Origin of the sequence: Polaribacter batillariae, assembly GCF_017498485.1 — a bacterium.
GTDB lineage: Bacteria > Bacteroidota > Bacteroidia > Flavobacteriales > Flavobacteriaceae > Polaribacter > Polaribacter batillariae.
In genome coordinates this window covers 2,709,383-2,940,068 of the sequence record NZ_CP071795.1, presented here as the reverse complement: position 1 = coordinate 2,940,068, position 230,686 = coordinate 2,709,383, and the positions used below count along the sequence as shown (strand labels likewise).

Here is a 230,686-nt window from a genome sequence, read left to right as displayed (position 1 = left end):
CTACATGAAGAAAAATTTCTTTTCCTTTCCAGTTTTTATCAACATTAATTTCTCTTCTATAAATACCTACATAATTTTCTTGTGTTGGAACTATTGGCGGGTTTTTCTTTAAAATTTTTTCGAATTCATAAGTAGAATTTGTGTAAACAGGATATCCATACCCATTTACTTCCCAAGTTGCAGGAATTTTAAAATTGTCCCAATTACGATCATTAAAGTTTGTCTTTTGAAAATCTTTTGGTAGATCTGTGGCATTTTCAATCCATTTAAATTTCCAAATTCCATTTAAGTCTAAATAGTTTTGTGATGCTTTCCAATTGCCTTTTTTAGCCAATGCTTCGTTTTCAAAAACGTAATAAGTAGCATGCATTGGTTCTCTATTATCTTGGTTTTTATGTTCGTTTAACCAAAAAGGAGGCTCTTGGGCAAATCCTTTTATCGAAAAACAGATAACAACTAATAGTAATGCAATTCTTTTTTTCATTTTAAATGGTTTTATAAATTGATTTTTTGATGATTCTCCTGAGGTATATTTATCATTTACAACATTGCTCTCTTCTTCTTTAGTACAATTTAAAAAAAGTATTACACACTAAAGAAAAAACCTTTTTTTACATAATTATTTAGAGAATAACGCCTTCGTTTCTCTAATTGCTTTTAAATATTCGTCTGTTAAATTAGGGCCTTCGTAAAATGCGACCCCTTTTGCTCCGTTCTCTTTTGCCAACAGAATCGCTTCTTTTAACTCTTTGCCTGAAGTAAATGGAGGTAAAAAAACACCTGTATTAACACCTACATCTTTTGCTTTTAAATCGGTAACACCTTGTTTGGTTGCATACCCAATCCAATCTATTTCTTCATTATAAAATCCGTGATAAATCATTGGATATACTTCATCTATATTCCATTTATCCCAACGTTGACGCACCATATGGTCTGCCATTTCTGGATAAGGAAATACGGCTGCTGTTAATTTTTTATTATGGTTATGTACAATTTTATAAGCATCATCTACCAAGGCTTTTATTGCATTTAAACGAAAATTTTTCCACTCCATATCTATCGCTGTATTTTTACTTTCTCTAGGATTTTTATGATGTATTTTTTCGAAAGCATTTACACATGCATCACAATAACAAAAATCGTATTCTGCCATTTCTGTATCTTGAACCAAGTTGTATTTTGGTAATAAACCAACTGGTAAAAAGATGTCTGGAAAGCGAATATAATCTAAATGAACACTTTCTATCCCTTTTACTTTTGCCAAACCTTCTACCAAATCTAAAATGTGATTTCTCGAAGCTTTTCTTGTAGGACATAACCACTGATAGTAATCTACATAAGGTCGTGTATCAAAACAAGATTTTCCTTCGCGACTTACTTGATACCATTCTGGATGTTTTAATGCAACTGTATCTCCTGGACGGTTTACAGCCATAATCCACGCATGTACTCTTAAACCTTCTTTTGTGGCAATAGGTACTAAACGCTTTAATTCTTTTGGATCTGTTTCTGTATTGATTAAAATTTCGTCAATACCCCCTTCTTTATATTTTTTAAATTCTGTGGCATACTCTGCATTTGTTTTACCTTTTTTAGAAGTAATCCAAACTCCGAAATCGAACGCCGATTTTGTTTCATTCGCCTGCGATTTACCGTCATGTTTTTTTTGTTCTTTTGGATTGCAGGCTGTAAAAACAATGATGAACAATAAAATTGAAAGTTTACTTAGTAGCTTCATATTATTTTATTTTGAAATGAATTTTCCGTCTTCTTTTAAAATGAGTATTTTTTGTGTAAAAGGGCTTTTCGCCATCAAATTCCACCCCGTATCATGGAATTGTAGTTCTGGTAAAATTGTTTTCCCGTCCACTATAATTGGTGTTGATACTGCTTTATCGAGTGTTAACCATGAGTTATTTTCTTCGAAATTGCTTTTTTGTTTTCTGTATATTTTATACAGTTCTCGTTTAATTTTATCGTCTTTTGGTATTGTAAACGACTCGTTACTATCGACACTTTTTGTTGAAAAATAAACATAGCCCCAGTTTTCTGGTAAATGCATATTTACAACTCCAATTGGCGACCAAACCCAATTGTATTCATGCAAATATTTACCATCTTTTCCTTTTTTACGAGCATATTTGCCATTTTTAATATCATGGTCCCAGTTTACTCTCGAAAAATTAACACGCCAAAATTTATTTCTAGGCACATTGTCTTGCTTGTAAAGTGTTCTTAGATCTTTAAATGGAATCGCTATTTCTAAAGTCCAACTTTTATCTGTGTCACTCGCGTTATTTATAGTGCCCTGAACACTTACTGCCGATTGCAAACCTGTATAATTCCAATCGTTTAAAACAACAGTGCTATCTTCTCTATAAGGTTTTGATATAAATAAATCCCAAGTTGTATTTAGTGCATTAATTTCTAACTCGTAATAATTATGTGTATCGCCATCTGGATCGATAAATACTTCGAAATCGTTATTGTAAAAAATAACGGCATCGCGTTCTGTAATATCTGCCCAAATATGAGGTTCTTTAATTTCAGCTAAAATATAGTAGTAATTTTCATTCCAAAGCATTTTTACATTGGTTTTATATTTGGGTGTTTTTACCCCTTCAATATCTATAAAATTATTTGTCCATTTTGCTTTTTTCCAATCGGCTTCATCGGCTTTACCATCAATCGTAATCTTTTCTGAAGTTTTATAGGCAACATAGGTTTCTGGAATAATTTCTTTTTTTGATTGTGCACAACTTATTATTGAAAAACAATAAAAAATGACACTTATTTTTTTAAATCTTAAATACATCTTCATCTTATAAACTATTCTCTTTTGTAAACTGAATTACTTCACTTAATTTGCCAAATACCATTGCTACTACTGTATCTGCAGCTCCATAGTAAATTGCCAATTTATCTTCTTTTGTATCGTGCAAAGCTGCACATGGAAAAACTACATTTGGTACATCTCCTACCATTTCGTATGGTTCTGCTGGTCCTAATAAATAAGGTTGTGTTCTGTATTTTACGGTGTCTGGCTTATTTTTGTCGAGAATGGCTGCGCCCATTGCATATCTAAATCCATTACAAGTATTTATTACTCCATGATATAGCATTAGCCAACCTTCGTTTGTAAGTATAGGAATGGGACCTGCTCCAATTTTTGTGCATTGCCACGCACTATCTTCAAAAGGGGTTGCTTTCATAACACATCTATGTTCTCCCCAATATTTCATATCTGGGCTGTAACTGATATAAATATCGCCAAATGGGGTGTGCCCATTATCACTTGGACGACTTAACATTGCGTACTTTCCGTTTATTTTTTGCGGAAATAAAACACCATTTCTATTGAAAGGCAAAAAAGCATTTTCGCATTGAAAAAACTCTTTAAAATCGAACGTATAACCAATACCTATTGTTGGTCCATGATATCCATTGCACCAAGTAATCCAATACCTATCTTCAATAAAAACAACTCGCGGATCGTATTTATAATCAGATGCAATCATTTCTGTGTTTCCTGCCTTCATTACAATTGGCTCGTGATTAATTTCCCAATCGATTCCGTTTTTACTAAAACCTGCAAAAATATTCATTTGCACGGCTTTGTTATCGCATCTAAAAACACCTGCAAAACCCTTTTTAAAAGGAACTACAGCACTGTTAAAAATACTGTTAGATGATGGAATGTCGTATCTATTAATAATAGGATTTTCTGAATAACGCCATACCACATCATTAGAATTTTTAGGTTTCTCTTGCCAAGGAATTGAACTCATTTCTTATTAATTTTTATATTTTTTCACTTTGTCTAACCAAGTGAATTTTAAAATAATAGAGGTTACTACAAATACCAACAATGCTATTAATGTTTTAGGGTAATCTCTAATCATAAAATATATTGGTAATAAAATCATGCTAGATTGCCATACTACACCAATTACACAATTAAACATATCGCTTACAAAATCTTCGTTTTTTGTAAAGGTTTCGTCTTCACTCTTTAATTCTTTATACACTGGATTCCACCAACCCAAGGACGTACATTTGTATAAAACTTTTTTAAAGTTTCCATAGAAGTTGCTGGTGTAAAAAATGTTCCTAAAAAAGAACCCAATAAAGAGACTATAAATATAATAGGAAAAATATAAATTGCAGGAATTTGAGCCAAATTATACAGCCAAGAACCTATTTCGAAATTCGCTTTATTTTGGTCTAATAAAAACTGAAGAGTGGCTATAAATAAACCCGCTGTCATTCCCCAAAAATAGCCCCAACCATTAAAACGCCACCAAATCCATTTTAAGAAATTTGCGGCTACATACCCCCCATAAAGCGCACTTGTAATCCACAATGTTAAAGAATTTATAGAATCTGCAAAAAACCCCATGATTACTCCAATAATAACGATTGCAAATGAGGCAATGTGGCTTGCTTTTATGTAATGTTTGTTTGAAGCTGTGGGTTTAAAGTATTTTTTATAAATATCGTTTACAATATAGGCTGGACCAGAATTTACAAATGCAGAAAAAGTTGACATAAACGCCGCCAAAAGCCCTGCTAGCAACAACCCTTTTATACCTACTGGCACATGGTTGTTAATTACTTTTGGAAGAATAATTTCTAAATCGTTTGAACTTAGTTCGTTTGAAGCGGCCATTTCTGGAGCAATATATACCAAACCAAGAATTACAATTCCGCCAATTAATAAATAACGCGGAATAAAAAGCACCAAATTTGTAAACCCAGACATGTATGCTGCCTCTTTAACAGATCTTGTCGATAAAATTCTTTGCATATCGTAACTTGGAGTGGGCCCAGCAATACTTGCAAATATTCCTTTAAAAAGAGACATTCCTATAAAAGCACCAAACATTTTATACCCTTGTGTATCTATTAAATTATTAAAAGCCTGATATTTACCTTGCCAAGAACCTTCGATTTCCCAACCAAACATAACGTTGCTCCATTCTGTAGAAAGTACATTGCTTATTTCGATATCTGTTACTGTTATAAAAGCGTATCCTGCAATTAAAAGCCCCGCTAAAACCATAATTCCATATTGCAAAACTTCGGTGGCAACTACAGAAAACATCCCTCCTTTAATGGTATAAATGGTGGTTAAAAATATAATAACTAAGGCATAACTTTGGTCTGAGGTTAAAAGTTCGCTTTGCCCGATGGTAAAAGTTAAATCCCAAGGAAGAATAATTGACATAAATTTACCCACACCTTCAAAAAAGTAGGCTATAAAACCGATAGAAGCAACTATGGCAAAAATAGCAACAATTAAATGAGAGGCTCTACCTGCTTTATCATCACCAAAACGTGTTAAAATCCATTCGGAACCAGTCATAATATTCGAACGTCGAATCCAGACTGCTAAAAAAATCATTATAAAAATCTGGTTCCAAATAGGCCAAATCCACATAAACATAAAGCTTTTAACACCATACAAAAATAAAATTCCGACCATCCAAGCTGTTCCAGAAACATCGAACATTCCAGATCCATTGCTTAAACCTAAGTAATACCATTTTATACTTTTTCCTCCAAGAAAATAAGAGTCCAATCCTTTTGAGGCTCTTTTAGAAATCCAAATTCCTACGCCCAAAGTTAAGACGATGTAGAACATTATTATTGAAACATCGATAATATCCATAATTAGTTGGTATTTGTTGGTTGCTAATTATTTATTTTAAACCCCAATTTTTGTTTGGTTGACTGCCCATTACAAAATGCAGTGTACCGCCTTCTAAAATCTCTTGATGAGAGATGTTTGTTCTATTAAAATCTTTACCATTAAGCGTTGCAGATTGTATGTAAATATTTTTATCTGAAACGTTTTTTGCTTCCATTGTAAATATTTTTCCTTTAGGGAGTTTTATTGTCGTTTTTTCAAAAATAGGACTTCCGATTTCGTAATTTCCTGAGGCAGGATTCATTGCATACAAACCTATAGCACTTAATGCATACCATGCACTCATTTGGCCACAATCTTCGTTTCCACTTAAACCATTTGGTGTTGTATTATACTGAGTATCTATTATATGACGTGCCCAATATTGTGTTCGCCAAGGTTGTTTTGCATGATTGAAAAGATATGCAATATGATGACTAGGTTCGTTTCCATGAGCATATTGCCCAATAAGTCCGGATATGTCTGCAGAAATATTATCGCCAGTAATTTCAGAACTTTCTGTAAATAATTGCTCTAATCTACTTGTAAAAACCTCGTTATTTCCGTGAAGTTTTATAAAACCTTTTACATCTTGTGGCACAAACCAACTGTGTTGCCAGGCATTTCCTTCTGTATAATCTGTTTGTTCTCTATGGTTAGAATATTTTGCGTCAAAAGGTTCGTTCCACGACTTGCCGTCCACAGATTTTCCGCGCATAAAACCTGTTTTTCTATCAAATAAATGCTCATATGCTTTAGAACGTTCTAAGAAAAACTTATAATCCTCATTTTTTCCTAATGCTTTTGCCATTTGAGCGACACACCAATCGTCATAAGCATATTCTAAAGTTATGGTAACCGATTCATCTAACAAACTATAAGGAATATATCCGTATTTTTTATAATGATTTAAGCCTCGTTCGTCTTGCATCATTGTTGTTTTCATTGCTTCGAACGCTTTTTCGGCGTCGAAACCACGAATTCCTTTGATATAGGCTTCTACAATTACTGGAATTGAGTGATAGCCCGTCATTGTATTGGTTTCGTTTGCATAGAGGGTCCAAACTGGTAATCTTTTTTTGGTTTCGTAATATGCCAGCATGGTATTTATAATATCGGAAACTCTATCTGGATCTGTTAATGTTAATAGAGGATGTTCTGCTCTAAAAGTATCCCAAAGCGATAATGTAGAATAGGCTGTGTAACCTTTTGCTGTTACAATCTCATCATTCTCTTTTCTAAACTGTCCGTTTTTGTCGCTAAAAGTAACTGGTGCCAGTTGTGCATGATACATTGCTGTATAAAAAATTGTTTTTAAAGAATCGACAGGGGTTTCAACTTCAATTTTCGTAAGGGCATTATTCCATTGATGGTTTGCTTGCTTTTTTACGGCTTCAAAATCGAAATCGCCTTCTCTTAAATTTTCTTTTGCATTTTCGATACTTACAGACGAAAGAGCCACTTTTACGAATAATTCTTCATTATTTTTAGGGTCAAAAAACAACTGTGTAGAAGTTTTAATTCCTTCTGTTGTTTTATTTTCTGTAAGATTCCCATCTGCATATAACTGGTGTTTTATTATTGGTTTAGAGAATTTCGCTACAAAAAATACTTTTTGATTTCTTGCCCAACCTTTACTAAAACGAGTTCCGCTTATGGTGTATTTATCTTCGATATTTACAGATGTTTTTAAGGGAGTATCCCAGTTAATTGCAAACCCTAAATCTATAACTACAGATTGTTGATCGTTCTTTTTAAAGGAATATTTATGATACGCGGTTCTTTTCGTGGTTGTTAGCTCTACATTTATATTATGATCTTCTAAAAAAACTTGATAGTAACCAGGCTTTGCGGTTTCGTTATTGTGGCTATATGAAGATTTATAAGCGATACTATCTCTCGATTTCGGATGATTAGATAAATCGACCTTTTTATTAATTGGCATAAAAAGAAGATCTGCCAAATCTCCAATTCCTGTTCCGCTTAAAGCTAAATGGCTAAAACCAACCGCAACAGAGTCTGAATAATGATACCCCGAACACCAGTCCCATTTAGAGATTCCATTAATTGGAGTTACTTGCAACATGCCAAAAGGAACTGTAGCTCCAGGATATGTATGCCCATGGCCACCAGTACCAATAAAAGGATTTACATATTTTGTTAACGAATGTTTTGCTTCTTCTTTATCTTTAGCATTTTTGTTACAGGAAACAACGGTAAGTATGGTTAATAAAATGTAAAATATTTTTATCTTGGGGTTTTTAAAATATATCATTTATTTCTGTTTTTTAGTGAAGTAAATTAAAAAAAGAACAGCTGTATAAAGAATAATATTAGACAAATAGCTTAGGAATGTCGACGGACATCAAAAAATACATTTATGAAACCCAGAAAATTATTTAATATAACATTAAGACACCACGTAATCTTCTGGTTTATTTATTTTTTATTTAATACTTTTCGCTGGGGTAGGTATTTTAACGATTTTATGTACTCTTTTAAAACCAACCTTATTGGTTTTCCCATACATATTTTCTTAGCTTATCTTAATATTTATTATTTAATGCCAAAATTTGTTTTCAAACGCAAATATAAAACGTATATACTTCTTGTTATAATCGCCTTATTGGCAATGGTTTTTCTAAAATTTAATCTAACCTATTATCTTATTAGTAACGATGTATGGCCAGAAGGTCCTAAGCAAATTAATCGATTTACGATGGATTATGCAATAGACATGATGATTGGAGAACTATATGTAGTTACTTTTGTTACCGCCATTAAAATTACAATGGATTGGATTAAGGAACACAAAAGGTTAATGGATTTAGAAAAAGTGCAATTAGAAACAGAATTGCTATTTCTAAGGTCTCAAGTTTCGCCTCATTTCTTTTTTAATACTTTAAACAATATCTATTCTTTAGCCATTGAAAAATCTGAAAAGACACCAAAAATAATTTTAAAACTGTCGGAATTAATGCGATATATTCTTTATGAAACTAGCAACAAACGACAAAGTCTTGAAAAAGAAATTTTATGCATTCAAAACTATATCGAGCTAGAAAGAATGCGACATGGAGAATTATTAGAAGTAAATATGGATATGATTGGAGATATTAGAGGAAAAAAAATAGCCCCAATATTATTATTATCTTTTGTAGAAAATGCATTTAAACATGGAATAGACAAAAATATCACAAAAGTAAGTTTAGATATTCGTTTTAAAGTTGAAAAAAACTTACTTTACTTTAAAATTGCGAATCCAACTCCAGCAGTTTCAACTTATCAAAAGAATAAAATTATACCTAATTTTGGAGGAATTGGTTTAACAAACGTAAAAAAAAGATTAGAACTGGGCTATCGTAAAGAAGATTACGATTTATCTATTAAAACTAAAAACAACTTGTTTATAGTAAAACTTAAAATAAAAGTATAAAGATGCGAATTAGGTGTTTGATTATCGACGATGAGCCATTAGCTATTAATGTGATTAAAAATTATTTAGAACAAATAAGCGATACTGAAGTTGTTGCAACATTTGGCAATGCTATTGATGCATTAAATTTTTTAAAAAAAGAAACAGTTGATTTGATTTTTTTAGACATAAACATGCCTTTATTAGATGGTTTGAGTTTTATTAAAAGTCTAGAAAATAAGCCCCTTATAATTATTACCAGTGCGCACAAAGAATATGCTGTTGAAACTTATGAATTAGATGTACTCGATTACCTAATAAAACCAATACCATTTCCTAGGTTTATGTTAGCAATCAATAGAGCTCAAAAGATTTTAAACAGCAGTAAACCTTCGCAAATAAAAATAAATAAAAGACCATTTATATTTGTTAAAGTAGATAAAAAGAAAAATATTAAAATTTATTTAGATGAAATTTTAGTAATTGAAAGCCTAAGAGATTATTTAAAAATTAGTACTTCTACAGATCGCTACATCATACATCAAACCCACAATAGTTTTGCTGAAATGTTACCTTCAGAAAGTTTTATAAGAATTCACAGGTCTTACACGATAGCTATTGATAAAATAGAGGTTTTAGAAGGAAACAGTGTAGAGGTTGGAGGCATGAGATATGTAATTGGCAGAAGCTATATAGACGAAGTAAAAGCTAGAATATTAAATTCGTCCATTAACTAACTTTTGTTTTATATTGCTGCAAATAAATATTCGTTGAAAAAAATTATAGTTTCTGTTACAAACGATTTAACAACAGACCAAAGAGTAGAAAAGGTATGTAATTCTTTACATACTAATGGGTATGAAGTTTATCTAGTAGGCAGGTTGTTAAAAAATTCCGTAAACATCACTAGAAATTATGCAACCAAAAGATTTAAATTGTTTTTTAATTCTGGAGCGCTTTTTTATGCTGAATACAATGTTCGCTTGTTCTTTTTTTTACTCTTTAAAAAGAAAGATATTTTACTTTCTAACGATGTAGATACTTTACTAGCCAATTATTTTATTAGTAAAATTCAACATAAAAAATTAGTTTTTGATAGTCACGAACTTTTTTCTGAAATTCCTGAATTGGTACATCGCCCAAAAGTTAAAAAAGTATGGAACTCCATTGAAAATTGGATACTTCCAAAACTTAAAAACAATTATACTGTTTGCAATAGTATTGCCAATTATTATCAAAATAAATACAACGTTAATTTCAAAACCATTTTAAATGTTCCGAATAAAAAAAACCTAGAAAATGGCGTTTTTCCGTTCGAAACTCATCAAAAAAAAATAATTATATACCAAGGTGCCGTAAATATAGGACGTGGTTTAGAATTGATGATAGAAACCATGCAACACCTAGAAAACCATCTTTTGGTAGTTATTGGAAGTGGCGATATTTATAAAGATTTAAAAAAGAAGACTTCCACATTAAAATTGAATGACAAAGTGTTTTTCTTAGGCAAAAAAAAACCCGATGAACTTAAAAAATTAACCCCTTTGGCTGATGTAGGTTTTAGCTTAGAAGAAGATTTCGGCTTAAATTATAAGTTTGCATTACCCAACAAAATTTTCGATTATATTCAAGCAGAAGTCCCTGTTATTGTTTCTAATTTGCCAGAAATGAAACAGCTGATAACTACCTATAAAGTTGGGGAAGTTATAGAGTATAGAAAACCCAAATTACTGGCCAATCAAATTAAAAAAATTTTAGAAAAAGATTTTTCAAACGAACTAAAGGAAGCTAAAAAAACATTAATTTGGGAAAATCAAGAAAAAAAATTATTAGCCATCTTTAAAAATGCAAAATAGTTACTTTTTATATTGATGCGGATTTTCTCGTACTCCTTTTTTAAACAATTTTCGAACAGCACTTCTTAATTTATTGTCTATTTGAAGAACAAAATCTTTTAATTTTTCTTCTGGTCTCGCTCTAAAAGTGGTTACATGAAAATGATCGGAAGCCAATAAAGGTTCTTCAGAAAAATAATAATTAGAAACACAACATCTTACATCGTTTACCAAAACTTTATTTACAGAATGCCACGATTTTTGGTGCGTCGCCATCACCACCAATCTATTAAATTTACTGGTTATGGTTATTGGTTTTTTATTTAATCCTTTGGGCCAAAGTTCTAAATTACCACCATTTTCTAATTTCCAATTGGGTGTTACATAATATAGTAGATTTAAAACTCGCCAACGATGGCGATCTTTATCGTGAGAATTGTCTAAATGCGGATTCAAAAAATTGTCTTTTTTCATTAACGATAAACCACCAGCGTACAAATTAGAATCAGGAGAAACTTTTTCGATTTCGCATATTTTAGCAATTAAATTTACAATTCTTTTATCTTGAAAAGCAAAAATAGTTTCCTCTAATAAACAATGGTACTTATTCATTTGAAAAGCTGTAAATTTATATTCACGAATGCTTTTTCTTTGTACTGAAGCCTTTGTGCTCGGGAAGTTTTTATAAATTTCTAATGCCAATTCTTTTGGCAGTAAATTGTCTAAATAAAAATAACCAATCTCCTTTTTATGAGCATCGAATTGGTTTTTTAATGCTTTTTGATTGTTTTTTAAATTATTAAAAATAAAATCTGCGATTTCTCCTCTATTTTGTTTCATTTTCTTTTTCTTTTAAATAACACAAGTAACTTAATTTAAATAAATCGTAGTAAAATAAAGATGAAGTTTTTATTGCTTTCTGAATAAAGAAGTCTTTTAATTTTATCATTATTGCATGCAACCCAAAACTATTTATTTTGTTGAAATAAGATAACAATTTCACGTCGTTTTCTTTCAACAAATTTTGCTTTTTTAAAAACAATAAATTATTTAAGCCCTGCTTTGTTTTGTTAATAAACACAGCATTGTCTTCTATTTGTAAATGATAAACAGGATTGTTAATATGAAATATTTTGTGTTTCAATGCCTTCATTTCGTTACCAAAAACAAGGTCTTCATAACCATAACCTGTTAGTTTTTCGTTAAACTTAATTTCATTAAAAACACTTTTCTTAATTAAGATATTCGATGTAAAAAAATATCGATAAGAATTTTTATTCCTTAAATCTGCAGCGACTTCTTCTCTTTCGATTCCGAATTTAATTCTTAGGTTTTTTACTGAATTTACTTTGTGAATTCTTCCTCCAATAAAACCAGAAAAATCGGTTTTTAATTCTTTAATCTTATCTAAATACAGCTTTATAAAATTATCGTGTACAGGAAATCCGTCTGAATCTAAAAACAACAACCAGTTAAAATTTGCTTTCTTAGCTAATAAATTTCGAATTGCACTTCTGCCAATATTCGTTTCAAGCGCTTCAAAGTTTGCAAATGATAAATTATTTATTGCTTGATTTTTTATATTTAAATGAGATTTAGAACCATCATCTAAACAAAAAATTTCAAAACAAACTTTCTCTTTAACAAATTGCTTATGGAGTTCTTTTACAAACGGAAAACAGTTGTAATTGTATGTTGGTATTAAAACCGAAAGCATTAAACTGTGGCTTGTTGGGCAACTTCAAACAGCTCACCACCTTCGCATTTTAGCGTTTTTTGCTTAAATTTTACAATCAACTGGTAATCGTGTGTTGCCATTAAAATTGTTTTTCCGCTTTTATGAATAGAGTTTAACAACTCCATTACTTCTAAAGAAGTTTTTGGATCTAAATTTCCTGTAGGTTCGTCTGCTAAAATTAGTTCGGGGTCGTTTAACAAGGCTCTTGCAATTGCGACTCTTTGTTGTTCTCCTCCAGAAAGTTCGTAAGTTTTTTTGTAATATTGGGATTTCATACCTACTTTATCTAAAACTTCATGAATTTTTTCTTTCATTAGGTCTTTGTCTTTCCAACCTGTTGCTTTTAAAACAAATTTTAAGTTTTCGAAAACATTTCTATCACTTAAAAGCTTAAAATCTTGAAAAACAATTCCTATTTTTCTTCTTAAAAATGGTATTTGTTTTTCTTTTAAAGTGTTTAAATCGAAACCTACAATGGTTCCTACACCTTCTTTAAGAGGTAAATCGCCGTATAAAGTTTTCATTAAACTACTTTTTCCACTACCTGTTTTTCCTATTAAGTAATAAAAATCGCCAGTGTTAATCGTTAAATTTACTTTAGAGAGCACCAAATTATCTCTTTGATATATTGCCGCATTTTCTAATTGTAAAACAGAATTTTCCATAGATATGTAGTTTCTACAAACTTAAAATTTTCTATTGATTTTTTAACTATGAATTCTAAACAATTCTTATTTTTGACTAAAATTGTTGTAATATTTTTCTTTCTCAATCCAACAATTTAAAAAATTGTTCGTTATCCATTTTAAGTATCTAAAATAAGTATATGAAAAACCTTATTCGTAAAAAATACCTTCTTTCGTTTTTTGCTTTTTTAATGTCTTTTGCGATGCTTTCTCAGCAAACAATTGCAAATACAAGTATTTTAAAAGATTATAATAATGCGTTAAAATTATACAACAACAAAGCGTATGCAGCTGCGCAAAAAACTTTCGATAAAGTTATTAAAAAGGCAAATATTGGTTCGAATTTAAAAACAGACGCTACCTATTTCGAAGCCATGTGTGCTATAAAACTAAACCAAACAGGTGCAGACAAAAAAGTACTTTCTTTTGTAGAAGAGTACCCAAATAGCAATAAAAAAAATGTTGCTTTTTTTAATGTAGGAAACTATTATTTTGCGAATAAAAAAGCGGCCTATGCTTTAAAATGGTATCAAAAAGTAGATCCAAAAATGCTTTCAAAAGAAGATAAAAAAGAGCTCGATTTTAAAATGGGCTATGGATTTTTAACCACCAATAACTTGCAACTTTCTAAAGATCGTTTTCTATTGCTAATAAACGACCCAAAATACGGAAACGATTCTCGATATTATTATGGTTATATCGCTTACAAACTAGAAGATTATGGAATTGCAGAATCTACTCTTAAAAAAATTGCAGACAATGCCACATACAAAGCAGAAATAACATATTACTTGTTAGACATTAGTTTTAAAGCAGGTAAATTTAAACGTTGTATCGAGATGGGAAAAAAATTATTACCAGAGGCAACAAAAGATTTACAGTCAGAAATTTCTAAAATTATTGGAGAAAGTTATTTTAATTTAGAAAAATATGCAGCGTCTATACCTTATTTAAAAAATTACAGAGGCAAAAAAGGAAAATGGAATAATACAGATTATTATCAATTAGGATACGCTTATTACAAGCAAAACGATTTCGAAAATGCCATTAATAATTTTAATAAAATTATAGATCAAAAAAATAATGTCTCTCAAAATGCATATTCTCACTTAGGAGAATGTTATTTAAAAGTCGGTCAAAAAAATGAAGCTTTAAATGCTTTTAAATCGGCTTCAGAAATGAGTTTCGATGTAAATATTCAGCAAGATGCCGCTTTAAATTATGCAAAATTAAGTTACGAAGCAGGCAATCCTTTCGAACCAGTTTCCGAAGTTTTACAAAACTATTTAAAAAAATATCCAAAATCGAAAGCCTATCAAGAAATTAACAAATTGGTGGTTTCTTCTTTTATAAACGAACAAAATTACCAAGGTGCCATAGATTTTCTTTCTCAAAAAAAATCCGAAGAAAACACAGCCTTAATTATAGAAGTTTCTTTGTATCGAGGAATTCAATTATTTAACGAAGAAAAATACAAAGAAGCTTTACCATTCTTTTCTCAAGCTAAAAAATCTACCATTACACAGGTTAAAGAAAGAGCACAATTTTGGGAGGCAGAAGCTGCATATCGTTTAGAAAATTACCAAGAGGCCATTACAAAATTAGAAGCTTTAAATACATCTTTAACATCTTCTAAAAACGAGTTTAAACGAACAGACTACACTATTGGCTATGCTTATTTTAAACTAAAAAAATACGAAAAATCGATTGTTGCTTTTAAAAAGTTCTTAGCTAAAGATTCTATAGATGCAGATACTAAATACGATGCAATAATTCGTTTAGGAGATGGTTATTTTGCTTCTAGAAATTATACTGAAGCTGTAAAATCTTACAAAATTGTTGCAGATGAATTGGGCCCAAATTCAGACTATGCCCAATATCAAATAGGCATGAGTTATGGTTTTACAGACGATGATGAAGCTAAAATAACGGCTCTTAAAAAGGTACTTAACGACTACCAAAACTCCAACTTAAAAGACGATGCTTTGTATCAAATTGCAAATACCTATATAAAAATTAAAGATCATAAAAATGCACATATTGCATACAACCGTTTATTGGAAAAATATCCAAATAGCGTATTTCTTTCTCGTGCTTTATTAAGACAAGGCTTGTTGTATTATAATGATAATATGAACCAACAAGCTTTAAAAAAATACAAAGAAGTTGTTGCGCGTTTTTCGAATTCTCCAGAAGCGCTTGAAGCAGTCGCAAATGCGCGAAATGTATATATAGATGAAGGAAATTTAGATGATTATATAAATTGGATGCGTACTTTAAAGTTTGTAAATGTTAGCAATGCTGATATTGACAATACTTCTTTTGCAGTTGCTGAAAAAAAATATTTTGAAGCTAACAACAAAAACGAAATTGTTAAAAGTTTGGTAGATTATTCTCGAAAATTTCCTGATGGTATTCATAAAATTAAAGCCAATTATTACTTGGCAGATGTGTACTTTAAAACCAAACAGTATCAAAGTGCCATTATTCCTCTAAAAAATGTAATCGACGAAGGTAGAAATGAATTTAGCGAAGAAGCGTTAAGCAAATTATCGCAAATTTACTTACAAAATGGCAATTATAACGAAGCACTTCCTGTCTTAGACAAGTTAGAGTTAGAAGCAAATAGTGCCGAAAATATTTTATTTGCCCAAAGCAATTTAATGAAAGCCTATTTCGAAACAGAAGCTTATGATTTTGCAATAGAATACGCTAAAAAAATATTGCAACAAGACAAAATAGACACTAATTTAAAAAACGATGCACAGATTATAATTGCAAGATCTTCTTTTAAAACCGAAGATTTTAGAACAGCAGAAGAGTTTTTTAACGAAATAGAAAAAACAGCAAGTGGAGCATTAAAAGCAGAAGCACTGTATTATAATGCCTATTTTAAAAATCAACAAAAAGAATATGCAGCCTCTAATAAAGTGGTTCAAAAATTAATTGCTGGGTATGCTAACTACAAATATTGGGGTGTAAAAAGTTATGTAATAATGGGTAAAAATTATTACGGTTTAAAAGATGTTTATCAAGCAACTTTTGTCTTAGAAAACGTAATTAAAAATTTTAAAGAATTCGACGATGTTATTCAAGAAGCATCCAAAGAATTAAATACCATAAAAGAAAACGAAGCCAAAACAAATAACTCCGTAAATCCAGAAAAACAGAAATAATGAAAAAAGGCTTTCTAACATTACTAATTTTATTTGGTTTCTGGGCAACAAAAGGGCAGGAACAAAAAAAAGACACTGTTAAAACAGAGGTTGTAAATGTAGTTACTAAGTTTAATCCAGAAATTGCAGATGCTAAAAAAATAAATAAAAACCCTAAAATTAAATTATTAGGAGAAAGAAAAAAGAAACAATTAAAATACAGTATTTATTCTGCACCTGTAGCTTCTACATTTATTCCTAAAACAGGAGCTATAAAAGGAATTAACATTGGCGTAAAAGAAAGAATTTACAACAATTATTTAGCGGCAGGTTATGGAAACTATGGCAGTACTTACCTAGAAGCTTTTTTATACAAAAACACTCGATTTAATAACGAATATGGTTTGTCTGCCAAATACGTAGCTTCACAAGAAAACGTTAGAAGCTCTAAATTAAATAGTAATTTCTCGAATTTTAAAGGCGCTGCATTTTACAAACAAGTAGATCGTTATTTCGATTGGAAAGTAAGCTTGCATACAGAGTTAAATACATATAATTGGTATGGTTTGCCAGATGTAATTTTTAATACAGCTGTTTTAAATACAATTAAAGAAACGCAAAAATATAATTATTTTAAAGTAGCTACAGATTTTAAATTTCACGATTCTTATATAAATTATGGAAAAGTTTCTTTTTCTTACTTTACAGATTTATTTAACAGTAAAGAAATGCTGGCGAATTTCGATGCGAAACTAGACTTTCCATTAAGATTCTTAAGCAACAATTTAAACGATATTTCCATAAAAACTGGACTAGAATATTTAAGTGGAAGCTTTAAAACAAACTACGAAAACACAAATAACATCAATTACACAACGTTAACCGTAAAATTATTTCCAGAATACAAAATTAATTATGCCGGTTTTTCTATAAAAACAGGTTTAAAAATGTACGGATCTATAGATACAGAAAACGAATCGAACAACGTATTTTTATTTCCAGATGTATTTGCACAAAAGTCCGTTCTTAAAAATTATATAACAGCTTACGCAGGTGTTACAGGAAACCTACACACAAACACCTACAAGCAATTTACAGAAGAAAACCAATATGTATCACCAACACTGTTTATTACTCAAACTGCAGAAACTTCTAACCTATTTATAGGTCTTCAAGGAAAAATTACAAACGATATTAGTTACAATTTAAAAGCAAGTAGTATCAAGGAAGAAGACAAACCCTTATTTTTAAGAAACAACTCTAAATCAGATGGTACAAATGCTTCCGTAAACGGAAAAACCTTAAATGGTTACGAATACGGAAATTCTTTTTCAATTTATTACGATGATGTGAAAACAACTTCATTTTATGGAGAAATTGAGTATGATTTTTCAAGAAAACTAACTTTTGGCACACAAGTTCAGTTCGATAATTACACCATGACAAACGCCATCGAAAAATGGAATTTACCTTCTTTACAAGCTTCCTTTCTAGGAAAATACAAAGAAGAAAAATGGTTTGCGACCACGAATATTTTTTATGTTAGCGAGCGTAAAGACGCACTTTACAATGCGCAATTTCCATCGAGCCTAAAAGGTGTTGAAACCGTTGGTTCTTTTATAGACGTAAATGTAAATGGAGGCTATCATTTTAACGATAAATTTTCTGCTTTTTTAAGGGCTAACAACATTTTAAACACAAAATACCAACGTTTTGCTAATTTCGATACACAAGGTTTCCAAATTTTAGGAGGTGTTACGTATAAATTCGATTTTTAGAAAAAAAAATCAACGTTTGTACATCAAAATAAAATACCTTTTTTAGTATATTTACTTTTATGTACTACTATATAATTGTTGCGCTTCAAGTTCTTTGCTTTTATCATTGTTATAAAAACAATAAAGAATATTACTGGTACTTTATCATCTTTTTTATTCCTTTAGTGGGTTGCATCATTTATCTAATAACTCAAGTTGTTAATAAAAAAGATGTTTCAATTATTTCTGAAGAAATTACTACTATTATTAATCCTACCAAGAAAATAAAAGACCTCGAAACAGCCGTAAAATTCTCAGATACTTTTCAAAATAAAATTAATTTAGCAGACGCATATTCAGAAATTAAAGAGTATAATAATGCGATTTTATATTATGAGAAAGCACTAGATAGTGGTTTTAAAAACGACCCTTACACTTTAAATAAGTTGATAAAATGTTATTATAAAGTGGGTAATTTTGATAAAGTAATTGCTTATTCTCAAAAAATAAACTTAGAAAAAGAGTTTCAAGAATCCATTTATTTTTATGGTTTGGCGCTCGAAAAAAAAGCCTATTTTAAGGAAGCCGAAATTCAATTAAAAAAGTTAGACATTCGTTATTCTAATTACAACGAACGCTTAGAACTCTCTAAGTTTTTAATTCGAAGAAATAAAAATGCAGCAGCCAAAGAGGTCTTAAAAGAAATGCTTCAAGAAATTAAATCGATGTCTAAACAAAATGCAAAAAGATATAAAGCCGTTTTTATGGAAGCTGAAAAAGTAACAAATGAGCTTTAAAAATCTTCTTAAAATACTGTTTCATTTCTTCCTTTTTTTATGGTTAACCTTACTTACACAAATTGGAGGATTAATTTATATTTTATCAAGATCATTAATCTCAACCAAAAAGAAGAAACATCTAATAAAACGATTTTCTATCTTTGTTCTTCTATATGTAACTTCTACATTTTTAATTGTTCCAAGTATTGCTCCTTTTTTTGGTAGAGTTAAAATCGAAGATTCTCACAATCTTACAACTCATAATTTTGTAACAAAACTCTGTAATAGAAATTATGTAACACCAAAATTACATGATGTTTTAACTAATGTCTCTTTGAAAGTAAATAAAGAATATCCCGATATAAAAGTTATGTATTTAGATGCTAATTTCCCCTTTTTTGATGGTTTCCCATTACTTCCTCATTTAAGTCATAATGATGGAAAAAAAATAGACATCTCTTTTGTTTATGAAGATGATAGAGGAAAAATAACCAATTTAAAACCATCTAATAGCGGTTATGGTATTTTTGAAGAACCCAAAAGTGGCGAAGCTAATCAAACTAAAAAATGCAAAGAAAATGGATATTGGCAATATGACTTCACAAAGTATTTTACATTTGGAAATCCTTATAAAAATTTAAAAATATCAGAAAAAGCAACAAAAACAATCATTCATATAATTTTAAAAAACAATAATGTTAACAAACTTTTTATAGAACCACATTTAAAAATAAGGTTGAATTTAAAAGATAAAAGAATTCGATTTCATGGCTGTCAAGCTGTAAGACATGATGACCATATTCATTTCCAAATACAGTAATTTATCATTTCATTTTTGTAGCTTTATAAATTCAAAATAAATAATACCAAATGAAACAAATATTATTCTTTGCTTTTATCTTTTTATTGCTGTTTGCATGCAATCAAAAACAAGAAAAAGTAATAGATTCTAACCAATTATCCGTCGAAGAAAAAAAAGACTCTATAAACATTAAAAAACTATTCGATAGTGCTTTAATGGATGGGAAATCTTACGAATGGTTGCGCGATTTAACCTCTAATATTGGCGGTCGATTATCTGGTTCTCCTGAAGCAGCAAAAGCAGTTGTTTGGGGAGAAAAATTAATGAAAGAAGTAGGTTTAGACTCTGTTTGGTTGCAACCTGTTATGGTACCACATTGGGTTCGTGGTGAAAAAGAAATTGCAACATATACCACAAACGGAATTCAAAAAAACGTGCCCATTTGCGCTTTAGGTTTTTCTGTAGCAACCCAAAAATCGGGAGTTTTAGCAGAAGTTATCGAAGTAAAAAGTTTAGAAGAGGCTGAAGCTTTGGGTAATAAAATGAAAGGTAAAATTGTGTTTTTTAATCGTCCTTTCGACAATACACTCATCAATACTTTTAAAGCATATGGTGGTTGTGTAGATCAAAGAGTACAAGGCGCAGCTATTTGTGGTAAATTTGGCGCAAAAGGCGTTATAGTTCGTTCTATGACAAATGCTATAGACGATTATCCGCACACAGGAACCATGAGTTATGGCAATCTACCCAAAGAAAAGCACATACCAACTGCAGCCATTAGCACTAGAGCTGCAAATATTTTAAGTGACGATTTAAAGGAAAACCCCAAATTGAAATTTTACTTTAAACAAAATTGCGAAACCTTGCCAGATACACCTTCTTTTAATGTAGTTGGCGAAATTAAAGGAGCAGAAACGCCAGAAAACATTTTTGTAGTTGGTGGGCATTTAGATTCTTGGGATTTAGGAGATGGCGCCCATGATGATGGTACAGGAATTGTACAATCTTTAGAAGTTGCTTATTTATTCAAACAAAACAATATAAAACCTAAAAATACGATAAGGGTTGTATTTTTTATGAATGAAGAAAATGGTACAAGAGGTGCCAAAAAATATGCAGAATTGGCAAAACAAAATAAAGAAAATCATATAGGTGGTTTAGAATCGGATGCTGGAGGGCACACACCAAGAGGTTTTTCTATAGACGCCAATAGTGCCCATACGAAATTACTAAAAAGTTGGAAAAAACTACTAGCTCCTTATGGTTTACACGATATCGAAAAAGGTGGCTCTGGTGCAGATATTAGTCCTTTAAAAGGAGAAAATGTAACCTTAGTAGGCTATAGACCAGATTCTCAAAGATATTTCGATTACCATCATACAAGCACAGATACTTTCGACAAAGTAAATAAGCGAGAGTTAGAACTGGGCAGTGCTTCTATGGCAAGTATTGTTTATTTAATGGATAAATATTTATACAACAACACACCTGTAAAACAATAAAAGTTTGGCAATTTTAATTCTTATCTTAAAAATAGTTTTCGGGGCTTTTTTCTGCTTTGCAGGAATTATGCACATTCTAAAACCAAGAATTTTTAAAAATTTTATTCCTAATTTTTTTCCAAAGAAATTAGTAAATTATGTCGTTGGAACTATTGAATTTCTATTAGGTTTTGGGTTATTTTTCTCTGAAACAACGAAATATGCTGCATTCGGAATTTTTATTTTGATGATTCTTTTGCTACCAATTCATCTTTGGGATGTTACAAGAATTAGACCTGCAATTGGTTCTAAAAAAATGGCCATTATTAGAGTTCCTCTTCAATTTTTATTAATGTATTGTGCTTATTTAATTTATACAAACTCATGAAAAATTTTTTTTCTATTCTAACCATCGCTTTATTTCTTGTTTCTTGTGCTAAGAAAGAAGCAGATTTAATTGTTATCAATTCAAACACTTACACCGTTAACAGTAATTTCGAAAATGCGGAAGCTTTTGCTGTAAAAAACGGAAAATTTATAGCTGTTGGAACGAACAAAGAAATTCAAGACAAATTCACTTCAAAAAATACGGTTGATGCAGAAAAAAAAGCAATTGTTCCTGGTTTAATTGATGCGCATTGCCATTTTTATAGAATGGGTTTGCAACAACAAAAAGTATCTTTAGAAGGTACCAAAAGTTACGATGAAGTTTTACAGAAACTAGTTGATTTTCAAAAAGAAAAAAACACAAATTTTATTACGGGTCGTGGTTGGGATCAAAACGATTGGCAACTCAAAGAATTTCCAACAAAAGAAAAATTAGACGAGTTATTTCCAGATATTCCAGTTGCCATAACGCGTGTTGATGGACATGCATTGTTAGTCAATCAAACAGCAATTGATTTATCTGGTATTACAAAAGATACTCCAGTTTCTGGTGGAGAAATTATTGTTGAAAACGGAAAAATGACGGGTGTTTTAATTGATGCGGCTATGGATTTTATTAAATTTCCACCAACCTCTAAAAAAGAAGCCATTCAAGGTTTGTTAGATGCTCAAAAAATATGTTTTTCTTACGGTTTAACTACTGTAGATGATGCAGGAATCTCTAAAAATACAATCGATTTAATAGATAGTTTACAACAAACAAACGACTTAAAAATGCGTGTTTATGCAATGGTTTCTGGCGATAATCAAAAAGAAATAGATTACTTTATCAATAAAGGAATTATAAAAACCGAAAAACTAAATGTGCGTTCTTTTAAAATTTATGGAGATGGTGCTTTGGGTTCAAGAGGTGCTGCCATGCGAACACCTTATTCAGACAGAGAAAATCATTTTGGCGCTTTAATTTATTCTCCAGAAAGATATCAAGAAATCGCAAAACAAATTGCGGCTTCCGATTATCAAATGAACACACATGCCATTGGCGACTCTGCCAATACTTGGATGCTAAAAACCTATAAAGAAGTTTTAAAAAATGCTAAAAATAGACGTTGGCGAATTGAACATGCACAAATTGTTTCTAAAGAAGATTTTACGCACTTCGACAATATTTTACCTTCTGTACAACCCACACATGCAACATCAGACATGTATTGGGCAAAAGACAGAATTGGTCCCGAAAGAATGAAAGGAGCATATGCCTTTAAAGACCTGTTAAATAAATATGAAAAAATTGCATTAGGTACAGATTTTCCTGTAGAAAAAGTAAATCCGTTTTTAACTTTTTATGCAGCAACCATTAGAAAAGACACAAATAATTATCCTGAAAAAGGTTTTCAAATGGAAAATGCTTTAACAAGAGAAGAAACCTTAAAAGGAATGACCATTTGGGCTGCCTATGCTAATTTCGAGGAAGAAGAAAAAGGTTCTATTGAAGTGGGTAAATTTGCCGATTTTGTGATCTTAAACCAAGATATTATGAAGGTAAAAGACAGTAAAATTCCTAAAACAAAAGTTGTAGCAACTTTTTTAAATGGCGAGAAGGTATTTTAATTGTTCCTTATCAAATAAAGATATGGAGTAAATAGATTCCATTAGCTAAACTATTCAGAATTAGGGCGACTACCAATACTTCTTAAATTATTCCTACTCATAAAAAAGCGAGCTTATAATAAATAAGCTCGCTTTAAATTTGAATTAGATCAGCGAAATATTGTTGAGACTGAATATTGTTTAACAAGAACCCCAAATAACTCCAGACCAAATTGCATTATTCTGGAAATATACAGTTGCTTTTATTCCTTTAAAGGGAGGTACTCCAAATCTAAAACCGCAGGTTTCCATACATACGTTAACGCTAGCTCCAATGGGAATGTTTAGTGAAACGTTAAAACAAATCTCACCAATAATTGGAAAATTAACACAAATACGACCATTCTCATATTTTGCGCCAACACATGCTGAAATTTTTGCGGCTTGGGTACTTGGGTGAAATTCAAAAGCTTGTACTTTAGAATCATTAACTACTCCGTGAGTTTTGGTTAAATCAGGGACGATATCATTATTATCTTGACACATAATTTTACATATTAAGTTATATTTCCTACTCTATTTAAATTGGCTTTTCGGATGCTGCCTTTTGTAATGAAAAATTTATAGTAGCTACTTAATCGAATAATTTCTTTTTGATTACATTACAAATATTTAATTAAATTTAGGGTATTAAAAGAGTATAAGTACTACTTTTTTCAAAACAGGTATTAGTACTTAACTTTATTATTATTAGTATTTTAGGGTTTAAAATTGAGGGATTAATAACTTAAATTTTGAAAGGATAAAAATGAGTACTTTAATCTAATATAAAAATGAATATTTAAACAGTTCAATAATTAGAGAAAATATATTCTTGTCTTGTAATTGATTTGACTAATTCTTTAGTAAGATTTTCGGACTTATTGGAGATAAAATCTACAATTTGTGGTATTGATTTATAGATTCTGTTTGTAAAGGCTCTTTTATACCAAGCCCATATTTGTTCTGCAGGGTTTACTTCTGGAGAGTATGGAGGTTGAAATATTAAGACGATATTATCAGGAATTTTAATTTTCTTAGCCTTATGAAAAGCCGCATTGTCCACTACCATGACTTTAAGTTCGATTGGATTTTCTTTGGATAATTCATTCAAAAACAACTCAAAAATATCGGCATTACAGTTTGGGTATTCCAGTAAAAACTTATCTCCAGTAATTGGAGAAAATGCACCAAAGAGATAGGTCGATTTAAACACCTGTTGAAAAGGGCAAATTGGCTTAACGCCTTTCACTGTTAAAGCGCGCCCATTTTTGGTAAACATCCCAAAACGACTCTCATCTTGAAAATAAAGATGGATGCTTTTGTAAGAATCTCGTTTTTCTTTTACGGCTTGTTGGCAGATACGACCAAAGTTTTTTTAAAAGCATCCACAGCTTTAGCATCCTTTTTGATGTGTGATTTACGAGCTACTTTTATCTTGGTACCAAATTGATTACGACAGAATACCATAAGACTATTATATTTCACTGTTTTTCCAAATTCTTCTTCTACCCAAATCAACAATTCTTTATAACCGCGAATACCTGATTTGGGATCACTTAGCTTAGCATAAATTTTCTCTCGTTCTTGCTTGGTAAACATAAAGGGAGCAGAGGCTGTGGTCTTATGAGCAAGCAGTCCTTTTAAACCACCATTAAGATACATTGTTCGCCATCTTTGAATACTGTGTTATGATTTACCCCAACTAATTTGGCTAAAGCGTTTTTAGATAGTGGCTCTTTATGTTCTTTAATGACTTGTAGCATTCTAAGTCGTGGAATAAATAAAGCTTTACTCTTTTTTTGTAATGATTTTAATTCTTTAATACTCTCTTTTACTATAATTTGTTTTGGTAATGCCATCTTTTTATAATGAATTAATTAATAGTCTAATTTATGAAAAACAATAATTAAAACCAAATATTAGTCTAAAAAAATATTCATTTTGGTGTTACCGTAATAAAACATCCTTTTTTCCCTTTCTATTTCATCATAAAAAAGAAATCGTAATGAAGGTGTTTTTATAGAGAAAAAAATCCGCTGTAAAGTTTACAGCGGATTTTTTTGTATCTATAATTGAAGCATTTTAAATCTTCTTCATTTGTTGTTTCATTAGGGTCATTTGCTCTTTTAACATGCCGTGTTTGTCTAATTTTTTAGCTTCTGCCATTAAATTAGTAGCTTCACGTTTACGTCTTTTCGTCATTGCAATACCAGCTAATTGTAACTTAGCCATAGCCAAATCATGATCCATTGACAGGCCTAATTTTACCGCTTTTCTTAAATATTTTTCGGCCTGTGTTATATTCGTTTGACTTAGCATAATGCCATGCAAATAATTGTAATAACCTTGTTGTTTTACTGTTAAAGCAGCTTCAGGATTTTTTATATAACCTAACCATTTTTTAGTTCCTTCGAAATTTTGCTTTCTTAGCTGTAAAAAAGCCAATAAAATAAATTCGTTTTTAAAGTAGAATAACACAAAAATTCCAGCTAATAATAAGATGGAAATTCCATTCATTATATTTCCTTGACTAAATTGATATACAGCCCAAACAGTAATTAAACCAGCTAAAATTAATTTTATATTTTTATGAAACATGATGTTTTTTTATGATTATTTTTTGAGGAGCAAAAATACATTTTCTAATGAAAATAGAAAGTTACTTCTCTGTAAAATTATTTTTTATAATATTTTTTGTATTTAATAAATGCAAAGGTTCCTAAAATTGCCACAAAACCAACAGAATAATAAACTGATGTTGGTGTAATTACTCTATCTCCACTTGCATAAGAATGCAACCCAGATAAATAAAAGTTTACGCCAAAATATGTCATCATTATAGAAGCATACGCAATTATAGACCATAAATTAAAAGTATATTTTCCACGTAAACCAGGAATTAAACGCATATGTAACACAAATGCATATACCATAATAGAAATTAGTGCCCAAGTTTCCTTGGGATCCCAACCCCAATAACGACCCCAACTTTCGTTCGCCCACATACCACCTAAAAAGTTTCCAATGGTAAGCATTATTAAACCCACAGTAATTGCCATTTCGTTAATAATGGTAATTTCTTTGATGTTTAAATCCATTTTCTTTTTATTTTTTTCGTTGGTAAAAACCATTAAAAGAAGTGCACAAATTCCTAAAATCATTCCTAAAGAAAGTGGGCCATAACTGGCTACAATAATAGAAGTATGTACCAAAAGCCACCAAGAATTTAAAACAGGTTGCAGGTTTGCAATTTCTGGATCTAACCAGTTTTGATGAGCAAAACCTAATGTAATCGCAACTAAAAATGCTGTTGCTGTAATGGTTAAGGCAGATTTTCTTCCCATAAAAAGCCCAAACAACATAGTTGCCCAAGCAACAAAAATAATTGACTCATACGCATTGCTCCAAGGTGCATTTCCACTAATATACCAACGTGAAATTAAACCTAAGGTGTGAAAAATGAATAATCCAGCTGTAATTGCAATTAAAACTTTTACAATGGTGTTAACCCATCTTTTAGAATTGAATATTTGCCATATCACAAAAATGATTAAAAACAAACTTACAAAACCATAATAGGTAGCCAATTTTTGAAAAGGTTGAATTTTATTATAGCTAATTTCTAATTCTATTTTTCTTTCTGAAGGATACACTGCTGCTCCAAATTTTTTCTGAAACTTCTTAATTCCGTCTAAAATTTTATTAGCCTCTGTATAATCGTTCGTTTGCTTTGCTTTTTGTAAAAACTGAATGTAAACAGGTAAAGATTGGCGCACAAAAACAGAGTCTGTTCCTTTAAAATTTGCTTGTGAAGCTTCTGGTCTAGAAACCCATTTGTTATTATCGTCATTTGGTATTGGATATATTTTTAAAATTCCACCCCCAATAGCACTGTATAACAAACCAATTCTTTTATCGATATTTATAAGGTCTTTTTCGAACTTGTTACGAACCTTTTTCTTTTGAGCTTCTGCTACTTTATTTTGAATTAGATACTCGCCTTTCGAATTGAAAAAATCGGACAAACTTGCAAATTCTGCATCTGTATCAATACCAATAAATTCTCTTATTTCTTTATTTCCTTTTTCTAAATAAATAACAGGAACTTCGTACCATAAATATGGGTTTTCAATTATAGATAATAAAACCTGACTAGGTTCCATACCTTTAAATTTGTCTGTTTTACTTACTTTTCGAACCAATTCCGATGCAAAGGTATGTGCAGGTTTCATTCTACCACCAGCATCTTGTATCACTAATTTATTAAAGCTTTCTGCGTGTTTGGCATCTACCATGTTGGCTTTTAAAATCGAATCTATTTGTTGGGTAGATAATTTACTTGATTTATGATCATCATGTTGTGAAAAACCAGAAGTGCTTAGTAAAACTGCTGCAAAAATGGATAAGGTTAGTTTTTTCTTTCTGATTTTTTTCAATCCTTTTTTTAAATCGTCGAAACGCGTGTTTTTTGCAAAAAGAATGCAAATTAAACCTGTATATAAAAGAGAATATCCTAAATAGGTCACAAAAGTTCCTAAGAAATCGTGATTTACAGATAGGTGTGTTTCTTCTTTTTGTCCAGACAAATCGTAACTCGCTTGAAAAAATTTATAACCTTTATGGTCTAAAATGTGGTTCATATAAATGCGGTAATCGAAGGTTTCATCAGTATCGATAACAGTTACTTCACTTGCATATGCTGCAGCACTTTCGGAACCAGGATATTTATCTAACTGAAAATCATTCAATTTAATAGAAAAAGGAGTTTCTAAAATTTTAGAACCATACAGCATTCTAAAATTTAAACCACCAACAGCCAGTTCTTTAGAGCCTTGAGAATTAAATTTTCCGCCTAAAAGTTCTACTCTTTTTGTTTCGTTATTGGCTGTAACATCTAGAATAATTAAATCTTGTTTTTTATCGTCTTTTGGACCGCGAACGGTTTTTATACTTCCTTTTTCTACAGGTCTTGGAATTACAAATTGTAAATTTTCTATATTATGCAGCGTTAAGTATTGGAATTCTTGTAAAGAATCTTTTACAATCTTTCCTCTTTTTTGGTCTGCCATTCGAAACCAATCTCCATCTGCTTTTGTTTTCATTTTTAAAACACCATCTTTATTGGTAAAATTAATAGATGCATTTTGCTCGTTGGCTTCAAAACCAACTAAAATTCCATGGATGTTTTGTAGTGTTCCTTTTTTAATCCAATGTTCGTGGCGTGTTCCTTCCGAAGATTCCACAAAAAATAAATGTTCTACTCCATTTTTATCTTCTACTAATTTTTTTTCTGCCCACGGAATATAATCAACCAACTCGAAAGAAAAATCAATATGATTCTCTTTTGTCTTAAAAGTATTTGAATACGACCAAGAATTGTTTCCCCAAGCAGAAAGCATTATGGGTTCATTAATTTCTGGTTTTTGTAAATTGCCATCATCTACAATAGCGTTTAAATAGATGGTTTCCGATAAAAACTTGTTGGTGGTTTGGCCTTCTTCAATTAACATAATTCCTTCATAACCAATGTAACGTGTTATTCCTGCACCAATTAAAATAAGTAAAAATGCAGCATGAAACATTAAAACAGCCCACTTTTCTTTTTTATACAAACGATATCTAAAAATATTTCCAAAAAAGTTAATTACGAAAAAAACCATAATTAATTCGAACCACCAAGTGTTGTAAATAAGTGCTTTAGAAGTTTGTGTACCAAAATCGTTTTCAATAAAAGTGGCAATGCCCATTGCTGTCGCAAATACGATAAATAAAACAGCCATTAAACGTGTAGAATATAGGAAATTGAATAATTTTTTCATCCTTTTTGAAGTGCTTTTTAAAAGAGTTACAAATTTAAGCATAAAAGCACGAATAAGCGGTTTGTATGCGCTATATTTATTGATTATAAATTGTTAAAAAAAACAAAATAATTAATGTCTAATAAACATATTATACCATCTAATATTAAAGAAGAGGTCGAATTTGCGTTACAGCATTACCCACAGCTAAAAAACGTACATATAGAGTTTAAGTTTAAGAAAAATATTAAAAAATCTACAATGCAGGCAAGACCTACTTTTGGTAGTTTTTTTAAAACGAAAAAGAATCGAAAATTTTTGATTTTAATTAGCGAAAAATTTAAAATTTCTGGAAGAGAATTTTCTACAGTAGATATTCCTAAAGATATTTTTATTGGTTGGATTGGGCATGAATTAGGGCATATTATGGATTATCAACATCGAAACAAGTTGAATTTAATTTGGTTCGGAATTAAATATTTATTGTCAGACAACCACATAATCGAAGCAGAAAGAGCCGCAGATAGTTTTGCTGTAAAACACAATATGGAGCAATATATTTTAAAAACAAAAGATTTTATTTTAAACAATTCTGATATTCCTGAAAATTACAAAAATCGCATAAAAAAGTACTATTTATCTCCAGAAGAAATTATGGAGTTAATTAAAGAAAGAGACGAGTTAAAAGCGGCATTATAATTTATAAAAATCGGTTTTTTATTTAAAAATTTTTGGTAACGAAATAAAGAATTTCTTGAAACCAACGATTCTTGAGACAGAACCACAGAAGATTTTTTTTTCGATTAAAAATCGGGTTGTTTTTCACTTAAATATTTCCAATAACGTTTAGGAACATGTTTTACATGTAATTTTATGTTTTTTCTTTCGGTAATATTGGTGCTTTTAAAATAGTGTTGCCATAACTTCTGAAAATCAAATTCTTCATCTGCAAAATAATTTTCGTTGGTTTTCGAAAAATCGAAATTCGAAGGGAAATTTATGTGGATGATTTCTACTGTTTTTAAATTGTAAAACAACCCATAATGTCTTGCAATGTCGTAAATAACCCATTTTTGGTCTGCATATCTTCGTTTAAAATGTTTAGCGATTAAGGGTAGTACATTAAAATCGGGAGAAATATTGGCAAAATAAATTTGGTCTTTTGTTAGTCGAAAACGAACAAATGCTTCCATTCTGTGTTTTTCTCTACTTACCTTTTTTGCAATTTGAGAGATTTTTAAAGCACTGGAGTACGAAAAATCGGTATCGACTTTTGTGGTGCTTTTAAAAATATAAGAAATGTAGTCGAGTAGAGTGTTTTCAACATTTTCTTGCTCACTTAAAAAAGCGTAATAAATTTTCGTGCAAGAGTTTTTAGAGGCTTTGTTTTTTAAACCTTTCCAAACTCTGTCTGCTTTTTCTTTATGGGTTATAACTGTTTGGTTTTCTGAAAACAAACTATTTTGAACAACGAATTCGTTTTGAATTTTTACCTTTTCAATTTTATATTCGAAAACGTAAAAAACGCAAGACAAAAAGCCTTCGAAAGAACCGTCGTAAATAAGTGTTTTTGCTGTCATTAAAAATTTACTTAATTTTTATCATTTCGACCTTGTGGAGAAATCTTTAAAGTTTTAGTTTATTACTAAGATTTTTCGACTTCACTATGTTTCGCTCATAATGACAATCTAACTTCAAATTCATCAATACAAATCCTGTCATTTCGACCTTGTGGAGAAATCTTTAAAATTTTAGTTCGAGACTAAGATTTTTCGACTTCACTGTGTTTCGCTCAAAATGACAATCGAACTTCAAATTCATCAATACAAACCCTGTCATTTCGACCTTGTGGAGAAATCTTTAAAATTTTAGTTCGAGACTAAGATTTTTCGACTTCGCTGTGTTTCGCTCAAAATGACAATCGAACTTCAAATTTATCAATACAAACCCTGTCATTTCGACCTTGTGGAGAAATCTTTAAAATTTTAGTTCGAGACTAAGATTTTTCGACTTCACTGCGTTTCAAACCAAATGACAATTGAACTTCTAATTTATCAATACAAACCTTGTCATTTCGACCTTGTGGAGAAATCTTTAAAATTTTAGTTTGACACTAAGATTTTTCGACTTCGCTGTGTTTCGCTCAAAATGGCAAAACTTTTTTAGGATTAACTACTTTCAAACAAATTCAATTGCGGACTCAATAATTTATCATATTTACTAGTGGAATTCTTTAAAATAATCGCTTTTAATTTTTCAGCAGATAAATCTCTTGTTTCAAATTGATTGCTATCGCAAATAATAAAATATTGCGCTCTGTTAAAAGCGATGCCTATTTTCTTTAAATGATCCCAATTTAGTTTTCGATAACGTCTTGCCATTAAAATTTTAGCTACAGATTTCATACCAACTCCAGGAATTCTCGCCAACATTCTTTTATCGGCTTTGTTTACATCTATAGGAAATTCGTGCAAATTTCTTAATGCCCAACTTAATTTTGGGTCGATATCTAAATCTAAATTTTGATGATGCTCGTTTACAATTTCATTAATTTGAAACCCATAAAAACGATACAACCAATCAGATTGATACAGTCTATTTTCACGCAACATAGGCACTTCACTACCAATTTTGGGCAAACGACTGTCGTAACTAATAGGAACATAACCCGAAAAATAAACTCGTTTTAAATGGTAACTTTTATAAAAATATTCCGATGTTTTTAAAATCTGAAAATCGTTTTCGCCACTTGCACCCACAATCATTTGCGTACTTTGTCCTGCAGGCGCGTATTTAGGGGTGCTTTTTATAATTTTCTTTTCAGCTTTGTATTGAATAATTTCATTTTTAACTTTATCCATTGGTTTTATAAAATCGTCGAAATTTTTGTCTGGAGCTAATAGTTTTAATCCGCTTTTTGTAGGAATTTCTATGTTGACACTCAATCTGTCTGCATATAAACCTGCTTCTCGCATTAATTCGTCTGAAGCTCCAGGAATAGATTTTAAATGAATATAGCCATTAAAATTTTCTTCTAAACGTAGTTTTTTGGCAACTGCCACCAAACGTTCCATGGTATAATCTGCACTTTTAAAAATGCCAGAACTTAAAAACAAACCTTCGATATAATTTCTTCTGTAAAAATTAATGGTTAAATCTACCACTTCTTGTACTTTAAAAGCGGCACGTTTTACATCGTTACTTTTTCGGGTAACGCAATAGGCACAATCGAAAATACAATGGTTGGTTAATAGTATTTTTAGCAAAGAAACGCAGCGTCCATCTTCTGTATAAGAATGACAAATTCCCATTCCTGTAGCATCTCCTAAACCTTTATTTTTGTTTGCGCGATTGCTTCCACTAGAGGAACAAGAAACGTCGTACTTGGCAGCATCTGCGAGTATTTTTAGTTTTTCTAAAGTTCTGTCGAAAGACATTAAATATTTGATATTTAGTGTTTTATAAATGTATTTTTTCTTAAAAGAAAAGTAGTATAAGTTACAAAATTAAATGTGTTTTTCGATTAAAAATAGCATTATTTTATGCTGAAAAAACTCTTTTTATGAGTTTGACTAAGTTCGCTAGAGATTGAAGCTACATTTTTTTTAGGTCAGTTCGAGTGAATTTGTGAAAAATGAATGATTTTATATCGAGAACAAATAAAAAGATAAATTTTTCTACTACGCTAAAGATAGGCTACAATCCCGACCTTTAGAAAACTCTCAAAAAATAATTTAACAAGAGAATTTTATTCTTATTTTTATGATATTAATAATTATACTTCGAATTTTTGAAGATACTATAATGCTTGCATAAAAACGTAGAAAAGAGGTTTTTGAATCATTTATTCTACATATATTTGCTTGCATAACAATGAATATGACAAATAATAATAACAATCGTAATTTCAATAATCCTAATTTTTAGGAAGGGAGGTTGTTGTTTTAAAAAAAATATATAGAGCCTTCCAAATCGGAAGGTTTTTTTTATGTCCTGAACTCGCTTCAGGATTTTAATTTAAAAATTAAAGAAATGAGTAAAATGATGACAGTCGATATTTTGTCGAGTATTAAAGGTGCAGAACCATCAGAATCTGTAAATAAATTATTTAACATAATTAAAAATGCGAATCAGAATAACAATTCTAATAATGCTGTTAATAATAATGTAGTTTCTTTAAATGATTTAAGAGAAGATGTTGTGATTGAGAGTTCTAAGATTGAAAAAGAAATAATTGTCGAGAATTTCCCAAAAGAAAAAAACGGATTTTTAGTGGTTGCTAAAGTGATAGAAGATTAATATGGAGTCGCAGATAAAAAAAATACATCAGCAATTGATGTCTAAAGAAATTTCGTGTACAGATTTGGTACAAGAAAAATTAGATTTATTAAAACAAAATACACATAATACTGTCAATTCACTTTTAGAAGAAACAGCTTTAGAATTAGCTAAAAAAGTTGATGAAAAGATTGAAAATGGCCAAGAAATTGGACTTTTAGAGGGAATTCCATTCGGAATTAAAGATGTGTATATGGTTCAAGGTACCTACACAACTGCAAGTTCCAATTTATTGAAAAATTATAAATCTTCTTATACAGCAACAGCTATTCAGAAGTTATTAGATGCAGGCGCCATTCCTTTAGTAAAAGAAAATGGAGATAGTTTTGGGCATGGTTCTTCATCTGAAAACACCATTTTTGGGGCCGTAAAAAACGCTATAAATCCAGCTTTAGTTGGTGGAGGTTCTTCTGGAGGTTCTGCAGTGAATGTTGCCAAAGATTTTACCACGTTTTCAATTGGTGGAGATACTGGAGGTTCTATTCGTCAGCCAGCAGGTTACAATAAAGTGTATGGTTTAAAACCAACTTACGGACGAATTTCTCGTTACGGATTAATGGCATACGCATCTTCTACAGATTGTGTTGGCCCCATTGCAAAATCTATTGAAGACATTAGAATTGTACTAAATATAATGAGTGGTAAAGATGTAAAAGACCAAACAAGTTATGCTTCTGAAGAAATTTTAGAAGATGCAATCTCAAATGCATCAGCCATAAAAACAGTGGGTTATTTTAAAAATTTTATCGAAAATGAAGCAATTTCGCCAGAAATAAAACAAGACTTTTTAGCAACGATTGAAAAAATGAAAACCAAAGGAATTGCAATAAAAGAATTAGATTTTTTTAATGCAGATGTTTTAGTTTCTACGTATTATACGTTGGCAATGGCAGAAACTGCTTCTAATTTATCGCGTTTAGACGGCACAAATTACGGAGCAAGAATCGAAGGCGAGAATTTAAAAGACACCTATTCAATTACGCGTTCAGAAAACTTTTCTGAAGAATCAAAAAGAAGAATTGTGGGTGGAAATCAAGTTTTATCACAAGGTTTTTCTGATGAAATTTACTTAAAAGCACAAAATTTAAGAAACCAAATATCCCAAAGATTTAGTGAAGATTTTAATGAAGTTGATGTGATTTTGTCGCCAGTAACACCTGCAAATCCACCTAAAATTGGCGAGAGTTTACAAAACCCTTTAGCCATGTATTTATCTGATGCTTATACTGTTGGTTTTAGTTTGGGAGAATTACCAACATTAACAATCCCAAAAGGTACTGAAACAGGACTACAAATTACAGCAGACAAGAAAAAAGATGCACAAGTCTTACAATTTGCGAACTTTTTAAACGATATTTTATAATGGAATTAGATCAAATACACGATGCTTTAAAAGCACACGATTTAGAATTAATTATCGGTTTAGAAACGCATGTTCGTTTAAATACAAACACAAAATTATTTTGTTCTTGCCCCAATGAAGAAACGGAAATTCCGAATACGAATATCTGTTCGGTTTGTACTGGACAAATGGGCGTTTTACCAGCAATAAATAAAGAAGCGATTACAAAAGCAATTTACTTTGGAAAAGCCGTAAAATCAACATTTTCGAATGAAGTAATTTCTTGGGACAGAAAACATTACGAATACCCTGATAATCCAAAAAACATACAAATTACACAGTTTCATAATCCTGTAATTCCAGATGGAGAAGTTTCTTGTTTTAGAAATGATGGTTCGCAATTTACGGTAAATTTAACGCAAGTTCATATCGAGGAAGATGCTGCAAAATTAATGCACGAAAAGAAAATTTCGTTAGTCGATTTTAACAAAGCTGGAGTTCCTTTAATTGAAATTGTTACGGAACCTTGTATTAGAAATATAGAAGATGCATCTACGTATGCACAATATATTCAACGAATTGTACAGAATTTAGGAGTTTCTGAAGCGAATTTAGAAAAAGGTGAGTTCAAATCGGATGTTTCTGTGTCGCTTCGTAAAAAACATACCTATAATTTAAACCCAAGAACCGAAATCAAAAACCTGAATTCTTTTAAGTTTATGGTGGATGCTTTAAAAGAAGAGGTAGAAAAACAGTTAAATTATTATATAGAACACAAAGAGTTTAGGCCAGACCAAACCACGGTTTTATGGGATGCAGATTTAAAGCAAACCAAAACCATGCGTAAAAAGGAGTTTGAAGCAGATTATCGCTTTATTGCGGAACCAGACATTCCTTTTGTGTCGATAAAAGAAGTGGTAAATTCTATAAAAATCGATGCAAGTGCATTGCCACATGCAGTAGAATCTGTATTAATTAAAGGTGGTGTTTTACCTCAAGATGCCAAGTTTTTTACGGCAGATGCCATTCGTTCTAAAACATTTATGACGATTAATAATGCGATTCAAGATCCGTCTTTTGTGGCAAAAACGTTGGTAAACAATCTGGGTGCAGAGGAATATAAAAACATTCACGATATCAATCATTTAATTGAAATTTTCCAATTGTTTAAAAATGATAAAATTACGTCTGTTTTGGTTCAAAACGGAATTACATCCTACTTAAAAGACAGAACTTTCGATTTTAAAAAGTATTTTGATGACAATACCATTTCGGAAGCTCAAATTTTTGAAGCTATAGAAAAAGTAATTTCAGAAAATGAAGCCATTGCAAACGATATTAAAGCAGGAAACCAAGGAAAAGCAGGAATTCTTGTCGGAAAAGTAATTGCAATTATTGGTAAAGGTGCTTCTGGAAAAGCGATTCGAGCTGGAATATTGGAGCAACTTGCTGGAGAAAAAGCAGGAAGTGAGAAGATGGAAGTTGGAAGTGACAAATCTGAAGATGGAAGTAGGAAGTTGGAAGCTGGAAGTGAATCGAAATTTGAAAAAGAAGAGGAATTACCAGAAATTCCTATTGTTATAAAAGAAGAATACAGAACGCATAAAATTTCGCAATTATCTGAAGAATCTATTACCCAAAAAGTGACTTTATCTGGTTGGGTTTCGAGTGTAAGAGATCATGGAGAATTAATGTTTATCGATTTACGAGATTCTAGCAATCAGGTTTTTCAAGTTCGTTTGAGTAGAGAATCGTTCCCGAATTTAGATGAACTGGTAAAGTTGAAACCAGAATCTGTGATTTCTGTGACTGGAGTTGTGGTTCAAAGAAATAAAGACGATTATAATGCAAGTTTAAGAACCGGTAAAATTGAATTAGAAACATCAACTTTAGAAATTTTAAACCTTTCTAAAACCTTACCTTTTGAAATAAAAAGAGCCACAAAATCGAATGAAACGGTTCGTTTTCAATATAAATTTTTAGATCACAGAAATAATGAGGTTCGTAGAGCCATTGTAAATCGTCATAAAGTAATTAAATTACTTCGAGATATTTTAGATGAAGAAGAATTTTTAGAAATCGAAACGCCTATTTTAACTGCAGGAACAGATGAAGGTGCCAGAGAATTTATTGTGCCAACAAGAAAGCAATCAGGTTCTTTTTACACGTTGCCACAAGCACCACAACAATTCAAGCAAATGTTAATGGTAGGTGGATTTGAAAAATATTTTCAAATTGCACGCTGTTTTAGAGACGAAGATTCTCGTGGAGACAGACAGCCAGAATTTACACAATTAGATATCGAAATGGCATATGTAAGTATGCAACAAATCATCGATTTAAACACAAAAATGTTTAATGAAGTGGTGCGTAAAATTTATGGCAAAAAATGGATTTTACATCCTTTTGAAGTCATTACTTATAAAGATGCCATGGATAAATATGGTTGTGACAGACCAGATTTACGTTACGGTTTGCAAATGCAAGACATTACAAACATTGTAAAAGATACTACTTTTCAGGTTTTTAGTAAACCCATTGAAGAAGGTGGAATTGTAAAATGTATCAAGGTTTCTGCAAAAGAACAAGGAAACAAAAGAATGTCTAAAGGGCAAATTGAAAATTTAACTGCCATTGCACAGCAAAATGGTTTAGGAGGTTTGGCTTACATTATTGTAAATGAAAATGATTTACAATCGCCAATAATTAAGTTTTTAGGCGAAGAAATTGCAGAAAACATCATAAAAATTACCAATGCAAAAGTGGGCGATATTGTATTTTTCTCTGCAGCAGATTACGCAACTGCAAATAAAGCGTTGGATGCCGTTCGTCAAGAAATGGGACGTATTTTAAAGTTGATAAACCCAAAAGAATTAAGACCAGCTTGGGTAATAGATTTTCCAATGTTCGAAAAAACAGAAGAAGGAAGATGGACGTTTACGCACAATCCATTTTCGATGCCAGCAGTGTATGATTTAGAAAAACATATGAATGGAAATGATGAAGAAATTGGAACCATAATCGCACAACAATACGATTTAATTTTAAATGGTTATGAAATTGGTGGAGGTTCCGTTCGTGCGCACAAAGCAGAAATTTTAGAAGCCACCTATAAAAATATGGGTTATAATAAAGAGGAAATGCTTAAAAGCGTAGGAACCATGTACAAAGCATTCCAATATGGAGCGCCACCACATGGAGGAATTGCTTGGGGAATTGATCGCTTAATGATGATTTTAGAAAAGAAAGCATCTATTAGAGAAGTAATGGCATTTCCAAAAACAGGTTCATCCGAAGATTTATTATTCAATGCACCTTCAATTTTGTCTGATAAAAAGGTAGAAGAAATGAATGTGAAGATTATTCGTAAATAAAAAAAGAGATACACGAATTTCACAGATTTGTACCGATAAATGTGAAGAAATGAAATCTGTGCAAATCTGTGTGATAAATAATTCGTGAATTCGTAGCATTAAATTTTGTGATTTTTTCTATTTGTGAAATTTATCAAATTAGTATCTCAGAAATCTTCAAAATAAATTCAAAATAAAGGTTGCTTAATTTAAAAATCTGCCTTATTTTTGCGAAGTAATGAATATGAATATAAAAAATATTTGGTGGTGGAACTCTCTTAATCAATAAGTGAGAACAAAACCTATATAGTAAATATATAAAAAGGCTTATCTCACGATAAGCCTTTTTGTTTTTAGTTTTATTAAAAAAATAAAGATTCCCTCGAGCGCAGTCGAGAGGTTAATTTAAGTCTCGACTGCGCTCGACCAGACAAAGAAAAATGAAAAAAACACAATTTAAAACAATTCATAAAACAAAAATTGCAGACACAGTAACACCTGTAGGTTTGTATTTGCGTTTTAGAGATAAATTTGCAAATACGCTTTTATTAGAAAGTTCCGATTATCACAGTAAAGAAGAAAGTTTTTCCTTTATTGCGATTGACCCCATTTTATCTATAAAAGTAGAAGAGAATCAGTTTTTGGTTTCTCATAAAGGAGCACAAATAAGTTCTCAAAAAATCGATAAAAATTTCTATGAATTATTCGATAAATTCACAAACTCTATAGATTTAGATTGTCCTACCGAATTAAAATCATTCAATGGTTTGTATGGATATTCTACGTTCGATTCTGTTCAATATTTCGAAAACATTCAATTTAAAAACCAAAAAGCACCTTCTGCAATTCCAGAAATGCAATACAGTTTTTACAGATTCATAATTGCTATCAATCATTTTAATGACGAAATGATTCTGATAGAAAATATCGAAGAAGGTACAGATTCTCGCATCAAAGAAATTCAAACCATAATCGATGCACAAGCCTTTAACACGCAAAAATTCGAAATTGTCGGCGAAGAAACATCAAACGTAACTGGCGATGAATTTATCGATTATGTAAAAAAAGCAAAATCGCACTGTAAAAGAGGAGATGTTTTTCAACTGGTTTTATCACGTCAGTTTCAACAAAAATTTAAAGGAGACGAATTTAATGTGTATAGAGCATTACGTTCTATAAATCCATCACCATATTTGTTTTATTTCGATTATGGTTCTTTTAAATTAATGGGTTCTTCACCAGAAGCACAAATTAAGATTTCCGCAGGAAAAGCCACCATTAACCCAATTGCAGGAACTTTCAGAAGAACTGGCGATATGGCAGAAGATCTAAAATTGGGTAAAAAATTATCCGAAGACAAAAAGGAGACTGCAGAGCACGTAATGTTGGTAGATTTGGCACGAAACGATTTAAGTAAGCACGCTGATAATGTAACTGTAGAAGTTTTTAAAGAAGTGCAGTATTTTAGCCACGTAATTCATTTAGTTTCCACAGTTAGAGGGCAAATTAAAGGAAATCCCATTGAAATTGTGGGCGATACGTTTCCAGCAGGAACCTTAAGTGGTGCACCAAAGTACAAAGCAATGGAATTGATTGACAAATATGAAAATCAAACACGAGGATTTTATGGTGGCGCAGTTGGCATTATCGGTTTAGATGGTTCTGTAAATTTGGCGATTGCCATTCGTTCTTTCGTTAGTAAAAACAACGTTTTGTATTCGCAAGCAGGCGCAGGAATCGTAATTCATTCCGACGAAAAAAAGGAATTACAAGAAGTAAATAATAAGTTAGCCGCGTTAAAAAAAGCGTTGATTTTAGCGGAAAACATATAAAGTATCCTGCAAAATCTCGAAGACCTTGTAGGTATTTATAAATAACAAAAGTTAGTTAAGAGTAATAATAATTTAATTATTTTTAATTTGGGCGTTTTAACGGGCTTTCCACTATATCTTTTTATGCTAAATTTATTTCAGCATTTATTCTAATTAAAAAAGAATTGAATTTAAAAGACAATAGTACATATTAAATTAAGCATAAAAAGGATGCCGTTTCAATCCCTAACGCAAATTGAGGAATGAAGAAAATATTTACAATTAAAAACATCATTTTAGGAGTACTTTTTATAATTTTTGATATAATTATATATTTAATTATTGGCCTTAAGTTATTAATTTATGAGGATTTTTATGATAAAATTTCAGGACCATATTGGAGTTTAGAAAGTATGACTATTTCTGAGAAAATTGCATATATTGGATTTTGTGCTTGGTGGGTTTTAAATATTCTCTTAGTAATTTTTATTGGATATAAAATCTTTAAAACTTTTCAGAAATCAACAATTAAACAAATCCACAATTAAACGATTACACAACAAAAAAATATGAAAATATTAATATTAGACAATTACGATTCGTTTACCTACAATTTGGTGCATATGGTAGAGAAAATTACAGGAAATTTTCCTGCAGTTTTTAGAAACGATGAAATCAGCATTGCAGAGGTTGGTAATTATGAGATGATAATGTTATCTCCAGGACCTGGAATTCCAGATGAAGCAGGAATTTTAAAAGCAGTCATTAAAACCTATGCAGGCATCAAACCAATATTCGGCGTTTGTTTAGGGTTGCAAGCAATTACAGAAGTTTTCGGAGGAAAAATCATCAATTTAGATGAAGTTTTTCACGGAGTTGCTACAGAAATGAGGGTCACAGACCCTTCAGCGACAATCTTTAAAGACGTTCCAGAAATATTTTTAGCAGCACGTTATCATTCTTGGGCAGCAACAGATGAAGGTTTTCCAGAAGAAATTCAAGTTACGGCAAGAGATGAAGAAGGAGGAATTCAAGCCATTGAGCATAAAGCATTTCCAATTTCTGCAGTTCAATTTCACCCAGAATCAATTTTAACAGATGTTGGCGAGCAATTGGTTACGAACTTTATTAATAAGCATAGCAAAAGCCCATCCTAACCTTCCCAAAGGGAAGGAACGAGCAAGTTTTCGCAGAAAGTAAATAGAGTAAGAAAAATAAGATAAAAAAAGTCAAATAAACATAAGAGTGTTTTCCCCTTTGGGGAAATTAAAAGAGCCATGAAACAAATTTTAAACAGACTTTATAACCACGAAAGATTGTCGAAAGAAGAAGCAAAAAAAATCTTAATAAACATTGCTTCCGAGAAATACAATAATGCACATTTAGCGTCTTTTATGACTGTTTTTATGATGCGCCCAATTACTGTTGATGAACTTTCTGGGTTCAGAAATGCTTTAAAAGAATTGGCAATAAAAGTAGATTTTTCTGACTATAACACCATTGATATCGTTGGAACTGGTGGCGATGGAAAAGATACTTTTAATATCTCAACAATAACCTCTTTTATTGTTGCAGGAACTGGTCAAAAAGTGGCAAAACACGGGAATTATTCTGTGTCTTCGAAATCGGGTTCATCAGATATGTTGGAGAGTTTTGGGTATAATTTCACAAATGATGAGAACGTTCTAAAAGAACATTTAGAGAAAGCTAATATTTGTTTTTTACATGCGCCAAAATTTCATCCAGCCATGAAAGCTGTTGGGCCCACAAGAAAAGCGTTGGCATTAAAAACATTTTTTAATATGTTAGGACCTTTGGTAAACCCAAGTTCACCTAAAAACCATATGTTAGGTACTTTTAATTTAGAAATTGCACGTTTGTATAATTACATTTTGCAAGAAGAAAATATCAATTACGGTATTATTCACGCATTAGATGGTTATGATGAAATTTCTTTAACAAGCGGATTTAAATTGTTCACTAAAAACGGAGAACAAATGATGAATCCAGAAGATTTAGGACAAAAAAGAATTCAGCAATCAGAAATATTTGGAGGAAATTCTGTGGCAGATGCTGCTAAAATTTTTAAAACAATTTTAGAAGGTAATGGTACAGAAGCACAAAACAATGTGGTATTAACAAATGCTGCTTTTGCATTAACAATTGTTGATGATGCAAAGTCTTTTGAAAATGCTTTTGAGGAAGCAAAAAGTTCGCTTTTTGGATTGAAAGCGAAACAAACGTTAGATAAGTTAGTAAGTTTATAAATAGAAAAGACCCTTCAGGTTTTAGAAACCTGAAGGGTCAGAAAATTATAAGATGGCAAAAAAGAAAAACAATTTAATTCTAATTATTCCAGCATTTTTATTAATGGGAGTGGCAATTGGAATACAAACTAAAGAATTATTTAAGCATACAATTGTTGGTTTAATTGTTGGAGTAATTGTTTTCTTTTTTTTAAGATATAGAAATAAAAGATTAAATAATAAATAAGTAATGTCATTTCGAACGAAATATAATGGAGTTGAGAAATCTTAAGTTTTAATAATTTTTTAAGATTTCTCCATAAAGTCGAAAAGACAAATTAGTACAGAAAAATGACAATTTTAGATAAAATAATCGCATTTAAAAAGAAGGAAATTGCTAAGATAAAAGCAGAAGTTCCTGTAAAGAAATTAGTGGAAAGTCCGAGTTTTAAAAAAACAACTTTTTCATTAAAAAAATCTCTGCTAGAAGTGGGTTCTACCGGAATTATTGCCGAGTTTAAAAGGCAATCTCCATCCAAAGGAATTATTAACGATACAGCTACAATTGCAGAAGTTACCAACGGATATTTAGAAGCAAATGTAGCAGCACAATCTATTTTAACAGATACTTCCTTTTTTGGAGGAACCATGGCAGATTTAATGGAAGCAAGAGTTATCAATCAACAAAAACCTATTTTAAGAAAAGATTTTATTGTAGATGGCTTTCAGGTTGTGGAAGCAAAAGCCATTGGCGCAGATGTTATTTTACTAATTGCTTCTTGTTTAACTTCAACAGAATTAAGAAACTACGGAAATTTAGCAGTAGATTTAGGTTTAGAGGTTTTGTATGAAGTGCATACACAAGAAGATTTAGATAAAATTAACGATTTAGATAACAAGATTATTGGCATTAATAACCGAAATTTAAAAACGTTTGAAGTCGATTTAGAGCAATCTATAAAACTATCAAATCAAATTCCTGATACCTGTGTAAAAGTTTCAGAAAGTGGCATTTCAGACCCAAAAATTATCACAGGATTAAAAGAGTTTGGTTTTCACGGTTTTTTAATCGGTGAAAATTTTATGAAAGAAGAAAATCCAGGAGAAGCTTGTCGAGAATTTATTAGTCAAATACGTTAGAAGTGTAAGTGTAGAATTGTTTAATTGTGTAAAAAAGTTTGAGTATTAGTAATTACACGATTAAAAAAATAAACGACTAAACCATAAAAAGAATGAAACTAAAGGTTTGCGGAATGAAGTTTACAGAAAATATGCAACAAGTTGCAACATTGCAACCTGACTATTTAGGTTTTATTTTCTACGAAAAATCGAAAAGAAATTTCGAAGGTATTATTCCTGAACTTCCAAAATCAATTAAAAAAACGGGTGTTTTCGTAAATGAATATAAAGAAATTGTAATTTCTTTAGTAGAAGAATATGGTTTAGAAGCTGTTCAGTTACATGGCGACGAATCCGTTGAATATATTACAGATTTAAAAGAGCAATTAGCTGAAAGAAGGGCTTTGTTTATTGAAGAAAATAAACACATTAAAAAGAAAAAAAATCAACACAAAATTTCTAGAAATGAAATAGAAATTATAAAAGTTTTTGGGATTAAAGACGAATTTAATTTTGATGTTTTAAAACCTTATGTAGAAGTGGTAGATTATTTTTTATTCGATACCAAAGGAAAAGAAAGAGGAGGAAATGGAACAAAATTCGACTGGTCTGTTTTAAAAAAATATCCTTTTAAAAAACCATTCTTTTTAAGCGGTGGAATTGGATTAGAAGATGTAGAAGAGGTAAAAAAAATATTGAAATTAAATTTACCAATTTATGCATTAGATGTAAATAGCAAGTTCGAAAGCAAACCAGGAGTTAAGAAAATAGAAGAATTAGAGAAATTTAAAAAAAAATGTCATTTCGAACGAAATGTAATGGAGTTGAGAAATCTTAAGTTTTAATAATTTTTTGAGATTTCTCCATAAAGTCGAAATGACAAACAATATAAAAAAAATATGAAATCAAAATTTCACCCAGACAAAAACGGCTATTTCGGACAATTTGGAGGCGCATTCATTCCAGAATTGTTATATCCAAATGTAAAAGAATTAGAAGATAATTACATTCAAATTATCGAATCTAATGAGTTTCAAACAGAATACAAATCGTTGTTAAAAGATTATGTTGGGCGTCCAACACCATTGTATTTTGCAAAACGGTTATCAGAAAAATATGGCGCACATATTTATTTGAAACGAGAAGACTTAAATCATACTGGAGCACACAAAGTGAATAATACAGTTGGTCAAATTCTAATCGCTAAAAAACTGGGCAAAACCAATATTATTGCAGAAACTGGAGCAGGACAACATGGAGTTGCGACAGCCACAGTTTGTGCGTTAATGGGATTAGATTGTACGGTTTTTATGGGCGAAAAAGATATAGAACGTCAAGCACCCAATGTTGCCAGAATGAAAATGTTAGGCGCAAAAGTTGTGCCTGCCACAAGTGGAAGTAAAACTTTAAAAGATGCCACTAATGAAGCCATAAGATATTGGATTCAAAATCCAGAAACTTTTTATTTAATTGGTTCTGTGGTTGGGCCACATCCGCATCCAGATATGGTGGCAAGGTTGCAAGCAATTATTTCTGAAGAAATGAAATGGCAATTAAAAGAAAAAACAGGAAAGGAAAATCCGGATACGATTATCGCTTGTGTTGGTGGAGGTTCTAATGCAGCAGGTGCTTTTTATCATTTTATGGACGATGAAGATGTAGAATTAATCGCGGTTGAAGCTGCTGGTTTAGGCATACATTCTGGCGAAAGTGCAGCCACTTCACAATTAGGAGAGGTAGGAATTATCCATGGAAGTAAAACCATTTTAATGCAAGACGAATATGGGCAAATTGTAGAGCCTTACTCGATTTCTGCAGGCTTAGATTATCCAGGAGTTGGCCCACTACATGCTTTTTTATACGAGAGTAAAAGAGCGACATTTATGAATGCAACCGATAAAGAAGCATTAGCTGGAGCTTATGAGTTGACCAAAATCGAAGGCATTATTCCTGCTTTAGAAACAGCCCATGCTTTGGCAGTTTTACCAAAAATGAAGTTGGAAAAAGACCAAGTTGTAGTGATAAATTTATCTGGAAGAGGAGATAAAGATTTAGAAACGTATATCAAACATTTAGAAGAGTAGTTTTAGAATTTGTCACCTTGAGCGCAGTCGAAAAGGTTATGACAATTAAACAAATAGTTCTCGACTGCGCTCGAACTGACAAAATCGAATAAATATGAATTCAATTCAACAATTATTTCAGCAAAAAGATAAAAACCTCTTATCGATATATTTTACCTGCGGTTTTCCAAAATTAGAGGACACTACAAAAGTAATTGCTGCTTTAGAAAAAAGTAAGGTAGATTTTATTGAGGTAGGTTTGCCATATTCAGATCCTTTAGCAGATGGACCAACCATACAAGACAGTAGTCACAAAGCTTTACAAAACGGAATTAATTTAGATATTGTTTTTGAGCAATTAATAACCATAAAGGAGACCAATAAAACACCTTTGGTTTTAATGGGGTATTTAAATCAAATGCTAAAATATGGCGAAGATAAATTCTGTAAAAAAGTAGTTGAATGTGGTATAGATACGTTAATTATCCCAGATTTACCAATGGTAGAGTTTGAAAATCATTATCAGCAATTATTTGAAAAATATGGTTTAACAAATGTATTTTTAATTACACCCAATACAGAAGAAGAAAGAATTAGAAAAATAGATGCCTATACAAAAGCATTTATTTATGTGGTTGCATCGTCGTCTATTACAGGTGCTAAAGGAGAAATTTCTGACCAACAAATTGCCTATTTTAAAAGAATTAAAGCAATGAATTTAAAGAGTAAATTAATTGTTGGTTTTGGTATTTCAAACAAATCGACCTTTAATACGGCTTGCAAATACGCAAATGGAGCGATTATTGGTTCTGCATTTATTAAAAATTTAGATAAAAATGGAATTGATACAATAGATGATTTTATAAGACCAATTATTTCATAAAAAACAAAAGGCGAAACTTAATAGTTTCGTCTTTTTTTTTGTTAAGAACTCTAATTTACATTATCTCTTTTTTTCTTTATTCTTAGAATTCGTGCTTTCATGTGTAAGATTAAAGTACTCATGTTTATCATTTCAAAATTTAAGTCATTAATTCCTCAATTTTAAACCGTAAAATACAATAATACCTTTTAAATAAAAAAAACGTCCAAACAATTAAGTTTAGACGTTCTATTGTGACCGGGCTGGGGCTCACTTCGACTTCGCTCAGCATAAACTTCTCGCCCATACGTTTCTTATACCATTTAAACATTAAAAACGTTATAAAAAGATTTTAGATAAAATTCATATCCGGTTATAGACTTAATGGTATTATTATCCATTTGATAAATTAGGTGCTCTATTTTGGATTCTAGTATATCTAAAGTGTCATAAATTTTCATTGCAATTTTACTTTTAAGGTATTGCCAAACTTTTTCAGCTGGATTTAGTTCAGGGCAATATGCAGGGATAGGTAATAAGATAATATTATCAGGCAATTTTACATCTTTAGTAGAGTGGAAAGCTGCATTGTCAATAATTACAATTTTTAGTTCCAAAGGATTACAGGCACTTAAGTCTGTTAAATACTCAATAAAAAAGTCTTTACACACAGTATCTGTTAGCATGCAGAAACTCTCACCTGTAATGGGTGAAAAACTTCCCCATAGCCATTTACTCTGATAACTATGTTTGTACTTTGCTATAGGTTTAACGCCTTTAGCTGTAGTGACTCTTTTTTGTTTGGTGATTAATCCAAAACGAGATTCATCTTGAAAAAATAAATTGACCGATTCAAAGTTATTTTTATTTAGTTTTGTTCTAAATAATTTAAAAGTGTTTTCTAGGTTTTTTAAAAACCATTTCGGCTTTCGGGTCTTTTTTATAATGTGACTTTCTTGATACTTTTAGCTTAGACTTATGTTTTCGCCTACAATGTGCATAAAGTGCACCATAATTTATCATCTCTGATAAATCTTCGGCTATATGAGCTTGTAACTCTATATAGGAAGTTATGGTGGTATCGCTGTTAGATAATGTCTTGGAGATATAGGCTTTTGCTCTATCAGAAATATGAACGGTATTATTACCTCCGCTATGTATTTCTAATAAATTTGAAAGGCCTCCTGTTTCATAGTCTTTAATCCAATTGCCTATGGTGGTTGGACGTCTGCCAAGCTTCTTTGCGATCGCATTACGATAGATGTATTTCCCGGACTTTATGTAGTATAACATTTTTAAACGATCTCTTCGTAATTCTGTAGTGGTAGACTCATATAGTTTTCGCAATTCAACAGATTCTTCTTTAATGGATAAGGTAATTTTCTTTGGCATATTGAAAGATAATAAATTTTACCTCGAAAGATAATAAATATTATCTTGAATTCAAAGTTTAAATGGTATTACATAAAAAAAACGTCCAAACAATTAAGTTTAGACGTTCTATTGTGACCGGGCTGGGGCTCGAACCCAGGACCCTCTCCTTAAAAGGGAGATGCTCTACCAACTGAGCTACCAGGTCATTCTTTTCTCTTAGCGGGTGCAAATATAGTAGTTATTTTATAAAAAACAAACTTGAAATTTATTTTGTTTTATTTAAATAAGCTTCCCTTACTTTTTTAAATAAATTAGAAGAATAAACAAAGCTCACAACAGCTTCATTTTCAGTTTCGAAGATGTCTTCACTAGTACCTTCCCACTCTTTTTTTCCTTTGTTTAAAAAAACAATTTTTTCTCCAATTTCCATTACAGAATTCATATCGTGGGTGTTAATTACGGTTGTAATTTTATATTCGTCTGTAATTTCTTGAATTAATTTGTCTATTACAATAGCTGTTCTTGGATCTAAACCCGAGTTTGGTTCATCACAAAATAAATATTTAGGATTCATAACAATCGCTCTTGCAATGGCAACCCTTTTTTGCATTCCTCCAGACAATTCTGCCGGTAACTTATCGTTTGAATTTTCTAATTTTACCCTTTTTAAAACAACATTTACACGTTCTAACATCTCTTCTCTAGATTTTTTTGTAAACATTTTAAGAGGAAACATTACATTATCTTCTACAGTTTGCGAATCGAAAAGTGCGCTTCCTTGAAAAACCATTCCTATTTCTTGGCGCCATTCTTGTTTTTCTTCTTCTGTAAAATTGGTATTTATTCTTCCGTCAAAAGAAATGGTTCCTTTTTCTGGAGTATGTAACCCGATTAAAGACTTTAAAAAAACAGTTTTTCCAGATCCGCTTTGACCGATTATTAGATTGGTTTTTCCAGGATAAAAAGTTGTGGTAATTCCTTTTAAAACCTGAACATCTCCAAAACCTTTATGTAAATTTTTTACTTCTATCATAGCATTAAGTTAGTAATAATTGAGTTAAAATATAGTTCATTATTACAATTAAAATCGTTGTCCAAACTACAGATTGTGTACTTGCCCTTCCTACAGCAATCGAACCTCCTTTTACATAATAACCGTGGTAAGAAGGTACTGTAGCTATTAAAAATGAAAATACTAAAGTTTTTATCATCGCATATACGATTAAAAAGGGTTTAAAATCTGTTTGCAACCCTATTATATAATCTGTACCAGCAAATAAACCCGAAAAAACTCCTGCAATCCAACCTCCAAAAATTCCTAAAAACATTGCTAAAAGAATTAAGAACGGATAAAAGAATAAGGTAGCAACTACTTTTGGTAAAACTAAATGACTTATGGAGTTTATTCCCATAACATCCAATGCATCTATTTGCTCTGTTACACGCATTGTACCAATACTAGAAGTTATATAAGACCCTACTTTTCCTGCCAAAATAATGCAGCAAAAAGTTGGCGCAAATTCTAAAATTACAGATCTTTTTGCGGCAAAACCAATTAAGGAATCTGGAATAAAAGGACTTTCTAAATTTAAGGCTGTTTGCAAAGCAATTACACCCCCAATAAAGAAAGAAATAAACATAATAATTCCTATCGATTTTATCCCTAAATCTTCTATCTCTTTCATTACTGCTTGATAAAAAATGCGAGAACGTTGTGGTTTTTTAAAAACACGTCCTAACATAATAAAGTATTTACCAATATGTTCTAAATAATTCATTCAAAGTAATTTTATGCTAAAGTATTAAAATATCATTAATTCAATGTTAATTATCGCAAATCAAAATAAAAAATAATTACTTTTGAAGCTTAATTATATATTTTTACGAATGAAATATTCTATTTTATACTTATTAGCGGCTACACTTCTATTTTCTAACGGCAATCAAAAGCCTGTAAAACAAGAAAGACCAAAACTGGTTATTGGAATCGTAATCGACCAAATGCGATACGATTATTTAACTCGTTACGAAAGTAGGTATGGAGAAGGTGGTTTTAAACGTTTGCTAAATAATGGGTTTTCTTTAGAAAATGCACATTATAATTACATTCCTACCTACACTGCTGTGGGGCACACTTCTATTTATACAGGAACCACACCTGCAAATCATGGAATTATTTCTAATAATTGGTACGATAAGTTCTTAAAAAAATCTATCTATTGTGTAGATGATAACAACTATAAAACTGTTGGTAATGATGGAGTTGTTGGACAAAAATCTCCCTTTAGATTATATACGACTACAATTACAGACGAATTGCACCTAGCACAAAACATGAAAGGGAAAACGATTGGAATTTCAATAAAAGATCGTTCTGCAATCTTACCTGTTGGACATACTGCAAATGCAGCCTATTGGTACGATGGTGGTAATAAAAACCAATGGATTTCTAGTTCTTTTTACATGAACGATTTGCCTAATTGGGTAAAAAAATTTAATACCAATAACAATGCAGATACCTACTTAAACACACCTTGGGAAACTTTATACGATATTGAAACATACACCCAAAGTAGAGCTGATAATAATATTTTTGAAAATAATTTAGTTGGAAAAGAAACACCTACGTTTCCTAAAGATTTGAAAAAATTAAGAGAAAAAAACGGTAATTTTAGTTTGATAAAAACAGTTCCTGCAGGAAATACTTATACCGTAGATTTTGCAAAAGCAGCCATTAAAGCAGAACAGTTAGGAAAAAGTGAATACACAGATTTTTTGGCTGTTAGTTTTTCTTCTACAGATTATGTTGGTCATAAATATGGCGTTTCTGCAGTAGAAACTGAAGATACTTACTTGCGCTTAGATAAAGATTTAGAAGATTTTTTTAATTTTTTAGATAAAGAAGTTGGAAAAGGAAATTACACTTTATTTTTAACTGCAGATCATGCAGCTGTTCACGTTCCTGCATATTTGCAATCTCTAAAAATTCCTGCACATTATTTAGATATTCAAAAGTTTAGAGAGTTTATTTTAGAAGTTACTAAGAAGTATTTTAATTCTACAGAATTAATTGAAAACGTTTCTAACTATCAAATATTTCTTGACAAAAAGAAAATAGAATCTTTAGGTTTAAATAAAAATGATGTTGCACAAAGGTTGGCGGATGAAGTTGTAAACTTCGATCAAATTTACAAAGCTGTAACTGCAAGAACGCTGCAAACCACATCTTTTACCGATGGCATTTTAAACTCACTTCAAAATGGCTACAATCAAAAATTTTCTGGCGATGTTTTAATGGTTCCTTATCCTGCTACTTTAATTTCTTCTAGAAAAGGCACAAGCCATGGTTCTGGTTATTCTTACGACACACATGTTCCTATAATTTTCTATGGCAATGGAATTAAAAAAGGTTCTTCTGCTAAAAAATATGAAATTATAGATATTGCACCAACAATTGCTAATTTATTAAAAATTGAAGCACCCAATGGAACTTCAGGAAAAGTAATTGAAGAAGCTTTAGAAAAATAAAAACTTGTACATATTTTGATAAAACTCTGTTAATTCGAGTAATTTTTACGAGTGAAATGAATAAAAATGGTATCGAGAATTTTAGTTTTTAAATAGTTTTCGATACCATTTTTCGTGTCTTAAAATCTTCCCGAACTGAACTGATATTTTTGAAGTCTTTTTTACCAGTTATTGTTTGAAATTACTGGAAAAGAAATGGATGATTTTTTTCTTTATATAAAGAAGAAAACGAAAGCATAGCCTTAACTACGGTTTTTTTTTATTCTGAAATAGAAAGGAAAAAAAGGCGATTTATTACAGGGTTTTAAAATGGTAAATGGTATTAATTAAAAATACACCTCTAAACTCTAAAATTAGAACTATTTTGATGTCTTTTAATCGCTTTATTGGAAAGCACAATGCCAATAATTAACGAAATAAAAGCACCTATAGAGATGCCTGGAATAAAATTGATGAATAAGAAAAAATCGTAGGCTCCATGAAAAGCGGTTGCCAACAATAATCCTAATAGATTAAGTGTAATTCTATTGTTAGAAAATTTTGCTTTCCCCATAAAATACCCCATTAAAATACCAAAAGTAGCGTGTGCAGGTACCGCAGTAAAAGCTCTTAACAACCCAGTTCCTGCCCCATGCTGAAAAGTATATAGAACATTTTCTAACGCTGCAAATCCCATAGAAACCATTACTGCGTAAACTATTCCATCAAAAGGCTCGTTAAAAGCTGCATTTCTTTGTGCATAAAATTTTACAATAATATATTTTGATGATTCTTCTACCAAAGCCACTACAAAAAATGCTTGTAAAAATTGTTGTAGTACATTTTTGGCATCTGTTAAAGGAAATACTCTTGCTGCAATAAACCCAAAAACAACCGTTAAAATAATACTTACAGTTGCTCCTAAAAGGAAACTTTTAGTTAAAACTCCAATGGGTTCTTTTTCGTATTTATCTTTAAAATAAATGTAAATTATAATTACAAAAACGGGCGCAATTGCTAATAAGAGTAAACTCATAAATTATGCTTTTGGTAGAAAAACTTCTGCCATCATACAACGTGCGCTTCCACCACCACAGGTTTCTATGGTTTCTAAAGAACTCGAAATAATTTTACAGTGGTTGTTTATTTTGGCGATTTGACTCTGCGTTAAAGAATCGTGTGCAGCTTTACTCATTACTAAAAATAGCTCATCTTCTTTTCCGCGAACTTGCAACATATTTCCTGCAAAATTGTGCATCTGCTCTTCAGTAATTTCTATAACTTGTTTTCCATCTTCTTTAAAATGTCTTAAAACATTTTTTCTTTCTTTTTTATCATCTATAGTATCTAAACAAATTACCACAAAGGTTTCTGCTACGCACATCATAACATTGGTATGGTAAATGGGTTCTCTTTTACCTTCTACAGTTTGGTTTGCTACAAAAATTACGGGTGTATATTCGAAATCTTCACAAAATTCTATAAATAATTCTTCGTCTGCTCTTGGAGATAAAGCACAATATGCTTTTCTGTTTACACGGTCTAAAATAACGCTTCCTGTTGCTTCTAAAAAAATAGCTTCTTCTTCTGCAGATGTATAATCGACAATATTCTCGATTAAAAAACCTTCTTTTTCTAAGGTTTCTAAAATATCTTCTCTTCTTTCTAATCTTCTATTTACTGCAAACATCGGGTACAGAGCTACAGTACCATCTGCATGAAAAGAAACCCAGTTGTTAGGAAAAATAGAATCTGGAGTATCGTTTTTTAGTGTATCTGAAACGACAATTACATTTACTCCATAACTTCTTAAAGTATTTACATGGTTGTCGAATTCTTCTTGTGCTTTTCTGTTAATTTCTGTATTTCTTAACTCTAAATCTTCTTGAAAATAGTTATTTACAGCTGTTTGTTCGTTCATTCTAAATTGAATAGGTCGAACCATTAAAATTGTATTGGTAGTTTGTTGCATTTTTAAAATAGATAAACCACAAAATTAGCTTTTTTTATAATGATAAGAATTATAGTCTTAAAATAATTTGAGCTTGTTTGAAGAGTTATTTTTTTTGAATCGATTAAAGAAAGGTTTTTATACATCGTCTAAATAAATGTATAAAACACCCAGGCTAAAAAAAAGTGTTTTATGATGCTAAAACCAACTACTCTCTTATTAAAGGCATTGTAGAGCAGCGCAACAAACCTTCTTGTTTCGCAATCTCTGCATAGGGTACTTCTTCTACAGTAAAACCATTTTCTCTTAACCAAGTATTTAATCTGGTAAAGTTTTTTTCTGAAATAATAACATCTTCAGAAATTGAAAAAACGTTACTATTCATATGATACATTTCTTCTTTTGTAATTTCGAAAATGTTTTCTTTTCCGAAGAAATTAACCAACCATTGGTATTCTTTTTCTATTAAAAATCCGTTTTTATGTATAATGGCTTTGTTTTTTCCTATGGGCTGAAAACAGCAGTCTAAATGCAACGCATTTTCTTTTGGGTTTGTATTATCTTTTCTTAATTCGAAAGATTTTACAGTTTTCTCTGGAAAAATTTCTTGCAAAGTAATTACTGCATCTATATTTGTACGGGCAGTGATGTGTTCGGAATAATCTTTACCTGAATATGTTCCTACGAAAATATAATCGTTCCAAGGCATTACGTCTCCACCTTCTACGTGGCATTCTTCTGGCAGTTTAATAATCTTATTGGAGTCGATTTGAGCAATTACATGGTTAATGGCTTCTATTTCTTGGTCTCTATCTGGTAGAATGTTTGCTTTTATAAATTTGTCGTCTATTACAAAAGCGATATCTCTAGCAAAAATTTGATTGTAATTTTCAATAACTTTGGGTCTAAAAACTTCTACATTGTACTTCTTTAGAACTTTTTCGACTGCTTCCATTTCCAAAATCATGTCTTTTTCTTTTGGATAGGTTCCTGCAATTACATGTTGTACGCTTTTGGGGTCGTAACAATCTTCAACTTTTGGTACTCCACCATTACTTTTCGCAGTTCCTAAAACGACTGCTTTTAGTTTTGATGTTTCGTTTTTAATATTGAGTTGTAACATATAAAAAGTGATAAAAAAAGCCTCATAAAATATGAAGCTTTTTGTTTATGCAAAAATAATTAAAATTATCTATTGTCTATAGACTTAAATGGTCTTAAATTTTCTCCTGTATAAATTTGACGTGGGCGACCAATTGGTTCTTTATTTAAACGCATTTCTTTCCATTGAGCAATCCAACCTGGTAAACGTCCCATTGCAAACATTACTGTAAACATTTCAACAGGAATACCCATTGCTCTGTAAATAATACCTGAGTAAAAATCTACATTCGGGTATAATTTTCTATCTACAAAATAAGAATCATTTAAAGCTTCTTGTTCTAAGCCTCTTGCGATGTCTAAAATAGGGTCTTCGATTCCTAAATCTTTTAAAACTTCGTCTGCTGCTTTTTTAATAATTTTTGCTCTTGGATCGAAGTTTTTATAAACTCTATGCCCAAAACCCATTAATCTAAAAGGGTCCGATTTGTCTTTGGCTTTTGCCATGTATTTTTTTGTGTCTCCACCATCTTTTCTTATGGCTTCTAACATTTCTAAAACGGCTTGGTTTGCTCCTCCATGAAGTGGCCCCCAAAGTGCAGAAATTCCTGAAGCTATAGAGGCAAATAAACCAGCGTGAGAAGAACCTACAATTCTTACTGTAGAGGTAGAACAGTTTTGTTCGTGATCTGCATGCAAAATTAATAATTTATCTAAGGCATCTTTTATAATTGGGTTCATCACATAGTCTTCATTTGGTTCTTCGAACATCATTCGCATTATATTCTCTACATAACCTAAAGATTTCGATCCATAATTTAAAGGTAAGCCTTTTTGCTTGCGCATTGTCCAAGCTACTAAAACAGGAAATTTTGCCATTATTTTAACAATAGCATTGTACATTTCTTCTTCAGAATCTACATTTACAGATGAAGGATTAAATGCTGTTAAAGCACTGGTTAACGAAGATAAAATACCCATTGGATGCGCAGTCTTAGGAAAAGCATCTAATATTTTTTTAATATCGTCATCTACCACAGATTTTGTTTTAATATCTGCGTGAAATTTATCTAATTGTTGTTTTGTTGGTAAATCTCCAAAAATTAAGGCATAGGCAACTTCTAAAAAATCTGCTTTTTCTGCCAATTCTTCAATTGCATATCCTCTATATCTTAAAATTCCTTTTTCTCCATCTAAAAATGTAATGGCACTTTCACAAGAACCTGTATTTTTATATCCTGGATCTATTGTAATAATACCATTTGTTGCACCTCTTAAAGTTTTTATATCTATTGCAACTTCATTTTCTGTTCCTTTCACAAGCGGAAATTCGTACGAATTTTCTCCAATCTGTAATTTTGCTATATCTGACATTTATAAATGGTTTTTAAGTATTTTTCTGTGCTCACGAAGATACCAAATTTTAAATAATTTATAAAGACTGATATATAGAATTTTAATATTTTAAAATAATATTAACTTATATTACAATTCACAAAAAAAGAGGCTGTCTCAAAAGTAAATTTAGCTGTTATTTTGAGTGAAGTCGAAAAATCTAAAATATTGAAATTCAATAAATAAGATTTCTCCATTACAGTCGGAATAACAACTTTTAATACTTTTCGAGACGGCCTCCTTTAATTTTATCGAGTGAAAAAATTAGATTTTAAAAGCATCTTGCTTTGGAAAATAAGCAATATCTCCTAACTCTTCTTCAATTCTTAATAGTTGATTGTATTTCGCCATTCTATCTGAACGAGAAGCTGAACCTGTTTTAATTTGACCACAATTTAACGCTACAGCTAAATCTGCAATTGTATTATCTTCAGTTTCTCCAGATCTATGAGACATTACAGAGGTAAAACCTGCATTTTTTGCCATATTTACGGCTGCAATTGTTTCAGTTAAAGTTCCTATTTGGTTTACTTTAATTAAAATGGAATTTGCAATGCCGTTTTTAATTCCTTTTGATAAACGCTCTACATTGGTTACAAATAAATCGTCTCCAACCAATTGCACTTTATCTCCAATTTTTTCTGTTAAATATTTCCAACCTTCCCAATCGTTTTCATCCATACCATCTTCGATAGAAATAATTGGATAATTAGCAGCCAATTCTGCTAAATAATCTGCTTGTTCTTTGCTTGTTCTTACTTTTCCTTTGCTTCCTTCGAATTTTGTGTAATCGTAAGCTCCATCTACATGAAATTCTGCTGCTGCACAGTCTAAGGCAATCATTACATCGTCTCCTAAAGAATACCCTGCATTTTTAACTGCCAAACCTATTGTATCTAATGCATCTTCTGTTCCGTTTAAAGTTGGTGCAAAACCGCCTTCATCTCCAACTGCTGTAGATAAATTTCTATCGTGTAAAACTTTCTTTAAATGATGAAAAATCTCAGATCCCATTTTCATTGCATGAGAGAAAGAAGTTGCTTTTACAGGCATTACCATAAATTCTTGAAACGCAATTGGAGCATCTGAATGCGAACCTCCATTGATAATATTCATCATTGGAACTGGTAATGTGTTTGCAGAAACACCTCCAATATATCTGTATAATGGCATTCCTAATTCATTCGCTGCTGCTTTAGCAACCGCTAAAGAAACTCCTAAAATTGCATTTGCACCTAATTTAGATTTGTTTGGTGTACCATCTAAATCTCTCATTAATTGGTCGATTGCATTTTGTTCGAAAACAGAAACGCCTAACAATTCTGAAGCGATTTCGTCATTTACATTTTTAACGGCTTTTAAAACCCCTTTTCCCATGTAATCTTTTCCTCCATCTCTTAACTCAACAGCTTCGTGTTCTCCTGTTGATGCTCCTGAAGGAACTGCTGCTCTACCTAAAATTCCGTTTTCTGTAGTTACATCTACTTCTACAGTTGGGTTTCCTCTTGAATCGAAAATTTGACGTGCGTGAACGCTAATAATAATGCTCATTATATATTGTTATTTAGTTATTTATCTGTTTTTAAACTTTGGTGCTAATTTACGAAAAAGCTACTGATTCTCTTGATTTTAAAGAGTTTCTTACGAAAACGTTTTCAATAGAAAGGCAGCATTTTACAGCTAAGCAGGTACGTTATTGTGTTTTTTTATGGTATCTATAAATTGATCAAATAAATATTCTGAATCATGTGGTCCTGGGCTTGCTTCTGGATGATGTTGAACAGAAAAAACGGGTTTATTTTTCATTTGAATACCAGCAACTGTATGGTCGTTTAAGTGAAGGTGTGTAATTTCTACATCAGAATTTGCTTCTGTTTCTTCTCTATTGATGGCAAAACCGTGGTTTTGTGAGGTAATTTCTCCTTTTCCTGTTAATAAATTTTTCACAGGATGATTGATTCCTCTGTGCCCATTGTGCATTTTATAAGTAGAAATACTATTTGCCAAAGCAATAACTTGGTGGCCTAAACAAATTCCGAATAAAGGGAGGTTTCTTTTGATAATTTCTTTTGCGACTTCTTGCGCATCTTTTAATGGTTCTGGATCTCCTGGACCATTTGAAATAAAATATCCATCTGGATTAAAAGAAGCTAAATCTTCAAATGAAGAATTATAAGGAAATACTTTTATATAGGCGCCTCTTTTAGTAAAGTTTCTTAAAATATTTTTCTTGATACCTATGTCTAAAGCAGCTATTTTAATATCAGCGTTTTCATCTCCAACAAAATAAGGTTCTTTGGTAGAAACTTTAGAGGCGAGTTCTAAACCTTTCATACTTGGTACTGCTGCTAATTGCTTTTTTAATGCATCTATATTATCGACATCTGTAGATATAATGGCATTCATTGCTCCATTATCTCTAATATATGCTACTAATGCTCTGGTATCTACATCCGATATTCCAACTAAATTATGTGCTTCAAACCAATCTTTTAAATTTCCATCTGAATTTACTCTAGAATGTGTAAAACTAAAATTTCTACAAATTAATCCGGAGATTTTAATTCCATCAGATTCTACTTCTTCTTTATTTACTCCGTAATTTCCAATGTGTGCATTGGCCATTACCATTATTTGCCCAAAGTAAGATGGATCTGTAAAAATTTCTTGGTAACCTGTCATCCCCGTATTAAAACAAATTTCTCCTGTGGCTGTCCCTTCTATACCTACAGATTTACCGTAAAAAATAGTTCCGTCTGCTAATAAAACTAAGGCTTTTTTTCGTGTTTGATATTTCATAGATTGTTGTTGTGTTTGATATTGTAAAAATATAAAAAAAGGGATAAACGTAAACGCTTATCCCTTTTATATGATTTAAAAATTTTCATTTTTAATTTATTCTTCAGATTTTTCTTCTGTTGTTGTTTGTTCTACTTGTGGGGCATTTGCTTTTTTGCTTCTTCCTCTACGCGTAGATCTCTTCGCTTTTTTACCTTTAGGATTGTAAATTTCGTTGTAATCTACAAATTCTATCATTGCCATAGGAGCATTGTCTCCTTGACGGTTTCCTAATTTAATAATACGTAAATAACCTCCTGGTCTATCTGCAATTTTTACAGAGATTTCTTTAAATAATTCTGTAACAGCAAATTTATCACGTAAATAACTAAAAACAATACGTCTGTTATGAGTTGTATCTGCTTTAGACTTCGTAATTAAAGGCTCTGCGAATAAACGCAGTGCTTTTGCTTTTGCAAGTGTTGTGTTAATACGCTTGTGCTGTATTAAAGAACAAGTCATATTTGCTAACATCGCTTTTCTGTGCGCTGTTTTTCTTCCTAAGTGGTTAAATTTTTTTCCGTGTCTCATGACGTTTGTTTTATACTTTCATCTTGCTCAAACCCGCTTTGAGGAGCAAAATATGAAAGATTAATCTCTATCTAATTTATATTTGCTTAAGTCCATACCAAAGTTTAATCCTTTAACAATTACTAATTCTTCTAGTTCTGTTAATGATTTTTTACCGAAGTTACGGAACTTCATTAAGTCGCTTTTGTTAAAAGAAACTAAATCTCCTAATGTATCTACTTCTGCTGCTTTTAAACAATTTAAAGCTCTTACAGACAAATCCATGTCGATTAATCTGGTTTTTAATAACTGACGCATGTGTAATGATTCTTCATCATACGTTTCTGTTTGTGCAATTTCATCTGCCTCTAAAGTAATACGCTCGTCTGAGAATAACATAAAGTGGTGGATTAATATTTTTGCAGCTTCTGTTAATGCATCTTTTGGATTGATGGATCCATCAGTATCGATATCGAAAACTAATTTTTCGTAGTCTGTTTTTTGTTCTACACGAAAGTTTTCAATTGAATATTTTACGTTTTTTATTGGCGTGTAAATAGAGTCTGTAAAGATGGTTCCAATTGGTGCAGTTGCTTTTTTATTTTCTTCTGCAGGAACAAATCCTCTACCTTTTTCTATGGTAATTTCTGCATTTAATTTTACAGATTTATCCATATTACAGATTACTAAATCTGGGTTTAGTACCTGAAAACCTGAAATAAACTTTTGTAAATCGCCTGCAGTAAATTGCTCTTGTCCAGAAACAGATACAGAAACAGTTTCTCTATCAGTATCGTCTATTTGTTTCTTAAAACGTACTTGTTTTAAGTTTAGAATAATTTCTGTAACATCTTCTACAACTCCTGGAACTGTAGAAAACTCATGTTCTACACCATCTATTCTTAATGATGTTATTGCAAAACCTTCTAAAGATGATAAAAGTACTCTTCTTAAAGCATTCCCTACTGTTAAACCAAATCCTGGTTCTAGTGGTCTAAACTCAAATCTACCAGAAAAATCTGTAGATTCGATCATTATTACTTTATCTGGTTTCTGAAAATTTAAAATTGCCATATTTCTTCGTTTTAATTGTTATTTGGTTGCGCGGTTTAAATGTTTGAAGAATTTCAAATAAACCCTTTGGACAAATACCAATATGATTCGTTATTATTTAGAATATAATTCTACAATTAATTGTTCTTTAATGTTTTCTGGAATTTGCATTCTTTCTGGTACTTTTACGAAAGTTCCAGATTTGGTATCGTTGTTCCAAGTTAACCATTCAAAAACATTGTTATTAGAAGCTAAAGCATCTTCGATAGCTACTAATGATTTAGATTTTTCTCTAACAGATACCACATCTCCTTCTTTTAATCTATAAGATGGTATGTTTACTAGCTCTCCGTTTACAGTAATGTGCCTGTGAGAAACTAACTGACGTGCACCGCTTCTAGATTTAGAAATTCCCATTCTATAAACTACATTGTCTAAACGAGACTCACATAATTGTAATAAGATTTCACCTGTAATTCCAGAGGCAGATTGTGCGTCTTTAAATAAGTTTCTGAATTGACGCTCTAAAATACCATAGGTATATTTTGCTTTTTGCTTCTCCATTAATTGGGTAGCGTATTCAGATTTTTTTCCTCTTCTTCTAGCATTTCCATGCTGTCCTGGAGGGTAGTTTCTTTTTTCGAAGTTCTTGTCTTCTCCAAAGATTGCTTCGCCAAATTTACGAGCAATTTTAGTTTTTGGTCCTGTATATCTTGCCATTTCGTTGTTGTTATAAATAGGGGTTATGAATTAAGGCTTACTCCTTCGATAACCTGATTCCTATTAAATTAAAATATAATTTTTTATTTATTTGTAAAATGCCGTGCATATAATTTGATAAAAATCAAATTATACTCTTCTTCTTTTTGGTGGACGACATCCATTGTGTGGAATTGGAGTAACATCGATAATTTCAGTTACTTCAATACCAGAATTGTGGATAGATCTAATCGCAGATTCTCTACCATTTCCTGGGCCTTTTACATAAACTTTTACTTTACGTAAACCCGCTTCTTTTGCCACGTTTGCACAGTCTTCTGCTGCTAATTGAGCTGCATAAGGAGTATTCTTTTTAGAACCTCTAAACCCCATTTTTCCAGCAGATGACCAAGAAATAACGTCACCTTTTTTATTTGTTAAAGATATAATGATATTGTTGAAAGATGCAGTTATATGAGCCTCTCCAATAGCATCAATTATTACTTTACGTTTCTTTGTGCTTGCTTTTGCCATAATTATTTTAAGTTTTAGTAATTTAGTTTTCTAATTTTTAACTTTCGTTAATGTTTAGATCTTTATTACTTTATCTAACTTTATTTTTTCTTGTTAGCTACAGTTTTTCTCTTACCTTTTCTAGTACGCGAATTGTTCTTAGTTCTTTGCCCTCTTAAGGGAAGTCCTAATCTATGGCGAATTCCTCTTTGGCAACCAATATCCATTAAACGTTTAATGTTTATTTGTACCTCAGAACGCAATTCTCCTTCAATTGTAAAAGATCCAACTTGTTCTCTAATTGCAGCGATTTGATCATCTGTCCAGTCTTGAACTTTAATGCTCTCATCTACTTTTGCTTGTGCTAAAATTTGTTTAGCTCTACTGTTTCCTATACCAAAGATGTAAGTTAAAGCGATAACACCTCTTTTATTCTTTGGAATATCAATACCTGCTATTCTTGCCATTACCCTTGTCTTTGTTTAAATCTAGGATTTTGTTTATTTATTACATATAATCTACCTTTTCTGCGTACTATTTTGCAGTCGGCACTTCTTTTCTTAACTGATGCTCTTACTTTCATCTCTTTTGTTTTATTTAAAAATTAAAGATTTAGTAGATTCAAAAAAAATAACTAATCGTTTAATTTCGAATCGTTAAATACTTTAATATCTATAAGTAATTCTTGCTTTTGTTAAATCGTATGGACTCATTTCTAATTTTACCTTATCACCTGGCAAAAGTTTGATATAATGCATACGCATTTTACCAGAGATATGAGCCGTTACAATATGTCCGTTTTCTAATTCTACACGAAACATTGCATTTGATAATGCTTCTGTAATGGTTCCGTCTTGTTGAATTGCTGATTGTTTAGCCATATTATTATTTATTCGATTTTCTATTGCTACTTCCCGGTTTCATTAAACCATCGTAATGGCGATTTAATAAATACGAGTTAATTTGTTGCATTGTATCGATTGCAACACCTACCATAATTATTAATGAGGTACCTCCGTAAAACATGGCCCAACTTTGTTGTACTCCAAACTGAACTACAATTGCTGGTAAAATAGATAAAGCCGCTAAAAATAACGATCCTGGGAACGTAATTCTAGATAAAACGCTATCTAACTTTTCTGCTGTGTCTTTTCCTGGTCTTATTCCTGGTATAAAACCACCACTTCTTTTTAAATCTTCTGCCATTTTATTCGTAGGAATTGTAATGGCTGTGTAGAAGAAACTAAAAATGATAATTAGCAATGCAAATATTACATTGTACCATAACCCATTAATATCTTGTAAACTTGCAATTGCTGGAAATTTTTGAGCTAAAGCAACTGGTAAAAACATAATTGCTTGTGCAAAGATAATTGGCATAACACCTGCTGCATTTAATTTCAAAGGAATATAATCTCTTGAACCTGCAACATTTTGTATGTTTCCTGCAACTGTTCTTCTGGCATATTGTACTGCAATTTTTCGAACGGCAGTTACTAATAGCACAGTTAATAAAATTACGACAAACCAAACGATAATTTCAATCAAAATCATCATAATTCCTCCTGCACCAGCATTTGTTGTTTTTGCAACAAACTCTTGTAAAAATGCTGCTGGAAAGTTTGCGATGATACCCACAGTAATTAATAATGAAATACCATTACCCACACCTTTGTCTGTAATACGCTCACCTAACCACATTGCAAAAATTGTACCTGCAGTTAAAATGATAATTGATGAAATCCAAAATGTAGGTCCGCTTACTAAAAATGCTTCTGGTCCTAAACCAAACTGAGTTTTAATAGCGGTAATATACGTTGGTGCTTGCACTAAGGTAATACCTATGGTTAACCACCTTGTAATTTGTGTAATTTTTTTACGTCCACTTTCTCCATCTTTTTGTAGCTTCTGTAAATAAGGAACCGCAATTCCCATTAACTGAACTACAATAGATGCAGAAATATAAGGCATTATACCAAGTGCCATTACTGACGCTCTAGCAAATGCTCCTCCTGTAAATGCATTCAATAATCCTAAAAGACCTCCTGAAGTACTTTCTTTTAATGCTGCTAATTGTAATGGATCTATTCCAGGTAATGGAACAGCCGCCATGAAACGATATACAGCAATTAAACCGATTGTAAGAAAAATTTTATTTTTTAATTCTTCGATCTTAAAAATGTCTTTTAGCGTATTAATAAAATTCATATTTACGTTTCTTATAAAGTAACTGCTTCTCCTCCTGCAGCCTCAATAGCCGCTTTTGCAGTTGCAGTAAATTTATGTACAGTGATGTTTAATTTAGCTTTTAATTCTCCGTTTCCTAGTATTTTAACTAGGTCGTTTTTTCTTGCCAATCTATTGGCGATTAAAATATCTAAATTAACTGTATCTGTTATCTTTCCGCTATCTACTAAAGATTGTAACTTATCTAAATTGATTCCTTGGTATTCTTTACGATTAATATTCGTAAAACCAAATTTAGGCACACGTCTTTGAAGTGGCATTTGCCCTCCTTCAAAACCTATCTTCTTAGAATAACCAGAACGAGATTTCTGTCCATTGTGACCTCTTGTTGCGGTGCCACCTTTTCCAGATCCTTCACCCCTCGCAATTCTTTTTCCTTTTTTAATGGAACCTTCTGCCGGTGTTAAATTATGTAAACTCATTTTTTATAAATATCTTATTTAATTTCTTCGTAAGAAACTAAGTGTTTAACTGTATTTACCATACCAATAATTGTAGGAGTTGCCTCGTGTTCTACAGTTTGGTTCATTCTACGTAAACCTAGTGCCTCTAAAGTTCTCTTTTGATTTTGAAGGCGTCCGATTTGACTTTTTACTTGTGTAACTCTTATTTTTGCCATCGTTCTTAGATTTATCCGTTAAATACTTTTTCTAAAGAAATTCCTCGCTGCTTTGCTATTGAAGTTGCACTTCTTAGTTGCAATAATGCATCGAAAGTTGCTTTTACTGCATTGTGAGGGTTAGAAGAACCTTGAGATTTTGATAATACATCATGCACCCCAACTGATTCTAATACCGCACGTACAGCTCCACCAGCAATAACTCCTGTACCCGCAGAAGCAGGTTTAATGAAAACTTTTGCTCCACCAAACTTACCTTTTTGCTCGTGAGGTAATGTACCTTCTAAAATTGGTATTCTTACTAAATTTTTCTTTGCATCTTCTACTGCTTTTGCAATTGCTGAAGAAACATCTTTAGATTTTCCTAATCCGTGCCCAACGACTCCATTACCATCTCCAACTACTACAATGGCAGAGAAACCAAATGCTCTACCCCCTTTTGTTACTTTGGTAACACGTTGTACACCTACTAATCTATCTACAAGCTCTAATCCGCTTGGTTTAACTCTTTCTACGTTTTTATAACCTTGCATAATTTCTTAAAATTTTAAACCAGCTTCTCTTGCAGCTTCTGCTAATACTTTAACTCTACCATGGTATAAATAACCATTTCTATCGAAAGCAGCTGCTTCTACACCTACTTTGTTTGCCTTTTCTGCGATTGCTTTACCAACTGCAGTGGCAGCTTCGATTTTAGAACTTGCTTTTATATCTTTATCTCTAGATGAAACTGAAGCTAAAGTTACTCCGTTTACATCGTCCACTAGTTGTGCGTAAATTTCTTTGTTACTTCTGTAAACCGATAATCTTGGTTTAACAGCTGTACCAGAGATAATTTTTCTAATTCTACGCTTTATTCTAGCTCTTCTTTGTAGCTTTGATAATGCCATATTGCTTTATATTATGCAGATTTACCTGCTTTTCTTCTTAATAATTCACCAACAAACTTAACTCCTTTTCCTTTGTAAGGTTCTGGAGCTCTAAAAGAACGAATCTTTGCTGCTATTTGACCTACTAACTGCTTGTCAAATGAAGTTAATTTAATGATTGGGTTTTTCCCTTTCTCAGATACTGTTTCTACTTTTACTTCTGGAGCCAATTCTAAAACAATATTATGAGAGAAACCTAAAGCTAAATCTAATTTTTGTCCTTGGTTTGAGGCTCTATAACCTACACCCACCAATTCTAGTTCTTTTGTCCAGCCTTTACTTACACCTTCAATCATGTTACTGATTAAAGCTCTCATTAAACCATGTTGTGCTTTATGGTTTTTACTTTCGGATGCTCTATCTAAAGTGATAACACCATCTTCAATTTTAATTGATATGCCGTCTGAAATAGTTTGAGTTAACTCACCTAATTTACCTTTTACGGTTACAACATTGTCTTTTATATTAACATCTACACCTTGTGAAATGCTAATGGGATTTTTTCCTATTCTACTCATCTCTTAAGGTTTAATAAACGTAACATAAAACTTCTCCTCCAACATTTTCTTGACGTGCTTTTTTGTTTGTCATTACACCTTTCGATGTAGAAACAATAGCAATTCCAAGTCCGTTTAATACTCTTGGCATCTCTGTTGAGCCAACGTATTTACGTAAACCTGGTGTACTGATTCGTTGAATTTTTCTAATTACTGACTCTTTTGTGTCTTTGTCGTATTTTAAAGCAATCTTAATGGTTCCTTGGACTTTATCGTCGTTGAACTGATAGCTTAAAATATACCCTTGATCAAACAAAATTTTAGTCATTTCCTTCTTCAAATTTGAAGCTGGAACTTCTACTACTCTGTGTCCTGCTGCGATAGCATTTCTTACTCTTGTAAGAAAATCCGCGATTGGATCTGTATACATATTTATTTAAATTGCGATTCCGGTTTTCGAAAATCTCTATTGTACCTACAGATTTCTCTGTGAAATTCGAACCTATAATCAGTTAACATTCTTATACTCAAAAAAAATAGAGCGTGCAAAGATACACATTCTATTTTTATTTTGAAGCTTTATTTCTGATTTCTACCAACTTGCTTTTCTAACACCTGGTATTAATCCTTGATTTGCCATTTCACGAAACGTAACACGAGACAAACCAAACTGACGCATGTATCCTTTTGGACGACCAGTTAATTTACATCTGTTGTGCAATCTAACTGGTGATGCATTTTTTGGTAATTTCTGTAATGCTTCATAATCTCCAGCTTCTTTTAAAGCTTTTCTTTTTTCGGCATATTTTGCAACAGTACGTTGTCTTTTGCGCTCACGCGCTTTCATTGATTCTTTAGCCATTTCTTAATTTTTTTTGAATGGTAAACCTAATTCTCCTAATAATGATTTTGCTTCTTTATCGGTGTTGGCAGATGTTACAAAAGTAATATCCATTCCATTGATTTTTTTCACTTGATCAATATTTATTTCTGGGTAGATGATTTGTTCGGCAATACCTAAATTGTAATTACCTCTTCCATCGAAACCATTAGCTTTTATACCGTTAAAGTCTCTTACACGAGGTAAAGAAGCTGTAACCAGTCTGTCTAAGAATTCGTACATTTTGTCTCCACGTAGAGTAACTTTTACACCAATTGGCATTCCTTTACGTAATTTAAATGCGGCAACATCTTTTTTAGACATTGTAGAAATTGCTTTTTGACCTGTAATTTTAGTCAATTCTTCTACAGCATAATCTATTAATTTCTTATCTGCAATTGCAGCACCCACACCTTTAGAAACTACTATTTTTTCTAATTTAGGTACTTGCATTACATTTTTATAACTGAATTCTTCAGTAAGAGCTTTAATCACTCTTTCTTTGTATTCTGCTTTTAATCTTGGTACGTAACTCATGATTATTTTTATTTTTTAGTTTTTTTAGAGACTCTAGTTTTAGTATCTCCATCAACTTTATAACCTACTCTTACAGCGACACCGTCTTCTACTAACATTACGTTAGAAATATGAAGTGAAGCTTCTTTCTTTACAATACCACCTTGAGGACTTTGAGCGCTAGGTTTTGTGTGCTTAGAGACTAAGTTTACACCTTCTACTAGTACTCTATCTTTATCTTTGATAATTTGTAAAATTTTTCCTTCAGATCCTTTATGGTCTCCTGCAATTACTTTTACAGTATCTCCTGATTTTAATTTAAACTTCTTCATTTTATAAGATTTTAAAGCACTTCAGGTGCTAATGATACTATTTTCATGAATTGTTTCTCACGAAGTTCACGTGCAACTGGACCAAATACACGTGTACCTCTCATTTCCTCTGTAGGGTTTAAAAGTACACAAGCATTGTCATCAAATCTAATATATGACCCGTCTTTACGTCTTACTTCTTTTTTTGTTCTTACAACAACTGCTCTAGATACTTGACCTTTTTTTACAGTTCCGTTAGGAGTTGCAGATTTAACTGATACTACAATTTTGTCTCCAATACTTGCGTAACGTTTTTTTGTACCTCCTAAAACTCTAATTACTAAAACTTCTTTTGCTCCAGTATTATCTGCGACTTTTAATCTTGATTCTGTCTGTAACATATTATTTAGCTCTTTCTAGGATTTCTACTAATCTCCAACGTTTAGATTTACTCATAGGTCTTGTTTCCATGATTCTAACGGTATCTCCTTCGTTGCAATCATTCTGTTCGTCGTGTGCAACGTACTTCTTCGTCTTTAATACGAACTTTCCGTACATTGGGTGCTTAACTCTTTTAGTTTCTGCAACAACAATAGATTTTTCCATTTTGTTACTAGATACAACACCAATTCTCTCTTTTCTAAGATTTCTTTTTTCCATCTTTAAAATTGACTATAGAATTATTGTAATTCTCTATTTGTTAATTCTGTTGCAATTCTTGCTACAGTTCTTCTTAAGCTTCTTAACTGCAATGGGTTTTCCATTGGAGTTATGGCATGTGCCATCTTAAGATCGGTATAATTCTTTTGCAACGCTCCAAGCTTTTCGTTAAGATCTGCTGTAGATAATTCTTTTATTTCTGATTGTTTCATTTTTTCTAGAATTAAGCGTTAATATCAAAGTCTCTTGCGATTACAAACTTCGTTCTTACAGGAAGTTTTTGAGCGGCTAAACGTAATGCCTCTTTTGCAACATTCATTGGTACTCCACCAACTTCGAACAAAATTCTACCTGGTTTAATAACTGCAACGAAATGGTCTGGTGCTCCTTTACCTTTACCCATACGAACCTCTAAAGGCTTTTTTGTAATAGGCTTGTCTGGAAATATTTTAATCCATAACTGCCCTTCTCTTTTCATATAACGAGTAGCCGCGATACGAGCTGCTTCTATTTGACGAGAAGTTAACAGGTTTTGATCTAAAGATTTGATACCAAACATTCCATTAGAAAGTTGATTTCCTCTACCAGAAATACCTGTCATATTTCCTTTCGCCTTCTGTACCTTACGGTATTTTACTCTTTTTGGCTGTAACATTTTTAATTTCTAATTTTAAAAATTATTTTCTTCTACGAGGTTGGCGTTTAGCTCTATCACCACCCTTAGAACCAGATTGTTTCTTAGACAATCCTACTAATGGAGATAATTCTCTTTTACCATAAACCTCACCTTTCATAATCCATACCTTAACGCCTAGTCTTCCGTATGTAGTATGTGCTTCTACTAATGCATAATCGATATCTGCTCTAAAAGTAGAAAGAGGAATTCTACCTTCTTTAAAATGCTCTGAACGTGCCATCTCAGCACCATTTAAACGGCCTGAAATTTGAATTTTAATTCCTTCTGCATTCATACGCATTGTTGCAGCGATTGCCATTTTAATAGCTCTTTTATAAGAAATTCTATTCTCGATTTGACGCGCAACACTAGTTGCAACTAATCTTGCATCTAATTCTGGACGTTTAATCTCAAAAATATTAATTTGAACTTCTTTACCTGTAATTTTCTTAAGTTCTTCTTTTAACTTGTCTACCTCTTGCCCACCTTTACCGATAATAATACCAGGTCTAGCAGTAGTGATAGTAACGGTTACAAGTTTTAAAGTACGTTCGATAATTACTCTTGATACGCTTGCTTTTGATAATCTTGCATGAATATACTTTCTTATCTTATCATCTTCAGCAATTTTATCTCCATAGTCATTTCCACCATACCAGTTAGATTCCCAACCTCTAATGATTCCTAAACGATTTCCTATTGGATTTGTTTTTTGTCCCATATCTACTTCGATTAATTGCTTAAATTTTTACTTCCTAACTCTAAGGTAACATGATTAGAACGCTTACGAATTCTATGAGCACGCCCTTGTGGAGCTGGTCTTAATCTTTTTAACATTCCTGCGCTATCTACACAAATAGTTTTTACGAATAATCCTGCATCTTCAATAACTGCGTCTTCGTTCTTAGCTTGCCAGTTTGCAATTGCAGACAGTAACAATTTTTCTAAGTTTATAGATGCTTCTTTTGGACTAAATTTTAAGATTTGTAAAGCTTTTTCAACTTCAACTCCTCTAATTTGATCCGCTACTAAACGCATTTTTCTTGGTGATGTAGGGCAGTTAGTAAGCTTCGCGAAAGCGCGTTGCTTTCTATCTGCTTTTAACTGATCTGCCATATTTTTTTTACGAACTCCCATTGCCTACTATTTTTTTCCTTTATTTTTTGCACCAGCATGTCCTCTGAAAGAACGAGTTGGTGAAAATTCGCCTAATTTATGCCCTACCATGTTTTCTGTAACATATACTGGTACAAACTGACGTCCGTTATGAACTGCAATTGTTTGTCCTACAAAATCTGGTGTAATCATACTTGCCCTAGACCAAGTTTTAATTACTGTTTTGTTACCAGCCTCTACATTAGCTAACACTTTTTTCTCTAATTTATAGTGAACGTAAGGTCCTTTTTTTAATGATCTTGCCATAACTTATTATTTCTTTCTACGTTCTAAAATGTACTTATTACTAGCTTTGGTTTTAGATCTAGTCTTGAATCCTTTTGCAGGAATACCATTTCTTGATCTTGGATGACCTCCAGAAGAACGCCCTTCACCACCACCCATTGGGTGATCTACAGGGTTCATTCTTACAGCGTTTGTTCTAGGTCTTTTTCCTAACCATCTAGATCTACCTGCTTTACCAGAAACTAATAATTGGTGATCTGAATTAGATACAACTCCAATCGTAGCCATACAAGTTAACAAGATTAATCTTGTTTCACCTGAAGGTAATTTTACAGTTGCATACTTACCATCTCTTGCCATTAATTGAGCAAAAGAACCAGCAGAACGTGCCATAACAGCACCTTGACCTGGACGTAACTCTATACAAGAAATTGTAGTTCCTAAAGGAATTTCACTTAACGGCATTGCGTTTCCAATTTCTGGAGCAACATCGTTACCTGCTATAATAGTTTGACCTACTTTTAAACCGTTTTGTGCAATTACATAACGTTTTTCACCATCAGCATAACTAAGTAAAGCAATAAATGCTGTACGATTTGGATCGTACTCTATAGTTTTTACTGTTGCAGGAACACCTTGTTTATCTCTTTTAAAATCGATAATACGATATTTTTGTTTATGACCTCCACCAATATTACGTGTTGTCATTCTTCCCTGATTGTTTCGACCTCCAGATCGTTTTTTCGGAGCAAGTAAACTTTTCTCCGGCTTATCAGTTGTGATGGTGTCGAACCCATTTACAACTCTAAAACGCTGACCTGGTGTTATTGGTTTTAATTTTCTAACTGACATTTTTGTCTTTTCTTAAAGATTGTTATAAAAATCAATGCTTTCTCCTTCTGCTAATTGAACGATAGCTTTCTTATACCCACTCTTTACCCCTGTTACCAAACCTTTTTTAGTAAACTTTGTGTTTCTTTGAATTGGATAATTTAAAGTCTTAACGCTAGAGATAGAAACTCCGTAAGCCGCTTCAACAGCATCTTTAATTTCTAACTTATTAGCTTTTTTATCTACAACAAATGTATAACGATTGTATAGTTCGCTATCGTTTGTCGCTTTTTCCGTAATAATAGGTTTTATTAAAATACTCATTTCGAATCCCTATTTGCTTAAATTTGAATTAATTCCTTCTAAAGAACCTTCTGTAATGACAACTTTGTTAGCGTTTAATACGCCATAAGTATTAATTTCTGAAGCTTTTACTACTTTAGAGTTTTTTAAGTTACGTGATGATAAATACACATTTGCATTTTCGTCACTTAATACAAACAAAGATTTTTTAGTATCTAATTCTAATGCTTTTAATACATCTACAAAGTTTTTTGTCTTTGGAGTATCAAAGTTAAAATCTTCAATTACTACTAAATTCTTATCGTTTGCTTGAATACTTAAAGCCGATTTACGTGCCAAACGCTTTAAGTTTTTATTCAATTTAAAAGAATAATTTCTTGGTTTTGGTCCAAACATACGACCTCCACCTCTAAAAACACCAGACTTGATAGAACCTGCTCTTGCAGTACCAGTTCCTTTTTGTTTTTTTATCTTTCTTGTTGAACCTGCAATTTCTGCTCTTTCTTTAGATTTGTGCGTTCCTTGTCTTTGATTTGCCAAGTATTGCTTTACATCTAAATAAATTGCATGATTGTTAGGTTCTACACCAAATACATCTTTAGAAAGCTCTACTTTTCTACCTGTATCTTTTCCTGTAATATCTAAAACTGCTACTTTCATTATTTCTGAATAGTTACAAAAGCATTTTTGTGTCCAGGAACTGCTCCTTTAACAACAAGTAAGTTCTTTTCAGCAACTACTTTTAATACTCTTAAGTTTTGTACTTTCACTTTATCTCCACCCATTCTACCTGCCATTCGCATTCCTTTGAATACTCTTGCAGGATAAGATGCAGCACCGATTGAACCAGGGGCTCTTAATCTATTATGCTGACCGTGAGTGGCTTGCCCAACCCCACCAAAACCGTGACGTTTTACAACTCCTTGAAAACCTTTACCTTTTGATACACCAGATACATCAACAAATTCTCCTTCAGTAAAGTGATCTACTGTGATAGAATCTCCTAATTTATACTCTTGTTCAAACCCTTGGAATTCAACGACTTTTTTCTTAGCAGTGGTGCCAGCTTTTTTAAAGTGACCGTCTAACGCTTTGTTAGAACTCTTTGCCTTTTTGTCATCGAAACCAAGTTGCAACGCATTGTAGCCGTCAACCTCTTCGGTTCTGACTTGGGTAACAACGCAAGGACCTGCTTCGATTACTGTACAAGGAATGTTCTTCCCGTTTTCATCAAATAAGCTGGTCATTCCAATTTTTCTTCCTATTAACCCAGACATTTTGTTAATTTTAAGACGTTAGATATTTTATCCAGCGCGTCTATTAATACTTTTTGTTTGAAACGAATGTTTCGATTTAAAATCCTTTGAGTTTTGTTCAAAAAAAACAGCGCAAAAACACTTTCAACGCTGAATTTGTTTTTACCGTTTTTCCTTTGCGAAACGCTCTGGACATGTGCTATTATTGAATTTTACTTCAAAAATAGTTGTACCCTACTCTATTTCGGGTTGCAAAAGTAGAAAAAACTTTCGGTTTAACAAAATTAAACCGAAAGTTAGTTTAACTACTTTTATTTTTTTGAGATTCCGAAACAAATTCGGAGTGTTTTTAACTAAAACTTTTGAATAAAAAGCTACGTTTTATTACACTTTAATTTCAACTTCAACACCACTTGGTAACTCAAGTTTCATTAAAGCATCGATAGTTTTCGAAGAAGAACTATAAATGTCTAATAATCTTTTGTAAGCAGATAATTGAAATTGCTCTCTAGATTTTTTGTTTACGTGTGGAGAACGTAATACTGTAAAAATCTTTTTATGTGTTGGTAATGGTATTGGTCCGTTTACAACAGCGCCAGTACTTTTTACCGTCTTTACAATTTTCTCGGCAGACTTGTCTACTAAGTTGTAATCGTAAGACTTTAATTTTATTCTAATTTTTTGACTCATCTTAATTGTTTTAGTAGATTATCCGTTTGCTTTTGCAATTACTTCTTCAGATACATTGGATGGGGTTTCTGCATAGTGCGAAAATTCCATCGTAGAGGTTGCTCTACCAGAAGACATTGTTCTTAAAGCAGTAACGTAACCAAACATTTCTGATAATGGCACTAATGCCTTTACAACTTTAGACCCTGCTCTATCGGACATATCGTTTACTTGACCTCTTCTTCTGTTTAAATCTCCAACGATATCTCCCATGTTTTCTTCAGGAGTTAATACCTCTAATTTCATTATTGGCTCCATGATTTTTGCTTTTGCAGCTTTTGCAGCAGCTTTAAATCCTAGTTTTGCAGCCAATTCGAAAGATAATTGATCTGAATCTACCGCGTGAAAAGAACCATCTTTTAAGGTAACTTTCATAGAATCCATTTCGTAACCTGCTAAAGGACCATTTTTCATAGCTTCTACAAATCCTTTTTCGATAGAAGGTATAAATTCTTTAGGAACGTTACCACCTTTAATGATAGACTCAAACTGTAAACCTTGAACACCTTCGTCTGCAGGTTCTATTGTAAATACAATGTCTGCAAATTTACCACGACCACCAGATTGCTTTTTATAAACTTCTCTATGATCTGCAGAAGCTGTAATAGCCTCTTTATATTCTACTTGTGGTTGCCCTTGGTTAACCTCTACTTTAAATTCACGCTTTAAACGATCTACAATTACATCTAAATGCAACTCCCCCATTCCAGATATAATTGTTTGTCCTGAAGCTTCGTCTGTTCTAACTGTAAATGTTGGATCTTCTTCTGCCAATTTACCAAGTCCTATCCCTAATTTATCTACGTCTGCCTTTGTTTTAGGTTCAACGGCAATACCAATTACTGGATCTGGAAAATCCATAGATTCTAAAATAATTGGATGCTTTTCTGCAGATAGAGTGTCTCCTGTTTTAATCGATTTAAATCCTACAGCAGCCCCAATATCTCCGGCTTCGATATAATCGATAGCATTTTGTTTGTTTGCATGCATTTGATAAATACGTGAGATACGTTCTTTCTTACCTGAACGATTATTTAACACATAAGAACCTGCATCTAAACGACCAGAATATGCTCTAAAAAATGCCAAACGACCAACAAAAGGGTCTGTTGCAATTTTAAATGCCAAAGCAGCAAAAGGCTCTTTTACATCTGGTTTACGTAATTCTTCGTTACCTGTATCTGGATTAACACCTACAATACCTTCTTTATCTAAAGGTGAAGGCAAATAACGACAAACAGCATCTAAAAGAAACTGTACCCCTTTATTTTTAAATGCAGAACCACAAATCATAGGAATAATTGCCATATCCATTACAGCAGCTCTAAGTGCAGCATGCACTTCTTCTTCTGTAATAGAATCTTCGTCTTCCATGAATTTTTCTAAAAGATTCTCGTCGTAACTTGCAACTTCCTCAATTAAAAGTGCACGATATTTACGAGCTTCTTCTTTCATATCCTCAGGGATTTCAATTACATCGAAAGTTGCTCCTTGAGTTTCGTCGTGCCAAACTATAGCACGGTTTTTTACTAAATCGATAATACCTTTAAAATCAGCCTCATCACCAATATTTAATACAATTGGTACTGCGTTTGATTTTAACATGTCTTTTACCTGCTGGCAAACTGCTAAAAAGTCTGATCCTTGGCGATCCATTTTATTAACGAAACCAATTCTTGGTACTTTATAGTTGTCTGCTAATCTCCAGTTTGTTTCAGATTGAGGCTCAACACCATCAACAGCCGAAAACAAGAAAACTAAACCGTCTAATACACGTAAAGATCTGTTTACTTCAACAGTAAAATCTACGTGACCAGGAGTATCGATTATATTAAAGTGATATCCTTTTGTTTCTGGAGTTGGTTGTGCGTTTTCTAAAGGAAACTGCCATGTACAAGTTGTTGCAGCAGAAGTAATGGTAATACCTCTTTCTTGCTCTTGTTCCATCCAGTCCATTGTAGCTGCACCATCATGAACTTCTCCAATTTTATGAGAAACTCCTGTATAGTACAATACACGTTCTGTAGTTGTGGTTTTACCAGCATCTATATGTGCTGCAATACCAATATTTCTTGTATATTTTAAATCTCTAGCCATTTCTATTAAAATCTAAAGTGAGAGAATGCTTTGTTCGCTTCTGCCATTTTGTGAGTATCTGTACGCTTCTTAACAGCGGCTCCTTCTTCTTTAGCCGCGGCTAAAATCTCAGCAGCTAAACGCTGTGCCATTGTTTTTTCGTTTCTTTTACGGGTGTATAAAATCATCCATTTAATCGCCATAGATACTTTACGGTCTGGTCTAATTTGCATTGGAATTTGAAATGTTGCACCACCTACTCTACGAGATCTTACTTCTACGTGAGGCATTACATTTGACAAACCTTCTTTCCAAATTTCTAAAGCCGATTTTTCTTCGCCTTCTCCTTTTCTTTCTTCTACGATGTCTAACGCATCATAAAACACTTTGAACGCTACTGACTTCTTACCACTCCACATTAAGTTATTTACAAAACGTGTTACTAACTGATCGTTAAATTTTGGATCTGGTAATAAGACTCTTTTTTTTGCTGCTCTTTTTCTCATGTCTTTACATTAAAAAAGTTACTAATTTACTTTTTTGGGCGCTTTGCTCCATACTTAGATCTACGTTGGGTTCTACCCTCAACTCCTGCAGTATCTAATGCACCACGTACTACGTGATACTTAACTCCTGGCAAATCTTTTACCCTTCCACCTCTAACTAATACTATCGAGTGCTCTTGTAAGTTATGTCCTTCACCTGGAATGTATGCGTTTATCTCGTTACCATTTGTTAATCTAACTCTGGCAACTTTACGCATTGCTGAATTAGGTTTCTTTGGTGTAGTAGTATAAACACGAGTACAAACTCCACGTCTTTGAGGACAAGACGACAAAGCAGCCGATTTACTCTTCTTAGTTATTTTGGTTCTTCCTTTACGAACTAATTGTTGAATAGTTGGCATACTAAATAATTACTGTTTTTCGTTTATATTAAACATTGTCTCTTTTTAAGAGTGCGCAAATGTACGATTAATTTCTAATTATTCAATTATCAGTAAGTTATTTTTTCAAAAAGAGTATTTATTTGTGTTTTTTTCTGATTTTAACCTACTTTTGAACAACTATTAATTACTAATTTTGAAGTTTAAATTCACAATACTTTTCTTTCTATTTCCTCTAACATGTATTTTCAACTCGTTATTTTCTCAAGATTATACCTTAAAATTATCTTCAAAAAAACGTTCAGATTTTTTCATTTTAAATACAATTGAATATCAAAAAAAACACAAAGACAGTTTAAGTATATATAATGAGTTAGATAAAATTTCTTCTTATTTAAACAAAATTGGGTATTTTACACATATTATAGACAGTATTTCTAAAAGTGATTATAATTTTACTGCTTTTTTTCAATTAAACACAAAAATTGAAAATGCGATTTTAACCCTAAATAATTTACCAACAACACCAATAAAAGAATTTAATTTTAAAGATAACAAACTAACAATTCCTATTGAAAAACTTCAAGAAACACTACATCAATTCTCTATAGACTTAGAAAAAAAAGGAAAATCATTTTCCAAAGTAACACTAAGAGAGGTAAAAATCGAAAATAAAAATCTTTACGGAACTTTAATTATTAAAGAGTCTCAAAAAAGAACAATTAACAAAGTATTTGTAAAAGGTTATGACGATTTTCCGAAATCATTTATTAAAAACTTCTTCAACATAAAACAAAATACCACCTTCAACAAAAATAAACTGAAAAAAATTGAAGAACTTTCTAAAAACCTGAATTTCGCGGAGAAAATTAAACCTCCTGAGGTACTATTTTCTAAAGATTCTACCTACATATATATATACCTCAAAAAAAAGAATGCTAGTAGTTTTGATGGGCTTGTTAATTTTGCTTCAAAAGAAAATGGCAAGTTGCTTTTTAATGGTCATATCGATTTAAAATTAAGCAACTTTTTAAATACAGGTGAAAATTTAAATTTGTTTTGGAATCGTATTGGCGAGGAAAGACAAGAGTTCGAACTATCGCTTGAAATCCCTTATATCTTTAATTCTAGTATTTCTCCAGAAACTTCTTTTTCTATTTACAAACAGGATTCAACTTTTATCAACACAAAATTTAACACAGCTATAAATTACAGTATTAATGATAAATCTAAAATCGGACTAACTTTTAGCTTAGAAGATTCCGAAAAATTAATCAACAACCCCAATAATAATGTCGCTACTTTTAGCAATTTCTTTTTGGGGACAAAATATCAATTTAGCATTCCAAAAAATGATTTTTTTAGAAACAATAAGTTTTATTTTGAAATAAATCCGCTCTTTGGAAGAAGAATAGGTTCTAACGAAAATTCGAATCAGTTTAAAATACTCTTACAGGCTTCTTATATTTTTGATATTAATAATAGAAATTCAGTTTTTATTCGCAATAATTCTGGGTACTTAAATTCTACAACTTTTATTGAAAATGAACTGTTTAGAATCGGAGGTGCAAACTCTATAAGAGGTTTTAACGAACAAAGCATTTTTACAAAGGACTACACCTACTTTAATATTGAATATCGGTATTTAACTACAGAGAAATCTTATTTATATACAATTACAGATGTTGGAAAAATTAATACAAATAGTAAAAGTGAAAATCTTTTAAGTTTCGGTCTTGGATATTTGTTTACTTCTAAAAATTCTCAAATTAATTTAAGCATTGCAAAAAATACAAGCAACACCTTAAAAAACGTACAGTTAGCTATAAACTGGGTTAATTATTTTTAAAGATATTGCGTATGTAAGTTTCATCAAGAGAGATTCTATACAAAAAGTTAGGATGCACTTAAAAGAAAATTAAATCTTTTGAAATCAAGATTTTACTCCTAAACTAACAATTCAGTTAACAATTTATTAACTTTTTTATGTTAAAAAATTGGTAAATTAAGTTTTATTTAAGACTTTTGGGACTAATTAATTCAAATAATTATAAAATGAAAACAAAGTTTAATGGAATTTTAACGCTATTCTTAGCGTTGGTAGTGCAAATTTCGTTTGCACAGCAAAAAACAATTTCTGGAACTGTCTCTGACGAATCAGGACCTTTACCAGGAGTTAGTATTTTAATTAAAGGCACCAACAAAGGTACAGAAACTAATTTTGATGGTAAATATTCTATCAAAGCAAAATCTGGAGACGTTTTGGTGTTTAGATATCTTGGGTATAAAACTGTTGAGAAAGTAGTTGGAAACTCTGGTTTTATTAATGCAAAAATGGAAGAAGACGCTAACGTTCTTGAAGAAGTAGTAGTTGTAGGATATGGTACCTCTACAAAAAAATCTTTTGCTGGTACAGCTTCAACAATAAAAGCTGAAAATTTAGAAGCAAAAAACTTTGCAAATGTCACCCAAGCTTTAGCAGGAGAGGTTGCAGGTGTAACTGTTATTAATACTTCAGGTCAGCCTGGTACTGTTGGAACAATTCGTATTAGAGGTTATGGTTCACCTCTTGGTAATAGAGCTCCTTTGTATGTAATCGATGGTATACCAGTAATTGCAAATGACATTAACGGTAATGTAGCTGGTTCTGGTGGTAATGTATTAAACTCTATTAACCCAGCGGATATCGAAAGTACAACGGTCTTAAAAGATGCTACTGCTACAGCTATTTATGGATCTAGAGGTGCTAATGGAGTTGTTTTAATAACAACAAAATCTGGTAAATCTTCAGAGAATGGTATTATTGAAGTCGATTTTAAGTCTGGTGTAAACATGCAGTTGATACCTAGATTAGACGTTTTAACATCACCAGAAGAATACATTGGTTACGTTTGGGAGGGGCTTCACAATAGAGGGCTTTTAGATAATACAACCCCAGGAACTGATGCAGTTGACTTTGCTAACAAGTCTCTTTTCGGTCAGGGAGGAAGTGGTTTTCCTGCTGGTGCAGGTGTCGGTTACAATATGTGGAATGCTGATGCTGCTTCTGGTGCATTAATAGACCCCACAACTAAATCTGTTAGACCAGGAGTTAATAGACTTTTTACCCCTGAACGTTATGCCGATTTAGGGTTTAAAACAGGTTTTAGAACTGAAACAAATTTAAGAGCTAGTGGTGGTACTGCAAAAACTAGATATTTTGCATCAATTGGATATTTAAATGATGTTGGTTATGTTATTAATACTGATTTCAAAAGATACAGCACAAGACTTAATCTGACTTCTGATGTTAAAGATTGGTTAAAGGTTGGTACTAATATAGGATACACATATTCTGAGAGACTAAACAATGGACAAACTGTAGGTTCTGAAAATGTTGCTGAACAAGTAGATAAAATGCCACCTATTTATCCCGTATTTGCTAGATTTCCTAACACAGGTACTTTGATACCAGATCCAGTGTATGGTGGAGCCCAATACGATTATGGTGAACCAACTGCTACCCTAAATGGGTTTAACAGATCTAGACCTAATGCAAACTTATTAAACCCAATTGCATCTGCTATATTAGATTTAGATAACAGAGATACCCATTCTATTAATGGAAATATGTTCGCTAGATTTAAACTTTCGGATGCTTTTTCATTTGAAACTAAATTCGGAGGAACTTACTCCTTCTTAAAAAGAACAGAAATTGGCAATCATGTATATGGTACAGTTAGCGGAGTAAATGGAACATTATCCATTACTGATCAAGTAAGGTGGAGTAAAACAATGCAACAAATGTTAAGGTTTAATAAATCTTTTGGAAATCATTCTGTTGATGCATTGGTTGCTTATGAAACCTTTGAAAGAAGTTTCTCAGAAAGTTTTGCATCTAAGCAAAATGTAATTGTACCTGGATTAACTAATTTCTCAAATTATTTAGAAGTTGCTACTGAGCCTGTTGGTTTTGAAGATGCCTCTGGTATAGAGTCTTGGTTTACCCAAGTTAATTACAACTATGCAGGCAAATATTTCTTTACTGGATCAATTAGAACAGATGGTTCCTCTAGATTTATCAACGATAAGTGGGGTATATTTGGTTCTGTAGGTGGAGCTTGGGTAATTAGTGAAGAATCTTTTATGGAAGATAGTTTTATTTCTTATTTAAAACTTAAAACTTCATGGGGGGTTACTGGAGATCAACAAGGAGTAACATCATCAAGAGCGTTTGATACATTTAATCCTGCTATTATAGGTGGCGGATTAGCAATTAGTGAAAGATTAAATGGAAACCCTGATTTAACATGGGAGAGCTCTACACAAATACAGGGAGGTCTAGAAATGAGTTTAGGCAAATATTTAGATGCTAACTTTGACTATTATAGAAAAAACACAGATGGTTTATTTTTTAATAGAAGGGTAGGACCTTCCGCTGGAATATCATCTGTTTTAGTTAACGATGGAGAGGTTTTAAATGCTGGATTTGAATTTGAAGTTACATCTCATATTATAGAAAAAGAAGATTTTTCTTTAAACTTTTCAATAAACGGTGAAATCCTACAGAATGAGTTACTTGAAATGCCAATAGAGGTATCTACTGGAACTAATAAAATCATTGATTCAAATTCAAGTACAGATGGAGCATTTGCATTTGCTAAAGGTAAGTCTATATTCGATTTTTGGATGAGAGAATGGGCTGGAGTTGACCCTAATGATGGTATGCCTACTTGGAATCAATATTATGATGATGCCAACGATAATGGTGTTTTAGACGCTAATGAAGCAGATTTTTCAACAGATGGAACTGGTGGGGCTTTAGCGTCAGAAAATACATCAGTTACACTATTTGAATATAGAAAGTTAGTGCCAGGAGCAAACATAAAAAAGACTACAACTAAAACATATTCCGATGCAACACAGGTATTTGTAAATAAATCATTTATACCTGACGTAAGAGGTGCTTTTAGAATAAATGGAAGAATTAAGAATTTTGATTTCTCTACTCAATTCACTTATAGTTTGGGTGGTTATGCTTATGATTCTCAATATGCTGAGACAATGGCGTCTAATAACAATAATAACTTACATAAAGACATTGCTCAAAGATGGCAAAAACCTGGAGATATAACAGATGTTCCTATTTTAGCCGAAACATTTGTTTTAAACATTGCATCTCAATCTACACGTTTTATTACAAGTACTGATTTTATTGCGTTAAACAATGCAAGAGTTGGATATACAGTACCTAGTAATTTCTTAAGTAAAACAGGTTTAGATGCTGTTAACTTATGGGTTTCTGGCGATAACTTATTTATTCAGACTGCTAGACAAGGTTTTAACCCGTCTCTGAGAGAAGCAGGTGGATCTGCACGTAGGATATATGCCCCAGCTACGACTATTACTATGGGAGTAAGAGTGAAATTTTAAATAATTAACAATTAATATTATGAAAAAAAATATAAAATATTATTCTTTTCTGCAGCAATGGTTTTAGCTCTAGGTTGTAGTGAAGATATTTTAAGAAATGATGGGGTAACTGGAGATAGCCAACCAACAGAATTTATAACCTCGGCACAATTAACAGATGGTACTTTAACTAATCCTGAAATACCCGCAGCTTTCGTTACTGGTATTTACTCTCAAATGATTACTGTAGGCTCTGGAGGTTCTACAAGCCAAACAGATTTTGGCCAAAAAGGTATGGATATTATGACAGATATGTTAAGTGGAGACATGGCTTTAACCCGATCTAGTTTCAGATGGTATAATTCTATTGCTAATTTTCAAACATCACTCGATTTTACATTTGGTAGAAATAGAATAGCTTGGAGATATTACTATAGAATTATCAGGTCAGCTAACAATGTTATTACTAATTTGGGAGGTAATGATTCAACACCTACAGATAACGATAGTAAATATTCAATGGGACAAGCCAAGACCTTGAGAGCTTATGCTTATTTTTATTTAACTCAGCTTTATCAAAAAGAGTATGTTGCTTCTGAAATGATACTTCCATTATATTTAGAAGTTTCATCAACAAACTTACCTAAATCTTCAGCTGAAGATGTGTATAATCAAATGGAAAAAGATTTAAGAGATGCGATTAGCTTATTAAATGGTTTTTCAAGAAGTGCAAAAAACGTTGTAAACCAAGATATTGCTAAAGCTTTTTTAGCATATGTATTAGGAGCCAAAGGAGGAAATGATCAAGAAGTTGCTAGATTAACTCAAGAGGTCATAAACTCTGGTAATTACCAAATTTTGCCTGAAAATGAACTAGTGTCTACAGCCAGTGGTGTTAACGGTTTCAACGATGCGAATTCAAATAGTTGGATGTGGGGCATTGATATTGTACCTGGCAATAGCCTTGGTCTAGTTTCTTGGTGGGGACAAGTAGATGCTTGGTCGTTTAGTTATGGATGGGCTGGTGATTATAAAGCTATGGACCTCGATTTATATAATAAAATTCCTGCCAATGATGTTAGAAAAGGTCAATTCTTCGATGATGCTTCAAGTGGTAGGTTTTTACAACCATTATTTAAATTCAGAGCGCAGGGAAGTACTACAGCGTTTGGATCTGCTCCAAGGCCAATAACTTCAGACTATGTTTACATGCGTATTGAAGAAATGTATTTGCTTAATGCAGAAGCTAATGCTAGAGCTGGTAATGATATAGCTGCCAGACGAAGTTTAAGAGCTTTAATGGAGAAAAGAGTTCCAGATGTATCTTATATTGATGGTTTATCTGGACAAGCACTGGTAGATGAAGCTTACTTACAAACAAGAATCGAATTATGGGGAGAAGGTAAAAGTTTCCTAGCCCTAAAACGAAATAAAGCAACATCAGTGAGAAGTACTAATCATATTTTCGAGGCAGGAACATCTACTCCATATAACGATGAGAAAATGCAGTTTGAAATACCTCAAGATGAAATCCAGAATAACCCTTTTATCGGTGATCAAAATCAATAAAAAGTAAGAAACTTTATAATTTGTATTGTTTCAATTTATAGAAATTTCAAATTTGCTGAAGACTTCTAAAAATAAAAAAGCATAATTTGTAAAGTATTAAGGAGACTGTCCAAAAGGACAGTCTCTTTTTTAAAATTTTAATATAATTTATATGAATAAATTATCGATAATTTTCGGCATAAGAGCCATCATAGAAGCCATTGAAAGTGGCTCTTCAATTAACAAAATATATTTACAAAAAGGTTTAAGAGGAGACCTTTTTTATCAATTAGACAAGCTTATTAAAACTAAGAGATTGCCCACAAGTATTGTACCAGTAGAAAAACTAAATCGGTTATCTAAAAATAGTAATCACCAAGGTGCAGTTGCGCAAATTTCTCCAATAGAATTTCATGATTTAGAAGTTTTAATAGAAAAAACCATCGAAAGTGGAGACGTTCCTCTATTCTTATTATTAGATCAGCTTTCGGATGTAAGAAACTTTGGCGCCATTATTAGAACAGCAGAATGTACAGGCGTAAATGGAATTATCATACAAAAAAATGGAAGTGCTCCTGTAAATGCAGAAACCATTAAAACCTCTGCTGGCGCAGCATTTAAAGTTCCTATTTGTAAAGTAGATCATCTTAAAGATGCACTTTTTTTATTACAAGCATCAAATATAAAAACTGTTGCTGCTACTGAAAAAACAGAAGATTCTATTTTTGATATCAATTTTAATCAACCTATTGCCATTGTTATGGGTTCTGAACATAAAGGCGTGAACCCTTCTATACTTAAAATGGTAAACTATAAAGCTAAATTGCCTTTGCTTGGCGAAATAGCATCTTTAAATGTTTCTGTGGCTTGTGGTGCTTTTTTATATGAAAGTGTAAGGCAAAGAATTGGTTAAACTCCCTCATTTTCTTCCTTATTTACTAAATCGTCTTCTTTCGGAGGCGAAAAATTTCCATGCTCATCAAACAATTCATCAAACGCTGTTTTTGTAAATTGATGCTCTTGCTTTACAATACCCTTTTTTCGATACAAAATAGCCAAAACAAATCCTGTTAAAAAACCAGATAAATGTCCTTCCCAAGACATCCCGTCTTTTATAGGCAACACATACCATATCATACTTCCATATAAAAAAATAACAATAAAAGAGAGCGCAACCAATCTATAATGTTTTTTTATAATACCACTAAAAAAAACAAAGCTAAAAAGTAGATATACAATTCCGCTTGCGCCAATATGATAAGATTCTCTTCCAATGATCCAAGTTATAAATCCAGTAAAAAAACCGCCAATTAGTAATATTTTATAAGCGGTATCTCTGTAGAAAAAAAACAAAGAAGACAACAATACGAAAAGAGGAATGGAGTTATTAAATAAGTGCCCAGCATCACTATGAATAAAATGGGTAAAAAAAACACCTCTAAAACCCACTAAACTTCTCGGATAAACACCAAATTTATTAAAATTATAGCCAAAGTAAATCTCTATCCAATATATCAACCAAATACAAAGAATATAAAGTGTTGGTATTAGAAATACGTTTTTTGATAGTTTTAAATTATAATCGGTATCCATTGGCCTAAAAATAGCAAAAATGTAACCAAAATAAAAAAGGACAACTTCTGTCATAAATCTTTATTATTTTTACAAAATGAATGAACCTTTGGCAGAAAGAATTAGACCTAAAACTTTAGAAGACTATATTAGTCAGCAACATTTAGTTGGTAAAAAAGGGTTTTAACCAATTTAATTAAACAAGGAATTATTCCTTCGTTAATTTTATGGGGACCTCCAGGTATTGGAAAAACCACCTTGGCTAATATTATTGCTACAGAATCTAAAAGACCTTTTTACACTTTAAGTGCCATTAGTTCTGGCGTAAAAGATGTGCGAGAAGTAATTGAAAAAGCAAAAAGCAGTGGCGGATTATTTACCGCAAAAAATCCTATTTTATTTATTGATGAAATCCATCGATTTAGCAAATCGCAACAAGATTCTTTATTAGGTGCTGTAGAAAAAGGCTGGGTAACATTAATTGGAGCTACCACAGAAAATCCTAGTTTCGAAGTAATACCAGCCCTACTCTCTAGATGTCAGGTATATATTTTAAATTCTTTCGATAAAAATGATTTGGTAGCACTTTTAGAAAGAGCTATGAAAACCGATGAATTTTTAGCTTCAAAAAAAATAATGTTAAAAGAAACTGAAGCATTGTTACAAGTTTCTGGTGGAGATGCCAGAAAACTCTTAAATATTTTTGAATTATTAGTTTCCTCGGAAGAAGAAATAGAAATTACAAACGAGTTAGTGCTTTCTAAAGTTCAAAAAAATACAGCGAGATACGATAAAACAGGAGAACAACATTACGATATTATTTCGGCTTTTATAAAATCGATTCGAGGTAGCGACCCAAATGCCGCTGTTTATTGGCTGGCAAGAATGATTGAAGGTGGTGAGGATGTAAAATTTATCGCGAGAAGAATGCTTATTTTAGCTTCCGAAGATATTGGAAATGCAAACCCAACTGCTTTGATTTTAGCCAACAACACTTTTCAAGCAGTTTCTGTTATTGGAAACCCAGAATCTCGAATTATACTAAGCCAATGTGCCGTTTATTTAGCCAATTCAACAAAAAGCAATGCCTCTTATATGGCCATTGGAGAAGCCCAAAACTTAGTTAGAAAAACAGGAGATTTGTCTGTTCCACTACATCTTAGAAATGCTCCTACAAAATTAATGAAAGATTTAGAGTATGGTAAAGAATATATGTATTCTCACGACTATCCCAATAATTTTGTAGATCAGGAATTTTTACCTCACGAAATTTCTGGAACAAAACTTTACGAACCCGGAAAAAACCAAAGAGAAAATCAATTTAGAGAAGTCTTAAAAGCAAAATGGAAAAATCGTTACGATTATTAGAATTTTACCTGATATTCTTCAGAAATTAAAACGTTGTTTTTATAATATTCTGCCACCCAAATAGTTCCATTTTTGTATAAAATTCCGTTTTTGTCTTTAATAACAAACACCTCTTTTACATTGGTATTTAACAACAAGAAAACAACCTCTGGCTTCGTATTAATCAATTGATATCCGTTTTCTCTTACCTGTGCATACAAAATATTTGAAGCTACTTCTTTTACATTTTCTGCAGATTCTATAGCTTTTTTAGAAGTAGATGTACTAGGAATAACTTTTATGGGTTTTTTTTCTATTTTAGAAGTGGAAGGTAGCTTCTTTTCTTCATTTATTTCTAATCTTTTTGCAGTTTCTGGTAAAGCTTCATATTTTAATTCGCTCATACTATTATGCGCATTTCTTATCGCTTCTTGATATGATTTTTTATAGTCTTTTTCTCTACTTTTACCAATTTCTGAAGTGTACACAACTTTATCGAAACAATTTTTTAATTGAATTAACACCTTTGTACTAAACATCGAAGATTTGTTTTCAATATTTGCGTATAAAGCAGAACATCTATCTTTTGTTACTTCTTCTGGATGATTTTCGTTACTTAAATACACATCGAAACCGTTTTTTTGTAATAAAAATTTTGTAAGAGAACTTGTTTGGTATTGGTCTGCTTGTTTTAAAAAATCTAGCTTTTCTGGTACAATAATATATTTATAATTATTAATATTTTTTTGTTGACCAGTTGCATAGAATGAAACTAAAAATAAGGTTACAATAAAAATTTGTTTTTTCATTTTAATTAAATATTAAGTTAACTCCTAATTGAAAAGAAGCGCTGTTTGCTGATGATAAATCTTGATATTGAATAATATTGTCAAAGATACCATAAAAATTTATTTTCCAGATTTGCGCAGAAAGTCCAAAACCAATATTATAAGCAGAGTAATCGTCTATGGTATAAGTTACTTTTGCGTGTAAGTTTTTATTGAACGATTTTTGATAAAAACCTGTAAGTGCAAATTGCTGACTTAAAGGTCTAAAAACTGAATATAGTTGCGCTCCAACAGCATCTGTATAAAAATCTTTATACGTATTATCGTAACAATATTTACTTCTTTTTTCTCCAAAACTATACTTTAGTGCTGCATTTAGCTTTGCAGGTCTCCACGAAATATAAGAATCATTATTTTCTATCGTTGGTAATTGCTCTCTAAAATCTTCATTTAATTCTTGCCAATAATCTCTTGGGTTGTTGGAATCAAATTCAAAATCGATGCCTTCGAAAGTAAAACTTCCTTTAACTAGTGTGTTTTTAATATTTTTTTTATGGTTTATAAAACCAAAATCTAAAAGACTTCCAGAAAATTGTAATTGTGGAGTAATGTTATAGGTAATTCCAAAATCGAGTCCTATTCCTAAATTTCCTCCAAGAAATGTATTCTTAAAATATTCTCTAGGATTATCTATATATTCGTTATTCTTTATAAAACCGGCCGTTCTTAAATTAACATCTATATCGTCTAAATAATGAATGTAAATATTATTATCACCTCTATTGGTTGTAAAGGTTCCTGAATTATTTGTAGATTCTACATTTGCAACAGAAGAATAGATCTTAAAACGACCACCAATGGTTAGTTTTTCGTCTATTTTTCTAGTGATTCCTACATGAAGTACTCCTAAAACATCTATTTTATATAAGATTTGCGAAGCGTTAAAACTTGAATTTATAAAAGCTCCATTTCCTTCGTTTAACAATCTAATGGCATCTTTTGGAATGTAACCTATGCCATCTATTTCTCCATAAAAACCAAAACTAAAGTAGGTTTTATCATTATACCTAAAACCTGCATTTAATACTTCTATTTGTGCATTTACCTTTGCATAATCTCTAAAAGTTAGCCTATTTAATACTTCGTTAACTTTATCATTGATACTTCGTGCATCTGGTAAAAAAAGATCTGACAAAGCAAAATTTGTAACCCCTATTTCCGAAGAAATTCCAGAAAGTAAAGGAACACCAACATGAAATTTATAATTTGTTTCTAAGGCAGGATTTAATAATAACGTTTGTGGCAACTCTGCAAAATCGTATAAAACTTGTTTGTTTTGACTGTTTACAAAAAAACTTAATAAGAATGAAGAAAATAAAAGTGCTTTTTTCATGTTATAAAGATTTTTCTAAATAAATAGTCGCTGCAGACTTTAATTTTATAGTACCATTATCGAGTGTACTTATAGGAATTGTTGGGTCTTGTAATCGGAGTAAAATTTCTACACGTGTAAAATCTTTTACATTTGGGTTTACTATAATATCGATAATTTCTTTCTGTTCAAAATCCCTTTCATTTGCCGAAATATTTAAATCTTGTAATTGATAAATTTCAAAATCGTTTTCGTCTAACAAGGTTATTTCTAAAACAAAATCTCTATTAATTTCGTTAATGATCTCGAATTCGAAATCTAATCTAACTGAGTAATCTCTAAAAAAGGTGTTTTTAAAAATTTCAAAATTGGTTTTTTCTGTAATTTCTGTTGCTGGAGGAGAAGTTAAAGCCAACGCATTAATAGAAAAAGTAGCCAAAGCTGTGGTATAGCTAGGTGTTATTACATAATCTTCTAGCTGATCGAAATCTAAACTTTGGTAACAAGAAAAGAAGCATAGAGCAATGATTAAAAAAAAAGTTTTTCTAAGTTTTGTCATAAAAGTGGGGTATTATTTTTAAACGCTTAAAGGTTTAAAGGTTTAAAGGTTTAAAGATATTGTTTTAATTCTAATAACGAAGTAACTGTTGATATTTTTGGGTTTGTAATCGAAGAATTATTAAAATTACAATGTATGGCTTTTAGGCCAATATTTAAAGCACCTTCGACATCTGCTTCTAAATTATCGCCAATCATAATCGATTTTTCGATATCGGCATTTGCATATTCTAAGGCATATTTAAAAACTTTTGGATTTGGTTTTTTAACTCCCACAGATTCCGACGTAATTATTTTATCGAAATAATGGTCTATTTTAGAGTTGATCATTTTTTTACTTTGTACCTCTTGGAAACCATTTGTAATAATATGCAATTGGTATTTACCTTGTAAGTAGTCTAATAATTCGAATGCGCCATCTAATAAATGATTAAAATCTGTAATATTTACTTGAATCTTATTGATTTCGAAAACTTTTTGAAAGGTTAAATTAGAATTTTTATCAAAATCCCATAAAGTGTGATCCAAGTCAAAGAAGACGTGTTCTATCTGTTTCATTTGCATTATATTTGAAAAAAAAGAAATTCTTTGGCTGTAAATGTAAACAAAAAGCGCATACCTTTTTTCTATAGAAACATTCTAATTATGTTTAAAGGAACTTTAATTGCACAAATTATAGCGATTTTGGGCGCTATTTTTCTTGCAAAACTTTATGGAGAAGAAGCATATGGTATTTTTGGTGTTTTTATAAGTATTACTAGTATTTCTTCAATAATTAGCACATTACAGCTAGACAATTGTATTATCATTTCTAAAGATAAAATAGAAAGTGTTAATTGGTTTAATTTTTTACTGCTTTTAGTTTTTGTACTAATTTCTTTTGCTTGTGTTGTTTTCTTTTTTTCGTCTTTCTTTATTACTTATAAACAAGAAGAAATAAATATGATATACTTTGTAGTTCCAGGAACATTGATACTTTCTTACAATTTATTAAATGTTAATCTCTTTACATTTAATAAAGAATTTACTGTAATTTCAAGTTCCAAGATATTTTTAGCAATTGGTACTGTTTTTTTGCAATTTATTTTATACAAAAAATTTAATTTATTTGGATTAATTATCGGCTTTTTAATTTCTCAATTCTTAGTTTTATTTTTTTTATTTTTAAAAAATAAAAAAAATATTATTAAACCAAATTTCATCAAAATAAAAAGAGATGTAAAGGCTAATTCTTCAATTATAAAATTCTTATTACCTTCTAACATTATAAATAGTTTTGCAAATAATTTAATGCCTATTTTAATTCTTGCAGTGTTTGGCGCTAAAGAAGCTGGTGTTTATTTTTTTAGTTTTAAAATTTTAGGAGCTCCTTTATTTTTAATTTCATCTTCTGTATCTCAAGTATTTTTTCAAAAAGCAAGTGAGCTTTTTAAAACCAATAAAAGTGAATTACATAGACTTACTAAAAAAATCGTAACCACTAATTTACTTTTAATATTTGGCTTTTTAGTTTGTATAAACACCATTGGAATGTATGTTTTAGAGCTCTATTTTAATAATGGCTGGGAAAATTTAAGGTTATATGTTTTCATTTTATCCATGCTAATTTTTGCCAGAACCTCCTTTAATCCTATAAGTAGCTTAATAATAGTTTTAAACAAAAACCAAATAAGCTTGCTATTTAACGTGTATTTATTTGCAGTTAATTTAATTGCGATTTATATTGGGTATTTTTACAATACCATTATTTATACAATTTTAACACTTGCTATTTTTGGGGGAACTGGGTATCTTTTTTTACTTTTATATTTTTTAAATTATTTAAAAAAAACCGCATCATATAATGAATAATAAAATAGATTTTCTCCTTTTTGGTTGGCTTGTTCATATTTTTTATCCGAAATATTACAGACCAAAATATGGGTATCAGAAATACTATATTTTATTTTTTCAATATATAATTCCGCAATTTTTTTTTAGATTGAATCCGAAAGTAAAATGGCCGGTTCATTTTACGTCAAAAGTTATTAGTCCTGAAAATATTTCTAAAGGAATTTTATGTGACCCAGGAGATAATTTAAACAACTACATTCAAGCAAACAATGGAATTATTTTTGGTTCGAACATAGAATTAGGCCCGGGAGTTGCTATTATTTCTTCGAATCATCAATCAAATAACTTAAGCAAACACACAAAAAACAAACCCATTAAAATAGGGAATAATGTTTGGATTGGCGCAAACACTACCATTTTACCAGCAGTTACAATTGGAAATAATGTAACAATTGGTGCAAATTCTTTGGTTTCTAAAAATATACCAGATAATTCTATTGCTGTTGGTAACCCTTGTAAAGTAATTAAAGAAAAAGAAGATTATTCCGAAGATTTAAGTAAAATTATTTTCAATAAAAAAGTTTCTGAAAAGTATTTTAATTTCTTGAAATCTAACGTTTAAAAATTTTTAGAAAAAAAGGTAAGTTATTGTATTTTATTTGCTGATATTCTCTCGTCTCTGCTCCAAAACTTAAAAAATATTTTGCTATTGATTTCATGGAAGAACCTCCAAAGTTAAAGTTCTTAAAATGCTTTTGATACTTAAAAATAGCACTATTTATTAAAAAAGTATTAGCCCCATTATTTCTATTCTTAAAATCTGTTGAAGAAATTAAAATAGTAATAGCACCTTTATGCTTTAAAAAAAACCCTGATGCGAGTAAATGATCTTTACTATTGTAAATAGATAAAACCTCCCCTACTTTTTTATCAATACAAACATCAATCAACTTTTTTAAAATTGAATAATCATTCTCTAAAATATTTGGAATTCTTTTACCTACATTATTTTTAAAAAGGGATATTAAATTCTCTGGATTGTCGTTCCATTTTTCTATTAAATCTGCTTTTTTTGCTTTTGATATATCTTTTATTCTGTCTTTTCTAAAATTCTTATTTAAAACGGAATAATCTTCATTCAAATCTAAAATTTGCACTTGTTTTTTTAACAAATGCTTTTCTGTATTAATAATAGGAAGATCTGTATTTAGCCTGTTTTCAACAAAACGAAACGTATTTGATAAAAAATCTAAAAAAGATTGAATCTTAAAATTTTTAATTGTTGAAAAAACACCGAGTTCTAATATCCAAAAAGGTGGATATACATATTTAATACCATACTTTTTTTTCCAAGGAAGTGGCATTACAGCTTGGTAATCATCTAAAACCAACACATCCCAATGGTCTGCAACAATATCTAAATACCAAGAAAAGGCATAAATTCTAGATTGAATGGAGTTTTCAATACAGCTATCGTATTTTAAAACGTCTAAGTTTTTTCGTTTTATATACTGTATCATTTTTTTAGTTGGTCGCTATTTTTACCATAGATTCATACAACCTTTTCCAACCTTTCCAACGTAAATAATCGCTTAAGGTTTCGTTATGAAAAAGTGTTATAAACATACCATTTACTGCTTTTACTTCGTTTCTTAAATCTCTAATTTTCCCTAAAGATTGTTTGGGTGTAATTTTTAAATAATCGTTTAAAGTAGTGTCCATTAAAGCAAACGGAAATATTTTTAAAGGTGTTTGAATTTCGAAGTCTAAATCGTAAAAATAAAAAGGCGTACACGTACTTGCCCTAAAACCAACATTACTTGCATAACCCATAGAATAGTCTTCTTCGATTTCTAAATCGATTAATTGCTGATAAGTATCTGGTAAATTAAAACGCAAATAATGCTGTCGAGATCTTAAAACAGGCATGTTGGTAATGCTCTCTAATCGTTCTTTTTCTTTTTTTAAAATAGCAGGATTTTGCATTGTAAAATAAGAAGGATGCAAACCAACTCTTGCATAATCTACCAATTCTTTTATTTGCAATTTGTATTTGGTTTTTGAAGCAGAAACATTGGTGTCGAATGTATTGTAATCGCCAACTGTACAAAAAAACACCGTTCTTATATGGTACTGTTTTTTTATTCTTAAAATTTCTGCAAAAGTATCGTAAGGATCCTTTTTTAATCGGCTCACAACTGCCAAACGATTCCAAACATTTAACAGTCTTAATTTAAAAAAATCATTAAAAAGCCCACCAAAAGTTCTTATTAAACTCTTGTATTTATAAGCATACGCATTATCGATATCGATGGTAGAAACGTATTTATAACTTCTGCTTTTATATTCGTATTCTGGAAATTTTTCTTTTAAAATTCTTAAAAGTTTGTATGCCCAAATATCTACAATTGGTTTTTCTAAAAATCCGTTTTTATATGCCAAACTTTGTTCGGCGGTATATCTTCCATGAACATCTTTTACATGAGGTAAATACTCTTCGTACCTAGTTATTAAATAAAAACTTGCCGCGAAAATGTCGAAAGGAATTGTCGATTTTCCGCCAGTAGCAAAAAAACAAGGAACTTCTTCCCATTTTTGCATATTAATATCTAAATCGTTTACACCTTGCTCGAACATTAAATCGTTACTTTTTACAAAAAACTCGTTTCCAAGTGGTGTTTTTGTATAAGAAATTTTAGGACCATTGTGTGCAACAAACTCTTCGACCTTCGAAGTAAAACCAACAGGAATTAAAAGAATTCGTGTAAAAATATGCTTAAAAATATAACGAATTCTTGGTGTTATGGTATGTGTATAAACTAATATCATGGTTTGGTGTTAAATCTGCTATATGCAATTTGCAGTTGGCAGTTTCAGTTTCCAGTCACAGTCTCATCTCTAATATTTTTAAACATTTGTAAACTGTTACTATTACTGCTTACTGAATACTGCCTACTGCCTACTGAATACTAATTCCCTACAGAATTCCTGCGTCTGCAAAGCTAAAATAATCTTTTTGAGTAATAATTAAATGATCTAATAATTTAACATCTAAAGTTGTGCCTGCTTCTTTAATTTTTTGTGTTAGTTGTTTATCTGCAAGGCTAGGTTGTAATTTTCCTGAAGGATGATTATGACAAACAATTATTGCTACAGATGCCAATTCTAATGCGCGTTTAAACAGCAAACGCACATCTACAATTGTTGCGGTTAAGCCGCCTTTACTTACTTGCCATTTTGCCATTACTTTGTTGGAGTTGTTTAAAAATAAAACCCAAAATTCTTCGTGTTCTAAATCTCCAATTACCAATTGCATCAGGTTGGCTACATCTTTACTACTCGATATTTTTGGTTTTTCTAAAGTATTTTCGAGCTGTCTTCTTTTTCCTAACTCTAAAGCTGTAATAATCGAAATTGCTTTGGCCTCTCCTATTCCATTAAACTCGGTTAATTTTTCGACAGAAAGTTTTGCCAGTTCGTTTATATTTCCATCGACAGATTGTAAAATTCTTTTAGAGAGTGCTACTGCACTTTCTTTTTTATTTCCAGAACCAATTAAAATGGCTACCAATTCTGCATCCGATAAAGATGTTTTTCCTTTGGCAATTAACTTTTCTCTAGGTCTATCATCTAAAGCCCAAGATTTAATTGTTAATTTTTCCATACTTGTATTTTCTATAAATGTACAAAAACGTTTTTTGTGGTAAAACCATAACAAGAAAAATACAATGAATTCATTTTCAAAAAATAAAGGGAATTTAAAAAAGTATTTCTATTGTTTCGTATCTTTGCACTCTATATTCTATATTTAATATGAAGATTATTATAGCAGGTGCTGGAGATGTAGGCTTTCACTTAGCAAAACTACTTTCTTACGAATCTCAAGATACTTACATTATAGATTTTGACGGTGATAAGTTAAATTACATTAACAATCATTTAGATGTAATTACAAAAAGAGGTGATGCCACTTCTATACAATTATTAAAAGAAATTGGAGTAGATTCTGCGGATTTACTAATTGCGGTTACCGAAAGCCAGAATACCAATTTTACGATTTCTGTAATTGGAAAATCTTTAGGGGCTAAAAAAACCATTGCTAGAATAGACAACCCAGAGTTTTTAGACAATTGCGAAGTCGATTTTTCTAAATTCGGTTTAGATTTTATGATTTCTCCGCAAGAATTAGCCGCAAATGAAATTAAAATGTTGCTAAATCAATCTTCGTTTAACGACACTGTAGCGTTCGAAAGTGGGGTTTTTAATGTGATGGGAACTTCGTTAACTTACAAATCGCCTTTGGTAGATTTATCTGTAAAAGAAGCCAAACAAAAATTTGGCAACATCGATTTTATAACCATTGCTATTAAAAGAGAAAACGTTGCACAAACCATTATTCCTAGAGGAGATACCAGATACCAAATAAACGATCAAGTATATTTTTCTGTTCCTAATTATAGCATGAAAGATTTGTATCCTATTATTGGAAAAAAACAATTCAACATAAAAAATGTTATTATTTTAGGAGGCAGTAGTATTGGCGAAAAGACCGCTCGAAATTTGTGCAAAGATAATTTTAGCGTAAAATTAATTGAAAAAAATAGAGAAAAAGCAGAAATTTTAGCAGAAGACCTAAGCAACGCTTTGGTAATTAATGGCGATGGAAGAAATTTAGAACTTTTAGAAGAAGAAAATATTAGAGAAACAGATGCTTTTATAGCTGTTACAGGAAATTCTGAAACCAATATTATGTCTTGTTTGGTCGCAAAATCAAAAGGCGTAAAAAAAACGATTGCTTTGGTAGAAAACATGGATTATATCGACATTTCTCAAACGATTGGAATTGAATCTCTAATCAACAAAAAATTAATTGCGGCCAGCAATATTTTTAGACACATTCGAAAAGGTGAAATTTTAGCTTTGGCAAACCTACATAATATAGATGCTGAAGTTTTTGAGTTCGAAGTAAGACCAAATGCGAAAGTAACTCATAAACTTATTAAAGATTTAAACTTTCCAAGAGAAGCCGTATTTGGCGGAATTATTAGAAATGGAAAACCTTTAATGTCTTTTGGTAATATGCAAATTCAAAACGGAGATAAAGTAATTGTATTTTGTTTACCAGAAGCGATTAGCACTGTAGAAGGACTATTCAAATAAAATGGGCACTTTAAACACAAAAATAATTTATCGGTTTTTAGGCATTACAGCTATTTTAAACGGCCTATTTATGTTTTTAGCTGTGCCTTTTAGCTTGTATTACAACGAACCCGAAAAATGGGGCATCTTAAATGCTGGAATTATTACTGTTTTTATAGGAATTCTTTTCTATCTTTTAAACAAACCTAGCAATACAAATATTCAAAAAAAAGAAGGGTATTTAATTGTTACTTTAGGATGGTTAATACTCTCTTTTACAGGAATGTTACCTTATTTATTATCTGGAGCAATTCCGAGTATTACAGATGCTTTTTTCGAAACCATTTCTGGATATTCTACAACAGGCTCTTCCATATTAACAGATATAGACAATATGCCAAAAGGAATTTTATTTTGGCGAAGTGCAACACATTGGATTGGAGGGATGGGAATTATCGTTTTAACAATTGCCATTTTACCTTTATTAGGAATTGGAGGCATGCAATTATTTATGGCAGAAGCTCCAGGACCGTCTGCAGACAAACTACACCCTAGAATTACAGACACCGCAAAAAGGCTCTACTTAATATATGTAATACTTACATTAACAGAATTTTTTCTATTAAAATTTGCGGGCATGACTTGGTTTGATGCCATAAACCACGCCATGGCTACTATGAGTACTGGTGGTTTTTCGACAAAGTCGGATAGTGTCGCATTTTACAACGGAAACCCATTAATACAATACATTATTATTGCATTTATGTTTATTGCAGGAACCAATTTTGTATTGACTTATTTTGCCTTAAAAGGAAAAATTCAACGTGTTTTTAAAAGTGAAGAGTTTAAATATTATTTATTTGGTATTCTAGGTATAAGCGCAATTATTTCGATAATAATTATCTTTTTTCAGGACCCGAACTTAACAACCGTTTTGGCACATCCACAAGTATTAGGAGAAACAGAAAGTGCCATTAGGCATTCTTTATTTATGGTTACCTCTGTAGTAACTACTACGGGTTTTGTAACTGCCGATTTTACCATGTGGAACTTTTTTGCAACCGGAATTTTCTTTGCCTTGTTTTTTACAGGAGGCTCTGCAGGTTCTACAAGTGGGGGCATTAAAGTAGTTAGACATATTATAATGCTTAAAAACAGCTTTTTAGAATTTAAAAAAGCATTGCATCCAAACGCAATAATTCCTGTAAGATACGATGATAAGACTGTAAACCAAGCCATTGTTTTTAACATCTTATCGTTCTTTATAATTTACATGCTAATATTTATTATATCTTCTGTAGTACTTACTTTATTGGGTTTAGATTTTATGTCTGCCCTAGGAGCAGCAGCTTCTTCTTTAGGTAATATTGGTCCAGCAATAGGCTCTGTAAGTCCTGTAGATAATTTTGCGCATTTATCGCATGCTGCAAAATGGTTTTGCTCTTTTTTAATGCTTATTGGTCGTTTAGAACTCTTTACAGTACTAATTTTATTTACACCTTTCTTTTGGCGTAAAAATTAGTCTTTCTCATATCATTTTAGATTATCTTATTGTTAAATCACTCTTTAGTAAACTATTATATTATAATTTTTAGTATTTTAGAAATCTTAAAATATTAATTATGAAGAAAAACTACTTACTAAAATTTACTTTTTTATTTTTATTTACTTTTGGAATATCGAAAGCAAGTGCACAAACTGTTGTAATTACAGCTGTTGTTGATGGTACTCTAAAAAATGCAGGTTGTAATGCTGGATCTGGATTTTCAGACCCAAGATTTGTTGAGCTATACGTAGATGGCACTATAGACTTTACAGGATATGATTTGGGCCAATCTTCAAATGGTTCTGCCTCTTACGTTAAAAAGTCTTTGGATGGTTTAGGAACAATTTCAGATCAGTTCGTTTACATAGTAACAAATGGTGATGAAGTTACATTTAACGAAGCATTTCCTGGTAAAACCGTTTTGAGTGTAGCCTTTACTACTATTAATGGAGACGAATCTTTTCGAATTACAGATAACACAAATACTGTTTTAGATGCTTTTGGAATTCCTGCTGATGTTGGAACAGCTGCACATGATACTTGGAATTACGAAGATAGTTATGCAAAACGTAAAGATTTTGTTTTGCCAAATGCAGGTACTTTTGTAAGCTCTAATTGGACTTATGGTGGAGCAAACGCTTTAGACGGAGCCACTTGTGCAACATTAGCAAGCGCTGTATCCTTAGGTTCTTACGCTGTAAAAACTACAACTTGGCTAGGCACAAATACCAATTGGAATGATCCTGCTAACTGGGACAATGGAGTTCCAACACTTGGATACAATGCTGTTGTACCAGACTTAGCTACGGATCCAGAAATAACTACATCTATAGCTGCTACTACAGGAGATTTAACAATTTCAGACCTAGATGGCTTATCCGTTTTAAGTGGTTCTTTAACCATTTCTGGAGATTTAACCATTAACACAGGCAGTTCTTTATATTTAGAATCTAGAATAACAGCTTCAAAAACTATTGATGCTGCTTCCGTAATTCTAAACGGAAATTATAGCGCTGCAGATGCAAATAGTTTCTTCTATTTTACAGAAACTTTTATAGACAATACCTCTGGTTGGAGTTTAATATCGTCTCCAACAGTAGGAGAAAAAATAGATGGTAATAGCGGAGATGGAAATTTTGCCTTTTTCAATAAATTACAAAAAAGCATGGTAAACCTAAATTACGGCATCGCTTTCTACGATAATTCACAAGCAGACCCTATGCTACGTTGGGATTATTATTCAATAGCAGAAATTGAAGTTCCAACTCCAACAGAAGATATGTTAAGTGGTAAAGGATATACTGTGTTACCAGAATCTGATCCAGCTATAAATGCAGACGGAGAAAAAGGCTTTCTAGGCTTTAAAGGAGCCATTGCTACAGATTTTGTAGAAATTGGAATTACAGACAATTCTCCTCCTGGTGGAACTGGAAACGCATTTAATTTAATTGGTAATCCATACCCTTCTTTTATTCCTGCAAACAATGCAGCAGACGCTACAAACGCTTTTTTAAACGTAAACGCAGCCGAACTTGCAGAACAAACTTTTTATGTTTGGGACAAAACAACTTCTTCTTACATAATAAAAAACCAAATGAATGCTAGATATATTGCTCCTGGACAAGCTTTCTTTGTAAAATCTAAAGCTGGTGGTGGCACCGTTAAATTTACTGAAGCAATGCAAAGCCATCAAGCATCTGGTACATTTAATAAATCGAATAATACAGAACAAAAAATTATTTTAAAAGTTAAAAATAAAGGCAAAGAAAAAACTACAGACATTTACTATGTAAAAGGAAAAACTACTGGTTTTGACAATGGTTACGATAGCTCTATTTTTGGTGGTTTCGACACTTCTTTTAGTCTTTATACAGACTTGGTTTCTGGCAATGATAAAAAACAGTTAGGAATTCAAACCTTACCGAATTCGAATTACGAGAACATGATAATTCCTGTAGGCCTAAAAGCTACAAAAGATTCTAAAATTACGTTTTCTGCTAAATCTTTAAATTTACCAACTGGATATATGGTTTTTCTAGAAGACAAATTAACCAATGCCTACACACGTTTAGATGCTGCTAATAGCGAATATAGTGTTACCATAGATAACGATGTTGTTGACAATCGTTTTTTTATACATACTACAACCTCTTCTGTTTTAAATACGAACAATAATAAAGATTTAAACAACATTTCGATTTTTAAGGCAAGCAATTCTAATTTAAAAATTACAGGTTTAAGTGCTCTAAAATCGAATGTTAGTTTGTTTAATGTACTAGGAAAACAAGTATTTACCAGTACTTTTGATGGAAATTTAAACAATACAATCGCATTACCAAATTTAGCTAAAGGAGTGTACATTGTTAAGTTAAAAACTGCCAACAGCACAAATACCAAAAAAATAATTATAGACTAATTTAACGAGAAATAAATTTTGAATAAAGATGAAAAAACAAACCAAAAACAGTAAACACATTTCTCGTAAAGAAGCCCTTAAAAAAATTGGTAATTACGGAAAATATGCAGCATTAACTGCACTTGGAACTTATATGATATTGCATCCGCAAAAAGCTCAGGCACAAAGTCCAGAAGCTCCCGGAACAGGATTTTAATAAGAAACACTAACAAATTTACAAATAAAGAGGCTGCCTCTAAAGTATTAAAATTTGTCATTTCGACTGTAATGGAGAAATCTTATTTATTGAATTTCAGTATTTTTAGATTTTTCAACTTCATTAAAAATGACAGTTAAATTTACTTTAGAGACAGCTTTTTTCTACTTTTACAGAGATGATAATTAATAAACACCCAATTGGTTTTTTTGACTCTGGAGTTGGAGGTACTTCTATTTGGAAAGAAGTAATTTCTTTACTCCCAAACGAAAACTCTATTTACCTTTCCGATAGTAAAAACGCACCTTATGGCGAAAAATCTAAAACTCAAATTATAAATTTGTGTATTAAAAACACCGAGTTTTTATTAAAAGAAAACTGTAAACTAATTGTTGTTGCTTGTAACACAGCTACCACAAATGCCATTGATTTTTTACGAGAAAAGTACTCAGTTCCTTTTATTGGAATAGAACCTGCAATTAAACCTGCAGCATTAACAACCAAAACAAATACCATTGGTATTTTGGCTACAAAAGGAACCTTACATAGCTCTTTATTCGAGAAGACCTCAAGTAGTTTTAGAAAAAATATTTACATCGAAGAAATCGTTGGAAAAGGTTTAGTAGAACTAATTGAGGATGGAAAATTGCACTCCAAAGAAATGACTATACTTTTAAAATCTTATTTAACACCATTGCTCAAAAAAAACATAGATGCTTTGGTTTTGGGCTGCACTCACTATCCATATCTTATTCCTCAAATTAGAGAAATTGTTGGCAATAAAATAAATATTATAGATTCTGGAGAAGCAGTTGCGAGGCAAACAAAAGCCATATTAACCAAGTTTCAACTCTTAAATGCTACAGAAAATATAGCAAAACATACTTTGTATATTAATAAATCGAAAGTAGTTCTAAAACAATTAATTTTAGAAACAGAACACACCAAAATTATTCAAAAAAAATTTTAGAAACTTCCGTAGATAGAGTTAATATTTGGGCAAGCAGCGGCTCTTGGCTCTCTTGTCCATAAATTAATTCCTAACGTTATTTGATGAAAACCAGCGTTAGACAGTACAATATCGTTTAATTGATTTGTGTAGGTATAAGAAAACATTAAATTTTTGTAATTTAAACCAACTATTGGACTTATAAATTGTGAATTTTCTGTGGAATTAGAATCAAAATGTCTTCTGTAAGACAATGCTGCCCAAAGTTGAGATTTCGAAAATGTTTTGTAGGCTTTTACATTTACATCTGCAATGGTTTGCCCTAAACTCTCTTTATATTGCAACATAATAGAGGGTTCCCACTGCACAAAATTTTCTTCTTTTCCAAAATAATAACCTGCAGATAAAATATAGTTTCTTAAATCTAAAGGTTCTTGAATGTTTAAGTTGTTTTTTGCCGTTAATAATAAATTTTTAATAGTAAAGTAGGTTGCTAAACCACCTCTATGATAAGCAACACTAAAATCGGCATTGTAATAACTCGTACTTTCTATAATAGTAGCAACTGCTGGATCGCCAGTAAAGCTTCTTTGGTCCGATTGATTTTGTACAAAAGTAAAAGCCAAACCAAAAGAAAGCTGTTGAAACATCTTGCTATCACTCATAGGTAAATGGTAGGCATAAGTTCCTTGTAAACCTTTCTGAGAATGAAATCCGTTTTCGTCGTTAAATAAAATTAAACCGTAACCAGCATTAGATTCTTCGCCAAGCTTTGTATGAAAACTTAAGGTTTGTAATTCAGGAGCATTTGCCACATCTGCCCATTGTTTTCTTGCTGTTAATCGTAATTTACTAGAATTACCAATTCCGGCCGCAGATGGGTGCAATAGAAAAACATTATCAGATAAATAATCTGTATAAATTGGTAGAGTTTCTTGTGCTTGATTCTTAATCGTAAAAAAAACGAGAAATAAAAAACTAAAACGAATGTAAATTAACTTCATTAAAATTAGATAATTTTATAAGAAACCAAATATATTGCTTTTCTAATAATAAATTGTTCTTACGACAAAGTTTTAACATCGCCCTTAAAAACTTATAAAAAACAAATTGTCGTATAATTTGCCATTTTTAAATAATTAATCTTTATCTGATAATTGTATAACCTTTAAACTTTAAATAATTCGAAATACTAAAAAATTTTAGTATATTTCGATGTGTTTTTTTCAAATTTTCTATTAATTGGCTATATTTTTATAGAATAGATAATTCCCAGACACAAAAGACACCAAAACTTTTTTACCTTTCTAAAAAATGACAACTTCAGAAGAGAAAAAAAACGAATTTCGAGCCTTATTTGAAACGATGAACCTTGGAGTTTCTTACCAAAATTCTAAAGGCGAAATAATAAAGGTAAACCCTGCCGCTCTTCGAATCTTAGGCCTTACTGAAGACCAAATGAAAGGTAAAACATCTATAGACCCATCTTGGAAAGCGATTAAAGAAGATGGGGCTGATTACCCTGGTGAAACCCACCCAAGTATGTTAGCTTTAAAAACAGGTGTTCCTGTTCTTAACAAAGTAATGGGTGTATTTAATGTTTCTAAAAAAAAATACTGTTGGATAAAAATTGATGCGATTCCTCAATTTAAAAATGGAGAAAAAAAACCTTATCAAGTCTATACCACTTTCGACGATATAACTACGACTAAAGAAACGGAACTTCAATTAAAAGAGAATGAAAAACGTTATATAAGAGCCCAAAAAATGGGTAAAGTAGGAAATTGGGAATACGACATTAAAACAGGTCTTTTATGGGGTTCAGATGAAACACTTCGAATTTTTGGGCTTAACCCTAAAAAAAACAATTTTAGTCTCAACTATTTCGAAAAAAAAGTAGCGCAACAGAATTTTGTAAGACAAGCTATGATTAATTTAATTGAAAAAGGAGAAAAATATGATATCCAATATGAAATTAACATTCAGAAAAAAACAAAAATAGTACACTCGAAAGCAAAAATAATTTACGACACAAATGGCAAAATTTTAAAAATAGCAGGCGTAATACAAGATATTTCTAAAAAGTACAAAAGAAAAATAGAATTAAAAGAAAGTGAAGACAAATTTTTTAAAGTTTTTAAAAACAGTTCTAATGCTATTATCCTTAAAAGATTTAGTGATTTTAAAATTATAAATTCAAACGAAGCTACTTTTAAAGTTACTGGTTTTACTTCTAAAGAATTAAAAGGTTTAAAATTATCTAAAATAGGTATTTGGAAATCTAAAAAAGACTACAAAAAATACGAAAATACGATTACAAAAAAAAATAAAATAAAAGGTTTCGAAACCGAATTTACAAAAAAAAATGGCGAAAATAGAATCTGGCAAATTTCTGGAGAAATAATTCAAATTAAAAACGAAAAATTTATATTAACCATTATAGAAGATGTTACAGAAGTAAGAAATGCAGAAATTGAATTAAAAAAACAAAGAAATTTTACGACTGCAATGACAGAAAACCAGCCAGCTGCAATTATTGCTTGTGATGAAAAAGGTAAATTGGCGCTATTTAATAAAGCCGCTAAAAAATGGCATGGTATAGATGTAATGAAAATTCCTGAAGAAAAATGGGCCGAAAATTACAATTTATTTAAAACTGATGGAAAAACAATACTTAAGACTGAAGAAATACCTCTTGTACAAGCATTTAATGATGTAAAAGTTGTAAATTTTGAAATGCTTATTAAAGCCAAAAACCAAAAACCAAGATTTGTTATTTGTAATGGAGCTCCCTTTTTTGATGCTTTAGGCAACAAACTAGGTGCATTGGTTGTTATGAACGACATTACGCATCAAAAAAATATCGAACATCGTCTAAAAAACAGTAGAGCTCAGATAAAAAAAGCACTTTCAGAAATCGAAAGAAGTGAATTTCTTTTAAATGAATCTGGAAAAATAGCTAAAATTGGTGCGTGGGAGTTTAACTCTGTTACAAAAAAAAGACGTTGGTCTAATCAGGTTTTTAAAATTTATGGACTTCCAATTGGCAAAGTTCCGCCTTTTGAAGAAACTTTTAAGTATTATACAAACGGGTCTGCAAAAATATTAAAAAAAGCAATTAATAATAGTCTTGCAAATAATGCTAAATTCGATTTAGAACTAAGTTTTAAAAATGCCCAAAAAGAAAAACTTTGGGTAAATGTTATTGGCTATCCAATACTAAATGAAAAAAAAGAAGTTATAAGTATAAGAGGGATTATGCAAGATATTACTGATCAAAAATTGATTAGAGAAAAAATTGAAAAGACCCAAGAAATGCATAGTTTATTAGCCAATAATACGAACGATATAATTTGTTTACAAGAACCCGATAGTACTTTTAAATACATAAGTCCATCAATAAAAAATTTATTAGGCTACGAACAAACAGAATTTATTGGAAAACAAGTATTTAGCATTGTTCATAAAGACGATATTGTACCGTTAATAAATGCGATGAAGAAAAAAAATTTTAACAACTCATCTACAGAGGCTTATCCTTTTAGAGCGTTGCATAAAAACGGTTATTTTATTTGGTTAGAATTTTTATCTTCTCCAGTTTATAAAGACGGTAAAATTAACTACTTTGTTACTTCTGCCAGAGACATTACCCAATGGATTTTGGCTAAAGAAGAAATTCAACAATACCAAACATCTCTTCAAAAATTAACTACAGAAATTACCATCATAGAAGAAAAACAAAAAAAGAAAATTGCTTCTAATATACACGATCATTTGAGCCAATCTTTGGTAATTTCGAAAATGAGAATTAAAAAATTGAAAAAAAATCCACAGGTAAATGTTATTTATGAAGATTTACAGTTTATTGAATCTCACATATCTGATGCTTTAGAAAACAGTCGCAAAATTACTTATGAACTTTCGCCTCCTATATTATATCAATTAGGAGTTATAGAGGCATTAAACTGGTTAGTTGAAGATTTAGAAAATAAGTATAAAATTAAATTTAGGCTTCAAACAGCAATTTCGAGTATTAAAATTAGCGAACTAAAATCTATAATCCTCTACAGAAGTATTCAAGAAATATTAACCAATGCAATTAAGCATGCAGATGCTTCCCTTATAAAAATAGATATTAAAAAAACAAAAAAAGGAGTTAATATTTTTATTGTTGATGATGGTGTTGGTTTCGACACCTCTATATTAAACGAGTTTAAAAACCAATCTGGCTCTGGATTTGGTTTATTTACAGTACAAGAACGTATAAAAAATTTACAAGGTAGATTTACAATAACATCAAAAATTAATAAAGGAACGAGTATTAAAATTTTTATCCCCCAATTAAAATGACTTATACAAACGAAATAAAAATAGTATTAGCAGATGACCATAAACTGCTACGAGATGGCTTAAGAAATATTATAGAGCAAAAATCTAATATGAAAATAATTGGAGAAGCCTCTAATGGAAGAGAAGCTGTAAAAATATGCTCGAAATTACTACCAGATGTTGTTCTTATAGACATTGCAATGCCAAATTTAAATGGTGTAGAAGCAACAAGCCAAATTCTAAAAATAAATCCAAAAACAAAAGTAATCGCCCTTTCTATGCATTCTACGAAACAATTTATTCAAAGAATGTTTCACTCAGGTGCTTTTGGTTACTTACTAAAAGATGGTGATTCAGAAGAGGTTATTTGTGCAATTTCTACTGTAATTCGAAATAAAAAATACCTATCAAAAGACATTAATCAAGAATATCTTAATTTACTTAAAAATAAAGACACTCTTGGGAAATCTAAATTAAGCTCAAGAGAAAAAGAAGTTTTACAATTAATTGCAGAAGGTAATTCATCAAAAGAAATAGGAGAAATATTATGCTTAAGCTCAAAAACCATTGATGTTCATAAAAATAATATTATGAAAAAAATTGACTTACACACCATACCAGAATTGACAAAGTTTGCTATTAAACAAGGACTTACCAGTTTGTAACCTTAATATTAGGTAAATTGCTTAGCTTTTATATCGTATAAACTTCTTATTTTTACACATTAATTAGTTTTAACTTGCCATTTTAAAATAATTTGGAATCTAAATTAAACAATTTATTAGTTGTAGAAGACAACCCTTACATAGGCGAGGAAATAGTAAATGCTGTTAAAAAAGTTAATGGTATAAAAAATATTCATTTAACAAAAACGCTACAAGAAGCAATTTCTTCTTTAAATAAAACCAGTTTTGAGTTAGTTACCTTAGATTTAAGCTTACCTGATGGAAATGGTATAGAGCTTTTAAAATGGTTTATAGAAAAAAAAATAAAAAAAGACGTTTTTGTTTTTTCTACTAGTAAAGAGCTTAAAGGAATTTGTTTAAAATATGGAGCCCTTGCTTTTTTTGATAAATCTACTGGATTTGATGAGTTAATCGAAAGTATTAAAAAACTTAATCAATAGGTTTTTAATTTCTTTTTAGATGTCTGTAATTAGGGGTCATATTTTGTAATTACGAGCCTTTTAAATTCTACTGTAAAACTAAAATATTTATACCTTTAATTTTCTTAAAGAACACCCCAATTTATCAATAATGTTTACGGCAATTTCAAACAAGAAAGAAATGGTTATAAAGAATTTCTTGAAACCAACCATCCTCGAGGCAAATTCGCAGAGATATTTTGCCAGTTTCATTTTTACCTAAAAAAAATAAAATGCTGTATTTAGATTCTTTTTTTATGGGAATGACAGTTTCAACAAAAATCCTGACGCAGAACCTCGAAGAACTATTTTTGGTTAAAATAAAAGAGCTAAACACTGGGGGAGATTAGCTCTTTTAAGTTAAACAAAAGTTATATAGAGTTTATTATAATCTATATTTTAACCCTATAAAACCACTAATTACATACTCTTTTTTAGAGTTATATAATACTTTTAAATCTTTTCTATAGGTAAATTGCTGTGTGCAAATAACTTTTAACCTTTCAGTAATTTTATAACTTAATTCTCCACTAAAGCCAACACTAAAAAAACCATCTTTTTGTCTGTAAATTTTTCCAAAATCGGCATATGCAGTTGCTCCTATTTTTCCAAAGATACTTTTTATAGCATATCCAGCTCCAAGTGAGTAGCGTTTATAATTTTTCTCAACCAAATCTGCGTATTCTACAGAAAGATAAGTCAGTAAATAACTATTTTCGAAATTATAAACTGGTAGTGCTAATTTTGTTAATAAGTTAACGGTTAAAGCATCATTTCCTTTTTTGTCTCCAAACAAAAGTAAACGAGCATCTTGCTGTAAAGATATTTCGATATTGTTTTGTCCATAAATAGAGAGTGTAAGTAAAAAACTAAGAGTAAAAAATATCTTTCTCATAATGTAAAAAATTGTTTTGTTTAAATGAAATAAGAAAATACATATTAGAGCCTTTCTCAAAGACATAACAGCTCTAATAAATAGATAATATTCTTATTTTTAGCAACTTATAATTAAATTTTAGCTTAAAATGTGTTTTATGTGGGTCTGAAAATTGTGTTTTTCTTAATAAAAGCCAGCAAGATTTGGGTTCAAAAAATTCTTGTTAATTTGGTAAATTATAGGATTCGAAAGTTTGAATTTACTGTAAAATAAAATGATGATTCTTTTTACTTATCACAATAAACAAAAACAAGAAATTGCATTTGCTACGACGCATTTTTAGTTTTAAAACAGTAAGTAAAAAAAGTATTTATTAAGGTAAATTCTATTTGTAGAAGTATTATTTATTATCAACAAACTCGATTAAAATAGCCTGTTTCTCTTTTAAAAATTACAGGCTATTTTTAATAAATTAAAAATTGAAGTGCTAAATGGAAAAACTATATTTTTTTCATTTTTCCTTCCCAAGTATATCCTCCTAGTGTAGTCTCATAGTAAATAGACCCACGTTTTATTTTTTTAATTTTCATATGCAGTTTTGTGCCTCTTTTGAAAGGAAAATTTGGTAGGTTAGACTCTTTTAATGTCATATAACATTCTTCTTCAGAAGTCCATTTGATATCCGATTTAATAAAATACTTTTTATTTTCGAAATATTCTACATGCTCGTCTTTTGTATAAATTACCAAAACGTTCTTACCTTTATATTTATAAGTATAAGTAGTCTCTTCTAATAAAGGAGTAAAATCATCATCAGAAGTTTTAAAACGATTCTTTTCGTCAAATTTAATTGGAGTAACCATTGCTACATCTTGAGCTTTCATAGAAAATGTTAGCAAAACTATTGCAAGAAGTAAGTGTAATTTTTTCATAATAATAAAATTTATCAATTTGTACATGTTTTTATTTACATATACACATTGGGGGATTCGTAAAAAATATTAACATACATTAATTGTACTCGACAAATATATATTAGATCACAAACCCAATCAATAAGCAATTTCCCTAATTTAAAAAATCTTACAAAAGAATATAAATTATGTTCAGATTTTAAATTATTAACAGATTTTTATTTAAATTATGAAGTAAAAGCGATTTTAATGGCAGGCGTTATTGGCAGACACAACTTCTAAAATAGGAGTTGGAGAAATGTAAGGAATTCCCAAGCCCAAGCCTCTTAAAATAAATAAGGTTCCTATACAAACAACAACTACAGGAATCGCTTTTTGTATTTTTTTTCTAAAAGTTGCTTTTGTGAAGTTTCCTAAATAAACTACAGCGGTCATTAACGGAATTGTTCCTAAACCGAATAAAAACATGTATAAACTTCCTGCAAAAGCATTTGTGGTTGCCAAGGCTCCAAAGACAGCCATATAAACAAGTCCACAGGGTAAAAAACCGTTTAAAAAACCAATGGTAAAAAAAGTATCGTTCTTTTTTTTCTTTAATTCTTTTCCTAAAGCATTTTTTACTTTAAATATAAGACTGCTAATTTTTGTAGAAAAATTTACTCGTTTAAAAATTTGGGGAAACAAGATGATTAAAATCATACTTATTCCTGCAATTATAGATAGTTGCTGTTGAAAACCAAAGAAGAAAAAACCTTTTCCTAAAAAACCAAACAACAAGCCTATTAAACTGTAAGTAAATAACCTACCTAAGTGGTAACTTAAAATTTGGAAAAATCTTTTCACTGGTTTTTGCCTATCTACTGGCAACATAAAAGCGATTGGCCCACACATTCCTATGCAATGGAAACTACCCAACAATCCAAAAATTAGTGCCGATAAAAACATTAGTACATCAGTTCTTTCTTAAATAAATACTCCTTATTTTTGTATTTCCATGATACTGTCATGTTCCAACGACCATCTACTAAACGTTTCTCAGGCACGAGCAAATATGTTTTAGAGATCGAAATAGGTATTTCAAAATCTAAATGTTTATTAGATGGTCTATACAGGAACACTTTTCCTTGAATGTCTTTTGGAGTAAAAGCTTCTGGAAACTCTACTTTTAAACCTTCTTTAGTTTTTGTTACTTTTATATTTTCTTTTAAAGAAGATGCATTTTTCTGTGCATCTATTTTATCTTGAAATTTTAATTCTTCTTGATAGTACTTATCTGTTACCAAATCGTGTGTAAACGATTTATCTGTACTCATTGTTATAACGAAATACAAAATAAAGCTTATAAAAGCTACAATTGCAACCACAATACCTGTTCCCCAATTAAATTTCATATTTTAAACTTTTGTAATTTATGTCTTTGAGATTTCTCCTAACGTAGAAATGACATCAACAACATTTTATTAATAACTTCTTTCTTCAAACTTCAAACTCCCATCTTCAAACTTCAAACTTCACACTCCCAACTCCCAACTACTTATAACTTCTTGGCCCTAAAAAATTCGTTCTGGTTGTTTCAATTAATTTATCGCCACTATAAACACCTATTTCTATTTTATCTTTGTCGCTTTTTAAAGCTGCTGCGTTAATTTCTATAAATAAAGTTCCTTCTGCCAAGCCTTGTTTTGGAACTGTAAAATTATGGTTCGAGACCAATTTAATGGTTCCTTTATGAGATAATAATTTATAACTTACGTCTTTAATATCTTTGCTCGTTTTATTAATTACCTTATATGTATAAACGTTGCTAATAGTATTGTTTTCTTTTTGTTGATATAATTGTCCTGGTAATCTTAAAATTTTGGCTTCGACATCATTTCTTAAAAACAACATTCCTATTAAAATACCTATTAAAATTAATAAAACAGAAGAATAACCTTTCATTCTTGCTGTAAACTTAAAGGGTTTTTTATTTGCTATATTGTCTTCACTTGCATATCTAATAAGACCTTTTGGTAGATTAATGCTTTCCATAATATGGTCGCATTCGTCTATACAAGCTGTGCAATTTACACATTCTAACTGTGTACCATTTCTAATATCTATTCCTGTTGGGCAAACAACAACACATTGTTTACAATCGATACAATCTCCTTTTCCTACGGCTTCTCTATCTTCATTTTTTTTAAATTTTGCTCTCCCAGTTTCTCTTTCTCCTCTTTTGTAATCGTACGCAACGTTAATGGTTTTGTTATCTAATAAAACACCTTGCAAACGGCCATAAGGGCAAGCAATGATGCATACTTGCTCTCTAAACCACGCAAAGACAAAATAGAAAACAGCCGTAAAAATTATTAGTGAAATAAGTGTGCTAATATTGTCTAAAGGGTTTCCTGTAATGTATTCTATAACGGTATCTCCACCTATTAAATACGCTAAAAAAACGTTTGCAATTATAAATGAGATTATAAAGAAAACAAACCACTTTAAAAGCTTCTTACGAATTTTATCTGCATTCCAAGGTTGTTTGCTTAGCCTTATTTGCTTTCCTCTATCTCCTTCAATTAAATATTCTATTTTTCTAAAAACCATTTCTAAAAAAATGGTTTGCGGACAAATCCACCCACAAAAAATTCGCCCGAAAATTACGGTAAATAAAATAATAAAAACAACTCCAATAATCATTGAAACCACTAACAAATAAAAATCTTGTGGCCAAAAAGGAAAACTAAAAATATTAAATTTTCTTTCTAAAATATTAAAAAGTAAAAACTGATTTCCATTAATTTTAATAAAGGGAGCAGATAGTAAAAAAGCCAATAGAAAATAACTTACATAGCTTCTGTATTTATAGAACTTTCCACTTGGTTTTTTGGGAAATACCCAAGAACGTTTTCCTTCTGAATCTACAGTAGCAATACTATCTCTAAATTGTTCGTTCTTGGGTGCCTCCATTTATCAACTATTAAAAAACTAATTAAAACTAAATTTTTACTTTGCTTTTATTGTGTCTTTTACCTCTTCTGTTTCTTCGGTTGTTTTCTTAGTTTCTTCTGCATTTGGATCTACCCATTTTTCTCCTTGTGGTGCTTTTGCATTTGCAGGTGTAGTTCCTTGTAAAGAAATAACATAGCTCGCTACTTTTGCTATGTCTGCAGCTTTTAAGGTTTTGTCCCAAGCAATCATTCCTTTTCCATCTCTACCTCCATTATGTATGGTATTAAAAACATTTTTTATTCCCCCACCTAAAATCCAGTATTCATCTGTTAAATTGGGGCCTATTTGTCCTCCTCCATCTGCTAGGTGACAAGATGCGCAGTTTAAATTAAAAACGGCTTTACCTCTTGCCAAATCTTTAGCGTCTGTTAAAAGTGTTACGTTTTCGGCTGTAATTAAATCTGTAGCGGTTGCTCTGTATTTATTTACTTCTCTTTTTGCTTCTGCGACTGCTTTGTTATATTCTACAATTTGGCTATCGCCATCTAAAACTTCAAATCGCACTAAATACACCAATGCAAAAACAATTGTTGCATAAAACATATATACCCACCAAGGTGGAAGAGAATTGTCTAATTCTCTAATTCCATCGTAATTATGATCTAAAATAATGTCTTCTTCTTGGTCAATTGCTTTGGCTCTTGTCCATTTTACTAATAATTTCTTAATCCAAAGGTTTGGGTCTTCAGGAATAATGCCATCTTTTTCGTTCTGTAAATCGGTTGCTTTTTTTAAAGCATACACGTTTACGATTTCTTTTAAGACAACTACTAAAACGAACCCAATTAAAGCCAACCAAACCAGAGGGTTTTCGTAAATATCGAATGGGTTTTCGTACACCATAAACGCTTTTGCAAGTGCTATAAACGTAACAATTACAAAGATTACATATACTGTAGATTGAAAAGATCTTTTCATTTTAAATAAATTTATTGGTCTAGTGGAATATTACTAACCTTATTAATATATTCTTTCTTTGCTGTAAACACCCACCAAAATAAGGCTACAAAAAAAGTGAAGAATATTAATAACGATATTAATGGATAAATTTCTATCCCAGTAATACTCTCCATATGGTTTTTTACGAATTTTAACATGTTTTCTAATTTTTAGAGATTTGTTGTTCGTCTTTTACTTTAATATCTGTACCTAAACGTTGAATGTATGCAATAACAGCTACAATTTCTCTATTTCTCATCTCAACAAAAGCTTCTCCGTTTTCTTGAGCATATTTTTTATCTGCTTCGTAACTTTTTGCAAAGTCTGGATCTGCATATAGGTTTTCTTCAATTTTAGTTCCTTGCACTAACATGTGTTGTTGTGCATTGGCAATTTCTTCTTCTGTGTAAGGTACACCAAGACTTACCATCACTTTCATTTTATCTTCTGTAGAAGATTTATCTAGTTCGTTTGTTATTAACCATTTATAAGATGGCATAATAGAACCTGGAGAAGTACTTTGCGGATCGTACATATGATTTAAGTGCCAACTATCGTTGTATTTTTTACCAACTCGATGTAAATCTGGCCCTGTACGTTTGCTTCCCCATAAAAATGGATGATCGTACACAAATTCACCTGCTTTAGAGTATTCTCCATAACGCTCTACTTCACTTCTAAAAGGTCTAATCATTTGAGAATGGCATCCTACACAACCTTCTCTAATGTAAATATCTCTTCCTTCTAATTCTAAAGGAGTATAAGGTTTTACACTACTAATGGTTGGAATGTTCGATTTTACCAATAATGTTGGCACAATTTGAATAATACCACCAATTAAAATTGCAATCGTAGCAAAAATTGTTAGTTTGATTGGTTTTCTCTCTAACCAAGTATGCCATCCTTCGCCTTTTGTTCTGTATTTTGGCACTTTTTTTAATGGTGCTGCTTCTGCTAGTTCGTCTGTTACTTCGCTTCCTGCTCTTACTGTTTTAATAATATTATATAACATTACAAGTGCGCCTAAGATATACATGCTACCACCAATGGCACGCATCCAATACATGGGTATAATTTCGGTTACTGTTTCTAAAAAGTTACCATAGGTTAAAGACCCATCTGGATTAAATTGTTTCCACATAGAAGCTTGTACAAAACCTGCAACATACATTGGTAAAGCGTACAAAATAATTCCTAAGGTACCTACCCAAAAATGAACGTTTGCCAATGCTACCGAATATAATTTTGTTTTAAATAGTCTTGGAATCATCCAGTACAGCATTCCAAATGTTAAAAATCCATTCCATGCTAATGCTCCAACATGAACGTGTGCAATAATCCAATCACTAAAATGTGCGATTGCATTTACATTTTTTAAAGATAGCATTGGGCCTTCGAAAGTTGCCATACCATAACCTGTAATTGCCACTACCATAAATTTTAAAACAGGATCTGTACGAACTTTATCCCAAGCACCTCTTAAAGTTAATAAACCATTTATCATACCTCCCCAAGAAGGCGCAATTAGCATTACAGAAAACGCAACTCCTAAATTTTGTGCCCATTCTGGTAAAGAAGTATATAGTAGATGGTGAGGTCCTGCCCAAATGTAAATAAATATTAAAGACCAAAAATGCACGATAGACAACCTGTAAGAATATACAGGCCTATTTGCTGCCTTTGGTACGAAGTAATACATTAATCCTAAAAATGGTGTGGTTAAGAAAAATGCAACTGCATTATGGCCATACCACCATTGCACAAGAGCATCTTGTACACCTGCATATACAGAGTACGATTTTAAAAAACCAACTGGTAATGCCAAACTATTAAAAATATGCAACACTGCAACCGTTACAAAAGTTCCTAAGTAAAACCAAATAGCAACGTATAAGTGGCGTTGTCTTCTTTGTAAAATCGTCCAAATCATGTTTACACCAAATGCTACCCAAACCAAAGCAATGGCAATGTCTATTGGCCATTCTAGTTCTGCATATTCTTTAGATGATGTATAACCTAAAGGAAGTGTAATGGCTGCCGCAACAATAATTGCTTGCCAACCCCAAAAATTAAAGTTGCTTAAAAAGTTACTTGCCATTCTGGCTTTTAACAATCTTTGCAAAGAGTAGTAAACTCCTGCATAAATTGCATTTCCTACAAAGGCAAAAATTACTGCATTTGTGTGCAATGGTCTTAAACGCCCAAAACTTAACCACGAAATTCCTTCTGTTAAGTTTGGAAACAAGAACATAAACGCAAGTAACAAACCTACACTAAAACCTACGATACCCCAAAGTAGTGTTGCGTAGATGAATTTTTTTACGATTTTATTATCGTAATAAAATTGTTGCATTTCCATAATTTAAAATTTAATCTTTAGTTAATTTTTCTTGTTTGACTTTTACAAGTTCATCATCAAACAGCATACGAACAGAAGGCGTGTACGAATCGTCGTATTGCCCTTTTTTTACTGAATAAATAAATGCGATAAAGAATACAATTGCCACTAAAATACTTAGTGAAAGTAGTAGGTATATTACGCTCATATCTTGCCTGATAATTGATGTATCAAAAATAATATCGATTGACTTCTTAAAATATGATATTTGTCATATTTCTTAATTTTTTGTTAAAATAATTTGCACTTCGTTTGTGATTCTGAAAAAATCTTTTCTACAATGTTTACTTAAAATGCTTACAACCTAACAAACTGGGTGTACCGTTTATTATTTTCAATAGGTTAAAACCATTAATTAATTCTTGATATTTTATTAAACTTAAATAGTCATAGAAAACAATTGTGTTTTCGGCTTATTTTCTAATAAATGAAGATCGAAAGCCATGCAAATGTTTCGAACATAAGGTCTTGCTTTTTCTGGGATTGAGAGTGAGTTTTTACCCACCTCTACCAAACCATCTTTCTCCATTTCTTCTAGCAATTTTAAGTGTTTTTCTAAATTATGAATTTTCATATTTTCTGCTTCCCATGAAGTGGAAAAATGACACATCATATTTAAAATATGTTTTCTTATAATGCTATCTTCTTTAGATAATAAATGTCCTCTAAAAATTGGAATTTCACCTTTATTTACCAATTTTTGATATTCTTTAACCGTTTTTACATTTTGTGCAAATGCATACCAAGAATCGGAAATTGCAGACATGCCCAAACCAACCATTAATTGTGTTTTGTTGGCTGTGTACCCCATAAAATTTCGATGCAATGTTTTGTTAACAGTCGCTTTATACAAACCATCTGTCTTTAGCGCAAAATGGTCCATTCCTATTTCTTCGTAGCCTAATTCTGCAAATAATTCTTTTCCGATTTCATAAAGCTCTCTTTTTTCGTCGTTTTTTGGCAAATCGTTTTCATTAAAACCTCTTTGCCCTACTCCTTTTACCCAAGGAACATGCGCATAACTGTAAAATGAAATTCTATCGGGTTGTAATTCTTTGGTTTTATTAATGGTATGCATTACAGCTTCTTTGGTTTGAAATGGCAAGCCAAAAATTAAATCGTGACTCACAGAAGTATAACCAATTTCACGAGACCATCTTGTTACTTGTTTTACGGCTTCAAAAGGCTGCACTCTATGGATGGCTTTTTGAACTTTTTCGTTATAATCTTGCACCCCAAAACTCACTCTTGTAAATCCACAGTCGTACAACGTTTGCAATTGTTTTTTAGTGGTGTTATTTGGGTGCCCTTCAAAACTAAATTCGTGATCTGGATGTTTTTTAGCAATTGAAAAAATACCGTTCATTAAATATTGTAAGTTTTCTTTTGAGAAAAATGTTGGGGTTCCACCACCTAAATGTAACTCTTTAATTATTGGTTTTTCATCTACCAAAGCCCTGTACAATTTCCACTCTTTTAAAACGGTTTCTATATATTCTTCTTCTACTTCGTGACGTTTTGTAATGTGTTTGTGACAGGCACAAAAGGTGCATAAACTCTCGCAAAATGGCAAATGAATGTAAATACTAATGCCTTCTGATGAGTTGCTTTCTACAAACGATTTTCGAAACGAAGTAATCCAATCTTGCTTATCTATTCCTTCTTTATTCCAATAAGGCACAGTTGGATAACTGGTATATCTTGGTCCTGGAATATTGTATTTTTGAATGAGTGATTTTTTCATGATTACAACACTTCTTTTACTCGTTTTACACTGTCGGTTTTCGATAATGTTAAACGCACAATACTATTCTCAATTGCAGTTAAATTGTGGACTTCATGTGGTTTTAAAGACAAGATATGCCCAGCAGTTAACCTTTTTACTTCTTTATTTACTCCAAAATCGATAATGCCTTCAACAATATGAACAATAATTGCAAATGGCGCTTGATGATCTTCCATGGTTTGTCCTTTTTTAAACACAATTCTTATCTCTTTCGAGAAATCTGTGTCTAACAAAAGTGTTAAAGCTGGCTTGTTCGAATTGAATTGAACATCTTCTAAAAACGAGGCTATATTCATAATTTTTATTTTATTTTATTTCCTAATATATTTGTAGAAATGGTTGTAAAAACAACAATACTTATCGAACTTAATGGCATTAAAATTGCTGCAATAACAGGCATTAATTGCCCTGTAACTGCAAAATACAAGCCTACCACATTGTAGCATAAAGACAGTATAAAGCAATATTTTATAATTTTAATTGCCTTTTTTGATGCCTTGATATAAGTTGCTATTTTATGAAACTTTTCTGCATCTAAAATTCCATCACAGGCAGGCGAAAACACATTAATGTTTTCGGACAAAGCAATGCCAACATCGCTTTGTGCCAAAGCACCAGCATCGTTTAAACCATCGCCAATCATCGCTACTTTTTTATTTTCTTTTTGAAGTTTGGCAACAACATTTAATTTATCTTCTGGTTTTTGGTTGAATAATAAATGGGTTCCTTTTGGTAAATTTTCTTGTAAATACGCTTTTTCACCTTCGTTATCTCCAGAAACAACTGCCAAATTATAGGCTTTTCCTAAAGATGAAAACAATACTTTTACCCCTTTTCTATAGGCGTTTTTAAAGATAAATTTTCCTTTGTACTTATCGTTAAAACTTATGTGAACAGCAGTATCTAAAGTTGCTTTTTTAGAGTTATTTTTCACAAAAGATGCAGCTCCTAATTTTACAACCGTTTCTTTGTAATTTGCCGTAATTCCTTTTCCAACAACTTCGTTATATTTAGTAATTGAAACTGTTTCAGCATCATTAAAAACCCGATACAAATTTCTACTTAAAGGATGGTTTGAAGCTCTTAAAGCACTTTTTAAAATGTTTTTTTCTTGCCAATTTAAAGCAGCACCTACATAATTAATATTATTTTGTTTATTGGTGGTTAAGGTACCTGTTTTATCGAAAATTAAGGTATCTATTTTTGCTAATTGTTCTATTACAGTAGCATTTTTTAAATAAAATTTTTGCTTTCCAAAAATACGCAACATATTGCCCAAAGTAAATGGCGCAGCCAGGGCAATTGCACACGGACATGCAATAATTAAAACGGCAGTAAATACGTTTAACGCTTTACTGGCATCGAAAAATAGCCAATATGCAGTCGCAGTAAATGCAATTAATAAAACTGCAATTGTAAAATTTTTGCTAATCGTATTTGTAATGGTTTTAAAATGAGATTTGCTATCTTTTTGAAAAACATCGTTACTCCACAATTGTGTTAAGTAACTTTGCGAAACCGAAGCCAAAACTTCCATTTCTATTACTCCCGCCAATTGTTTTCCGCCTGCAAATAGTTTGTCTCCAGATTTTTTATGTACAGCATTGGCTTCCCCTGTAACAAAACTATAATCTATTTCTGCGTTTCCGTTTATTAGTATTCCATCTACGGGAATTAATTCTTGGTTTCTAATAAGTAATCTATTGCCTTTTTCGATATCGTAAATTTGTACATTTTCTTCTTTTCCTTCAGAAGAAATTCTTGTAACTGCAATAGGAAAGTACGATTTATAATCGCGTTCGAAAGACAAGAAATTATAGGTTTTTTGCTGAAAAAATTTCCCCAACAACAAAAAGAAAACCAAACCTGTTAAACTGTCGAAAAAACCAGTGCCTAAATCGAAGATAATTTCTACAGAACTTCTTATAAATAGTACAGTTATACCAAGTGCAATAGGAACATCGATATTTAAAATTTTAGAACGCAACCCTTTGTACGCCGAAATAAAATAATCTTTTGCTGCGTAAAAAACAACAGGTAAAGAAAAGGTAAACATTAACCATCGAAAGATATTTTTATATTGTTCTAACCAAAATTCTGATACTTCGAAATATTCTGGAAACGATAAAAACATTACATTACCAAACGCAAAACCTGCAATGCCTAATTTGTATAATAAACTTCGATCTACTTTCTTTTTTCCAGATTCGTAATCTTCTAAACTAATGTAAGGTTCATAACCAATTGAGCTTAGTAATAAAACAATTTCTTTTAAAGAAGTGGTTTGTGCGTTGTAAGTAATTCGAACTGTTTTTTTGGGGAAATTTACTTGAGAAGTAGCAATTTCTGGCTTTAATTTGTGTAAATTTTCTAAAACCCAAATACAAGAACTACAATGTATATGTGGAACGTACAAGGTTGCTATTTGTGTACTTTCGTCGTTAAATTCTAATAGTTTTTCTACAATAGATTTTGTATCCAAAAAATCGTATTTTCCTTGAATTTCAGGAGGAATTGCACCTGGATTGTCTTGAAAATTGTAATAACAAGTTAAATCGTTATCAGAAAAAATCTCGTACACAGTCTTACAACCATTACAACAGAAACTTTTCTCATCAAATTTAATTAAATCATCATCACAAGAATCACCACAGTGATAACATTGTGTCGATTTCATATTTACTCTTTTGCCTACTGCAAAGTTCTAATAAGAAAGTAATTTAAAATATGATATTTGTCAGTTTTTTAATACCTTTGAAATAACAACCATTATTAGTAACTATGAGTAAATGTGAGCAGTGTATTGTTCGTCAATTTAATTCTTTAAAGCACCTTTCTAACAAAGAATTGATGAGAATTTCTGCGTGTAAAACTTCGTTATTTATTAAAAAAGGAGATACTATTTTTGAAGAAGGTAAACACTTAAATGGTGTTTTTTGTATTAAAGAAGGGGTTTGTAAAGTTTCTAAAATGAGCGAAAATGGAAGAAACCAAATTATTAGTTTGGTAAAAAGAGGAGAAATTTTAGGAGAAAGAAGCTTGGTTTCTGAAGAAGTTGCCAATTTAAGGGCTGTTGCTTTAAGTGATATGGAAATTTGTTTTGTTCCGAAAGAAGAAATCATAAACGATTTAGAGAAAAATATAAATTTTACAATGGCTGTCTTAAAAGATATGGCTGGAATGCTTAAAACTTCAGATAATGTGATTGTAGATATGGCACAAAAAACTGTAAAACAACGCTTGGCGGAAACGCTTTTAAATTTAAAGAAAAAGTTTGGCACAGACAAAGATGGTTTTATAGACATACAGCTTTCTCGCGAAGACATTGCGAATATTACTGGAACTGCTACAGAGTCTGTAATTCGCTTATTATCTGAATTTAAGAAGAAAAAAAATATCGACTTTAAAGGTAAAAATATTTCTATTTTAAACGCTAATGCCTTGGAAAGAATTGCACAGGGTTTTAAAGAATAAGGTATTTGCTTCTTTTACAAATTTTGTTTTTTTAATATATTATATCCATTTTTTTAAAAAGAATACCCAATTGCAAAGTTTAAAACAGGCTCGTTTATTCTAAAATTCCAACGTTCTCCCTTTTTAAAAGAGGGATCGTGAAATGGCGCCGCCAAATCGAAACGAATTACAAAGCCTTGTACATCTACTCGCAAACCTAAACCTGCACCCATTCCTAATTCATTTATAAAATTTGATGTAAATTTATCTTTTCCATTAAAAGCTGGATTTGCTTCGGAATTCCAAACATTACCTGCATCTGCAAAAACAGCTCCTTTAAGAAAGGAATAGATAGGAAAACGATATTCGATATTTGCTTCTAGACGTATGTTTCCGGTTTTATCGAAAAATGTTCCGTTTGTATTTAGGTCTTCATCTTCATTATAAGTTCCAGGTCCTAAAGATCGAATATTAAACGCTCGTACACTGTATGGCCCTCCAGAAAAATATTGTTTTACAAAAGGAACCACATCCGAATTTCCATAAGCATAACCATAACCCGCAAAAAGTCTTGTTGCAATGGTTTGCTCGTTATTTCTTCCGAAATTGTAATGATATCTAAAATCTACATCTGCTTTTGCATATTGTGCAAATTGCAATCCTAAAAATTCTTTTGGTTTTCCTGCTGCTGTTTCTTTTGCGAATAAACTTATGGAGTTTCCTGCAACATCTAATGTAGAATTCGCAAAAAATTGATGTGTTTTGTTTTTACCTAACATTTCGTTATAAGTAAACGAAAAAGTTAATCCAGAAATAAATTGCTGGTCGAAACTGCGTTGTAAAAAAGGGTTGTTTTCTAAAATTTCTTTAAACTTTGCTGTGGTATTAGACAAACGTGTATAATTTACCGAAATTGGGTTTATTTCATAAGTGATATACCTATTTGCATTCCAAACATAACCGAAAAACAAGTTTCCAGATAATAAGGTGTATAGTTTACTTCTACTTAAATAAGTGGCACTTAAACTGGTTTTGGTCTTAGGAATCGAATATTCGAAAAAATCTTCTTTAAAAGAAAAAGGGGCAATTACTCTTGGAAAAATCAGTTCTGTTTTTAAGCCTAATTCTATACTACTCAACCCTAAATTATCGCCACTCGAAATCTGAGTTTCATAACCAATATTCGAACTTACATTTAAAGTTTCTCCTCCTTTAAATAAATTTCTGTTGCTGTAGGTTAAACCTAATTTAGGCCCCGCGAAATTGTTAGATTTTGTTACTGCTTGTAGTTCTGCTCTAATGGCACGTTTTGTTAATGGAGAAAGAAAAATATTTGCTTCTAAAGCGCCCATTTGATTTGTTAAAGAAGTATCTAGCTCTTTATATTGAATGTTTACATATTTGTATGCTCCAATTTCAGAAAGTCGTCTTGCCGTATTTTTTGAGGTAATAGGATTGTAGAATTCGCCTTCTTTTAAGGTAATAAATTCGTCTAAATACTTGGGTTTAAAATATACTGAATCTTGATGGTAACTTTTTTCTTTGTAACGTACTGCTTTTGTATTGGCACTGTCTTTTATATCGTAATCTGGGTATATATTAATTCTTTTTATTTTATAAGGAACAATAGCTTTTTCTGGAACCCCGGCTTTTAATTTTAGAAATAAATCGAATCTTTTATTTTTATATTGATTTGTATCTGCTTCGAAAAGTAAAAAACTATCATTAAAATTATAATATCCTTTTTTCTTTAATGCTGCATCTAATCTTTGGCGTTCTAATTTTAAATTCTGTAAATCGAAGCGCATGTTTTTTTTAAAAATAGAACTTTTAGACAACTCTTTAACTTCTGCATAAATTGGAGATACCATACGATCTACTTGATAAGTTTCCATTTTGTATGGAGCAGGCACATTTAAATTATAAATTACAGAGGCTTTTTTCTTTTTTTCTTTAAATGATGATGCCACTCTGCTGTAAAAAAAACCGTGGTTTTCGAGTCTGTTTCTTAGAATTTCTTCCATATCATAAACCTCTACATCCGATTGATATACAGGTTTTTGACCAAATTTCTTATACAACCACCTGTTTATAAAATTCGGATTTTCTTTTTGATTTTTATAGTAATAATACAAGCCCAAATGCATCCCTAAGAATTTAGAATTTGGTTCTGGACGCAAAACCGTTTCTAAATCTGCTTTTAGTTCGCTAACTTTTTGCACACTAGAATCTGCCTTTAAATTAATTTTTGCGCCAGTATATAAACGCTCTCCTTCTGGAATGTATTTTTGAATGCTACAAGAATATAGCAGTATTCCTAAAAAAAATAAAATTGCGGTATGTTTTAATGTTGTTTTCAAAAAACTTAGTTTTTTTTCTTCTCTACTTATTCTTTCTCTTCTTTTTCTTTCTCTTTCTCTTTTTTCTTTGCCTTCGCTTCTTCTTTTTTCTTTGGTGAACGTAAAATGGCATTCCAAAGTTCCCTAAAGTGATTAAACTCTTGGGTAAAAATTAGTGCAATTCCACTTACAATGGTTTGCCCATCAATTACATTTTCGAACCTACTTTCTCTAAAACCTTTTAATCGATATCTACCATTTTCGGTAATTTTATATTCTAAGCTTACATTTCCTATTAACGGGGCTTTTTCTCCAGTTGCACTACTTCCTTGAATATCTACTTCGCTTCCAACCCTAACTGTAAGTCTATCGTTAAATAATTTCTTTTGCGCTGCAATGTCTAATTGAGTTCTGTCTGTTGGGTATCTCCTTGGTAATCTGTAAAACTATTTAAACCAAAGTCGAGTTCGATTCCAGAATCTCCTAAAATTTTATTTGAGAAAGTATTTAATTGTTCAGAAACTGCATCGTTTAAATTATCTCTTGCTACCGTTGCAAAACCTCCAGAACTTCCATCATTTCCTGTATCTGGATAAAAACGATTTAACACCAATAAAGAAAAAACCTGTTTGTTTAATTCTGCCTCTTGTTGATTTACTTGTTGTACTCGACCATAAACTTGCCCACCTACAGCACCTCGTTCTTCTTTTGGCATGTCTAATCCAAAAGATATTTTTGGTTGCAGCAATTCTCCATCGACATTTAAAGAAACTTCAAAAGGAAGTACTTGTTTATATTTATTTTTTACAGAGGGTTCTGATCCAGAAATTTGTGGTGCCATTAATGGAGAAGCAGACGTTTCTATATTATACATTGCTCTTACATTTAAATCTGCATCAAAAGGGTCACCAGACCAGCTAACTCTACTTCCTGGTGCAATTAAAAATTTTCTATCGACTAAATTGTATAAGTTTAGTTCGTAATGCCCATCTGAAATTTCGTAAGCTCCTGTGAGGTTAATTCTTCCATTTGGAACCATGGTAAATATAAAATCTCCCTCACCAGAGGCTTTAAAATTATCGCCTGTATCTTTATTAATAACTACTGTAATAGTAGCTTTTTTATCTACTTTTAAAGAGGCCGAAATATCAAAACCAGTGATGGTGGCTGTTTGTTCTTCGGTTCTGGTAAGAATTGCATTGGGGTTTTCTCTGTTTACAAAAGCAACAATGCCCTCTCTTTCCTCTACATTTGCATATACAGAAGGCATTACATAGGTTACATCTGTGTCTTTGCCAAGTGTTAATTTTGCATCTAATTTAGGAATTTGTAAGTCTCCTGTTAATTTTGCATTGGCATTAAAAGTAGCAGTTCCGTACAAAGATTCATTATCTTCTTTTGTTGCGTTTAAAACTCGAAAGTTTTTAGCATCTACACTTAAATCGAAAGTTGGGTTTATAAAACTTTTTGTGCCAATTTTTCCTGAAAGTAGTAGTGCATTTTTCTTTGCGTCTAAAATTTTAAAATTAGCTAATGTTAATCCGCTATTATCTAACTTTAAGGTTTCGTTATTTAAGAAGAATTTCGTGTTTAATTTAGAGATATTAAAGCCTGCATTTTTAAAGGTAATATCTCCATTATATTTGGGTTCGAATATGGTTCCTGTAACTTTAAATTCTCCTGAAAAACTACCATCGGTTTCTTTTATTTCTCCTAATGAAAACGTATTTAAAGCTTTCATTTTAAATTTATGAATTACTAAATTTAAGTTTAGTTGTTTATTACTCGCAAAATAGTCTCCATTTAAATCTAAATTCACATTACCTTCTTGTAAACCTGCGTTAAAGTCGTATTTGCTATTTCCTAAAGATTTTCCTTCTAATTTTAGGGTTCCTAAATCTGTCTTTAAAACCTCTAATTTACGTACATTTAAGTCTGCGATAATTCCTGTATCTCCGAACGGATTTTCTAAAATAAAGCTTCCGTTTAAAATGCCAGTTGCTATTTCTGTTTCTGGATTTAAGTAGTTAAAAACTTCGTCTATATTAAAATTTTTATAGTCTATTGCAATGTGCTTTTTATTGATTCTTGGCAGCTTATCTGTAATTTCTATAGATTGGTTGTTTTTCGAAATTTTAAAGTTATGAAACGTAATTTCATTCTTTTTTAACGAAATTTCGTTATCATTCGGTATTGCCCATCTTCCTTTATTTAAAATTAAACTATCTGGATGTACCGTAAATTTTAAATGATTTCTGTTTCCCGTAATTTTTGTATTTACATTCATTAATGTTTCTCCATCTTGTGAGCCTAAAAAATTAAGAGACAACTCGTTATTGGTTTGATTTCCTGTAATGTAAGTTCTTGGAACATCTAAAGGTCCTGCAAGAATTCTTTTAAATCCTAAATCGAAATTAAAATTATTTTTATTTGTGCTCATCGAAAACGCCAAACTATCTAACTCATTTCCACTATAATTAATATGTGGCGCCGTAATTTTAGCCTCTAATTTTCTTTCTAATTCGTTAAAATCGACAGCAACATTTATCGTGTCTATATCTTTTGCGTTTACTAAAAAAACGTCTTTTAATAACGAAGATTGTGCTATTTTACCTTTAAACTTTAAGTTTACTGGATTTTTTATAGAATCTGGAACTTTTTCATCTCTATAAAAATAACTAAAAATATGACGTTGAATTGCCTTTGTAAAGGTTTGTGGGTCTGTATTAGACTTTAAGTTTAAATTTAGCATTTTATTTTTTACAGAAAGAGAGGTTGTGTCTTTATCTACATAAGCTTTTGCATCAATTGCTCCTAACAAATAAGTTCTATTATCGTACACAAAAACTCCGTTTATAATTTTACTTTCTACATCGTAATTTTTGCTATTTCCTTTAAAATCTAAAGAAATATCCATGCCTGTTTTTACGTTTCTCTTCATAAGACCTAAGGCTTGCAAATCTGCACCAATTACGTCTAATTGTAGGTTTGCTTTCGAGGCAATCGAATCTAAAAACACTTTACCATTTAAAGCAATGTTTAAATTATTGTCTTTGTATTTCGATGTTATGTTTCCTTTACCATTACGAACATCGCCATTGATACTTAAATCTTTTATCGTGTAATTATTTAGTGTAAATTTCGAGACATTGGCTTCTAAAGTAGCATCTAAAGTGTTTATTTTTTTTCCACTTCCTTTTGAGTTTATTGTTAAGCTTAATGCGCCGAATTTAGGTTTTTTTAGCAATTCGTTTACTTTATAGTCTTCAATTTTTACAACGGCATTGTAACTTATCGTATTTTTATTTTTAAAGTTTCCTTTTATTTTAGCAACTCCTTGTGTGGTGGTGGTTTTTGCATCTACATAGATACTGTCTAGAGAACCACTTGCATTACCTACTAATAAAATATTTTCTGGAAGCTGAATTCCCAATTCTTTTTCATCTATAAATTGAGTAATATCTGCACGTTTTGTTGTTGCTTTTAACGTTGAAATATCAAACAATAACTTGGTAGAATCTGTAACATTTTTGAATGTTCCATTTGCTGAAATTTCTGTGGAATTTCCCCAATTTACCTTTGTCTTTCTAAGGTCGATAGAAGCCAGACTTCCATTCGCCTGAATATTTCCTGTAATTAATTTTTTACCTGCCTTTTTTAAATAAATATTTTTTTTAAGTGAAGGTTGAAATTTAAAAATCTCTTTTAATGACGCTTTAAAGGTAGGTATGTTTAAGTTGACTTTTGTTTTCTCTGGAGTTGTTAAAAGCCGATTTAAAGATGCATATTTTAAATCGATATTACCCATTAAAATATTGTTATTTAACTTAACATCTAAATCGTTTACATTTAACTGTGTGTCTGTGGCATTCAAATTAAATGCAAATTGGCGTAAATTAAAACCTGAAGCTTCATTAAAATTAAGTTGAGAAATTGTTGCACTCGCTTTTTTATCTTTCAGAAAAATATTTGCTCCTTTTAAAGTTAAATTCTCTACCAAAATTGCTTTCGCCTTAAAGGTGTTTTTTTGAGGTTTTGTATTGTCTTTAGAATAATTGATTGTATTATTTTCTAAATTAATTGCTGCAATGTTTATCGTAAATGCAGGCCATTGCATCTTTACAGCTTCATTGTTTTTTGAACTAACTTCATTTTTATTAGAAACTGTATTTAAATCAATTTTAGAATTGCTAAGTTGTAAATCGTCTAAATTAATTGTGTTTTTTGCCAAATCTATTTGCGGAATTTCTGCATAAAAATCATCAATATTTATAGTGGAAGAAATGTTTTCTATTTTCGATTTGTAAAACGCATTTACATTTTCTATTTTTAAATTATCCACGGAAAATTTTGGTAAAGGAGCCGCTTCTTCTGTAGTAACTATTTGAGATGGATTTTGAACGAATCGAATATTCGAATTCGAAAGTTGAAGATTAGATGCTTCGAAAACCATATTTTCGACATCTGTTTTTTGCATATTTGTTTCTAATTTACCAATTTTAAAACGTCCATCAAGTCCTAAAACTTCATCTTTCAACAAAAAATCGATCTCTTTAAAAGCTAAATTACCCAAAACAATATCTAATGGTTTTGCAGTGGTATCTTTCGCAACAGGAGCTGGCTTTTCTGGCGCAAAAGCATCTATTAAAAACTGAAAATTATACCCAGAAATGGTGTCTTTTCTTGTTATATTTGCTCGTAAACCTTCTAAATTTAAACGATCTACACCTATTCCGTTTCCACGAATTATTGCCCAAAGAGGCACGTTTGCTTCCAAAGATTTGGTATATACTAAGGTATCTCCTTTGGTGTCTTCTAAGTACAGGCCCTCTAGCTGTACACTACCATCGAAAGTAATAAATAATTTTTCTACGGCAACTTTTGTGTTTGTTTTATCGGAAACATAACTTACTACTTTATCTACAATAATACTTTGCCCCCAAGAGCTTCTTATAAAAAGAACAATTAAAAATAGAAATAACAATATGCCCAAAAACACTCTTAATGTTCTTCTTAAAAAACGATATTTCTTTTTCTTTGGCATTTTATGGAATGCTATTTAACAGTAAATTTTAGAGTTGCAAATATAAAGTGGCAATTTCGTTATTATTATCTGTAATAGAAGTTATTTTAACTCCTTTAACATTTTTTTTGACGATGACATTAATTCCACAAAAAAATCCCATCATTTTTAATTTAAAAACTGATGGGATTAAGGTATTATTATTTACTAAAGTTTTAATAATGCCACCTCACAAATGCTTCCATTGCTGCGTAATGAGACAGGCCTAATTTATCGTATAACTCTGCGGTTTCTCTGTTTCTATCTTCTGCTCGTTGCCAAAACTCTCTACTATCTGAGCCTTGAAAAACAACACCATCTTTTTGTGATTGATGTTTAAAAATTCCTTTTCGCTTTTCCAATACCTGGTCTGGACCCATTGGAACTGCCATTTCTATCTCATCTATACCCCATTCTTGCCAAGCGCCTCTGTACAACCAAACCCAACAATCTTCCATAAATTTCTTTGGCTTTAATTCTTTTACCGCTGCAAAAATAGCGTCTAAACAAACTTTATGCGTTCCATGTGGGTCTGCCAAATCGCCTGCTGCATAAATTTGGTGTGGTTTTATTTTTTCTATTAGATCTTTGGTTATTTCTACATCGCCAACTCCTATTGGATTCTTTTTTATGGCACCTGTCTCATAAAACGGCAGGTTCATAAAATGAATTTGAGCATCTGGTAAACCTACAAAATGGCAAGTGGCTCTGGCTTCGCCTTTTCTAATTAAGCCTTTAATGTACCTTACTTCTGGGGTATCTATTTCACTCGACTTTTTGTTCTTTAAAAATTTAACTGCTTTTTTATAAATTTTTGTTGCTTCTGTATTGTCGATGCCAAATTTCTCGTTATAATCGCATACAAAACTTGCAAAACGCAATGCTTCATCATCTGCTACTGCAATATTTCCTGAAGTTTGATATCCTACATGTACTTCGTGACCTTGTTCGTGCAATCTTTTAAAAGTTCCTCCCATACTAATGATATCATCATCTGGGTGTGGACTAAAAATTAACACTCGTTTCTTGGTCGGTTCTGCTCTTTCTGGTCGTTTACTATCGTCTGCATTGGGCTTTCCTCCAGGCCAACCTGTAATGGTGTTTTGTAATTTATTGAATATTTTAATGTTAATGTCGTAAGCGGGGCCAGAATCTGCCAACAAATCACTCATTCCGTTTTCGATATAATCGGCATCTGTTAGCATTAAAATGGGCTTTTTTAAGTTTAAAGCCAAACTTAATACTGCTTTTCGAATTAAATGATCTGTCCAAACAATTTTTTCTACCAACCAAGGCGTATTGATTCTTGTGAGTTTAGATGCTGCTGCTTTGTCTAATACAAACGTGGCATTTCTATGTTCTTGTAAATACGATGCAGGTACCAAACTGGTTACTTCGTCTTCTACTGAAGCTTTTATGATGTTCGATTTTCTTTCTCCCCAAGCCAATAAAATAACTCTTTTGGCTTCCATAATTTTTTTTACTCCCAATGTAATTGCCGTTCTTGGCGTGTTTTCTAATCCAGAAAAATCGCCACTTGCAGCCACTCTTGTGATATGGTCTAAAGCAACTAAACGTGTTTTTGAATTTTGAAGAGAACCAGATTCGTTAAAACCAATGTGCCCATTGCCTCCAATTCCTAAAATCTGTAAATCGATACCACCTAAAGCTTCTATCTTTGCTTCATATTGGTCGCAATAATCTCGAATTTCTTCTTTTGACAAGGTGCCATCTGGAATGTGGTAATTCTCTGGTAAAATATCGACATGATTGAACAGTTGTTCTTGCATAAAACGCACGTAACTATTTACAGAGTCGGGTTCCATTGGGTAATATTCATCTAAATTAAAAGAAATTACGTTCTTAAAACTTAAGCCTTCTTCTTTATGTAAACGAACCAATTCTGCATACAAGCCTTTGGGAGAAGAACCTGTTGCTAACCCCAAAATACAAGGTTGTTTTTGCGACTGCTTTACTTTAATTAAATCTGCAATTTCTTTTGCAACTTGTGCTGATGCTTCTCTTGAATCTTCGAAAACTACAGTTCCAATATTCTCGAATCTTTTCTCGAATCCGGTGGCTTTGTCTATTTTACTTTTTAACATGATGTATTGCTTCTCTATATTAAAATTAATCTCGATTATTTACTCCAATTTTTTATTTTATGACCCCATATTGCAAAGAATAGGATAATTGCATAGCAAGGAATTAAAATCCAATAGCTTTCTGTAGATGCTGTTGCAATGGCGTCTGCTTCTTGTATTCCATTGGCTATAAGTTCGTGTTTGTTGGCATCTACAATTCTTCCATACAAAGGCGGAATGATAGCCCCTCCTGAAATGGCCATAATTAACAATGCAGAACCTGTTTTGGTAAATTTTCCTAAACCATCTAAAGTTAGGGGCCAAATGGCTGGCCAAACCAAAGCGTTTGCAATCCCTAAAGCCGCAACAAATAGTACTGAGGTAAAACCTGTGGTACTTAATATGCAAAAACTAAATACAATTCCTAAAACGGCACTGGCGATTAAAGCTGTTTTTTGTTTTACATATTTAGGAATTAAGAGAACGCCTAAGGCATAGGTTGCCACCATTGCCATTAAGGTATAGGTGGTAAAGAATTTTGCTTCTTCTCCTGTAAATCCTAAGGAAATTCCGTAAGCGATAATGGTATCTCCTGCAATAACTTCTGCACCTACATAAACGAATAAAGCAATTACTCCTAACCATAAATTAGGGAATTGGAAAATGCTTGTTTTGGCGGTTTTCCCTTCTTCTAAAACGGGTTCTTCTGCGGCTTCTACTTGTGGTAATGGTGCTTTTCTTATTAAAATTCCTAATAAAAATAAGGCGATTGCCATTACAACATAAGGCATAAATACGCTATCTGCCATGGTATCTAACAACACATTTTTTTCTTCTAAAGTTGCACCTGCTAATTTTTCTTTTGTTTCATCGATTCCTGATAACAATAAAGCTCCAAAAATTAAAGATCCTAATGCTCCTGCAACTTTGTTTGCTATTCCCATAATGGCGATTCGCTTGGCGCCACTCTCTATTGGACCCAAAATGGTAATGTACGGATTGGCTGCGGTTTGTAAAATGGTCATTCCTATTCCTTGAATAAAAATTCCTGCTAAAAACACCCAATAGGTTCTTGCTTCTGCTGCTGGTATAAATACCAAAGCTCCAATAGCCATAATAATTAGCCCTAAAGACATCCCTTTTTTGTAACCAATTTTTTCTAAAATGTAAGAAGCTGGCAATGCCATTACAACAAACGAAATATAAGAGGCTGTCGCCACTAAATAAGATTGCGATTCTGTTAACTCGTTGATGGTTTTCATAAAAGGAATTAAAGCACCATTAATCCACGTTACAAACCCAAATATGAAAAATAGTCCTGCAATAATTACAATTGCTGTCGTGTTGTTTTTTTGTTGCATAATGTTTAATTTTTTTTGGTTAGTTTTTTTAATATTACAAGAATTTCAAAAGATAAACACCCTTTAAATTCTCGTAGGCATACACTTTTTCTTTTTTTGCTTCTCTATATTTTTATCTTTTCAGTAAAACTTTCTATCAATTTAAATTGATTTTTTGCTCTATCTAAGTTATGTTCTGCATAATTGGTTTTATAATACACGTCGTTATTTAAATAATCTGTTAAGAAACGAAGTGCCATAATAAAAATCATTGTTTTGGCTGCTAGTGGCAAATACTTTAATTCTAAAGCAGATAAAGAGTCTTTAGATTGCTCAAGAAATCCTTTTTCGTAAGCTTTGTAATATTCTAAATTAAACTCAACTTTAGCCAAATCTGTTTCATCTTCTGCTGCAGTGTTGCAAATTGTTCTAATCGCATCACCAAAATCGTAGTGTATTATTCCAGCCATTACTGTATCTGTATCTATCATACAAATACCTTTATTGTCTTTGGTAAAAAGAGAGTTTGATATTTTAGTATCGTTATGTGTTACTCTTACAGGAATATCTCCTACTTCTTTTAAATGCTGAAGAATGTGCATTTCTTCTTTTAAATCTGCAACAATTTTTGTGTATTTTGCAGCTTTAAATAACCTGTCTTTAGAGGCACTTTGTAATGACGATGCATACTGTTTGTAGCGAAAAGACATGTCGTGAAAATTAGGAATTACATCAATTAACTGACTGCTATCTAAATCTGCAGTTAAGTTTAAAAAATTACCTAAAAGTTTCCCTCCTTCGTAAGCAATTTCTTTGTTTTTTACAATTTCGTGTGTAACACTATCGTCGATAAAAATCATTACGTTCCAATAATTCCCTCCTTTTTTGTAATAATAAAAATCTGTGTTTTTAGCTTTTACAAAGCTCAACACTTTTTTAGATAACTCTTCTTTAGAAAGCTCTGGGTATTTGCTTTTTAAATGTTCGCTTGTTAACACCTTATTATTTACTAAACCTGGAACATCTTTAAATATTTGATGATTTATTCGTTGAAGAATGAAGTTCTTAGAACCCTCTGTTTTTACTAAAAAGGTATCGTTAATATGACCAGAATTTAACTCTGAATGACTTATAAAATTCGATTGATGATCGAACTCATTAAAGATGGATTTTATAGTTTCTGCCTTCATATTAACTCCATAATTTAGTTGGATAAACTCCGTTTTCTTTTAATTTATTAATCTCTTTTTGTACCTTCTCTTTATCTTCGCTATAAGTTACTCCAAACCATTTAGATTCTGATTCTAAAACTTTTACAGAAGCTTTTTTACTTTCTAGCATTTTATTTACGATAGATGGCAAATAAAATTCTGCCTTTAAGCTTTCTTTATTATTTTCTAAAAACTCTAAAAATAATTCATCACCAAATTCGAAACATTTTGGAGTAAACCCCCAAAAATTCATAGAAACAGTCGTATTTTCGTCTATAGGAACCATTTGTCCATCGTTATTTTCGCATTTTAAAACTCCATTTATTTTTTCGATTCGAACTCTTTCTGTAACATCTACTAGAAATCCATTTTTATCAACTGTACATTCTCCTCTAGAAACATAGCCATTCTCTGAAATGGTATTTTTTAAAGAGTAAGCAACCATACTAAAATCGTAACTATCTTTAGCTGTATTTTTTAACTGCTCTACAATTGCAATAAAAGCTTGCCTGCTATAAAAATCATCTGCATTAATAATGGCAAAATTTTCTTTTACAACATCTTTTGTCATTAACAACGCATGCCCTGTTCCCCAAGGTTTTACCCTTTCTGGATTTTTATATGGTTCGGGCACATTATCTAACTCTTGATACACATACGCTACTTCGACTTTGCCTTCTAATTTTTTATTAAAAATAGCTTTAAACTCTTTTTCGAAACTTTTTCTTATGACAAAAACAACTTTTCCAAAACCAGCCTCTATTGCATCGTATAACGAAAAATCTATAATGGTATCTCCTTCTGGTGTAAAAGCATCCATTTGTTTTAATCCTCCATACCTGCTTCCCATTCCTGCTGCTAGTATGACTAAAGTTGGTTTATCCATAATATTAGTTTTTATTTTTTTACGAAAAATGATTTAATTTACTGAAAATCAAATAGATGAAACTACATTAAAATGAAGCTATATTTTTTAATCTTTACAAAGCTATGTAATAAAATGATAAAAAAAAAGAAAAACCACAAAAAATGTGCTCGAACACACTAGAAATGTTATCGAACACATATTTTATCTATTTATTACATATATTTGCTATTATGACCAAAAAACATACGATAAAAGATATTGCAGAATTGGCTGGGGTTTCTAAAGGAACTGTAGATAGAGTTATTCATAACAGAGGAAAAGTATCTACAAAAGCTTTAGAGAAAGTAAATGCGGTGTTAAACGAAATAGATTATCAACCAAATTTGTTGGCAAGAAGTTTAAAAAACACCAAAGAATACCATATTTGTATAATTATGCCAGATTATAATGAAGATGCTTTTTGGCTGCCTTGTTTTGAAGGAATACAAGAAGCAATCGCCGAATTTAGTTCTTTTGGTATTTTTATAGAGCCTTTCTTTTTTAACACTAACGATGTACAAACTTTTATAAATGTAAATAAAAAAGTTTTAAAGTTATCGCCAAATGCTGTTTTATTAACACCTCTCTTTTATAAAGAAACCACTAAAATTGTAAATAGTTATGCAGCAGCGAATATTATTGTTAGTAAGTTTAACAATCAATTAGAAACAGAAAATACCAAAAATTTTGTTGGTCAAGATTTATTTAAAAGTGGTAGAATTGCTGCGAGTTTAATGAAAATTTTAATTCCTAAAAACGCCAATATTGCTATTATTCATATAGATGAAGATTTTAACAATGCAATACATATGCAAGAAAAAGAAAAAGGATTTAGAAATTATTTTTACGAACTAGAAAATTCTAGCTATCAAATAACAACGTATAGCGCTAAAAATGCTGATCTTAAAAATAAATTGAGATACATTTTTAACATTTCTAAAAATTTGGCAGGAATTTTTGTTACCACATCAAAAACATACAAAGTAGCCGAATTTACAAAAGAAAAAAATATAAAAATTATAGGCTACGATTTATTGGACGAAAATATTCGATATCTAAAAAATAATCATATCGATTTTTTAATTCATCAAAATCCTAAAAAACAAGTCTATTTAGGGTTAAACTATTTAGTAGAACATTTACTTTTTGGCAAAGAAATACCCGCAAAAAGCTTATTGCCAATCGATATTATTAATGCAGAAAATTTAGAAAGTTATTTAGAAAGTTAAATATATTTTCTATTATAGCACCAGTTTTCACCACAGCAAATCAACACAGAATACCAATAGGAAATAAATAAAAAACATTCACGAAACTATTATGCTAGCAACAAATTTAATAAAACGAACGCTTCCTTAAAAATTAGTTACACTTGAAAAAATATAAAGTAAATCTAGTACAAGACAAAGAAATTATCCTTTCTGGGAAAGGAAATCATCTTATTTGGAAAAAAGCAAATAGCTTAACCGATTTTTCTTCTCCTTGGGATGATAAACCTATTAAAAAAATTGAATTTAAAGCTGTTTATAATTCCGAAAAAATCTTTTTTCAATTTAAGGTTGACGACAATCAAGTACACATACATCCATCTAAAGAAAAAAACGACAGCATTAATAATTCTGACAGGGTAGAATTGTTTTTTAGGAGTGATGCTTCTCTAGAACCTTATTATTGTTTAGAAATAGACCCTCTTGCAAGAATTATGGATTTTAAAGCAAAGCCAAACAGAAAATTTGATTTTAATTGGAATTGGCCCTCACAAGACATTGAAGTAAAATCGACAATAGAACCTAATTATTTTATTGTAGAAATTGCAATTACACTAAAATCTTTAAAAGAACTAAATCTTTTAAAAAACGGACAGATAGAAACAGGAATTTACAGAGCAAAATACAATCTACAAGAAAATAATTTATTTGAGCCAACTTGGATTCCTTGGGTAAACCCACAAACAAAAGAGCCAAATTTTCATATCGATAGCTCTTTTGGTTTGCTTGAACTTACGTAACAATTAAAAAAGAGGCTGTCACAAAAGTAAATTTAACTGTTATTTTTAGCATTATTAAAATCAACATATATTTTAATTGAAAGTAGCAAACGAAGTTATCTAAAAATATAAAATACTGAAAAACAATAAATAAGATTTCTCCATTACAGTCGAAATGGCAAATTTTAAGACTTTCGAGACAGCTTCTTTTTTGTACCAATTCTTAGTTTAAAAAATGTAAGAATAGGTGCTGATTTTAAAATCCTACATCTTTTATTGCCTGAAGCTCACTCTTTAAGCTATCTTTATTTTTTAGTACATTTTATTTAAATTGTTGCTAATTTATACTGTTCTTCTAATTTTTGAATCATAATTTTAGACATTCTATCTAAATTATAAGCGGGTTTCCAGCCCCAATCTTCTCTTGCATTTGTATCGTTAATACTTTGTGGCCAAGAACTTGCAATTTTTTGTCTAAAATCTGGTTTATAACTTATTCTAAAATTTGGATAAATCTTTTTTATCGACTCAAAAATTTCTTTTGGACTAAAACTCATTCCAGCTAAATTGTATGAAGTTCTTACAGAAATGTTTTCTTTTGGGGCGTCCATTAGTGCTACTGTAGCTCTAATGGCGTCGTTCATAAAAATCATTGGCAACACTGTATTTTTCTCTAAAAAACAGCTAAATTTTTCTTTTTTTACTGCTTTATGGTAAATATCTACAGCATAATCTGTAGTGCCACCTCCAGGTAAAGATTGGTAACCAATAATGCCTGGGTATCTTAACGACCTTACATCTAAACCATATTTTTCGAAATAATAATTTCCCCAATTCTCGCCCGAACTTTTACTAATTCCGTAAACTGTTGTTGGTGTTAAATTTGGGTTTTGAGGAGTATTTTCACGCGGTATTTTATCTCCAAAAACAGCAATTGAACTCGGATAAAAAACTTTATCTATTCCGTACAATCTTGAAACCTCTAAAACATTAAAAAGAGATTTCATATTAATATCCCAAGTTTTTAATGGATTTTCTTCTCCTTTTGCTGATAAAATTGCAGCCAAATGATAAATTTGGTTGATTTTATTTTCGACAACGATTTTTTCTATTGCTTTATAATCTGTTGCATCTAGTTGTTCGAAATGCCCCATAAAATTAGGTTTTTCTAACAAATCTGTAGCAATTACATTTTGCACTCCAAATTTTTGTTGCAATTCTTTTGTTAATACCGAGCCCAATTGACCTCCTGCGCCTGTGATTAAAATTTTAATCATACTTGTATTTATTTGTTAAAATGAGTGTTTTTTTATTGACAAATTTCCTTTTTATTTCAATTTAAAATGGATGTTTTATTCATCAAAAAAGGGGTACTAATTTGTCAATTGAAAGTATTTTGCAGGTATTCGTTGCTTAATTTGAGGGAAATTTTTAAAATAAAAAAAAAGGAATAAACCAACAATTTCTTATCAATTTATTCCTAGCCAAACTAATTCAAATAAAAACTTTAACCACTGTATCGCTTAAAGTTTTGGTTTTGGCAAACTAGAGAAAATTATATTGGGGGAATTTTCACTTTCTTTTCTAGAAAAATTTGTTTTCAGCGCTACATTTTCGTTAAAGAAACCACCGTTTTTTAAGAAAAATTTATCCCCGATAACGCCCCCTGCGTAGTCTAATCTTTCGTTCGCATTTGCTGTGGCATCTGCTGTAAATTTTCCATTTGTAATTTCTATCCATTTTTTGTTGGTGGTATAAACCCACTGATTTTCGAAATAAGCTTTTCTTGTTTGATTGCCTGTACTTGGATTAAAATTCTCTAAAAAAGAATACAATCTCGTTAAGTAAGTTACTGTTTTTGGTCTTCTTAAACTGGCAATTATTTGCCATTTTTCAATTAATGGATCGTAAAAATACGCAGTGTAATCTGTAGATCCTGCTACAGGAGAGGGTTCTCCTTTTAATAAAAATTTATAGGTTGTATCTACTTTCCAATTTACGTTTTTAAAACTCTGAATTCCAGAACCTTCGTTGCCGAAATTTTGAATTGTTACTCCTTCTCCACCTCCTAAACTTTTTACTGTATAATCTTTTGGAATTTGATTTGGGTTGTCTGTTACAAAAGCGCTCCAAATAGAAAACAATACACGTCTTTCTGTTTTAGAGTTTACCTGTATTCCAAAATAACCTTCTGCATGACCATTTGCCATAAAGAAGCTTCCTAGTTTATCTTCTCCAGCAGGAACCGTAATTTCATTATAGAAATATTGCACTTCTTCATTTTCTGGTTGGCTGTATTTTAAATGTACAGATGGCCCTCTTCTACCAAAATGATGATTTGTTGATGGCACAAAATTTAAATTTGTTGCAACGGCTGTTCCTCCTAAAAGAACCTCATCTATATCTGCAATAATATTACCTGTTTTTTCTTTTCCTTGAAGCTCTATTTTTACATAACCTTCTGTAACATCGAAAGTTCCTACGCTTATTGTTTTATATTCTTTGTTTTTTACGTTTATCGTTTTTGTTTTATTATAAATTGTTACATTAATTTTAGAGTTTCCTTCTGTAGATTTTATTTTTAGGCCAAGGTTTAGTTTTCCACTTCCTGTTCTTATATACGTGTTAATTACATGATTTAAAGAGGTCCAATTTCGTATGCCTTCTTTTTTAACAATGCTTTTGTTTTCTGGTTTTTTTCCTGTAACCCAACTATTAGAACCAATAGGAACACTTGCCGTAAAATTGGTATTTACATTGTTATTTTCTTTTGTTTCGTTTGAACAAGAATCGTTAAAAAGTATAATTTGCAATAAAAGTAATATAGAAAATCCTCTTTTAACCATTCTGTTTTTTTTTGACACTCCTTTATCCATAAAATTGATTAACATTTATAAATGTCTTTGCAAATTTGATTATTTTATCTTAAAATGAAGAGTGACATATTCGCCAGAAAAAGGGGGCGTATTTGGCGAAAGTTCTAAAAAGTAAAAAAAAACGGCAGTATATGCAGAAAATATCGAGCTATTTTTAAAAAAACAACATCGACTTTACATACTTTAACAAAGCTTATATTATTTATGATTTGAAATTACTGCAAAAGAAATGATATTAAAAATTTCTCTCTATAAACCCTAATGCTTTTTCGACTTTAGAAACTGGTAATTTACAAGCTCTATTTACACACACATAAATTAGTGTTTTAGAAGAATTATATCGGTTTTCTAACAAAGGCATATTGCTTTCTCCTAAACTTCCAGCAATTAATTTATTGGGAATGTAGTTTTTATTAAGCTCTTTTATTTTGTCTTTCGCTTTTTCTCCAACAACAGCTATTTCGTAGTAAGGATTGGAAAAATTCATCATTAAATCTAACCAATTAGAAAACCCAGAAGGATAACTCTCTAATTCTGGCTGCACATTATTTAGCATTGCTTTTGCAGTTTCTAAATAACTCTTATTATCGAAATAATGCGATAATTTAAATAAGTTTTTCGCCATTACAGAATTACTGGAAGGCAGTACATTATCTCTAAACGCTATACTTCTAGCGACTAAAGAAGCATCTTTATTGGACGTAAAATAAAACATTTTGCTATTCTCATCAAGAAAATGAGCAAATGTATAATCTGCCAAATCACGTGAAATTGTTAACCATTTTTCTTCTAATGTGTTCTCATACAAACCAATTAATGCTTCAATCGTAAAAGCATAATCTTCTAAATAACCGTTAATTGAGCTTTTTCCATCTTTATATGTATGCAATAAACTGCCATCTTTTTTAAGTTGATGAGCGACAATAAACTTTGCGTTTTCTTTTGCAATTCTCAAATAATTTTCATCTCCAAAAACACGATAGGCATCTATATAGCCTTTTAACATAAGTGCATTCCAAGAGGTTAACACCTTATCATCTAATCTTGGTTTTTTTCTACTTTGTTTTGCTTTTTTAAGTATTTGTTTCCAATTTTTCTTTTTAGCTTTTAAGAACTCAATTGTAATGTTGTGTTTTTTTATAAAATCTACATCTTTAGCATTTCGAATTAATACATAGTGTTCGTTTTCCCAAAAACCATAATCGTTTATGTTGTAATAATCTTCGAACAATAAATAATCGTCATTAAGCAAAGACTGTAATTCTTTTTTTGTCCAAACATAATAAATGCCTTCCTCTAAATCTTTATTTTTAGTTTCGCTATCGGCGTCTAAAGAAGAATAAAACGAACCTTTATCGCCAATCATGTTGGCATTTACATAATTTAACGTTTCTAAAACCACTTCTTTATAAAGCGGATTTTTAGTAATAGAATAAGCATCTGAATACAAACTTACCAATTGAGCATTGTCGTAAAGCATTTTTTCGAAATGCGGAATGTGCCATTTTTTATCTACAGAATATCTAGAAAAACCGCCTTCAATCGGGTCGAATATTCCTCCAAAAGCCATTTTTTCTAGAGTAAGATATACATAATCTTGCAATTTTGCATCTTGTTTTTGGGTTGCATAACGCAACAAAAAATGATAATTATTAGGCATCATAAACTTTGGTGCACTGTTTAATCCACCAAAAGAATGGTCGAAGTTTGCAGACCATTTATCAATCGCTTTTTGAATAAAATTGTTTGTGAAATCTGGTTTTTTTAAATTCAATTCTACAACATCTACAGATTTTATTCCTTTTTCTAATTGGTCTGCAAAAGCGATTAATTTTTCTGGATTTTTCTCATAAACATCCGAAAGTTTGTTCAAAATATCAATCCATTGTTCTTTTTCGAAATAAGTGCCTCCCCAAATAGGTCTTCCATCTGGTAAAGCAACAACATTTAGCGGCCAACCACCACCGCCATTCATTAATTGTACAGCAGTCATATATACTTTATCTACATCTGGCCTTTCTTCTCTATCGACTTTTATGTTTATAAAGTTTTTATTCATGGTTTTAGCCACCAAAGTATCTTTAAAACTTTCTTCTTCCATTACATGGCACCAATGGCAAGAAGCGTAACCAATACTAATAAGCATTAATTTTTTGCTTGATTTTGCTTTTGCGAGAGTTTTGTTATTCCAAGCATTCCAATTTACTGGATTGTGAGCATGTTGTAATAAATACGGACTGGTTTCAGTAATTAAATTATTGGTATGTGCATGCGTTTTAACAACTGGTTTTTTACAACTTATAAATTTACAACTTATAAAAAGAAGTAAAAATTTTAAAATAAGTGTGTTTTTCATTATTTGTGGATTCTTTTTTTTAAAAGCTCTTAACTCTAAAAAGTGTTCTTTAAATTTTATACCATTTACCATTTGAAAATCCTGTAATAAATCGCCTTTTTTTCCTTTCTATTTCAGAATAAAAAAACCGTAGCTAAGGCTATTCTTTCGTTTTCTTCTTTATATAAAGAAAAAAACCATCAATTTCTTTCTCAGTAATTTCAAACAATAACTGGTATTGCTTTGTAAAAGTAGAAAAAATAAAGCGATCAAAAATTTATTCTTACCTTTTAATACACTATTAACCTAATTACACCCCTGTTTTTAACAAGTTTAACATGCTTTTACTTATTATAAAAATTCTTCGTCCTTTAATTTATTGTCGTTTTTACTGCAATTGTTTCTTAAAAATTAAGTAAATAATTGCAATAAAACATACTAGTACCTACTAGTTGTTTTTTAATAAAAATTATATATATTTGTAGTATGAAAATTGTTTCTCTAAAAAAATCGGGCATTCCAAAATACAAACAAATTGTAACTTCTATTGAGCGAGCAATTATTACTGGTAAACTAAAAAAGGGAGATCAATTACCTTCTTTAAATGTTGTAAAAAATAAACATAAATTATCTAGAGATACTGTTTTAAACGCTTTTAACGAACTTAAAACAAGAGGTATTATTCATTCTGTGGTTGGAAAAGGTTATTTTGTAAGTAGTGAAGATGTTCTTGTAAAAAAGAAAATTTTTCTACTTTTTGATGAATTAAATTCGTTTAAAGAAGACTTATACAATTCGTTTTTAGATAGTTTGGGCAATAATTGCCAGGTTGATATTTTTTTTCATCACTTTAATGAAGATGTTTTTCATAAATTGATAAACGACAATAATGGCAATTACAGTTCTTATGTAATTATGCCAGCAAATCTAAAAAACGCACATGCTTCTGTTGAAAATTTACCAAAAGAGAATGTCTATATTTTAGACCAAAAACATCCTAAATTATTAGCTTACCCTGTAATTTATCAAAATTTTGAAAAAGATATTTATAATGGACTTTTAAGTGCTTCAACCAAATTAGAAAAATATAAAAAATTGGTTTTATTATTTTCAAAAGAAAGACAACCTCAAGGAATTTTAAGTGGTTTTCAGCTATTTTGTAAAACAAATAATTTTACTTCAGAAATAATTTCTTCTTTAGATAACAGCAGTCCTAAAAAAGGAGAAGTCTATTTAATTTTAGACGATAAAAACCTAATTCGAATTATTAAAAAGGTAAAAGAAAGCAACTTACAATTAGCTAAAGATGTTGGGCTAATTTCTTTTAACGACACCATTTTAAAAGAAGTTGTTTCAGATGGAATTACAACCATATCTACCGATTTTAATTTAATGGGAAAAAGTTTGGCACAAATGATTTTAAATAACGAACATGCTAAAATCGAAAATCCGAGTGCATTAATTTTAAGAAAATCTTTATAAAAATGTTTGCAATTAAAGAAAAAAAACAAAACAATTTTAGCCTTGTAGAACTAAAAAATACGGCAAATAATTCTTATGCAAGTATTTCTTTAAACGAAGGTGCACGATTACAAAGCCTAAATTTTAAAGGAATTTCTATTATTGAAGAGCAGCCAAATTTCGATTATAAAGACTGTTATTCCTCTGCCATTTTATTTCCATTTGCCAATAGAATCGAAGAAGGAAAATATTCTTATAAAAACACAAAATATCAGTTTAAAAGTAACGAACCAAAGAGTAAAAACGCTTTACATGGTTTGGTTTTTAATAAAGAATTTAAAATCTTAGAAAAAGAAATTACTTCTAATAGCTGTGCAGTTACAATTTATTATTCAGAAAGAAACGAATGCAAAAGTTTTCCTTTTAAATATTCAATATACTTAACATATACACTTTTAGAAAATGAATTACAACTAAAGGTTACTGTAAAAAATAACGATACAAAATCATTCCCATTTGTTTTAGGTTGGCATCCTTATTTTAATTGTAACAATTTTAAAAACAGCTATTTAAGTTTTAAAAGTGATAAAAAAATTAGTTTCGATAAAAACTTAATTACCAAAGACATAATCAACCATAAAACAGCTTCGAAATTTAAATTAGAAAATAAACAATTAGACGATTGTTTTGTTCTTGAAGACAATATTGTACAATTCTTTACTTCAAAATATCAATTAGAAATATCATCAACCAGCGAAGAAAATTTTCTACAACTATACACTCCAAAAAACAAACCTGTTATTGCCATAGAACCTATGACTGGTATTTCTAACAGTTTTAACAATAAAATAGGCCTGCAAGAATTAGATGCAAACAAAACCTACGCTTTAACTTGGACTTTGAAGCTTTTATAAAATCGAACGATTATGAGTAATAAATTAATACAAGAAGTAAAAGAAGAATTTAAAAAGGTGTTTTCTGCAAATCCTTTACTGGTATTTTCTCCAGGAAGAATAAATATTATTGGAGAACATACAGATTATAATGGCGGTTTTGTATTTCCTGCAGCAATAGATAAAGGAATTGCAGCTGCCATTGAAAAAAGCGACACTGGTACTTGCACTGCAATCGCGATGGATTTAGAAAGCAGTATCGAATTCGAATTAGATAAATTAAAACCATCTAAAGAAGGAAGTTGGGAAAATTATGTTTTGGGTGTGGTTGCAGAAATACAGAATAGAAATAAAGTTATTGGCGATTTTAACATCATTTTTAAAGGAAATATTCCTGAAGGAGCAGGCATGTCTTCTTCTGCAGCTCTAGAAAATAGTGTTGTTTTTGGTTTGAATAAATTGTTCGATTTAGGTTTCACAAAAACAGAAATGATTTTAATTTCTCAAAAAGCAGAACACAATTATGTAGGCGTAAAATGTGGAATTATGGACCAATATGCGAGTATGTTTGGTGTGAAAGACAATGCTTTGCTTCTAGATTGCAACACTTTAAAGTCGAAAGCTTATAAAATCGATTTTAAAGACCATCAATTAATGCTAATCAATACAAACGTAAAACATAGTTTGTCTGACAGTGCTTATAACGATAGGCGTTCTGCCTGTGAAAATATCGCAAAATTATTAAATGTAGCAACGCTAAGAGAAGCTACTGAAGAAGATTTAGAGAAAATTATTGATAAAATTACGCCAGAAAACTACCAAAAAGCGTTGTACGTAATTCAAGAAATTGACAGAACGCAAAGAGCTGCAAAAGCCATTGAAGAAAATAATTTAGAAACTTTAGGTGCATTAATTTACGGTTCTCATAATGGCTTACAACATCAATATAAAGTAAGTTGCGACGAATTAGATTTTCTAGTAAACCAAGCAAAGAAAAACAAAAACGTTCTAGGTGCACGAATGATGGGTGGTGGTTTTGGTGGCTGTACCATTAATTTAATTAAAAAAAACGAAGCAAAAAACTTTGCGAAATCTACTGCTATAGCCTATAAAAACAAATTCGACAAAGAATGTTCTGTATATTTTATAGCACTTTCTGATGGTACACATTTGGTAAAATAATCAACAAAAAACAATCGTATGAAAAATACAAACTTGCAAGATTACTCTCATAAAAGATATAATATTTTAACAGGAGAATGGGTTTTGGTTTCACCTCACAGAGCAAAAAGGCCTTGGCAAGGTCAAAATGAAGAAATTTCTACAAACAAAAGACCTTCTTATGATAATAGTTGCTATTTATGTGCCACAAACACAAGAATTAATGGTGAAGTAAATCCTGATTATAAAGACGTTTTTATTTTTACAAACGATTTTGCTGCACTTCAAAAAGATTCTCCAAAATTTAATGTAAATAATGGTTTATTAAAAGCACAAAGCGAAAATGGTATTTGCAAGGTAATTTGTTTTAGTCCAGATCATTCTAAAAGTTTGGCAGACATGGAAGTTTCAGATATTAAAAAAGTAGTGCATGCTTGGCAAAAAGAATATGCATCTATTGGTAAAATTGAAGGTATCAATTACGTTCAAATTTTCGAAAACAAAGGAGCTGTAATGGGTTGTAGCAATCCTCACCCTCATGGACAAATCTGGAGCCAGAGTTCTTTACCTAATGAAGTGGATAAGAAAGACCAACAACAATTGGCGTATTACAAAGAAAAAAATAGCCGTCTTTTAGAAGATTATTTACAACAAGAACAAGTCGCTAAAGAAAGAATTATTTTTGAAAATAACCATTTTTTAGTACTCACTCCATTTTGGGCCATTTGGCCTTTCGAAGTAATGATTGCTCCTAAAAAAGCACAGAAAAACATCACGGAAATGACAGAAACTGAAGCTTTACATTTTGCAGAAGCAATTTCTGTTATTACAAAAGCCTACGACAAGCTGTTTAATACTTCTTTCCCATATTCTTCTGGAATACATCAAGCACCAACAAATGGCAAAGAAAACAACCATTGGCATTGGCACATGAGCTTTTATCCACCTTTATTAAGAAGCGCAACTGTAAAAAAATTTATGGTAGGTTACGAAATGTTTGGCTCGCCACAAAGAGATATTACTGCAGAAATAGCAGCAAACAGACTAAAAGACTTAATTTAAAAACCAAATTACTAATGTGATGCCAGTTTTACTCTAAGCACAAATTAAAAAATTTGCAAAGATTTACATCTTCTAAAAATTCTGATGTATATTTAGACACATATAAAATTAAATAACAACCAAAAACCAAATTATGCAGTTTCTAACCTTTATAGGATTTACGGCTTTAGTCGCAATTATCGCTTATTTAAAAACAAGAAATACAAAAGAAGATTCTTCTGATGGATATTTTTTAGGAGGACGAAGTTTAACAGCAGGAGTAATCGCTGGTTCTTTATTATTAACCAATTTATCTACAGAACAAATTGTTGGTTTAAATGGCGCTGCTTACGAAAGCGGATTATCTGTAATGGTTTGGGAAACTTTAGCTGCCATTGCAATGGTGGTAACAGCCATATTTTTATTACCAAGATATTTAAAAGGCGGTTTAACAACAGTACCAGGATTTTTGGCAAAAAGATTCGATATTTCTACAAAAACACTAACATCTGGCTTGTTTCTAACAGGCTATGTGGTTGTATTGTTGCCAGTAATCTTATATTCTGGTTCTTTGGCCATCAGCGGAATGTTCGATGTGCCAGAATTGTTGGGTGTTACGCATAAAGAATCTATATGGATTTGTGTTTGGGGAATAGGAATTGTTGGATCTATTTATGCCGTTTTTGGTGGACTAAAAGCTGTCGCAGTTTCAGATTCTATTAACGCAATAGGTTTATTAATTGGCGGGCTCTTAATTCCTGTTTTTGGGTTGATGATGATAGGTGATGGAAGTATATTAGACGGTTTATCTACATTAATTACAGAAAATCCAGATAAGTTTAAATCTATGGGAGGAAAAACAGATCCAGTACCTTTTTACACCATTTTTACAGGAATGATGTTGGTTCAGTTATTTTACTGGGGAACCAACCAACAAATTATACAAAGAGCATTAGGTGCAAAAGATTTAAAAGAAGGTCAAAAAGGCTTGTTATTAGCTTCATTTATAAAAATACTAGGTCCAATTATTGTGGTTTTGCCAGGTTTAATTGCGTTTCATATTTTTCAAGGAAATTTAGAATCTGCAGACAGTGCTTACCCTGTGCTTGTAAAAGAAGTACTGCCAAAAGCTTGGGTTGGTTTCTTTGCGGCTGTTTTGTTTGGCGCTATTTTAAGTTCTTTTAATTCTGTATTAAATAGTTCTGTAACGTTATTTGGCATAGATATATACAAGCAGCATATCAATAAAAATGCAGATGAAAAAACAGTTGTAAAATACGGTAAAACTTTTGGGGTTGTTTTAGCCATTGCAGCGATGTTTATTGCGCCACTAATAGCAAATGCAGGAAGCCTTTTTGATTATTTACAAGAAATTAACGGAATATACAGCATTCCTATTTTAACAATTATTATAGTTGGTTATTTAACAAAGTATGTACCTGCAATAGCGGCTAAAATCGGTTTGGTTTCTGGCTGTTTATTATATGTAGTTAGTCAGTTTATTATGCAACCCTATTTTGTAAACTCTGCATTGGAAGAAGCCAAGGCAAAAGGAATAACAGAAGCAACAGAATTGGCAATAATTGAAGCACAAGCGTATCCTCACTTTTTAGACGTTATGGCTATTTTATTTATTTTAAATGTGATTATAATGTTGGTTATTGGAAAATTATACCCAAGAAAAGAACCATTTATACAAGAATACACAAAACAGGTAGATATTACTCCTTGGAAATATACAACGCAAGCAGGAATTTTAATTTGTTTGATTGTAGTCGGTGTTTATGCTTACTTTGCTTAAGAAAAATTAGATTAAAACAAAGAGTCTGTCTCGAAAGTATTAAAATTCGTCATTTCGACTGCAATGAAGAAATCTTATTTATTGAATTTCAGTATTTTAAATTTCGATTTCGCTTAAAAATGACAATTAAATTTACTTTTGTGACAGCCTTTTGCAATCTGGATTTTTTTAATTTTTAATCAACTGTATTTCAGGCACTTAAACTAATAAGTTGAAAAAATAACAAACAATTATAACTTTTCTATTAAAATTATATCGAACTCAGGTTTTAAACTCTTTTAGAGGTAAAAGAGAACATTTTTGAAGATTTATCTCATTAAATTGTTTTTTTAACATTTAATTAACAAGGGGAAACTCCATTTATGAAGTCCTAACTATGAAATAAAAAACAAAACATCTAAATGACACGTAAATCAGCCTTTAAAATAGTCTTGCTCTCATTTTTATTCTTCTTCGTTACAATGTTTACGAATGCTCAAAAAGAAGTATCGAAATTTAAAAAAATTAAAGAGTTAAGTAACATAGAGGAATACATATACACACCCAACAACTTAAATATTCTTTTATTACAAGACAACTCTGCACCAGTCGTTACAGTACAAATGGTCTATAGAGTTGGTTCAAAGCACGAGGTTACTGGAAATACGGGTTCCACTCACTTATTGGAACATTTAAATTTTAAGGGCACACCTACCTTTAACAAAAGAAACGGCAATGCGATTTTTTCTACATTGCAAGGCATTGGCGCCCGAATGAATGCCACCACTTGGAAAGATCGAACAAACTATTACGAAACCATTCCTAGTGACAAGCTTGAACTAGCCCTGCACATTGAATCTGATAGAATGCGTAATTCTTTATTGCTGAAAGAAGATAAAGATGCTGAAATGACAGTTGTTCGTAATGAATTTGAACGTAACGAAAACAACCCAAACAGTTTGTTGAGTAAAGAAATATGGGCAACAGCCTATATGGCACATCCTTATCACCATCCAACACTTGGATGGCGTTCAGATATAGAGAACATGCCCATTGAGGTTTTGCGAGATTTTTATAACACCTACTACTGGCCAGATAACGCCACCTTAACTATTATTGGTGATTTTCAAAAAGACCAACTTTTTAACTTGATTGATACCTATTTTGGTAAAATCACTAAGGCACCACACACAATTCCACAACCATACACTATGGAACCAGAACAACTGGGACCACGAAAAATTACTATAAAAAAACCTGGGCAACAAGGTGTTATTTCACTAGCATACAAAATACCTGGTAGGCTTCATAAAGATTTACCAGCACTACATGTTTTAGTAGAAATTTTGGGCATTGGGCCATCGTCTATAATAAACAAAACCTTTGTTGATACAGGTCTAGCAAACTATGGTTACGCTGGTACTTCAAATTTTAAAGAAGTGGGGTTGTTTACAATAAATTTAGGTTTTAGACCTGATAAAAGTTATGATGAACTAAATGACAAAATGCTAAACATGATAGAAAAGGTTAAAAATGAAGGCGTTTCACAAGATGATGTAAATCGTATTGTAGCAAAGCTAAACGCTAAAACCATTTTATCAAGAGATGGCTCTGGAGCCATTACCAGCCAGTTAAACGAAGCTATTGCAGTTGGTGACTGGACAGATTACATCTACTCCATAGAAAAATTTAAAAAAGTAACATCCGAAGATGTTAAGCGAGTGGCAAATACATACCTAAAAGAAAACCAAAGTACCACCGGTTATTTTTTGCCGCAAGTTCCTGGAGCAAATAAACCACAACAGGAAAAAGCTTCTAATTTTATTCAAAAAACAGGGGCACAACACTTTAGAGATACTGAATTGTCTGAGCACGATTGCCATGAATCTTTAAAATTTAAATCCGTTTATCAACAAAAATTTAGCGAAACGCTTTCAGCATACAATACTAAAAAATCACTAAATAATAGCCAGAAGTTTATCAGAAAAGAAGTTGCTGGTATAGACGTGATAGTTGCAAAAACTGGAGTAAAAGATTTTTTAACTGTAAATGCAAGTTTTCCTATTGATGATTATCTGAATTCAAAAAAAAATGAAGCGGTACCAAATTTAACTGTTAAAATGTTAAGCAAAGGAACAACTAAAAACGATAAATTTCAGTTTTCTAAAAAATTTGAAAAATTAGGGGCTTTTGTGAGTATTAGCACAAACAATCACCATGTAAATATCGGGTTTAGATGTTTATCTAAAGATATCAAAGAAGTAATTGATCTTTTAGCCGAAGAGTTGCGATACCCGCTATTTGACGCTAAGGAATTTAAACTGCTAAAACAACAAACTATCAGCAGTGCTAGGCGCAGTCTAACCAGTACAAATCGGCAAGGTAAAATAGCTTTATCTCAAAGCATATATCCTAAAGATCATCCTAATTACACCTCTTCTGTAGAAGATTATATAAAGACCATTAAAGAAGCTTCATTAGAAGACCTAAAGGCATTTCACAAAACTTATTTTGGCCCAAAAGGGATGCATTTAGTAGCTGTTGGCGATGTTGACACAAACAACTTATACAGTGCTTTAAAATCAGGGTTTAAAGGTTGGAATGGTGGTATAACTACCCAATTTAAATATCAAGAACCTTCAAAGTCCAAAGCCGTTACCAAAGTGATTACCATTCCTAAAAAACCTAGTGCTGAAATTTTTATTGGACAATATACTGGGCTAAATAGAAGCAACGCCGATTTTTTACCCTTTTACATAGGAACAAGCATATTGGGCGGTGGTTTTGGCAGATTAATGCAAACTGTTAGAGATAATGACGGTCTCACCTATAGTATAGGAGCTCGACACGATGGCCATGATTATGCCGGCGGCCATTGGGTGGTAAACGCATCGTTCAACCCTTCTTTGTTTCAAAAAGGTTTAGATGCCACTATGGAACAAATTGAAAAATGGGCAAAAGAGGGCATTACTGAAGAAGAACTTGCAGCTAAAAAAACAAACCTTATGGGGAGTTTTAAAGTAGGACTTTCTACTACAGGAGGACTCGCCAGTGCAATAATGAGTGTTGTAAAAAGAGGATTGGATCCTGATTATATTAATCAATACCCAAAAGATATTGATGCTGTTACCTTAGATCAAGTGAACAACGCTATAAAAAAATATGCAAACCTTAACAAATTGATAATTATTAAATCTGGATCGTTAGACCAAAATGGAAAACCTTTAAAATAAAGTATTTCTTACAACCAACTATTCTCGAAGCATAGCCACAGAGGTATTTCGCTAGTTTCATTTTAATCTAAAAAGGTTAAAAAACAAGATTCTTATGTATTGTAATTATTTAGGCAAATTCGTTGTTATGCGTTATGATTCAAAAAAAATTGTGCATCATCGTGATTGTTATGAAATTATTAATCATAAAATACTGATTATTAGTAATTTAAATTGTATGTCAAAATAATTAAAAAGAGGTGGTATAAATTGTGGTTCTGGTAAATCTAGTGTCGATAGTTAGTCGCGAATACTCTATAATAATGTTTCATTAAATTCATCTCGCTAAAAAAAAGGAGAATATTTTTTTATCTAAGAAACTCAATTAGGTAGATTAACCACATCATTTTATCATTTTCAAAACCTTGCCTTATTTTTTTAAAGGCAGTACCCATGTGAGATTCGACTGTTTTTTTTGATACGCCAAGCTTTTCAGCAATCTCGTCGTATTTAAGCCCCTGTATTTTGCTTAATTTTAAAACTTTTTTACAAACTGGTGGCAATAATTCAATAAGTTGTCTCAGTTTTCTAATGTTAGATTCCTGCACATCATCTTCTTCTTGCAATAAGTTTCGTATAGCCTCTTCTTTAAAGTTTTCTAAAATACGATTTTGTCGTTTAGATTTTCTATAATGGTTAAGATAATCATTATAACAAATCCGGTACAAATAGCCTTTTACGCTTTTGTTAATGTTTAAATTAAATCTATTTGCCCATAAATTAACAAATACCTGCTGAACAATATCCTCGGCTAAATAAATATCTTTTGTTACTGTTTTTAAATAAATTACCAATAGCTTATAGTATTTTTTAAAAAGTACATCAAAAGCCTTAATGTTATTGTTCTTAATACCGTCTATTAATTCTTGATCTTCCATTTTTGCCATAATGCATATAACCTCCTAATAGCTTTGTAATATACACAATATTAAACAAAACCTATTTACAAACTCAATTTTTACAAGGTGCAAAATATTAGAGATTAATAAAGTATTGTTGAAGTGTAAAAGCTAAATGTAAACAAACTTTACAGCAAGAATGTTGCTTAAAACTTGGCTAAACCATTAAAAATTAAAAAAAAAGAACATTTAACTAGGGTTTTTTTTAAACTCATGACATCATACTAATGAATTTGCTATACGTTACTAAATTTTATGAAGAAAATAATTTTAAAATACCTAAATGGAGAGATAACCAACTTAGAACAAGAACATTTGTTAAATTGGCTCAAAAATCCTAAAAATATTAAAAAGTTTCAAGCTTTGGTAAAGGAAAATTACCAATTAGATTTAATTTACAATGATATTGATGACGAAATTGCCTTAAGAGAAGTAAAAACTCTCATTCAAAATAAAGAAAAACCTGTTAGAAAAATTTATTTACCATATTATGCTGCGGCTTCTATACTTCTTTTAATATCACTTACTTTTCTTTTTAATAAAAACACCAATGAAAATGAAACTGTTAAACAGGTACTACATAAAAACAATATAACCATAGGTTCAGATAAAGCCATATTAACTTTAGAAGACGGTAAAGAAATAGCCTTAGACAAGCAACAAAACTACGCTACAAATAACTTTAAGAGTAATGGCGAGCAGATTATTTATAATCCCCCAAGTAAACCTATTCCTAATATCGTTTACAATTATTTAACTGTTCCTAGAGGTGCGCAATTTCAAATAAAACTTGCCGATAATACCAAGGTTTGGCTAAATTCTGAATCTCAGATAAAATATCCGGTTCACTTTGTAAAAGGACAAGATAGGCAAGTAGAGTTAGTTTATGGCGAAGCTTATTTTGATGTCTCATCGAGTACTAAAAATGGTGGAGACCAATTTAAAGTACTTACTCATGGGCAAGAGGTAAAAGTGTTAGGTACTGAGTTTAATATTAAAGCCTATAAAGAAGAAACTGATATTTACACAACTTTGGTAGAAGGTAGAATACGGGTTAACAACACACAGTCATATGCTATTTTAAAACCGAACCAACAATCTGTAAATTCTACAACCAGCAATACATTAAATGTTGTTGATGTAGATATTTACAATGAAATTTCATGGAAAAATGGCGTTTTTAGTTTTAAAAGAACATCTTTAAAAGAGATTATGAAAGTATTATCTAGATGGTATGATTTTAAAGTAGTCTTTGAAAACAACACACTTAAAGAGCAAAAATTTATTGGAGTACTAAATAAAAACCAAAGTATTGATGACATTTTAACAACTCTAAAAAGCGCATCCATAATTAAAGATTACCAAATAAAAAACAAAACAATTATATTAAAATAAAGTATAAGTGTAAGACAAAACAAAAGAAAAAGTGGCTCAAAATTAAATACCTAAACTATATTATTATAAGCCATTTTCTCTTCTTCTTAACCTTACTTAATTCTAAATACTAACCCATAACATCTAAATTTATGAAAAAAAAGTTAATCGAGTCTTCTTGTTGTTTAATCCAACGTAAATTTCTATTACTGATGCGAGTATTTGTTTTTTTCTTTTTTACGACTGTATTTAGTTTTAATACAGAAAATGCCCTATCACAAAACACCAAAATTGTTATTGAGCATAACGAAACTCTTAACATCCATGAGGTTTTTGATATTATTAGAGATCAAACAAATCATTCATTTATCTATCACGAATCATTATTTGATAATTTATCAGAAATTACTTTAAAGAAAGGTATAATTACTGTTGGAGATTTATTAAGATACTGTTTACCTAATAATCAGTTCGATTTTGAATTTACTTCAAAACAAAATATATTAATAAAAAAACATGACCCTAATATACAGCAACTGGTTATTTCTGGAAAAGTTACCGATAATAATGGAATCACACTTCCTGGTGTTAACATATACACCGATACAAAAAAATATGGAGTTTCCACAGATATCGAAGGTAATTTTACTATGAGAGTTCCCTCTGGAACTAACGAAATTATTTTCTCTTATATTGGTTATGTTGAAAAACGACTTGTTTTAGGCAGTCTTAATAACACAAAAAACATAACAGTAATACTTAAAGAAGAAGTAAATACTTTAAACGAAATTGTTGTCACTGGATATCAAACCTTATCTAAAGAACGTACAACAGGTGCTTTTGAAAGTATTAACACAAAATTATTAGAGCAAAGACCTGCTGCCAACTTTCAAGAGCGTTTGGTTGGGCAAGTACCAGGTTTAAATATAAACCCTTTAAACGGCAATATAGAAATTAGAGGTAGAAGTACTATTAATGAAGCTTTTTCATTACCCTTAGTTGTTTTAGATGGTTTTCCACTAACAAATCAAGATGATTTCAACACAATCAACCCAGAAGATATTGAGAGCATAAATGTGCTTAAAGATGCAGCTGCGTCTTCTATTTGGGGATCCAGAGCTTCAAACGGAGTAATTGTTATAACCACGAAAAAGGGTAAGAAAAACCAAAAACTTTCGATAGATTTCTCCTCTTTTATCGAAGTTGAAAATAAAGTAAATTTTAATGATTTTAACTGGTTAAACACTTCAGAAGAAATTGATTTAGATATTGAGTTTATTGATAAGAATTGGGTAAATTTTGAAGGACTTATTGGCCAAAACTCTAGTTTTAACGATTTGCATTTAGGCTATATTTATCGCAAGGGGCTTACACCAAATGGCTCTACATGGCTACAAAGCACTTTAGACGATTATGTTAATAACTTACGCACACGAGATATCACAAAAGACTGGAGCAAGTATTTGTTACGTAACGCGATGCGCCACACGTATAACTTGTCCTTTAGAGGAGGTAGCGAAAAAAACACCTATTTCGCATCCTTATCTTACACAAACCTTTTTGGGCAAGCAATTGGTGATAAAAATGATAGATTGTCTTTTAATTTACGTGACACCTATCAACTTAATGAAAAAATTAATTTAACAGCAGGGCTTACAACTGTTTTAAGAAACGAAAAAAATAACGGCACATCACCTAGCATAGCCGCCTTTTTACAACCTTATGACAGGCTGGTTAATGAATTCGGAGAATACGTTCAACAATATAGAAAATGGAATCCATGGGTATCTCAAGAACGTGAGAATCTATTAGGGTCTCCCTACACATTTAACTATTTAGAAGAACAAAGGAATTTAGATGATACGGGTCGAATTCTAGATGTTCGTGCCGATGTTAAATTAGACGTTGAAGTATTTAAAGATTTTACAGTGTCCTCTTCATTTAGATACGAAACAGGGTCACAGCGTAGAGACGAATTTAGAGACATGACCTTACCTTCACACCGAAATTTTATAAACGATTATTTTGTAAACGGTGGATATCAAATTCCTGTCGGATCAGAATATGTACAAGAAGAAGGATATTACAAAGGCTGGACATTTCGAAACAATATTACGTGGGATAAGAGATGGAAAGACCACGATTTAACGGTTTTTGCTGGTGGCGAGTACCAAAGACGATTTAGTGAACTTACATTTAACAGGCTTCTTGGCTATGATAGACAAAGCACCAACTATGTACCTTACGATGAATTTGGCATAGTAAATAGAACGGTTCGTAATTGGAATAATGGCTTTAGACTTTTAACGAATCGTGATTTTTTTGACTTGAACAATACTGATAATCGTTTTGTTAGTTTCTACAGCAATGTAGGATATTCTTTTAAGAAAAAATACCTTTTCAACGCCAGTTACAGGGTAGATCAAGCTAATATCTTTGGTAGCAATCCAGATTTTAGATATAAACCCTTATGGTCTGTAGGGGTAGGTTGGGAAATTGCGAAGGAAGATTTTATGGCTCAAGTTTCTTGGATAAACCGATTAAAGTTTAGAGCAACTTACGGTCTTGGGGGTAATAGCTTATCATCAGTTTCTCCTTTTGTAACTACCTCTCCATTAACAGCTACATTCGGAAGACCATATCCTTATTTAAGATTAACGGATCCTGGAAACCCAGATTTAAAATGGGAAGAAACTGCCACTACAAATTTAGCCTTGGACTTTAGTTTGTTCGACAACAGGATATCTGGTAGCTTTGAATATTATATTAAGAAAAGTGATGATGTTTACTCAAGCCGTCCACTAGATCCTACAGTAGGTTTCCAAAGAGCCCTCGTAAACTATGCAAACATCGAAAACGAAGGTATAGAACTTCAGCTAAATGCAAAAGTAATAAAAACACCAGATTTTGATTGGAATTTACGCATAAACATAAACCACAATAAAAATCTTGTAACAGAAAATATTAGTAGCCAAACAACACTACAGGCACATTTATCTGGCCTTACCAGAAACCCAGACAAAGCCGTTAGCAATTACTATTCATATAATTTTGCAGGTTTAGACAGTAATGGAGAAGTACTTTTATTGGATCGTAATGGCGAAACTAAATTATGGAATGAAACCTTTACGGTAGATGATCTCGTATATTCTGGATCAAGAGTTCCCGAAGATTATGGAGGACTTTCTTCTACATTTAGATACAAAGATTTCGACTTAACAGTAAACATGAACTACCAAGCCAATTATGTATTTAGGGCTCCTTACGATTCTGCACTATCTGGTTTTGGCGCACATAATAATACTGGAAGATTTGGTAATGCACGTTTACACAAAATTTGGGGTACACGCTGGCAACAGCCTGGCGACGAAGCTACAACTTCAGTTCCACGAATATTTTATAATGGCCTTAATCCTATTACAAACGAAAATGAAAGTAGCACGGATATGATAAGAATGCACCAAATTTGGAGTCAATCGACATTTACCACACTTAAAGGCGATTACTTAAGAGTACAGGATATTATATTAGGCTATAGTTTCTCTAAACAAAATTTAGAAAGAACTTTTTTAAACAAATTGAGGTTGACCATGCAAATAACAAACCCTTTTTTATGGGTAAAGAACAAAGCAGGTGTTGATCCGACTGCACCACAACAAAATGCTTATACCAATTTAACTCGATACACTTTTGGTGTAAGAGCTAACTTTTAAAAAAAATTATTATGAGAGTTTTTAAAATATATTTCCTATTCGCGATTTTAATGTTTTCTTGTGAAAGTCCTGATGATTTTTTAGATGTAATTCCAACAGATAAAGTGATACCAACTACTGTTGAAGATTTCGATAAATTAATGAACAATCCATTAATTTCTAGATCAAGACAAGAAAATATTTCATTTATGGATCCAGACGTATTTATGTCTGAAGTTAGTTTTGGTTCTATAACTGGAGATAACGTTAATATTAATGCCTACACATGGCAAAGTGAACTGTACAACATCACAGAAAACGACCCAGATTATAACGAAACCTATCAATTTATCCACATCTCTAATCAAGTATTGGCAGATATCGACGAAGCGAGTTTAGGCGTTTTTAATGAAAATAATCGTCAAAACATCAAGGCAGAAGCATATGCGCAAAGAGCTATGGAATACTTTTTAGCTGTTACAGAGTATGCACCTGCTTATAATCCAGAGAACACCACTACTCCAGCTATACCTATGCCTTTAAAGGTAGATTTACAAGCACTGCTTAGTAAATCTTCTATTGGTGAGGTTTACAATCAAATTATAGCAGATTTAAATAGATCTCTTGATTTGTTCTCTATTGACTATCCAGCAATAAACGAAACTGCTAACTTTAGGCCAGGTGTTGCATCGATATATGCTCTTTTAGCAGAAGTTTACTTATTTATGGGAGATTTCGAGCAATCAAAAATTAATTCTAATAAAGCATTGGATCTTTACAACTATTTATACGATTGGAATGAAATTGATTTTATAGACCCATCTAATCCATGGCAAGGTTATAATATTAACGATTTTCAATTTAGTACACTTAACAAATCTGTTATTTGGAACAGAGGACATAGATCCGATTACCAAAATCCGTTTCAGTTATATCACCCAGATTTGGAAGCACTTTATGACAAAGATAACGATAGAAGGTGGTATCTTAGATCTACACAAACTTCATTTGGAGACCAAGATGTCAGCCCCTATTATATATATTTATTTTCACGCTCTGAAACCAACGTTGGTCTTACCACCTCTAGGCTGTTACTAACAAACGCAGAGGCTAAAGCTCGCACAAATGATGGTACAGGAGCAATTGCTGCGTTAAACACTTTATTAGAAAAGCGAATTTCTAATTTTACGCCTTTAACCCACGTAGATAATCCTACAACGTTATTAACAATAAAGAATGAGCGTCGTAAAGAATTACATGGAACTGCACTGAATGTTTTTGACCAAAAACGCTATCGTATTTATGGCGATAATGTGCCTACTTATACTAGAACAAATCCAGAAACCGGAGAAACATTTACTTTAGAACCTGGAGGAAATGGTTACAGAGTAAATATTCCTGCAAAAGTTAGAGAATTAAACCCTAACTTAAATTAGATAGTTTAAATAAAAAATAACATCAAAATGAAAAATTTAATCATATTTTTAGGCATCTCGTTCTTTTTTTTAACTTCTTGCGAAATAGAAGAAGACCCTATACAACTACAGCCTATAGAAAAGGAGTGGACCCAAGGTTCAACAATGAAATTGGTGCCACTAGACCCAAACAATATTGGATTTACGTATAACATCGATCAAAATATCGGAACTGCCTTTTGGAGTAATACGCTTGCCGAATTTCAGGCCTTTTTAAATATTACAGATAAAACCATAAACATTAAAAAAATCGATATTTATGCTTTTGTCGAAGAAGAAATAGAAGGTACTTACAAACTTCATGGAGGCAAATCAGGTAAACTCTTAACCTCTATACCTTCTCCAAGCCTTAAAGACCCCATTAATTTTTCAGTATCTTCAACTGATGTTTTTAGTCTTTATGCAACAGAGTTGGCAGCGACTCACAATGGAGAGCTTTTACCAGAAGACCTTGTTGGATTAAGGTGGACCATTACTGCAACAGATGGGTCCGTTCTAGACACAAGAACAAATTGTTTTGATTTTGATTGCTCCTATGGTATTAAAACTAATATTAAATTTGTAGATACTTGGTTAGGCGATTTTGAATATCACTGGCTAGAAGTAGGTACAGATACCGAAAGGTTTTCGCATGCAGACCTTGTGGTTGGTTCTAGAGGTACAATATCTTTTACACCATCAACTAATAACCCAGAAGATTACGATGTAAACGACCTATCAATGGGAGCCGCTTTTGAGCCTGAACCGGGCTATCTTAATTACAATGTAACCACAAATACATTAACAGTATTAAACTATAATACCTTTTTTAACAGCGAATGGGAACTTGTTGAAGTTACAGACACAGTTCTTACCGTAAAATGGTCTTTCGTTTTTTCTGGCTTTTTTCGTGATTTTATTGGAACCGTAGAAATCATTAGAAAAGATGGCCTATCATGGCCAGAAGGACTTACTATTGTTAACAATTAATTTTGCCTATAAGCTAAGCTCACAAATAGTAACTATCTTTAACGCACTTTCAGAAGTAGCGCAATATAATTACTTTAATCAATAAAAAAGGACACAAAAAATGCATTTTTTGTGTCCTTTTTTAAATCAATGATTCCATTTGATAAGTTCGTTTAATTAAACAAAAAAAGCATCTCAATTGAGATGCTTTCTGCGGTCTGGACGGGACTCGAACCCGCGACCCCCTGCGTGACAGGCAGGTATTCTAACCAGCTGAACTACCAGACCGTTGCTTTTAGCGGTTGCAAATATATAACAGATTTTAATATCTACAAACAAAAAAATGGTTTTTTATTTGAATTTTTTTCTGCTAATTAAATATTTTGTAAGAATTTGATCAAACCCAGCACGAATATCTACAGGAACATAATCTATTTGATATTGTAAACATTTATTTTTTAGTTCTTTAAAATACCCCTCTACAATTGCTTTATATCTTTCTTGAACATTCTCTGCGTACACATTTATTTCTTCTCCAGTTTCTACATCTACAAATTTTTTGGGAGCATTGTCAAAATTAAAGTTCAATTCTGTTTTTCCATCGAAAGTATGGAATAAAACCACCTCGTGTTTGTTATATTTTAAATGGCGTAAAGCTTCAAATAGTGATTCATCGTCTTTTGATGTTTGAAACATGTCTGTAAAAACAAATATTAAAGAACGCCTATGAATTTTTTCAGCAATTTCGTGTAGATATTTATAGGTATCTGTGGTTGCATTGGATTCTGAAATTAACAATTGCTCCAGTTGATGTAATAGCATTTTTCTATGACGCTCACTCCCCTTTTCTGGTGCATAATATTCGTAAGAAGCCGCATAAATACTCAAACCAACTGCATCTCTTTGTTTTTTAAAAATCTCCATTAAAGCGGCTGCAGCAACTGCAGAAAAACCAACTTTATTTAAAGAATGTAACGTTTGCTTTTTTACAATCGGATAATGCATAGATGCTGAATTATCTATAATAATATGGCAACGCAAATTGGTTTCTTCTTCGTACTTTTTGGTGTACAATTTCTCTGTTTTTGCAAACAGTTTCCAATCGATATGACGTGTACTTTCGCCTTTATTATATAATTTATGTTCAGAAAACTCTACAGAAAAACCATGAAACGGACTTTTATGCATTCCTGTTATAAAGCCTTCCACAACCTGTTTTGCAAGAATGTCTAAATTTTTAATTTCCGAAGACTGTACGTTTGATAAATCCATGTTTATTTTTTAATTTCTTGAGCTCTTACTAAATTATCTGTAGTTTGCAATAATTTTTTCTTTAAAATAGGATTGTAATTCGGGTTTTCATCTAAAAATTCGCTTAAAATATCAAACGCTTCTTTTGATGAATAATTTCCAATAGAACTCGCCAACCAACCTTTTGGAAAGAAAATATCGCCCGTTAATTGCACTTCTTCTAATTTTTCTAAAATCGATTTTAAATGTTTTGTAGAAGATTGCTGTCTTAATGGATGATGAATGTTATTCAACGCACTTTGTACCCAAGATTCTTTTTCTCGGTTTTCTTTCTGCAAAAGCGATTTCATAAACGCATCTCTCACGCTTTCATCATCCGAAAGTGATGGCAACAGCCATTTAAAACGCTCTAACCTGTCTGGATTTGAAATTCGGGTTTGCTGTTCTTCTAAAATTTCTCTTGCTTTTGGATGCTTAAAAATCGCCAAATACATTGCCAAAGAAGCATCGTCGTTTTCATTTAAAAAGAGGTTTTTAATCTTCTTATTTTTTTTCCAAATTTGATATAAATTTTCCTTACCATTTTTTGAAATTGCAATTGATTGATACAACCCAAAAAGTGTTCTTTTGATATTTTTTGGCAATTCGCTTTCTAACAAATTAAAAACTATAGTTTCTGTTTTATTTTGAACGCTTTTTTGTTCATTTTCATTTAAAAAAGTCCAAAATATTTTTTGAATTCTGCCAGATAAATAACTCGTAATTAATTCGTTTTCTTCTTTTTGAATGGCCTCTAAATACACATTATACGTTTCTGATGGAGTAATTACTCCATTTAACATATTTTCATACAAATTAATGAATTGATACCCTCTTGAAACTTCATCTTTAAGATTTTTATACGTATTAATTTCTTTCTTATAAATAGGAAAAACGCCATAACCAAATCCGTTTGTGTTGTATAAAACTTGTCTGGGTTTAAAATCTTTAGTTGCAGAAGTAATATCAAAAGACTTACCCATATTTTTAATGTTGATATTTTTTAGATATCCTCTTTTATCGATTAACTGAATTTTAAAAGATTGTGTCCAAATTTTATCTGAACCATCTTCTGCTTTTTGATAAATCACAAATTTAGTGACATTCCCTTTTTCGTTCAGCTCAATTTCTTCGTAAAAAATGGGTCTTCCAGATGAGTTTACCCAAACATCACTCCAATTTTTAATATTACCTTCTGATTTTTCATCTAAAATAGCAACCAACTCACTCCAATCTGCATTAGAATTTTGGTAGGTTTTTATGTATTCTTGAATGCCTTGTTGAAACGCTTCTTTACCCAATAAATACTCTAACTGACGCATCATTATTGGTGCTTTGTTGTAAATAATTCTTCCGTATAAAGACCCTGCATTTTTTAAGTTTCCTAAATACTGACGAATGGCGTTTGTGCCTTTTGTTCTATCTTCTGAATAGGCGCTTGGATAATGCGTCATCATAAAACTTAATCTATGATTTACCTCTGGAAAAACAGGATTCATAATTTTATCTGCCATAAAATTGGCAAACACTTCTTTCATCCAAACATCGTTAAACCATTTCATGGTTACCAAATCGCCAAACCACATGTGCGAAGTTTCGTGGGCAATTAATTTTGCCCTTCTTAATTTTTGAGTTTGTGTTGCATTTTTATCTAAAAATAAAGAGGAAGCTCTGTATTGAATTGCGCCAACATGTTCCATTCCTCCGTATTGAAAAGGCGGAATTGCAGCGAAATCCATTTTTTGAAATGGAAATTTAACTTGTGTATAGTTTTCTAAAAAATCTAATGAGTTTTGATGAATTTTAAAAACCTCACTTACACTTTCATCTATTTTTTCTTGGTTGTTTTCTCTGTATAAAAAGCGCATATCAAAAGCACCTGGATTTTTAGTTTCTTCTGTAAACTTTCCGGCCACAAAAGAAAATAAATAGGTACTCATTAAATCGGTTTTCGCAAATGTATGTTCTGTAAAACCATCTATTTCTATGGCGCTTTCTTCAAAACCACCACACAATACTTTCCAATCTTTTGGCGCAGTTATTCTTAATCTGTACCTCGACTTTATATCTGGCTGATCGAAACAAGGAAACAGCGTACTTGCTCTATCTGGCACTAATAAGGTATATAAAAATTCTTCGTTTCTGTTTAAAGAAATTTCACCTGCATTAAAAAATATTTCTATTGAGTTTTTACCAGAATTCAATAATTTTTTATCGATAATTAAATGCTCTTTTTCGTGTTTTATTTCTGATGTTTTGCCATTAACTCTCAACGATTTTAAATGTGATTTATCTTCATTAAAATCTAAAATCAAATCATTTTCAAGATTATTTAGGGATAATTCTAACAATAATTTAGAGGAAATTGGGCTCGTTTTTTCTTTTGGAATTTTAAAATCTAAATGATAGACAACATCATAAATTTGTTGTTTTCTTAACTGGGCTAATTCTAAAGAAATTCCTTTTTCTAACAATAATTTTTCTTCTTGTTTTTGGTTACAAGAAATTATAAAAAGGAAACAAAATAGGTATAATAGATTCTTCATTAAATTGAGTTTATATTCAAATTCTGCAAAAATGCAGATTTTGTTCTTTTTAAATCTTAAGAAATAACTTTGTTAATTTTAAAAACGATTGAGAAAATTATATTGAGCCCCTGCTAAAAGACAGGGTTAGTTCAACTTGTAATTTATAAAATTAGCTTTGTCTTTTTTTAAAATCATTAGAACAAACTTCCTAAGACCCCGCCAAAATGCGGGGTTATTTCAACTTACAATTTTAAAAAATAGCTTCGCTATTTTTTAAAATTGAGTTTCACTAAAATAAAAAAGGTTTAGCGTTAGCCAAACCTTTTTAACAATATAATATGTTAATTGTTCCTATAAAGCAGCATCAATTTTTCCTGTATATGTGTTTTTTGGAGCAACACCTACTTGCTTATCTACAACTTCTCCATTCTTAAAGATTAAAACAGTGGGTATGTTTCTAACCCCGTATTTTGCTGCAAATTCTTGGTTTGCATCTACATCTACTTTACCAACCACTGCTTTGCCTTCGTATTCTGCATGAATTTCATCTACAATTGGCCCAACCATTCTACAAGGTCCACACCAAGCAGCCCAAAAATCTACCAATACTGGCTTGTCTGATTTTAATACTACTTCTTCAAAATTTGCGTCTGTTATTTCTAATGCCATTTTTATATTTTTAAATTGTTATTTCGCTTTGTTTTTCTGCAAAAATAATTAAATATTTTTCTTTTTATTATTTTAAGTATATAAATTACTTATAACGACATGATTAAAACTTATTTATTGTCGTTTGATGGCTAATTTATGTCGTTTATATAAAAAACTTTCTTTGCTTCTATAATGTTTGTAGTTTTCTTTCGTTAAAACCTAAAACCTAAACCCAAAAAACATGAAAACATTAAAATTTATAGGGACTTTGATACTAGTCTCTATTTTATCAACCTCTTGTACAAACGAAGATTTGATAAACCAGCCCCCAGTATCTAGCGAAACTAATTTACAAACCTCTAAAAAAACCAAAGATTTACAAAAAACAAACAATGCAGGTCCTATTATTTTAGGCTATTTTCCTTCGTGGCAAGAAAGTTGGACATCAGGTAACAACGGCTCAAAATTAAGAGACATTCCAAAACATGTAACGCATGTATTTTTAGCTTTTGCAAAACCCAATCTTACCTATCAAAAAGGCTCTTATGACATCTCTAAAACAGGTATTCAAACACCTTATGGAGGTACTCTTTTAAAAAAATCTGTAGCTATTTTAAAAGCAAAAGGAATAAAAGTTCTTCTATCTATAGGAGGAGAAACCTATTGGGGAACGAATGATGCATACAACATTAATTACCAACAAATAAAAGACTTAATAGATGATATGGGTTTTGAAGGTATCGATTGGGATTTTGAACCCAATGGTAGTTTTGCCCAAATAGGAAGCCCAGAAAACATACAACATTTTATAGATTTTTTTAATAATTCTAGGGCAATTATGCCTAAAGGAGAATACCTTTTAACTTGCGCTCCTTCTGGTGTTGGAGCTCTTGGAGGTTTAAATAACAACGATTCTAACTCTCCTTTTGCTTACAGTAAAAGAAATACATTAACAGGCGAAAGTGACGCTAATTTATATAATGCAACGACCCCTAACAATGGCATAAGCCTTTTTGGTTTTAGCAGTACAGGACATATGATTCCCGTTATAAAAGCTGTAGGAGATAAAATTGATTTTATAGCCTATCAAGGGTATAATGTAGGCGCTCCAACCAATAGAAAAATTATGTACGATTCTTACAGACATTATGCAGACCAATATGGTTTTAGTATTGTTGCTGGAACTCATTTTCCTGAAGAACCTTGGGGGCCATATTACACTTTTTCATACGACAGAATAGCCGATTTGTCTAATCATATTAAATCTTCTGAAAATTCTAATGACGGAGTTATGATTTGGCAATTATTATTAAAAAAGGCTTCATCTTCATCTTATGGATATTTACATGTAGCCAGTCAGGTACTTAATGGCATTTCTACTTCTATTGCAATAGCCAATGCAGAAAATTATCCATTATCTCCACACACTGGAGATTCTAGTGGCAACGAAAACACGGGTAATACTACTGGTTGTGATAATGCCCCTACTTGGAGTAGCACCGCTGTTTATACAGGAGGTCAACAGGCACTATATAATGGAGCTCTTTATGAAGCTAAATGGTGGACACAAAACAATAATCCTTCTACTAGTACTGGAACAGGAAATCCATGGAAGTTTATTAAAAATTGTACTAACGATGGAAGTGAAACTGGAGCAAATGAAGCACCTAGCGCTTTTTTAACATCGCCTACTGTCAATAGCAATTTTAACGAAAACGAAAATATTACTTTAACTGCCAATGCAAGTGATGCAGATGGAACAATATCTATTGTTGAGTTTTATTCAGGAAATACAAAGTTAGGAGAAGATGCTACAAGCCCTTATGAATTTGTTTGGCAAAACGTTTCTGCTGGAAGCTATAATTTATATGTTAAAGCAAGAGATAATCAAGGCAGTGTAACAACCTCTTCGTCTGTAAATATAAAAGTAAGCTCAACAATTACAAGTGGTGGTGACACAGATTGCTCCAATGCTTCTGAATGGAAAGCATACCCGTCTATTTATAATACAGGAGATATTGTAAAATACAAAAACAAGTTATATGAAGCACAAACAGGCCCTATATGGGTAACTCCAGGTCTTGGAGAACACTGGTGGAAAACCATTGGAATTTGTAATTAATAAATAACCTCTAATCTTTAAGCTATCTAATAAGGTAAATTCTTTTTAGATAGCTTTTTAGTTAAAATAATTTAGATGCAATTGCGTGTATATTATCGCTTTTACCCATCGAATAGTAGTGTAAAACTGGCACTCCTGCAGCCAATAATTCTTTAGATTGTTCTATGGCAAATTCAATTCCTACTTGACGTACTTTTTTATTAGAATCACATTTTTCTATTTCGGCAATCAATTCTTCTGGCAAATCTATTTTAAAAACCTGGGGTAATAATTGCAAATGTCTTTTTACTGCAATAGGCTTAATACCTGGAATAATTGGCACGTTAATTCCTGCTTTTTTGGCAGCATTAACAAACGCAAAATACTTTTTATTATCGAAAAACATTTGTGTAACCACATAATCTGCACCCGCATCTACTTTTTCTTTTAAACGTTTTAAGTCGGTTTGTAAAGAAGGTGCCTCTAAATGTTTCTCTGGATATCCTGCAACTCCAATGCAAAAATCGGCCTTGTTTGCGGCTTCTACCACATCGTGCAAATATTTTCCGCAATTTAAATTTTGAATTTGTTTTACCAAATCTATTGCATAATGATTTCCATCTTTATTGGGCACAAAATATTTTTGATGGCTCATAGCATCTCCTCTTAATGCCATTACATTGTCGATTCCTAAATAATGGCAATCTACCAAAACATACTCTGTTTCTTCCTTTGTAAAACCTCCACACAAAACATGAGGCACAGTATCTACATCGTATTTATGTTTAATGGCAGCACAAATACCTACGGTTCCAGGACGCATTCTGGTTATTTTTCTATCTAATAAACCATTGCCTTTATCGATATAAATATATTCTTCTCTCGAAGTTGTAACATCTATAAATGGCGGTTTAAATTCCATTAACGGATCTATATTATTGTATAAATCTTGAATGTTATTTCCTTTTTTTGGTGGAATAATTTCAAAGGAAAACAAGGTTTTTCCGTTTGCTTTTTTAATGTGTTCTGTAATCTTCATAATAAGTCTCCCTTAATCTCCTCTAAAGGAGGGAAAATTGTTGCGGGTATTTTATGTTATTAATATTTTTTATTGAAGCGTTCCCTAAAGGTTGCGCTTGTAGCTTGTCTTGAGCGTCTTCGAAAGATGTATCTTTTTTGCTTTGTTCTCGATACATTTTTTTTTCGTCTCTTAAAAATTCACGAGCTGACAGTTAAAAAAAAGGTTGTTTCAATCGCTAACGCTAGTTGTTTAAAAGCTTTTTCACTTCATCAAAATCTTCTTGATATTCCCAGTAAATCCATCTTCCATGTGCATAATCTGTTAAAATATATTTTTCACTTAAAGATTTAATTCGTGAAACTGCAACTAGCTTTTTGCTAAACTCATCTGCAGAAATATTTTCTACAATTTCTGTATTATTTTCATCATATCCATGAGAAATAATATGACTTCCTAAATGTAATTCTATAAAACTCATATTTTATTCTTCTGCAAGTGTTGGGTACAACCACTTTCTTGCTTTTTCTTTTGTGATTCCTTTTCTTATAGAGTAATCTGTTACTTGGTCGTCTGTTATTTTTCCTAAACCAAAATATTTTGCTTCTTTATTGGCAAAATAATAACCAGATACTGCTGCTGCAGGCCACATTGCCAAACTTTCTGTTAAAGTAACTCCGATATTTTCTTCAACCTTTAACAAATCCCAGATGGTTTCTTTTTCTAAATGATCTGGACATGCAGGATAACCAGGTGCAGGTCGAATTCCTTTATAATTTTCTTTGATTAAATCGTCGTTTGTTAAAACTTCATCTGAAGCATATCCCCAATGCTTAATACGAATTTGTTTGTGCAAATATTCTGCAAAAGCCTCAGCAAACCTGTCTGCAATGGCTTGCGCCATAATTGCATTATAATCGTCTTCTTTGGCTTTGTAACTATCTGCTAATTCTTGAGCTCCAAAAATAGCTACACAAAAAGTACCTATATAATCCGTTTTATTACTTTCTTTTGGAGCAATAAAATCTGCCAAAGCGATATTAGGAATTCCTTCACGCTTTTTTAATTGCTGACGTAAGGTTCTAAAAATAACTTTATCATTCTGAGATTTCTCGACTGCGCTCGAAATGACATTCTTGCTTCTATTAGGCTTTTTTGAAACTAGGATATCATCATCATTAATTGAATTTGCTTCGAACAAACCAAAAATTGCTTTTGGTTTTAAAGATTGATTTGCAATAATTTCTGCAATCATTTGTTGCGCTTCTTCATACATTATTGAAGCTTGTTCGCCTACCACTTTGTCTGTTAGAATGTCTGGAAATTTTCCATGCAAATCCCAACTTCTAAAAAACGGACTCCAATCTATAAACGGAACCAATTCTTTTAAACTTAATTGTTTTAATACCTGAATGCCTAATTCGTTCGGTTTTTTAATTTCTGATGTTTCCCAATCGATTTTATACTTTCTTTTTCTTGCTTCTGCAATAGAAATATAAGATTTTTCTTTTCCTCGTTTTAAAAATTTGGTTCGAAATTCGTCGTAATCTTTCTTTAATTTTGCAGTATATAAATGGCTCGATTTCTTGTTTAACAAATCGCCAACAACTGTTACTGCTCTAGAGGCATCGTTTACATGAACTACTGCATTTTTATATTGTGTGTCTATTTTTACAGCAGTATGCGCTTTGGAAGTTGTTGCGCCACCAATTAATAAGGGCAATTTAAAATTTTGACGTTGCATTTCTTTGGCTAAATACACCATTTCGTCTAACGAAGGTGTTATTAAACCAGACAAACCAATGGCATCTACACGTTCGTCGATTGCAGTTTGTATGATTTTTTCTGGTGGAACCATTACTCCTAAATCTACAATCTCGTAATTGTTACAAGCCAATACCACACTTACTATGTTTTTACCAATATCGTGTACATCACCCTTAACAGTAGCCATTAATATTTTTCCAACAGGTTCTGATTTATCGGATTTAGCTGCCTCAATAAACGGATTTAAATAGGCTACCGCTTTTTTCATGACACGTGCAGATTTTACTACTTGTGGCAAAAACATTTTTCCTGCTCCGAATAAATCGCCAACCACATTCATTCCAATCATTAAATGCCCTTCTATGACTTCAATAGGAGCTGTAGCTTCTTGTCTTGCTTGTTCTACATCTTCAATAATAAAGGCATCTATTCCCTTTACTAAAGCGTGTGTAATTCGCTCTTGTAATGAGTTTTCTCTCCAAGATAAATCTACTCCTTTTTCAATTTTAGACCCTTTTACAGTTTCTGCAAAATCTAATAAACGTTCTGTTGCATCGTCTCTTCTATCTAAAATAACATCTTCTACATGTTCTAATAAATCTTTTGGAATGTCATCATAAACCTCCAATAAAGCAGGGTTTACGATTCCAATATTCATGCCTGCTTGAATTGCATAGTATAAAAATACAGAGTGCATTGCTTCACGAACTCCATCATTTCCTCTAAAAGAAAACGACACGTTACTTACACCTCCACTTACAGAAACATTTGGTAAATTTTCTCTTACCCATCTTGTTGCTTCGATAAAATCGATGGCATTTCTTCTATGTTCGTCCATTCCTGTTGCCACCGGAAAAATATTTAAATCGAAAATAATATCTTCTGATGGAAAGTGAACTTTATTTACTAAAATATCGTAAGAACGTTTGGCTATTTCTATTCTTCGTTCGTAATTATCTGCTTGCCCAACTTCATCAAAAGCCATTACAATTACTGCTGCTCCATAACGTTTTATTTGTTTGGCTTCCCAAATAAACTTTTCTTCTCCTTCTTTTAAAGAAATTGAGTTTACCACACATTTTCCTTGTACCACTTGTAAACCCGCTTCTATGATTTCCCATTTAGAACTGTCAATCATAATTGGAACTCGACAAATATCGGGTTCAGCAGCAATTAGGTTTAAGAAACGAATCATGGCTTCTTTTCCATCAATTAAACCATCGTCGAAATTTACATCGATAATTTGCGCACCACCATCTACTTGATGCCTTGCAATGTCTAAGGCTTCATCGTATTTTTCTTCTTTTATTAAGCGTAGAAATTTACGAGAACCAGCTACGTTTGTGCGTTCTCCTACATTAATAAAATTACTGTTTTCGTTTAAGATTAGTGGTTCTAATCCTGACAATCGCATATATTTGGTTTGTTTCACTTTCATTACTTGTAATGCTCTACTGTTGGAAATGGTTCATAAAAATGATGCAATAATGTTTTCCATTCTTTATATTCATGAGATTTTCTGAATCCAATTTCGTGATCTTCTAAAGTTTCCCAGTTTACTAATAAGATGTATTTATCTTTAACTTCAATACATTTTTTTAGTTTATGAGAGATGTAACCTTTCATAGAAGAAATAATGGTTTCAGCTTTTTTGAAATTGATTTCAAATTCAGCAGAAAAACCTTCTTTTATATTTAATATGGCTACTTCTAGAATCATATTTTTATCAGACCTTTCAGGTTTTAAAAACCTAAAAGGTCACTTTTATTTTAATGTGATTCTGAAACAGGTTCAGAATGACGTTTTGATAATTTCATGTATTTTGTTTGTTTCACTTTCATTTGCTTTCTATCCTTTTAAAAGACTTTTCGACTGTGCTTAAAGTGGCAGCTTCTCTAGGTTTATATTTAGCAGCAATATTTGCTATGACTTTTATATGCTCTGGACTTGTACCACAACAACCTCCAATAATATTGATTAAATTCTTTTTTAAATATTCTTCTATTTGTTCTCCCATTTCTTCTGGAGTTTCATCATATTCTCCGAAAGCATTTGGCAAACCTGCATTTGGATGTGCAGAAATCGCAAAATCTGTTTTATTAGCAATTGCTTCTAAGTGAGGTTGCAATAAATTGGCACCTAAAGCACAATTAAATCCAACAGATAAAAGCGGAATATGAGAAACCGAAATTAAAAAAGCTTCTGCTGTTTGGCCAGATAAAGTTCTACCTGAAGCATCTGTTATTGTACCACTTAACATTACAGGAATGTTAATATTTTTTTCTTCTTTTACTTGCTCAATGGCAAATAATGCTGCTTTTGCATTTAAGGTATCAAAGACTGTTTCTACCAATAATAAATCAGCTCCACCATCGATTAACGCTTCTGTTTGTTGTTTGTAAGCGATTCTTAATTCTTCGAAAGTTACTGCTCTGTAGCCAGGATCGTTTACATCTGGAGACATACTTGCTGTTCTGTTTGTTGGACCTATAGAACCTGCTACAAAACGTGGTTTGTGAGGTTCTTTTGCTGTAAATTCTTCTGCGACTTCTTTGGCAATTTTTGCAGATTGATAATTTAATTCATATACCAAATCTTCCATTTGATAATCTGCCATGGCAATAGTTGTTCCTGAAAACGTGTTCGTTTCTACAATATCTGCACCCGCTTCAAAATACTTAGTATGAATGGTTTTTATGGCTTCTGGTTGTGTTATAGATAACAAATCGTTATTACCCTGTAATGGAGTTGGGTAGTCTTTAAAGCGTTCGCCTCTAAAATCTTCTTCTGTAAACTTATAGGCTTGCAACATGGTTCCCATGGCGCCGTCTAAAACTAAAATTCGTTCTTGTAATGCTTTGTAAATGTTTGACATTTTTTGATGTTTTTATCAATATATGTCATCAGGAAAGGTGTTTTTTTCGCTGTTATCTGTCCGTTTCTTTTGCTAAGTGAATCTTATCAAAAGGTACTGAAACAAGTTCAGTACAGGTAGAATGTAGCACCTTTCTCAAAAGTGAGAGGTTGCCAAGGCTTCAATGGGTCTAATCCCTCTGCCTTTCGTGATAACGTAAATCAATAAGTTTATGAACTAAGTTGCAAATGTAATATAAAATACTTTATTTGCGGAATTATTGTTCTTAAATTTAAGAAGCCGTCTTAAAAGTATTAGAATTTGTTATTTCGACTGCAATGGAGAAATCTTATTTATTGAATTTCAATATTTTAAATTTTTCGATAACTTCGTTCGCTACTTTCAATCAAAATATATGTTGATTTTAGTAATGCTTACAATAACAGCTAAATTTACTTTTGTGATAGCCTCGTTGTTTTTCTATTCTTTTTCGAAAAGAGTTGAAGACAAATATCGGTCTCCTCTATCGCAAATAATGGCAACTACTACGCCTTTGTCTAATTTTTGGGCAACTTTAACTGCTGTTGCCACAGAACCTCCACTACTCATGCCTGCAAAAATGCCTTCTTCGGTAGCTAATCTTCTGGTCATTTCTGTGGCTTCTTCTGCGCTTACTTCCATTATTGTATCTACTTTTGAAGCGTTAAAAATAGCTGGCAAATATTCTTTACGCCATTTTCTAATTCCAGGAATTCTTGCTCCGTCTTTAGGTTGCGCACCAATAATGTTAATGTTTTTATTTTGCTCTTTTAAATAGTCTGAAACGCCCATAATGGTTCCTGTGGTTCCCATTGCAGAAACAAAATGTGTTACTTCTCCTTCTGTATCTCTCCAAATTTCTGGTCCTGTGGTTTTGTAATGTGCCTTGCAGTTGTCTGTATTATCAAACTGATTTAGTCTAAAATATCCTTTTTTGTATTTTAGCTTTAAAGCATAGTCTATGGAACCTTCCATACCTGCTTCTTGTGGAGTTAAATGTACTTTTGCTCCGTAAGCACGCATGGTTTTTACTCTTTCAATTGTAGAATTTTCTGGCATTACCAATACCATTTTTACCCCTAAAACCTTTGCCATTAAGGCCAAAGCAATTCCTGTGTTTCCACTGGTTGCTTCCACTAAAGTATCTCCTTTTTTAATATTTTTTCTTCTTAGGGCTTCAGAAATCATATTGTAAGCGGCTCTATCTTTTACGCTTCCACCAGGATTATTTCCTTCTAATTTTAGCAATAAAGTAACGCCTTCTTTTTTGAATATGTTTTGTGCTTCCACCAAAGGTGTGTTTCCAACAAAATCTATAATGCTTTTCGTTTTCATTTTATTTTCTTTTTGTAATAAAATTATTTGACTCTACAGTAACTATTGTATTTGGTGATACAGTTTCTGTAATGCAAACATTTGCTCCAATGATTGAATTTTCTCCAATTACAACATCTCCACCTAAAATAGTTGCATTTGCGTAAATAATTACATTACTTTCTATGGTTGGATGGCGTTTTGTAGAAGCCATACTTTTTTTTACTTGAATGCCTCCTAAGGTAACTCCTTGAAAAATAGTGACATTATTTTTAATGATGGTGGTTTCTCCAATTACAATTCCGGTTGCATGATCTATAAAAAACGAGTCGCCAATTTCTGCTCCTGGATGAATATCTGTTCCTGTTGCACTGTGCGCAAACTCGCTCATCATTCTTGGTAAAACAGGAATTTCTTGTTTTAATAGTTGATTACTTAATCGATACACTGCAATTGCATAAAAGCCAGGATAGGCCAAATAAATTTCTCGTAAACTTTTTGCGGCTGGATCTGATTTTAACGCTGCAAAAGCATCTAAATCTAATTTTCTTCTTATTTCTGGAAATGAATTTTCAAAGGCCGCCCAAGAACAATCTTCATTATTAATAGATAATCTTTCTAAAATTTTAAAGAATTTATTTTTAGTGTCTCCTCCTTTTTTTTGCTGATAATCTTCATCAAACAAACAATTTATCAATTCTTTTGTAAAAATCTCTACAGCATCTCTTAAGCACATGCTATAATTTTCTACGGAAACCTTTTGTGCTACTTCTTTCATTTTTATTACGATTCTGGCGCTAATTCTACTTCTAAACCATCAATTTCTGGTGTAATTTGAATCTGACAACCCAATCTACTATTGTCTTCTACATGAAATGCTTCTGCTAACATTGCGTCTTCATCATCTGACATTTCTGGCAATTCGTGGGCTGATTTTACATAGCATTGGCACGAAGCACACATTGCCATTCCACCACAAATACCAATGGTTCCTTCTTCTGCTAATTCGTACGAACGAACAACTTCCATTAGATTCATTGCCATATCTGTTGGTGCAACTATATCGTGCGTTACTCCATTTCTGTCTGTTATTTTAAGATTGATGTCTAAACTCATTCTTATCGGTATTTATTGCAACCAAAAATAAGGAATTTGATTGATTAAACCTCTCTAGTTTTACAACCCAATGAGGTCTATTACTAATTATCATTTAATGGCTAAATATATTGTCTAAAAAAACATAAAAACCTAACAATAAAAGATACCTACAAGGTTTTTGAAACCTTGAAGGAAGTTATTTTTAATTACTGAATCGCTTTAACTACAGCTTTTGGTGCTTCTTTTCTTGTTCCATCAAAACCATCTACACCACCTACAGTTGTGTATTTCATTACATATTTTTTATCTGGAAAAATTCTTTTATAGGCACTTTGGCACATTAAAGTTGCTTCGTGGAACCCGCATAAAATTAGTTTTAATTTTCCTGGGTAGGTATTTACATCTCCAATGGCATAAATTCCTGGAATATTGGTTTGATAATCTAAAGCATTATTCACTTTAATGGCATTCTTCTCGATTTCTAGACCCCAACTACCAATTGGTCCTAATTTTGGTGACAATCCAAAAAGTGGAATAAAATGATCTGTATCTATAATAAAACCATCTTCGCCTTTTTTCTCAACCACAACTCCTGTTACTTTTTCCGCTCCTAAAATTCCTTTTACTTCTGCAGGTGTAATTAAGTTGATTTTTCCTAAGTTTTTTAATTCTTGTACTTTTTCAACAGAATCTAAAGCACCTCTAAATTCGTTTCTTCTGTGAATTAGAGTAACTTCTGAAGCTACATCTGATAAGAAAATTGCCCAATCTAAAGCAGAGTCTCCACCCCCAGAAATTACCACTTTTTTATTTCTGTACAATTCTGGTTCTTTAATAATGTATTCCACTCCTTTATCTTCGAAATTTGTAATATTTTCGAGCAGTGGTTTTCTTGGTTCGAAAGACCCCAAACCACCTGCAATTGCTACCACTTTTGCATGATGTTTTGTGCCTTTATTTGTCGTTACAATAAAAGTACCATCTTCTTGTTTGTCTATTGTTTCTGCTCTTTCTCCTAAGGTAAAACCTGGTTCGAATTGTTTTATTTGTTCCAATAAATTCTTTGTTAAGTCTCCTGCTAAAATTTCTGGATATGCAGGAATATCATAAATTGGTTTTTTTGGATAAATTTCTGAACATTGCCCTCCAGGCTGTGGTAAAGCGTCTATTAAATGACACTTTAATTTTAATAAACCTGCTTCAAAAACGGTAAATAATCCTGTGGGTCCTGCTCCAATAATTAGTATGTCTGTTGTAATCATATTCTTTTTTATAATCCTAATATTATTTAAATTTTTGTTTAGATTTCTCAACTTCGCAAAAGCTTCGTTCGAAATGACAAACTTTTGTCATCTTGAGCGAAATGTAATGAAGTCGAAAGATCTCTTTTTTTTCTGCAAACTGTCACTGTCAACTGCAAACTTATTCCACCAAACTCTTTGTAAATTCGTTTAGTTTTTCTACTTTTTCTTCAAAGTTTCCTTTGATGGTTTTTCTATATTCGTTTAAATTATTTACTAAATCGTCTATATTTTCTGGAATTACATCTTCAAAAAACTGACGCAACCTTTTGGCTGTTGTGGGTGATTTTCCGTTTGTGGAAATCGCAATTTTTACATTTCCTTTGGTTACAATGCCACCCATATAAAAATCGCAATAGGGAGGATTATCTGCCACATTTACCATAATATTTTTTTCTTTACAATCTTTGTAAATTTGAATATTTACAGCTTCTTTATCTGTAGTTGCAATGACAATATTTTTGTTTGATAAATATTTTTTTTTATACTCATCAACAATCATTTTTACTCCGAACTTATTTGCCAATTCTCGAGTTTCTTCTCTAAAAAAAGGAGCAACCATCGTTACTTTCGAATTCGGACTCGACTTCAACAAAAAAGATAATTTTTCTAATGCTACAAAACCTCCACCAACTATTAAAGTTTCTAATTGCTGCGTTTTTAAAAAAATAGGATATAATTCGTTTTGTTCCATTATAGTATTGTGTAGTTGTGTAATTGTTTATTCGTGTAATTGTAAAACCCTTTCTTGCGGTTGCGTGATATTGTCTTGGTTCTTGTCACTAAAACTTTTGATTTCTGATAATTTTTCACGATGTTTTACAACTTCGCCCAAAACAATAATTGCAGGATTGCTTAATTCTTTTTCTTTAACTACATTTAAAATGGTGTTTACTGTTCCAATTCCTACTTTTTCGTTACTTCTTGTTCCATTTTGGATGATGGCAACTGGCAAATTGTTTTTCTTTTCTTTTTGAAATAATTTGATAATTTCTGGCAATTTTCCCATTCCCATTAGTACAACTACTGTTGCATTGGATTTCGCTGCCAGTGCCACATCATTCGATAATTTGTGTTCTTTTGTAGTTCCTGTAATTACCCAAAAACTTTCTGCGCTTCCGCGTTTTGTTATTGGAATATTTTGATACGCAGGAACCGCCAATGAAGACGAAATTCCTGGAACCATCGCCGTTTCGATTCCAAAACTTGCTGCATATTCCATTTCTTCTGCACCTCTTCCAAAAATAAAAGGATCTCCACCTTTTAAACGAACTACATGTTTGTGTGTTTTTGCTCTTGCTACAATTAACTCGTTAATTTGTTCTTGCTGATATCTATAACAACCTCTTCTTTTTCCTACAAAAATGAGTTCTGCATTTGGATTTACAAAGTCTAACAATTCTTCATTTACCAAAGCATCATATAAAACAACCTCTGCCTTTTTTAAAACTTTAATTGCTTTTACTGTAATTAAATCTACATCTCCAGGACCAGCGCCAACTACTGTTAAAAACCCCCTTTTATCCCCAAAAGAGGGAAATACAGACTCTGTTATTTTGTTATTATAATTATTCATTTTCTAACTAATTTATTTCAAACATATGTTTGCAACAATCTTGCAGTCTTATGTCATAAGTCTTTTCTGACTTAATTCTTAATTCTAAAATCTTAACTCCCAACTTCAACAGTTCTAAACGCATCTGCTTTTTTATAAAATAATTTTGCATCATTTAAATAACTTTCTGCAAACGTTTTGGTAGGTGCTTGTTTTTTAATTTGATATACTAAATCTTCGAAAGAACCATTTATTTCGAACTTATTTGTGTCTATAAAATGTTTCTGAAAATCACTAATAATGCCTGCTTGGGTATTTGTTTTTACATTTTCGGCAATTAATAATGCTTTTGCTGTATTTACCAAAGATGTATATGCGTGATATATACTATCTGAAAACTGATGCTCTTTTAAGGCTTCTTCTGAATTGGTAATTTTTTCTTCACTTTCGAATAAAAGTGTCGCAATTAAATCGATTACAACTCCTGCACATTCTCCTACTCCAATTGCTTTTACGTAGTTTTCTGAATGCCCCCAATCGATAAAATCGTTAGGTTCTAAATTTGTGGTGTCTTGCAATCCTTTTAATAAATCGTAGAAATATGTTTTTCCTTGCCTGTCGTAATATTCTAAAAAAGTCTCTTTTTCTTGCTGATTTTCTTCAATATCATTTAATAAAATACGCAATGCTTCTGGGCCTCTTTTGCTTGGTACTTTTACCAATTTGTCTGAAAAACGACCTTTTCCATCGCCTAAAATTCCTCCACCAATTAAAATTTGTAATGCTGGTGCTTGTAAATTCCCAACTTTAATTGACATTCCTTGGAAACCAATATGTGCCATATTGTGTTGCCCACAAGCATTCATACAACCACTAATTTTAATGGCGATTTCTTTATTGTTTAAATACTTTGGATATTCGTTTTCCAATACTTTTTCTAGCTCTACTGCAATTCCTGTACTGCTCGAAATTCCTAAATTACAGGTGTCTGTTCCTGGACAAGCTGTAATATCTGCTGTAGAATTGTACCCTGCTTTTGCGAAACCTAGTTTTTGCAATTCAACATAAAAAAATGGCAATACTTCTTCTCTAACATGGCGAATTAAAATATTTTGACGTAAAGTTAAACGGATTTCGTTTGCTGCATATTTCTTTACCAAGTCTGCTAACAATCTCGCTTTTGGTGTGTAAAAATCTCCTAAATGTATTTTTAAACCAATGGCAAATAAACCTTCTTGCTTTTGTTTAATAACGTTAGTTTCCTTCCATTTTTGATAAGCTGTTTCATCTTCAATTTTTACGGAAGGAATTGCTGTTTCTTGAAAAACAATGGGTTGTTCAAATGCAGAAGTATCTACTTTAAACTTTTTGTTTTCTAATGCATTTACTTCATCTGCAACCAACTCTAAAAAAGCTTCAAAACCTAAATCTTTTACCAAAAATTTTAATCTTGCTTTGGCTCTTTTTGCACGTTCGCCAAATCTGTCGAAAATTCTTAAAACTCCTTCTATAGTCGGAATTAAAAGGTCTTCCTCTAAAAATTCGTAAATAACATCTGCATGTCTTGGTTGCGAGCCTAAACCACCACCTAATAAGACTTTAAACCCTTTTTTTGTGATTCCGTTTTCGGTTTTTACTTTTGCTATAAAGCCTAAATCGTGAATAAAACTAATGGCAGTATCGTTATCTGTTCCTGAAAAAGATATCTTAAATTTACGACCCATTTCTTGACAAATTGGGTTTCTTAAAAAGAATTTAAACGTTGCATCTGCATAAGGCGAAACATCAAAAGGTTCGTTAATATCGATACCAGCAGTTTCTGATGCTGTTACATTTCTAACCGCATTTCCACACGCTTCACGCAAAGTAATATCGTCTTTTTCTAATTGCGCCCACAATTCTGGAGTTCTATCTAAACTTACATGGTGAATTTGAATATCTTGCCTTGTAGTAATGTGCAATCTTCCACGAGAATATTCATCTGAAACATCTGCAATTCTGTGTAATTGTTCGCTAGTAACTCTACCAAAAGGTAATTTTATACGAATCATTTGAACGCCAAATTGACGCTGACCATAAACGCCTCTCGCCAAACGTAAACTTCTAAAACGTTCTTCGTCTATTTTTCCTTCTTTAAAAAGCTGAATTTTTCGCTCTAATTCCAGAATGTCTTTTTCTACAACTGGATTTTCTATTTCGGTTCTAAAACTTTGCATATTAAAAGCCCATCCTAACCTTCCCAAAGGGAAGGAATTCTCACTCGGGCGTAAGAATATTGTTAATTATTTTCTATTTTTTATTAGCAAACTTGCTAAATTCCCACTTTGGGGGATTAAAGGGGGCTTTTTATAAAACCAACCCCAACTGTATTGTTTGTTTTTGGATTGATTAAAATAAACGCACCATTTGATTTGTTTTTGTTGTAAGCATCTACCAACAACGGTTTGCTTAATTTTAATTGAATGTCTCCTATTTGATTCAGTTCTAATGCTGATGGATTTTCGATTTTTCCTGAAAAATCTGTTTTAATAATTGTATTTAATTGTGTAATTTTTGCTTGTGCATCATTTACACCATGTTTTATGTAATATTTTTGAGACGCTTGCAATGGTTCTTTGTCCATCCAACAAATGGTAGCATTTAGTTGCTTGGTAATGGTTGGTTCTTCATCTATTTTTACCAACATATCTCCTCTGCTTACATTTACATTGTCGTTTAAAGTGATGGTTACAGAACTTCCGCTTTTTGCTCTTGTAAATTCTTCATTAAAAAAATGAATGCTTTTTATGGTTGATTTTGTTTGTGATGGCAACACAGCTACTTGATCTCCAACTTCGAAATCGCCTCCATAAATTTTACCTGCATAACCTCTAAAATCGTGGTGTTCTTCTGTTTTGGGTCTAATGACTGTTTGTACTGGAAAACGTGTTTGTGAAACTTCATTAATGTCTTCTGCATCTAACCTCTCTAAATGATGTAATAATGTTTCTCCTTTATACCAAGGCATGTTTTTTGATGGTGTAACTACATTATCGCCTTCTAAAGCCGACAAAGGAATGAATGTTAAGTTCTGATTTTTATATTCGCTTTTGCTTGCTAAATATTCGATTTCTCCTTTAATGATGTTGTATTTTTCTTCAGAAAAATTAACCAAATCCATCTTATTAATGGCAATGACAACATCTTTAATTCGTAATAAATTATTGATAAAAAAATGACGATAGGTTTGTTCTACAACGCCATTTCTTGCATCGATTAAAACGATAGAAGCTTGTGCTGTTGAAGCCCCAGTAACCATATTTCTTGTGTATTCGATATGACCTGGAGTATCTGCAATGATGAAACTCTTTTTTCTTGTTGAAAAGTAAATATGTGCAACATCAATAGTTATTCCTTGTTCTCTTTCTGCCACCAAACCATCTGTGGCTAAAGAGAAATCTAAATAATCGAAACCTCTTTGTTTGCTTTTTTCTTGAATTGCTTCTAACTTATCGTCTGTTAACGATTTTGTGTCGTATAATAAACGCCCAATTAAGGTGCTTTTACCATCATCTACACTTCCTGCTGTTGCTATTTTTAAGTGCCCTAATCCAGCCTTTTCCAAAGAGGAAGAAGTAGTTGAGTTTGTTTGTGTTTTTGTATCTTTCATAAAGCCAATACTAAACTTCCATCGAAGGAAGAAATTTTATTTTAATACCTACAAGGTTTTTGAAATCTTGCAGGGTAGTTTTTTTATTTTTTTAATAATTACAAGCTTTTGAGACTTGTAAGTTGTTATTAAATAAGTGCGTTAGGGATTGAAGTGGCATCCTTTTTAGTTGTCAGTTCGAGTTAATTTGTGAAGAATGAACAAATTTGTATCGAGAACAAAACTAAAAAGATATAGTGGAAAGCCCGTTAAAACGCCCAAATAACTTTAAAAATATCCTTGTTGTTTTCTCTTTTCCATGGCGGCTTCCGAGCGTTTATCGTCGATTCTTGCGCCTCTTTCTGAAATGGAAGAATCTCTAATTTCTTCGACCACTTTTGCAATATCTACTGCATTGGATAAAACTGCAGCTGTACAACTCATGTCGCCAACCGTTCTAAAACGAACCATTCTTTCTTCGACTTTTTCTTCTTCGTCTCTAAAAACCACAGCATCGTCTGCAGACCAAATTAAACCGTCTCTTAAAAAAGTTTTTCTTTTGTGAGCGAAATAAATGGAAGGAATTTCGATGTTTTCTTTTTTAATGTAAGACCAAACATCTAGCTCTGTCCAATTAGAAATTGGAAAAACACGTACATTTTGTCCTAAATCTATTTTTCCATTTAACATGTCAAACACTTCTGGACGTTGGTTTTTTTCGTCCCATTGCCCAAAATCGTCTCTTACAGAAAAAATTCTTTCTTTGGCTCTTGCTTTTTCTTCGTCTCTTCTTGCGCCACCAATACAGGCGTCGAAACCAAATTCTTCGATAGCATCTAACAATGTTTCTGTTTGCAGCATATTTCTACTTGCATACCTTCCTGTTTCTTCTTTTACTGTTCCATTATCGATATTGTCTTGCACGTTTCTTACGATTAATTCTACACCTAATTCTCGTGTTAAACGATCTCTAAACTCGATGGTTTCTGGAAAATTGTGCCCAGTATCTATATGCATTAAAGGAAAGGGAATTTTTGCGGGAAAAAATGCTTTTTGTGCTAAACGAACTAATGTAATACTGTCTTTTCCGCCAGAAAATAGCAGCACAGGTTTTTCGAATTGTGCTACGACTTCTCTGAGTATATAAATTGCTTCACTTTCTAAAGCATCTACTTGTAATGTTTTTTGATTCATAATCATGTCTTTTAGATATGCAAACCACATTCTCTATTGCTTTCTACTTTTGTTGGGTCGAAATAGGTAAATTCGTTTGGCAAATTGTATTGCTCTAAATACGTATCTAAATCTTCATCTGACCAATGATAAAAAGGACTTACTTTTATAATACCGTCTTTACTTTTTGATACGATATCGATGCTATCTCTAAAAGCGGTTTGCCCTTTTCTTAAATTTGTAAACCAAACATCTGGTTGGTGCTCTTGCATTGCTCTTGCAAAAGGTTCTAATTTTACTTGTTCTGTAAAAAGTTGATGTTTCTTATCGTCTATTGAAGGAACTCCTAAAACCACATTTCTATGTGCAACTGTTTGTTTTGGAACATAAAGTTGGATGTTTAAATTTAATTTTTCTATGATTTCCTCTGCATGTTTATAGGTCTGAACAGTGTTGTAACCTGTATCGCACCAAATAACTTTTATGTCTTTTTTTACTTTGGTAACTGCATTTAAAATAGCCACTTCGTAAGGCCTAAAATTGGTAGTTATTACCGGGTTTTTTGCAATTGAAATTGCCCATTTGATAATCTCTAACGGATTTTTATCTGCCAATTCTTTATTTATTTGCTGAATATCTAAACTCATTATTTTCCCCATTTTATTTTGTTCCAAATTCTTTCATGAAAGAAATACAACACTAGTTTTGTTAAAAAATCTACAGAGGCTATGGAGGCTGCCAATACTATTTTTCCTGTTAAAAAATAAGAAACCACCAATGTATCTAACGTTCCAATTACCCTCCAGCTTAATGCTTTTGCTATACTTCGCAAAGGTTTTTCTGAAGTTTTGTCTTCTTCGAAACTTGCTTTTGTTTCACTTTTATTAAAAATCATCTGATCTAAAATCATAATAATTTACTTTTTATTACCCTATTTGTTTAATAGGGTATGCAAACATAGTGCATTATTTAAACATAAACAGCATAAAAAAGAAGAAATTTATAATTACCCTATAGATTTAGTAGATTATTAAAAATAAGAATGTATATTTGTGAATATGCAAATGAATTAACAATTAGCTTGCAGTATTAAAAGAGAAAAAGAAATTAAATATAAAAAAGGCGTTATTATGCCTTACAATTAGCATTTACACAAGTCTGATAATGTTGTATTTCTAAAGATTTGCAGTGTACTATCTCTAACTTTTAGCATTAAATTATGAACAGCGCAAGCCTTTTCATCTGGGCAATCGTCGCATTTTTCGTAGAAGTTTAAGCTCACACAAGGCACCATAGATATGGGACCTTCTAAAATACGCATGATTGCTGTCATTTGAATTTCGGAAGGTTCTTTTAGTAAGTAATACCCACCACCTTTGCCTTTTTTGGAACCTAAAATTCCGTTTTTACGAAGTGTTAACAAAATACTTTCTAAAAATTTAAGTGAAATATTTTCACTTTTAGAAATCGTAGCGATTTGAACAGGCGTTTTATTTTCCTGTTTTGCCAAATAGGTAAGCGCTTTAATTCCGTATTTTGTTTTTTTAGATAGCATAAGTAACAAATTTACAGAAATTTCTGCAATTTAAACGTTTAATGCTTGTTCTAAATCGGTAATTATGTCTGTTACATTTTCTAATCCTACAGAAACACGAACCAAACCATTTGTAATTCCGACTTCTAATCTGTCTTCTTCTGAAAGTCTTCCATGAGTTGTAGAAGATGGATGTGTAACAATGGTTCTTGTGTCTCCTAAATTGGCAGAAAGTGAACACATTTTTATGTTGTTGAGAAATTTTCTTCCAGCTTCTATGCCTCCTTTTATTTCGAAAGCAACGATATTTCCACCTAATTTCATCTGATTTTTTGCCACATTATATTGTGGATGCGATTTTAAAAATGGATATTTTACCAATTGTACATTTTCGTTTCCTTCTAAAAACTGCGCAACTTTTAACGCATTTTCACAGTGCTTTTCTACTCTAATTGCTAATGTTTCTAAACTTTTTGATAAAACCCAGGCATTAAAAGGAGACATGGCTGGCCCTGTGTTTCTTGCGAATAAATAAATTTCTCGCATCAATTCTTTGTTTCCAACTGTAACTCCTCCTAAAACTCTTCCTTGTCCGTCTATTAATTTTGTGGCTGAATGAATTACCAAATCTGCGCCAAATTTAATGGGTTGCTGAATGTAAGGTGTTGCAAAACAATTATCTACAATAAAAATAAGATTATGCTTTTTTGCAATTTTACCAATCAATTCTAAATCTAAAATATCTACAGCAGGGTTTGTAGGTGTTTCTATATATAAAATTTTGGTGTTTTCTTGAATTAAACTTTCTACCAACTCTACTTCATCTACTTTAAAATAGGATGTTTTGATATTCCATTTTGGTAAAAATTTGGTAAACATGCTGTGTGTAGAACCAAAAACCGAACGACAAGAAACCACGTGATCGCCAGCGTTTAACAACGCTGCAAATGTAGAGAAAATGGCAGACATTCCTGTTGCAAAAGCATAACCTGCTTCTGCACCTTCCATTTGTACAATTTTATTAGTAAATTCTGTGGTATTTGGGTTTGTGAACCTGCTGTATAAATTACGTTGTTTTTCTTCTGCGAAGGAAGCTCTCATATCTTCTGCATCATCAAAAACAAAACTTGAGGTTAAATATAAGGGTGTAGAATGTTCAGAAAATTGTGTTCTTTCTGTTTGATTTCTAATGGCTTCTGTTTCGAAATGTTTGTTCATATTGTGGTGTTTAGAATGAAGACCGCTAATGCTTTTAGAAGAAAGCATCAAGACTAAAAACGTATCGTTCTTCTCTTGATTCTTATCTCTTTTATCTTGTTTCTTGTTTCTTTTATTTTTTATAAATCAGTTTTTTTTGACTGAAATACTGCCAACTGAAAACTGCCTACTTTTTTAATTATTATGTTTTGCCAGTCTTAGAATATCTCCAAAAACGCCTCTGGCTGTTACTTTAGAACCTGCTCCTGCTCCTTGGATTACAATGGGTTGCTCTCCATAAGATTCTGTATAAATTTCAAAAATTGCGTCTGAACCTTTTAAAGAACCTAAAGGAGAATTTTTAGAAACAGATACCAATTTTACATCTAAATTTCCTGTTTCTTGTGATAAATCTCCACTTAATTCTCCAATATATCTTAAAACGTGGTTTTCTTTTTGACTTTCTTTTATTTGTTGATATTCTTCATTCAGCACTTCTAAATTTAATAAGAAATCATCAACATTACCTTCTCTTAAATTTTCTGGAATTAAATTCTGAATTTTTACGTCTGCAAATTCATTTTCTAAATCTAATTCTCTTGCTAAAATTAGTAATTTTCTAGCGACGTCATTTCCGCCTAAATCTTCTCTTGGGTCTGGCTCTGTAAATCCTGCGTTAATTGCTGCTTGTAAAACTTCAGAAAAAGGTTTGTTTTCTTCAGAAAAAGTATTGAATAAATAACTTAAACTTCCAGAGAAAACGCCTCTAATTTTGGTAATATTTTCTCCAGATTCGTGCAGTAAACGAATGGTATCAATTAAAGGCAAACCTGCACCCACATTCGTTTCATACAAGTATTGTTTTTTGTATTCTTTTAATTTTTTTCTTAATTCTTTATAAAAATTAAAAGACAAGGTGTTTGCTATTTTATTACAAGAAACCAAATCGAAACCTGCTTCTATTAACGGAATGTAATTGGCTACAAATGGTACACTTGCAGTATTATCTACCGCAATTAAATTCTCGAAATGATTCGCTTTTGCAAACGAAATAATAGCATCTACAGAAATATTTTCTTGTCCTTTTGACTCTAAATCTTCTTCCCAATTTTTGGAAACTCCGTTTTTGTTTAGCAATACTTTTTTAGAATTCGCTACCGCAAAAACATTCAATTGAATTTTTCTTCTTTCTAAAACAGAAGCTGCATTTTCTAAAATCTGATGAATTAATGTTCCGCCCACCAAACCTTTTCCGAAAATGGCAATGTTTACTTTTTTAGCAACACCAAAAACTTGACCGTGAATTACGTTTACTGCTTTGTGCAATTGCTCTTTCTTTACGACCAAACTCACATTTTTACCTGTAATGGTATTGTTGAATAAAACAGGAACAATTTGATTTTTAATCAAGGCATTGTAAGGTAAATGAAATTCGCTTAAATCTTGCCCAATAATAGAAATTACAGCCACATTATCGACAATAGAAATTTGATTTACGTCTTGTGAATAAAAATCGTTTTCGAACTCTTTTTCTAATGCTAAAACAGCTTCGTTGGCTCTATTGGCATCGATAATTAAACCAATTCCTCTTTCGGATGAACCTTGAGAAATAATACTTACACTAATATTTTTATCACTTAAAGCTCTAAAAATTCGTGCATCTACACCTACTTTACCTAACAATCCTCTTCCTTCGAAATTTAATAAGGCAACATTGTTAATGGTAGAAATCGATTTTATGCCTTTGGTAGAAGATTCTGAGGTAATTAATGTGCCTTTGTCTTCTTTATGAAAGGTATTTAAAATACGTAAATTAATGTTCTTTTCTAATAATGGAATAATGGTTTTTGCATGCAAAATGGTCGCTCCGAAATTCGCCAATTCATTCGCTTCTGAAAACGATAATTGCTCAATTTTTTTTGCGTCTGCAACCAAATCTGGATTCGCCGTAAAAATTCCACTTACGTGTGTATAATTTTGAAGCTCTGCTGCATCTAAATAATTTGCAATTAAAGCGGCTGTGTAATTACTTCCATTTCTACCTAAAGTGGTGGTTTCTCCTTTTTTATTGGATGCGATAAAACCTGTTACTACATTTATAGTTTTCGAATTTTCTTTAAAATAAGACACAACATTTTCCGAAGAAATTGCTGAAATTGGTTGTGCGTTTCCAAAATTATCATCTGTAATAATTAATTTTCTTGCATCTGTTGGGTTTGCTGAAATTCCTTTTTCTTCTAACAAACTTGCGACTAATTTTACGGATAATAATTCGCCTTGTGCTAAAACTTCGTCTTTAATTTTTTCGCTATAATCACCCAATAAATACACACCTTCAAAAATGGTTGCCAATTTTAAAAACTCTTGTGTGCAATCTAAATTCGGGTTGGGTTTTAATTGATAATCTTTAAAAGCATCAAAAGCGTCTAAATACGGTTTCTGTTGAGAAGCTAAAGTCAACAAATTTTCTAACTCGTCTGTGGTATTTCCTCTTGCAGAAGCAATTAAAGTTATTTTTTCTCCGTTTTTGTGTTTGTTAAGAATAATTTCTATGGCATTCTCCAACCCTTTTCCATTGGCTAAAGATTTTCCTCCAAATTTTAATACTTTCATCTTTTTTGCTCTATAATCTTTATTGAAAATAGGTTCTATAATTTTCTGTAATTGGTCATATTCCATTAAAAATGCATCATGCCCATGCACAGAATTAATTTCGTTATACGTTACGTTTTCTTTTGTTAAAGCCAGTTTTTTATGGGTTTCTCTATTTTCTTCCGCCGTAAAAAACAAATCGGAATCTACACCGATAATGTGAATATTTGCTTCTATTTGATCGAGAACTTCTATATTTTTCTCTCCATTTTTAGTAACATCAATACTTTTTAATAATTGATTCATTAATTTATAGGAAGATAATTGGTAGCGTTCTTGCAATTTTTTTCCATGGTGTAATAGCCAACTTTCTACGTTAAAAATATCTGAATTTTCTTTCTTTGATCGATGAAAACGTGCTTTAAACGATTCTGGTGTTCTGTAACACAACATGGCATGCATTCTTGCATCGTGCACTGGATTGTTAGAATTTACCAAAAATTGTTCCTGAATTTGACAATTGGCAATCAACCAATCTGTCGATTTCCAATCGGTTGCAATGGGTAAAAAATGTTGGGTAATTTTGCGATTTAAAACAATCATTTCCCAAGCTATTCCCCCACCTAAAGAACCTCCAATTAATGCATATAATTGGGTTATTTTCAACTCCACTAATCCTTTTAAAAAAATTCTTGCGATATCTCTTGCAATAAAATCTTTATAATTTTCAATTAAAAAACCATCGAAACCATTTCCTGGAATATTAAAAGACAAAATGGTATATACATCTGTATTTATGGCTTTGTCTTTTCCTACAATATCTAACCACCAACCTTTTTCACCAGCAACATCGCTATTTCCAGTTAGTGCGTGATTGATTAACACCACAGGTGCTGTTCCTAAATCTTGCCCAAAAACTTGATAACTTAAATTGATATCCGAAATATTTACACCTAATTCTGTGGTAAAATCCTTGATTTTTATATGTTGTAATTTGTCTTTCATTATTAAAACAAGGGTTTTAAACCCCTTGTTATTTTTCGTATTAATTATATTTCTGAAAAAGCCGCTTTTAAATCTGCTTTTAAATCTTCTAAATCTTCAATACCAACAGACAAACGAATTAAATCTTGACTTACTCCTGCGCTTTCTTGTGCAGCTGCATTTAATTGTTGATGTGTGGTACTTGCTGGATGTATAATTAACGATTTTGTATCTCCAATATTTGCTAACAAAGAAAATACTTTGGTTTTATCTGTAATGGCTTTTGCGGCTTCAAAACCTTTTTTCGGCCCAAAAGTTACAATTCCGCTTTGTCCTTTTGGCAAGTATTTATCTGCTAATTTCTTGTATTTATTGCTCTCTAAACCTGGATAATTTACCCAAGCGACTTCCTCTTGTTGCTCTAACCATTTTGCCAAAGCCAATGCATTTTCTGAATGCTTTTGAATTCGAACTGGTAACGTTTCTAAACCTTGAATGATATGAAACGCATTTGTAGGGCTTAAAGCACCACCAAAATCACGCAATCCTTCTAAAATTAATTTAAAAGTATAGGATGCTGCCCCTAAAGCTTCGTAGTATTTTAACCCATGATAACCTGCAGAAGGTTCTGTAAATTCGGGAAATTTTCCATTCGCCCAATTAAAAGTTCCAGCATCTATAATTGCACCTCCTAAAGAAGTTCCTTGTCCGCCAATATATTTTGTTAAAGAATGAATTACAATGTTTGCGCCATATTTAATCGGATTTAATAAAACTGGAGTTGCTACAGTATTATCAACAATAAATGGTACTTCTGCTTTTTTTGCATGAGCTGAAATTGCTTCTAAATCCAACACATCTAATTTTGGGTTTCCTAAAGATTCCACAAAAAATGCTCTTGTATTTTCTTGAACGGCTTTACTAAAATTTTCTGGTTCATAAGCATCTACAAACGTAGTTTTAATACCTAGTCTTGGTAAAGTTACATTTAATAAGTTATAGGTGCCTCCATACAAACTGCTGGATGCTACAATGTGGTCTCCAGCTTTTAAAAATGTTAACAAACCTGTTGCAATTGCTGCAGTTCCAGATGCAAAAACTACAGCTCCAATTCCGCCTTCTACAGCCGCCAAACGATCTTGTAAAATTTGATTGGTTGGGTTGTTTAAACGTGTGTAAATAAAACCTAATTCTTTTAACGAAAAAAGATTTGCAGCATGTTCCGCATTGTTAAAAACATACGAAGATGTTTGGTAAATTGGAACAGCTCTTGTACCTCCATTGGCTGTTACATCATGTCCTGCGTGCAACGCATGGGTTGCTAATTTGTGTACACTCATTTTTCTATTTTTTTTTGAGTTAATTTAGATTCCTGTTTTCACAGGAATGACATTTTCAAAAGAAACACAATATTTCATATTGTGAATCAATTTTAGATTAAACCAAAAGTCAAATGCATCAATTTTTGTTGATGTACGAATTAGAAAAATGTTATTAAGAAAATAGAATTTTCTAGTGAGAGAAGATTCTTTTTTGTTATCTATCCTTTTTCTCTTTTTTGAGATACCGAAAATTAAGTTCAGCACAGGGTAGAATTTAGCACCTTCTTTATTTCTAAAGGGTTGCTAAGGTTTCAAAGGGTCTAATCCCTCCACCTTTCTTGATAACATTTCAATAAGTTATTGAACTTTGTGAGTGCAAATATATGTTTAGAAAAATTTAATATCCAAATAAAAAGTGGTTTATTTTTATTTTATATCGATTTTGAAGCGAAAAAACACTGTAAACTTGCATTAAAAACGATAATTTTTTTTCTATAAAATTCGTGTTTTAATGATATCATCAAAAATAATTATCTCTAAAAAATGTTGGAATTTCATTTTATAATGTAACTTTGCAAAAGAATTTAAGAGGAAAAATTTGAACTGATTGCAACCTCTTGTGCTGAACTTGTTCCGGTACCTAACTTGTAAACGAATTTCTATAATGAGGTTTTGAAACAGGTTTAGAATAAAAATGCTAAAGCAGTAATTATCTACTTCTTTTAGCGACTATGCAATCAATTTCTATTTTCTGATTCTTGTTTTTACGGGAATTCTAATTTTAAAGAAACCTAAATGTACAATTATTTTAGGAATCATCATTTTTCAATATTAAAAAGAAAAGATTATGTCATATTTATTTACGTCAGAAAGTGTTTCTGAAGGACATCCAGACAAGGTTGCAGATCAAATTTCTGATGCTTTAATTGATCATTTTTTAGCATTCGACAAAAACAGTAAAGTTGCTTGTGAAACGATGGTTACCACTGGACAAGTTATTTTGGCTGGAGAGGTAAAATCTAAAACCTATTTAGATGTGCAACAAATTGCAAGAGAAGTTATTAATAAAATTGGTTACACTAAAGGCGAATATATGTTCGATGGAAATTCTTGTGGAGTTTTGTCTGCAATACACGAACAATCACCAGATATTAACCAAGGAGTTGATAGGTCTTTACCAGAAGAACAAGGTGCTGGAGACCAAGGAATGATGTTTGGTTATGCCACTGACGAGACCGAAAACTACATGCCTTTGGCCTTAGAATTGTCTCACAGACTGTTAAAAGAATTGGCGCTTTTAAGACGAGAAAATAAAGACATTACCTATTTAAGACCAGATGCTAAAAGCCAGGTTACTATCGAATATTCAGATGATAATGTTCCACAAAGAATAGATGCCATTGTAATTTCTACACAACACGACGATTTTAACGAATCTGATGCTGTAATGTTAGAAAAAATTAAAAAAGACATTGTTGAAATTTTAATTCCTAGAGTGGTTGCAAAGTTGCCAAGCCATATTCAAAAATTATTTACGAACGATATTACCTACCACATTAACCCAACTGGCGTTTTTGTAATTGGTGGACCTCATGGAGATACTGGTTTAACGGGACGTAAAATTATTGTAGATACCTATGGAGGAAAAGGAGCTCATGGTGGAGGCGCTTTTTCTGGAAAAGACCCAAGTAAAGTAGATCGATCTGGAGCTTATGCCACAAGACACATCGCAAAAAATTTAGTTGCAGCAGGCCTTTGTAAAGAAGTTTTAGTACAAGTTTCTTATGCGATTGGTGTAGCAAAACCCACAAGTATAAATGTAGAAACTTACGGAACTGCTACTGTAGATTTAACAGATGGAGAAATCAGTAAAAAAGTGGAAGAAATTTTTGATATGCGCCCTTATTTTATAGAGCAACGCTTAAAATTAAGAACCCCCATTTATTCGGAAACTGCTGCTTATGGCCATATGGGAAGAACCCCAGAAATTAAAACAGTAACATTTACAAACCCTATGGGAGAAACTGTTTCTGAAGAAGTAGAAACATTTACTTGGGAAAAGTTAGATTATGTAGATAAAATAAAAGAAGCTTTTAAGGTATAGAAAAAACAACTTAAAATACAATAAGAAGGCTGTCACAAAAGTAAATTTAACTGTCTTTTTGAGCATTACTAAAATCAAAATATATTTTGATTGAAAGTAGTTAACGAAGTTATCGAAAAATCTAAAATATTGAAATTCAATAAATAAGATTTCTCCATTACAGTCGAAATAACCAATTTTAATACTTTCGAGACAGCTTCTTTTTTATGCTTAAAATTTAACATAATTCGCCAATTGTCTTTAACAAAAATTTAAGACAGCGTAAATAAGGGTTTGTGTAACTTCGAAAACTATAACTTTAACCAATTTTATTATGATAAAAAAAATACTAACCCCTTTTCTTCTGGTTCTTTTTGTTTTCGGTTTTTCTACTGAAACGAATGCTCAATTTTGGAAGAAGAAAAAAAAAGACGCTCCAAAAACAGCTCAAAAACCGAAGCCAAAACCTAAAAAAGGCGATATTCAGCCCTATGGAAAAGTGGTTACAAAAGAGCACAAAACAGACGATGGTTTGTTTAAAGTACACACCAAAGACCAAACTTATTTATTTGAAATCCCAGATTCTCTCTTAAGAAGAGAAATGTTAATGGTTACAAGAATCGCAAAAACTGCCAATGGAATTGGTTTTGGTGGTGGAAAAACAAATACACAAGTGTTACGTTGGGAGAAAAAAAATAAAAATATTTTATTAAGAATTGTTTCCCATAACGTTGTTGCAGATACTATTTTACCTGTACATGAAGCCGTTGTAAACTCGAACTTCGAGCCAATTTTATTTTCTTTTCCTATCAAAGCGTTTAGTAAAGATTCTACAGCAACAGTTATAGACGCAACAAAACTTTTTACTTCAGACATTAAACCCCTAGGCCTTCCTGGAACTTTAAGAAAAAGCATGCAGGTTAGCCGTTTAGACAATTCTAGGTCTTATATAGAAAGAGTTAGTAGTTACCCAAGAAACATCGAAATAAGACACGTAAAAACTTACTTTGCAAATAAACCACCTTCAAACGCAGCTTTGGGCTCTATTACATTAGAAATGAGCAACTCTATGGTTTTACTACCAAAAGTTCCAATGAAACGTCGTTATTTCGACGAACGAGTTGGCTGGTTTACTCGCGGACAAATAGATTATGGTTTAAAGGCTCAAAAAAGTAAATCTGTTACTTTTTTAGATCGATGGAGATTAGAAGTAAAAGATGAAGATATTGAGAAATTTAAAAGAGGCGAATTAGTAGAACCTAAAAAACAGATTGTTTATTATGTAGATAGAGCAACCCCAAAAGAATGGGTGCCTTATATTAAACAAGGAATTAACGATTGGCAAGTTGCATTTGAAGCAGCAGGATTTAAAAATGCAATTATTGCTAAAGATCCTCCAAGTAAAGAAGAAGACCCAGATTGGTCTCCAGAAGACGTACGTTATTCTGTGGTGCGTTATTTAGCCTCACCTATTCCAAATGCAAACGGACCGCATGTTAGTGACCCACGTTCTGGAGAAATCTTAGAATCAGATATTAACTGGTATCACAACGTAATGTCTTTATTACACAACTGGTTCTTTATTCAAACTGCTGCAATTAATCCAGATGCAAGAAATAAGGAGTTTAAAACAGAAGTTATGGGACGTTTAATTCGTTTTGTTTCTGCTCATGAAGTTGGCCACACATTAGGCTTGCCACACAATATGGGTAGTTCTGTTGCATATCCTGTAGATTCTTTACGTTCTGCAACTTTTACTCAAAAATATGGTACTGCACCATCTATTATGGATTATGCTCGTTTTAATTACATAGCTCAACCAGAAGATAAGGGTGTTGCTTTAATGCCAAACATTGGTGTTTACGATAAGTACGCAATTGCTTGGGGTTACAAACCAATTTTAAATAAATCTGCTGAAGAGGAAAAAGAAATTTTAGATAGTTGGATTTTAAAGCATGCTGGAGATCCAATGTATCGATTTGGGCACCAGCAAGCAACTGGCGTTGTCGATCCAAGTTCTCAAACAGAAGATTTAGGAGACGATGCTGTAAAAGCTTCTATGTATGGAATTAAAAACTTGAAAAGAATTTTACCAAAATTAGAAGAATGGACCTCTGAAAAGGGAGAAAATTACGAAGAGTTATCTACAATGTACGGACAACTATTAGGTCAATTTAGTAGATACATGGGACATGTTTCTGCCAATATTGGCGGTGTTTACGAGTATTACAAAACTTCGAATCAAGAAGGAGCTGTTTATACTCATGTTCCTAAAGCAAAACAAAAAGAAGCTTTACAATTTGTTATTAACGAATTGTTTAAAACTCCAGAATGGATGCTAGATGAAAATATTTTTAGTAAAACTGAATTTTCTGGTTCTGTAGAAAGAGTTAGAAGTTTGCAAGCAAGAACTCTAAACAATATTTTAGATGCAGGAAGAATGGCTAGAATGATTGAAAACGAAACTTTAAATGGTTCGTCTAAGGCATATACTTTGGTAAATATGATGAGTGATCTTCGTAAAGGAGTTTGGAGTGAAATTTACTCTGGACGCTCTATAGATACCTACAGAAGAAATTTACAAAGAGCACATTTAGATAGGTTAAACTATTTATTAAATGAAGCAAAAAACCAAAGAGGTATAAATCGTGGATATTTTAAAATAAGCGGAATTACAATCAATCAATCTGATGTAAGACCTGTTGTTAGAGGAGAATTAAAACGTTTACAAAGAGATGCTAAAGCGGCTTCTAACAGAGGCAACACGCTTACTCGATACCACTTACAAGATGTTGTCGATAGAATTAAAACAATTTTAAATCCTAAATAAATTTTTGTAGTTAGCGTTTTAAAACTGCGTTACAAAATCTAAAAGGTAGTGATTATATCACTGCCTTTTTTGGTTTTATATTGTTTTGATTTTATACCATTTGTTTATTCCTAATGCATAATGCGAGTTTAACCAAAACAAAAGCAATTGCATTTTTGCCTACAGCTTAATTTCCTTCGGAAATTTTTCATAAACAAAATCGCAACTTTTCATACCCAAATATGGCAACGAAACTCTAAATTCTACCGCTCTAAAATCTCTTTAATATTTGGTTTAAAGTAATTTGGACCTTTTAAAACTTTACCATCCTCTCTGTAAATCGGCTTGCCATCTTCGCCTAATTTACTCATGTTACTTCGTTGTATTTCATTAAAAACTTCTTCAATTTTATCTTGCATTCCATGTTCTATAATGGTACCACATAAAATATACAACATATCTCCTAAGGCATCTGCAACTTCTACTAAATCGTTATTTTGGGCGGCTTCTAAATATTCTTCGTTTTCTTCTTTCATTAAATGATAGCGCAACTTATTTCTATCTTCGCCAATATTTGCTATGGGTTTGCTATTCATATTCAAATTAAAAGCAGTGTGAAATTCAGTTACGGACGCGATTCTTTTCTTCATTTTATATCTTATTGTGAGTTTTTTATTTAGTAAATTTTTATTCGATATTACAACATTTTCTTTAACAACCAAGCAGGCGCAACTTTTAACACCCAAGCCACCAATCTCCAACGTTTAGAAACGTAAGCAACTCGCTTTTTCTTTTGAATAGCCTTATAAATTTGGTTGCTTGCTTTTTCTAACGGAACCAACCAAAAAAGGTTTTCGCCTAAAGCCATGGCTGTATCTACAAAACCAGGTCTAATGTCTGTAATAAAAACTTTGTTAGATTTTATGGTTTTTGTTTTAATATACAAACTTTCTAAATAAGCTTTTTGATAAGCTTTGGAGGCAAAATAAACTGGTGCAGAACGATTTCCTCTTATAGAAGCTATGGAAGAAATTCCGACCAAATGCCCAAATTGTTGTTTTCTAAATAAATTGTACGCCAAAACATACAATTTTGTAACACCCAAAACATTGGTATTAATGCTTTGTGCTTCCATGGTCCATTCTAATTTTGGGTTTATGTATGCCACTCCAGAAGACTGCACCACCAAATCTATGGTTTTAAATTCGGCAACAATTTCGTTAAAAACCTTTTCTACAGTATCTACTTCTTGAATATCGTTTTGTTTTACCAAAATTTTATCAGGAAATTGATTTTTTAGCTCCATCAATTTCTCTAATCTTCTTCCTGTAATGGCCACTCTATAACCATCTTTTACCAAAAGCTGAGTTAATGTTTTTCCTATTCCAGAAGTTGCTCCAAAAACAATGGCGTTCTTCATTTAATTTGTAATTTTGTAAAATCGAAATTTTACTGATTTTTAGAAAGACAATATATAGAAACTTTATGAAAAATGAAGATAGAAGTACATCTATTAATCAAGAAGATATAAAGAATTAAGTTATGTTTTTAAGTGCATATTTTACATCGGGTAGAATTATTTTTATGATTTTTTTCATTTTAGCATTTGTCGCTTTAATGATTTATAGCTACAGAAAAGATATTAAAAATCACGAACGTTATTATAAAAATGCTGGTAAAAAAGTACTTATTTATGGGAGCTTAATCATAGCCATTTTTGTGGCGATTCGTTTTTTAGCTGGAAATTAATTCTTGTAGAAACTTATTTTTTATATTGAATTAAATATTAAAATAATTTCTTGCAAATAGGCTTTTGAAATATGGTTCATTTTTAACATTTAGGATATTTAAAACAATCTGTTGTGTGATCGTTTACCATTCCAACTGCTTGCATGTATGCATAGATAACTGTAGAACCAACAAATTTAAAACCTCTTTTTTTTAAGTCTTTCGAAATTTTATCAGACAATGGTGTAGTTGCAGGAACTTCTTCTCTTTTATGAAATGTATTTACAATGGGGTTTCCATCTACATAACTCCAAATAAATTTAGAAAAAGAGCCAAACTCTTTTTGGACCTCTATAAACAGTTTTGCATTTGTAATTGCGCTTCTTATTTTTAATTTATTTCTAATGATTCCTGCATCTTGTAGAAGAGATTGGTATTTACTTTCTGGATATTTTGCAATTTTTTTGTAGTCGAAATTATCAAACGCTTTTCTAAAATTTTCTCTTTTGTTTAAAATGGTAATCCAACTTAAACCCGCTTGAAAAGTCTCTAAGATTAAAAACTCAAATAAAGTTGCATCATCAAAAACAGGTGTTCCCCATTCTTTATCATGGTAATCTTTATATAATTTGCTATCTGTAACCCAAAAACATCTTTTTTTCATCCTTGTTATTTTAAAAGCGAAAATTAGTGTTAAATGAATTAAAAATCAATGCATTTTGGAATAATTTTTGCAACTTTACGAATGTTAAACATCTTGATTATGAAAGTTTTAAAATACATTTTATTGTTTACTACAATTTCTATCTTTTTTTGGGCCTGTGGTGCTTCACCAATAAAAAACCAAAATACAGAAGAAAAAGAACAACCCGTTGTTATTGCTAATGATAGTCTAGAATACGAAATTATAATTATAGACCCTGGTTTTACTGCGTTTTTATACTCTATTGCACAACCAGAAGGTTTTTATTCTCAAGAATATTTAGAAGCAAGAAATAGAGTTTGGGTAAATACGTGGAATATTAGAGCTCAAAATCCAACACAATTTAACAATAATATTTACGAAAATGTAATCGATTATCAACCAAATATAGATTATGGTTACGAAGTAAATTACAAACTCTTTAACTATTTTTTATTTGCACAAAGAAAATATAAAATGAGTTTAGGTGGTGGTTTTCGGTCTAATAGGATTAATTAACTAAAACCTTGTCGTGTATTTTAAAATAAAGAATTTCTTGAAACCAACTATCTTCGAGACAAAGCCAAAAAAGTATTTCGCTGCTTCACTTATAACCTAAAAAGGTTCGTTCGAGTGGTGTTGAGGAACAAAAAATTGTATCGAGAACTATTTAAAAAATTAAAATTCTAAACAATATTTAAAATTATATTTTTATTTTTTTCGATAGCTTACAAAGCTATAATCATATTTGTTTTTTTCGTCTGCTTTAAAATCTTCTCTCGAAACTTCTTTCCAAATTTTAGGATTTATTTCCGGAAAATAAACATCCGCTTCAAATTCGTGATGCACCAAAGTAATATCTAATTGGTCAGCCAAGTTATTTGCCATTGCTTCTTTGTAAATTTGTGCACCTCCAATAATATAAATTTCGGCATCTTCTTTTGCCAAATCAATGGCATTTTCAATACTATTGGCAATAAGACAGCCATCTTTAAAATAATTATTATTTCTTGTAATAATAATTGTAGTTCGATTGGGTAGTGGTTTTCCAATAGATTCGAAAGTATTTCTACCCATTAAAATATGGTGCCCAGTAGTTACTTTTTTAAATCTTTTTAAATCTGCAGGCAAATGCCAAATTAAATCGTTGTTTTTTCCTAAGGCATTATTTTTAGCGATGGCAGCTATAATTGTAATCATAAAGTGAATCCATTTTTAACAAAAATAAAAGAAATGATGTGAGATTTAGCGTTTTTTAAGAGTTTTCGTTCGATACGACCGATTTACGAAACCGTTTTCGAAGCAAATTACCTGAAAATCAGACAAAAAGAATGTTCACTATTTTTAAACATACAGTAATTATTTCCATTATTTTTTTTCAATAAACTTTATTATAACGTTTCATATTATTAAAACGATAATTCTTTCTTTTTCAGCAGTATATTGTTTGAAAAGTTAATAATTGTTCTATAAATTTACCGAAAATTTTGAAAACAAAATATTATGGCAATTAAAAAACAATTTTTAAAAAGCAAACCAGTTTGTAAAGTAACTTTTACGGTACCAGCTGAAGATGCTAATAATGTAGCAGTAGTTGGTAGTTTTAACGAATGGAACGCAGCTGCTACTCCATTAAAAAAATTAAAAAATGGTTCTTTTAAAGGAACTGTTGATTTGGAATCGGACAATTCTTACGAGTTTAGATATTTAGTAGATGGCAAATACGTTAACGAACAAGAAGCAGATGCTTTTGCTTGGAACGATTATGCTGGTACTGAAAACAGTGTTATAAAATTATAACAAATTACTCTAAAAAAAGTAAAAAAAGAGTTCTCGCCTATTTTTTTCAATTGAGAACTCTTTTTTATATTTTATTTAAGCAATTATATCGCCACTTTTCCTTTGATATGAGGGTGTGGATTATAATCTATTAGTTCGAAATCTTCGAAATTGAAATCGAAAATACTGGTTATCTTTGGGTTGATTTTCATTTTCGGCAAGGGTCTAATTTCTCTAGACAACTGCAACTCTAGCTGCTCTATGTGGTTGTTATAAATATGAGCGTCTCCAAAAGTATGGATAAATTCTCCTGCTTCATAACCACAAACTTGCGCAATTATCATAGTAAGTAACGCATAACTTGCGATATTAAAAGGCACTCCTAAAAAAATATCTGCACTTCTTTGGTATAGTTGGCAAGATAATTTACCATCTGCTACATAAAATTGAAAAAATGCATGGCAAGGAGGTAATGCAGCTTTTCCGTTTTTTACATTTTCTGAAAAAGATACAGAAGTATCTGGTAAAACTGAAGGGTTCCAAGCAGAAACCAACATTCTTCTCGAATTCGGGTTCTTTTTTAAGGTTGATATCACTTCTTTTAATTGATCGATATCATCGCTATTCCAATTGCGCCATTGATGGCCGTAAACAGGACCTAAATCGCCATTTTCGTCTGCCCATTCGTTCCAAATACGCACGCCATTTTCTTGTAAATATTTAATATTGGTATCTCCTTTTATAAACCAAAGCAATTCGTAAACAATCGATTTTAAATGTAATTTTTTGGTAGTAACCATTGGAAAACCTTCACTTAAATCGAAACGCATTTGATGCCCAAAAACACTTTTTGTTCCTGTTCCTGTTCTATCTCCTTTTTCATTTCCGTTCTCTAAAACATGTTTTACTAAATCGTGGTATTGTTTCATTTTCTTTGTGTAACTGTGTAATTGTTGAATTGTGTATGTAAATGTCTCGTCGTTTAAACCATTAAACGCTGCTTAAACAATTACACTTTTTTTACCCTATAATCATTCCTGCAATTGTAGCAGACATTAAAGACGCAATGGTTCCACCAATTAAGGCTTTTATTCCAAATTCTGATAATGTTTTACGTTGTCCTGGAGCCAAAGAACCAATGCCTCCTATTTGAATTCCAATAGAAGCAAAATTGGCAAAACCACACAACATATAAGTCGCCATAATTACAGATTTCTCGTAATTTAAATGCACTGCATTTGCAACGTTCTTTAGTTCTGCTAATTGAATGTACCCAACAAATTCACTGGCGGCTAATTTAATGCCTAACAATTGCCCCATCATTGTAATATCGGCAGAGTTTACACCAATTAACCACATTAATGGCGCAAAAATAGAGCCTAAAATAAACTCTAAAGACAATGTTTTATAAGATGAATTTGCGGCAATAATTTCATTTAAAGAAGTAAAATTCCAACTAAAATATTCGATTCCGTTAAAGTTTCCAATACCTCCTAAAATTCCGTTGATCATGGCAATAACCGCAACAAAAACCAGTAACATTGCGCCAACATTTACTGCCAATCGTAAACCTTCTGTTGTTCCGTTTGCAATGGCATCTAAAACGTTCGAACCAATTTTTTCTTGAGAAACGGTTACATCTGTATTTACTTCTTCGGTTTGCGGATATAATATTTTAGAAATTACAATCGCGCCTGGAGCTGCCATTACAGAAGCTGCCAATAAATGCTTTGCAAAAACAAGTTCTAACTCTTTGTTTCCACCACCTAAAAAGCCAATGTATGCTGCTAAAACAGCTCCTGCAACAGTAGCCATTCCACCAATCATTACTAAAAGCATTTCAGATCTGTTCATTTTTTCTAAATATGCTTTTATTAGAAGTGGTGCTTCGGTTTGTCCTAAAAAAATATTTCCTGCAACAGACAAACTTTCCATACCAGAAATGCCTAAAAATTTAGACAATACTCTTGCTAGAATTTTTACGATTTTTTGAATAATGCCTAAATAAAATAATAAAGAGGTTAATGCCGAAAAGAAAATAATTGTTGGTAAAACCTGAAAAGCAAAAATGTATCCGAAAGTATTCATATCACCCACCATTCCTGCGAATAGAAACTCGCTTCCAGCTTTTGTATATTCTAGAATTTCGATAAATATGCTTCCAACAAAATCGAAAATTATTTGTATAAATTTTACTTTTAAAACTCCAATTGCAATTGTTAATTGAAGCGCTAATCCGATTCCGACTTTTTTCCAATCAATTGCCTTTTTGTTTGCGCTAAATAAAAATGAAACGATTAATAAAGCAAACATTCCTAAAACCCCTCTCCAAAGACTTCCAAAGGTAAAACCTTCGCTCTCGATAATTCCTTTTGCAAGTGGGTCTGCTGTTTGCGAAAAAATGTTTACAGATAAGAAACAAAATAGGGCTACTACTAATTTTTTCATACGGTTTTTAGATTAGGAGCGTTTGCTAATTTCATCTCTAATTTTAGCTGCTAATTCGTAGTTTTCTTCTTCTACAGCTTTATTTAACTGCTCATTTAATTCAGGAACAGATAAATCGGAAAAGTTGCTTTTTACAGTATTGGAATCGAAATCTTCGACGTCTATCGTTGTTTTTTCGACATCTGTGGTTTCGTTAATTGCCAATTCTTCTTCTATTTTTAAATAAATTCCTGCTTTATCTAAAATATTTTCATAGGTGTAAATTGGTGCTTGAAAGCGAACTGCAATTGCTATTGCATCTGAAGTTCTTGTGTCTATTGTTTCTTCTACTCCTTCTCTTTCGCAAACCAAGCTAGAAAAGAAAACACCATCTACCAATTTATGGATAATTACTTCTTTAATGGTTATTGAAAAACGATCTGAAAATGTTTTAAATAAATCGTGTGTTAAGGGTCTGGGTGGTCGAATTTCTTTTTCTAATGCGATGGCAATAGATTGTGCTTCGAATGCGCCAATTATTATTGGCAATGTTCTTGTTCCTTCCATTTCACTCAATACCAAAGCGTATGCTCCACTTTGTGTTTGACTGTAAGAAATTCCTTTTATGGTTAGTTTTATTAAACTCATATATCTTTCTGCAAGTATAAAAAAGCTTTCGGTTAACAGATTTTATATCTGGCTTTTTCAAGGGCACAATTTACTAAAAATTATATATTGAAAAGTTTTATTTCCTGAAAAATACGATTCTAAATATTCGAATGGCCCGCGTGAAGGATTGAGCCATTGTTTGAGCTCTTTTCTTTTGTTGATTGAAATGAAACAAAAGTAAAAGCGAGTGGCGAAAGCCTGACGAAATTATTTTTTTTAAATTTTACTGATGTAGTACTTTTTTTAGTTTGATATGGTACAAATAAAAAAACGAACCAAATTTATATTTTGATTCGTTTTTTAAAATTTAAAAAAATGATTTGGGCACGCCCAAAATATAATTTTCGAATTACGAAGCTTTAAAAGCTTTTAATTTTTCGATTAATTTGGGTACTACTTCAAAAGCGTCTCCTACAACTCCATAATCTGCTGCTTTAAAAAATGGTGCTTCTGGGTCTGTGTTGATTACCACCTTTACTTTAGAGGCGTTTATTCCTGCCAAATGCTGTATTGCACCCGAAATTCCAATGGCGATGTACAAATTAGAGGCTACTGGTTTTCCTGTTTGCCCAACGTGTTCTGAATGTGGTCTCCAACCTAAGTCTGATACTGGTTTAGAGCAGGCAGTTGCAGCGCCTAAAACGTCTGCTAATTCTTCAATCATTCCCCAGTTTTCTGGGCCTTTTAAACCTCTACCTGCGGAAACAACAATATCTGCATCTGCAATGGTTACTTTGCCTGTTACTTTATCTATTTTTTCTGATTTTACTCCTAGATCTGCATCCGAAATATGTGCTTCAAAATTTTCTGAAGTTCCAGAAACTGGATTTTCGTGAATTCCGAATGAGTTTTTAGCAACTCCTATTACTTTATTTTCTGTAGAAATTGTAGTATTTGCAAACGCTTTATTAGAGAATGCTTTTCTTTTTACTGTAAATGGTGCTGTACTTGAGGGTGCTGCAACTACGTTAGATGCATAACCAGCTTCTAAAGCGACTGCAACTAATGGACCTACATACAAACCATCTGTACTAGAATCTACAATTACAACGTTTGCATCTGTGGCTTCTGCTGCTTGTTTTATTGCCAAAGCGTACCCTTTTGCATTAAATGTTGTTAAATTATCGTTAGTAATGTTGAGTACTTTTTCTGCTCCATAGGTGTATAGTTGCGAAGCATCGCTTGCATTTATTGTTAAAACAACTAAGTTACTGCCTAATTGTTCTGCTACTTTTTTTCCATAAGAAACTACTTCGAAAGCCGTTTTCTTAAATTTTCCGTCTGTTGAATCGGCAAAAACTAAAACTGACATATATTTTTTATTTTTTATCCTGAACTTGTTACAGGATCTTGTTATTATTGTTTCTGATGTTTTTTAAGTTCCGAAAATACGTTCGGAATACTATAATTTTCCATCTTTAAAATTAGATGCTAAAACGGGTTTAGCACGATTTAATTTTTGAGAAAAATTAAATCACTTTCGCTTCGTTATGAAGTAAGTTAATTAACTCGTCTAAATTATCGGCATCTACTAATTTTACAGCGCCTTTTGGTGCTGGTTTTTCGAAAGATTGTGCTGCTGTTTTCGCTTCTGAACCTGTTGGTTCAACTACTTGTAGTGGCTTTTTACGTGCCATCATAATTCCACGCATATTTGGGATACGCAAATCTTTTTCTTCTACAATGCCTTTTTGCCCTCCAATAACAATTGGTAAATTGGTGGCAAGTGTTTCGTTTCCTCCATCAATTTCTCTTACTGCAGTTACTTGATTTCCTTCAATTTCTAAACCAACACAACCGTTTACAAAATTAAAATCCGTTAAAGAAGCTAACATTCCTGGCACCATTTGGCCATTATAATCTGCAGACTCTTTTCCTGCTAAAACAACATCATAACCACCGTCTTTTACAATGGCCGTTAATTCTTTGGCTACTAAAAAACCATCAGTAGGGTTTACATTTACTCGAATCGCATCGTCTGCACCAATGGCCAAAGCCTTTCTTAAGGTAGGCTCTGTATTTGCTTCGCCTACATTTACTACAGTTACTGTTGCTCCTTGTTTTTCTTTAAACCACATTGCTCTTGTGAGACAAAACTCGTCATAAGGATTAATTACAAACTGAACACCATTCGTATCGAAATCTTCGTTATTATTTGTAAAATTAATTTTTGAAGTCGTATCAGGCACATGACTAATACATACCAATATTTTCATAAATTCTTGTTTTTATATCTTATTATCGGTTACGAAATTACGCTTTTTTTTTAAAAATACTATGCATGCATAGTATTTTTTTATTTATTTAACAGTTTTCGAAAACGATTGCGAAATAAATAGAGAATATTTCTCTCACTTTGTACAATTGTGTTTAAAAAAATGGCAATTAATTCCTTATTTTTGCAAGTGAAAAAATAATAATTAATTTATCATAGATGAAGACAGTTCAATTCAGAGAAGCAATTTGCGAAGCAATGAGCGAAGAAATGCGCAGAGATGAAAGCATTTATTTAATGGGTGAAGAAGTTGCCGAATATAATGGTGCTTACAAAGCTAGCAAAGGAATGTTAGATGAATTTGGTCCAAAAAGAGTAATTGATACTCCTATTGCTGAGTTAGGTTTTGCTGGTATTGCCATTGGTTCTGCAATGAATGGTAACAGACCTATTGTAGAATATATGACGTTTAACTTCTCGTTAGTAGGAATTGATCAAATTATAAATAATGCTGCTAAAATTAGACAAATGTCTGGTGGGCAGTTCAATTGCCCAATTGTTTTTAGAGGTCCAACTGCTTCTGCTGGTCAATTAGGTGCCACACACTCTCAAGCTTTCGAAAACTGGTTTGCCAATACGCCTGGTTTAAAAGTAATTGTTCCTTCGAATCCTTATGATGCAAAAGGTTTATTAAAAGCTGCAATTCGCGACGACGATCCTGTAATTTTTATGGAATCTGAACAGATGTATGGAGATAAAATGGAAATTCCTGAGGGAGAGTACATTATTCCTATTGGAGTATCAGAAATTAAAAGAGAAGGTACTGACGTAACCATTGTATCTTTTGGTAAAATAATTAAAGAAGCTTACAAAGCTGCTGAAGAATTGGCAAAAGAAAATATTTCTGTTGAAATTATCGATTTAAGAACCGTTCGTCCAATGGATCATAACGCAATTATAAATTCTGTAAAGAAAACAAACAGATTGGTAGTTCTAGAAGAAGCTTGGCCATTTGCAAGTGTGGCTTCAGAAATTACTTATAGAATACAAGACGAAGCATTCGATTATTTAGATGCTCCTATTAAAAGAATTACAACTGCAGACACTCCTGCACCTTATTCGTCCGTTTTATTTGAAAAATGGATTCCGAATGCAAACGATGTTGTAAAAGCTGTAAAAGAAGTACTTTACATAAAGTAATACCATTTCTTTAAAAACAATATTATATAAAATCCTTTTTAGTAAAAAAAAGGATTTTTTTGTCTAAAAACTCATTAACAAATCTTTTTAAGTACCAAAATCCATTGCAAAAAAAATTTTTCATCCACTAAAAAACTACTAAGAATCACTATTTTTGCAAACCGATAAAAATAAAAATATGGCAAATAAAAACAGAAAAACATTTGATGTTTTAATAGAAATCCCTAAAGGAAGTAGAAATAAATACGAATATGATTTCGATTTGAATAAAATTCGTTTCGATAGAATGCTATTCTCTTCGATGATGTACCCAGCAGATTATGGTTTTGTACCAGAAACTCTAGCTTTAGATGGAGATCCATTAGATGTTTTAGTTTTAGGGCACGAACCTACCTTTCCAATGTGTGTTGTTGAAGTAAAACCTATTGGGGTTTTTCATATGGCAGATGAAAAAGGACCAGATGAAAAAGTAATTTGCGTACCTGTTTCGGATCCAATTTGGAATGACAAAGAAGACTTGTCTGATTTAAATCCACACAGATTAAAAGAAATTGAACACTTTTTTAAAGTATATAAAGATTTAGAAAAGAAAAAAGTAGATGTTGGTGGCTGGGGAAATGCAGAAGAAGCGCAACAAATTTATATCGACTGTGTAGATAGATACGAAAATAGCGAACATAAAAAAACAGGTAGTTTCAAAATTTAATAAATTATTACCGCTAATAATACAAACCTCTTAAAATTAAACATTTTAAGAGGTTTTTTATTTCATTTTGATTTTCTTACTTTTACCGCCGTTTTAAACTAATCAATTTAAATATAATATATGGAATCAATGATGATTTGGATGCCAATTGCGATGGCAGTTTTAGGTTTAATCTACATGTGGATTAAACAATCTTGGGTAATGAAACAAGATGCAGGTGATGGTAAAATGAAAGAAATTTCAGATTACATTTACGAAGGAGCCTTGGCTTTTTTAAGTGCCGAATACAAATTACTAGCAATTTTTGTAGTAATTGTAAGTGTAGCATTGGCAGCAGTGTCTTTTATTGTACCAACAACACACCTTTTAATTGTTGTTGCTTTTATTTTTGGAGCTATTTTTTCTGCTTTCGCAGGAAATATAGGTATGAAGATTGCAACCAAAACAAATGTTAGAACTACGCAAGCTGCAAAAACAAGTTTACCAAACGCTTTAAAAGTATCTTTTGGCGGTGGAACTGTAATGGGACTTGGAGTTGCTGGTTTAGCCGTTTTAGGTTTAACTGCTTTCTTTATCGCATTCTTTCATTTCTTTATGGGCGGAGTTTGGACAAACACAATGGACATGACTATTGTTTTGGAAACGCTAGCTGGTTTTTCTTTAGGAGCAGAATCTATTGCATTATTTGCCAGAGTTGGTGGTGGAATTTATACAAAAGCTGCTGATGTTGGAGCAGATTTAGTAGGTAAAGTAGAAGCAGGTATTCCTGAAGATGATCCAAGAAACCCTGCAACAATTGCAGATAATGTAGGAGACAATGTGGGGGATGTTGCTGGAATGGGTGCCGATTTATTTGGCTCTTACGTAGCTACGGTTTTAGCCGCAATGGTTTTAGGTAATTATGTGATTAAAGATATGGGAGGAAGCATTGCTGATGCTTTTGGTGGAATTGGACCAATCTTATTACCCATGGCAATTGCTGGTGCAGGAATTATCATTTCTATCATTGGTACCATGTTGGTTAAAATAAAAGACAATAGTGCCAAAGAATCTCAGGTAATGGGCGCTTTAAATAAAGGTAACTGGACTTCTATTATATTAGTAGCACTTTCTTGCTACGGTTTAGTTACTTGGATGTTACCAGAAACGATGAAAATGGAGTTTTTCGGTGAAGGTTTACAAGAAATTTCTTCATTAAGAGTTTTTGGAGCTACCATAGTAGGTTTAATCGTAGGAGCAGTAATATCATCGGTAACTGAATATTATACAGGATTAGGTAAAAAACCAATTTTAAAAATTGTACAACAGTCTTCTACAGGAGCTGGTACAAATATTATTGCAGGTTTGGCAACAGGTATGATTTCTACATTTCCATCAATATTATTATTTGCTGGTGCCATTTGGGCTTCTTATGCTTTTGCAGGTTTTTACGGTGTTGCTTTAGCAGCTTCTGCTATGATGGCAACCACTGCTATGCAATTGGCCATTGATGCGTTTGGCCCAATTTCAGACAACGCTGGTGGTATCGCAGAAATGAGCGAACAAGAACCCATCGTTAGAGAACGTACAGATATTTTAGATTCAGTAGGTAACACAACTGCTGCAACAGGAAAAGGTTTTGCAATTGCTTCTGCTGCTTTAACATCGTTAGCATTGTTTGCTGCTTATGTAACTTTTACTGGAATCGACGGAATTAATATTTTTAAAGCACCTGTATTAGCCATGCTTTTTGTTGGTGGAATGGTTCCTGTTGTATTTTCTGCTTTAGCAATGAATGCTGTTGGAAAAGCTGCCATGGAAATGGTACAAGAAGTAAGACGTCAGTTTAGAGATATCCCTGGAATTATGGAAGGAACTGGAAAACCAGAATACGATAAATGTGTGGCAATTTCTACCAAAGCTTCTTTAAAAGAAATGATGTTACCAGGTTTATTAACTATTGGTTTTCCATTAATTATCGCTTTTGCTCCATTAGCTTTTGGAATGGATACATTAGCCATTGCAGAAATGTTAGGTGGTTATATGGCTGGGGTTACAGTTTCTGGTGTGCTTTGGGCAATTTTCCAAAACAACGCAGGTGGAGCTTGGGACAACGCAAAAAAATCTTTTGAAGCAGGTGTAGAAATCGACGGAAAAATGACGTATAAAGGCTCAGAAGCTCATAAAGCTGCAGTCACTGGAGATACTGTTGGAGACCCTTTTAAAGATACTTCTGGACCATCTATGAACATTTTAATTAAACTTACCTGTTTAATCGGATTGGTAATTGCACCTATTTTAGGAGGCCATACAAATGATGAAGCAGTAATTATAGAAAATGAAGTTCGAGTTGAAATCAAACAAACTTCTGGAGATTTAGCAATGGCAACAATTTCTACCTCTAAAACTGTAGATGGTACAACAACTACAGAGGTGCAAGAAATCCAAGGAACTATCGAAGAAATCGAAAAGAAAGCAAAAGAAAACGGAAAAATTGTTTCTGTAAATGTTCAAAAAAATAAAAAAGTAGAAGTTGTTGTTGAAAGCAAACAATAATTTTTTCTACTCTTTAAAAATAGCTTAAGAAGCTGTCACAAAAGTAGATTTAACTGTTATTTTAAGCATTACTAAAATCAAAAATATATTTTGATTGAGTAGCTAACGAAGTTATCGAAAAATATAAAATACTGAAATTCAGTAAATAAGATTTCTCCATTACAGTCGAAATGACAAATGTTAATACTTTCGAGACAGCTTCTTTTTGTGCCTTTTTATATCTTGTAAACAAAAAAAAATGGGTATTTTTGGTAGAGATCCACTACAAATTATTGTTTTTCAGAGTTATGGAACCAACTCACACTTTTACACTCGAGGAAGAGCGTTACAAGACGAAAAAATAAATTTAGACCAAGAAAATTTTTTCAGTTTATTAATAAACACGTGGAAACGTTTTGAAAGCGATGAAGTTAAAAATACAGCAATTACGATTACATTACCCAATAATTTCAAAATAAATACAGTTACAGACAGTGCTGGTTATTTTATTGTTGATAAAAAAATAGAAAATCTTTCTAACTTAGCAAATGAGGAAGGTTGGCTTCATTTTGAAGCTTCTTACAGCAATGAAAATGTAGGAAGAGCCATCAATAATAAAAACAGGTTTCCAGGAGAATTACTAATTCCTGCTGAAAATGCAGCTTTTGGGGTAATTAGCGATATTGATGATACCATTTTACATACAGGAGTCGTTTCAACTTTTAAATGGAGACTTTTAGTGAATACTTTTTTTAAATCTCCATCCAAAAGAAAAGCCTTAGAAGGTGCAGCAAACTTTTATAATTTATTACACCTAGGAAAAACTGGTAAAAACGCAAATCCAATTTTTTACGTAAGTCATAGTCCTTGGAATTTATACCGATATTTAGAAGTTTTTTTAAAGAAAAACAACTTTCCTAAAGGAGCTATTTTACTAAGAACCTTTGGAAATATATTTCAGAAAAAAACACCCAAAACAAAACCTCAAAAACAAAAAGAAATTGTAAATATTTTAAAAACATATACCAACTTATCTTTTATTTTAATTGGAGATGCTGGCGAATATGATGCAGATATTTATATAGAAATTGTAAAATTATATCCAAATAGAATCAAAGCCATTTATTTGCGAAGTGTAAAACATGTAAAAAAAATGGCAAGAATAAAAAAATTGATTAAAAATTATTTCGATACCCCAATTTTAATCGTTCATTCAAGTGAAGAGGCCATTGAACATGCGAAAAAACACGGTTTTATAAACACGAGATGACTTTTCTTCATTTAATCTTACTTTTAAAAAGTACTGCTTTTTTTACTTATAACGTGAGTTCGATTTAAAAAACACTATTTATCAAATAGTTATGTATCTTTTTTAAAAAAACAACTGTCATTTCGACCTCATGGAGAAATCTTAGATTAAAGATAAGATTTCTCAACTACACTGCGTTTCGTTCGAAATGACAATATACTGATTTTTAAATAGATATTATGAATATTATCGAACTCACGTTTACAGTAATTTTAAATTATAAACGGTATAAAAATCGTTAACAAGAGTTTAAACCAACTTCAAACAATTTTACCGAACGTTTGGTAATTAAATTATTTTACTTACATTTGTGCTATGAGACCACAAAAAATATTAGATATAGAAATCTTAACAGGTTTAACTGAAGTTTTTCGTTCTAAAGGGTATGAAGGTGCTAGCCTAAAAGAATTATCGGAAGCAACAGGTTTAAAAAAAGCAAGTCTATATCATAGATTCCCTAATGGAAAACAAGAAATGGCTGATGCCGTTTTAAATCATTTAAGTAATTGGGTTAAGGACAATGTGTTTCAATCGCTCTTAGATAATAATGTCGAACCTAAAATGAGGTTAAAAAACGGATTGTTAGCAATTCGGACTTTATATAATGGTGGAAAAGCAACGTGCATTTTTAGAGCGCTTTCTATGAAAGCTGGGTTCGACCTATTTGACCAACAAATAAAAAATGGAATGAACGAATGGCTTTCTTCTTTTAAAGAAGTGGGAATCGCATTAAAGCTCAGTCCTAAAGAGGCTCAACAAAAAGCTTTACAAGTACTAATTGCCATACAAGGTAGTTTAATTGTAACTAAAGGCTTAGGAGACATTTCAGTTTTCGAAAATACTTTGCAAAATATTGAGTATAATTATTTACATGAATAAAAAAATTTTCAATTAATTTTACCGAATGTTCGGTAATTAAATATACTAATTATGAAAAAATATCCATTGCCTCCTTTTAACGAAGAAACGGCAAAACAAAAAATTCAAATCGCAGAAGACGCGTGGAATAGCAAAGACCCTGTAACAGTGTCTATGGCATATACCGAAGATACCGAGTGGCGTAACAGAACTCTTTTTATCAATGGGCGCAAAGAAGTTCAAGAGTTTTTAAAAAACAAATGGATTAACGAACGTAACTATAAACTTAAAAAGGAACTCTGGAGCTTTAGAAATAATCGCATAGCTGTTCGATTTGAATATGAATATCTAAATAAAGAAGACAAATGGTATAGGGCTTATGGCAATGAAAATTGGGAGTTTGATGAAAACGGATTAATGCAAAAACGCTATGCAAGTATAAACGATTTAGAAATAAAAGAATCTGAACGAAAACTTTAAACACATAATATAATGAAGAAATTGAACCTTATTTATCTATTGCTATTAATGCTAATCGTTTCCTGTCAAGAAAAATCAAATACAACAAAAAATAAAGAAATATCTACAGTAAAAACCGAAAAGAAAAGACACCCAATACATTATAAAACATTATATGTCGATGGTGTAAACATTGCTTATAGAGAATCTGGAGATACTAAAAATCCAACATTAGTACTTCTGCATGGTTTTCCATCTTCCTCACATCAGTATAGAAAAGTATTAAATCAATTATCGGATGAATTTTATTTAATAGCGCCAGACTATCCTGGATTTGGGAATAGTGATTTTCCTTCGATAAAAGAGTATGAATATACATTTGATAACATTGCTGAAACTATTAATTCATTTTTAGAATTAAAAGGAATCCGTTCGTATGCATTAATGATTCAAGATTATGGCGCACCCATTGGTTTTAGAATAGCTACTGCACATCCAGAAAGAGTAACCGCAATAATTAATCAAAATGGTAATGCTTATGAAGAAGGACTTGGAGAGGCTTGGAAAGGAGTTAAAGCCCTTTGGACCAATAGAAATGAGAAAACAGAAAATGCATTATTGCCGGTTTTTTCTCTGGAAGGTTTAAAGTGGCAATATACACATGGCACTAGAAATCCTGAAAATATAAATCCAGACACATGGCATTTAGATTATTTAAGAATGTCTAGACCAAATGCCCACAAAATGAACTTAGATTTGTTTTACGATTATCAAAATAATTTAAAATTATACCCAAAATGGCAGCAGTATTTAAGAGCTAATCAACCACCATTATTGATTGTTTGGGGAAAAAATGATGCCTTTTTTCCTGAAAGTGGTGCAGAAGCCTTTAAAAAAGACGTAAAAAATATAGATTATAATATTTACAACACAGGACATTTTGCTTTAGAAGAAGATGGAGATAAAATTATTTCCAAAATAAGAAGGTTTATGAAAAAAACATTGAAATAAATAGCCAGTTGAGAGCAAAAAACTGATGCTTTTTCTTGTTTGAAACCAACCTGAGTTCGATGTAAATTACCTTCTAATACTCGTTATGTAAGACATTACCTAAAATCAAATACAAATATTTAAAATTCTAGTTTATACGACTGTTCTTAACTGTAATCGAAATAACAAATATTTGATTTTAAAATAACGATGATGTACTTTATAGAAGACACTTTTTATATCGAGCTTAGGTTTTAAATAATAGAAATAAATCATAAAGCCCTACTCTAAAATTTTAATAAAATCTTCGAAAGCTACATAATAAGGTTGGTCTTTAAAAACCGGGGCTTCTACACTTTCCGCATTTGCGATTCCTACTCCTGCAAACCAAACTTTGGCGTTTTGCTTTTTTGCATGTTCTTTAAAGGTTTCCATCCATAAAACATCGTAATCACTAGGGTTTTGTATATTATTGGTCGCCTTTACCAAAACAAAAATGGTCGGTTCGCCTTTTTTAAACAAAACAAATTGTGGGTGCCTTTTTAAAGTACTATTGATGGCTTGAAATTCGTAACCCATTTTTTCGAGCTTTTCTCCTACGATATTCATTGCCAAATTGTGCAATTCTTGGGCTGTTAAAACTTGCATTACTGTTTTTATTTTTTCTTGTTTCTTTTGTTGTAATTTTTATCGCCACGAGTTTTTGGCTTCTTGTATTTCTTCGCAATTTCTCTTCTGTAAGAACCACCTTGGTTGGTTTTACGATTCTTTTCACTTTTTTCGTGAAAAGCTGGCCCAGGAACATATTCTAAACCCGTTCTGTTTCTAGAAATTCCTTGATCTTCTCTTGGGCGTTCATCTTCGGTTAATAATTTCGAAATTTCAACTTCTTCTGGAAGTTCCAAAATAGGAATTTCGTAATTCATTAATTTCTCTATTTCTTTTTTACTTTCCTGTTCTTTTTCCGTAGAAAATAACATCGTTTTTCCTGCTTTTTCTGCACGACCTGTTCTACCAATTCTGTGCATGTAATTTTCAGGAAAATTTGGCGTATCGAAATTAATTACATGCGAAACATTATCGAAATCTAAACCACGAGCCATTACATCTGTAGCTAATAAAATTCGGTTTTTTCCTTCATCAAACTGTCTTATGGAACGTACTCTGTAATTTTGTGTTTTATTGGAATGTATTACACACATTTCATCATTAAACACCTCTTCTAAATGTTTAAATAACAAATCTGCAGTTCTTTTAAATCCAACAAAAATCAACACTTTGTTGTAGGTTTCTTTGTCTTTTAAAAGATGATGTAATAAGTTTACTTTGGTAAAAAAATTAGGAACATTATAAGCAACTTGTTCGATATTATCTAATGGAGTTCCACTAACTGCCACCGAAATTTTCTCGGGATTTTTAAAGAAATCGTATATTAAGTGATCTACATCTTCTGTCATTGTAGCAGAAAATAAAATGTTTTGTCTTCTTTCTGGAAGAATATCAAAAATATTCATCAGTTGAAAACGAAAACCCAAATCTAACATTACATCTACTTCATCAATAACCAATTTCTGAATCGATTTTAACTTTAAAGCATTGCTTAATCCTAAGTCGTACAAACGACCTGGAGTGGCTACAATAATATCTTGCCCTTGTAAAATGGCTTGTTTTTGCGTGTTTATGTTTGTACCTCCATAAACCCCCAAAACACGAACATTAATATATTTTGCTAATTTTTCAATTTCATCTACCACTTGCAAAACCAACTCGCGAGTTGGCACTAAAACCAAAATTCTTGGGTGTTGTTGTTTCGAAAATTTTAAATCTCGAAGAATTGGCAGCATGTATGCAAAGGTTTTTCCTGTACCTGTTTGCGCAATTCCTACTACATCTTTTCCCGATCTCACTACAGAAAATGCTTGTTCTTGAATTGGGGTTGGTGTCTTAAAACCCAAATCTTCAATTGCGTAATGGAGTTGTTTAGATAAGTCTAAATCTTCGAAAATCATTATACTAAATTTTGTGCAAAGGTACGTTAAAGTTTCAAGTTTACCTTTCTAAGTTTAGCATTCAGAAAATAACGATAATAAAGAAGAATACTGCAATAATTTAGTAGTTTTGTAGGTACAGAAATACTTGTTTTTAATGATTACAGATACGCACACACATTTATATTCAGATCAGTTTGATGAAGATAGAGAAACCATGATAAAACGTGCTAAAGAAGTAGGAATTTCACGCTTTTTTATTCCAGCAATAGATGCTTCTTACACGCAAAAAATGTTAGATTTGGAGAAGAAATATCCATACGATGTGTATTTAATGATGGGGTTACACCCAACTTCTGTAAAAGAAAACTATTTAGACGAATTGGCGCACGTTCGTAAATGGATTGATAAAAAAGAATTTTATGCCATTGGCGAAATTGGTATCGATTTGTATTGGGACACGTCTTTTCTTGTTCAACAACAAGAAGCTTTTAGAACACAAATTCAATGGGCAAAAGAAAAGAAATTACCCATTGTAATCCATTGTAGAGATGCTTTTGATGAAATTTTTGAGGTCTTAGAAACTGAAAAAAGCGACGATTTACATGGAATTTTCCATTGTTTTACAGGAACTAAAGAACAAGCCGAAAAAGCAATTTCTTACAATATGAAATTAGGAATTGGTGGTGTTGCCACTTTTAAAAATGGTAAAATTGATAAATTCTTACATGAAATAGATTTGCAACACATTGTTTTAGAAACAGATGCACCCTATTTAGCGCCAACTCCATACAGAGGAAAAAGAAATGAGAGTGCTTATATTACTCATATTATTGATAAATTAGTAGGTATTTATAACCTTTCTTTTAAAGAAATTGCGGAAATTACCACACAAAATTCAAAAGAAGTTTTTAATACTTAAAAAATGAAAAAACCTTTACTTACACTACTTTTATTAGTTATTATTTATAATTTTAATGCGCAAGACTACAGAAAGTATTGGACAGATGGTAATCTTAATTGGAACGATTTTCAAGCAAAACCAACTAAAAATGTAGCTTCTCATTTAGCTTATGTTTTATTATATCAATCCGATAAAAAGGTAATAAACAACATTACTTATTATGGAATTTTCTCTGATGCTTATGTAGATAAATCTTTATCTTTTGTAAATAATAACATTAAAGATGCGTATCATTTAAAATACAACCAAGTAATTTTTAATCTATTAGAAATTAAAAAAAGAGAATTACAAAAAAGAATTTATAATCTTGATAATGTTTACGAAATCAATTCTTTGTTTAGCGATTCTAAAAGTCAGTTAGAACGTAGAATTTTAGATTTTCAAGAAGAAGGTAATTACGGAATACAAAAAGAAGTTACAGACAATTGGCTTGCAAAAACAAACCTAGAATTACAATCTTCGAACTCGTTTGAATTACCTGATTACAGAAAAAGTAATTGGACCTATGGTTTATATGGAGGGTTAGATTTTGGTTTATATGGAGGTAAATACAAGGAAATTTTTAACAATACAATAGCTTTAAGTTTAGGGTTTGAGTTTTCTTATAAAAAAGTTTTTATGGGATTAAATATGACTTTTACCAACAGTAAATTAAATAACAATTTAGTTGATAATTCGTTTATAATTCCCGAAGCAGAAAGAAGTACAATTGGACTTTTTAATGCATATTTTGGATATCCTGTTTATGAAACCGAAAAATTTAGAATTATGCCATTTGCTGGCTATGGAATCACAGTTTTTGGAGAAGTAGGAGAAGATAAAAACAAAGAGGAAACAACAAAAGGAACCTCTATTTTTGGATTAAATTTTGATTTCAAAAACAAGAAAACAGTTAATTTTATTCCTACAATTTTCAATTTAAGAGATGAAGGAAATAGCTATTTTAGAGCACGAATATTTTTAAGTAACTCTAATTTTAATCAAAATTTAAAAGGGTATATTTTAAATTTGGGAATCTCTTATGGGATTGAAGGCAGAATCTTATCAAAAAAATAACTTGCAAACGCAAACAACATACTATAAAACACCTATTGGCACTGCAAAAATTGTGGGAGATTTCAACGGAATTCAAGCTGTTTCTGTTTTAGATAATGACGAAGTTTCTGAGGAGCTTTTCAAAAAAGAAACTCCCAAATGTTTACAAGATTGTGTGCAACAATTAAAAGAATATTTTAATGGAGAAAGAACCCATTTTAACTTAACTATCAACCCAAAAGGAACTACTTTTCAGAAAAAAGTTTGGAAAGCATTGTTGGAAATTCCTTATGGAAAAACAAGAAGTTATTTAGAACAAAGCAAAGCTTTGGGCGATGTAAAAGCCCTAAGAGCTGTGGCTTCTGCAAATGGCAAAAATCCTCTTTGGATTGTAATTCCCTGCCACAGAGTAATTGGTTCAGATGGAGCTTTAACAGGTTATGCAGGTGGCATTTGGCGAAAAAAATGGCTATTAGCCCACGAAAATCCTGTAAAACAGCAATCACTTTTTTAAACCATTTTTTATTTCGTACATTAAAAAACCTATTTTTACGTTAGGTAGCTATAGTTTTGCATGTATCAAAAAATAATTTTACTAATTTTACTTTTTGTTGGGTACTCTATCCAAGCACAAACGATTTCTAAAGATTTTAGGTCGAAGAAATTTCTCATTCAAAAAGATACGGTTCAGTTTGATACTGTTTCTGTAAACTCTCAACAATTTAAAGTTTTAAATTCTTTTTTAAAGCCAATAACACCCACTGAATATAAAGTAGATTTTAGCAAAGCAACTTTAATTATTAATCCCAAAAAATATCCAGAAATTACCGTTGAATATTTTCGGTTTCCAGATTTTGTAACAAAAACCTACACTTCTTACGACGAAAGTTTTATTCTACCAAATGGCGTAAATACAGGAAAATTATACAGTTTAACCACCAATAAAAAAACTTCGGAAATTAAATTGTTCGACGGTTTGCAAACCAAAGGTTTTATTACAAGAGGCGTTACAGCTGGTAATAACCAAAATGCGGTAACCAATGCTGCTTTAGACTTAGAAATTTCTGGAAAATTATCAGAAGAAATTACTTTAAGAGCCAATATTTTTGATACCAATATACCTCTACAAGAAAATGGATATTCGCAAAATATTACAGATTTCGATCGTATTTTTGTAGAAATGCATCATAAAAAATGGCGAGTAAAAGCAGGCGATATTTCTTTACAAAATAACAAAAGTTACTTTGCGCCTTTTGTAAAGCAAGCGGCTGGTTTAGAGGTAGAAGCCCATATTACCAACAATTTAAAAGTAGGTGCTTCTGGAGCAGTTGTTCGTGGTAAATACAATAATTTTAAAATTGTTGGTGTAGAAGGCAACCAAGGTCCGTATAAAATTTTCGGAGCAAATAACGAACCCGCCATTGTAATTATTGCTGGTAGTGAGCAAGTATATATCAATGGAATTAAAATTGAAAGAGGAGAAAACAAAGACTATACAATCGATTATAATTTAGCAGAAATTACTTTTAATACCACTTTTCCAGTTACAAACGACATGCGAATTACGGTAGAATTTCAATATTCAGACAGAAATTATACGCGTTTTGTAACCTACGAAAATGTTTCTTACCAGTCTGAAAAACTAAAAATTAACAGTTTTTTTTATAGTGAAAACGATGCAAAAAACCAGCCTTTGCAACAAGCTTTAACAGACGAGCAAAAACAAATTTTAGCGAATGCAGGTAATAATACCAATTTAATGTTTGCAGAAAGTGCTTTTATAGATGCTTTTGACGAAAATAAAATTCTTTATAAAAAAGTAACCAATGGTGCTGTAGAAAATTTCGAATATTCTACAGACGCTAACGACCAATTGTATTTTGTAACATTTACAAATGTGGGTACCAATAATGGAGATTATACGATTTTAAGAAGTACAGCAATTGGTAATATTTTTGAATATGTAGGCCTAAATCAAGGAAGTTACAATCCAATAATTCGTTTAATTCCGCCCACAAAATCGCAAGTTTTTGTGCTAAAAACCGATTACGATTCTACAAAAAAAACAAAACTGACTTCAGAAATTGCGGTAAGCAATAACGATGCTAATTTATTTTCGAATTTAGATAATAATCAAAATACTGGAATTGCAGTAAAAATGGGTTGGGAACAACTTTTAATAGATAAAAATTGGCAACTAACAAGTAAAATAAATCACGAATTTGTACAACAAAATTTTAAAACTCTACAACGTTGGGAAACCATTGAATTTAATAGAGATTGGAATGTATTAACAAATAATGGTACTAAAAATTACTTTCAAACAGCATTATTACTACAAAACAAGAAAAAAGATTTTTTTTCTTATCGATACAACAACTTAAATTATGCAAACCTTTACAATGGTAACAAGCACCAATTAAAATCTAAAATGTCTTTTAATAAGACCTCTTTTTTTGTAGATGGAAGCTTTTTAACAAACACCTCTACTTTAGAAAACAACTCTTTTTTACGAGCAAAAGCAAGGGTAGAACATTATTTCTCTAAAAGTTGGGTAGGTGGTTTTACAAACTTAGAAACCAACAGTAGAAAAAATATTGCTACAGGTAGTTTTATAAATACCAGCCATCGTTTTAAAGAATTCGAGACCTATTTTGGTGTTGGCGATACTGCCAAAGTGTTTGCAAAAATGGGGTTTAATTATAGAAATAACGACAGTATAAAGTCGAATATTTTTACCGAAATTAACAATAGAAAAACCATTTATATCAACAGTAAATTAATTCAAAATAAATCTACAAATTTAAGCGTTTTTGCAAATTACAGACTTACAGAAAATCAATTTTCAGAAAACGAAAAATCATTAAACTCTAAACTGGTTTTTAACAAACGATTGTTTCACAATTTTTTATTTTTGGGTACAACTTACGAAACTTCCTCTGGAAATGTTGCAAGACAAGAATACGTGTATGTAAAAACAGAGCCTGGTTTAGGGTATTATACTTGGATAGATTACAATAACGACGGAATTCAAGATTTCGACGAATTTGAAGTTGCAGAGTTCCAGGACCAAGCAAATTATTTACGTGTTCCCAAACCCAACATCCGTTTTATTGCCACTCAAAGAGCCAAATTTAAACAATCTATTAACTTAAATTTTAGCCAATGGAATGTAAAAAAAGGAATTAAAAAATTTATCTCTCATTTTAACAACGAGAGCTTTTTAAGTGTAGAAAACGAACAAATACGTATTGGAAACTCCTTTAACTTTAACCCGTTTAATTTTGATAAAAATAAATTAATCGGTTTAAATTTAAGCTATAGAAATAGTTTGTACTTTAATAAAAATCTGCAGAAATACAGTGTAACTTATACGTATGGAAACTTAAGAAACAAGCAACAATATTTTATTGGAAGCCAAGAAAACAAAACCCATTTACATCAGTTAAATTTTGCGCACAAATTTGCCACTTTTTGGGTTGGCGAAATTATGGGAAAAGTTTCTGAAAACGATTTACAAACCGAAAATTTTAACAATAGAAATTATTTTATAAAAGCCCAAGAAATTCAACCTAAAATAAGTTTTTTATACAATCGAAATAATAGACTAACCGCTTTTTACCATTACAAAAATAAACAAAACACATTGGCCGATTTCGAAGTCTTACATCAGCAAAAATTTGGATTGGAGTACTTTTTCATCAGCAGTAAAAAAAACCAAATAACCGCCAATGCAAATGTGTTTTTAAACAATTTTAAAGGCAATACAAATACACCTGTGGCTTACCAAATGCTAGAAGGTTTGCAAGCCGGAAAAAATTATACTTGGAACCTGTTATTTTCTCAAAAAATAAATTCTTTTTTAAACCTAAATTTAAATTATTTAGGAAGAAAAAGCGAGAACTCGAAAACCATTCATACAGGAAGCGTACAGTTAAGAGCTATTTTTTAACACATTTCGTAACTTAATTTTTGATACATTTGCTAAACAACTCAAAAAAATAATATTATGAAAAAAATCTCTTTACTGTTATTGTTCTTCGCAATTACTTTTAACGTTATCGCACAAGATAAAGAGGAAGAAGTGTATCCACAAGACGTAGGTAAAAAAACAGAAATTAAACTAAATGCTTTAACACTTTTAGCTGGAAAATGGATTGACCTTTCTTACGAAAGACTAATTGACGAAGAATCTTCTTATGGTATTTCTGGAGCCTTAAATACAGATACAAGTAAAAACAGCTTACACTATTCTTTAACACCATTTTACAGACGTTATTTTTCAGAAAAATTTGCTCGTGGTTTTTTTATTGAAGGCTTTGGGATGCTTTTTTCTGCTGAAGATAGAGGTGCTTTTAGTAATAATAGTCACAAAACTGAAACTGGCTTTGCATTTGGAGTTTCTGTTGGTGGAAAATGGGTTTCTAAAAAAGGTTTTACAACCGAATTATTACTAGGAGTAGGAAGAAATATGGTAAATAGCAACTATAATGATACTGTTGGTAGAGCTGCTATTTCTGTTGGTTACAGATTCTAAGCAATTTAAAATTTGTATTTTTGTTAAGTATTTAAAATAATAAAAATGAAAAAATTACTTTTAATATTTGGCCTTTTGGCAAGCGCTATAGGATATTCTCAACAAGAAGTAAAATTAGACATTGCAGATGCATTGGTTATGAGAAGTTTAGAGTTTTCTTACGAGAATTATATAAATACAGAAAACTCTTTTGGTGTTTCTGCTCTTTTTAATTTAGCAAAACAAGATATTGATTTTAGATATAATGAAAACACCATGATTACTCCATTTTTTCGTCATTATTTTACTTCGGAAGCACAGTGGAATTTCTTTGGAGAAGCTTTTTTAGGTATAAATTCTGGAAAAGCGGAAGTTGAGGTTAGTGGAAATACACAGTTACAGAAATATACAGATGGTGCTTTAGGTGTTGCCATTGGAACCAAATATACCTCTAAAGGTGGTTTGGTAATTGACGTTTATGCAGGTCTTGGTAGAAATCTTTTTGGCTCAGAATCTCCATTATTAGTACCTAGAGCAGGCGTTAATGTTGGTTGGAGATTTTAAATTACAGCCCTTTATAGATAAAAAGAGGCTATCGCAAAAGTAAATTTAACTGTCGTTTTAAGCATTACTTTCAATCAAAATATATTTTGATTGAAAGTAGTTGGCAATAATTAAAAAAACAAACAAAAATGAAAAAGATAAACCTTATGATTATAGCACTATTTTTAGTAACTAGTATTTTTTCACAAAATGAGTTTTCATTGAGAATGGATTTTGCAAAAGCTTTATTTGGTGCTTATCAATTAGAAGTTGAATATGAAAAGAACGAAAAAAAGTCATATGGAATTGGAATTATATATTTTGACTATGGCTCATCAATTCTAATAAATGATAATTCAGCAAATCAAAAAGCATTTGGATTAAGTCCATTTATTAGACATTACAATAAAAGTAATAGAGAATCCTCTTCATTTTACCAAGGAACGTTAAGATATGTGAATTTTACAAATTTTAGTCCTAAATCAGAAGGTTCAAGAAAAAGTCTAATTGCTATGGATTTTGTTTATGGATATCAATTTAAAGTTAGTAATATATTTTATCTTGAACCAAGTATTGGAATTGGAGCCTTAAGAAATTTAAATTTAGAAAATAAATTTTTTCTAACTCCATATCCGATTGTAAATTTTAATGCATCTTTCAAATTATAAAAATAAATTTAAAAAAAAGTATCTCTTTTATTATTTTATGTTTATTAATTCAAATTGTAAATGCTCAAGAAATTGAATTAACTGAAAATATTACTTTTAAAATAAGAAAAATAAAATATAAGAAAACTACAAGAGGTGGAACTGGATGGGTTTTTTCTCCAAAAAGTTATAAATATATTATAATCGATACAGATTTTTATGGGAAAAGTGAAAAAGGGAAAAACTTCCACTATTTGAAATGGGATTTGAAACAGCAAAAGAAAAATATAAAGTTAGACCTTTCTCTGACGTAAGTTCTGAATACGTGAAAGGATTTTATTTTAAAATCAAGAAAAAGAAAAACAGGAATTTGTATATTGTTGTAGATGATGACTTTGAAAATGGAATTTTATATTTTAAGGATAAAAAAATATTAAAAATTTCAGTAGAAAAAGATTCTAAAGAAGGGAAATACGAAGTACTAAATAAATAGAAAATAACTATTGCCAACAAAGTACTGTGGTAAAAAACAAGTAAAAACTCATTAATTTTTTACGGACACTTTCCCGCAAAGTGTGTAAGTTAAAAATTACAGGATTAAATTTTTCATAGTTTAATCCTGTTTTCAAATATAGCCAAAAATTGGTTAAGAATGATACCCCAATTTCTAATAGGCAATGTCCATTTTTTTGTTGATTCTCTCAAAGCTAAAAATACGGATTTAATTACAGCATCATCTGTTGGATATGAGAGTTTGTTTTTAGTGTATTTTCTAATTTTCCCATTTAAGTTTTCTATCAAATTTGTGGTATAAATAATGGTTCTGATTTCTAATGGGAAATCGAAGAAAACAGTGAGTTCATCCCAATTGTTTTCCCATGATTTAATGGCATAAGAATATTTAGAGTTCCATTTATTTTTAAAGTCTTCTAAGGCTGCTTTTGCTGCTTCTTTTGTAGGAGCTGTATAGATTTGCTTCATATCTCTTGTAAAGGCTTTTTTATCTTTCCAGACTACATATTTACAAGAGTTTCTGATTTGATGAACCACACATATTTGTGTTACTGAATTGGGAAAAATAGTTTTAATGGTGTCTGTAAATCCGTTTAAATTATCAGTTGCTGTAATTAAAATGTCTTGTGTTCCTCTGGCTTTTATGTCGGTTAAAACGCTCATCCAAAAAGAGGAAGATTCGTTTTTTCCTAACCAAAGTCCTAAAACTTCTTTTTTACCATCTACTCTAAGACCAACAGCAATGTAAATTGTTTTATTGATGACTTTGGAGTTTTCACGAACCTTAAAAACGATGCCATCCATCCATACAATCAGATAAGTAGCTTCTAAAGGTCTATTTTTCCAAGCAATAATGTCAGCTGTAATTTTATCTGTGATTCTAGAAATGGCTGAACTAGAGATGTTATAATCATACAATTCTCGTATTTGTTCTTCGATATCTGTAGTACTCATTCCTTTGGCATATAAAGAAATAATCAGGTTTTCAACTCCATCTGCAGTACTTTCTCGCTTTTTAATAAGCATTGGATTGAAAGTAGCATCGCGATCTCTTGGAACTTTTATTTTAGTTTCTCCTAAATGCGTCTTTATGGTCTTGGTGCCATAGCCATTTCGTGAATTAGGATTGTTGCTTTTTTGATGCTTATCGTAATCTAAATGCGCATCTAATTCGCCTTCTAAAATCTTTTCTACACCACGTTTGTGCAGTTGTTCTATAAAACTGGTTAGTTCTGAACCTGTTTTAAATTGTTTTAAAAATTCTTCGTTTAATAAATCTTCTGGTTTCATAATAAAAGTGTGTTTATAAATTTAGTGATTATTTAATCGTAAAGTTATTTCCGAAATTTTTCCTCATGGAGCAATTTAATGATTGCTCTAGAAAAATTTCAGAATAACTTTACTTACACACTTTTTGGTTTAGTACCTTTTTACGAAAGTACTTTTATAATTTTCATCATATATTAATCCTGATTTTGCTATTGCAAAGACCTGTTTTAGTAGTTTATTACAGACTGCGATTAAGGCTAATTTTTTGCTCTTTCCCTTGGCTACGATTCGTTGATAAAGATCTCGACAAGCCTTGTTGTATTTGCATGCATTAAAACTACACATAAACAATAAATTTCTTAGTTTTTGATTCCCTATTTTACTTATTCTCGATCGTCCTTTTACACTACTACCACTTTGTCTAATTGTTGGCGTTAGACCTGCATAACTACACAATTCACTACCACTCGTAAAACGCTCAAATCCATCGGTTAAAACTACTAACATTAAAGAGGTTTTGGGACCAATGCCTGGGATGCTTTTTAAACGTGTTAAAACATCGTTATGAACTTCTTTTACTAAAATCAATAGATCTTCTTCTATCGTTTTTATTTCTTTCTCAACATGTTTTAAACTGCGTTTTAAAGACCTCACAACAGATTTACTTGGTGTACCTAAAACGGCTTCGCCATGTAATTTATTTTTCAGCATAGTGCTCTGCTTTGTATATGCTGAAAGGGTTCTTGTCATTTGTAAACATTCCAGCTGATGTTTAGAATTGCCTTTCCACAACTTTAATTTAACCTGCTTTGCATACTCACAAATTAGTTTAGAATCGCTCTTATCTGTCTTTATTTTAGACAATTTCATTTGAATAAAACGTTTTACCGATAATGGATTTTCTACCGACAATTTAAAACCTTTTTCTTGTAAATAATAGGCTAATTGGTAATGATAATAACCGGTAGCTTCCATCACGCAATGACTCTTTAAATCTAATAATTTTACAAACTTTTTAAAGCCTGTTAAATTGTTTTTAAACTGGTAATAATTGCCATCTGAATCTGTGACATCAAAAAATAAATGACTGATGTCTATTCCAAAATATTTAATATCTTTATTCATAAGTAAATGTTTTTACGAAAGGACATACTACGCGAGTTTCAACGACTTAAAAGCGAGGTCTAAAAGCCTCATAGAACTGTACGAAATCTGTGTAGAAAAGAGAGGGGATTTTCAATGTTGACGAAGTCTATGCTTCTGCGTGTATATTAACCTTACTCCTCTCTTTTGTCTTTTCTTAATTATGTTCAAATTTAATGAATTACAAACTTAAGACGTGTAAAAAAATTGCTGGTAAAAGCCTACTTGCGAAAATCCTCTCAGATTATTTTCTTGGTTTGTGTTTTATTTATTAACTTTAATGCAAAAACTACGCAACTTTTCCTACACAAACACGTTAACCAAGTTATCGGAAAAACCTAAAATACTGAAATTCAATAAATAAGATTTCTCTATTACAGTCGAAATGACAAATTTTAATACTTTCGAGACAGCTTCTTTTTTTAGGTTTATGATGCTACTTCCTCTTTTCTAATGGGAAGATTTTGAATTAAATCGATATATAAATTTACTTGTTTCTTTAAATCTTTACGTTCGTAAATGGCATCTAAGAAACCATGCTCTAAAACAAATTCCGATTTTTGAAAACCTTCTGGTAAATCTTTTCCTGTAGTATCTTTTACAACTCTTGGTCCTGCAAATGCTATTAATGCATTGGGTTCTGCAATATTAATATCTCCTAACATTGCGTAAGAAGCAGTGGTGCCTCCTGTTGTTGGGTCTGTACATAAAGAAATGTACGGAATTTTAGCCTCTGCCAATTGCGCCAACTTTGCAGAAGTTTTTACCAATTGCATTAACGAAAGCGAAGCTTCCATCATCCTTGCTCCTCCAGATTTAGAAATCATTAAAAACGGAATTTTATTTTTAATAGAATAGTCTATGGCTCTAGCTATTTTTTCTCCAACTACAGATCCCATAGAACCTCCAATAAAGGTAAAATCCATTGCTGCAATTACCAAATCTTTTCCTAAAGATTTACCTACTGCTGTTCTTACAGCATCTTTTAGTTTTGTTTTTTCTTGTGCCGCTTTTAACCTATCTGGATATTTTTTTGTGTCTTCGAATTTTAAAGGATCTTTAGAAGTTAAAGATTCGTTTAATTCTTTAAATTTATTGTCATCAAAAAAAAGTTCGAAATATTCTTTACTTCCAATTCTTACATGATACCCATCTTCTGGACTTACATACAAGTTTCTTTTTAACTCTTCTGTATCTATTATTTTACCACTAGGCGTTTTGTACCAAAGACCTTTTGGAGTGTCTTTTTTATCTTCTGTAGCAGTTTGAATACCTTTATCTGTTCTTTTAAACCAAGCCATATTAAGTTTGTCTTTGTTATAATTCTATTCTAAAAAAAAGAATGTATGTGAAATACAAATGTAAAAATATTTTTGTGAAATACACTTTCTTCTGTTTGATATTCTTCTCTACTTAAATTTATAGGTTTTTGTAAATAGAAAAAAGCATTTCGATCTAAAAAAAAACCGAAATGCTTTTAAAAGCGGTATTTAAATACTTTTACAAAGTATCTACATTATTTAAATCTTGGAATGCTTGCTTTAAACGAGTTGTAAATGTTTCTTCTCCTAAACGCAACCATTTTCTTGGATCGTAATATTTTTTATTAGGTTGGTCTGCTCCATCAGGATTTCCTATTTGTGTTGCCAAATAAGGTGCTTTTTCTTGCATATAATCTCTAATACCTTCTGTATAAGCAAATTGTAAATCTGTATCGATATTCATTTTTACAACACCATAGCCTATGGATTCTCTAATTTCTTCTACAGTAGAACCAGAACCACCATGAAACACAAAATCGATATGATTTTCTTCAACACCATATTTTTTTGAGATAAATTCCTGAGAGTTTTTTAAAATTTTTGGTGTTAATTTTACGTTTCCTGGCTTATAAACTCCGTGTACATTTCCAAATGCAGCTGCAATTGTAAATTGTGGAGAAACTTTCATTAACTCTTCGTAAGCATATGCTACTTCTTCTGGTTGTGTGTATAATTTAGAAGCATCTACGTCCGAATTATCTACACCATCTTCTTCTCCACCAGTAATACCTAACTCAATTTCTAAAGTCATACCCATTTTGCTCATTCTAGCTAAGTATGTTTTACAAATTTCTATATTTTCTTCAATTGATTCTTCAGATAAATCGATCATATGCGAGCTATACAAAGGTTTTCCTGTTTCTTCGAAGTGTTTTTCTGAAGCATCTAACAAACCATCTATCCAAGGTAACAATTTTTTTGCACAATGGTCTGTATGTAAAATTACTGGAACTCCATAAGCTAATGCTAATTCGTGTACATGTTTTGCTCCTGCTACTCCACCAGCAATTGCTGCTTTTTCATTTTCGTTAGACAAACCTTTCCCTGCATTAAATTGGGCTCCACCGTTCGAAAACTGAATGATAACAGGTGCATTTAAATCTCTTGCAGTTTCTAAAACTGCATTTATAGTGCTAGAACCAACAACGTTAACAGCTGGTAATGCAAATCCTTTTTCTTTGGCTAGTTTAAAAATTTCTTGAACTTCTTTTCCTGTTGCAACTCCAGGTTGTATGTTATGACTCATATTTATTTTTTTAAATCGTTGATTATTAGTTTTTCAAAAGTACTAAAAATAGCTGTTTTTCTATTTGCTGAAACTATAAAATAACGAAAACGTTATAGGTTTTCTTTTCTAAATTTATTAAAAAGGATAGTTTATTCCAATATTATAAACGGCGCTTCTAAAGTTATAGTTTTCGAACCATTTATTTTCATTTAAGTAAGGTTCGTAGGTTTTAAATCCTAAATCGAGTCTTAAAACCAAGAAATTTAAATCGTATCGTATTCCAAATCCAGAACCTACAGCAATACTTTTTAAAGAAGAAAGCCCTGTAAAATCTGCCCCTTCAAAATCTTGTAAAAAACCCGAAACGTCCCAAATATTACCTGCATCTACAAACAAGGCTCCTTTTATATCTCCAAGAATGTTAAAACGATATTCTAAACTCGTTAAAAACTTTAAGCTTCCTGTATTAAATTCAAATACATTCGGTAAAGCACCTGGCCCTAAATTATAACTTCTCCATGCTCTTATGTCGTTTGAACCTCCTGCAAAATAACTTTTAGAAAAAGGAATATCTGATTTTCCATAAGGAATAATTAAACCAAAGAAAGATCTAAAACCTATTACAGCATCTTCCGATAATTCCCAAAATTTCTTATATTCTATATCTGTTTTAAAATATTGTGCAATTGGAGTTCCTGCGATTGTTTTTGCGCCAGTATCGTCTCTTTTTGTTGATAAAAGCCCCACAACATTTCCTGAATTTGTTATTTTAAATTTAAAAAATGAAAAATTATTATCCTTAAAATTTGTTTGAGAGTTATAGGTAAACGAATAGGAAATTGTAGGAATAATAAAATTAGAAGTAATAATTCTATACCTGCTAGCAATGTTGAATAATGTTAAATATTCTACAGGGTTGTTATTCGCAAAATTATCATCTAACAATGCCTTAACTACAAATTGCTCTGCAGATGCAGCTTCTAGTTTTTCATTTGGAAAAAAGTTGTTTTTAATGACTTCTATTTTATCAAATTCAGAACCATAAATCGTAAAATACTGGCTAATATTTAAGTTTGCTAAATATTGCAAGTTAAAACCTTCTATTTGAATTGTTTTTTTGGGAGTATAATTCCATTTATAATCGATTCCTGTTGTTATCGTTTGCCTATCTAATCCTATATTTTTTTGTAAACTGGCTCCCATAGAAATTCTAGTTTTGGGAGACATTGCCTTGGGCACTAATTTGTTTAAACCAAAAGGCGCTACAAATCTTGGAATTTCTAAAGAAACATCGGAACCTAACTCGTAACCAGGGCCATTACTCGAATTAAAATACGAACCTAAAAAAGAGAGTTTTAAAGTTTCTGCTCCTCTAAATGCATTTCTATCGATAATAGAAAATTTGGCCAATGTTCCTATTTCTCTAATATTAGAATGTGTTAATTCGGCATCCCAAGCGAGTGTATATTTTTCTTTTGGCGACAAATAAACATTTAGCTTTAATTCGTCTCCAGTACTACCAATGGGTATAAAATCTAAGTTTGTAGTTTTAAAATTATTTAAAGATTTTAAATGATTTCTTGTTAAGTTTCTAAGGGTGTCTTTATAAACATCTCCTGGTTTAAAAAAAATAGATTGTGCTAAATATTTAGGGTTGTATTTTATTTTATTGTATCCGTAAAACTTTACTCCCTTATAAGTTAAAGAGTCTAAATATTTCTTGTCTTTTTGAGTATAAGAATAATCTGTAATTACTTTTATTTCTTTTACCTTATGAACCTTGTATTCTTTATTGGTATAAGTGCCATCTTTTTCTTCGAATCTTCCACCAGAAATTAAAAATTCGACATTTGTTTTGTAATCTGTTCTTGTAGAATCTACATAAAAACCCAAAGCAGATTCCGAAAAATTAACAATTCCGTTGTTTCTATACAACTTTACAACATTTGCAGCTTCGTTTCTAAAAGTTTTATCATTGTACTGGTCTCCAGTCTTTAGTAAAGAAGTTATTCCAGAAGCTTTGTAAATAGAATCTAAAACAGGAGATTCTATTTTTACCTTAATGGTATCTAACAAAGTGGGGCTGCCCTTTGTGATATGGTATTCTACTGTCGCTTTTTTATCTTTATGCCTATTAATTACAGTATCTACCTTCGATTTAAAGTAACCTTGTGTTTTATAATACGCCCACAAATTGTCTCCAGTTCTTTTTACTTTGGTTTTACTAACAATTACTGGTGCGTCGAAATCTAAAAACCAATTATTTAAATTTATTAAAGAATTTGCATATGCGATACTTTGTTTTTCTGAAAAAACATTTTTTATAAAATTATATCTTTTAGGATTTTCTTTTCCCCATTCTAATGGTGTTTTGGGTTTATCGTGATTTCCAAAGTTATGAAAATACAAACCCAATGGTAAACCCAATAATCTCGCATTTGGTTTTTGAAGAATGTATTTCTCTAAATCGCTATTTTTATTTCTTACACTATCTACAAAAATATAATTTTTCGTTAGCATGTGCTCGTTCTTGGCAACATGTTTTGTAGAATTACACGCAACCAAAATTAAGACAAGTAAAAAGTAAATAGAAAATTTTTTCATTACTTTAGTAATAGAATCGAGCATCAAAAATAATATTTTTCAACGGTTTATTTCCATTTAGATTTAATTAATGGTTATCTCCCAAAAACAGATTGCTTTTCGGTTTTTATACTGGTTCTTTTTTCCTTTATTTGTATGAATTTTTTAGGTCGCAACAAAGGTTGTGCTTAAAAAAAAGCTTTCATAAATAAAAAAACTGTCGGCTTAAAAAGTTCAGCATACATTTAAAATTTAAAAAAACTGTCTATTTTGAGTATTTCAAAAAATCAACTTAAACTAATAACAAGTTTATCTCAAAAAAAGTATCGCCAAAAGCATAAATTATTTATTGCTGAAGGAATAAAAGTAGTAAACGAACTTTTAAACTCTTCTTTCGAAGTAGCTACTATTTTTTGTACAGATGATTTTGATTGTAATCTTTCTGATGAAAAAATCGTTCGAATTTTAGAGACCGATTTAAAAAAAATAAGCAATTTAAAAACGCCTAATAAAGTTTTAGGAATTTTTAAAATTCCCAAAGAAAAACAACTTGCCAATAAAGGATTAATAATTGCTTTAGATGCAATAAACGACCCTGGAAATTTAGGTACTATAATTCGTTTATGCGATTGGTTTGGCGTAACACAATTGGTATGTTCTAAAGACACTGTAGATTGTTATAATGCAAAAGTTGTGCAAGCTTCTATGGGTTCTTTAACAAGAATTTCTATTTATTATTTAGAACTAAAAACGTATTTAGCAACAACAAAATTACCCACATTTATAGCAGATATGAGTGGTAATAATGTATATAAAACCATTTTACCAGCAGAAAGTGTTTTAATTATGGGAAATGAAGCAAATGGAGTTTCGAAAGAAGTAAGAAAACTGGTTTCTAATAAAATTTCTATTCCACGTTTTGGCAAAAGTCAAGAAACAGAAAGTTTAAATGTAGCAACTGCAACAGCAATTTTGCTAAGTGAGTTTTCTAGGTTTAAGGTTTAATACCAACTATCGTTTGAAATAATTTTAGTTTTTATAAAAAAAAGCTCCGAATAAAAATTCGGAGCTTTTAAATATTATGTAATTATAAAATCTTACAATGCAGCTACGTGCTTTGTTAATTTAGATTTTAAATTTGCTGCTTTATTTTTGTGAATGATATTTTTCTTAGCTAGTTTGTCTAACATAGAAATAACTTTACTTAAATTAGATGCAGCTTCTTTTTTGTCTTCAGTTGCACGTAAATCTCTAACCGCATTACGAGTAGTTTTATGCTGATATTTGTTACGCAACCTTTTCGCTTCGTTACTTCTAATTCTTTTTAATGCTGACTTATGATTTGCCATAATTTCTTTCTATTTGTTTTTTTATTAAAACATTTGTAGTCCGTACGGGAATCGAACCCGTGTTACCAGGATGAAAACCTGGCGTCCTAACCCCTAGACGAACGGACCAAAACAATCGAGTATGTCTCAATTGCGGATGCAAATATACAACGTTTTTTAAATTCTGCAATAATTTTTTAAAAAATTTTAAAAAATCATAATTTTTTTTTGAATTCGCTTTTTTATAGAGCAATAAAGGCATTATTTTCCCTGTAAAATAAAGAGATTGTTGTTTAATTACAGTTAATACGCTTTTGCAAAAAGCACTCTTTTTGTGGATGGTTTTCCACTAAAAACACAAACTCCAGATTCTTCTTTTGCATCATTTGGAATACAACGAATGGTCGCTTTTGTGTATTCTTTAATTTTATTTTCGGTTTCTTCTGTTCCATCCCAATGTGCAGAAACAAAACCTCCTTTATTTTTTATTACTTTTTTAAATTCTTTAAAGTCGTTTACCTCTGTGGTATGTTCCGTTCTATAATCGAAAGCTCTTTGAAATAGATTTTCTTGTATTTCTTCTAATAAATTACAAACAAAGTCCACAACCGTGTTTTGCGAAATTGTTTGTTTCTCGAAAGTATCTCTTCTAGCAACTTCTACTGTGTTATTTTCTAAATCTCTTCCGCCAAAAGCAATTCTTACAGGAACTCCTTTTAGTTCGTATTCAGCAAACTTTGCGCCTGGCCTAAACGTATCTCTATTATCGAATTTAACTGAAATTCCTTTTTCACGAAATTCCTTTACAAATACAGCTACTTTTTCTGAAATTGCATTTAATTGATCTTCTCCTTTATATATAGGCACAATTACAACTTGTATTGGAGCCAATTTTGGGGGTAAAACCAAGCCATTGTCGTCTGAATGTGTCATAATTAAACCACCAATCAAACGTGTAGAAACGCCCCAAGAAGTTGCCCAAACATGTTCTTGTTTTCCTTCTTTAGAAGTAAATTTTACATCAAAAGCTTTGGCGAAGTTTTGTCCTAAAAAGTGGCTTGTTCCAGCCTGTAGTGCTTTTCCATCTTGCATTAAAGCTTCAATCGTATAAGTATCTTCTGCTCCTGCAAAACGCTCACTGTTAGACTTATAACCTTTTACAACCGGCATTGCCATAAAGTTTTCTGCAAAAGTTGCATATACTTTTTGCATTTGTTTCGCTTCAATAATTGCTTCTGTTCTTGTGGCATGTGCAGTATGGCCTTCTTGCCATAAAAATTCTGCAGTTCTTAAAAATAAGCGCGTACGCATTTCCCAGCGAACTACATTTGCCCACTGGTTTATTAGCAAAGGTAAATCTCTGTACGATTCAATCCATCCTTTATAGGTATTCCAAATAATAGCTTCAGAAGTTGGTCTAACCACTAATTCTTCTTCTAATTTTGCTTCTGGATCTACACGTAATTTACCAACATTATCTGGGTCGTTTTGTAAACGATAATGAGTTACCACTGCACATTCTTTTGCAAAACCTTCTGCATTTTTTTCTTCAGCTTCA

General features: G+C 31.5%; 202 protein-coding genes, 3 tRNA genes, 3 pseudogenes and 2 riboswitches (2 of these 210 cut by a window edge). Of the genes and pseudogenes, 74 read left to right on the top strand and 134 right to left on the bottom strand.

The window, feature by feature from the left end:
* The 6 genes and pseudogenes from lacZ to JL193_RS13015 form a co-directional block, all read right to left on the bottom strand.
* Positions 1–484, bottom strand: the beginning of a protein-coding gene (gene lacZ, locus JL193_RS13040; protein ID WP_207971216.1) for a beta-galactosidase, LacZ type. Its footprint begins 2,663 nt before the window's first position; only the first 484 of its 3,147 coding nucleotides appear in the window; the start codon lies at positions 482–484; its stop codon lies off the left edge, out of view.
* 135 nt (positions 485–619) lie between these two features.
* On the bottom strand, positions 620–1,741 hold the full coding sequence (locus JL193_RS13035; protein WP_207971215.1) for a putative glycoside hydrolase: 1,122 nt from the start codon (positions 1,739–1,741) through the stop codon (positions 620–622).
* Between the two features lie 6 nt (positions 1,742–1,747).
* The gene (locus JL193_RS13030) at positions 1,748–2,824 is read right to left on the bottom strand and encodes a carbohydrate-binding family 9-like protein (RefSeq protein ID WP_367890014.1); all 1,077 of its coding nucleotides are present in this window, start codon (positions 2,822–2,824) and stop codon (positions 1,748–1,750) included.
* Between the two features lies 1 nt (position 2,825).
* A complete protein-coding gene (locus tag JL193_RS13025) occupies positions 2,826–3,791 on the bottom strand; it encodes a glycoside hydrolase family 130 protein (RefSeq protein ID WP_207971214.1) in 966 nt (321 codons plus the stop codon).
* 6 nt (positions 3,792–3,797) lie between these two features.
* Positions 3,798–5,674, bottom strand: a pseudogene (locus tag JL193_RS13020) (sodium:solute symporter family protein).
* A 31-nt stretch (positions 5,675–5,705) separates the two neighbouring features.
* The gene (locus JL193_RS13015) at positions 5,706–7,943 is read right to left on the bottom strand and encodes a GH92 family glycosyl hydrolase (RefSeq protein WP_437440091.1); all 2,238 of its coding nucleotides are present in this window, start codon (positions 7,941–7,943) and stop codon (positions 5,706–5,708) included.
* Positions 7,944–8,072: 129 nt separating this feature from the next.
* Between JL193_RS13015 and JL193_RS13010 the strand changes: the two genes are divergently transcribed.
* From JL193_RS13010 to JL193_RS13000, 3 genes are read left to right on the top strand one after another with little or no spacing between them, the layout of a single operon-like run.
* Entirely contained in the window at positions 8,073–9,128 is a 1,056-nt protein-coding gene (locus JL193_RS13010; RefSeq protein WP_207971212.1) for a sensor histidine kinase, read from the top strand.
* Positions 9,129–9,130: 2 nt separating this feature from the next.
* Positions 9,131–9,844, top strand: a complete 714-nt coding sequence (locus JL193_RS13005) for a LytR/AlgR family response regulator transcription factor (protein WP_207971211.1) — start codon at positions 9,131–9,133, stop codon at positions 9,842–9,844.
* A gap of 33 nt (positions 9,845–9,877) precedes the next feature.
* The gene (locus JL193_RS13000; protein WP_207971210.1) at positions 9,878–10,963 is read left to right on the top strand and encodes a glycosyltransferase; all 1,086 of its coding nucleotides are present in this window, start codon (positions 9,878–9,880) and stop codon (positions 10,961–10,963) included.
* Here the strand turns inward: JL193_RS13000 and JL193_RS12995 are convergent, their stop codons facing one another.
* The 3 genes from JL193_RS12995 to JL193_RS12985 are packed head-to-tail and all read right to left on the bottom strand — an operon-like array spanning position 10,964 to position 13,345.
* A complete protein-coding gene (locus JL193_RS12995; RefSeq protein WP_207971209.1) occupies positions 10,964–11,782 on the bottom strand; it encodes a 2OG-Fe(II) oxygenase in 819 nt (272 codons plus the stop codon).
* Complete coding sequence (locus JL193_RS12990) at positions 11,769–12,659, bottom strand: glycosyltransferase family 2 protein (protein ID WP_207971208.1); 891 nt, start codon at positions 12,657–12,659, stop codon at positions 11,769–11,771. Before JL193_RS12990 ends, JL193_RS12995 begins: the two co-directional genes overlap by 14 nt.
* Positions 12,659–13,345: a cell division ATP-binding protein FtsE gene (locus JL193_RS12985; protein WP_207971207.1), complete on the bottom strand. Its 687-nt coding sequence runs from the start codon at positions 13,343–13,345 to the stop codon at positions 12,659–12,661. Before JL193_RS12985 ends, JL193_RS12990 begins: the two co-directional genes overlap by 1 nt.
* A 161-nt stretch (positions 13,346–13,506) precedes the next feature.
* On the opposite strand from JL193_RS12985, the gene JL193_RS12980 reads away from it, so the two are divergent.
* From JL193_RS12980 to JL193_RS12950, 7 genes are read left to right on the top strand one after another with little or no spacing between them, the layout of a single operon-like run.
* Positions 13,507–16,542: a tetratricopeptide repeat protein gene (locus tag JL193_RS12980; RefSeq protein ID WP_243456754.1), complete on the top strand. Its 3,036-nt coding sequence runs from the start codon at positions 13,507–13,509 to the stop codon at positions 16,540–16,542.
* The gene (locus JL193_RS12975; RefSeq protein WP_207971206.1) at positions 16,542–18,299 is read left to right on the top strand and encodes a TonB-dependent receptor; all 1,758 of its coding nucleotides are present in this window, start codon (positions 16,542–16,544) and stop codon (positions 18,297–18,299) included. The genes JL193_RS12980 and JL193_RS12975 overlap by 1 nt, the downstream gene beginning before the upstream one ends.
* A 59-nt stretch (positions 18,300–18,358) precedes the next feature.
* A complete protein-coding gene (locus JL193_RS12970; protein ID WP_207971205.1) occupies positions 18,359–19,075 on the top strand; it encodes a CDC27 family protein in 717 nt (238 codons plus the stop codon).
* Positions 19,065–19,877 (top strand): hypothetical protein, encoded by an 813-nt coding sequence (locus JL193_RS12965; RefSeq protein WP_207971204.1) that lies wholly within the window; start codon positions 19,065–19,067, stop codon positions 19,875–19,877. The genes JL193_RS12970 and JL193_RS12965 overlap by 11 nt, the downstream gene beginning before the upstream one ends.
* Before the next feature lie 50 nt (positions 19,878–19,927).
* The gene (locus JL193_RS12960; RefSeq protein WP_207971203.1) at positions 19,928–21,361 is read left to right on the top strand and encodes a M20/M25/M40 family metallo-hydrolase; all 1,434 of its coding nucleotides are present in this window, start codon (positions 19,928–19,930) and stop codon (positions 21,359–21,361) included.
* A 4-nt stretch (positions 21,362–21,365) separates the two neighbouring features.
* Positions 21,366–21,728: a DoxX family protein gene (locus JL193_RS12955; protein ID WP_207971202.1), complete on the top strand. Its 363-nt coding sequence runs from the start codon at positions 21,366–21,368 to the stop codon at positions 21,726–21,728.
* A complete protein-coding gene (locus JL193_RS12950; protein ID WP_207971201.1) occupies positions 21,725–23,338 on the top strand; it encodes an amidohydrolase in 1,614 nt (537 codons plus the stop codon). The genes JL193_RS12955 and JL193_RS12950 overlap by 4 nt, the downstream gene beginning before the upstream one ends.
* 180 nt (positions 23,339–23,518) lie before the next feature.
* On the opposite strand, the gene JL193_RS12945 is transcribed toward JL193_RS12950, so the two are convergent.
* The 6 genes from JL193_RS12945 to JL193_RS12920 form a co-directional block, all read right to left on the bottom strand.
* Positions 23,519–23,863, bottom strand: a complete 345-nt coding sequence (locus tag JL193_RS12945; RefSeq protein ID WP_207971200.1) for a hypothetical protein — start codon at positions 23,861–23,863, stop codon at positions 23,519–23,521.
* Between the two features lie 304 nt (positions 23,864–24,167).
* On the bottom strand, positions 24,168–24,674 hold the full coding sequence (locus JL193_RS12940; protein WP_243456901.1) for an IS630 family transposase: 507 nt from the start codon (positions 24,672–24,674) through the stop codon (positions 24,168–24,170).
* Between the two features lie 26 nt (positions 24,675–24,700).
* Positions 24,701–25,021: a hypothetical protein gene (locus JL193_RS12935; RefSeq protein WP_207971199.1), complete on the bottom strand. Its 321-nt coding sequence runs from the start codon at positions 25,019–25,021 to the stop codon at positions 24,701–24,703.
* Positions 25,000–25,218, bottom strand: a complete 219-nt coding sequence (locus tag JL193_RS12930) for a hypothetical protein (protein ID WP_207971198.1) — start codon at positions 25,216–25,218, stop codon at positions 25,000–25,002. The genes JL193_RS12935 and JL193_RS12930 overlap by 22 nt, the downstream gene beginning before the upstream one ends.
* A gap of 223 nt (positions 25,219–25,441) precedes the next feature.
* On the bottom strand, positions 25,442–25,957 hold the full coding sequence (locus tag JL193_RS12925) for a DUF2892 domain-containing protein (RefSeq protein WP_207971197.1): 516 nt from the start codon (positions 25,955–25,957) through the stop codon (positions 25,442–25,444).
* A 77-nt stretch (positions 25,958–26,034) separates the two neighbouring features.
* Entirely contained in the window at positions 26,035–29,178 is a 3,144-nt protein-coding gene (locus JL193_RS12920; RefSeq protein WP_207971196.1) for a cytochrome c biogenesis protein CcsA, read from the bottom strand.
* Positions 29,179–29,292: 114 nt separating this feature from the next.
* On the opposite strand from JL193_RS12920, the gene JL193_RS12915 reads away from it, so the two are divergent.
* Positions 29,293–29,856, top strand: coding sequence for a hypothetical protein (locus tag JL193_RS12915; protein ID WP_207971195.1), 564 nt, complete (start codon positions 29,293–29,295; stop codon positions 29,854–29,856).
* Between the two features lie 104 nt (positions 29,857–29,960).
* Here the strand turns inward: JL193_RS12915 and JL193_RS12910 are convergent, their stop codons facing one another.
* Positions 29,961–30,737 (bottom strand): TIGR03915 family putative DNA repair protein, encoded by a 777-nt coding sequence (locus JL193_RS12910; protein WP_207971194.1) that lies wholly within the window; start codon positions 30,735–30,737, stop codon positions 29,961–29,963.
* A 588-nt stretch (positions 30,738–31,325) separates the two neighbouring features.
* A complete protein-coding gene (locus JL193_RS12905; protein ID WP_207971193.1) occupies positions 31,326–32,594 on the bottom strand; it encodes a putative DNA modification/repair radical SAM protein in 1,269 nt (422 codons plus the stop codon).
* Positions 32,595–33,189: 595 nt separating this feature from the next.
* Here JL193_RS12905 and JL193_RS12900 point away from each other — a divergent pair.
* From JL193_RS12900 to trpA, 12 genes are all read left to right on the top strand, one after another.
* The gene (locus JL193_RS12900; RefSeq protein WP_207971192.1) at positions 33,190–33,456 is read left to right on the top strand and encodes an Asp-tRNA(Asn)/Glu-tRNA(Gln) amidotransferase subunit GatC; all 267 of its coding nucleotides are present in this window, start codon (positions 33,190–33,192) and stop codon (positions 33,454–33,456) included.
* 1 nt (position 33,457) lies between these two features.
* Complete coding sequence (locus JL193_RS12895) at positions 33,458–34,858, top strand: amidase family protein (protein WP_207971191.1); 1,401 nt, start codon at positions 33,458–33,460, stop codon at positions 34,856–34,858.
* On the top strand, positions 34,858–38,211 hold the full coding sequence (gatB/aspS, locus tag JL193_RS12890) for a bifunctional amidotransferase subunit GatB/aspartate--tRNA ligase AspS (protein ID WP_207971190.1): 3,354 nt from the start codon (positions 34,858–34,860) through the stop codon (positions 38,209–38,211). The genes JL193_RS12895 and gatB/aspS overlap by 1 nt, the downstream gene beginning before the upstream one ends.
* A 419-nt stretch (positions 38,212–38,630) precedes the next feature.
* A complete protein-coding gene (locus tag JL193_RS12885; protein ID WP_207971189.1) occupies positions 38,631–40,022 on the top strand; it encodes an anthranilate synthase component I family protein in 1,392 nt (463 codons plus the stop codon).
* A gap of 242 nt (positions 40,023–40,264) precedes the next feature.
* Positions 40,265–40,549, top strand: a complete 285-nt coding sequence (locus JL193_RS12880) for a hypothetical protein (RefSeq protein ID WP_207971188.1) — start codon at positions 40,265–40,267, stop codon at positions 40,547–40,549.
* Between the two features lie 21 nt (positions 40,550–40,570).
* On the top strand, positions 40,571–41,158 hold the full coding sequence (locus tag JL193_RS12875) for an anthranilate synthase component II (protein WP_207971187.1): 588 nt from the start codon (positions 40,571–40,573) through the stop codon (positions 41,156–41,158).
* Between the two features lie 120 nt (positions 41,159–41,278).
* The gene (gene trpD, locus JL193_RS12870; protein WP_207971186.1) at positions 41,279–42,268 is read left to right on the top strand and encodes an anthranilate phosphoribosyltransferase; all 990 of its coding nucleotides are present in this window, start codon (positions 41,279–41,281) and stop codon (positions 42,266–42,268) included.
* A gap of 52 nt (positions 42,269–42,320) precedes the next feature.
* A complete protein-coding gene (locus JL193_RS12865) occupies positions 42,321–42,494 on the top strand; it encodes a hypothetical protein (RefSeq protein ID WP_207971185.1) in 174 nt (57 codons plus the stop codon).
* 104 nt (positions 42,495–42,598) lie between these two features.
* Positions 42,599–43,387 (top strand): indole-3-glycerol phosphate synthase TrpC, encoded by a 789-nt coding sequence (trpC, locus tag JL193_RS12860; RefSeq protein WP_207971184.1) that lies wholly within the window; start codon positions 42,599–42,601, stop codon positions 43,385–43,387.
* A 92-nt stretch (positions 43,388–43,479) separates the two neighbouring features.
* Positions 43,480–44,211, top strand: a complete 732-nt coding sequence (locus JL193_RS12855) for a phosphoribosylanthranilate isomerase (protein ID WP_207971183.1) — start codon at positions 43,480–43,482, stop codon at positions 44,209–44,211.
* A 54-nt stretch (positions 44,212–44,265) separates the two neighbouring features.
* The gene (trpB, locus tag JL193_RS12850; RefSeq protein ID WP_207971182.1) at positions 44,266–45,450 is read left to right on the top strand and encodes a tryptophan synthase subunit beta; all 1,185 of its coding nucleotides are present in this window, start codon (positions 44,266–44,268) and stop codon (positions 45,448–45,450) included.
* A gap of 94 nt (positions 45,451–45,544) precedes the next feature.
* Complete coding sequence (trpA, locus tag JL193_RS12845) at positions 45,545–46,312, top strand: tryptophan synthase subunit alpha (RefSeq protein WP_207971181.1); 768 nt, start codon at positions 45,545–45,547, stop codon at positions 46,310–46,312.
* 302 nt (positions 46,313–46,614) lie between these two features.
* On the opposite strand, the gene JL193_RS12840 is transcribed toward trpA, so the two are convergent.
* The 5 genes from JL193_RS12840 to JL193_RS12820 form a co-directional block, all read right to left on the bottom strand.
* A complete protein-coding gene (locus tag JL193_RS12840) occupies positions 46,615–47,235 on the bottom strand; it encodes an IS630 family transposase (protein WP_243456899.1) in 621 nt (206 codons plus the stop codon).
* Complete coding sequence (locus JL193_RS12835; RefSeq protein WP_207970473.1) at positions 47,180–47,683, bottom strand: helix-turn-helix domain-containing protein; 504 nt, start codon at positions 47,681–47,683, stop codon at positions 47,180–47,182. Before JL193_RS12835 ends, JL193_RS12840 begins: the two co-directional genes overlap by 56 nt.
* A gap of 114 nt (positions 47,684–47,797) precedes the next feature.
* Positions 47,798–47,870 (bottom strand) — tRNA-Lys (locus JL193_RS12830).
* 60 nt (positions 47,871–47,930) lie between these two features.
* A complete protein-coding gene (locus JL193_RS12825) occupies positions 47,931–48,698 on the bottom strand; it encodes an ABC transporter ATP-binding protein (protein ID WP_207971180.1) in 768 nt (255 codons plus the stop codon).
* A 4-nt stretch (positions 48,699–48,702) separates the two neighbouring features.
* Positions 48,703–49,443: an MlaE family ABC transporter permease gene (locus tag JL193_RS12820; protein ID WP_207971179.1), complete on the bottom strand. Its 741-nt coding sequence runs from the start codon at positions 49,441–49,443 to the stop codon at positions 48,703–48,705.
* Positions 49,444–49,552: 109 nt separating this feature from the next.
* Between JL193_RS12820 and pafA the strand changes: the two genes are divergently transcribed.
* Positions 49,553–51,193, top strand: coding sequence for an alkaline phosphatase PafA (gene pafA, locus JL193_RS12815; protein ID WP_207971178.1), 1,641 nt, complete (start codon positions 49,553–49,555; stop codon positions 51,191–51,193).
* Positions 51,194–51,533: 340 nt separating this feature from the next.
* Here pafA and JL193_RS12810 read toward each other — a convergent pair whose 3' ends face one another.
* The 38 genes from JL193_RS12810 to rpsL all read right to left on the bottom strand — a co-directional run bounded on the left by JL193_RS12810 (position 51,534) and on the right by rpsL (position 76,070).
* On the bottom strand, positions 51,534–52,208 hold the full coding sequence (locus tag JL193_RS12810) for a PrsW family intramembrane metalloprotease (protein ID WP_207971177.1): 675 nt from the start codon (positions 52,206–52,208) through the stop codon (positions 51,534–51,536).
* Positions 52,209–52,211: 3 nt separating this feature from the next.
* Positions 52,212–53,144, bottom strand: coding sequence for a citrulline utilization hydrolase CtlX (ctlX, locus tag JL193_RS12805; protein WP_207971176.1), 933 nt, complete (start codon positions 53,142–53,144; stop codon positions 52,212–52,214).
* 187 nt (positions 53,145–53,331) lie between these two features.
* Positions 53,332–54,246, bottom strand: coding sequence for a dimethylarginine dimethylaminohydrolase family protein (locus tag JL193_RS12800; RefSeq protein ID WP_207971175.1), 915 nt, complete (start codon positions 54,244–54,246; stop codon positions 53,332–53,334).
* A gap of 65 nt (positions 54,247–54,311) precedes the next feature.
* Positions 54,312–55,598, bottom strand: a complete 1,287-nt coding sequence (locus JL193_RS12795) for a citrate synthase (protein WP_207971174.1) — start codon at positions 55,596–55,598, stop codon at positions 54,312–54,314.
* Between the two features lie 285 nt (positions 55,599–55,883).
* Positions 55,884–57,170, bottom strand: coding sequence for a phosphopyruvate hydratase (gene eno, locus JL193_RS12790; protein WP_207971173.1), 1,287 nt, complete (start codon positions 57,168–57,170; stop codon positions 55,884–55,886).
* A 129-nt stretch (positions 57,171–57,299) separates the two neighbouring features.
* Positions 57,300–58,418 carry a glutamine-hydrolyzing carbamoyl-phosphate synthase small subunit gene (gene carA, locus JL193_RS12785; RefSeq protein ID WP_207971172.1) on the bottom strand — a complete coding sequence of 373 codons (1,119 nt, stop codon included), beginning with the start codon at positions 58,416–58,418 and terminating at the stop codon, positions 57,300–57,302.
* 96 nt (positions 58,419–58,514) lie between these two features.
* Entirely contained in the window at positions 58,515–58,988 is a 474-nt protein-coding gene (gene rplQ / locus JL193_RS12780; protein WP_207971171.1) for a 50S ribosomal protein L17, read from the bottom strand.
* A gap of 60 nt (positions 58,989–59,048) precedes the next feature.
* Positions 59,049–60,041, bottom strand: coding sequence for a DNA-directed RNA polymerase subunit alpha (locus JL193_RS12775; protein WP_207971170.1), 993 nt, complete (start codon positions 60,039–60,041; stop codon positions 59,049–59,051).
* 93 nt (positions 60,042–60,134) lie between these two features.
* Positions 60,135–60,740: a 30S ribosomal protein S4 gene (rpsD, locus tag JL193_RS12770; RefSeq protein ID WP_207971169.1), complete on the bottom strand. Its 606-nt coding sequence runs from the start codon at positions 60,738–60,740 to the stop codon at positions 60,135–60,137.
* Between the two features lie 129 nt (positions 60,741–60,869).
* Positions 60,870–61,253 carry a 30S ribosomal protein S11 gene (gene rpsK / locus JL193_RS12765; protein ID WP_207971168.1) on the bottom strand — a complete coding sequence of 128 codons (384 nt, stop codon included), beginning with the start codon at positions 61,251–61,253 and terminating at the stop codon, positions 60,870–60,872.
* Positions 61,254–61,333: 80 nt separating this feature from the next.
* Positions 61,334–61,699, bottom strand: a complete 366-nt coding sequence (gene rpsM / locus JL193_RS12760; RefSeq protein ID WP_207971167.1) for a 30S ribosomal protein S13 — start codon at positions 61,697–61,699, stop codon at positions 61,334–61,336.
* Entirely contained in the window at positions 61,699–61,815 is a 117-nt protein-coding gene (gene ykgO / locus JL193_RS12755) for a type B 50S ribosomal protein L36 (protein ID WP_004568720.1), read from the bottom strand. Before ykgO ends, rpsM begins: the two co-directional genes overlap by 1 nt.
* An 82-nt stretch (positions 61,816–61,897) precedes the next feature.
* The gene (gene infA / locus JL193_RS12750; protein WP_015482241.1) at positions 61,898–62,113 is read right to left on the bottom strand and encodes a translation initiation factor IF-1; all 216 of its coding nucleotides are present in this window, start codon (positions 62,111–62,113) and stop codon (positions 61,898–61,900) included.
* Positions 62,114–62,117: 4 nt separating this feature from the next.
* Complete coding sequence (secY, locus tag JL193_RS12745; protein ID WP_207971166.1) at positions 62,118–63,440, bottom strand: preprotein translocase subunit SecY; 1,323 nt, start codon at positions 63,438–63,440, stop codon at positions 62,118–62,120.
* 11 nt (positions 63,441–63,451) lie between these two features.
* On the bottom strand, positions 63,452–63,901 hold the full coding sequence (gene rplO / locus JL193_RS12740) for a 50S ribosomal protein L15 (protein ID WP_207971165.1): 450 nt from the start codon (positions 63,899–63,901) through the stop codon (positions 63,452–63,454).
* A 14-nt stretch (positions 63,902–63,915) separates the two neighbouring features.
* Positions 63,916–64,098 (bottom strand): 50S ribosomal protein L30, encoded by a 183-nt coding sequence (gene rpmD / locus JL193_RS12735; protein WP_207971164.1) that lies wholly within the window; start codon positions 64,096–64,098, stop codon positions 63,916–63,918.
* 11 nt (positions 64,099–64,109) lie between these two features.
* Positions 64,110–64,634 carry a 30S ribosomal protein S5 gene (rpsE, locus tag JL193_RS12730; RefSeq protein ID WP_207973472.1) on the bottom strand — a complete coding sequence of 175 codons (525 nt, stop codon included), beginning with the start codon at positions 64,632–64,634 and terminating at the stop codon, positions 64,110–64,112.
* A 3-nt stretch (positions 64,635–64,637) separates the two neighbouring features.
* Complete coding sequence (rplR, locus tag JL193_RS12725) at positions 64,638–64,988, bottom strand: 50S ribosomal protein L18 (protein ID WP_207971163.1); 351 nt, start codon at positions 64,986–64,988, stop codon at positions 64,638–64,640.
* Between the two features lie 11 nt (positions 64,989–64,999).
* Positions 65,000–65,545, bottom strand: a complete 546-nt coding sequence (gene rplF, locus JL193_RS12720; protein ID WP_207971162.1) for a 50S ribosomal protein L6 — start codon at positions 65,543–65,545, stop codon at positions 65,000–65,002.
* Positions 65,546–65,555: 10 nt separating this feature from the next.
* Positions 65,556–65,954, bottom strand: a complete 399-nt coding sequence (gene rpsH / locus JL193_RS12715; RefSeq protein ID WP_207971161.1) for a 30S ribosomal protein S8 — start codon at positions 65,952–65,954, stop codon at positions 65,556–65,558.
* 162 nt (positions 65,955–66,116) lie between these two features.
* Complete coding sequence (rpsN, locus tag JL193_RS12710; protein WP_207971160.1) at positions 66,117–66,386, bottom strand: 30S ribosomal protein S14; 270 nt, start codon at positions 66,384–66,386, stop codon at positions 66,117–66,119.
* A gap of 3 nt (positions 66,387–66,389) precedes the next feature.
* Positions 66,390–66,941, bottom strand: coding sequence for a 50S ribosomal protein L5 (rplE, locus tag JL193_RS12705; RefSeq protein ID WP_207971159.1), 552 nt, complete (start codon positions 66,939–66,941; stop codon positions 66,390–66,392).
* 8 nt (positions 66,942–66,949) lie between these two features.
* On the bottom strand, positions 66,950–67,252 hold the full coding sequence (rplX, locus tag JL193_RS12700) for a 50S ribosomal protein L24 (RefSeq protein WP_207971158.1): 303 nt from the start codon (positions 67,250–67,252) through the stop codon (positions 66,950–66,952).
* An 11-nt stretch (positions 67,253–67,263) separates the two neighbouring features.
* Positions 67,264–67,632: a 50S ribosomal protein L14 gene (gene rplN, locus JL193_RS12695; protein ID WP_015482230.1), complete on the bottom strand. Its 369-nt coding sequence runs from the start codon at positions 67,630–67,632 to the stop codon at positions 67,264–67,266.
* 1 nt (position 67,633) lies between these two features.
* Positions 67,634–67,891, bottom strand: coding sequence for a 30S ribosomal protein S17 (rpsQ, locus tag JL193_RS12690; protein ID WP_065320234.1), 258 nt, complete (start codon positions 67,889–67,891; stop codon positions 67,634–67,636).
* Positions 67,892–67,911: 20 nt separating this feature from the next.
* A complete protein-coding gene (gene rpmC / locus JL193_RS12685) occupies positions 67,912–68,103 on the bottom strand; it encodes a 50S ribosomal protein L29 (RefSeq protein WP_207971157.1) in 192 nt (63 codons plus the stop codon).
* Between the two features lie 11 nt (positions 68,104–68,114).
* Positions 68,115–68,546, bottom strand: a complete 432-nt coding sequence (gene rplP / locus JL193_RS12680) for a 50S ribosomal protein L16 (protein WP_207971156.1) — start codon at positions 68,544–68,546, stop codon at positions 68,115–68,117.
* A gap of 22 nt (positions 68,547–68,568) precedes the next feature.
* Positions 68,569–69,288: a 30S ribosomal protein S3 gene (gene rpsC, locus JL193_RS12675; protein WP_207971155.1), complete on the bottom strand. Its 720-nt coding sequence runs from the start codon at positions 69,286–69,288 to the stop codon at positions 68,569–68,571.
* A gap of 11 nt (positions 69,289–69,299) precedes the next feature.
* Positions 69,300–69,704, bottom strand: a complete 405-nt coding sequence (gene rplV / locus JL193_RS12670; protein WP_207971154.1) for a 50S ribosomal protein L22 — start codon at positions 69,702–69,704, stop codon at positions 69,300–69,302.
* 6 nt (positions 69,705–69,710) lie between these two features.
* Positions 69,711–69,989, bottom strand: a complete 279-nt coding sequence (gene rpsS / locus JL193_RS12665) for a 30S ribosomal protein S19 (protein ID WP_015482224.1) — start codon at positions 69,987–69,989, stop codon at positions 69,711–69,713.
* A 6-nt stretch (positions 69,990–69,995) separates the two neighbouring features.
* On the bottom strand, positions 69,996–70,820 hold the full coding sequence (rplB, locus tag JL193_RS12660) for a 50S ribosomal protein L2 (RefSeq protein ID WP_207971153.1): 825 nt from the start codon (positions 70,818–70,820) through the stop codon (positions 69,996–69,998).
* Positions 70,821–70,832: 12 nt separating this feature from the next.
* Positions 70,833–71,123 carry a 50S ribosomal protein L23 gene (rplW, locus tag JL193_RS12655; RefSeq protein ID WP_207971152.1) on the bottom strand — a complete coding sequence of 97 codons (291 nt, stop codon included), beginning with the start codon at positions 71,121–71,123 and terminating at the stop codon, positions 70,833–70,835.
* Positions 71,124–71,132: 9 nt separating this feature from the next.
* Positions 71,133–71,762, bottom strand: a complete 630-nt coding sequence (rplD, locus tag JL193_RS12650; protein ID WP_207971151.1) for a 50S ribosomal protein L4 — start codon at positions 71,760–71,762, stop codon at positions 71,133–71,135.
* Complete coding sequence (gene rplC, locus JL193_RS12645) at positions 71,762–72,379, bottom strand: 50S ribosomal protein L3 (protein ID WP_207971150.1); 618 nt, start codon at positions 72,377–72,379, stop codon at positions 71,762–71,764. Before rplC ends, rplD begins: the two co-directional genes overlap by 1 nt.
* A gap of 363 nt (positions 72,380–72,742) precedes the next feature.
* Positions 72,743–73,048 carry a 30S ribosomal protein S10 gene (gene rpsJ / locus JL193_RS12640; protein WP_075342599.1) on the bottom strand — a complete coding sequence of 102 codons (306 nt, stop codon included), beginning with the start codon at positions 73,046–73,048 and terminating at the stop codon, positions 72,743–72,745.
* Between the two features lie 18 nt (positions 73,049–73,066).
* Positions 73,067–75,184, bottom strand: a complete 2,118-nt coding sequence (gene fusA, locus JL193_RS12635; RefSeq protein ID WP_207971149.1) for an elongation factor G — start codon at positions 75,182–75,184, stop codon at positions 73,067–73,069.
* A 5-nt stretch (positions 75,185–75,189) separates the two neighbouring features.
* On the bottom strand, positions 75,190–75,669 hold the full coding sequence (rpsG, locus tag JL193_RS12630; RefSeq protein ID WP_187481193.1) for a 30S ribosomal protein S7: 480 nt from the start codon (positions 75,667–75,669) through the stop codon (positions 75,190–75,192).
* Positions 75,670–75,695: 26 nt separating this feature from the next.
* Positions 75,696–76,070, bottom strand: a complete 375-nt coding sequence (gene rpsL / locus JL193_RS12625) for a 30S ribosomal protein S12 (RefSeq protein ID WP_018943587.1) — start codon at positions 76,068–76,070, stop codon at positions 75,696–75,698.
* Between the two features lie 175 nt (positions 76,071–76,245).
* Between rpsL and JL193_RS12620 the strand changes: the two genes are divergently transcribed.
* The 4 genes from JL193_RS12620 (at position 76,246) to rlmB (ending at position 83,901) form a co-directional block, all read left to right on the top strand.
* Positions 76,246–77,898 (top strand): BamA/TamA family outer membrane protein, encoded by a 1,653-nt coding sequence (locus JL193_RS12620; protein ID WP_207971148.1) that lies wholly within the window; start codon positions 76,246–76,248, stop codon positions 77,896–77,898.
* Between the two features lie 206 nt (positions 77,899–78,104).
* Positions 78,105–81,461, top strand: coding sequence for a SusC/RagA family TonB-linked outer membrane protein (locus JL193_RS12615; protein ID WP_207971147.1), 3,357 nt, complete (start codon positions 78,105–78,107; stop codon positions 81,459–81,461).
* Positions 81,462–81,518: 57 nt separating this feature from the next.
* Positions 81,519–83,009: a RagB/SusD family nutrient uptake outer membrane protein gene (locus tag JL193_RS12610; RefSeq protein ID WP_207971146.1), complete on the top strand. Its 1,491-nt coding sequence runs from the start codon at positions 81,519–81,521 to the stop codon at positions 83,007–83,009.
* A 151-nt stretch (positions 83,010–83,160) separates the two neighbouring features.
* Positions 83,161–83,901 (top strand): 23S rRNA (guanosine(2251)-2'-O)-methyltransferase RlmB, encoded by a 741-nt coding sequence (gene rlmB / locus JL193_RS12605; protein WP_207971145.1) that lies wholly within the window; start codon positions 83,161–83,163, stop codon positions 83,899–83,901.
* Here the strand turns inward: rlmB and JL193_RS12600 are convergent.
* Positions 83,898–84,635 carry a rhomboid family intramembrane serine protease gene (locus JL193_RS12600; RefSeq protein WP_243456753.1) on the bottom strand — a complete coding sequence of 246 codons (738 nt, stop codon included), beginning with the start codon at positions 84,633–84,635 and terminating at the stop codon, positions 83,898–83,900. The genes rlmB and JL193_RS12600 overlap by 4 nt on opposite strands.
* 22 nt (positions 84,636–84,657) lie before the next feature.
* Here JL193_RS12600 and JL193_RS12595 point away from each other — a divergent pair.
* Positions 84,658–85,928: pseudogene (locus tag JL193_RS12595) on the top strand (replication-associated recombination protein A).
* On the opposite strand, the gene JL193_RS12590 reads toward JL193_RS12595, so the two are convergent.
* From JL193_RS12590 to JL193_RS12575, 4 genes are read right to left on the bottom strand one after another with little or no spacing between them, the layout of a single operon-like run.
* On the bottom strand, positions 85,925–86,716 hold the full coding sequence (locus tag JL193_RS12590) for a hypothetical protein (RefSeq protein WP_207971144.1): 792 nt from the start codon (positions 86,714–86,716) through the stop codon (positions 85,925–85,927). The pseudogene JL193_RS12595 and the gene JL193_RS12590 overlap by 4 nt on opposite strands.
* A 1-nt stretch (position 86,717) precedes the next feature.
* Entirely contained in the window at positions 86,718–88,088 is a 1,371-nt protein-coding gene (locus JL193_RS12585) for a DUF5723 family protein (RefSeq protein WP_207971143.1), read from the bottom strand.
* A gap of 1 nt (position 88,089) precedes the next feature.
* Entirely contained in the window at positions 88,090–88,626 is a 537-nt protein-coding gene (locus JL193_RS12580) for a hypothetical protein (RefSeq protein WP_207971142.1), read from the bottom strand.
* Positions 88,627–88,676: 50 nt separating this feature from the next.
* Positions 88,677–89,189: an HAD family hydrolase gene (locus JL193_RS12575; RefSeq protein WP_207971141.1), complete on the bottom strand. Its 513-nt coding sequence runs from the start codon at positions 89,187–89,189 to the stop codon at positions 88,677–88,679.
* 24 nt (positions 89,190–89,213) lie between these two features.
* Here JL193_RS12575 and JL193_RS12570 point away from each other — a divergent pair, with 24 nt between their 5' ends.
* Both JL193_RS12570 and JL193_RS12565 read left to right on the top strand, forming a co-directional pair.
* Positions 89,214–90,476, top strand: coding sequence for a lipopolysaccharide biosynthesis protein (locus tag JL193_RS12570; RefSeq protein ID WP_302849913.1), 1,263 nt, complete (start codon positions 89,214–89,216; stop codon positions 90,474–90,476).
* Positions 90,469–91,080 carry an acyltransferase gene (locus tag JL193_RS12565; RefSeq protein WP_207971139.1) on the top strand — a complete coding sequence of 204 codons (612 nt, stop codon included), beginning with the start codon at positions 90,469–90,471 and terminating at the stop codon, positions 91,078–91,080. The genes JL193_RS12570 and JL193_RS12565 overlap by 8 nt, the downstream gene beginning before the upstream one ends.
* On the opposite strand, the gene JL193_RS12560 is transcribed toward JL193_RS12565, so the two are convergent.
* The 3 genes from JL193_RS12560 to radC all read right to left on the bottom strand — a co-directional run bounded on the left by JL193_RS12560 (position 91,070) and on the right by radC (position 94,122).
* Positions 91,070–91,978 (bottom strand): hypothetical protein, encoded by a 909-nt coding sequence (locus JL193_RS12560; protein WP_207971138.1) that lies wholly within the window; start codon positions 91,976–91,978, stop codon positions 91,070–91,072. The two genes, JL193_RS12565 and JL193_RS12560, sit on opposite strands and share 11 nt — an antisense overlap.
* A 4-nt stretch (positions 91,979–91,982) precedes the next feature.
* Complete coding sequence (locus tag JL193_RS12555) at positions 91,983–93,287, bottom strand: polysaccharide deacetylase family protein (RefSeq protein WP_207971137.1); 1,305 nt, start codon at positions 93,285–93,287, stop codon at positions 91,983–91,985.
* Positions 93,288–93,435: 148 nt separating this feature from the next.
* Positions 93,436–94,122: a RadC family protein gene (gene radC / locus JL193_RS12550; protein ID WP_207971135.1), complete on the bottom strand. Its 687-nt coding sequence runs from the start codon at positions 94,120–94,122 to the stop codon at positions 93,436–93,438.
* 149 nt (positions 94,123–94,271) lie between these two features.
* Here radC and trkA point away from each other — a divergent pair, with 149 nt between their 5' ends.
* The 5 genes from trkA (at position 94,272) to murI (ending at position 100,725) form a co-directional block, all read left to right on the top strand.
* Positions 94,272–95,618 carry a Trk system potassium transporter TrkA gene (gene trkA, locus JL193_RS12545; RefSeq protein WP_207971134.1) on the top strand — a complete coding sequence of 449 codons (1,347 nt, stop codon included), beginning with the start codon at positions 94,272–94,274 and terminating at the stop codon, positions 95,616–95,618.
* A 1-nt stretch (position 95,619) separates the two neighbouring features.
* Positions 95,620–97,119, top strand: coding sequence for a TrkH family potassium uptake protein (locus JL193_RS12540; protein WP_207971133.1), 1,500 nt, complete (start codon positions 95,620–95,622; stop codon positions 97,117–97,119).
* Positions 97,120–97,219: 100 nt separating this feature from the next.
* Complete coding sequence (locus tag JL193_RS12535; RefSeq protein WP_207971132.1) at positions 97,220–99,559, top strand: T9SS type A sorting domain-containing protein; 2,340 nt, start codon at positions 97,220–97,222, stop codon at positions 99,557–99,559.
* Between the two features lie 28 nt (positions 99,560–99,587).
* A complete protein-coding gene (locus JL193_RS12530; RefSeq protein ID WP_207971131.1) occupies positions 99,588–99,755 on the top strand; it encodes a hypothetical protein in 168 nt (55 codons plus the stop codon).
* Between the two features lie 178 nt (positions 99,756–99,933).
* Positions 99,934–100,725, top strand: a complete 792-nt coding sequence (gene murI / locus JL193_RS12525; RefSeq protein WP_207971130.1) for a glutamate racemase — start codon at positions 99,934–99,936, stop codon at positions 100,723–100,725.
* On the opposite strand, the gene JL193_RS12520 is transcribed toward murI, so the two are convergent.
* A complete protein-coding gene (locus tag JL193_RS12520) occupies positions 100,722–101,708 on the bottom strand; it encodes a PorP/SprF family type IX secretion system membrane protein (RefSeq protein ID WP_207971129.1) in 987 nt (328 codons plus the stop codon). The two genes, murI and JL193_RS12520, sit on opposite strands and share 4 nt — an antisense overlap.
* 310 nt (positions 101,709–102,018) lie before the next feature.
* Between JL193_RS12520 and JL193_RS12515 the strand changes: the two genes are divergently transcribed.
* The 3 genes from JL193_RS12515 to JL193_RS12505 all read left to right on the top strand — a co-directional run bounded on the left by JL193_RS12515 (position 102,019) and on the right by JL193_RS12505 (position 106,159).
* The gene (locus JL193_RS12515; RefSeq protein WP_207971126.1) at positions 102,019–105,054 is read left to right on the top strand and encodes a PAS domain-containing sensor histidine kinase; all 3,036 of its coding nucleotides are present in this window, start codon (positions 102,019–102,021) and stop codon (positions 105,052–105,054) included.
* Entirely contained in the window at positions 105,051–105,698 is a 648-nt protein-coding gene (locus JL193_RS12510) for a response regulator (protein WP_207971124.1), read from the top strand. The genes JL193_RS12515 and JL193_RS12510 overlap by 4 nt, the downstream gene beginning before the upstream one ends.
* 92 nt (positions 105,699–105,790) lie before the next feature.
* Complete coding sequence (locus JL193_RS12505) at positions 105,791–106,159, top strand: response regulator (RefSeq protein WP_207971122.1); 369 nt, start codon at positions 105,791–105,793, stop codon at positions 106,157–106,159.
* Positions 106,160–106,562: 403 nt separating this feature from the next.
* Here JL193_RS12505 and JL193_RS12500 read toward each other — a convergent pair whose 3' ends face one another.
* The 12 genes from JL193_RS12500 to JL193_RS12445 form a co-directional block, all read right to left on the bottom strand.
* Positions 106,563–107,072 (bottom strand): hypothetical protein, encoded by a 510-nt coding sequence (locus JL193_RS12500; RefSeq protein WP_207971120.1) that lies wholly within the window; start codon positions 107,070–107,072, stop codon positions 106,563–106,565.
* Positions 107,073–107,554: 482 nt separating this feature from the next.
* The gene (locus JL193_RS12495) at positions 107,555–107,986 is read right to left on the bottom strand and encodes a hypothetical protein (RefSeq protein WP_207971119.1); all 432 of its coding nucleotides are present in this window, start codon (positions 107,984–107,986) and stop codon (positions 107,555–107,557) included.
* 228 nt (positions 107,987–108,214) lie between these two features.
* Positions 108,215–108,913, bottom strand: a complete 699-nt coding sequence (locus tag JL193_RS12490) for a sulfite exporter TauE/SafE family protein (protein WP_207971118.1) — start codon at positions 108,911–108,913, stop codon at positions 108,215–108,217.
* The gene (locus JL193_RS12485; RefSeq protein WP_207971117.1) at positions 108,913–109,359 is read right to left on the bottom strand and encodes a FixH family protein; all 447 of its coding nucleotides are present in this window, start codon (positions 109,357–109,359) and stop codon (positions 108,913–108,915) included. The genes JL193_RS12490 and JL193_RS12485 overlap by 1 nt, the downstream gene beginning before the upstream one ends.
* Before the next feature lie 139 nt (positions 109,360–109,498).
* Positions 109,499–110,920 carry a cytochrome c oxidase accessory protein CcoG gene (gene ccoG, locus JL193_RS12480; RefSeq protein ID WP_207971115.1) on the bottom strand — a complete coding sequence of 474 codons (1,422 nt, stop codon included), beginning with the start codon at positions 110,918–110,920 and terminating at the stop codon, positions 109,499–109,501.
* A gap of 36 nt (positions 110,921–110,956) precedes the next feature.
* Positions 110,957–111,880 carry a cbb3-type cytochrome c oxidase N-terminal domain-containing protein gene (locus JL193_RS12475; RefSeq protein WP_207971114.1) on the bottom strand — a complete coding sequence of 308 codons (924 nt, stop codon included), beginning with the start codon at positions 111,878–111,880 and terminating at the stop codon, positions 110,957–110,959.
* An 11-nt stretch (positions 111,881–111,891) separates the two neighbouring features.
* A complete protein-coding gene (locus JL193_RS12470) occupies positions 111,892–112,059 on the bottom strand; it encodes a CcoQ/FixQ family Cbb3-type cytochrome c oxidase assembly chaperone (RefSeq protein ID WP_207971113.1) in 168 nt (55 codons plus the stop codon).
* Positions 112,060–112,064: 5 nt separating this feature from the next.
* Positions 112,065–114,260 (bottom strand): cytochrome-c oxidase, cbb3-type subunit I, encoded by a 2,196-nt coding sequence (ccoN, locus tag JL193_RS12465; RefSeq protein WP_207971112.1) that lies wholly within the window; start codon positions 114,258–114,260, stop codon positions 112,065–112,067.
* 10 nt (positions 114,261–114,270) lie between these two features.
* Complete coding sequence (gene ccoS / locus JL193_RS12460; RefSeq protein WP_207971111.1) at positions 114,271–114,447, bottom strand: cbb3-type cytochrome oxidase assembly protein CcoS; 177 nt, start codon at positions 114,445–114,447, stop codon at positions 114,271–114,273.
* A 231-nt stretch (positions 114,448–114,678) separates the two neighbouring features.
* The gene (hemN, locus tag JL193_RS12455) at positions 114,679–116,043 is read right to left on the bottom strand and encodes an oxygen-independent coproporphyrinogen III oxidase (RefSeq protein ID WP_207971109.1); all 1,365 of its coding nucleotides are present in this window, start codon (positions 116,041–116,043) and stop codon (positions 114,679–114,681) included.
* 2 nt (positions 116,044–116,045) lie between these two features.
* Positions 116,046–116,381: an AraC family ligand binding domain-containing protein gene (locus JL193_RS12450; RefSeq protein ID WP_207971108.1), complete on the bottom strand. Its 336-nt coding sequence runs from the start codon at positions 116,379–116,381 to the stop codon at positions 116,046–116,048.
* 5 nt (positions 116,382–116,386) lie between these two features.
* Positions 116,387–118,762, bottom strand: a complete 2,376-nt coding sequence (locus JL193_RS12445) for a heavy metal translocating P-type ATPase (RefSeq protein ID WP_207971107.1) — start codon at positions 118,760–118,762, stop codon at positions 116,387–116,389.
* 104 nt (positions 118,763–118,866) lie between these two features.
* Between JL193_RS12445 and JL193_RS12440 the strand changes: the two genes are divergently transcribed.
* The gene (locus JL193_RS12440; protein ID WP_207971106.1) at positions 118,867–119,559 is read left to right on the top strand and encodes a Crp/Fnr family transcriptional regulator; all 693 of its coding nucleotides are present in this window, start codon (positions 118,867–118,869) and stop codon (positions 119,557–119,559) included.
* 53 nt (positions 119,560–119,612) lie between these two features.
* Here the strand turns inward: JL193_RS12440 and tamL (JL193_RS12435) are convergent, their stop codons facing one another.
* The 6 genes and pseudogenes from tamL (JL193_RS12435) to JL193_RS12410 form a co-directional block, all read right to left on the bottom strand.
* Positions 119,613–121,898, bottom strand: a complete 2,286-nt coding sequence (tamL, locus tag JL193_RS12435; RefSeq protein ID WP_243456752.1) for a translocation and assembly module lipoprotein TamL — start codon at positions 121,896–121,898, stop codon at positions 119,613–119,615.
* 26 nt (positions 121,899–121,924) lie between these two features.
* A pseudogene (locus tag JL193_RS17270) lies at positions 121,925–123,618 on the bottom strand (translocation/assembly module TamB domain-containing protein).
* 3,497 nt (positions 123,619–127,115) lie between these two features.
* Entirely contained in the window at positions 127,116–129,044 is a 1,929-nt protein-coding gene (nagB, locus tag JL193_RS12425; RefSeq protein WP_207971105.1) for a glucosamine-6-phosphate deaminase, read from the bottom strand.
* A gap of 35 nt (positions 129,045–129,079) precedes the next feature.
* On the bottom strand, positions 129,080–130,384 hold the full coding sequence (locus tag JL193_RS12420) for a sugar MFS transporter (protein WP_207971104.1): 1,305 nt from the start codon (positions 130,382–130,384) through the stop codon (positions 129,080–129,082).
* 104 nt (positions 130,385–130,488) lie between these two features.
* Positions 130,489–131,553, bottom strand: coding sequence for a phosphotransferase enzyme family protein (locus JL193_RS12415; RefSeq protein ID WP_207971103.1), 1,065 nt, complete (start codon positions 131,551–131,553; stop codon positions 130,489–130,491).
* Between the two features lies 1 nt (position 131,554).
* Entirely contained in the window at positions 131,555–132,460 is a 906-nt protein-coding gene (locus JL193_RS12410; protein ID WP_207971102.1) for a nucleotidyltransferase family protein, read from the bottom strand.
* A 212-nt stretch (positions 132,461–132,672) separates the two neighbouring features.
* On the opposite strand from JL193_RS12410, the gene JL193_RS12405 reads away from it, so the two are divergent.
* Together JL193_RS12405 and JL193_RS12400 are read left to right on the top strand one after the other, a co-directional pair.
* Positions 132,673–133,710: a LacI family DNA-binding transcriptional regulator gene (locus JL193_RS12405; RefSeq protein WP_207971100.1), complete on the top strand. Its 1,038-nt coding sequence runs from the start codon at positions 132,673–132,675 to the stop codon at positions 133,708–133,710.
* Positions 133,711–133,853: 143 nt separating this feature from the next.
* On the top strand, positions 133,854–134,489 hold the full coding sequence (locus tag JL193_RS12400) for a sugar-binding protein (RefSeq protein ID WP_207971099.1): 636 nt from the start codon (positions 133,854–133,856) through the stop codon (positions 134,487–134,489).
* A 305-nt stretch (positions 134,490–134,794) separates the two neighbouring features.
* Here JL193_RS12400 and JL193_RS12395 read toward each other — a convergent pair whose 3' ends face one another.
* From JL193_RS12395 to JL193_RS12385, 3 genes are all read right to left on the bottom strand, one after another.
* Positions 134,795–135,745, bottom strand: a complete 951-nt coding sequence (locus JL193_RS12395) for an NAD-dependent epimerase/dehydratase family protein (RefSeq protein ID WP_207971098.1) — start codon at positions 135,743–135,745, stop codon at positions 134,795–134,797.
* A gap of 246 nt (positions 135,746–135,991) precedes the next feature.
* On the bottom strand, positions 135,992–137,314 hold the full coding sequence (locus JL193_RS12390) for a DUF3472 domain-containing protein (RefSeq protein ID WP_207971097.1): 1,323 nt from the start codon (positions 137,312–137,314) through the stop codon (positions 135,992–135,994).
* A gap of 265 nt (positions 137,315–137,579) precedes the next feature.
* Positions 137,580–139,700, bottom strand: a complete 2,121-nt coding sequence (locus JL193_RS12385; protein WP_207971096.1) for a thioredoxin domain-containing protein — start codon at positions 139,698–139,700, stop codon at positions 137,580–137,582.
* Positions 139,701–140,165: 465 nt separating this feature from the next.
* On the opposite strand from JL193_RS12385, the gene JL193_RS12380 reads away from it, so the two are divergent.
* The 6 genes from JL193_RS12380 to JL193_RS12355 all read left to right on the top strand — a co-directional run bounded on the left by JL193_RS12380 (position 140,166) and on the right by JL193_RS12355 (position 149,248).
* Complete coding sequence (locus JL193_RS12380) at positions 140,166–141,161, top strand: GntR family transcriptional regulator (RefSeq protein WP_207971095.1); 996 nt, start codon at positions 140,166–140,168, stop codon at positions 141,159–141,161.
* A gap of 2 nt (positions 141,162–141,163) precedes the next feature.
* The gene (locus tag JL193_RS12375) at positions 141,164–142,054 is read left to right on the top strand and encodes an aldose 1-epimerase (RefSeq protein WP_207971094.1); all 891 of its coding nucleotides are present in this window, start codon (positions 141,164–141,166) and stop codon (positions 142,052–142,054) included.
* A gap of 12 nt (positions 142,055–142,066) precedes the next feature.
* Positions 142,067–143,215 (top strand): galactokinase, encoded by a 1,149-nt coding sequence (locus JL193_RS12370; RefSeq protein ID WP_207971093.1) that lies wholly within the window; start codon positions 142,067–142,069, stop codon positions 143,213–143,215.
* Positions 143,216–143,233: 18 nt separating this feature from the next.
* Entirely contained in the window at positions 143,234–144,256 is a 1,023-nt protein-coding gene (locus tag JL193_RS12365) for a UDP-glucose--hexose-1-phosphate uridylyltransferase (protein ID WP_207971092.1), read from the top strand.
* A 133-nt stretch (positions 144,257–144,389) separates the two neighbouring features.
* Complete coding sequence (locus tag JL193_RS12360; RefSeq protein ID WP_207971091.1) at positions 144,390–146,036, top strand: solute:sodium symporter family transporter; 1,647 nt, start codon at positions 144,390–144,392, stop codon at positions 146,034–146,036.
* 401 nt (positions 146,037–146,437) lie between these two features.
* Positions 146,438–149,248 carry a M16 family metallopeptidase gene (locus tag JL193_RS12355; protein WP_207971090.1) on the top strand — a complete coding sequence of 937 codons (2,811 nt, stop codon included), beginning with the start codon at positions 146,438–146,440 and terminating at the stop codon, positions 149,246–149,248.
* A gap of 347 nt (positions 149,249–149,595) precedes the next feature.
* Here JL193_RS12355 and JL193_RS12350 read toward each other — a convergent pair whose 3' ends face one another.
* Entirely contained in the window at positions 149,596–150,165 is a 570-nt protein-coding gene (locus JL193_RS12350; protein WP_207971089.1) for an RNA polymerase sigma factor, read from the bottom strand.
* 276 nt (positions 150,166–150,441) lie between these two features.
* Here JL193_RS12350 and JL193_RS12345 point away from each other — a divergent pair, with 276 nt between their 5' ends.
* The 4 genes from JL193_RS12345 (at position 150,442) to JL193_RS12330 (ending at position 157,696) form a co-directional block, all read left to right on the top strand.
* On the top strand, positions 150,442–151,581 hold the full coding sequence (locus JL193_RS12345; protein WP_207971088.1) for a FecR family protein: 1,140 nt from the start codon (positions 150,442–150,444) through the stop codon (positions 151,579–151,581).
* 131 nt (positions 151,582–151,712) lie between these two features.
* Positions 151,713–155,273: a SusC/RagA family TonB-linked outer membrane protein gene (locus tag JL193_RS12340; RefSeq protein ID WP_207971087.1), complete on the top strand. Its 3,561-nt coding sequence runs from the start codon at positions 151,713–151,715 to the stop codon at positions 155,271–155,273.
* An 11-nt stretch (positions 155,274–155,284) separates the two neighbouring features.
* Positions 155,285–156,688 carry a RagB/SusD family nutrient uptake outer membrane protein gene (locus JL193_RS12335; protein WP_207971086.1) on the top strand — a complete coding sequence of 468 codons (1,404 nt, stop codon included), beginning with the start codon at positions 155,285–155,287 and terminating at the stop codon, positions 156,686–156,688.
* A 27-nt stretch (positions 156,689–156,715) separates the two neighbouring features.
* The gene (locus tag JL193_RS12330; RefSeq protein ID WP_207971085.1) at positions 156,716–157,696 is read left to right on the top strand and encodes a hypothetical protein; all 981 of its coding nucleotides are present in this window, start codon (positions 156,716–156,718) and stop codon (positions 157,694–157,696) included.
* A gap of 193 nt (positions 157,697–157,889) precedes the next feature.
* Here the strand turns inward: JL193_RS12330 and JL193_RS12325 are convergent.
* The 4 genes from JL193_RS12325 to trxA form a co-directional block, all read right to left on the bottom strand.
* Positions 157,890–157,963, bottom strand: a tRNA-Asp gene (locus tag JL193_RS12325).
* A 63-nt stretch (positions 157,964–158,026) separates the two neighbouring features.
* A complete protein-coding gene (locus tag JL193_RS12320; RefSeq protein WP_207971084.1) occupies positions 158,027–158,947 on the bottom strand; it encodes a DUF58 domain-containing protein in 921 nt (306 codons plus the stop codon).
* A gap of 2 nt (positions 158,948–158,949) precedes the next feature.
* Entirely contained in the window at positions 158,950–161,511 is a 2,562-nt protein-coding gene (locus JL193_RS12315) for a M1 family metallopeptidase (RefSeq protein ID WP_207971083.1), read from the bottom strand.
* A 333-nt stretch (positions 161,512–161,844) separates the two neighbouring features.
* Positions 161,845–162,162 (bottom strand): thioredoxin, encoded by a 318-nt coding sequence (trxA, locus tag JL193_RS12310; RefSeq protein ID WP_088355373.1) that lies wholly within the window; start codon positions 162,160–162,162, stop codon positions 161,845–161,847.
* 223 nt (positions 162,163–162,385) lie between these two features.
* Between trxA and JL193_RS12305 the strand changes: the two genes are divergently transcribed.
* Positions 162,386–164,266: an Ig-like domain-containing protein gene (locus tag JL193_RS12305; RefSeq protein ID WP_207971082.1), complete on the top strand. Its 1,881-nt coding sequence runs from the start codon at positions 162,386–162,388 to the stop codon at positions 164,264–164,266.
* Positions 164,267–164,327: 61 nt separating this feature from the next.
* On the opposite strand, the gene metF is transcribed toward JL193_RS12305, so the two are convergent.
* The 20 genes from metF to JL193_RS12205 all read right to left on the bottom strand — a co-directional run bounded on the left by metF (position 164,328) and on the right by JL193_RS12205 (position 187,639).
* Positions 164,328–165,284, bottom strand: a complete 957-nt coding sequence (gene metF, locus JL193_RS12300) for a methylenetetrahydrofolate reductase [NAD(P)H] (RefSeq protein ID WP_207971081.1) — start codon at positions 165,282–165,284, stop codon at positions 164,328–164,330.
* Positions 165,285–165,507: 223 nt separating this feature from the next.
* Positions 165,508–165,744, bottom strand: coding sequence for a hypothetical protein (locus JL193_RS12295; protein WP_207971080.1), 237 nt, complete (start codon positions 165,742–165,744; stop codon positions 165,508–165,510).
* Positions 165,745–165,747: 3 nt separating this feature from the next.
* A complete protein-coding gene (metH, locus tag JL193_RS12290) occupies positions 165,748–168,468 on the bottom strand; it encodes a methionine synthase (RefSeq protein ID WP_207971079.1) in 2,721 nt (906 codons plus the stop codon).
* Positions 168,468–168,749, bottom strand: a complete 282-nt coding sequence (locus JL193_RS12285) for an antibiotic biosynthesis monooxygenase family protein (protein WP_207971078.1) — start codon at positions 168,747–168,749, stop codon at positions 168,468–168,470. Before JL193_RS12285 ends, metH begins: the two co-directional genes overlap by 1 nt.
* Before the next feature lie 118 nt (positions 168,750–168,867).
* A complete protein-coding gene (locus JL193_RS12280) occupies positions 168,868–169,905 on the bottom strand; it encodes a homocysteine S-methyltransferase family protein (RefSeq protein ID WP_207971077.1) in 1,038 nt (345 codons plus the stop codon).
* Positions 169,906–169,985: 80 nt separating this feature from the next.
* A riboswitch (SAM riboswitch) is annotated at positions 169,986–170,102 on the bottom strand.
* A 262-nt stretch (positions 170,103–170,364) separates the two neighbouring features.
* The gene (gene cysM, locus JL193_RS12275) at positions 170,365–171,258 is read right to left on the bottom strand and encodes a cysteine synthase CysM (protein WP_207971076.1); all 894 of its coding nucleotides are present in this window, start codon (positions 171,256–171,258) and stop codon (positions 170,365–170,367) included.
* 1 nt (position 171,259) lies between these two features.
* Positions 171,260–172,015: a serine O-acetyltransferase EpsC gene (gene epsC / locus JL193_RS12270; protein ID WP_207971075.1), complete on the bottom strand. Its 756-nt coding sequence runs from the start codon at positions 172,013–172,015 to the stop codon at positions 171,260–171,262.
* A 5-nt stretch (positions 172,016–172,020) separates the two neighbouring features.
* Positions 172,021–172,353 (bottom strand): 2Fe-2S iron-sulfur cluster-binding protein, encoded by a 333-nt coding sequence (locus JL193_RS12265; protein WP_207971074.1) that lies wholly within the window; start codon positions 172,351–172,353, stop codon positions 172,021–172,023.
* A gap of 188 nt (positions 172,354–172,541) precedes the next feature.
* Complete coding sequence (locus tag JL193_RS12260) at positions 172,542–173,597, bottom strand: NAD(P)/FAD-dependent oxidoreductase (RefSeq protein WP_207971073.1); 1,056 nt, start codon at positions 173,595–173,597, stop codon at positions 172,542–172,544.
* A gap of 160 nt (positions 173,598–173,757) precedes the next feature.
* Positions 173,758–174,330, bottom strand: coding sequence for a precorrin-2 dehydrogenase/sirohydrochlorin ferrochelatase family protein (locus JL193_RS12255; protein WP_207971072.1), 573 nt, complete (start codon positions 174,328–174,330; stop codon positions 173,758–173,760).
* 27 nt (positions 174,331–174,357) lie between these two features.
* Positions 174,358–175,212, bottom strand: a complete 855-nt coding sequence (gene cobA / locus JL193_RS12250; RefSeq protein WP_207971071.1) for a uroporphyrinogen-III C-methyltransferase — start codon at positions 175,210–175,212, stop codon at positions 174,358–174,360.
* A 92-nt stretch (positions 175,213–175,304) separates the two neighbouring features.
* Positions 175,305–177,407 (bottom strand): ferredoxin-like domain-containing protein, encoded by a 2,103-nt coding sequence (locus JL193_RS12245; protein WP_207973469.1) that lies wholly within the window; start codon positions 177,405–177,407, stop codon positions 175,305–175,307.
* Positions 177,408–177,523: 116 nt separating this feature from the next.
* Complete coding sequence (locus JL193_RS12240) at positions 177,524–178,840, bottom strand: sulfate adenylyltransferase subunit 1 (RefSeq protein ID WP_207971070.1); 1,317 nt, start codon at positions 178,838–178,840, stop codon at positions 177,524–177,526.
* Positions 178,841–179,107: 267 nt separating this feature from the next.
* Positions 179,108–180,013, bottom strand: coding sequence for a sulfate adenylyltransferase subunit CysD (cysD, locus tag JL193_RS12235; protein WP_207971069.1), 906 nt, complete (start codon positions 180,011–180,013; stop codon positions 179,108–179,110).
* 11 nt (positions 180,014–180,024) lie between these two features.
* The gene (locus tag JL193_RS12230; RefSeq protein WP_207971068.1) at positions 180,025–180,639 is read right to left on the bottom strand and encodes a phosphoadenosine phosphosulfate reductase domain-containing protein; all 615 of its coding nucleotides are present in this window, start codon (positions 180,637–180,639) and stop codon (positions 180,025–180,027) included.
* On the bottom strand, positions 180,639–180,902 hold the full coding sequence (locus tag JL193_RS12225) for a DUF2061 domain-containing protein (protein WP_207971067.1): 264 nt from the start codon (positions 180,900–180,902) through the stop codon (positions 180,639–180,641). Before JL193_RS12225 ends, JL193_RS12230 begins: the two co-directional genes overlap by 1 nt.
* A 231-nt stretch (positions 180,903–181,133) precedes the next feature.
* Positions 181,134–181,547 carry an RrF2 family transcriptional regulator gene (locus JL193_RS12220; RefSeq protein WP_207971066.1) on the bottom strand — a complete coding sequence of 138 codons (414 nt, stop codon included), beginning with the start codon at positions 181,545–181,547 and terminating at the stop codon, positions 181,134–181,136.
* A gap of 30 nt (positions 181,548–181,577) precedes the next feature.
* On the bottom strand, positions 181,578–182,744 hold the full coding sequence (locus JL193_RS12215) for a trans-sulfuration enzyme family protein (protein WP_207971065.1): 1,167 nt from the start codon (positions 182,742–182,744) through the stop codon (positions 181,578–181,580).
* Between the two features lie 174 nt (positions 182,745–182,918).
* Complete coding sequence (thrA, locus tag JL193_RS12210; protein ID WP_207971064.1) at positions 182,919–186,320, bottom strand: bifunctional aspartate kinase/homoserine dehydrogenase I; 3,402 nt, start codon at positions 186,318–186,320, stop codon at positions 182,919–182,921.
* A 44-nt stretch (positions 186,321–186,364) separates the two neighbouring features.
* The gene (locus JL193_RS12205) at positions 186,365–187,639 is read right to left on the bottom strand and encodes an O-acetylhomoserine aminocarboxypropyltransferase/cysteine synthase family protein (protein WP_207971063.1); all 1,275 of its coding nucleotides are present in this window, start codon (positions 187,637–187,639) and stop codon (positions 186,365–186,367) included.
* Between the two features lie 193 nt (positions 187,640–187,832).
* A riboswitch (SAM riboswitch) is annotated at positions 187,833–187,969 on the bottom strand.
* 499 nt (positions 187,970–188,468) lie between these two features.
* On the opposite strand from JL193_RS12205, the gene metK reads away from it, so the two are divergent.
* Together metK and JL193_RS12195 are read left to right on the top strand one after the other, a co-directional pair.
* Positions 188,469–189,725, top strand: a complete 1,257-nt coding sequence (metK, locus tag JL193_RS12200) for a methionine adenosyltransferase (protein WP_207971062.1) — start codon at positions 188,469–188,471, stop codon at positions 189,723–189,725.
* A gap of 313 nt (positions 189,726–190,038) precedes the next feature.
* Positions 190,039–192,534 carry a zinc-dependent metalloprotease gene (locus JL193_RS12195; protein ID WP_207971061.1) on the top strand — a complete coding sequence of 832 codons (2,496 nt, stop codon included), beginning with the start codon at positions 190,039–190,041 and terminating at the stop codon, positions 192,532–192,534.
* A 242-nt stretch (positions 192,535–192,776) separates the two neighbouring features.
* Here the strand turns inward: JL193_RS12195 and JL193_RS12190 are convergent, their stop codons facing one another.
* A complete protein-coding gene (locus JL193_RS12190; protein ID WP_207971060.1) occupies positions 192,777–193,163 on the bottom strand; it encodes a pyrophosphohydrolase domain-containing protein in 387 nt (128 codons plus the stop codon).
* Between the two features lie 47 nt (positions 193,164–193,210).
* On the bottom strand, positions 193,211–193,933 hold the full coding sequence (locus tag JL193_RS12185) for an SDR family NAD(P)-dependent oxidoreductase (protein WP_207971059.1): 723 nt from the start codon (positions 193,931–193,933) through the stop codon (positions 193,211–193,213).
* Between the two features lie 164 nt (positions 193,934–194,097).
* Here JL193_RS12185 and JL193_RS12180 point away from each other — a divergent pair, with 164 nt between their 5' ends.
* Positions 194,098–194,262 (top strand): hypothetical protein, encoded by a 165-nt coding sequence (locus tag JL193_RS12180; RefSeq protein ID WP_243456751.1) that lies wholly within the window; start codon positions 194,098–194,100, stop codon positions 194,260–194,262.
* A gap of 82 nt (positions 194,263–194,344) precedes the next feature.
* Here the strand turns inward: JL193_RS12180 and JL193_RS12175 are convergent, their stop codons facing one another.
* Positions 194,345–194,905, bottom strand: coding sequence for a DNA-3-methyladenine glycosylase I (locus JL193_RS12175; RefSeq protein WP_207971057.1), 561 nt, complete (start codon positions 194,903–194,905; stop codon positions 194,345–194,347).
* A 99-nt stretch (positions 194,906–195,004) separates the two neighbouring features.
* On the opposite strand from JL193_RS12175, the gene JL193_RS12170 reads away from it, so the two are divergent.
* Positions 195,005–195,442 carry a DUF6146 family protein gene (locus JL193_RS12170; RefSeq protein WP_207971056.1) on the top strand — a complete coding sequence of 146 codons (438 nt, stop codon included), beginning with the start codon at positions 195,005–195,007 and terminating at the stop codon, positions 195,440–195,442.
* A 192-nt stretch (positions 195,443–195,634) separates the two neighbouring features.
* Here JL193_RS12170 and JL193_RS12165 read toward each other — a convergent pair whose 3' ends face one another.
* Positions 195,635–196,123: a dihydrofolate reductase gene (locus JL193_RS12165; protein WP_207971055.1), complete on the bottom strand. Its 489-nt coding sequence runs from the start codon at positions 196,121–196,123 to the stop codon at positions 195,635–195,637.
* Between the two features lie 303 nt (positions 196,124–196,426).
* Between JL193_RS12165 and JL193_RS12160 the strand changes: the two genes are divergently transcribed.
* Entirely contained in the window at positions 196,427–196,723 is a 297-nt protein-coding gene (locus tag JL193_RS12160) for an isoamylase early set domain-containing protein (protein ID WP_207971054.1), read from the top strand.
* A gap of 83 nt (positions 196,724–196,806) precedes the next feature.
* On the opposite strand, the gene JL193_RS12155 is transcribed toward JL193_RS12160, so the two are convergent.
* The 5 genes from JL193_RS12155 to JL193_RS12135 all read right to left on the bottom strand — a co-directional run bounded on the left by JL193_RS12155 (position 196,807) and on the right by JL193_RS12135 (position 202,014).
* The gene (locus tag JL193_RS12155) at positions 196,807–197,631 is read right to left on the bottom strand and encodes a thymidylate synthase (protein ID WP_207971053.1); all 825 of its coding nucleotides are present in this window, start codon (positions 197,629–197,631) and stop codon (positions 196,807–196,809) included.
* Between the two features lie 91 nt (positions 197,632–197,722).
* Positions 197,723–199,150, bottom strand: coding sequence for a NupC/NupG family nucleoside CNT transporter (locus tag JL193_RS12150; protein WP_207971052.1), 1,428 nt, complete (start codon positions 199,148–199,150; stop codon positions 197,723–197,725).
* A 12-nt stretch (positions 199,151–199,162) separates the two neighbouring features.
* Positions 199,163–199,777, bottom strand: coding sequence for a bifunctional nuclease family protein (locus JL193_RS12145; RefSeq protein WP_207971051.1), 615 nt, complete (start codon positions 199,775–199,777; stop codon positions 199,163–199,165).
* 370 nt (positions 199,778–200,147) lie between these two features.
* Positions 200,148–201,110 carry an electron transfer flavoprotein subunit alpha/FixB family protein gene (locus tag JL193_RS12140; RefSeq protein ID WP_207971050.1) on the bottom strand — a complete coding sequence of 321 codons (963 nt, stop codon included), beginning with the start codon at positions 201,108–201,110 and terminating at the stop codon, positions 200,148–200,150.
* A 157-nt stretch (positions 201,111–201,267) separates the two neighbouring features.
* Positions 201,268–202,014, bottom strand: coding sequence for an electron transfer flavoprotein subunit beta/FixA family protein (locus JL193_RS12135; RefSeq protein WP_207971049.1), 747 nt, complete (start codon positions 202,012–202,014; stop codon positions 201,268–201,270).
* Between the two features lie 218 nt (positions 202,015–202,232).
* Between JL193_RS12135 and JL193_RS12130 the strand changes: the two genes are divergently transcribed.
* From JL193_RS12130 to JL193_RS12100, 7 genes are all read left to right on the top strand, one after another.
* Entirely contained in the window at positions 202,233–203,213 is a 981-nt protein-coding gene (locus tag JL193_RS12130) for a pyruvate dehydrogenase complex E1 component subunit beta (RefSeq protein WP_207971048.1), read from the top strand.
* 178 nt (positions 203,214–203,391) lie between these two features.
* On the top strand, positions 203,392–203,919 hold the full coding sequence (locus JL193_RS12125; RefSeq protein ID WP_207971047.1) for an inorganic diphosphatase: 528 nt from the start codon (positions 203,392–203,394) through the stop codon (positions 203,917–203,919).
* A 120-nt stretch (positions 203,920–204,039) separates the two neighbouring features.
* Positions 204,040–206,454 (top strand): sodium-translocating pyrophosphatase, encoded by a 2,415-nt coding sequence (locus JL193_RS12120; protein WP_207971046.1) that lies wholly within the window; start codon positions 204,040–204,042, stop codon positions 206,452–206,454.
* Positions 206,455–206,692: 238 nt separating this feature from the next.
* On the top strand, positions 206,693–207,703 hold the full coding sequence (locus JL193_RS12115) for an App1 family protein phosphatidate phosphatase (protein WP_207971045.1): 1,011 nt from the start codon (positions 206,693–206,695) through the stop codon (positions 207,701–207,703).
* Between the two features lie 354 nt (positions 207,704–208,057).
* Positions 208,058–208,621, top strand: a complete 564-nt coding sequence (locus JL193_RS12110; protein ID WP_207971044.1) for a TetR/AcrR family transcriptional regulator — start codon at positions 208,058–208,060, stop codon at positions 208,619–208,621.
* A 51-nt stretch (positions 208,622–208,672) separates the two neighbouring features.
* Positions 208,673–209,080 carry a nuclear transport factor 2 family protein gene (locus JL193_RS12105; protein WP_207971043.1) on the top strand — a complete coding sequence of 136 codons (408 nt, stop codon included), beginning with the start codon at positions 208,673–208,675 and terminating at the stop codon, positions 209,078–209,080.
* 12 nt (positions 209,081–209,092) lie between these two features.
* Entirely contained in the window at positions 209,093–210,070 is a 978-nt protein-coding gene (locus tag JL193_RS12100) for an alpha/beta fold hydrolase (protein WP_207971042.1), read from the top strand.
* A gap of 261 nt (positions 210,071–210,331) precedes the next feature.
* Here the strand turns inward: JL193_RS12100 and JL193_RS12095 are convergent, their stop codons facing one another.
* A complete protein-coding gene (locus JL193_RS12095) occupies positions 210,332–210,697 on the bottom strand; it encodes a DUF8840 domain-containing protein (protein ID WP_207971041.1) in 366 nt (121 codons plus the stop codon).
* An 8-nt stretch (positions 210,698–210,705) separates the two neighbouring features.
* On the bottom strand, positions 210,706–212,058 hold the full coding sequence (locus JL193_RS12090; protein ID WP_207971040.1) for a DEAD/DEAH box helicase: 1,353 nt from the start codon (positions 212,056–212,058) through the stop codon (positions 210,706–210,708).
* A 136-nt stretch (positions 212,059–212,194) separates the two neighbouring features.
* On the opposite strand from JL193_RS12090, the gene JL193_RS12085 reads away from it, so the two are divergent.
* From JL193_RS12085 to JL193_RS12050, 8 genes are all read left to right on the top strand, one after another.
* Positions 212,195–212,959 (top strand): TatD family hydrolase, encoded by a 765-nt coding sequence (locus JL193_RS12085; RefSeq protein WP_207971039.1) that lies wholly within the window; start codon positions 212,195–212,197, stop codon positions 212,957–212,959.
* 3 nt (positions 212,960–212,962) lie between these two features.
* Entirely contained in the window at positions 212,963–214,057 is a 1,095-nt protein-coding gene (locus tag JL193_RS12080) for a hypothetical protein (RefSeq protein ID WP_207971038.1), read from the top strand.
* The gene (locus tag JL193_RS12075) at positions 214,023–214,550 is read left to right on the top strand and encodes a methylated-DNA--[protein]-cysteine S-methyltransferase (protein WP_207971037.1); all 528 of its coding nucleotides are present in this window, start codon (positions 214,023–214,025) and stop codon (positions 214,548–214,550) included. The genes JL193_RS12080 and JL193_RS12075 overlap by 35 nt, the downstream gene beginning before the upstream one ends.
* Positions 214,551–214,610: 60 nt before the next feature.
* Positions 214,611–217,988, top strand: a complete 3,378-nt coding sequence (locus tag JL193_RS12070) for a DUF8818 domain-containing protein (RefSeq protein WP_207971036.1) — start codon at positions 214,611–214,613, stop codon at positions 217,986–217,988.
* A gap of 57 nt (positions 217,989–218,045) precedes the next feature.
* Positions 218,046–218,573 (top strand): DUF3575 domain-containing protein, encoded by a 528-nt coding sequence (locus tag JL193_RS12065; RefSeq protein WP_207971035.1) that lies wholly within the window; start codon positions 218,046–218,048, stop codon positions 218,571–218,573.
* A gap of 45 nt (positions 218,574–218,618) precedes the next feature.
* A complete protein-coding gene (locus tag JL193_RS12060; protein ID WP_207971034.1) occupies positions 218,619–219,116 on the top strand; it encodes a DUF3575 domain-containing protein in 498 nt (165 codons plus the stop codon).
* 128 nt (positions 219,117–219,244) lie between these two features.
* Entirely contained in the window at positions 219,245–219,763 is a 519-nt protein-coding gene (locus JL193_RS12055) for a DUF3575 domain-containing protein (RefSeq protein ID WP_207971033.1), read from the top strand.
* Between the two features lie 238 nt (positions 219,764–220,001).
* Positions 220,002–220,235: a hypothetical protein gene (locus tag JL193_RS12050; RefSeq protein WP_207971032.1), complete on the top strand. Its 234-nt coding sequence runs from the start codon at positions 220,002–220,004 to the stop codon at positions 220,233–220,235.
* Positions 220,236–220,348: 113 nt separating this feature from the next.
* Here the strand turns inward: JL193_RS12050 and JL193_RS12045 are convergent, their stop codons facing one another.
* The 5 genes from JL193_RS12045 to tamL (JL193_RS12025) form a co-directional block, all read right to left on the bottom strand.
* A complete protein-coding gene (locus JL193_RS12045; protein WP_207970621.1) occupies positions 220,349–221,545 on the bottom strand; it encodes an IS256 family transposase in 1,197 nt (398 codons plus the stop codon).
* A 129-nt stretch (positions 221,546–221,674) separates the two neighbouring features.
* Complete coding sequence (locus JL193_RS12040) at positions 221,675–222,649, bottom strand: IS110 family RNA-guided transposase (protein WP_207971031.1); 975 nt, start codon at positions 222,647–222,649, stop codon at positions 221,675–221,677.
* A 446-nt stretch (positions 222,650–223,095) separates the two neighbouring features.
* A complete protein-coding gene (accD, locus tag JL193_RS12035) occupies positions 223,096–223,968 on the bottom strand; it encodes an acetyl-CoA carboxylase, carboxyltransferase subunit beta (RefSeq protein WP_207971030.1) in 873 nt (290 codons plus the stop codon).
* A gap of 199 nt (positions 223,969–224,167) precedes the next feature.
* Positions 224,168–225,235, bottom strand: coding sequence for a class II fructose-bisphosphate aldolase (fbaA, locus tag JL193_RS12030; protein ID WP_207971029.1), 1,068 nt, complete (start codon positions 225,233–225,235; stop codon positions 224,168–224,170).
* A 117-nt stretch (positions 225,236–225,352) separates the two neighbouring features.
* Positions 225,353–227,821 (bottom strand): translocation and assembly module lipoprotein TamL, encoded by a 2,469-nt coding sequence (gene tamL / locus JL193_RS12025; protein ID WP_207971028.1) that lies wholly within the window; start codon positions 227,819–227,821, stop codon positions 225,353–225,355.
* 249 nt (positions 227,822–228,070) lie between these two features.
* On the opposite strand from tamL (JL193_RS12025), the gene JL193_RS12020 reads away from it, so the two are divergent.
* Entirely contained in the window at positions 228,071–228,805 is a 735-nt protein-coding gene (locus JL193_RS12020) for a TrmH family RNA methyltransferase (RefSeq protein ID WP_207971027.1), read from the top strand.
* A 92-nt stretch (positions 228,806–228,897) separates the two neighbouring features.
* Here JL193_RS12020 and rpsT read toward each other — a convergent pair whose 3' ends face one another.
* The 3 genes from rpsT to proS form a co-directional block, all read right to left on the bottom strand.
* Entirely contained in the window at positions 228,898–229,149 is a 252-nt protein-coding gene (rpsT, locus tag JL193_RS12015; RefSeq protein ID WP_207971026.1) for a 30S ribosomal protein S20, read from the bottom strand.
* Between the two features lie 36 nt (positions 229,150–229,185).
* Positions 229,186–229,257, bottom strand: a tRNA-Glu gene (locus tag JL193_RS12010).
* Positions 229,258–229,431: 174 nt separating this feature from the next.
* Positions 229,432–230,686, bottom strand: partial view of a proline--tRNA ligase gene (proS, locus tag JL193_RS12005; RefSeq protein WP_207971025.1) — the 3' portion only. The gene runs 224 nt beyond the window's last position; 1,255 of the gene's 1,479 nt are visible here — the last part of the coding sequence; the start codon falls outside the window, past its right edge; it ends in the stop codon at positions 229,432–229,434.

What these genes read in the sequence shown, in the direction of transcription:
- JL193_RS12255 (WP_207971072.1), bottom strand. Translation starts at nt 174,330, where the DNA reads ATGGAACAAAACGAATTATATCCTATTTTTTTAAAAACGCAGCAATTA.
- rplP (WP_207971156.1), bottom strand. Translation starts at nt 68,546, where the DNA reads ATGTTACAGCCAAAAAGAGTAAAATACCGTAAGGTACAGAAGGCGAAA.
- JL193_RS12390 (WP_207971097.1), bottom strand. Translation starts at nt 137,314, where the DNA reads ATGGTTAAAAGAGGATTTTCTATATTACTTTTATTGCAAATTATACTT.
- gatB/aspS (WP_207971190.1), top strand. Translation starts at nt 34,858, where the DNA reads ATGGAATTAGATCAAATACACGATGCTTTAAAAGCACACGATTTAGAA.
- trxA (WP_088355373.1), bottom strand. Translation starts at nt 162,162, where the DNA reads ATGGCATTAGAAATAACAGACGCAAATTTTGAAGAAGTAGTATTAAAA.
- JL193_RS12105 (WP_207971043.1), top strand. Translation starts at nt 208,673, where the DNA reads ATGAAAAAATATCCATTGCCTCCTTTTAACGAAGAAACGGCAAAACAA.
- rpsS (WP_015482224.1), bottom strand. Translation starts at nt 69,989, where the DNA reads ATGGCAAGATCATTAAAAAAAGGACCTTACGTTCACTATAAATTAGAG.
- JL193_RS12810 (WP_207971177.1), bottom strand. Translation starts at nt 52,208, where the DNA reads ATGAGTTTACTCTTATTAGCAATTGCGCCCGTTTTTGTAATTATAATT.
- JL193_RS12135 (WP_207971049.1), bottom strand. Translation starts at nt 202,014, where the DNA reads ATGAAAATATTGGTATGTATTAGTCATGTGCCTGATACGACTTCAAAA.
- trpA (WP_207971181.1), top strand. Translation starts at nt 45,545, where the DNA reads ATGAATTCAATTCAACAATTATTTCAGCAAAAAGATAAAAACCTCTTA.
- hemN (WP_207971109.1), bottom strand. Translation starts at nt 116,043, where the DNA reads ATGAAAAAATCACTCATTCAAAAATACAATATTCCAGGACCAAGATAT.
- fbaA (WP_207971029.1), bottom strand. Translation starts at nt 225,235, where the DNA reads ATGAGTCATAACATACAACCTGGAGTTGCAACAGGAAAAGAAGTTCAA.
- carA (WP_207971172.1), bottom strand. Translation starts at nt 58,418, where the DNA reads ATGAAATATCAAACACGAAAAAAAGCCTTAGTTTTATTAGCAGACGGA.
- JL193_RS12120 (WP_207971046.1), top strand. Translation starts at nt 204,040, where the DNA reads ATGGAATCAATGATGATTTGGATGCCAATTGCGATGGCAGTTTTAGGT.
- JL193_RS12900 (WP_207971192.1), top strand. Translation starts at nt 33,190, where the DNA reads ATGAGTAAAATGATGACAGTCGATATTTTGTCGAGTATTAAAGGTGCA.
- JL193_RS12265 (WP_207971074.1), bottom strand. Translation starts at nt 172,353, where the DNA reads ATGAGTTTAGACATCAATCTTAAAATAACAGACAGAAATGGAGTAACG.
- metF (WP_207971081.1), bottom strand. Translation starts at nt 165,284, where the DNA reads ATGAAGATTACAGAACACATTAAAAAAGCAAACGGAAAAACCTTGTTT.
- JL193_RS12160 (WP_207971054.1), top strand. Translation starts at nt 196,427, where the DNA reads ATGGCAATTAAAAAACAATTTTTAAAAAGCAAACCAGTTTGTAAAGTA.
- accD (WP_207971030.1), bottom strand. Translation starts at nt 223,968, where the DNA reads ATGGCTTGGTTTAAAAGAACAGATAAAGGTATTCAAACTGCTACAGAA.
- rpsN (WP_207971160.1), bottom strand. Translation starts at nt 66,386, where the DNA reads ATGGCTAAAGAATCAATGAAAGCGCGTGAGCGCAAAAGACAACGTACT.
- JL193_RS12080 (WP_207971038.1), top strand. Translation starts at nt 212,963, where the DNA reads ATGAAAAAACCTTTACTTACACTACTTTTATTAGTTATTATTTATAAT.
- pafA (WP_207971178.1), top strand. Translation starts at nt 49,553, where the DNA reads ATGAAATATTCTATTTTATACTTATTAGCGGCTACACTTCTATTTTCT.
- JL193_RS12495 (WP_207971119.1), bottom strand. Translation starts at nt 107,986, where the DNA reads ATGAAAAAATTACACTTACTTCTTGCAATAGTTTTGCTAACATTTTCT.
- JL193_RS12855 (WP_207971183.1), top strand. Translation starts at nt 43,480, where the DNA reads ATGAAACTAAAGGTTTGCGGAATGAAGTTTACAGAAAATATGCAACAA.
- JL193_RS12905 (WP_207971193.1), bottom strand. Translation starts at nt 32,594, where the DNA reads ATGTCTTTCGACAGAACTTTAGAAAAACTAAAAATACTCGCAGATGCT.
- metH (WP_207971079.1), bottom strand. Translation starts at nt 168,468, where the DNA reads ATGAAAGTGAAACAAACCAAATATATGCGATTGTCAGGATTAGAACCA.
- JL193_RS12285 (WP_207971078.1), bottom strand. Translation starts at nt 168,749, where the DNA reads ATGATTCTAGAAGTAGCCATATTAAATATAAAAGAAGGTTTTTCTGCT.
- JL193_RS12370 (WP_207971093.1), top strand. Translation starts at nt 142,067, where the DNA reads ATGAGTAATAAATTAATACAAGAAGTAAAAGAAGAATTTAAAAAGGTG.
- JL193_RS12560 (WP_207971138.1), bottom strand. Translation starts at nt 91,978, where the DNA reads ATGATACAGTATATAAAACGAAAAAACTTAGACGTTTTAAAATACGAT.
- JL193_RS12935 (WP_207971199.1), bottom strand. Translation starts at nt 25,021, where the DNA reads ATGTATCTTAATGGTGGTTTAAAAGGACTGCTTGCTCATAAGACCACA.
- JL193_RS13035 (WP_207971215.1), bottom strand. Translation starts at nt 1,741, where the DNA reads ATGAAGCTACTAAGTAAACTTTCAATTTTATTGTTCATCATTGTTTTT.
- JL193_RS12995 (WP_207971209.1), bottom strand. Translation starts at nt 11,782, where the DNA reads ATGAAACAAAATAGAGGAGAAATCGCAGATTTTATTTTTAATAATTTA.
- JL193_RS12115 (WP_207971045.1), top strand. Translation starts at nt 206,693, where the DNA reads ATGGGTATTTTTGGTAGAGATCCACTACAAATTATTGTTTTTCAGAGT.
- JL193_RS12205 (WP_207971063.1), bottom strand. Translation starts at nt 187,639, where the DNA reads ATGAGTGTACACAAATTAGCAACCCATGCGTTGCACGCAGGACATGAT.
- JL193_RS12930 (WP_207971198.1), bottom strand. Translation starts at nt 25,218, where the DNA reads ATGGCATTACCAAAACAAATTATAGTAAAAGAGAGTATTAAAGAATTA.
- trpC (WP_207971184.1), top strand. Translation starts at nt 42,599, where the DNA reads ATGACAATTTTAGATAAAATAATCGCATTTAAAAAGAAGGAAATTGCT.
- JL193_RS12865 (WP_207971185.1), top strand. Translation starts at nt 42,321, where the DNA reads ATGGCAAAAAAGAAAAACAATTTAATTCTAATTATTCCAGCATTTTTA.
- rplD (WP_207971151.1), bottom strand. Translation starts at nt 71,762, where the DNA reads ATGAAAGTAGCAGTTTTAGATATTACAGGAAAAGATACAGGTAGAAAA.
- JL193_RS12910 (WP_207971194.1), bottom strand. Translation starts at nt 30,737, where the DNA reads ATGACAGCAAAAACACTTATTTACGACGGTTCTTTCGAAGGCTTTTTG.
- JL193_RS12070 (WP_207971036.1), top strand. Translation starts at nt 214,611, where the DNA reads ATGTATCAAAAAATAATTTTACTAATTTTACTTTTTGTTGGGTACTCT.
- JL193_RS12385 (WP_207971096.1), bottom strand. Translation starts at nt 139,700, where the DNA reads ATGAAAAACACACTTATTTTAAAATTTTTACTTCTTTTTATAAGTTGT.
- JL193_RS12145 (WP_207971051.1), bottom strand. Translation starts at nt 199,777, where the DNA reads ATGAGTTTAATAAAACTAACCATAAAAGGAATTTCTTACAGTCAAACA.
- JL193_RS12600 (WP_243456753.1), bottom strand. Translation starts at nt 84,635, where the DNA reads ATGACAGAAGTTGTCCTTTTTTATTTTGGTTACATTTTTGCTATTTTT.
- JL193_RS12075 (WP_207971037.1), top strand. Translation starts at nt 214,023, where the DNA reads ATGGGATTGAAGGCAGAATCTTATCAAAAAAATAACTTGCAAACGCAA.
- rlmB (WP_207971145.1), top strand. Translation starts at nt 83,161, where the DNA reads ATGAATAAATTATCGATAATTTTCGGCATAAGAGCCATCATAGAAGCC.
- JL193_RS12130 (WP_207971048.1), top strand. Translation starts at nt 202,233, where the DNA reads ATGAAGACAGTTCAATTCAGAGAAGCAATTTGCGAAGCAATGAGCGAA.
- JL193_RS12245 (WP_207973469.1), bottom strand. Translation starts at nt 177,407, where the DNA reads ATGCAAAGTTTTAGAACCGAAATAGAAAATCCAGTTGTAGAAAAAGAC.
- JL193_RS12925 (WP_207971197.1), bottom strand. Translation starts at nt 25,957, where the DNA reads ATGTTTCATAAAAATATAAAATTAATTTTAGCTGGTTTAATTACTGTT.
- JL193_RS12950 (WP_207971201.1), top strand. Translation starts at nt 21,725, where the DNA reads ATGAAAAATTTTTTTTCTATTCTAACCATCGCTTTATTTCTTGTTTCT.
- epsC (WP_207971075.1), bottom strand. Translation starts at nt 172,015, where the DNA reads ATGAAAGAAGTAGCACAAAAGGTTTCCGTAGAAAATTATAGCATGTGC.
- ccoN (WP_207971112.1), bottom strand. Translation starts at nt 114,260, where the DNA reads ATGGAAATGCAACAATTTTATTACGATAATAAAATCGTAAAAAAATTC.
- JL193_RS12165 (WP_207971055.1), bottom strand. Translation starts at nt 196,123, where the DNA reads ATGATTACAATTATAGCTGCCATCGCTAAAAATAATGCCTTAGGAAAA.
- JL193_RS12150 (WP_207971052.1), bottom strand. Translation starts at nt 199,150, where the DNA reads ATGAAAAAATTAGTAGTAGCCCTATTTTGTTTCTTATCTGTAAACATT.
- JL193_RS12095 (WP_207971041.1), bottom strand. Translation starts at nt 210,697, where the DNA reads ATGCAAGTTTTAACAGCCCAAGAATTGCACAATTTGGCAATGAATATC.
- JL193_RS12190 (WP_207971060.1), bottom strand. Translation starts at nt 193,163, where the DNA reads ATGAAGAAAAGAATCGCGTCCGTAACTGAATTTCACACTGCTTTTAAT.
- rpsL (WP_018943587.1), bottom strand. Translation starts at nt 76,070, where the DNA reads ATGCCAACTATTCAACAATTAGTTCGTAAAGGAAGAACCAAAATAACT.
- JL193_RS12970 (WP_207971205.1), top strand. Translation starts at nt 18,359, where the DNA reads ATGTACTACTATATAATTGTTGCGCTTCAAGTTCTTTGCTTTTATCAT.
- JL193_RS12405 (WP_207971100.1), top strand. Translation starts at nt 132,673, where the DNA reads ATGACCAAAAAACATACGATAAAAGATATTGCAGAATTGGCTGGGGTT.
- JL193_RS12800 (WP_207971175.1), bottom strand. Translation starts at nt 54,246, where the DNA reads ATGTTACAACTCAATATTAAAAACGAAACATCAAAACTAAAAGCAGTC.
- JL193_RS12085 (WP_207971039.1), top strand. Translation starts at nt 212,195, where the DNA reads ATGATTACAGATACGCACACACATTTATATTCAGATCAGTTTGATGAA.
- JL193_RS12820 (WP_207971179.1), bottom strand. Translation starts at nt 49,443, where the DNA reads ATGAATTATTTAGAACATATTGGTAAATACTTTATTATGTTAGGACGT.
- metK (WP_207971062.1), top strand. Translation starts at nt 188,469, where the DNA reads ATGTCATATTTATTTACGTCAGAAAGTGTTTCTGAAGGACATCCAGAC.
- eno (WP_207971173.1), bottom strand. Translation starts at nt 57,170, where the DNA reads ATGAGCATTATTATTAGCGTTCACGCACGTCAAATTTTCGATTCAAGA.
- JL193_RS12090 (WP_207971040.1), bottom strand. Translation starts at nt 212,058, where the DNA reads ATGATTTTCGAAGATTTAGACTTATCTAAACAACTCCATTACGCAATT.
- JL193_RS12065 (WP_207971035.1), top strand. Translation starts at nt 218,046, where the DNA reads ATGAAAAAAATCTCTTTACTGTTATTGTTCTTCGCAATTACTTTTAAC.
- rplN (WP_015482230.1), bottom strand. Translation starts at nt 67,632, where the DNA reads ATGTTACAGACAGAATCAAGATTAAAAGTCGCAGATAATACTGGAGCA.
- nagB (WP_207971105.1), bottom strand. Translation starts at nt 129,044, where the DNA reads ATGTTAAAAAGTAAAATAGACAAAGCCACCGGATTCGAGAAAAGATTC.
- rplB (WP_207971153.1), bottom strand. Translation starts at nt 70,820, where the DNA reads ATGTCAGTTAGAAAATTAAAACCAATAACACCAGGTCAGCGTTTTAGA.
- ccoG (WP_207971115.1), bottom strand. Translation starts at nt 110,920, where the DNA reads ATGGAGGCACCCAAGAACGAACAATTTAGAGATAGTATTGCTACTGTA.
- rpsK (WP_207971168.1), bottom strand. Translation starts at nt 61,253, where the DNA reads ATGGCAAAAGCAAGCACAAAGAAACGTAAAGTAATAATTGATGCTATT.
- JL193_RS12340 (WP_207971087.1), top strand. Translation starts at nt 151,713, where the DNA reads ATGAAAAAAAAGTTAATCGAGTCTTCTTGTTGTTTAATCCAACGTAAA.
- JL193_RS12380 (WP_207971095.1), top strand. Translation starts at nt 140,166, where the DNA reads ATGAAAATTGTTTCTCTAAAAAAATCGGGCATTCCAAAATACAAACAA.
- rpsC (WP_207971155.1), bottom strand. Translation starts at nt 69,288, where the DNA reads ATGGGACAAAAAACAAATCCAATAGGAAATCGTTTAGGAATCATTAGA.
- JL193_RS12260 (WP_207971073.1), bottom strand. Translation starts at nt 173,597, where the DNA reads ATGATTACAACAGACATACTAATTATTGGAGCAGGACCCACAGGATTA.
- JL193_RS12540 (WP_207971133.1), top strand. Translation starts at nt 95,620, where the DNA reads ATGGGCACTTTAAACACAAAAATAATTTATCGGTTTTTAGGCATTACA.
- JL193_RS13010 (WP_207971212.1), top strand. Translation starts at nt 8,073, where the DNA reads ATGAAACCCAGAAAATTATTTAATATAACATTAAGACACCACGTAATC.
- rplR (WP_207971163.1), bottom strand. Translation starts at nt 64,988, where the DNA reads ATGGCATTATCAAAGCTACAAAGAAGAGCTAGAATAAAGCGTAGAATT.
- JL193_RS12880 (WP_207971188.1), top strand. Translation starts at nt 40,265, where the DNA reads ATGAAGAAAATATTTACAATTAAAAACATCATTTTAGGAGTACTTTTT.
- JL193_RS12350 (WP_207971089.1), bottom strand. Translation starts at nt 150,165, where the DNA reads ATGGAAGATCAAGAATTAATAGACGGTATTAAGAACAATAACATTAAG.
- JL193_RS12345 (WP_207971088.1), top strand. Translation starts at nt 150,442, where the DNA reads ATGAAGAAAATAATTTTAAAATACCTAAATGGAGAGATAACCAACTTA.
- JL193_RS12230 (WP_207971068.1), bottom strand. Translation starts at nt 180,639, where the DNA reads ATGAGTTTAGATATTCAGCAAATAAATAAAGAATTGGCAGATAAAAAT.
- rplF (WP_207971162.1), bottom strand. Translation starts at nt 65,545, where the DNA reads ATGAGTAGAATAGGAAAAAATCCCATTAGCATTTCACAAGGTGTAGAT.
- JL193_RS12485 (WP_207971117.1), bottom strand. Translation starts at nt 109,359, where the DNA reads ATGAAATTTAATTGGGGAACAGGTATTGTGGTTGCAATTGTAGCTTTT.
- JL193_RS12280 (WP_207971077.1), bottom strand. Translation starts at nt 169,905, where the DNA reads ATGTCAAACATTTACAAAGCATTACAAGAACGAATTTTAGTTTTAGAC.
- JL193_RS12535 (WP_207971132.1), top strand. Translation starts at nt 97,220, where the DNA reads ATGAAGAAAAACTACTTACTAAAATTTACTTTTTTATTTTTATTTACT.
- JL193_RS12565 (WP_207971139.1), top strand. Translation starts at nt 90,469, where the DNA reads ATGAATAATAAAATAGATTTTCTCCTTTTTGGTTGGCTTGTTCATATT.
- JL193_RS12365 (WP_207971092.1), top strand. Translation starts at nt 143,234, where the DNA reads ATGAAAAATACAAACTTGCAAGATTACTCTCATAAAAGATATAATATT.
- JL193_RS12220 (WP_207971066.1), bottom strand. Translation starts at nt 181,547, where the DNA reads ATGCTATCTAAAAAAACAAAATACGGAATTAAAGCGCTTACCTATTTG.
- JL193_RS12530 (WP_207971131.1), top strand. Translation starts at nt 99,588, where the DNA reads ATGAAAAAACAAACCAAAAACAGTAAACACATTTCTCGTAAAGAAGCC.
- JL193_RS12965 (WP_207971204.1), top strand. Translation starts at nt 19,065, where the DNA reads ATGAGCTTTAAAAATCTTCTTAAAATACTGTTTCATTTCTTCCTTTTT.
- rplC (WP_207971150.1), bottom strand. Translation starts at nt 72,379, where the DNA reads ATGTCTGGGTTAATAGGAAGAAAAATTGGAATGACCAGCTTATTTGAT.
- rplQ (WP_207971171.1), bottom strand. Translation starts at nt 58,988, where the DNA reads ATGAGACACGGAAAAAAATTTAACCACTTAGGAAGAAAAACAGCGCAC.
- JL193_RS12125 (WP_207971047.1), top strand. Translation starts at nt 203,392, where the DNA reads ATGGCAAATAAAAACAGAAAAACATTTGATGTTTTAATAGAAATCCCT.
- JL193_RS12240 (WP_207971070.1), bottom strand. Translation starts at nt 178,840, where the DNA reads ATGAAAGATACAAAAACACAAACAAACTCAACTACTTCTTCCTCTTTG.
- JL193_RS12315 (WP_207971083.1), bottom strand. Translation starts at nt 161,511, where the DNA reads ATGAAGAATCTATTATACCTATTTTGTTTCCTTTTTATAATTTCTTGT.
- trpD (WP_207971186.1), top strand. Translation starts at nt 41,279, where the DNA reads ATGAAACAAATTTTAAACAGACTTTATAACCACGAAAGATTGTCGAAA.
- JL193_RS12100 (WP_207971042.1), top strand. Translation starts at nt 209,093, where the DNA reads ATGAAGAAATTGAACCTTATTTATCTATTGCTATTAATGCTAATCGTT.
- JL193_RS12110 (WP_207971044.1), top strand. Translation starts at nt 208,058, where the DNA reads ATGAGACCACAAAAAATATTAGATATAGAAATCTTAACAGGTTTAACT.
- JL193_RS12470 (WP_207971113.1), bottom strand. Translation starts at nt 112,059, where the DNA reads ATGTTAAAATTCGTAAAAAACCATATGGAGAGTATTACTGGGATAGAA.
- rplW (WP_207971152.1), bottom strand. Translation starts at nt 71,123, where the DNA reads ATGAGTATTTTAATAAAACCTATTATTACGGAAAAAGCGACAAACGAT.
- fusA (WP_207971149.1), bottom strand. Translation starts at nt 75,184, where the DNA reads ATGGCTAGAGATTTAAAATATACAAGAAATATTGGTATTGCAGCACAT.
- JL193_RS12295 (WP_207971080.1), bottom strand. Translation starts at nt 165,744, where the DNA reads ATGAGTTTTATAGAATTACATTTAGGAAGTCATATTATTTCTCATGGA.
- JL193_RS12885 (WP_207971189.1), top strand. Translation starts at nt 38,631, where the DNA reads ATGAAAAAAACACAATTTAAAACAATTCATAAAACAAAAATTGCAGAC.
- JL193_RS12960 (WP_207971203.1), top strand. Translation starts at nt 19,928, where the DNA reads ATGAAACAAATATTATTCTTTGCTTTTATCTTTTTATTGCTGTTTGCA.
- trpB (WP_207971182.1), top strand. Translation starts at nt 44,266, where the DNA reads ATGAAATCAAAATTTCACCCAGACAAAAACGGCTATTTCGGACAATTT.
- JL193_RS12225 (WP_207971067.1), bottom strand. Translation starts at nt 180,902, where the DNA reads ATGATTTTAGATCAGATGATTTTTAATAAAAGTGAAACAAAAGCAAGT.
- JL193_RS12580 (WP_207971142.1), bottom strand. Translation starts at nt 88,626, where the DNA reads ATGACAAAACTTAGAAAAACTTTTTTTTTAATCATTGCTCTATGCTTC.
- JL193_RS12875 (WP_207971187.1), top strand. Translation starts at nt 40,571, where the DNA reads ATGAAAATATTAATATTAGACAATTACGATTCGTTTACCTACAATTTG.
- JL193_RS12920 (WP_207971196.1), bottom strand. Translation starts at nt 29,178, where the DNA reads ATGAAAAAATTATTCAATTTCCTATATTCTACACGTTTAATGGCTGTT.
- rpsM (WP_207971167.1), bottom strand. Translation starts at nt 61,699, where the DNA reads ATGGCAAGAATAGCAGGTATTGATATTCCAAAGAATAAAAGAGGTGTT.
- ctlX (WP_207971176.1), bottom strand. Translation starts at nt 53,144, where the DNA reads ATGCAACAAACTACCAATACAATTTTAATGGTTCGACCTATTCAATTT.
- JL193_RS12055 (WP_207971033.1), top strand. Translation starts at nt 219,245, where the DNA reads ATGAAAAAGATAAACCTTATGATTATAGCACTATTTTTAGTAACTAGT.
- JL193_RS12050 (WP_207971032.1), top strand. Translation starts at nt 220,002, where the DNA reads ATGGGATTTGAAACAGCAAAAGAAAAATATAAAGTTAGACCTTTCTCT.
- JL193_RS12355 (WP_207971090.1), top strand. Translation starts at nt 146,438, where the DNA reads ATGACACGTAAATCAGCCTTTAAAATAGTCTTGCTCTCATTTTTATTC.
- JL193_RS13025 (WP_207971214.1), bottom strand. Translation starts at nt 3,791, where the DNA reads ATGAGTTCAATTCCTTGGCAAGAGAAACCTAAAAATTCTAATGATGTG.
- JL193_RS12980 (WP_243456754.1), top strand. Translation starts at nt 13,507, where the DNA reads ATGAAAAACCTTATTCGTAAAAAATACCTTCTTTCGTTTTTTGCTTTT.
- JL193_RS12155 (WP_207971053.1), bottom strand. Translation starts at nt 197,631, where the DNA reads ATGAAACAATACCACGATTTAGTAAAACATGTTTTAGAGAACGGAAAT.
- JL193_RS12775 (WP_207971170.1), bottom strand. Translation starts at nt 60,041, where the DNA reads ATGGCAATTTTAAATTTTCAGAAACCAGATAAAGTAATAATGATCGAA.
- JL193_RS12590 (WP_207971144.1), bottom strand. Translation starts at nt 86,716, where the DNA reads ATGAAAAAACAAATTTTTATTGTAACCTTATTTTTAGTTTCATTCTAT.
- JL193_RS12490 (WP_207971118.1), bottom strand. Translation starts at nt 108,913, where the DNA reads ATGTTTTTATCGGCACTAATTTTTGGATTGTTGGGTAGTTTCCATTGC.
- JL193_RS12175 (WP_207971057.1), bottom strand. Translation starts at nt 194,905, where the DNA reads ATGAAAAAAAGATGTTTTTGGGTTACAGATAGCAAATTATATAAAGAT.
- cysM (WP_207971076.1), bottom strand. Translation starts at nt 171,258, where the DNA reads ATGAAAACGAAAAGCATTATAGATTTTGTTGGAAACACACCTTTGGTG.
- JL193_RS12420 (WP_207971104.1), bottom strand. Translation starts at nt 130,384, where the DNA reads ATGCAACAAAAAAACAACACGACAGCAATTGTAATTATTGCAGGACTA.
- JL193_RS12360 (WP_207971091.1), top strand. Translation starts at nt 144,390, where the DNA reads ATGCAGTTTCTAACCTTTATAGGATTTACGGCTTTAGTCGCAATTATC.
- JL193_RS12825 (WP_207971180.1), bottom strand. Translation starts at nt 48,698, where the DNA reads ATGATAGAAGTAAAAAATTTACATAAAGGTTTTGGAGATGTTCAGGTT.
- JL193_RS12395 (WP_207971098.1), bottom strand. Translation starts at nt 135,745, where the DNA reads ATGATTAAAATTTTAATCACAGGCGCAGGAGGTCAATTGGGCTCGGTA.
- rpsJ (WP_075342599.1), bottom strand. Translation starts at nt 73,048, where the DNA reads ATGAGTCAAAAAATTAGAATAAAATTAAAGTCTTACGATTACAACTTA.
- JL193_RS12915 (WP_207971195.1), top strand. Translation starts at nt 29,293, where the DNA reads ATGTCTAATAAACATATTATACCATCTAATATTAAAGAAGAGGTCGAA.
- JL193_RS12985 (WP_207971207.1), bottom strand. Translation starts at nt 13,345, where the DNA reads ATGGAAAATTCTGTTTTACAATTAGAAAATGCGGCAATATATCAAAGA.
- JL193_RS12835 (WP_207970473.1), bottom strand. Translation starts at nt 47,683, where the DNA reads ATGCCAAAGAAAATTACCTTATCCATTAAAGAAGAATCTGTTGAATTG.
- JL193_RS12945 (WP_207971200.1), bottom strand. Translation starts at nt 23,863, where the DNA reads ATGTGTCAAGATAATAATGATATCGTCCCTGATTTAACCAAAACTCAC.
- JL193_RS12045 (WP_207970621.1), bottom strand. Translation starts at nt 221,545, where the DNA reads ATGAAACCAGAAGATTTATTAAACGAAGAATTTTTAAAACAATTTAAA.
- JL193_RS12215 (WP_207971065.1), bottom strand. Translation starts at nt 182,744, where the DNA reads ATGAACAAACATTTCGAAACAGAAGCCATTAGAAATCAAACAGAAAGA.
- tamL (WP_207971028.1), bottom strand. Translation starts at nt 227,821, where the DNA reads ATGAAAAAATTTTCTATTTACTTTTTACTTGTCTTAATTTTGGTTGCG.
- rpmD (WP_207971164.1), bottom strand. Translation starts at nt 64,098, where the DNA reads ATGGCAAAAATAAGAGTTACACAAGTAAAAAGTCAAATCGGACGCCTT.
- rpmC (WP_207971157.1), bottom strand. Translation starts at nt 68,103, where the DNA reads ATGAAACAATCAGAAATAAAAGAATTATCTACAGCAGATCTTAACGAA.
- rpsT (WP_207971026.1), bottom strand. Translation starts at nt 229,149, where the DNA reads ATGGCAAATCATAAGTCAGCATTAAAAAGAATTAGAAGTAACGAAGCG.
- JL193_RS12170 (WP_207971056.1), top strand. Translation starts at nt 195,005, where the DNA reads ATGAAAGTTTTAAAATACATTTTATTGTTTACTACAATTTCTATCTTT.
- JL193_RS12180 (WP_243456751.1), top strand. Translation starts at nt 194,098, where the DNA reads ATGATTTTTTTCATTTTAGCATTTGTCGCTTTAATGATTTATAGCTAC.
- thrA (WP_207971064.1), bottom strand. Translation starts at nt 186,320, where the DNA reads ATGAAAGACAAATTACAACATATAAAAATCAAGGATTTTACCACAGAA.
- JL193_RS12510 (WP_207971124.1), top strand. Translation starts at nt 105,051, where the DNA reads ATGACTTATACAAACGAAATAAAAATAGTATTAGCAGATGACCATAAA.
- JL193_RS12410 (WP_207971102.1), bottom strand. Translation starts at nt 132,460, where the DNA reads ATGGATAAACCAACTTTAGTCATACTAGCAGCAGGAATGGGAAGCAGG.
- radC (WP_207971135.1), bottom strand. Translation starts at nt 94,122, where the DNA reads ATGGAAAAATTAACAATTAAATCTTGGGCTTTAGATGATAGACCTAGA.
- secY (WP_207971166.1), bottom strand. Translation starts at nt 63,440, where the DNA reads ATGAATTTTATTAATACGCTAAAAGACATTTTTAAGATCGAAGAATTA.
- rpsG (WP_187481193.1), bottom strand. Translation starts at nt 75,669, where the DNA reads ATGAGAAAAAGAGCAGCAAAAAAAAGAGTCTTATTACCAGATCCAAAA.
- JL193_RS12140 (WP_207971050.1), bottom strand. Translation starts at nt 201,110, where the DNA reads ATGTCAGTTTTAGTTTTTGCCGATTCAACAGACGGAAAATTTAAGAAA.
- JL193_RS12500 (WP_207971120.1), bottom strand. Translation starts at nt 107,072, where the DNA reads ATGAGAAAGATATTTTTTACTCTTAGTTTTTTACTTACACTCTCTATT.
- ykgO (WP_004568720.1), bottom strand. Translation starts at nt 61,815, where the DNA reads ATGAAAGTAAGAGCATCAGTTAAGAAAAGAAGTGCCGACTGCAAAATA.
- JL193_RS12895 (WP_207971191.1), top strand. Translation starts at nt 33,458, where the DNA reads ATGGAGTCGCAGATAAAAAAAATACATCAGCAATTGATGTCTAAAGAA.
- JL193_RS12575 (WP_207971141.1), bottom strand. Translation starts at nt 89,189, where the DNA reads ATGCAAATGAAACAGATAGAACACGTCTTCTTTGACTTGGATCACACT.
- JL193_RS12515 (WP_207971126.1), top strand. Translation starts at nt 102,019, where the DNA reads ATGACAACTTCAGAAGAGAAAAAAAACGAATTTCGAGCCTTATTTGAA.
- rplX (WP_207971158.1), bottom strand. Translation starts at nt 67,252, where the DNA reads ATGAAGAAGTTTAAATTAAAATCAGGAGATACTGTAAAAGTAATTGCA.
- JL193_RS12185 (WP_207971059.1), bottom strand. Translation starts at nt 193,933, where the DNA reads ATGAAGAACGCCATTGTTTTTGGAGCAACTTCTGGAATAGGAAAAACA.
- rplV (WP_207971154.1), bottom strand. Translation starts at nt 69,704, where the DNA reads ATGGGAGTTCGTAAAAAAAATATGGCAGATCAGTTAAAAGCAGATAGA.
- rpsQ (WP_065320234.1), bottom strand. Translation starts at nt 67,891, where the DNA reads ATGGAAAAAAGAAATCTTAGAAAAGAGAGAATTGGTGTTGTATCTAGT.
- JL193_RS12520 (WP_207971129.1), bottom strand. Translation starts at nt 101,708, where the DNA reads ATGAAGTTAATTTACATTCGTTTTAGTTTTTTATTTCTCGTTTTTTTT.
- cobA (WP_207971071.1), bottom strand. Translation starts at nt 175,212, where the DNA reads ATGAATAATTATAATAACAAAATAACAGAGTCTGTATTTCCCTCTTTT.
- JL193_RS12305 (WP_207971082.1), top strand. Translation starts at nt 162,386, where the DNA reads ATGAAAACATTAAAATTTATAGGGACTTTGATACTAGTCTCTATTTTA.
- JL193_RS12615 (WP_207971147.1), top strand. Translation starts at nt 78,105, where the DNA reads ATGAAAACAAAGTTTAATGGAATTTTAACGCTATTCTTAGCGTTGGTA.
- JL193_RS12555 (WP_207971137.1), bottom strand. Translation starts at nt 93,287, where the DNA reads ATGATATTAGTTTATACACATACCATAACACCAAGAATTCGTTATATT.
- JL193_RS12440 (WP_207971106.1), top strand. Translation starts at nt 118,867, where the DNA reads ATGAGTAAATGTGAGCAGTGTATTGTTCGTCAATTTAATTCTTTAAAG.
- JL193_RS12330 (WP_207971085.1), top strand. Translation starts at nt 156,716, where the DNA reads ATGAAAAATTTAATCATATTTTTAGGCATCTCGTTCTTTTTTTTAACT.
- rplE (WP_207971159.1), bottom strand. Translation starts at nt 66,941, where the DNA reads ATGAGTTACGTACCAAGATTAAAAGCAGAATACAAAGAAAGAGTGATT.
- JL193_RS12795 (WP_207971174.1), bottom strand. Translation starts at nt 55,598, where the DNA reads ATGTCAGATATAGCAAAATTACAGATTGGAGAAAATTCGTACGAATTT.
- JL193_RS12060 (WP_207971034.1), top strand. Translation starts at nt 218,619, where the DNA reads ATGAAAAAATTACTTTTAATATTTGGCCTTTTGGCAAGCGCTATAGGA.
- JL193_RS12610 (WP_207971146.1), top strand. Translation starts at nt 81,519, where the DNA reads ATGGTTTTAGCTCTAGGTTGTAGTGAAGATATTTTAAGAAATGATGGG.
- cysD (WP_207971069.1), bottom strand. Translation starts at nt 180,013, where the DNA reads ATGAATCAAAAAACATTACAAGTAGATGCTTTAGAAAGTGAAGCAATT.
- JL193_RS12585 (WP_207971143.1), bottom strand. Translation starts at nt 88,088, where the DNA reads ATGAAAAAAGCACTTTTATTTTCTTCATTCTTATTAAGTTTTTTTGTA.
- JL193_RS13005 (WP_207971211.1), top strand. Translation starts at nt 9,131, where the DNA reads ATGCGAATTAGGTGTTTGATTATCGACGATGAGCCATTAGCTATTAAT.
- JL193_RS12975 (WP_207971206.1), top strand. Translation starts at nt 16,542, where the DNA reads ATGAAAAAAGGCTTTCTAACATTACTAATTTTATTTGGTTTCTGGGCA.
- JL193_RS13030 (WP_367890014.1), bottom strand. Translation starts at nt 2,824, where the DNA reads ATGAAGATGTATTTAAGATTTAAAAAAATAAGTGTCATTTTTTATTGT.
- rpsD (WP_207971169.1), bottom strand. Translation starts at nt 60,740, where the DNA reads ATGGCAAGATATACAGGACCAAAAACTAAAATTGCTCGTAAATTTGGC.
- JL193_RS12450 (WP_207971108.1), bottom strand. Translation starts at nt 116,381, where the DNA reads ATGAATATAGCCTCGTTTTTAGAAGATGTTCAATTCAATTCGAACAAG.
- rplO (WP_207971165.1), bottom strand. Translation starts at nt 63,901, where the DNA reads ATGAGTTTACATAATTTAACACCGGCAGAAGGTTCCATTAAAAAAGGA.
- JL193_RS12415 (WP_207971103.1), bottom strand. Translation starts at nt 131,553, where the DNA reads ATGAAGGCAGAAACTATAAAATCCATCTTTAATGAGTTCGATCATCAA.
- infA (WP_015482241.1), bottom strand. Translation starts at nt 62,113, where the DNA reads ATGGCTAAACAATCAGCAATTCAACAAGACGGAACCATTACAGAAGCA.
- JL193_RS12375 (WP_207971094.1), top strand. Translation starts at nt 141,164, where the DNA reads ATGTTTGCAATTAAAGAAAAAAAACAAAACAATTTTAGCCTTGTAGAA.
- ccoS (WP_207971111.1), bottom strand. Translation starts at nt 114,447, where the DNA reads ATGAGCGTAATATACCTACTACTTTCACTAAGTATTTTAGTGGCAATT.
- JL193_RS12320 (WP_207971084.1), bottom strand. Translation starts at nt 158,947, where the DNA reads ATGGATTTATCAAACGTACAGTCTTCGGAAATTAAAAATTTAGACATT.
- JL193_RS12475 (WP_207971114.1), bottom strand. Translation starts at nt 111,880, where the DNA reads ATGAAAAGATCTTTTCAATCTACAGTATATGTAATCTTTGTAATTGTT.
- JL193_RS12195 (WP_207971061.1), top strand. Translation starts at nt 190,039, where the DNA reads ATGATAAAAAAAATACTAACCCCTTTTCTTCTGGTTCTTTTTGTTTTC.
- trkA (WP_207971134.1), top strand. Translation starts at nt 94,272, where the DNA reads ATGAAGATTATTATAGCAGGTGCTGGAGATGTAGGCTTTCACTTAGCA.
- JL193_RS12445 (WP_207971107.1), bottom strand. Translation starts at nt 118,762, where the DNA reads ATGAAATCGACACAATGTTATCACTGTGGTGATTCTTGTGATGATGAT.
- rpsH (WP_207971161.1), bottom strand. Translation starts at nt 65,954, where the DNA reads ATGTATACAGATCCAATCGCGGATTTTCTTACAAGAGTAAGAAATGCT.
- murI (WP_207971130.1), top strand. Translation starts at nt 99,934, where the DNA reads ATGATAATTAATAAACACCCAATTGGTTTTTTTGACTCTGGAGTTGGA.
- JL193_RS12040 (WP_207971031.1), bottom strand. Translation starts at nt 222,649, where the DNA reads ATGAATAAAGATATTAAATATTTTGGAATAGACATCAGTCATTTATTT.
- JL193_RS12335 (WP_207971086.1), top strand. Translation starts at nt 155,285, where the DNA reads ATGAGAGTTTTTAAAATATATTTCCTATTCGCGATTTTAATGTTTTCT.
- JL193_RS12990 (WP_207971208.1), bottom strand. Translation starts at nt 12,659, where the DNA reads ATGCTTTCGGTTTTAATACCAACATACAATTACAACTGTTTTCCGTTT.